This is a genomic window from Pseudophaeobacter sp. 1A09344 (genome assembly GCF_041008745.1).
Taxonomy (GTDB): Bacteria; Pseudomonadota; Alphaproteobacteria; order Rhodobacterales; family Rhodobacteraceae; genus Phycobacter; species Phycobacter gallaeciensis_A.
Window position 1 is genome coordinate 1 of record NZ_JAXGFS010000001.1, and the last position, 229,488, is coordinate 229,488.

Here is a 229,488-nt window from a genome sequence, read left to right on the forward strand (position 1 = left end):
CGGTCTTCTTGCCCATCTCATTCGCAGCCCGCATCACGCGGATCGCTATCTCGCCGCGGTTGGCGATCAGAATTTTCTTGAAGTCGGTCATATCTTCCCCCGAGGTCGTTCAGTCTGGCGATGTGTTAGGCGCATCTTGGCGTGCAGTATACCCGTAGTACTGGGTAGTGCGGGGCATGATTGCGCTCTCATTTTGTGCTTTTCCGCCGCGCGGAGCGAAAGCGGGCTCACGGGGCAGTGTGGTTGAGCGGTCTGGCCGCTGGCAAAGAGGCAAGATCCGGCGTGCCGAGCTGGCCCATGTTCGCCTCCAGATCCTTTTTCAGGATGTCGATCAGATGGTCGGGACCGGTCGGCCCCAGCGCGGCCAGCGCGAAGTGAAAGGCGCGGCCGAGCATGACGAAATCGGCGCCAAGCGCCAGCGCCCTGAGGATGTCGAGGCCGCCTTCGATGCCGCTGTCAAAGATCAGCGGCAGGTCCGTGGCGGCGCGCAGCTCGGGTAGCACTTCGATGGCGGCGGGGCTTCCGTCGAACTGGCGCCCGGCGTGGTTCGACACCCAGAGCCCATCGACGCCAATTTTCTCCAACGGCTGCGCGTCCTCGGCGCGCATCACGCCCTTGATCACAAAAGGACCATCCCAGTGATCGCGCAGCCAGCGCGCATAGTCCCAATCGGGCGAGGTGCGCAGCAGATACCCGATATGGGCGGTGGAGGAACGGCTCTCACCAGTGGCCTCGGCGGTGTATTTGTCGAGGGTACGCATATGCGGCATGCCGCCCTCGTGTCGGTGCTGACGGGCCATGCCCATGGCCCAGGCCGGGCGCATCGCTACCTGCGCCAGCAGGCGTGGCGTGAGGCGCGGCGGCTGGGTGAGGCCGGATCGCGTTTGCCGTTCCCGCCGTGAGGCGACAGGGACATCCACGGTCAGCACCAGCACCTTGAAGCCCGCGTCCCGGGCCCGGGCCAGCATGTCCTTGCGGATGCCTTCGTCCTTGGGGGGGTAAAGCTGGAACCAGGCCTGCTCGCCCAGATGCGGCGCCAGATCTTCGGGGCATTGGCTTGCAACGGTCGACAGGCTGTAGGGAATGCCGGTGCGGGCGCCGCAGCGGGCCAGGTGGCCTTCGGCATCTGGCCAGATCAGTCCCGACATGCCCACCGGCGCAATGCCAAAGGGCAGGGGCAGCGTCGCGCCAAACAGCTGCGTCGACAGGTCGATCTCAAGCGGGCCATGCAGGATGGAGGGCAGGAAGCCGACCCGGTCCAGCGCGGTGCGGTTGCGCCTTTGGGTGGCTTCGGTGCCGGTGGCGCTGTCCAGATACTCCCAGACAAAGCGGGGCAGGCGCTTGCGTGCTGCTGCGCGCAGGTCAGACAGGCCGGGGTAATGCAGGTGCAGATCCTGGTGCATGTTCATGCGGCGCATAATTGCTGCTTTGCAGCGAAAGTCTAGCGAAAATGTTACAGAATTCTAACAGGGGCCCAGGCGGGCGCAGACAGCGGCGCCACTGGGGAGCGGTTCGCGGTAAAAAAGAGGCGTGAACATAGTGTGAACGTCCCCTTTCCCGCGCAGATGAATCACGCTAGGATCACGCCCATGAGCAGTTTCGATGAAATGGACGCCTTTGAGGGCGCTTCCCTCTCCGCCCGCGCCATGGCTGCGCGCCCCAAACCCTATCTGGACGGGCTGAACCCGGCCCAGCGGGACGCCGTGGAATGCCTGGACGGGCCGGTTCTGATGCTGGCGGGCGCAGGCACCGGCAAGACAAAGGCGCTGACCACCCGGATCGTGCATCTGCTGACCCTTGGACAGGCGCGCCCGAATGAGATCCTCGCCGTGACCTTTACCAACAAGGCGGCGCGCGAGATGAAAGAGCGGGTCGGCCGGATGCTGGGCCAGCCTGCCGAGGGCATGCCCTGGCTTGGCACCTTTCACTCGATCTGCGTCAAGCTGCTGCGCCGCCATGCAGAACTGGCCGGGCTGAAGTCGAATTTCACCATTCTGGACACTGACGATCAGATCCGCCTCCTGAAGCAGCTGATCCAAGCCGCCGGGATCGATGACAAACGCTGGCCCGCGCGGATGCTGGCCGGGATCATCGACGACTGGAAGAACCGCGCCCTGACACCGGAGAGCGTGCCAGTGGCCGATGCCAGCGCCTATAACCATCGCGGCACCGAGTTCTACGCCCAGTATCAGGCCCGCCTGAAAGAATTGAATGCCGTCGATTTTGGCGATTTGCTGCTGCATATGGTGACGATTTTCCAGAATCATCCGGATGTGCTGTCTCAGTATCAACGCTGGTTCCGCTACATCATGGTCGACGAATATCAGGATACCAACGTCGCGCAGTATATGTGGCTGCGGCTGCTGGCGGCCGGGCACAAGAATATCTGCTGTGTCGGCGATGACGATCAGTCGATCTATGGCTGGCGCGGCGCCGAGGTGGGCAATATCTTGCGGTTCGAAAAGGACTTTCCCGGTGCCAAGGTGGTGCGGCTAGAGCAGAATTACCGCTCGACCGAGCATATCCTGGCGGCGGCCTCCGGCGTGATCCGGGGCAATGCAGGGCGTCTGGGCAAAGAGCTGTGGACCGAGGCAACTGGCGGCGAAAAGGTGCGCCTGATCGGCCATTGGGACGGTGAAGAAGAAGCGCGCTGGATCGGGGAAGAGATCGAGGCCATGCAGCGCGGCACCCGTGGGCAGGATCCGGTGGATCTGAACCAGATGGCGATTCTGGTGCGCGCCAGCCACCAGATGCGCGCCTTTGAGGACCGTTTCCTGACCATCGGCTTGCCCTACCGGGTGATTGGCGGGCCGCGATTCTACGAGCGGCTCGAGATTCGCGACGCTATGGCCTATTTCCGGCTGGTGGTCTCGCCGGAGGACGATCTGGCCTTTGAGCGCATTGTCAACACGCCCAAGCGGGGCCTTGGCGACAAGGCACAGCAGAAGATCCAGATCGCGGCGCGCGAGAATGGCGTTTCGCTGCTCGAAGGGGCACGGCTGGCCGTCGACAGCGGTGAGATCAAGGGCAAGGGCGGCGCTGCGCTGCGTCAGCTGACCGAGGATCTGCGCCGCTGGGGTCGGATGGCAGGCGATTCCGACATCAGTCATATGGAGCTGGCCGAGATCATCCTGGACGAAAGCGGCTATACCACCATGTGGCAGATGGACAAGAACCCGGATAGCCCGGGCCGTTTGGAGAACCTCAAGGAACTGGTGAAGGCGCTGGAGAATTTCGAGAACCTGCAAGGCTTCCTCGAACACGTCAGCCTGGTGATGGACAACGATAAACAGGACGCCGAGCAGAAGGTCAGCATAATGACCCTGCACGCGGCCAAGGGTTTGGAGTTTCCAGCCGTCTTCCTGCCGGGCTGGGAGGACGGGTTGTTCCCCTCGCAGCGGTCGATGGATGAAAGCGGTCTCAAAGGGCTCGAGGAAGAGCGGCGCCTTGCCTATGTGGGCATCACCCGGGCGGAGAAGATCTGCACGATTTCCTTTGCGGGTAACCGCCGGGTCTTTGGCCAGTGGCAGTCGCAGTTGCCCTCGCGGTTCATTGATGAACTGCCTGAAGAGCATGTGGAGGTGCTTACGCCGCCGGGTCTATACGGCGGCGGCTATGGCGCAGCGGCGGGCGGTACGCCAGTGCAGTCCCGAATCGACGAACGGATGGCGCAGGCGGATGGCTATAATTCGCCGGGCTGGAAGCGCATGCAGGCGCGGGCCGGGGAGCGCGGGCTGTCGCAGCCAAGGGAAAGCCGCAATCAGGTGATCGATTTGACGGCGACCTCCAGCTTTACGATTGGCGAGCGGGTGTTTCACCAGAAATTCGGCTATGGCGCGATCACCGGTATCGAAGGTGACAAGCTGGAAGTGGATTTCGAAAAGGCCGGGGTGAAAAAGGTGATCGCGAAATTCGTCACCGCCCATGACGATGTGCCGTTTTGAGCTGTGCCGGAGCCAGTCTGCTTTCTGGCTGCCCTGAGCATATTAATCTGAAAATGGAATGATGCGGTCGGATCGCGTTGCGATCCGATCCGGGCGCGGGGGCGCTGGCAGCGATGCTGCCAGCGCCCCCGCGCCATTGCCCCGTTGCAACGGCTGCGGAGCGAGAAGGGTGGGCGCGCAGCGGCTGGCGATGGTGTCGGGTGATTTCTGGGGGGCGTGAAATGCAAAAACGGCGGTGCCAGGGAGGAGGAAGGCACCGCCGTTCTTTTCAACATTCGGCCAAATGGGAGGAGAGACCGAATGTATCAGCGTCCGGGTCTGATCCCGGTATGAGGTGCGGCGACACCAGGGAGGAGGAGAGGTGCCGCCGCTCTGAACAACATCTGGCCAAATGGGAGGAGGGCCGGATGCATCAGGTCCCGGGTTTGATCCCGGTATAAGGTGCGGCAGCACCAGGGAGGAGGAGAGGTGCCGCCGCTCTGAACAACATCCGGTCAAATGGGAGGAGAGACCGGATGTATCAGCGTCCGGGTTTGAGCCCGGTATGAGGTGCGGCGACACCAGGGAGGAGGAGAGGTGTCGCCGCTCTGAACAACATCTGGTCAAAAGGGAGGAGAAGACCGGATGTATCAGATCCCGGGTTTGATCCCGGTATGGGGTGCGGTGACATCAGGGAGGAGGAAGATGTCACCGCGGAACACAGGCCCTTTAGGGAGGAGGAGAAAAGAGCCTGATCTCGGTTATGCGTTTTCGTATGCGGCCTGGTAGGCCAGACGTTTGATCATCGAGCGGTTCAGCCCCAGATCCGCCAGTTCGCGGTTCGACAGGGCGGAGAGCTCATTCAGGGTTTCGCGATACAGACGGTAACGCGCGATTTTCAGTTTCAGCTCGTCGATCAGGCCCAGGCCGTTTGCGGCCAGCGAGCCCTTGTGGGCGGTGATGTGATTTACTGCAGCCATTGGGCAGATCCTCAGTTCCGTAAATTTCCGTGTGCCGTTAAAGGCGTTTCTTGAACACCAATTTAGGGAAATGCTGCAACTGCACAATCCCAAGAGTCAGCATTTCTGCCATGCAGCATTTGCATGGGTCATCTGGGGGATGTGTGGAAAATTGGTGTGGTTTTGTGCGGGGTTGGAGAAATTGCCTATTCTTGGGGCGGTTTATGTCTGGGATGCGTAAAGCTGCCGTCACGGCAATCGCGCTTGGGCTGGCGCGGGCGCTCCTATATAGGGTGGGCGCCCAAAGAGGGGCAGGAAAGACAGGAGAGCGCCATGCCGGTGACCCACGATCAGATTCGCGCCGCGCTGGAGCGGCTGGCCTTGCCGGATGGGGGCACCCTGGTGTCCCGGGATATGTTGCGGGCGCTCAGTGTCGACGGTGACACCGTCCGCTTCGTGATCGAAGCGCCCAGCCCGGCGATTGCCCAGCAGATGGAACCCCTGCGCCGCGCCGCCGAAGCGGCGGTCCTCGCTCTTGATGGCGTGTCCAGCGTGACGGCGGCGCTGACCGCGCATGCTCCGGCGGCATCCGCACCCGGTGGCGGGCAGGGGGCGCCCTCGCTCAAGGTCGGCGGCCACCCGAAACCGCAACAAGGGCCGATCAAGCCCGCTGGGGTGGCGCGCATTCTTGCCATCGCTTCGGGCAAGGGAGGCGTCGGTAAATCCACTGTCAGCGCCAATCTCGCGGTGGCCCTTGCCCGGCAGGGGCGGCGGGTTGGTCTGCTGGATGCAGATATATACGGTCCCAGCCAGCCGCGCATGATGGGGGTAACGGGCAGGCCTGCCAGCCCGGACGGCAAGACCATCGAGCCGCTGCACGCGCATGGCGTCACGGTGATGTCGATCGGCTTCATGGTGGATGAGGCAAAAGCCGTGGTCTGGCGCGGTCCGATGCTGATGGGCGCGTTGCAGCAGATGCTGGGGCAGGTCAATTGGGGAGAGCTGGACGTGCTGATCGTAGATCTGCCGCCCGGCACCGGTGATGTGCAACTGACGCTGTGCACCAAGGCAGAGCTGACCGGCGCCATCGTTGTCAGCACCCCGCAGGATGTGGCGCTGATCGACGCGCGCAAGGCGCTGGACATGTTCAGCCAGCTGAAAACACCGGTTCTGGGACTGATCGAGAATATGTCCTTCTTCACCTGTCCCGACTGCGGCGGCGATCATCACATCTTTGGTCATGGCGGGGTGGCGGCCGAGGCTGAAAAGCTGGGCTTGCCGCTTCTGGGGGCGCTGCCCATCGATCTTGAGACCCGCCTGGCGGGGGATGGCGGCACGCCTGTTGCCGCGGGCGAGGGGGCCATGGCCGAGGCCTATGGCCGGATTGCCTCTGGTCTGGTGCATGGCGGTATGGCCTGATCCGGTTTTCCGGTCAGTCTACATCTATCTGAATACATAATAGGTGCCGGGCTGCGCGGGCGGTCCGGTGTCTTCATGTTGTCGTGCAGGCCTGCCTCTGCCGTGCTGTTTCGCCCCGGATGGGTCGCTGTTGCGGTCCCTGTTGCCTCTGCGAGGCGTCACCGCTCTGTGCTGGTGGGAGGCGATCCCTTTGTCTGGGCGCGGAGCGGGCGGGGTCTGCCGGGGTGCGGCTTGATCTGGTGCGATCAGGCTGCGGTTTTGTGCCTCTGTCCCATGTCATCCCATTAGGACCTCCCAATTTTTCGTCCCGACCCTCGTGTAGTCGCGGTCGATGGGAAACCATGGGCTGCACTGCAGAGGTCGGGTCGTGGGAAATCATGGGTTCGCTGCGGTGGTTGCGGGTCCCGCCGCGAATCACATCTGCCCAATTCCATGGGACCAAGGGGTGTTTCGCCTCTCCCTGCCCGGGTCGTTGCAGAAAGGGGTGGGGGTGTACCGTGAACATAGGTGTGCCCCGCGAGTCTCTTGAAACTTTTTCTGGGAAACTATGGGTCATTTTGGGGCGTTGTTGTGGCCACTATATGTAGTTACTTATCATTAATCTTGCCCAAATTAGGCGGAATTTAGCCGAAGTGTTAATGGAGAATTAACGGAAATTGAGACAACTGGCCCATGCTTGCCCACGTTGCCGTGAAGAAATTAGTTGCCGTACCCTGAATTCCCATAGTATCCCTTTCTACATCGACGGAGAGCAAGGATGGGGCGCCAAACGACCCCGTAAAAATCAAAAAAGCAGGTTTCATACAGGCCTTCGCTTTCATCGAACAAAGAGATCCGGCGCGCGGGCGAGCAGACATCCCCCCAGATGGCGTGCGCAGTCGGACACCCCCGCATAGCGGGACAGGCGGCGGGTTGATCAGTGGCAGCAGATCAGCCCGCCCCTTTTACTTTCGGGGGGCAGATATCTCGCGAGGGACGCGAAAAAGGGACGGTAAATTGGGCCGCAGGTTCAGAGGCGAAAGCCACCATAAGGTGGACAGCAAGGGGCGGGTGTCGATACCCGCCACCTTTCGCCGTGTTCTTGAGGCCAGCGATCCCAACTGGCAGCCCGGGGACAGCCCCGAACTGGTAATCGTCTACGGCGATGAGCGCCGCAAATTCCTGGAATGCTACACCATCGAGGCGATCGACGAGGTCGATGCCAAGATCGCAGCCCTGCCGCGCGGCTCGCGCGAGCGCAAGATTTTGGAACGCATGTTCAACGGCCAGTCCCTGCCGACAACGGTGGACGAGACCGGGCGTCTGGTGCTTCCGGCCAAGCTGCGCAACAAGATCGGGCTGGAGGGTGAGGCTTTCTTTATCGCGGCGGGCGATACCTTCCAGATCTGGAAGCCGCAGACCTATGAAGAGGTCGAAATGGCCGAAGCTGAAAAGCTGATGGAAGATCTGCCCGAAGATTTCGACCCACTGGAATTCCTTGATGGCGCCGGAGGGGTCTGAGGCATGACGACCGAGCACACATCCGCATCCGGCCCGCATATTCCCGTCTTGCTGCGCCCGCTGTTGAAGGCGGTGGCGCCGGTCACCGGGCGTTGGCTCGATGGCACATTTGGGGCAGGGGGCTATACCCGTGCCCTGCTGGAGGCAGGCGCTGATCAGGTGATCGCAGTGGATCGCGACCCGCTGGCCTTTGAAATGGCCAAACCCTGGGCAGGGGAGTATGGCGACCGGCTGGTGCAGCAGCAGGGCGTGTTTTCCCGTATGGATGAATACGCGCAGGATCTGGATGGCGTGGTGCTGGACCTTGGCGTCTCTTCGATGCAGCTCGATCTCGCCGAACGCGGCTTTTCCTTCATGAAGGACGGCCCACTGGATATGCGCATGTCGCAGGAAGGCCCCTCGGCCGCCGATCTGGTTGCCGAGCTGAGCGAAGCCGAGCTTGCCGACATCCTGTTCTACTATGGCGAAGAACGCGCCAGTCGCCGGATCGCCCGCGCCATCGTCAAGGCGCGCGAAGTTGAGCCGATCACCACAACGTTGCAACTGGCGAGCTTGGTGGAATCCTGCCTGCCGCGCGCCAAACCCGGACAATCCCACCCGGCGACGCGCAGCTTTCAGGCGCTGCGCATTGCGGTGAACGCTGAATATGACGAGCTGTTCGAAGGTCTTCTGGCCGCCGAACGGGCGCTGAAACCCGGAGGCCTTCTGGCAGTGGTCACCTTCCATTCGGTCGAGGACCGCATGGTCAAAAGGTTTTTCCAGCACCGTGCTGGCAAGACAGGGCGTGCGAACCGTTATGCCCCCGAAATCGAAGAGCTGCCCGCGCAGTTCGAAATTGTCACCCGCAAGGCGGTCGGCCCGGATGATCAGGAATTGGCGGAAAACCCGCGCTCCCGCTCGGCCCGCCTGCGTGTGGGGCGGCGAACCGATGCGGCACCTGCACCGATCTCGGCCCGCGATCTGGGCATGCCACAGCTAAAGGAGGCGCGGAAATGAAGACGCTTTTATACGCTGTCACCGCTCTGGCGGTCTTTGGTCTGGCCTTCTGGGCCTATCGCGAAAACTACGCCACGCAGCAGGTCCTGAAGGAAACCCGCAATCTGCAACGCGAGATCGGCGCCGCACAGGTGCGGCTGGGCGTTCTGCGCGCGGAATGGGCCTATCTCAACCGCCCCGACCGTCTGATCGGTCTTGCTGAGCTGAACTTTGACCGGCTGGGCCTTCTGCCGCTGCGCCCCGATCAGTTCGGTCGCGTGGACGAGGTGTCGTACCCGCTTGAGCAGGACTTTAGCATTGCAAACGGTGTCGATGTTTCCGGGTTGAACCGGGATCGCGGTACAGGAGAGCAGCCATGATCCGCACGCCGCTGCGCCCTCTGGCTCGTATTCTGAACGCCCGTGCTACCGGGCAGAACCCGGATGTGATCGAAGAAGAAAACATCCGCCTGCGGCATGAAGAAATGCAGGCGAAATCGCGCCAGCGTGCCGAGGGGCGGCTTCTGGTGCTTGGGGTGTTTTTCCTATGTGCCTATACTGCAGTGATCGGCCGGATGGGGGTCCTGGCCACCTCTGAGCCGAGCGAGCCGGTAGCCAGCGCCGCGGGCAGCGCCATCGCTGCGCAGCGCGCCGATATCGTCGACCGGCAGGGCCGTATTCTGGCGACCAATTTCGAGACGCACTCTCTTTACGCGCAGCCGCCGCAGATGATCGACCCGGAGGGCGCCGCTACGCGCCTGGCCGAAATTTTCCCGGATCTGGACCGCGAAGATCTGGTTGAAGATTTCACTGGCAAACGCAAGTTCCTGTGGATCAAGAAGAAAATCAGTCCCGAACAGAAGCAGGCGGTGCATGATATCGGCGATCCCGGCCTCTTGTTCGGCCCGCGCGAGATGCGGCTTTATCCCAATGGCAGCGTCGCAGCCCATGTTCTGGGCGGCGCCGGTTTCGGCAAGGAAGGCGTTTCGGCAGCCGAGGTGATCGGCGTTGCCGGTGTCGAAAAGCAGTTCGACGATTACCTGCGTGACCCCGGTAATGGCGATAAACCGCTGCAACTCTCGCTGGATCTGACGATCCAGGCTGCCGCCGAGCGGGTGCTGGATGGCGGCATGAAGCTGATGAACGCCAAGGGGGCCACCTCGATCCTGATGGATGTGCACACGGGTGAGGTGATTTCGGTGGTGTCGCTGCCGGATTTCGATCCCAACGAACGTCCGCGTCCACCCACCTCGGGGTTCGACCCGTCGGTTAGCCCGCTATTCAACCGCGCGGTGCAGGGCGTTTATGAGCTCGGCTCGACCTTCAAGATTTTCGCGGCAGCGCAGGCGATGGATCTGGGGTTGGTGACACCGGAGACCGTGATCGACACCCGTGGGCCGCTGCGCTGGGGCAAATTCGCGATCCGAGATTTCCACAACTACGGCAACGAGTTGTCGGTGACCGAGATCATCGAGAAATCCTCGAATATCGGCACCGCACGGCTGGCGCAGCAGATTGGCGCCGAGCGGCAGAGAAGCTTCCTCGGTGAGCTGGGCATGCTGGAGCCAACACCATTCGAGATCGTCGAGGCCAGCGGCGGCACGCCATTGACCCCGAAGAACTGGTCCGAGCTTTCTGCGATGACCATTTCCTATGGTCACGGAATTTCGACCACGCCGATGCATCTGGCGGCGGGTTATGCCGCCATTGCCAATGGCGGCTATCACGTCAGCCCGACGGTTCTGAAACAGCGGGGCGCTCAGCACGGTGAGCGTGTGCTTTCTGAAGAAGCAGCGAAGGCGGCCCGCACCATGCTACGCCGCGTGGTGACCGAAGGCACTGCCAGCTTTGCTCGGGTGCCCGGCTACCAGGTGGGCGGCAAGACTGGGACTGCGGACAAGCCACGCCCGCGCGGCGGCTATTACGAGGACAAGGTGATCGCCACCTTCGCCTCGATCTTTCCGGCGCAGGATCCAAAATACGTGCTGGTCGTGACGTTGGATGAACCTTCGGTCTTCGCCTATGACGAGGAGCGCCGCACGGCAGGCTGGACCGCTGTGCCGGTGGCCGCCGAGATGATCAAGCGGGTCGCGCCTCTGCTGGGGCTGAGACCGCAAGTTGAACCCACCGAGGTGGCTGATATAACCCTCACCTCTAACTGACTCAGGTGAGGGCGCCTCATGAGCCGCAATACCCCGCAAGACAGACCGGACCCACGTCCCCTCAGCCAACTGGGGCTGACCGCCCGCGGCGGCGCGGACCCGATGATTTCCGATCTGGTGGTCGACAGTCGCCGGGTGGGCGATGGCGCGCTTTTTGCGGCTCTGCCCGGCAGTCAGGTGCATGGCGCCAATTTCATTCCCGCTGCCCTGCAACAGGGCGCAGCGGCAATCCTGACCGATGCCGCCGGGGCCGAGATTGCAGCCCGCCCCCTGTCAGAAAGCCACGCGGCGCTGATCGTCGTCGAGGACCCCCGGCAGGTGCTGGCCTATACCGCCGCCCTGTGGTTTGGCGCCCAGCCGCAGACCATGGTTGCGGTGACTGGCACTAATGGTAAAACCTCAGTCGCGACCTTCGTGCGGCAGATCTGGATGGCGCTGGGCCATGAGGCCGTGAATCTTGGCACCACCGGGGTCGAAGGCGCCTGGAGCTACCCTCTGGCCCACACCACGCCCGAGCCTATCACTCTGCACTGCGCCCTTGCGGCAGCGGCAAAGGCCGGTGTCACACATGCCGCGATGGAGGCGTCTTCGCACGGGCTGGATCAGCGGCGCCTTGACGGGGTGCAGCTGGCGGCAGCGGGTTTTACCAATTTCACCCAGGATCATCTGGATTATCACCACACCTTCGAAGAGTATTTCGCAGCCAAAGCGGGTCTCTTTCGCCGGGTGCTGCCGGACGAGGGCGTCGCGGTGATCAATATGGACGATGCCCGGGGCGCCGAAATGCGCGCCATCGCGGCGGGACGCGGACAAGAGGTTATTACCGTGGGGCGCGGCCTTGGCGATCTTTCGCTGGTGGGGCAGCGCTATGACGGCACCGGGCAGGACATAAGGTTCTCGTGGCACGACAGACCTTTCATGGCCCGGTTGAACCTCATTGGCGGCTTTCAGGCGGAAAACGTGCTGATGGCCTGTGGGCTGGTGATCGCCAGCGGCGAAGAGCCCGAACGCGTTTTTGAAACCCTGCACGAGCTGACGACGGTGCGTGGGCGGATGCAGTTGGCGGCGACCCGTGAGAACGGCGCCTCTGTCTTTGTGGATTATGCCCATACGCCCGATGCAGTCGCTACCGCGATCAAGGCGCTGCGCCCGCATGTTTTGGGCCGTCTCGTTGCCATCGTCGGCGCCGGTGGTGACCGGGACGCAGGCAAGCGGCCGCTGATGGGGCAGGCGGCGCATGACAATGCTGATGTGGTTATCGTCACCGACGACAACCCGCGCAGCGAAGATCCCGCCGTGATCCGGGCCGCTGTCAAAGGCGGCGCACCCGACGCGATTGAAGTGGGCGACCGCGCCGAGGCGATCCTGCGCGGCGTTGCAATGCTCGAGCCGGGCGATGCGCTGCTCATCTGCGGCAAGGGGCACGAAACCGGACAGGTTGTCGGCAGTGATGTGCTGCCCTTTGATGATGTGGAACAGGCGAGCATGGCGGTGGCCGTACTTGATGGGAAAACCGTATGAGCGCCCCGCTGTGGACCGCAGCCGAGGCCGCCGCTGCAACCGGCGGTGAGGCACGCGGCGATTGGCAGATCAATGGCGTCTCAATCGATACCCGCACCCTGCAGCCGGGTGATCTCTTCGTGGCGCTGAAGGCCGCGCGAGATGGCCATGATTTTGTTGCTCAGGCCTTGAAGGCAGGCGCAGGCGCGGCGCTGGTCTCACGCATTCCAGAAGGCCTGCCCGAGGACGCGTCGCTGCTGCTGGTCGAGGATGTGCAAAAGGGGCTGGAGGCGCTGGGCCGTGCCAGACGTGCGCGCGCCAATGCGCGCGTGGTGGCAGTGACCGGCTCGGTCGGGAAAACCTCGACCAAGGAAATGCTGGCGCGGATCCTGTCGGATCAAGGTCGTACCCATGCAGCCGTCGCCAGCTATAACAACCACTGGGGCGTGCCGCTGACTCTGGCGCGGATGCCACAGGATACGGAATTTGCGGTCATCGAGATTGGCATGAACCATCCGGGCGAAATCGAACCCCTAGCCCGGCAGGCCCGCCCGCATGTGGCGATGATCACCACCGTGGCCGCCGTGCATCTGGAGGCCTTTGATGATGTCGCCGGGATTGCTCGTGAAAAGGCGGCCATTCTGGATGGGCTGGAGCCGGGCGGCATCGCCGTGCTCAACGCCGATATCGACGAGGCCCCGGTCCTGCGGCAACGGGCGGAACAGCTGGGCGTTTCGGCGCAATGGTTTGGTGCAAGCGCACCCGATGCGCGGCTGATCGCAACGCAGGTGACAGGCGAGGAAACCGTGGCCAGGGCCGAAATCCTAGGTGCTGAGGCCGAGTTGCATATCCAGTCACTGGGCGCGCATTTTGCCATGAATGCGCTAGGGGCGCTGCTTTGCGTCAATGCGCTGGCCGTTGATCTGGCAGAGGCCATTCGCAGTCTGGCACTGTGGTCGCCGGTGACCGGGCGCGGCGCGCGCGAAATGGTGGAGCTGTCACAGGGGCAGGTCCTGCTGCTGGATGACAGTTACAATGCCAATCCAACCTCGGTGAAGGCGGCGCTGGACGTGCTGGCGGCCACCCCGGTGGCAGAGGGCGGGCGTAGGATTGCCTATCTTGGCGATATGAAAGAGCTGGGACCGGAGGAGGTCGCACTGCATGCGGATCTTGCCCGCCATCCTGCCATCGCAGAAATCGATCAGATCCATTGCGTCGGGCCGCTGATGCAGCATCTGGCAGAGGCCTTGCCGGATGAAAAACGTGGCGGCTGGCATGCAGACAGTGCGGCAGCAAAGGCTGATCTTCCGGAGCAGATCGGGGCTGGCGACGTGGTTCTGGTCAAAGGCTCGCTCAGCATGAAGCTCGCCTCCATCGTTGACGGCATCCGCGATTTGGGTCATGGCAGCCGGAACTCTGATGCAAATTCTACCAAGTGAGGACTGGCTGATATGCTTTATTGGCTGACGGCGCTGTCGGATGGCGGTGATTTTTTCAACCTCTTCCGCTACATCACCTTCCGGGCCGGAGGGGCCTTCATGACGGCGCTGGTCTTTGGCTTCCTGTTCGGCAGGCCGCTGATCGACGTGCTGCGCAAGCGGCAGGGCAAGGGGCAGCCGATCCGCGACGACGGACCCGAAGGGCATTTCTCCAAGGCCGGGACGCCGACCATGGGCGGTTTGCTGATCGTCGGCGCCTTGTTGACCTCGACGTTGCTCTGGGCGCGGTGGGACAATCCCTTTGTCTGGCTGGTACTGTTCGTGACGCTGGCCTTCGCGCTGATTGGCTTTGCCGATGACTACGCCAAGGTGTCCAAGCAGAACACTGCCGGGGTGCCAGGCAAACTGCGGCTAGGGCTTGGCATTCTGATCGCAGTGGTCGCGGCGGTCTGGGCCTCGGCCTATCACGGGGCAGAGCTGCAGAACCAGCTGGCGATGCCAGTGTTCAAGGATACGCTGATCAATCTGGGCCTGTTCTACATTCCCTTTACCGTCTGCGTTATCGTCGGCTCGGCCAATGCGGTGAATCTGACCGATGGTCTGGATGGTCTGGCGATTGTGCCGGCGATGATCGCCGGTCTGACGCTGGGGGTGATCGCCTATGTCGTGGGGAGGGCCGACTTTTCCCAGTATCTGGACGTTCACTACGTAAAGGACACCGGCGAGATCTTTATCTTCACCATGGCACTGTTCGGCGCCGGGCTTGGCTTTCTTTGGTACAATGCGCCGCCCGCAGCGGTGTTTATGGGGGATACCGGCTCGTTGGCCTTGGGCGGCGCGCTAGGTGCAATCGCGGTGGCCACCAAGCACGAGCTGGTGCTGGCCATTGTTGGCGGGCTTTTTGTAGTCGAGGCGCTGAGCGTGATCATTCAGGTGCTCTATTTCAAACGCACCGGCCGCCGGGTGTTCCTGATGGCGCCGATTCACCATCACTATGAGAAAAAGGGCTGGGCGGAGCCGACCATCGTGATCCGGTTCTGGATCATCTCGCTGATCCTGGCGATGATCGGTCTGGCAACGCTGAAAGTGCGCTGAGCGGCAGCGATCCGAAGACAGGAAAAGGGGGCTGCGGCCTCCTTTTTTATGCGGGTGTCCTTGCGCTAGGCACGGGGACTCTCCCGCTCCCTTCGGCGGCCAGGCCCGCCTGCCAGCGGTTGGGCGTGGCCCGCGCTAAATGCGCGCGCGGGGGCGGTTTGCGGCGGCTTGCAAAGGCCGTGATGGCGGTGCACTCTGCGCCGAAATTTGATCAAAGGATGAGGGTGGGCATGATCCCGGTCAGAGGGTTTGAAGGGGCGCGGGTCGCCGTTCTGGGATTGGGGCGCTCCGGCCTTGCCACGGCGCGGGCCCTCAGGGCTGGCGGCGCCGAGGCGATCTGCTGGGATGACAACCCGGAGGCGCGGGAACGGGCCGAGGCAGAGGGGTTCTCCTGCGCCGATCTGAGCCGGGCTGGTGCCTTTGACGGGATCGCCAGCCTGATCGTGTCCCCGGGCATTCCGCATCTCTACCCAAAGCCCAACCCGGTTGTGCGCGCGGCCCTGATGGCCGGGGTGCCGGTGGACAATGACATCGGGCTGTTCTTCCGCTCGGTCGCGACGGGGGAGTGGGACAAGTTCGACCAGCCGCCCAAGGTGGTGGCCATCACCGGATCGAACGGCAAATCCACCACGGTCGCATTGCTGCAGCATATTCTTGAGCAGGCGGGGCGCGACAGCCAGATGGCGGGCAATATCGGCCGCGGGGTTCTGGATATCGACCCGCCGGGCAATGGCGGCGTGATCGTGCTGGAGCTGTCTAGCTATCAGACCGAACTGGCGCGGGCGCTAACCCCGGATGTGGCGGTCTTCACCAACCTCAGCCCGGATCATCTGGACCGGCATGGCGGCATGGGCGGCTATTTCGCGGCCAAGCGGCGCCTGTTCGCAGAAGGCGGCCCCGATCGTGCCATTGTCGGTATCGATGAGGATGAAGGGCTGTTTCTGGCCGGACAACTGTCCGAGGCCGCCAGTGATGACCGGGTGATCCGCATCTCGGCTGCGCAGAAGCTGACAGGGCCGGGTTGGCAGGTCTTTGCCCGCAAGGGGTTCCTCAGCGAATACCGCAAGGGGCGGCAGGTGGCTTCGATCGATTTGCGACCGATGCAGGGCTTGCCGGGGGCGCATAACCATCAGAACGCCTGCGCCGCCTATGCCGCCGCGCGGGCGCTAGGGCTGGCGCCGCGTATGATCGAAGGTGGGTTGGAGAGCTATCCCGGTCTGCCGCACCGCAGCCAGACCATCGCTGAGGCGGGCGGGGTGCGCTACGTCAACGACAGCAAGGCCACCAATGTGGACAGCGCAGTGAAGGCGCTGAGCGCCTTCGGCAATATCCGCTGGATCTGCGGCGGGCTGGAAAAGGATGGTGGGCTGGAGGCCCTGAAAGGTCACACAGGTTCGGTGCGTCGGGCCTATGTGATCGGCCGCGAGGCGGCGACCTTTGCCATGCAGTTGGATGTGGACGCTGTGGTCTGCACCACCATGGGTGAGGCTGTGGCGCAGGCGATGGCAGAGGCTGAGCCGGGCGACACGGTTTTGCTCGCGCCGTCAGCGGCCAGTTTCGATCAATATGACAACTTCGAGCAGCGCGGTGAGGATTTCATCGCTGAGGTCACGCGCAGATTGGAAAACGGTTAAGGGCTTCGGGCTCACCCAAGCGGAAATCCGTTTCGGTTCCACCCTCGTCCTGCTTCTGCCCTGCCAAACCCGCCTTTGCGGCGCAAGCAAAATAGCCGTCTCCCCGCCGCTGGCGGGGCCCCTCGGCAATTTGACTGGCGCCCCTGCGACGGATTTGACTGCCGGGCCGCAGGCGAGGGCGGCTCCGAAGCGGAAATCCGGGCGCTCGATCAGGGGCGGTGATCAGCGGGTGGCGGCGATGGCTGTACCTGCGGCATGGCCCGAGGCCCAGGCCCACTGGAAGTTGTAACCGCCAAGCCAGCCAGTCACATCCACCGCCTCGCCAATTGCGTAAAGACCGGGGCGGGATTTGGCCTGCATGGTTTTTGAGGAGAGCGCATCGGTGTCGATGCCGCCCAGGGTGACTTCGGCGGTGCGGTAGCCTTCGGTGCCGCCGGGTGTCAGCTGCCATTGGTTGAGTTGATCACAGAGGGCTTGCAAGGCGGCGTCGGATTGATCGGCGAGGCGGGCCGTCAGGTCGTAGGTCGGGGTGAGCGCCTCTTTCAGATAATCCACCAACCGGGCAGGCAGGTGGCGGGCCAGTTCGGTGGCAATCGCGCGCTTGCCCGCGATCTGCCGCTGGCTGCGCAGCGCCGCGAAAATATCGGTTTCGGGAGCGAGGTTGACTGTAATCTCCTCTCCTTCGTGCCAGTAGGAGGAGAGTTGCAGTACCGCGGGGCCGGAGAGGCCGCGGTGCGTGAAGAGCAGCGCCTCGTCGAAACTGGCGCGCGCGTTGGAAAGGCGCGCGGGCAGGGATACACCGGGCAGGGCGGAAAAGCGTCCTTCGGGGAAGGTGAAGGGGACAAGGCCGGGGCGGGTCGCGGTCAGTGGCAGGGCGAACTGGCGGGCGATGTCATAGGCGAGACCGGTGGCGCCCATCTTGGGGATGGATTTGCCGCCCGTCGCCAGAACCAGATTGCGGCAGGTGACGTGGTGATCCTTGCCGTCTTTGGTCAGTGTCAGGGCAAAGCCATCATCGCGCTGCTCAACAGGGCCAACGCTGGTTTGCAGCCACAATTCGGCCCCGGCCTTTGCCATCTCTGATGTCAGCATCGAGACGATCTGTTTCGCTGAGCCGTCGCAAAAAAGCTGCCCGAGGGTTTTCTCGTGCCAGGCGATACCGTGGCGGTCCACGAGTGAGATGAAATCCCATTGCGTATAGCGCGCCATCGCGGATTTGCAGAAATGAGGGTTGCCAGAGAGGTAGTTGCTGGGATCGGCATAAAGGTTGGTGAAGTTGCAGCGCCCGCCACCGGAAATGCGGATCTTTTCGCCCGGCGCCTTGGCGTGGTCGACCACCAGCGTGCTGCCGCCGGTATGGGCTGCGCACATCATGCCTGCTGCGCCGGCGCCAAGAATCACGGTGTTTACCTGCATAAGGGCATCGACCATGGAATGACCTCTCGCGCAAGGGAGCTGTCCCGGGCGCAAAATCCTGCCGCGCCGGGATCAAGACACTGGTCTGATCACGGGTTTCGCGTTACTGTTCCATTACAGACCCCGAAAAACGGGGCGTATCACGAGGCAAAGAGCGGCGGTGTTTCCATGACTGAGATGGTCTATGGTGCGGTTCCTGTACAATCAGGTGAACCTATTCTTCCCAAATGGTGGCGAACCTTGGACAAATGGACGATGTCCTGCGTCCTGATGTTGTTCGTGCTGGGGCTGCTTCTGGGGCTTGCAGCCTCAGTGCCGCTGGCCGAGCGCAACGGGTTCGGCAATTTCCACTATGTGCAGCGACAAGCGGTGTTTGGCGGGGCGGCTCTGGTCGCCATGGTGCTGACCTCGATGATGTCGCCGACGCTGGTGCGGCGGCTTGCGATCATCGGCTTTGCTCTTGCCTTTGTGGCGCTGGCGCTGCTGCCTATTTTTGGGACCGATTTCGGCAAAGGCGCGGTACGCTGGTATTCGCTGGGCTTTGCATCGCTGCAGCCGTCCGAGTTCCTGAAGCCCGGTTTTGTCGTGGTTGCGGCCTGGATGATTGCCTCGAGCCAGCAGATCAACGGCCCGCCGGGCACGCTGATTTCCTTTGGCCTGTGCATGAGCGTGGTGCTGATGCTGGTGATGCAGCCCGATTTTGGTCAGGCCTCGCTGACGTTGTTCGGATGGGGTGTGATGTATTTTGTGGCAGGGGCGCCGATGCTGCTTTTGGTTGGCATGGCGGCGGTTGTGGTCATGGGCGGTGTGATGGCCTATTCCAGTTCCGAACACTTTGCCCGCCGCATCGACGGCTTTCTGAACCCGGATATCGATCCCACTACCCAGCTTGGCTATGCCACCAATGCTATCCGCGAAGGCGGGCTGTTCGGCGTTGGAGTCGGGGAGGGGCAGGTGAAATGGTCGCTGCCCGATGCCCATACCGATTTCATCGTCGCGGTTGCTGCCGAGGAATACGGGCTGGTTCTGGTCACGGTGCTGATCGGGCTTTACGCCACGGTGGTGGTGCGCTCGCTGTTCCGTCTGATGCGCGAGCGCGATACATTCGTGCGGCTTGCGGGCACGGGGCTTGTCTGCATGTTCGGGGTGCAGGCCATGATCAACATGGGGGTTGCGGTGCGGCTCTTGCCGGCCAAGGGCATGACCCTGCCATTCGTCAGCTATGGCGGCTCTTCGCTGATCGCGACGGGCATTGCCATGGGAATGCTGCTGGCCTTTACCCGTTCGCGCCCGCAGGGTGAGATTGCAGATTATCTGCGTGGCCGCGGTCGCGGCTGACGCACTAGGTACGAAACGACGCGGGTTTATGACACAGAAACTGCTATTGATGGCGGCAGGCGGCACCGGGGGGCATATGTTCCCGGCGCAGGCCTTGGCCGAAGAGATGCTGCGCAAGGGCTGGCGGGTGAAACTGTCGACCGATGCGCGCGGCGCCCGCTATACCGGCGGCTTTCCTCATACGGTGGAAATCACCGAGGTGTCCTCGGCCACCTTTGCCCGCGGCGGGCTGCTGGCCAAGGCGCTGGTCGGGCCGAAGATCGCCGGAGGTATCGCCAGCATGGCCCTGCAGATGCGGCGTGACCGCCCCGATGCGGTGGTGGGTTTTGGCGGCTACCCGTCGATCCCAGCGCTGGGCGCGGCGACATTGCTGGGTCTGCCCCGGATGATCCACGAACAGAACGGCATTCTGGGCCGGGTCAATCAGCTTTTTGCCAAACGCGTGGCGCAGGTGGCCTGCGGCGTCTGGCCGACCGAATTGCCCGAGGGCGCCACGGGCGTGCATGTTGGGAACCCGGTGCGCCGCGCCGTGCTGGAGCGCGCGGGCGCGGCCTATATTCCACCGGGCGATTATCCGATGTCGGTGCTGGTGATGGGCGGCAGCCAAGGCGCGCGCATCCTGTCCGATGTGGTCCCCGGCGCGATTGCAGCCCTGCCCGAAGGGATCCGTCGCCATCTGCGCGTGGCCCATCAGGCGCGCGATGAGGATGGCGAACGCGTCAGCGCCTTCTACGCCGAACATGGCATTGCAGCCGATGTTCAGCCATTTTTTCACGATGTGCCCGCACGGATGAGCGAGGCGCAGCTGGTGATCTCGCGCTCCGGGGCCTCGTCGGTTGCCGATATCTCGGTCATTGGCCGCCCGTCGATCCTGATCCCATTCGCCGCCGCGGCGGGAGACCACCAGAGCGCTAATGCGCGTGGGCTGGTTGATGCGGGCGGGGCGGTGCTGATCCCCGAAAGCGCCCTTGACGTTCAGGCGCTGTCAGAGCAGATCTCTGCCGTTCTGAGCGCCCCCGACGCGGCCGCCCAGATGGCCCAAGCAGCATTAAGTGTCGGCGTTCCCGATGCCACCAATCGTCTGGTGGCTCTGGTCGAACAGCTGGCGGAGGAAGGATAGACCATGACGCCCGCAACCAAATTGCCCGGAGATGTTGGCCCGATCCATTTTGTCGGCATCGGCGGTATCGGCATGTCCGGCATCGCCGAGGTGCTGCTCAACCTTGGCTATGTGGTGCAGGGGTCTGACCTCAAGTCGTCAAAGATCACCCAGCGGCTCGAGAGCCTCGGTGCGCTGGTTTTTGAAGGTCAGCGGGCTGAGAACCTGGAAGACGCCGAAGTCGTCGTGATTTCCTCAGCGATCAAACCGGGCAACCCGGAACTGGACGAGGCGCGCCGCCGGGGGCTGCCCATCGTGCGCCGGGCCGAGATGCTGGCCGAGCTCATGCGGTTGAAATCCAACATCGCCATTGCCGGCACCCATGGCAAAACCACCACGACCACGATGATGGCCGAGCTGATGGTGGCCGGGAATTTTGACCCCACCGTGGTCAACGGCGGCATCATTCACGCCTATGGATCGAACGCCCGCATGGGGCAGGGCGAATGGATGGTGGTCGAGGCGGACGAAAGCGACGGCACCTTCAACCGCTTGCCTGCGACCATTGCCGTCGTCACCAATATCGACCCCGAGCATATGGAGCATTGGGGCGACTTTGATACTTTGCGCGACGGGTTTTACAACTTCGTCTCGAACATTCCTTTTTATGGTGTCGCGGTCTGCTGTACCGACCACCCCGAGGTGCAGGCGCTGGTGGGGCGCATCACCGACCGCCGCGTCGTCACCTATGGTTTCAACGCGCAGGCGGATGTTCGTGCCGTGAACCTGACCTACAAGGCGGGCGTTGCCCATTTCGACATCCTATTGCAGGCGGAAGGTCAGAAGATCGAAGGCTGCACTCTGCCGATGCCGGGGGATCACAATGTCTCCAACGCCCTGTCGGCAGTGGCCGTGGCGCGCCATCTGGGCATGAAAGGCGAGGAAATCCGCGCTGCGCTGGCTGCATTCGGCGGGGTCAACCGCCGTTTCACCAAGGTGGGCGAAGTGAACGGTGTTACCGTGATCGACGATTATGGCCACCACCCGGTGGAAATCGCCGCCGTGCTGAAGGCCGCGCGTCAGGCCGTTGGCGCTGATAGCAATGCTCGTGTCATCGCCGTGCACCAGCCGCACCGCTATTCACGCCTGTCTTCCCTGTTTGATGATTTCTGCGCCTGCTTCAACGATGCCGATGTGGTCGCCATCGCCGAGGTCTTTGCCGCCGGTGAGGACCCGATCGAAGGCGCCAGCCGCGACGATCTGGTGGCGGGGCTGATCCGTCATGGCCATCGCCACGCCCGCGCGCTGCTGAACGAGGACGATCTGGAGCGTTTGGTGCGTGAACAGGCGCGCCCCGGTGACATGGTCGTCTGCCTCGGCGCAGGTACCATCAGCGCCTGGGCCAACGGGCTGCCTGAGCGGCTAAGCAAAAGCCAATAGCCCCCGCGAAAGGACATTGCCATGGCTGAGCCGCTGAAACGCCGTATTGGCCTTGGTCTTCTGACCGCCTACGGCGTCGGCGTCATGGTCGGGGCGGGGATCTACGTTCTGGTTGGGGCGGTTGTCGCCGACGCCGGGATCTGGGCGCCGCTATCCTTTGTTTTGGCAGGGCTGATCGCCGCGCCCACTGCGCTCAGCTATGCGGAGTTTTCCTCACGCGTACCCGAAGCTGCCGGAGAGGCGGCCTTTGTCGGGCAGGGGTTTGGCTCGCAGTCCCTTGCCTTGCTGGTGGGGCTTGCCGTGGTTGTGGCTGGAACCGTCTCTGCCGGCGCGGTGCTACGCGGCGGGGCTGGGTATCTGACGGCGGCAACCGGCGTGGATGGAACCCTTGCGATCATCGCCATGGGGTTGGCGCTGGTGGCGGTGGCCGTGATTGGCGTTCTGGAAAGCCTGTCGTTGGCGGCGGTTTTTACCGCGATTGAGCTGACCGGGCTGGCGCTGGTGATTTGGGCCGGTGGCACCGGCGATGTGTCGCCGGATTGGGCCCTGCCGCAGGACCTGCCGGGCATTACCGTCTGGGCGGGCCTTGGCCTTGGTGCGGTTCTGGCCTTCTTTGCCTTCATCGGGTTTGAAGACATCGTCAACATGGCCGAGGAGGTCTCAGAACCGACCCGCACCATGCCGAAGGCGATCCTTTTGTCGCTGACCATTACATCGATCATCTATGCGCTGGTCTGCTGGGCTGCGGTTCGTACTGTCCCGGTGGCCGACCTTTCGCAATCCAGCAGCCCGCTGGCACTGGTCTGGCAGACAGCGCGCGGATCGAACCCCGATTTCCTGTCCTATATCGCGGTCTTTGCTGCGCTCAATGGGATCCTGGCGCAGATCGTCATGGCCTCGCGGGTGCTGTTCGGATTGGGCAAACGCAGTCCGGCGCTGGCCCTGTTCCATCACGCCCACCCCCGGTTCGGAACGCCGGTGCTGGCCACGCTGGTATTGGGTGCGGCGGTGATCCTGACGGCCCTGTTCTTCTCGGTGGATCGGCTGGCCGAGGTTACGTCCTCGGTGTTGCTGTCGGTCTTTGTGTTGGTGAACCTCGCGCTGATCTTGCAGAAACGCCACGCGCCCGGCGCGCCCTTTCAGGTGCCGATAGCGGTGCCGATTGTGGGGCTTGTTTTGTCCACCATCGCCCTGATTACAGCCGTGGGAGGTATGTTGTGAGCCTGTCCCTGATCCTTGCCGCGCTTTGGGCGCTGACGGCCAATGTCCTGGCCATGATACCCAGCCGAGACAATCACTGGCGCCGCGCCTATGCACTGATCGCCGTCGGCATCCCGATCCTTGGCTATGTCACCTATGAAAACGGTCCATGGTGGGGGCTGGCGGTGCTGGTCGCAGGGATGAGTGTGTTGCGCTATCCGGTGATCTATCTGGGCCGTTGGTTGCGCCGGGTGGTCCTGCGCGGCTGATGGCGGGTTCTACGCGGGGTATGCGGGAGCTCGGCGGTCCTTTCTTCCCATTCGGGTTTGCCTTAAACCCTGCAGGAAACCGAACGAGTGGCACATCATGACCGAAATCACTAAATCCCTTCCTGCCGTGCGTGGACGCCTGACCGAGGGGCGCAGCCTGTCGGAGCTGACCTGGCTGCGTGTGGGCGGGCCTGCGGATGTGTTGTTTCAGCCTGCGGATATCGATGATCTTCAGGAGTTCCTGTGCGCCCTGCCTGAGGATGTTGCGGTCTTTCCCATGGGCGTCGGCTCGAACCTGATCGTGCGGGATGGGGGTATCCGCGCAGTGGTGATCCGGCTGGGGCGTGGCTTCAACCAGATTGAAATCGACGGCGATACCGTCACCGCAGGCGCTGCGGCGCTGGATGCCCATGTGGCACGCAAGGCGGCTGACGCGGGGCTGGACCTGACCTTTCTGCGCACCATCCCCGGATCGATCGGCGGCGCGGTGCGGATGAATGCGGGCTGTTATGGATCATATACGGCGGATGTATTCCAGTCGGCGACGGTAGTGACCCGCGCGGGCGAGCTGCAACAGATTGGGGCCGGGGATCTGAACTTCGCCTATCGCCAGACCGCGTTTCCCGAGGGTGCGGTTCTTGTCTCTGCCACCTTCAAGGCACCAAAAGGCGCGCCCGAGGTGCTTCATGCCCGCATGGAAGAGCAGCTGAAGAAGCGCGATGAGACACAGCCGGTCAAGGATCGTTCGGCCGGCTCCACCTTTCGCAATCCGGCGGGGTTTTCCTCGACCGGGCAGGCGGGGGATGTGCACGATCTAAAAGCCTGGAAAGTGATCGAGGATGCCGGTCTGCGCGGTGCCCGCCTTGGTGGTGCGCAGATGAGCGAGAAACATCCGAATTTCCTGATCAATACCGGGGATGCCACCGCCGCCGATCTGGAGGCGTTGGGAGAAGAGGTACGTCGCAAGGTGCTGGAGAATTCCGGCATTACCCTGCAGTGGGAAATCATGCGGATCGGCGAGAACCTGCCGGACTAAAGTGGCGGCAGCCCTGTCAGTGTCACCCGTAATCCACGCCGCGCTGGGCGAGTGTGGGTAATTCGCAATCATTCGCTCCGGCATGATTGTTTTGGCTGGAACGGCGTGTGAAATTGGGGCAAGAAAGAGACATCCATTAAGGTTGGTAAAGAGGACGTTAAGGTCCCGGTAACTCTTTGGGCAGTATGATGACCTATGGGACGTGATTTGCCGCGCCCCACGGCATGATTGCCTTCTGATGCAAGCAAAAGGATCTCTGTCGCCGATGCGGTGGTGATCCCAGAATAATGAACGCGGTCGAATAACGGACGCGAGAAGCAGGGGCGTTAAGCCCGATGAATTGAGGCACTTGTGGTGAGTGAGTCGAGCAGGACACTCCCGACAGTGGCGGTATTGATGGGCGGCCCCTCGGCTGAGCGTGAGGTGTCCCTGTCCTCCGGGCGTGAATGCGCCGCCGCGCTAAGGGGCGAAGGCTATCAGGTGATCGAACTGGACGCGGGTCCAGATCTGTGTGCGCAGCTTGAGGCTGCGGCACCTGACGTCGTGTTCAATGCGCTGCACGGTCGCTGGGGCGAAGACGGCTGCGTGCAGGGCCTTCTGGAATGGATGCGTATTCCCTATACCCACTCTGGTGTGCTGGCCTCGGCGTTAGCGATGGACAAACAGCGCAGCAAATCCCTGTTCCGCAGCGTTGGCCTGCCGGTGGTCGCCAGCGAAATCTTTGCCCGCTCTGAGGTCGAGGCGTCCCACGTGATGGCGCCTCCCTATGTGGTTAAACCCAATAATGAAGGCTCCAGCGTTGGAATCTACCTGGTGCATGAGGCCGCCAATGCGCCGCCGAAACTCTCGGACGACATGCCCGATCAGGTGATGGTTGAAACCTATGCCCCGGGGCGCGAGCTGACCGCGACCGTGATGGGCGACAAGGCACTGACCGTGACCGACATTCTGACCGATGGCTGGTACGATTATGATGCGAAATATCAGCCGGGCGGATCGCGCCATGTGCTGCCTGCGGATCTGCCGCAGGAGATTTTCGATCTGTGCCTGGAATACGCCAAACGCGCCCATGATGCACTGGGCTGCCGCGGTGTCAGCCGCACCGATTTCCGCTGGGACGAAAGCCGCGGCGCCGAGGGGCTGATCATTCTGGAAACCAACACTCAGCCCGGCATGACGCCGACTTCGCTGGCGCCCGAGCAAGCCGAACATTTCGGCATCACCTTTGGGCAGCTTTGCGCATGGATGGTGGAGGACGCCTCATGCGGTCGCTGATCCGGCGCAAGAGCAAGGAACACAGCGGAGCGTCCGATCCGGCGCCTTCGCGCCTGAAATACCGGTTGCAGCGCTGGATGCTGACGCCAGGGATCCGGTTCGGTCTGCGGGTCGGGGTGCCGATCTGCCTGCTGGCTGCGGCGGGAACCGCGTTTCTGGCGGATGAAGGGCGGCGCGACGCCTTGCAGGGCACGATCAATTCGATCCGCGCCTCGATCGAGGAGCGTCCTGAATTCATGGTCAACGTCATGGCCATCGACGGGGCAGGGACCAGCGTCTCCGAAGACATCCGCGAAGTGGTGCCGCTCGATTTTCCGATCAGCTCCTTCGATCTGGATCTGGGCCAGATCCGCGATGTGATCGAAGGACTTGACCCGGTGCGCACCGCCAGCGTGCGGATCCGCCCGGGCGGTATTCTTCAGGTCAATGTGGAAGAACGTAAACCGGCGCTGATCTGGCGTAGCCGCGACGGGCTGGCGCTTCTGGATGAAACCGGCGCGCATGTGGCCGAGTTGGGACAGCGGAGGCTGCATCCTGATCTGCCGCTCATTGCCGGGCGTGGGGCCAATCGCGAGGCCGAGGAGGCGATGCGGCTTCTGGCAGCAGCCAGCCCGCTTGGCGACCGGCTGCGGGGGTTGGTACGGGTTGGCGAACGGCGTTGGGACGTGGTTCTGGATCGCGGTCAGCGGATCATGCTGCCCGAGGACAACCCGGTGCAGGCGCTGGAGCGGGTGATCGTGGTCAGCGAGGTCAAGGATCTGCTGGAGCGTGATGTCGCCGCCGTAGATATGCGGATCGCGGCGCGACCGACGGTCCGGATGACAGAAAATGCAGTGGAAAACTGGTGGCGGATCAGGGAAATGAACGGGGGTGGGCTGTAAGATGACGGATCTTTATCAATCGCAGCGTGCCATGCGGCAGATGCGGCGGCAGGCATTGCAGCGCGGTGTCGTGGCCATTCTGGATGTAGGCAGTTCCAAGATTGCCTGTCTTGTCCTGCGATTTGATGGCTCTGCCCAACCTAATGAAGACAGTGCTATCGGGTCGCTTGCCGGTCAATCCGGCTTCCGGGTTATCGGCGCCGCGACCACCCGCTCGCGCGGGGTGCAGTTCGGTGAAATCTCCGCCATGCAGGAAACCGAACGGGCCATCCGCACCGCCGTTCAGGCCGCGCAGAAGATGGCAGGTGTCCGTGTCGACCACGTGATCGCCTGCTTCGCCGGGGCCAATCCGCGTTCCTACGGTTTGGATGCAAAGGTCGAACTTCAGGCGCAGGAAGTGTCGGAGAACGAGATCGCCCGCGTGCTGGCCGCCTGCGAGGTGCCGGATTATGGCGCCGGGCGCGAAGTGGTCCACGCCCAGCCGGTGAATTTCGCGCTTGATAACCGTTCGGGCCTGTCGGATCCGCGCGGCCAGATGGGGCAGACCCTGTCGGTGGACATGCATATGCTGACGGTGGATTCCGCCACTGTGCAGAACCTGATGCGCTGCATTCAGCGCTGTGATCTGGAGCTGGCAGGCATTGCCTCTTCGGCCTATGCCTCGGGCTATGCGGCGCTGGTCGAGGACGAACAGGAGCTGGGCGCGGCCTGTATCGACATGGGCGGCGGGTCGACCTCGATCTCGGTTTTCATGAAGAAACATATGATCTATGCCGATGCTGTGCGCATGGGCGGTGATCATATCACCAGCGACATTTCCATGGGGCTGGGTGTTCCGATGGCCAATGCCGAGCGGATCAAGACCTTTTGCGGCGGCGTTCATGCCACCGGCGCCGACGACCGCGATATGATCGATATTGGCGGGGATACCGGCGACTGGGAGCACGATCGGCGCACCGTCAGCCGGGCCGAGCTGATCGGCATCATGCGTCCCCGGGTCGAGGAGATCCTGGAAGAGGTGCGGGTCCGCCTGGATGCGGCCGGGTTTGAATACCTGCCCAGCCAGCAGATCGTGCTGACCGGTGGCTCTAGCCAGATTATGGGGCTTGATGCCCTGGCCAGTCGTATCCTCGGCCAGCAGGTGCGCCTCGGACGTCCACTTCGCGTCCACGGTCTGCCGCAATCGGCGACCGGGCCGGGTTTTGCCTCGGCCGTGGGGCTCAGTCTCTTTGCGGCGCATCCGCAGGACGAATGGTGGGATTTCGAAATGCCGGTCGACCGCTATCCGGCCCGCTCTCTGCGCCGCGCGGTGAAGTGGTTCAAAGACAATTGGTAAGGCCTGCGCCCACCCCGGTTGAATTTTGGTGACCTGCACCGCACGCGAGGCGATATTGAGCCTGAAAAAAGTCGCCTTTGTGGGCCTTGCCCCCCGTGACAGCGCCGCCCGAAACCGTTAGTTTCGGGTTAACGGACGCATTAAGCGACGAGTCTGAAGGCCGGGCAGTGGCCAGACCGCGATAACTCAGAATATGAATTCGGTGCCTATGGGCGTCGGGGTTTTCTGGTGTTTGTGGGGGAGCTGCTATTTAACCGCTAGATCTGTCGTCTTAGGCGAAATACCGCAGATTTCCATGGATCAGGGGCCATATTTTGTAGCCGCCGACGCTTTTTGGGATGACGCGACTCCGAGGCTGCGGTACAATTTCCGCAGAAAAGTCAGGAAAAGGCCCTTGCGGGAGGGCTATCAACACAGGCGGAAAGAGCATGACATTGAACCTTTCGTTGCCCGGACAGGAAGAGCTGAAGCCAAAGATCACCGTATTCGGTGTCGGTGGCGCGGGTGGAAACGCGGTCAACAATATGATCGAGAAGGCGCTGGAAGGGGTCGATTTCGTCGTCGCCAATACGGATGCGCAGGCCTTGCAGCAAAGCGCCTCGAAAAGCCGGATCCAGCTGGGTATCAAAGTCACCGAAGGTCTGGGCGCAGGTGCCCGTCCGCAGGTCGGCTCGGCCGCCGCTGAAGAAAGCATCGAACAGATCGTCGATCATCTGGCCGGGGCGCATATGTGCTTCATCACTGCCGGGATGGGTGGTGGCACCGGTACCGGCGCCGCGCCGATCATTGCGCAGGCCGCCCGTGAGTTGGGTGTTCTGACCGTGGGTGTCGTGACCAAACCGTTCCAGTTCGAAGGCGCCAAGCGTATGCGCCAGGCCGAGGACGGCGTTGAGGCGCTGCAGAAGGTCGTCGACACGCTTATCATCATCCCGAACCAGAACCTGTTCCGCTTGGCCAATGAGAAAACCACTTTCACCGAGGCCTTCTCGATGGCGGACGATGTCCTCTATCAGGGCGTCAAAGGTGTCACAGACCTGATGGTCCGTCCCGGCCTTATCAACCTCGACTTTGCTGACGTTCGCGCCGTGATGGACGAAATGGGCAAGGCGATGATGGGCACGGGCGAGGGCGAAGGCGAAGATCGCGCCATTCAGGCCGCAGAAAAGGCCATCGCCAACCCGCTGCTGGACGAAATCAGCCTGCGCGGTGCGCGCGGCGTTCTGATCAACATCACCGGCGCTCACGACCTGACCCTGTTCGAACTGGACGAGGCTGCCAATAGGATCCGCGAAGAGGTGGACCCGGATGCGAATATCATCGTTGGTTCGACCCTGGACACCGAAATGGAAGGCAAGATGCGCGTGTCCGTCGTGGCCACCGGTATCGATGCTTCCGACGTGAACACCGACATGCCGGTTGCACGCCGTCCGATGTCGGCGCCGTTGAAGAAAACCGTCAGCGTTGAAGAAACCCGTGCCGCGCCGCTGGAGTTGGACGAGCCGGTTGAACAGCCTGCCGTCGCAGCCACGGAAGCCTCGCACGAGGAGCCGACCCTGTTCGAAGGTCTGGACGCCACCGCATCGCAGCCCGAAGCAGCCCCGGCTGAGACCGAAGCCTATGACGACGACGGCCTGCCGCCGCCTGCCTATCAGCCGCAGGTTCCGGAATTCCAGCCGCAGGCCGATGCCGCCGAAGGCGGGGCCGACAGTTTTGTCGCGCCCAAGGCTCCGGCGCCGGGCACGCCGTCGCCCGAGGCCATCGTGCGTCTGCAGGCCGCCGCGCAACGGGCTCAGCCGCAGCAAGCGGCACCACAGCCCGCGCCGCAACCGCAACAGCGCCCGGCCGCCGCAGCTCCGCAACAGCAGCAGGCGCCCGCACCGCAGCAGGAACAGCGTCGCTTTGGCCTGAATTCGCTTATCCACCGGATGACCGGCAGCGCTGCCGAAGGCGGTGAGGCGAAGCCTCAGCCGGTGCGTCAGCAGCCGCAGGCCCCGCAGCACGCGCCGCAGCAATCCGCCGCGCCGCAACCGCAGCAGCAGGCCGATCCGGATCAGGAACGGATCGAAATTCCGGCCTTCCTACGCCGTCAGGCCAACTGATTTTTCAGAATATCTCGTGAAGAGGGTCGCCATCTGGCGGCCCTTTTTCCTTTTGTTCCAGAAGGTTGCACGCATCTAGGCAGTGTTTTGCCTATTCGTTACAGGGATGTTTCAATCCGTTACAAAGATTGAGTTGAGCCCGCGTGCCCGTTTCCTTACCTATCATCGGCAACACGGCCCCAGATGGCCGGACCCAGAAGAAAGAGGCACAAGGTGCAGAATACCCTGAAAGCATCGGTGACATTTGAAGGCGCAGGCCTGCATTCCGGCCAGCCTGCGCGGATGGTTCTGAAACCGGCTGCGGCGGATCATGGCATCCGTTTCAAACGGACCGATATCGCTTTGGGCAATTCTGTCATCCCGGCCCGCTGGGACTATGTGGAGCGCACCGCGCTGTGCACCCGTCTGGTCAACGCCGCCGGTGTGTCGGTATCTACCGTTGAGCACGTGATGGCCGCACTGGCTGGTTGTGGTGTGCACAACGCCCTGATTGAAATCGATGGACCCGAAGTGCCGATCCTTGATGGCTCCTCGGCGCTGTTTGTGCGCGGGATCATGCAGAAAGGCGTGCGTCGCCTGTCTGCTCCGGTGCAGGTTCTGCAGGTTCTGAAGGAGGTCAGCGTCGAAAAAGATGGCGCAAAGGCGACCATTCTGCCCTGCGACCGGCTGATGATCGAATTCCACATTGATTTCGCTGAACAGGCGATTGGACGTCAGAGCAAGACGCTGGACCTGCGCAATGGAGCCTTTGCCCGCGAGCTGTGCGACAGCCGTACATTCTGCCGCCGCGCTGATGTCGAGGCGATGCAGGCCAATGGCCTGGCTCTTGGCGGTGTGCCGGGCGAGAACGCTGTTGTTTTCGATGGTGAAGAGGTTGAAAGCGGCGAAGGTCTGCGCCATTCGGATGAGCCGGTCCGTCACAAGATGCTGGACGCGCTGGGTGACCTGGCGCTGGCCGGTGCGCCGCTGATGGGGCGCTATATCGGCGAGCGTGCTGGTCATGCCTTGACCAACACCCTGCTGCGGGCGCTGTTCGCAACCCCCGGCGCGGTGCGTCTGGTAGAGTGTGATGCGGCTATGGTGGCCCGCCTGCCGGGGCAGGGGCTGGTTTGGGGGGAAATCCCCGCAGCCATCCGCAAGGTCGCCTGATCCCTGCAGGGATCAGCGCAATCATCAGGACACCGATGGAAGACGGACAGGGGCACTTAGGTGCCCTTTTTCATTTGTACCTGTGGTCCGGCACCCACCGCTGGGGCGCCGCAGGCTTGACCCGGGCCGACAATCTCTGCCAAGTGAGGGCGAAGTGGGTTAAAGGCGTTTTGCACGCCAATTGAATGTGCTAGACCGGGCATAACCGGGGTGGACACCCGCGAGTCAAATGCGGTGAGGTAAGGCAAAGATGATCGGCATCAGGGCAGGAGCCAAATGGATCGGTGCGGTTGTTCTGATGGCTGCATTGTCGGGCTGCGGCGGCGACGGTGGCGCGGCCGAAAAGGCAGGCGCGCTGGACGGCTATACCCCCAAACAGATCTTTGAACGCGGCGAGTTCGAACTGGAACGCCGCCGGTCCAAGGACGCGGCCTTTTACTTCTCCGAGATCGAGCGCCTCTATCCCTATTCTGAATGGGCGAAACAAGCGCTGATCATGCAGGCCTTTTCCTATCACCGTGCCAAGGATTACGAAAACAGCCGCGCCGCCGCTCAGCGGTTCATCGATTTCTACCCGACCGACGAAGACGCCGCCTATGCGCAATACCTGCTGGCGCTGAGCTTTTATGACCAGATCGACGAAGTCGGCCGCGATCAGGGGCTGACCTTCCAGGCGCTGCAGGCTTTGCGCACCGTAATCGAGGTTTACCCCGACAGCGAATATGCCAACTCGGCAATCCTGAAATTCGATCTGGCTTTCGACCATCTGGCGGGCAAGGAAATGGAAATCGGGCGCTACTACCTGCGCCACAAACACTACACGTCGGCGATCAACCGCTTCCGTGTGGTGGTGGAGGATTTCCAGACCACCAGTCACACCCCCGAGGCGCTGCACCGTCTGGTCGAGGCCTATCTGTCGCTGGGTCTGGTGGATGAGGCGCAGACCGCCGGCGCGATCCTGGGGCACAACTATCAATCGACAGAGTGGTACCAGGACAGCTATAAACTGCTGACGTCGCAGGGTCTGAAGATGCGTGACCGGGGGAACAACTGGCTGAGCCAGATCTATCGCCAGTCGATCAAGGGCCAGTGGCTGTAACAGCGTTTGCAACGGAGCAAAGTAATGCTGCGCGCGCTTGATATCCGCGATATTCTGATCATCGACCATCTGGAGCTGAACTTTCAGGCCGGCCTCAACGTGCTGACCGGCGAAACCGGCGCTGGTAAATCGATCCTGCTCGATTCCCTTGGCTTTGTACTGGGCTGGCGCGGACGCGCCGAACTGGTGCGGCAGGGCGCCTCGCAGGGCGAGGTGGTCGCGGAATTCGAACTGCCCGAGGGCCATCCGGCCCATGCGGTTCTGGAAGAGGCAGGCCTGCCAGCCGGGCATGAACTGATCCTGCGCCGCGTTAATACCGCTGAGGGCCGCAAGACGGCTTGGGTGAACGATCGGCGCTGCTCGGGTGAGGTGCTGCGCGCGTTGTCGGAAACCTTGGTGGAACTGCACGGCCAACACGATGATCGGGGTCTTTTGAACCCAAAGGGGCACCGCAGCCTGCTGGATGCCTTTGCCGGGGTGCCGGATCTGCTGTCACAGACCCGCGCGGCCTGGACGACGGCCGCCAAGGCCCGCAAGACGGTTGAGGCCACCCGCGCAGCACTGGATGCGGTGCGCGCCGAAGAGGAATTCCTGCGTCACGCGGTTGAGGAACTGGACAAGCTGAGCCCGGAGCCAGGCGAGGACGAGACGCTGGATGCGCGCCGCCGCCAGATGCAGGGGGCAGAGCGGGTCCGGGGCGATATCGCCCGTGCTCATGCGCTGCTGAGCGAGGGGGCCGATCCGTCGCTGGGCGAGGCGCAGCGCTGGCTGGAAGGTGTTGAGGGCGCCGAGGAGATCGGGCTGACAGAGCCGCTGGCGGCGCTCAGCCGGGCGATGATTGAACTGGGCGATGCGCAAGATGGCGTCGAACGAGTTCTGTCTGCTCTCGATTTCAATCCCGGCGATCTGGAAGATTGCGAAGAGCGACTGTTTGCGATCCGTGCCTTGGCGCGCAAGCATGACGTTCTGCCCGATGATCTGGCCGCCTATGCCGATACCCTGCGCGAAAAACTGGCGGCACTGGATGCAGGCGATAAGGATCTGGCCGATCAGGAGGCCGCCCTGCGCGACGCTGAGGCGGCTTATGTAGCGGCTGCAGAGACGCTGAGTGCCGCGCGCCGCGACAGCGCGCTGGCGCTGGACACAGCGGTGATGGCTGAACTGGCGCCCCTCAAGATGGAGCGCGCGGTTTTTGAAACCCGGATCACCGCAGGCGCCCCGGGCCCGGAGGGCCACGACGATGTTGCCTTTACCGTGGCGACCAATCCCGGTGCCCCGGCGGGTCCGCTCAATAAGATCGCTTCGGGCGGGGAACTGAGCCGCTTCCTGCTGGCCCTGAAGGTCTGCTTGCGCGGTGAGGATCGCGACAAGACGCTGATCTTTGACGAGATCGACCGCGGGGTCGGTGGTGCCACCGCTGATGCGGTGGGGCGGCGCCTGAAATCCCTTGCCTCGGGCGGGCAGGTGCTGGTCGTCACCCATTCGCCGCAGGTCGCCGCCCAGGGCGCGCATCACTGGCGGGTGCAGAAACGCGTCACCGATGGCATGACCCTGTCCGAGGTGGTGCCGCTGAGCGAGACGGAACGGGTGGATGAAATCGCCCGGATGGTGTCGGGCGATACCATCACCAAAGAAGCGCGCGCCGCCGCCGGAGCCTTGCTGACCGGCTGACGCACGGGTCACGGTCCTGTGTGCTCAGTGTTGGTGGTTTGGCAATTTTTCTCTGCTTTGAGGGGGGCAGGAAACTGAAGGCGAACAATGAAGCATAATTCCCGGACCGGGGCAAAGGTGCTGGCGATGCAGGGTCTTGCATGGCTGCGCGATGTCTGGCGTATTCTTTTGCATCGCGGGCCAAGCCAGTTTCAATTCTGGATGATCGCCTTGCTGATCGGTATCTCGGCCGGTTTTGCGGCCTTGCTGTTCCGAAAGGGGATTACCGCCCTTCAGGCTTGGATCTATGGCGCCGAGGATATTCATTTTCTGCACAGTTTCGCGCAGGATCTGCCGTGGTACATGCTGCTGGTGATCCCCACCGTGGGTGGGCTGGTCGTCGGAATCATCCTGCACAATTTCACCCCCGATGGGCGGGTGCGTTCGGTTGCCGATGTGATCGAAGGGGCGGCAATGCGCAATGGCCGCGTCGAAATCCGCGCCGGGCTTGGGTCGGCCATGGCGTCCTTCCTGACGCTGTCGACCGGCGGATCGGCGGGGCGCGAAGGGCCAGTGGTGCACCTTGCAGGCGTCATTTCCAGCTGGGTCAGCGACCGGATCAAGGCCGATGGCATCACCGGGCGCGATCTTTTGGGCTGTGCGGTGGCAGCGGCAGTTTCTGCGAGCTTCAACGCGCCTATCGCCGGTGCGCTGTTCGCGCTTGAGGTTGTGTTGCGGCATTTTGCTGTGCATGCCTTTGCGCCCATCGCCATCGCCTCGGTCGCGGGCACGGTGATCAACCGGTTGGAATATGGCGATGTTACGGAATTCACGCTGACCACGCCGGGCGCCTTGCAGTTCTATGTCGAGCTACCTGCCTTTTTGATGCTCGGGTTGATTTGTGGACTGGTCGCCGTGGTGCTCATGCGCTCGATTTTTTGGGCAGATCGAGTGGGAACCGATATCCAGACAGCTCTATCGATCCCGCGCTGGCTGCGCCCGGCGGTCTCTGGCTTTCTTCTGGGGGCGATTGCGATCTGGTTTCCGCATATCATCGGGGTTGGCTATGAGACGACGGTGCTGGCGCTTACTGGTGGGTTGGTGCTGTCGCAGGCCATCCTGTTCACCGTGGTGAAAACCGCTGCCGTGGCCATCACCATGGGCGGGCGCATGGGGGGCGGGGTGTTTTCACCGTCGCTGATGATCGGAGCGATGACCGGCCTGTCCTTTGGGCTGATCGCGACATCGGTCCTGCCGGAAGTGTCAGGGACGCATACGCTTTATGCCTTTGCGGGCATGGGGGCGGTCGCGGCTGCCGTTCTAGGGGCGCCGATCTCGACCACGCTGATCGTATTCGAGCTGACCGGAGACTGGCAAATCGGCCTTGCGGTCATGGTTTCGGTCTCCCTGTCGACGGCGCTGGCCTCGCGGCTGGTGGACCGGTCGTTCTTCCTGACCCAGCTGGAGCGGCGCAATCTGCATTGCGCGGCCGGGCCGCAGGCCTATCTGCTGGCGCTGTTGCAGGTGGGTGGGTTGATGCGGCCGCTGGGGGATCCGCGCTGCGCCACGCCAGAGGACTGCGCTCCGCTGATTGATCAAGGACTGATGCTGCGCCCCGATCAGTCGCTGGAGGCGGTGCTGCCGGTGTTCGACCGGGCGGATGTGCCGTTCTTGCCGGTGGTTGCTCCGGATGACGTGCCCGCGCCGAGCGATGCTGAGCAGCAGGGCCGCCTTCTTGGGGTGCTCTACCACGTGGATGCGCTGAAGGCCTATAACCGCGCCCTAGTGGCAACGGCTGCAGAGGAACACAGCTAAGACCCGGGGGCGGTTCTGGTGTGCCTCAGCTGGCGGGCTGTTTCAGGGTTTCGGTGAGAATCTCACGTAGCCATGCCAATCTGGATGATCCATCGAACCGGCGATGCCAGACCAGATCAAATTCTGCATCCGGAACGCTCAGCGGTAGCGGAGAACTGCTGAACCCCCGGAACGCAGAATTTATTAGCATGGCCGGCAGGGTGGCAACCGTGTCGGTGCCACGGATCACCTCGGCCAGCAGCCAGACATTCGGCACGCTGACGGCAATGTCGCGTGACAGGTTGAGAGCCTCCAGCGCGCTCTGCACGGTGCTTTTGTAGGGGCCGCCGAAATCCAGCGTGGCATGGCTGGCGCCAGAGTAGTCGTAGACGTCCTTTATCGGTCCGCGCACCTCAGGATCGTAAAAGACCCGGAAGCCCTCGGAGAAAAGATGCGCATGGCACAGGGTCGCGGGATAGACTTCGGGGCGGGGGGCAATGGCAAAATCGGCAATCCCACGCTCCAGCAGGTTTTCGGCATTCGCGCTGGGGCCAAGCTCGCGGAACACCATGCGTTTTCTGGGAACTTCCTGCCAGATGCGCGTACAGGTTCGGTTGACCTCGGGGACAAGAACGCCGCCGTTTGTGGCGATCACAAACGGATCGGGGTCATTGGCGGGGACGTATTCCCCATGGTCCACCAGCGCATCCATCTGGGCCAACAGGCGTCGAACCTTGGGCACCAGGCGTTCCGCGCGTGGGCTGGGAACGATGCCGCGCCCGGCCTGCACGAACAACTTGTCGCCTATGATGCAGCGCAGTTTTTCCAGGTTATGACTGACGGTGGATTGGCTGATGTTCAGCTGCTCAGCCGCCTTGCTGACGGACATTTCATCGTAAACTGTTAAAAAGACCCGAAGCAGGCGACCACTCAACTGAGATGTATCTACGTCACGCATTTATTAATTTTTTCTTTCGCTGGATTGGATGAACCGCTTTTTTAAGTAAAGTTAACGGCAACGGGCGTAAATGGGGTGCGGAAGGGAAAATATGCGTACTTATAAATTCGACCCGAAAGAGGTCGAAGTACAAAACAAAACGAGCGAGCAGGACAAAGAACAGGCGGCCCTCGAAGCGTTGGTCAACTACGCAATCGAATGCGCCAGAGACGCAAATGTCTTTGGGTCGGGGGAAGCTCTGGAACAGGCAAAACGGCATTTGGTCCGTTCTGTACTGTTGTAGGGCTGATCTGCTTTCAGGCGGATGGGCCACTTTGAAATCCTGATATCGGGGCGGTCCTGATGGGCCGCTTTGACCGGCCGCGGGCGCCGGAATAGGTGCCGACCGTGATCTAGCTTCGAGCCCCTCATTGGCAAGGGCACGGAAGTATAGGCGGTCCAAAATTTTGTATAATTGTTAATGATACGCGCAGGTCGCGCGGTACCGCTGTCGGTCAGTTTAAATTTAATGATTGCTATCGGTTCTTAGTGGCTTTGAAAACGGCACAGCGCCGGTAAAACGCTGTGCCGCCTAGAAGCTGTGCCGTAAAAGGCGGCCCTGCTGACCCGGCAGATTCAAATCTGTTCGATCTTCACCGAGTCACTGGGATAAAACGCCAAATAGCCTTTTATTTCGCCCACGTCACTGATTGGGTCCTCATAGCTCCAGACAGCGTCTTCGGTCACCGAGGATTTGTTTACGATGGAAAAATAGGAGGCATCGCCCTTGTGCGGGCAATGCGTCGTCTTGCTGCTCGGATCGAGAAAGGCCATGGCGATGTCTTCGCGTGGGAAATAGATGACCGGCGCATGACCCTCTTCGCTCAGCTCTAGTGCGCGGCTGGTTTCGCCCAGAACGGCCCCGCCCGAGCGCACCACCCAGGTGCCATCTGCCTTGCGAATTCGGATCTTGCTCATGTTATTTTCCCCATCTCGTCATTGGTATGCATGTCTTGCCCCGGCAATGTAACAGCCGGGTATCAGATCGCCGCAGTCGCCACGTCCAGCCAGGCCTGTGCGGCAGGGCTGATCATTGGGCGGATTTTCTGGGCGACCTGCGCATGATAAGCATTCAGCCAGTCGCGTTCTTCCCTTGATAGCATATCTGCGTCAATCAGCCGCCGGTCGATCGGGACAAAGGTCAGGGTGCGCCAGTCCAGCATGTCCCGCTCTGCGTCGCCGCCGGGCAGGGCAGGGGCCTTTTGCGCGACGATCAGGTTCTCGATCCGGATGCCAAAGGCACCTTCGCGGTAATACCCCGGTTCATTGGACAGGATCATACCTGGCTGCAGCGGTACCGCAGAGGCACGGCTGAGGCGCTGCGGGCCTTCGTGTACGCTGAGGTAGGCGCCGACGCCATGGCCCAGACCATGATTGAAATCCTGCCCGGCCAGCCACAGCGGCATCCGCCCGATGGCCTCGATGTCGCGCCCGGCCAGTCCCTGTGGCCAGCGCAGGCGCGAGATTGCGATCATGCCCTGCAGCACGCGGGTAAAGGCGGCGCGTTCCTCGGCTCCCGGGGCGCCAATAGCAATGGTGCGTGTGATGTCGGTGGTACCATCCAGATACTGCCCGCCGCTGTCCAGAACCAGCAGATCGCCGTCCTGCAGTACCGTGTCGGTCTCGACCGTGACGCGGTAGTGGATCACGGCGCCATTGGCCCCGGTGCCCGAAATGGTGTCAAAACTGATATCGCGGAGCTTGTCGTCGCGGCGGCGCAGCGTTTCCAGCTGCTTGACCACGTCGATTTCTGTGATGCTACCCGGCGGCTGGTCGTCGAGCCAGGCCAGCAGTTCCACCACGGCGGCGCCATCGCGCAGGTGGGCGGCGGCGCTGCCTTCGATCTCTGCCGCGTTCTTGCAGGCCTTGGGCAGGGCGCAGGGGTCGCCTGTCGGCTGAAGACGGGCGCCCAGAGTCTCGGCAACGATCTGCGGCAGGCTGTCCCGGTCCACCGCCACGGCGCCATTGAGCGCGCCCACGGCATTCAGGAAACCGGCAGGTGGATGCACGGTTACGCCTGCGCCCAGGTGATCCGCCAGCCCCTCCAGTTTCGACGGCTCCATGAACAGGTCCACACGCGCATCACTGTGCAGGATGGCAAAGCCATGGGCGACCGGATTGCGTGGAATGTCCGATCCGCGGATGTTCAGCAGCCACATGATGCTGTCGGGTAGGGTGATCAGGGCGGCCTCTTGTCCGGCCTCGCGCAGGTCCTTGGCCAGCCGTCCGCATTTGTCGGCGGCGCTTTCCCCGGCGTACGCCTCGGGGTGGGCGATGACGGGCTCTGCGGGCGGTGCAGGCTGGTCCTCCCAGATGCGGTCCACCAGGTTTTCACAATCGACAAGCATGATGCCGCTGCCGTCCAGCTGTCTGCGTAGGTCGGCGATCTGGCCGGTGGCGTGCAGCCATGGATCAAACCCGACGCGACCGCCATCCGGCAGCTGTTTCTTCAGCCAGTCGTGCAGCTGGACCTCGGGCCAGGGCACTGGGGTATAGACATCAGCGACCTGCTGTTTCACCTGCGTGCGGTAGCGTCCGTCGATGAAGACACCCGCGACATGGGCCATGGCCGCGCAAAACCCTGCAGAGCCGGTAAAGCCGGTCAGCCAGGCAAGCCGGTCGTCCCGCGGGGCGACGTATTCACCCTGATGCGCATCGGCGCGGGGGACAAGGAAGCCATCCAGCGCCTCCCGATCCAGCTCTGCGCGCAGTGCCTGCAGCCGGGGCGGCCCCTGATCCGGGCGGGCGGTGACGTCGAATGACTGAAACATGGGGAGCCTCCTGCGTTGGCGGGTGTCAACCGCGCCAGAGAACAGCGAAGCGGGGCCGGGTGCAACCCGGGAAATTCAGGCCGCGCCGACAGGTGGGTTCTGAAAGGTGGTGTCGGGGAAGGGCTGGCGCAGGCCGAATTCCAGCAGTTCCAGATGGTCCTGTCCGTAATAGGGATCCCCATCCAGCACATAGGTCGGTGAGCCGAACAGATGCATCCGCAGGGCCGCATCGGTATTTGCCTGTAGAACCGCCTGCACATCGGGCGCCATCGCACCTGCAAGCAGCGGTTCGGGGTCAAGCCCGGCGTTTCGTGCAGCCTGTGACAGCTGCTCGGGGTTCATCAGGTCGATGTCATCGCGCCAATGCGCCTCAAGCAACGCATGGGCAAGGGCATCAACGTCCTGCCCCAGACGTTCGGCCATGATCACCATGCCGCTGGAAAGGGTCAGGGCGTTGTCATGGTAGGTCGGACGGTAGGTAATGATCGGAACACCGCGATAGGCGGCCCAGCGTTCGATCTCGCGTCCGAAGAAGTAATCGACATGCGCCTGACTGCGCCCGGCAAAGGGACGCCCGCCTGCCTGCTCCACCACTGGCGACAACAAAAAGGGGCGGTGGATCAGTTGGCAGTCATGGGCCGCGCAGATTTCTGCCAGCCGCCTGGAGCCAAGATAGGCATAGGCGGAATGGGTGGAGTAGAAATATTCGATCTTGCGCTGCGCCATGCCGGGGCTCTCTTAACTGGCCTTCTTGATGCCCATGACACGGGCGCGGGCGCGCGGGTCGCTGTCAAACAGCGCCGCCAGCTGTTCGGTCATGGCTCCGGCGAGTTGTTCGACATCGGTAATGGTCACCGCGCGGTCGTAGTAGCGCGTGACGTCATGGCCGATGCCGATGGCCAGAAGCTCCACCTGCTTTTTCTTCTCCACCATGGCGATCACATCGCGCAGGTGTTTTTCCAGGAAGTTCGCCGGGTTCACCGACAGGGTAGAATCATCTACCGGCGCGCCGTCGGAAATCACCATCAGGATCTTGCGCGCCTCGGGACGGCCGACCATCCGGCGGTGCGCCCATTCCAGCGCCTCACCGTCGATGTTCTCTTTCAACAGGCCCTCTTTCATCATCAGGCCAAGGTTCGGATGCGCCCGGCGCCAGGGCACATCGGCGCCCTTGTAGATGATGTGGCGGAGATCGTTCAGGCGCCCGGGCTGTTGCGGGCGGCCTTCGTTCAGCCAGGCCTCGCGCGCCATGCCGCCCTTCCAGGCGCGGGTGGTAAAGCCGAGGATCTCGACCTTCACGTTGCAGCGTTCAAGGGTGCGGGCGAGAACGTCGGCGCAGATCGCCGCGATCGAGATCGGACGCCCCCGCATCGAGCCGGAGTTGTCGAGAAGCAGCGTCACCACGGTGTCGCGGAACTCGGTATCCTTTTCGCGCTTGAACGACAGCGGGGTGGTCGGGTTGGCGACAACGCGCGCGAGACGGCCTGCGTCCAGAATGCCCTCTTCCAGGTCGAACTCCCAGGAGCGGTTCTGCTGCGCCTGAAGACGGCGCTGCAGCTTGTTGGCAAGGCGGGAAACCGCGCCTTTCAACGGTTCCAGCTGCTGATCGAGATAGGCGCGCAGGCGCTCCAGCTCGGCTGGTTCGGCCAGATCTTCTGCGGCGATTTCCTCGTCGTGGGTGTCCAAGAACACCTTGTAGTCGGGATCCGCTTCTGAGGCAGGCGGCGGCGGGGGCGGGTCCAGCGGCGCCTCGCCATCGGGCATTTCGGTTTCTTCCGACAGCTCGTCCTCAGCCATCTCGTCCATCGAGACCTGGGCCTGGCTTTCGTCTTGCTGCTGCTCCTGCGCCTGTTCGGCATCCGCATCGGCCTGTTCGTCGTCGGAATCATCTTCGCCGGAACTGTCGGGATCCTGCTGCTCTTCGGCGTCCTCTTCGGCCTGGTCTTCCTGATCCTCATCCGGCTGATCGGGGTCATCGCCCAGCTGGTCGCCATAGCCGAGATCGGTGATAATCTGGCGGGCAAAGCGGGCGAATTCCGCCTGATCGGCAATTTTCTCTTCGAGGTCGCCGAGCGTTTCACCGGCTTCGGCCTCGATATAACCGCGCCACAGTTCGGCCACGTTGGCGGCACCTTCGGGCAGCGGGCGGCCCGTGGCCATCTGCCTTACCAGATAGCCCGCAGCAGCAGCCAGCGGCGCCTCGGTCGAGGATTTCATCTGATCATAGCCGCGCCGGATCGCCTCGTTGCGGATCTTGACGTCGATGTTGGAGGCGGTGCCCGGCATGTGGCGCGCGCCCATCGCCTCGCAGCGGGCGGTTTCCATCGCCTCGTACAGATCACGGGCCATCTCGCCTTGCGGTGCGTATTTCGCGTGGACGGCATCGTCGTGGAACTTGTGGCGCAAAGCGAGCGCATCCGCAGTGCCGCGGGCCAACAGCACTTCCTCGCGCGTCATCCGGCGGGAGACCTGCGGCAGGCGCATGGAATCGCCCGAAAGCCCGGCCGGGTCGACCGTGTAGCTGACCGACAGTTCGGAATCGTCGGCCATCACCTTGGTCGCTTCGGCCAGCGCCTTTTTGAACGGATCTGCCGGGTTGTCGGTCGGTTTGCTCATATTTTCGCTCTCACTTCATCGAGGTCGGCTTCATCGGCCGCCAGCCGCGCCAGCAGGTCCACATGCACATCCAGCGCATCTACCACCCTATAGCCCGGATCCTGCCCGTCAAACGCCAGGTTGAGATCGGTGCCCGCCAGCACGATGGCATCGGCGCCTAGACCATCGACCATCCGCTGTCCTGCATCTAGGAACAGCGCCCGCTTTTGCGGCGTGCATACCCCGGCGACGGCCATGTCCTGATAGCTTTGGCCCAGGTCCTCGATCTCATCCTCCAGCGCCACGGCGCGGGTTTTCTTCAATTGCCCATAAAGGCCCGTCTTCATCACCACGCGGGTGCCCAGCAGACCGACGGTGTTCAGCCCCTGTGCCGCAAAATAATCGTCCAGCGGCGTGACGGCCGAGACCAGCGGCAGGGACGACAGCGCCACTGTTTCGTCGAAACAGAAATGCCCGCCCAAAGAGGTGATGGCGACGCAATCGGCCCCGGCGCCGCGCAGACGGTCGATCAATCCTGCATAGATTTCGGCCTGCGCCGCGCGGTTGTCCGACAGATTGTTGCGGATCAGCTCCTGCACATCGGCATGGACGACGGTCAGCTCCAGCGGCAGGCCCCGTGCGGCCATCGCCGCCGTCAGCCGCTGGTAATAAACCACCGTGGCCGCAACGCCGATTCCACCGATCAGGCCGATATGCATGGGAGTGTCCTTACCGGGTTCAGGCGACGTTTGCCGCGCTTTCGGGCAGTTCCTCGTCAAAGCAACGCTGATAGAACTCGGCCACGGTTTGACGTTCCAGCTCGTCGCATTTGTTCAGGAACGACAGCCGGAAGGCATAGCCCACGTCGCGGAAAATCTCGGCGTTCTGCGACCAGTTGATCACGGTCCGCGGCGACATCACGGTGGACAGGTCGCCGTTCATGAAGGCGGTCCGGGTCAGATCCGCAACGGTGACCATCTGGCTGACGATCTTGCGGCCCTTCTCGGTGTTGTAATGCGGTGCCTTGGACAGGACGATGGCTGTTTCGGCATCGTGGCTGAGGTAGTTCAGCGTGGAGACCAGCGACCAGCGGTCCATCTGGGCCTGGTTGATCTGCTGCGTACCGTGGTAAAGGCCCGTGGTATCGCCCAGACCGACGGTGTTCGCGGTGGCGAACAGGCGGAAGAAGGGGTTCGGGGTGATGATCTCGTTCTGATCGAGCAGGGTCAGCTTGCCGTCATGCTCCAGGACCCGCTGGATCACGAACATCACGTCGGCACGGCCCGCATCGTATTCGTCGAATACGATGGCAACCGGATTGCGCAGCGCCCAAGGCAAGATGCCTTCGTGGAATTCGGTGACCTGCTTGCCGTCGCGCAGTTTGATCGCATCCTTACCGATCAGGTCGATCCGGGAGATGTGGCTGTCGAGGTTGACGCGCACCGAGGGCCAGTTGAGGCGGGAAGCGACCTGTTCGATGTGGGTCGATTTACCCGTGCCGTGATAGCCCTGGATCATCACGCGGCGGTTGTGGCTAAAGCCCGCAAGGATGGCCAGCGTGGTGTCGGGGTCGAACTTGTAGGTCGGATCCAGCGCCGGCACCCGGTCAGAGCCTTCGGCAAAGCCCTTGACGGTCATGTCGGTGTCAATCCCGAACACATCACGGACCGAAATGGTCTCGGTCGGTTTCGCATTCATATCCAGCATGCCGTCGCTCATAGCAGTCGATCCTTATCTCTGTGCCCCGGCGGTCTGGGGGCGTAATTCGGGGGATTGGTGCCCGATCTGACGGAGAAGGGCAAGCGAAAGGTATGTGAGCGGTACAATTGCGCGACGTCTCACCGCGGTGGATGCGTGTTTGGCGGGCTGTGGCAGAGGATATGAGCGTATACGGGGAGCGCTGAAACGGGCTTAGAGCGAAGAATGTACGACGGCCAGATCCTGAACGAAAAAGGGCCCCGGTGGGGCCCTGATCACAAAATGCGCAGATCGGTTATTTGAAGCTGCGGCTCTCTTTCAGCTGGTCCCAGGCCCAGACAACCTCTTGCAGCTGTTCTTCCTGACTGCGGTCGCCGCCGTTCATATCCGGGTGCAGAACCTTGATCAGTTTCTTGTAGGCCTTGCGGATCTCAGCCTTGGACCAGTCGTCGCGGGCCTCCAGGATTTCCAGTGCGCGGCGCTCGGTGGCGGGCAGGCGGCGGCCGGATTTCGCGTTCTTGCCGGGGTTGCGGGTGGCATTGGCCCCCAGCACCTGATGCGGGTCCTCGATGCCCAGGCGCGCCCAGGCGCGGGCCTCGGGGTCGCCCATCGGGCGGGTCTGACGTTCCCAGACCTTGTCTTTGGAGGCCTGTGCGTTCAATTCAGCCTCGGTCGTGCCCTGGAAGAAGTTCCATTTCTGATTGTATTCCCGGATATGTTCCTGACAGAACCAGACGTATTCATCCAGCACATCGGGGGCTTTGGGGGCGCGGAACTTGCCGGCTTCCTCGCAGCCGTCCTTGGCGCAGGTTCGCACCGATGTTTCTGAGGCTCCGGATACGGCACGTCGCCCGCGTGGGTTTTTCTTTTTCGCGGAGCGGACGGACATATCGAAACCAAAGGGATCTGATTTGCTCATGGGGCGCACCTTCTAGACGGATCTGCTCGACTCGGAGCAAGCAGTTTAGTCTAAGGGGCAGAAGATAGAAGGGGGGAGGGGAAATTTTTATGAGAGTGAGCGGAAAATGAGCGTGAAGAGCGAAATGGAAATGCGCCTGCAAGAGGCGTTCCAGCCCAGCCATCTGGAGGTCGTCGACGACAGCGACAGCCATATCGGACATGCCGGTCATGACGGCGCGGGTGAGAGTCACTTTAATGTGAAAATCCGCGCTGCGGCCTTCGCCGGGATGAACCGGGTTCAGCAGCACCGCGCGGTCCACAAGGCATTGGGTGATATCGTGCCGCGTATTCACGCGCTGGCGCTGGATATCGGCAGTTAAGCACGGCTTATTGCGCCCCAAGCGGGCGCGGTATCCTCAGCGGGTTCCGGAGTCGTCTTCGGGATCGCCTGTCGGTTTTTCAGGCAGATCGCGTGTCGCTGACAGGCTGGCCCGGGTTTTGAGCGCGGTCGTCACGCCCGAAACCGGGCTGAGTTCTTCGACACCGTCGTCGCCCTGCATCTGCGCTGCGCCGGGGCCGGGAACTGGGGTTGCGCCTGATGGGGCTTCGGGATCGCCAGCCGTGGCCGTCAGCGGCGGGGCGGCCGCGGCTGTGTCCTCTGCTGGGGCCTGCTGCACGGGGGCAGGGGCCAGCGCACGGCGGAAGATCAGCACATTGCGCCAGTTGGTTGTCGATCCGGTCAGCCCGGAACGTTCGTCCGAGGGCAGCAGTTCTGCGCGCTGGTATTCCCAGCCTTCAGCGGCCATCTGGTTAAGGGTGATCTCGACCGAGTGGGCAAAGCGATCCTCGGGGGTTTTCACGCCCTTAGCCTTGGTGCCCTTATGCGGGGCGGGAACCACTTTGTATTCATAAGGCTGCATGCCGGACTCCTGACGACTAGCCCGAAGGTTTAGCGGATGCAGGCGAGGGGTCAAGCTGCGCCGCCGGAACGCGGCGCAGGCCGTGACATTCTCTCTACATCTGCGGCGGCGACAGGGCGCCGCGCGGTGGGGGCGGTTACTTCTTCGCAGCCAGCTGCGCCAGGGTCAGGCAGACGTTCGTCGCCGCGGCCATGTCCTGCACCGAAACCCATTCCAGCGGTCCGTGCACGCATTGCATGCCGCAGAAGATATTCGGCGTCGGCACGCCAAGCTCGGTCAAGCGCGATCCATCGGTGCCGCCGCGGATCGGGATCGAGATCGGCTCGATCCCATTGGCCTTGCAGGCCTCCAGCGCCAGATCCACCGGGGTCATGTCATCCTCCAGCCAGTAACGCATGTTGCGATACTGCGGGTAGATCTCGCAGGTGATCTCCGCGCGCGGCTCGCTTGCCTGCACGGCGTCGCAGACCTTGCGCAGAAGATCCCCCTTGGCGGCCAGCCCGCCCCGCTCGAAATCGCGCAGGATCAGCTTGATCTCCATCTCGGAGGAACCACCGTTCATGTCGGTCACATGCAGGAAACCCTCGCGCTCATCGGTCGTTTCCGGCGTCATCGTGGCCTGGGGCAGGGTCTGGATGATCTTGGAGGCCAGATGCGCTGCGTTGACCATCTTCTCCTTGGCCCAGCCGGGGTGGATCGACACGCCCTTGATCGTCACCACGGCGCGGTCAGCCGAGAAGCTTTCATAAATGATCTCACCCACATCGCTGCCATCCAGCGTATAGGCGAAATCGACGCCAAGATCCTTGGGCAGTTGCGGATCGACGCCGCGGCCGATCTCTTCGTCCGGGGTAAAGGCGATGCGGATGGGGCCATGGGGGATGTCTGGATTGTCGATCAGGTGCTGCGCCAGCGTCATCACCACGGCAACGCCCGCCTTGTCATCGGCGCCGAGCAGGGTGGTGCCCGAGGCGGTGATCAGGTCATGCCCTTCCTTGCCCGCCAGATAGGGGTGGTCCTTGGGCGAGAGCACCAGATCGGGATTGTCGGGATATGTGATGTCGCCGCCATTATAACCCTTGATCACGCGTGGCTTGACCCCTGTGGCGTTGAACTGCGGCGCGGTGTCCACATGGGCGAGGAACCCCACGGTCGGCCCCTCTGCCGTGCCGGGCACGGTGGCGAGTACCGTGCCGTATTCGGTCAGCTCCACATCCTGCGCGCCGATCTCTTTCAACTCCTCGACCATCAGGTTCAGCATATCGAATTGGATCGCGGTGCTGGGGGAGGAAGGCGAGGTCTCATCGCTTTGACTGTCGATGGCGGCATAGCGCACCAATCGGTCCTGAAGGGCCTGATCGAATTGGGTTTTCATGGGGTGCTCCGTAGCGAGGTGTTCGTTGGGCGGCAGGCTGGGCCAGAGCGCGGCAAGGGTCAAGGGCAGGCTTGCAACCTAAAGGGAGTGCGGGTGGCGCGAGTTGGGAGCGGCGGGAGATCTAGGGCGCGCCAATATGAAAGCCTGCAGTCCGCCATTGCAGGGAAATTGCAGGACCGCATCCGAGTCCTGAACAACCGCGGGCCTAGGCCACTTGCTTGGCCAAAGGGGAAAGCAGTTGGAAAAAGCCTGTTGATGTCTGGCTATCAAACAAGAAGGGCAGCGCCCGACCGGGATGGGGGAGAAGCCCCCGCGTTTTGCCGGAGGCAAACCTTTGGTTTGACGGGGCGGGCGGGGGCTGCCCGGTCTGGCGACCGGGCGTTTGGCGCGGTTTGTTGGCTGTAACAAAAAAAAGGCGCCCCGGGTGGAGCGCCTTTCGTAATCGATGTGCTTTGGCTCAGCCCAGTTTCTTGGCGACCAACTCGTTCACCGCCTTGGGGTTGGCCTTGCCGCCGGTGGCCTTCATGACCTGACCGACGAACCAGCCCGCCAGTTTCGGGTTCACTTTGGCCTTTTCCACCTGCGCGGGGTTGGCGGCGATGATCTCGTCCAGTGCGGTCTCAATCGCACCGGTGTCGGTCACCTGCTTCATGCCGCGCTCTTCGACGATCTTCGCGGGGTCGCCACCTTCGGTGTAGACGATCTCGAACAGGTCCTTGGCGATTTTGCCGGAAATGGCGTCCGAGGAAATCAGGTCAATGATCCCGCCCAGTTGCGCCGGGGAGACCGGGCTGTCGGTAATGTCGTGGTCTTCTTTCTTCAGGCGGCCGAACAGCTCGTTGATCACCCAGTTGGCGGCCAGTTTGCCGTTGCGGCCCTTGGCGACCTCGTCGAAATAGGCGGCCGATTCCACGTCCGCGGTCAGCACCGAAGCATCATAGTCAGTGAGGCCGAAGTCCGCGATAAAGCGGGCCTTTTTCTCGTCCGGCAACTCGGGCAGGTTGGCGGCGATACCGTCTACCCAGTCCTGTTCGATCTCCAGCGGAAGCAGGTCAGGATCGGGGAAGTAGCGGTAATCATGCGCTTCTTCCTTGGAACGCATGGAGCGCGTCTCGCCCTTGTCCGGATCGTAAAGACGGGTTTCTTGCTCGACCTGTCCGCCAGCTTCGACGATGGCGATCTGGCGGCGGGCTTCCACCTCGATTGCTTGCTGGATGAAGCGCATGGAGTTCATGTTCTTGATCTCGCAGCGGGTGCCGAGATGCGAGAAATCCTGGGTTTCCTGGTATTTCTCATAGGCGCCCGGCAGGCAGATAGACACGTTGACGTCGGCGCGCAGGTTGCCGTTCTGCATGTTGCCATCGCAGGTGCCGAGGTAACGCATGATCTGGCGCAGCTTGGCGATATAGGCGGCGGCCTCTTCTGGGCCACGGATGTCGGGGCGCGAGACGATCTCCATCAGGCAGACGCCGGTGCGGTTCAGGTCGACAAAGGACATGTTGGGGTCCATGTCGTGGATCGATTTGCCCGCGTCCTGCTCCATGTGGATGCGCTCGATCCGCACCATGCGCGCGGTGCCGTCGCCCAGTTCGACCAGCACTTCGCCTTCGCCGACGATGGGGTGGTAGAGCTGCGAAATCTGATAGCCCTGCGGCAGGTCAGGGTAGAAGTAGTTCTTGCGGTCGAATGCGGACCAGAGGTTGATATCCGCCTTGAGGCCCAGCCCGGTGCGCACCGCCTGTTCGACGCAATATTCGTTGATCACCGGCAGCATGCCGGGCATCGCCGCATCAACGAAAGAGACGTTTGAGTTCGGCTCGGCGCCGAATTGGGTCGAGGCACCGGAGAATAGCTTGGCATTGGAGCTGACCTGGGCATGCACCTCCATGCCGATGACCAGTTCCCAGTCATGCTTGGCGCCCGAGATCACCTTGGGCTTGGGGAGTTCATATGTCAGGTCGAGCATGGGTGCCGGCTCCTAATATCTGGTTTGCCCAGCGTTCTAGGGCTGCCGGGCGCGAGGAGCAAGAGGCAATGGCGGCAGCGCCCCTGTGGCCTGCAGTTTAGTTTAAAGTGTCTCTTTTAAATGTCCGGCCCGGATGGACGCGGATCGTGCCCATCGCTTCGGGCCGTGGCTTTCCCGCCGGGATAACAAAATCAGGGCTATTCGACGCCGGGAAGGAGCCTCTGCCCAGATGACCACCTCGCCCTAAGCGAAAAATTGGAAACATCAAAGACTCGATAAGGTTGTTTTGATGGGTGCAAATGCACCCTGTGCGAGTTTTTGCTGACGCATGGCAAATACCATTTTCAACAGAGGACACCGGCGATATGGCGAATATTAAAACTGGAACAGACGCAGACGATATCCTTTTCGGAACCGCTTTCGATGATGTGATCGATGGCGGTCTTGGCAACGACACCCTCTACGCGGGAAGTGGCTCTGACAGGCTGACTGGCGGTGCTGGTGCTAACCATTTTGCCTTCCGCTCCGGCGATGGGATGGACACCATCACCGATTTTGTCGATGGACAGGATACGCTGGAAATTCGGGGCGCGGCCTGGTCCGATGTCACGATTTCCTCGGTCGAGGGCGGTACCCTTGTGACCTATGGCGAAGGTGACAGTTTCTTCCTGCAAAACGTCGATGCCGCCAATATCGACCAATCGGACTTTACCCTGGTGGATGCCGATAGCGCCGACGTGATCGAATACAACACGCTTTACGGGCCTCTGAACACCGTCGTGATCGGCGGCACCGGGATCGACACACTGAGGTTTGTCGGCCCCTACAATGCCTCCATCGGTGCGAATGCGCAGCTGATCGACATTGAGCAGATCCAGCTGGGCGATGCGGAGACACCGGGCCATTTGCGGCTTGAGTCTGGCGGCCTCTACAATTTCAGCGCGATTACGTTCCTGGACAGCACCGGCGATATCTTTGTCGATGGCACGCTGGCGACCAAAGTCACCGGCAGTGCCCAGGACGATAGTATCATCAGCAACTCTGGCGACGACACATTGGATGGCGGCCTTGGCGATGACTACATCTGGGGTGATGCTGGCGATGATCGCATCTTTGGACGGGATGGCGATGATCACCTGGTCGGCAGCTCTGGCGGCGACCTTCTCTCCGGCAGCAATGGTAGCGACACTCTGGATGGTGGTGAGGGCCGCGATTCCCTTTACGGGGGCGGCGGCGATGATCTCATCCTGCACGAGACGGCGGACGGGCGCCTGGATGGCGTCGTGAGCGGTGGCTCCGGGATCGACACGCTGAAATTCACCGGCAGTGACAACAACCGCATCAGCGCGGATGCAGAGCTGCGCGGTATCGAGCAGATCCAGCTGGGGGTTGCCGGGCAAGACGAAGGCCTGCGCCTGGAGGCCGGCGGCAGCTATGACTTCAGCGAGATGACATTCCTCTACAGCAACCGCTTCATCACCATCGACGGTATCGAGGCGAGCAACCTTATCGGCAGCGCCCAGGACGATATCATCTCCAGCAACTATGGCGCTGACACGCTGGATGGCGGACTTGGCAATGACTACATCTGGGCCGATGGCGGCAACGATGTTGTCTATGGCGGATCGGGGAGTGACGAGCTGCTGGGCAACTTTGGCGAGGATGCGCTGTTTGGTGGCGCGGGTCATGACAGCCTTGACGGGGGTGTTGGACACGACACGCTGGATGGCGGGGCAGGCGATGACAATCTGCTTGGCGGGGATGGTAACGACGTTCTCACTGGTGGTGATGGCTTTGACTACCTGATTGGCGGTGACGGCGACGATGTGATCAGCGGCGGTGCCGACTTTGACTATTTGGCTGGCGGTACCGGCAATGACATCCTGAGCGGCGGCGTCGGTTTCGATGTCTTCGCCTTTGAGCAAGGCGGCAATGCTGACGTCATCACCGATTTCGAAGTGGGTGTCGACTTGCTGGAAATGCAGGTTGTGACCCAGGGGGACATCACCATTACCTCGGTGGTCGATGGCACGCTGGTTGGCTATGGCGCGGGCGATACGGTGCTGCTTGAAAATGTCAGTGCCTCTGAGCTCAGCTGGGATGACTTCATCTACTTCTGAGCGCCCTGACGGCTGAAAAATGGCGGATGCGCGCAGGTGCATTCGTCACCCCCTTGGCGGCTCCTGTCGCCAAGGCTAAGAAGGGTCTCCCCGCGCCATGACCGCGCCAAGGAAGAGGACCCCGCCCGTGGATACATCGCCCGAGATCAGCGCCCGCATCGCCCAGACCATCGCAACCGAAATCGGCGCTGCCGCCAAACAGGTCAGCGCCGCCGTGCAGTTGTTGGATGAGGGTGCGACGGTGCCCTTTGTCGCCCGCTACCGCAAAGAGGTGACTGGTGGGCTGGACGATACCCAGCTGCGGACCCTGGACGAGCGCCTATCCTACCTGCGGGAGCTGGAATCGCGCCGGGGAACCATTCTCGAATCGATCCGCAGTCAGGACAAGTTGACCGACGATCTGGCAGCCAAGATTGCCAAGGCTGAGACCAAGGCGCAGCTTGAAGATATCTATCTGCCCTACAAACCCAAGCGTCGTACCAAGGCGATGATCGCGCGGGAAAACGGGCTGGAACCATTGGCCGAGGCGATCCTTGCCGACCGCAACCTTGAGCCCGAGGCGTTGGCCGAAGGCTATATCACCGAGGCGGTGGCGACGGTGAAGGATGCCCTGAACGGTGCGCGCGATATCCTGACCGAGCGCCTGACTGAGAACGCCGACCTTCTGGGGCGTCTGCGGGAGTTCCTGCAACGCGACGCCCTGCTGACCGCACGGGTGGTCGAAGGCAAGGAGCAGGAAGGCGCCAAATTCTCTGATTACTTCGATCATCGCGAACGCTGGGCCGATGTACCCTCGCACCGGGCGCTGGCGATGCTGCGCGGCTCGAACGAAGGCGTGCTGACGCTGGATATCGGCCCCGACCCGGAAGAGGGCGTGGCAAAGGCCGAGGCCATGGTGGCCGCGGTTCTGGGGGCTGGCGGCGATGGGCCCGGCGACAAATGGCTGCGCAAGGTCGCAGGCTGGACCTGGAGGGTGAAACTGTCGCTGTCGATGATGCTGGAACTGATGGGCGATCTGCGCGCCCGGGCGCAGGAGGATGCGATCCAGGTCTTTGCCCGCAACCTCAAGGATCTCCTCTTCGCAGCGCCAGCCGGTGCGCGGCCGACCCTCGGGCTGGACCCGGGCATTCGCACCGGCGTCAAGGCGGCAGTGGTTGATGCGACCGGGAAATTGGTGGCCACAGAGACGCTGTATCCGTTTCAGCCCAAGAACGATCTGCGCGGGGCGCAGGTATCGATCCTGAAGCTGATCGCGGAGCACGGAGTCGAGCTGATCGCCATCGGCAATGGTACCGCCTCTCGCGAGACCGAGCGGATGGTGGCCGAGGTGCTGAAGAACCTGCCGGCCAAGATCAAGGCGCCGACCAAGGTGGTGGTCTCCGAAGCGGGCGCCTCAGTCTACTCGGCTTCTGAACTGGCGGCGCGGGAATTTCCCGATCTCGATGTTTCCTTGCGCGGCGCGGTTTCCATTGCCCGCCGACTGCAGGACCCGTTGGCCGAATTGGTGAAGATCGAGCCCAAGAGCATCGGCGTTGGCCAGTACCAGCACGATGTGGATCAGCACAAACTGTCGAAATCACTGGAGGCGGTGATCGAGGATGTGGTGAACGCCGTCGGCGTCGACCTCAACATGGCTTCGGCGCCGCTTCTGGCGCATGTCTCGGGGCTTGGCCTCGGGCTGGCCGAGGCGATCGTGGCGCATCGGGATGCCGCCGGGGCGTTCCAGTCCCGAAAGGAGCTACTGAAGGTTGCGCGGCTTGGCCCCAAGGCTTTTGAACAATGCGCGGGCTTCCTGCGTATCCGGGACGGCAAGGAGCCGCTGGATGCATCCTCTGTGCACCCCGAGGCTTACGGCGTTGCGCGCAAGATTGTGACGGCCTGCGGGCGGGATATCCGTCAGATCATGGGGGACAATACCGCCCTGCGCGGCATCCGCGCCGAAGACTTCGTCGATGAGAGCTTTGGCCTGCCTACGGTGCGCGACATCCTGAGCGAGTTGGAAAAACCCGGCCGCGATCCGCGCCCCAGTTTTGTCACCGCTTCCTTTACCGACGGGGTTGAGGAGATCACCGATCTGAAACCCGGCATGGTGCTGGAAGGTACGGTGACCAATGTCGCGGCCTTTGGCGCCTTCGTGGACATTGGCGTGCATCAGGACGGCCTGGTGCATGTCAGCCAGTTGGCCGACCGGTTCGTGAAGGACCCGCACGAGGTGGTGAAAGCCGGGCAGGTGGTGAAGGTCACCGTGACCGAGGTGGACGTGCCGCGTAAACGGATCGCCCTGACGATGAAAAAGGACGGCGGCGCGTCGGCCCGGGAAAACCGCAAGGAACGCGGCGCTGGTCCGGGGCAGGGGCCGGGCAACCGTCGCGGTGGCAAACCGCCTGCGCGGGGGAAGATGACGGCAGGCCCCAAGGGGAAACCGGCGCAGGATAAAGGTGGCGCCACCGGCGCGCTGGGCGCAGCACTGATGGATGCCTTCAAGAAAACCTGAACGTCGGGTGAAGCCGCAACGCAAAAGGCCGGGCATGTCCCGGCCTTTTCTGTGTCTGTTGACAGTGCTGCGTTGCCCGAGGGCGCGCGCCTAGCCGGTGGTCACATGCAGCCCGTCCGGAGTGATGGCGATCTTCTGGCCATGGGCGATCTCATCCCGGAAAATCTGCGCGATAAAGCTCATAGCCTGTGCCTGCCCGCGGGCCGAGAAGCGGCGCAGCGAGGTAACTCGGGCGCTGTTGTCAAACCCGTTCGCCGCATGGGCCCAGATCAGGGGATGTACTTCGCGCAAGTGGTCGCGGATCAGCCAGCTGGCGGCGCTTGCGATTTCCTGCCGGGGCGTCTGCGGCGTCGTGCCATCCATCTGCGCGCCGCCCAGTGCCACCGCGCAATAGGCGCTGAGAAGGTTCGCCATATCCTGCGAGGGATGGGTGGCCAGGATGTCCTTCAGCCCGTCGATGAAAAACTGCGGATCGACCAGGGCCCCGGCTGCCGAGTCGGTGGCAAGGGCGTCGAAATAGACCCAAGTGTAGCCACCGGAGCCCCAGATATCCTGCGTGCGCGAAGCGGTGCGGCGGGCCTCCAGCTCCAGCGCCGGATAGGAACCGGAGCAGCGTGGCAGCATCTGAAGCCCAAGGGCGCGCATGGGGCGGTGGTTCTGCGGTGCCAGATCGATCAGCCGGGCATAGGCATCGGCCACATGCAGCGTTTCGGCGCGGCGGGCGGCAAAGAGCGCGCAGTCCGCCGCTGCAAGGAAGGCGCTGCCGGGCAGACCGGGCGCGATGCCCGATAGCAGCGTGGCAGCGCGTTCAAAATGGGCGGCGCAGCGCCGTAGGTGTACCTTGGAGACGGTTTCCTCAAGTCCCGGACCTCGCCAGACCCAGCCGATATCGATATGGGCCAGCGCGATCAGCGCGGTCAGATAGGGGTCTTTGCGGTGATCCTTGCGGATGGCCTCTAGTGCCATCACCCCGTCGATAAGCTGCCGTTGATCGCGGGGCTGCCCATCGTTCAGGGCATGTTCCACCGCGTTGACCACATCGGCGCGTGCGCCATAGGCCAGAAGCTCGGCTTCGGGCATGCCGCCGGGAGTGGTGAACCGTGCCTGATCGGCCTCTGCGATCCGGTCCGAGAGCTCCTGCCAGCGCTCTTGTCGGGCAAGGAACTGCCCCTCCTTCTGCAAGGCACAGCAGGCGGTATCCTCGTCGCTCTCAGTGCAGATCGAGATCGACAGGCTATCCTCCGGACGCGCATAGTGGGCCGCTGGCTCAGCGCGCACTGAGGCCGGTGCCGCAACGGCGGTCGTGGCGTCGCGTCGTTTCAGCCGGTCAGGCAGGGAAACGGGGAGGCGGGACAGGATATCCGAAAGTTGAAAGGGGGATCTTGGCATTCTCGTTTCCGGCGAATTGGTACTGCTTCGTCCCTCGCAAACTGATGGCGCATTGCGGCGCAAAAATGGCAGCTCTGGGGAACTGAAGGAGCCGATCTGGAAAAACGGGAGAGGTCCTTTCGAAAAGGTATAATGAACAGGGTAAACCTGTAAAATAATACTAAAAAAGTGAGAAATGATGCCGCTCATGGGCGATGCTGCGCTGATCCAGCGCGTGGGTCAGCTCGGCCACAGGCGGCACGACGGGCTGCGGCAGTCGCAGCTTTTCACCCGTGGTCAGGATCAGAGTTGCGCGGATCGAAAGATCCAGCCGGGTATCAAGCCGCAGCTGCGCGATGCGTGACAGCGGCAGGTCCGTCCGCTCGCCGCCGGTGAACCAGACGATCTGCTCCGCCGTCACATCAAGGCCGGAGCCCGGGTTCTTTACCAGATCGAACAGGCCGGGAATGACCGGCAGGAACAACAGCGCAATCAGCCATGGCGTTGCCTGCGCATAGAAATACAGCCCGGCCAGCGCCGCAAGCCAGGCTGTCAGCGCCAGAACCAGTGCGGGAGACCGCCCCTTCCGACGGAAGTGATAGTCTTCCACGGGGGCGGTTTTCGGCATGGGAGGAGAGTTCCCCTTAGGCATCCAGGATCCGGGTCACCATTTCGGTGGTGTCACGGCTCAGCCCCTCGGTGCCCGCGATCCGCTCCAGCTCCGTCCGGATCAGCGCCTGACGGTCTGCGTCGTAGCGTTTCCAGGTCTGGAAGGCGGCGCACATACGGGCGGTGGTCTGCGGGTTCAGCTTATCAAGGGCGATCAGGTTCTCGGCCAGCAACCGATAACCCGCGCCCGAGGCATGGTGGAACCCGGCGTGATGGCCTGCCAGTGCGCCCATCACCGCGCGGAACCGGTTGGGGTTCTTCAGGGTGAACAATTCATGCTGGGTGAGATCGCGCGCAACGGACGCAGCGGTTTCCGGCGCTGCAGAGGCGATCTGCAAGGCAAACCATTTGTCCATCACCAGCCGGTCGCCTTTCCATTGGTCAAAGAAGGCCTGCGATTGCGCATCACCTTTTTCAGCCTTCAGCAGGCAGGCGAGGGCTGCGTATTGCTGGGTCATGTTGTCGGCGTCTTCATACTGGCGCGCCGCTTGCTGACCGCCGTCAAGCCGGGTCAGAAGCGACAGGATGCGCCCGTTGAGATCCCGCTTGCCGCTGCTTATCGCATCCGGGGAATAGGCGTCTGAAACGCTGGTATCCGCATAAAGCCTGGGCAGGCTGTCGGCGAGTCGCTGTGCCAGGGTCTGGGCAAAGGTTTCCGCCGCATCAAAGATCTTTTGCGGATCCGGCACATGGCCGCGCTCAAACAGGGTCTGGGCGATGTCGGACTGGCTGGGTGGCGACAGTACCAGCGCGCGAAATGCCGGATCCTGGCTGTCGTCGCGCAGCAGTTTCTGTAGCGCATCCAAGTAATCGGCATCCGGCGCGGCGCCTTCGAGCACCATGGCAACCCGCGCTTCGCGGGCAAGCGCATTGCCGGCCTCCCAGCGGTTGAAGGGATCGGTGTCATGGGCCAGCAAAAAGGCGCGCTCGGCGTTGGATGTCTCGCGCTCCAGGATCACCGGCGCCGAGAATTCGCGCAGGATCGAAGGAACCGGCTTTGCGGCCAGTCCATCGAAGGTAAAGCTTTGCTTTGCCCCGGTCATTTCCAACACCCGGGTGGCGCAGACTTCATCGCCGTTCGGACCGAGCAGGCCGACCGCGATGGGGATCACGCGGGGATCCTTTTCCGGCTGACCTGGGGTGGGCGGCGTGCTTTGCTCAAAGGTCAGCGTGTAGGTGCCATCTGCATAGTTTTCCGACACTTTCAGATGCGGCGTGCCTGCCTGGCTGTACCAGCGTTTGAATTGAGACAGATCGCGTCCGGTGGCGTCCTCAAAAACTTTCAGCCAGTCTTCGATGGTGCAGGCCTGCCCGTCGTGGCGGTCAAAATACAGCGTTACCGCCTTGGCGTAATCTTCATCGCCCACCAGACGTTTCAGCATACCGATCACCTCGGCGCCTTTTTCATAGATGGTGGCGGTGTAGAAGTTGTTGATCTCCTGGAACTGCTCCGGGCGCACCGGGTGGGCGAGCGGACCGCCGTCCTCGGGGAACTGGCGGGCGCGCAGGTCGATCACGTCCGAAATCCGCTTGACCGGAGCGGAGCGCATATCGGCGGTGAACTGGGCGTCGCGGAAGACGGTCAGACCTTCTTTCAGGCAGAGCTGGAACCAGTCGCGGCAGGTGATGCGGTTGCCGGTCCAGTTGTGGAAATACTCATGCGCGATGATCGCCTCGATGCGTTCGAAATTGGCATCGGTCGAGGTCTCGGGCGAGGCCAGAACGCAGGAGGAGTTGAAGATATTGAGGCCCTTGTTCTCCATCGCACCCATGTTGAAGTCATCCACGGCCACGATGTTGAAGATATCTAGGTCATATTCGCGGCCATAGACATCCTCGTCCCATTTCATGGACTTCTTCAGCGCCTCCATGCCAAAGGCGCATTTCCCCTCATCCCCCGGGCGCACCCAGATGTTGAGTTCGACCTCCTTGCCGGACATGGTGGTGAAACTGTCGGGATGGTTGACCAGATCGCCCGCCACCAGAGCAAAGAGATAGGCAGGTTTGGGCCAGGGATCGTGCCATTCGGCCCAGCCCGCGCCGCTGTCGGTGGGGTTGCCGTTTGAGAGTTTTACCGGCTCATCTCCTTCGATGCGGACCTTGAAGGTGGACATCACATCGGGGCGGTCGGGGTAATAGGTGATCTTGCGAAAACCCTCGGCCTCGCATTGCGTGCAATACATGCCGTTCGACATATAAAGCCCTTCGAGTGCGGTGTTCCCCTGTGGGGCGATCTCGACCTCGGCCTCCCAGACAAAGGGCTGGTCTGGCACATCGCAGGTCAGACCGCCCTCGGTAAGTGTGGGGGTCACGGGGGCGCCATCCACTGCTGCGCTGATCAGGCTCAGCTGTTCGCCGTGCAGGAAGAATTCGGGGTTTGCCGCGCCGGGCTTCGGGGCAAAGTGGATCCGGCTCAGAACCCGTGTCGCCCCGGGCGCCAGCCTGAAGGTCAGCTCGACGCTTTGCACCTCGAACCCAAAGGGCGTGTAGTCCTTCAGGTAGAATGTCTCGGGCGCGGTTTCGGGTGCGGCATCTTTCATGGCGGGCTCCTGTGGATCTGTGGCGCGGCGCGTTTCCTGCCTGGATTGTTTTGAACCGGCAGGCAGGGGCGCCCGTATCTTGAGCATAGTGGTATGCAATGCAGCCCGGAGCAGCAAGCGCAGAGCGCGCAAATCGCGCCCGGCCCTTGGCGCGGGGCAGCAGACAAGGAGGCGCCGCCCGGCAATGACGACAATCCTGTGGTTCAAGCGCGACCTGCGCATTGAGGATCATCCGGCGCTGGCACATGTGGTCGCCTTGGGCGGGCCGGTCCTGTGCTTATATGTTGTCGAACCGGAATTGTGGCGGCTGCCGGATGCCTCTCTCCGACAGTATGATTTCCTGCGGCAAAGCCTGCCCGGCCTGCGTGAGGCGCTGCGCCGCTGTGGTGCGGATCTGGTTCTTCGTGTTGGAGATGCGGTTGAGGTGCTGGACGGGCTGGCGCGGCAGTACGCTGTCGACCATCTGGTCAGCCATGAGGAAACCGGCAACGGTTGGACCTATGCCCGCGACAGGCGCGTCGCGGGGTGGGCGCGGGCGCGTGGCATCCGCTGGATCGAGTTGCCACAATGCGGAGTGGTGCGCGGTCTGATGGCGCGGGACGGCTGGCAGCGGGCGCGGAACGGTTTCATGGGGCAGGCGCCGGTCAGTGCGCCCGATCACATCGAGGGGATACGCTGCGACAGCGATCCGATGCCTGCGGCCGCAGACCTTGGTCTGATGCCTGACGGGGCTGTCGATGCGCAGCCGGGCGGACGCCGGGCGGGGTTGCGCTGCCTTGACAGTTTTTTGGACCATCGCGGCCAGCACTATCGCCGCGCCATGTCATCGCCTCTGGAGGGGGCGACGGCCTGTTCCCGCCTGTCGCCGCATTTCGCCTTTGGCACGCTCTCCGTGCGCGAGGTGGTGCAGGCCACGAAAGCCCGGCAAGAGGTGGGGCGCAAGGCCGGTTGGTCCGGGTCGTTGAAATCCTTTCAGGCGCGTCTGGCCTGGCGCGATCACTTCATGCAGAAGCTGGAGGACCAGCCCGATATCGAACACCGCTGCCTGCATCCGGCGTTTGAAGGGCTCAGGCCCATGGAGCCGGATGCTGCTCGACTGGCGGCCTGGCAGAGGGGCGAAACGGGGCTGCCCTTTGTTGATGCCTGCATGCGCAGCCTGACCGCCACCGGATGGCTCAATTTCCGTATGCGGGCGATGGTGATGTCGGTAGCCTCTTATCATCTGTGGCTCGATTGGCGGGCAACCGGCCGACATCTGGCGCGCATGTTCACCGATTACGAGCCGGGCATCCACTGGAGCCAGGTGCAAATGCAGTCAGGCACTACGGGCATGAACACCCTTCGGATCTACAACCCGGTGAAACAGGGGCTGGATCAGGACCCCACAGGCGCCTTTACCCGGGCATGGTTGCCGGAACTGGCCGAGGTGCCGGACCGGTTCCTGCAGGAGCCGTGGAAGTGGCAGGGTGCTGGGCGGCTGTTGGGGCAGGCATATCCGGCCCCTATCGTCGATGTGCAGACGGCGGCGCGGGCGGCGCGCGATGCGGTCTGGGCTGTGCGGCAGCAGGACGGATTTCGCCCCGTCGCCCGCCGCATCGTCAAGAAACACGCCAGCCGCAAATCCCCGCGCGCCCGGGGCGGGCAGGTAAAACAGCCTGCGAAGGGCGCTGATCAGCTGAGTTTTGATTTCTGATGGCACGTATGAGGAAGAAAACAGAGCTACCTACGAAAACCTGCCCGGTTTGCGCGCGCCCCTTTGCCTGGCGGCGCAAATGGGCGCGGGACTGGGAGCAGGTCATCTACTGCTCGGCCCGTTGTCGCGGCATGGCAAAGGGCGCATCTGCAAAGAAGATTTGAAACAGCTGCGCTTAAATTGGTAAAAAAGGTTTACCACCCTTGTTGCCGATAGGAAACTTTTCCTGTATCGGGGAAACTGACCAACGTTTACCTGCGAGGAGAGAGCCGATGGCAGACATGAAAGACATTCACGGGATGCAGGTCGCATCCGAGCTGGCTGACTTTATCGAAGCCAAGGCTTTGCCGGGCACCGGTGTCAGCGCCGATGCTTTCTGGGCGGGGCTGTCCGGCCTTGTGAATGGCATGGGCGATGAAAACCGCGCCCTGCTGGCCAAACGCGAAGACATCCAGGGCCGCATCGACGCCTGGCACGTGGAGCGTCGCGGCCAACCGCATGACGCCGAGGCCTATACCGCCTTCCTGCGCGAGCTGGGCTACCTGGTGCCCGAAGGCGATGATTTCGAAATCGAGACCGAGAACGTCGACCCCGAGATCGCCCATACCCCGGGCCCGCAGCTGGTGGTGCCGATCACCAATGCGCGCTTTGCGCTTAATGCGGCGAACGCCCGCTGGGGATCGCTTTATGATACGCTTTACGGCACCGATGCCATGGGCGATCTGCCGACGGCGGGCGGTTATGATGCGGCGCGCGGCGACCGGGTGATTGCCTGGGGCCGGGCGTTCCTGGATGAAACCTTCCCTCTGGCCGCGGGCTCCTGGTCCGATATCGACGCCCTGTCGGTTGCGGATGGTGCGCTGGTTCCGGCGCTGAAGGATGCGGCGCAATTCGCGGGCCACGCCGGAGAAGCCTCGGCCCTGTCGCGAATTTTCTTGAAAAACAACGGGCTGCACGCGATCATCGAGATCGACGCTACCGGTAATATCGGCAAGGGCGACAGCGCAGGCATCAACGACATCACCTTGGAATCGGCGCTTTCCACCATCATGGACTGTGAAGATTCCGTCGCCTGCGTCGATGCTGCGGACAAGGTTCAGGCCTATTCCAACTGGCTGGGCCTGATGAAACGCGATCTGGCCGAAGAGGTCAGCAAGGGCGGCAAATCCTTCACCCGCGTACTCAACGATGACATCTCCTACACCACGCCCGCGGGCGAGGCGGCTGTGCTGAAAGGCCGTTCGCTGCTGCTGATCCGCAACGTGGGCCACCTGATGACCAACCCGGCGGTTCTGGACAGCGCAGGCCGCGAAGCGGGCGAGGGCTTCCTGGACGCCATGATCACCGTGCTGATCGCCATGCATGATCTGAAGTCCGAAGGCGGTAACTCGCTGCACGGCTCGGTCTACGTGGTGAAGCCGAAGATGCACGGCCCCGAAGAGGTCGCCTTTGCGGTGAAGATCTTCGACCATGTCGAGGACGCGCTGGGCCTGCCGCGGAACACCGTCAAGATCGGCATCATGGACGAGGAACGCCGTACCTCTGTGAACCTCAAGGAATGCATCCGCGCCGCCAAATCCCGTGTCGCCTTTATCAATACCGGCTTCCTTGACCGGACCGGTGACGAGATCCACACCTCGATGGAAGCAGGCGCCATGCTGCGCAAGGGCGAGATGAAATCGACCCCTTGGATCGCGTCCTATGAGGATCGCAACGTCGATATCGGTCTGGCCTGTGGTCTGAAGGGCCGCGCGCAGATCGGCAAAGGCATGTGGGCCATGCCTGACCGCATGGGTGAAATGCTGGAGGCGAAGATTGGCCATCCGCAATCAGGCGCCACCTGCGCCTGGGTCCCGTCTCCCACTGCTGCGACCCTGCACGCCACGCACTATCACAAGGTTGATGTGCTGGCGCGTCAGGACGAACTGAAAGCGGGCGGTGCTCGTGGCAGCCTTGAGGACCTGTTGACCATCCCAGTGATGGAAGGGCAGAACCTGTCGGATGATGAGATCGCCAAGGAAATCGAGAACAACGCTCAGGGCATCCTCGGCTATGTGGTGCGCTGGGTCGATCAGGGCGTCGGCTGCTCCAAGGTGCCGGACATCAACAACGTTGGCCTGATGGAAGACCGCGCGACCTGCCGGATTTCCTCGCAGGCGCTGGCCAACTGGCTGCACCACGGCATCGTGGACGAGGCGCAGGTGATGGCAGCGATGCAGAAGATGGCTGCCGTGGTGGATGGGCAGAACAAGGGTGATCCGGCCTATCGTCCGATGGCGCCTGGATTTGACGGCATCGCCTTTCAGGCGGCCTGCGATCTGGTCTTCAAGGGCCGCATCCAGCCCTCTGGCTATACCGAGCCGGTGCTGCACGCCCGTCGGCTTGAGCTGAAGGCGGCTGGCTGACCCATACGATTGATCGGACCGGGGCCTGTCCCCGGTCCTTTTCTTTGAAACACACTCATCAGAAGGAAACCGCAGATGACGATTTCACTCAGACGCGCCCGCACCATCATCCGCAAGGCGCTGGAAAAGGGCCGCGAGCTGGACCTCAAACCGCTGTCGGTGGTGGTGCTGGATGCGGGCGGGCACGTGCAGGCCTTTGAACGCGAAGACGGCGCCGCACCGGGTCGCTTTGCCATCGCCCACGGCAAGGCCTATGGCGCCGTCATGCTGGGCATGTCCGGTTCGGCCCAGATGGCCCGGGCCGAACAGCAGGCCTATTTCATGGCGGCCGTGAACGGTGTCTACGGCGGTCAGGTTGTACCTGTCCCCGGCGGCGTTCTCTTGCGCGACAAGAAAGGCACCGTGCTAGGCGCCGTGGGCGTCACCGGTGATACCTCGGATAACGATGCTGCAGCGGCACTGGCCGGGATCGAGGCCGTGGGGCTGGTCGGCGAAGCCTGATTTGCCGCCTTTGTGCAATGGCGAACAATGATCCGGCCTGTACCCGTTCCGGGGTGCGGGCCGTTTCGTTTTGACGCGGCGTTACCGCAGGATTGCGTTAAAAATCATCGCTTTGTCCCCTGTGCGCACCTGAACAAGCGCCTGCGCCACCCTGACGAGTTGAATGCCCGGCGCTGCGCCGCTAGGGTCACCAAAAGGCAATAACTCGCGAGTGGATCATGGCGCGGCCCAAAGTTGGCATTATCGGCAATTCCTATCTGATGAACGATCAGTACCCCACCCACGCCGGTGGTACTATGAACTCCGAAGCGGTGGCCGACGTGTCCGGCTGCATGCCGCTGCTGATCCCCTCGGATCCGCGTTTCCTGTCGGTGGAAGAACTGCTTGAGACCTTTGACGGTTTCCTGCTGACGGGTGGACGTCCGAACGTGCATCCCAACGAATACGGCGAGGAAGAGACCGAAGCCCACGGCGCCTTTGACCGCGCCCGCGATGCCATCGTCCTACCGCTGGTGCGCGCCTGCGTCGAGCGGGGCCAACCCTTCCTTGGCATCTGCCGCGGCTTTCAGGAGGTGAACGTCGCCATGGGTGGTACGCTATACCCCGAGATCCGCGATCTGCCGGGCCGGATGAACCACCGCATGCCCCCCGATGGCACCCTGGAAGAGAAATTCGCCCTGCGCCATTCGGTAAAGCTGACCAGCGGCGGCGTGTTCCACCGCCTGTTCGGCGCTGAAGAGGTAATGACCAACACGCTGCACGGGCAAGGCATCAAACAGCCGGGCACCCGCATCGTGATCGACGGCTACGCCCCCGATGGCACGCCCGAGGCGATCTATGTCGAGGATGCGCCCGGATTTACCCTCGCGGTGCAATGGCACCCGGAATGGGACGCGGCGAACGACCCCGTGTCGCGCCCTCTGTTCCAGGCCTTTGGCGAAGCGGCAAGCGACTGGGCGGATGGCGCGCGTCCTAAACCGTTGCAGAAGTCGGCCTGATCGGGAGCGCGTCTCAGTCGAACGTGGGGGAGAGGGTGAACGAAATATCCCCTCCCAATCGCGTTGGTCCGCTTTGAGCCCAAAGAAGAATTGCTTTCCGCGGTATCTCGACTCCGCCATCGATTGAACTTGTCAACTCATGGTAGATCATGACGCAATGAGAACGGCGGCGCCCCAAATCAATGCTACTGTCCCGAATACCATTGCCAACACACGATAAGCGACCATCGACACAAAGTGAAACCTTGGCGATTTGTTCGACAGATACCTGTATATAGGGTTGATTTTCAAAGACTTTTTATCACACTGAATCCAAGCAGTCTTTATTGACGTCAAGCATAATATTGACCCCACGAAAAACAAAATGGATCCAAAAGCTAATGTGAAGAACTGGTCCAAGCCGCTCAGATCCTGTTGGTGAAAATTTGCGCAAAACGTACGGAGATCACGTAGTCAGTGCAACCATGCTGGTCGGTTAGGTGCGGATTGTCGACCATCAAGGCTAGCACGCGAAAAAGCCCGCCGGGTCAGCGGAGGGCTCTTCTTATTTATATTCTTGCCACGCCGGATCAAACCAACAGATCGAACTCATGCATCAGCGGCAGGCTGCGGGCGCGTTTGCCGGTGAGGTCGAACAGCGCATTGGCCAGTGCCGGGGCTGCCGGGGGCGTGCCCGGCTCGCCTGCGCCGCCCATGTGGGTCTGGTTTTGCAGCACGGAGACCTCGACCGCTGGCATGGTGTGCATGCGCATGGCGTCGAAATCGGGGAAGTTCTGCTGCTCCACCGCGCCATCCGCAAAGGTGATCTCGCCAAAACAGGCGGCTGACAGACCGTAGGCGAGGCCGCTGAACATCTGCGCCTCGACATTGCGCGGGTCGATGGCGCGGCCGATGTCAGCGGCGATCCAGGCCTTGTTGATACGGATCTGGCCGTCTTCATCGACCACCTCGATCACCTCTGCCACGGGGGTGCCGAAACTATAGGCCAGCGCCACGCCGCGCCCGACGCCCTCGGGCGTTTCGCCGGTCCAGCCGGACATCTCGCGCACCTGTTCGAGGACCTTGGCCGCTGGTTCCCATTCTGCGCGGGCCAGCTCCAGACGGAACTCCAGCGGATCGCGGCCTGCGGCATGGGCCATCTCATCCAGAATGGTGTCCGAAAAGAAGCCGTTGAACGACGCCGCAACCGAGCGCCAGAACCCGACCGGGATCATTGGTTTCACCAGATAGCCTTCGACGCGGAAATTCGGGATCGCCAGCGGTTGGTTGAAGGCGGCATCGACGTGGCCCTTGTCCGGTCCACCCATCGGCAGGCCAAGCATGCGGCCTGCGCCCTCCACCGTGGTGGACTGGGCGGCGATCTTGCCGTGTACCATCACCGCCTTGCCGTCCTTCACCGCCGCGCGATAGCGCGCCACGGCGCCGGGGCGGTAGAAGTCGTGGGTCATGTCTTCTTCGCGGCTCCAGGTCAGTTGCACCGGGGTGCCGCGCATCTGCATCGCGATCTCTACCGCGCGGTTGGTGTAATCCACCTCGATTCGACGTCCGAAACCACCACCCAGATAGGTGGTGTGGACCTGCACGGCTTCCTTCGGGAGGCCAGCAAGGTCGGCTGCGGATTTCTGCACCACTGTCGGACCCTGATTGGGAGCCCAGATTTGCAAGGCGTCACCGGTATAAAGCGCGGTGGCATTCATCGGCTCCATGGTAGCATGGGCCAGATAGGGCAGGCGGTATTCGGCGTCGATGATCTGCGCCCCCTCGGGGAGGCTGTCGACATCGCCATCGTCGCGCAGGACGGAGTTTGAGCTGTCCTCGAATGCGCGGTCGATTTCGGCAAAGATCGCATCGGTGGTTTCAGGGTAGGGAGCGGGCTCCCATGTCACGTCGATCGCATCCACCGCCTGTTGCGCCAGCCAGGTGTTGGTTGCCACCACGGCAACTGCATCGCCCAGATCCAGCACCTTTTCCACGCCGGGCATGGTTTCTGCGGCGCTGGCATCAAAGGCACTCTTTCCGGCGCCAAAATGCGGGCTCTGCCGGATTGCGGCGAACTTCATGCCCTCAAGGCGCACATCGACGCCAAAGCCCGCGGTGCCGGTCACCTTGGGAACCATATCAAGGCGCGGCATGTCCTTGCCGACGTACTTCCACTGCGCCGCCGGGCGCAGCTCGGCATCCTGCGGGTCGATCCCGGCGGCTTCCACCGCCAGATCGGTATAGGGGATTCGGCTGCCGTCCGGGGCGATCACATGGCCGTCTTCGGTATCCAAAAGTGCGCGCGAGGTGCCAAGGCGCTGGGCCGCGGCCTCTTTCAGGGTTTCACGCGCGGTGGCCCCGGCCATCCGCATGCGATCGAACCCGTCTTTCATGGATGAGGAGCCGCCGGTGACCTGCAGGTCGAGGAATTTCGACATATGGCCGACGATCTGCCCCAGCGAGTGCTGGAAGTTGCTGGCGTCATAGCCGCGCCCGGGCAGGGCCTCGGCCATCATGGCGCTGTTGTAATAAGCCTTGGCGGCGGGGCCGTGGATGACCTGCACCGCTTCGGGGCGCACATCCAGTTCCTCGGCGATCAGCGCTACCCAGGAGGTGCGCACCCCCTGACCCATTTCGGCGCGGGGGGCGACCAGGGTCACGCCGGACTGATCCACCATCACAAACGGGTTGAGTGCGGCCTGACCTTCTTTCGGCGACAGGGGATTGGGCGCGGGCTGATGGTACTTGTAGGTGCCAAAGGCCACACCACCAAGGATGGCGGCAGAGCCGATCAGGAAACTGCGGCGGGCGATTTTCTTGAAGCTGGCCATGGATCACGCCTCCTGCATCATTTTGGCCGCGGTATGGATGGCGGCGCGGATGCGGGGGTAGGTGCCGCAGCGGCACAGGTTCCCCTGCATGGCGTCGTCGATATCGCTGTCGCTCGGCGCCGGGTTCTCGGCCAGCAGGCTTGCGGCTTGCATGATCTGCCCCGACTGGCAATAGCCACATTGTGCCACCTGATGATCGACCCAGGCTTGCTGGATTGCAGCCATGGCTTCGGGTGTGCCGACGCCTTCGATGGTGGTGACCTCACCCCAGACATCGCCAAGCGCCACCTGGCAGGAGCGCGTCGCCACCCCGTCGATATGCACGGTGCAGGCACCGCAGGCAGCGATGCCGCAGCCGAACTTGGTGCCCGTAAGGCCGATTTCATCACGCAGGACCCAGAGCAGGGGCACCTCCTGCGGCAGGTCCACCTCGTGGTCGCTTCCGTTGATCCTGAGCGTGGTTGGCATGGGGCTGACCTCTGTTTGTGGATGTTGTGACAAAATGCGTTAATTGTGTCAGCGTGTCAATTGACAAAATCAGGCAATAGTGTCAGTAGCCTTGGGTATGAACCGTCTTACCGCTGATCCCATGTTGTCCGACCCAAAGGCCCAGACCATACTCGAGTCTGCCTGGCAGGCTTTTTCGGCCTATGGGTTCCGCAAAACCTCTATGGACGACATAGCGCGTGGGGCAGGGATGTCCCGTCCGGCGGTCTATCTTCACTTTCGCAACAAGGAAGCGATCTTCACGGCTCTGGTCGAAGCCTATTACCGGCAGGCGCGCGAAGACATCCGCGCGGCGCTAGAGGGAGAGAGCACTCTGGCCGACCGCGTTGCGCATGCCTTTGCCGCCCATGGCGGGGCAACGATGGAGGCAATGATGTCCTCGGCGCATGGCTTGGAGCTGTTCGAGGCTGGTGTGAGCGTCGCGCCAGAGGCCATCGAGGCGGGCGAGGCGGCGCTGGCTGGGGCCTATGCCGACTGGCTGCAGAAAAGAGATCTGCCCGAAGCCGTAGGGACGGCCGAAGAGGTGGCGCAGGTGTTCTGCGCCGCTCTCAAAGGGATCAAGCATACGGCGCCCGACTACCCAACTTACCGCATGCGTGTTTCGCAGCTTGCCGCGCTGATGGCACGGGCGCTCGAAGGCCTTTAATAACAGATGAGCAATCGCGGGGTGTGCTGCAGAAGGAGCAGGAGGCTCCCGCGGCTGACGCAGACCCTGCCTCTGGCAGAGCCCGCTTACAGTCTTGAGCCCGGCGCCGCGCCTATGGCGCGGCGCCGGGCTCAACTGGGCGAGGGTTTCGCATGAAATCCGAGGCCGGGCGGGAGAACTCCCTGACCTGCGGTGGGGACTGGGCCTAGAGTTCGGTGCGCAGGTGCCAGAGTTCGGGGAAGAGCTCCACCTCCAGCATGCGTTTCAGGTAGCTGACGCCGCCGGTGCCGCCGGTGCCGCGTTTGAAGCCGATTACTCGTTCTACGGTGGTCACATGGTTGAACCGCCAGCGGCGGAAGTAATCCTCGAAATCGACTAGTTTTTCGGCCAGCTCATACAACTCCCAATGGGTCTCGGGGGCCTGATAGACAGTGGTCCAAGCCTGCATAACCGCGTCGCTGGCTTGGTAGGGCAAGGAGACATCCCGGCTCAGCACCTGGGCAGGCAGCGGCAGGCTGTTCGACAGAAGCCGCAGGGCCACATCGTAAAGCGAGGGCTGCGACAGTTCATTCTCCAAGAGGGCTGTCACATCCGCATCATGGGCATGGGGGCGCAGCATGGCTTTGTTTCGGTTGCCCAGCATGAACTCTATCAGCCGGTACTGATAGGATTGAAAGCCCGAACTCTGCCCCAGTGAATCCCGGAAATGAGTGTAGTCCGAGGGCGTCATCGTGCGCAGCACATCCCAGGCCGAATTCAGTTGCTCAAAGATCCGCGCCACTCGGGCCAGCATCTTGAACGCCTGCCGGGAATCACCGGCCAGCAGGCAATCGCGGGCGGCGTTCAACTCGTGCACCGCAAGGCGCATCCACAATTCGCTGGTCTGATGCTGGATGATGAACAGCATCTCGTCATGGGCGTCGCTCAGCGGCTTTTGCGCTGTGAGAATCGCGTCCAGCGACAGGTAGTCGCCATAGGACATGCGCCCGTCAAAGGACATTTCGGCGCCGTCCTCGGCCGGGTCAAAGGGAGAGTTAAGAGGGCATTTGCTCATTGGATCTTTCCTGTTCCTTGGTCTTTTATACATCAGGGAAAGGAAAGCGTCCTCCGGTTTAGCCGGCAGCACTGAGCCAGGCGGCGCCAGAGCGCCACCCAGCCCGCAGGCCTGCACAAAGGAAGGATATGCGTCGCCCCACTCACGATCAGGTCACGGCGGCGCGCTGTTTGTAGGCTTCATTGTCCCACAAATCGTTGGTCATCACGTCTTTCACTATCGCCACGGCGGCGCGCACGTCATCGGCGTCGATGTAAAGCGGGGTAAAGCCAAAGCGCATGATGTCCGGGGCACGGAAATCACCGATCACGCCGCGTTCGATCAGAGCCTGCATCGCGGCATAGCCTTCGCGGAAGCTGAAGGAGACCTGACTGCCGCGCTGGTTTCCATCGCGGGGCGAAGCAAGCTCCAACTCGGGGCAGGCGGCTTCGACCTCGGCGATGAACAGATCACAGAGTTCGATGGATTTTGCCCGCAGATCCTGCATGTCGACCTGGTCCCAGATGTCCATCGCTGCTTCCAGCGAGGTCAACTGGATCACCGGTGGCGTGCCGACCCGCATGCGTTCGATGCCGCGGCCTGGCCGATAATCAAGATCAAAGGCAAAGGGCGCCTCGTGTCCCAGCCAGCCAGAGAGCGCCGGACGGGCAACCTCGGCGTGGCGCGGCGCCACATAGATGAAGGCAGGGCCGCCGGGGCCGCTGTTGAGGTATTTGTAGGTGCAGCCGACCGCGAAATCAGCCTTGCAGCCTGCCAGATCCACCGGAAGGGCACCTGCGGAATGCGCCAGATCCCAGACGGTCAGGGCGCCTGCCTCATGGGCCTTGGCGGTGAGGGTCTTCATGTCGTGCTTGCGTCCGGTGCGGTAATCCACCTCGGTCAGCATCAGCACAGCGACATCATCGGTGATGTTCTCGGCAACCGCCTCAGGGTCGACGACGCGCAGTTCATACTCGGCGCCAAGCGATTTGAGCAGCCCCTGCACGATGTAGAGGTCAGACGGGAAGTTGCCGTTGTCCGACAGAACCACCTTGCGGCTCGGGTTCATTTCCAGCGCCGAGGCGACGGCCTGATAGACCTTGATCGACAGGGTATCCCCCATGATCACGTGATCTTCTTCGGCGCCGATCAGCCGGGCGATGCGGTTGCCGACAGCCGTGGATTTCTGCATCCATCCGGCCTTGTTCCAGCCGGTGATCAGCATCTTGCCCCATTCCTCGGTCATCATGTTGGCGACGCGGTCCTTGGCGGCGCTGGGCAGGGGACCGAGTGAGTTGCCATCGAGGTAGATCACCCCTTCGGGCAGGTCGAACATGGCCTTGGTGGCGGCAAAATCGGTCATCGGAACCTCGTCTGGCGGGCTGAAAAGAAGGGCCTGAACTGTTTCAAGCTTGAAGGTTTCGGATTTTGTATCCGATATTCAAAAACCTGTCCAGTGCGTGCGGTATTTCTGTAGGACACGCAAAAACGCCGCCGGAAATCCGGCGGCGCAATCTGGTGCGAGGCTATTGCTGCGATCAGGTCTGGCCGCCGGAGATTTCGATGGTCTGCCCGTTGATGGATTGTGATCCGGGACCGCAGAGCCACATGGCCGCAGCCGAGACTTCTTCCGGCTCGATCAGACGCTGGTGGCGGTTCGCGTGTGTCATGATCTTCAGCGCTTCATCTTCGCTGACACCGGCGCGGGCCGAGATCGAGGTGATGTTTCGCTCCACGATGGGGGTATCTACGTAGCCGGGGCAGATCGCGTTGAAGGTGAAGGCCGTGCCGAGGTAATCCTCGCTCAGCGCGCGGGTGAGGCCGATCATGCCGTGTTTGCTGGCGGAATAGCAGGCACCGCCCTTGAGCCCGCGCAGACCCGCGATTGAGGAAACGGTGATTACCCGGCCCCAATCGGTTTCGCGCATGGATTTCAGACACTCGCGGATGGTCAGGAAGGCACCGTCCAGATTGGTCGCCATCATGTTGCGCCAGAAATCGAGCGTGGTCTTGTGTAGCGCCTTGCCTTCGGCAACGCCGGCATTTGCGACGCAGATCTGGATCGGGCCCCGCGCATCGACGGCGGCCTGGATCTTGGTCACGATGTCGTCTTCGTCGCGCACATCCATCGCCATGGGGTGCAGCCCCTTGGTGGCGACCTCCTCCAGCACCTCCTGGCGGCGCCCGGTGATGGTGACTTCGGCGCCTTGCGCGGCCAGGGCGCGGGCGATGGCCAGGCCGATCCCGGTGCCGCCGCCCGTGACCAGCGCATGTTTTCCTGCCAGCGATGTCGTGTCTTGTGATGTCATGTTGTTCGGTCCTCCCGTGTTTGCGTCCAGCCTAACGGCATGCCGGGGCAGGGCAAGAAAGCCGTCCCGTCACAATTCCGTGTCGGTACTCTTGGGCAAAGGTTTTCCACCGGGACCATTTACAATCATATTCATAAGTGTGAATTATTGCGCAGCTGTTTTGGGAGGACACCATGAAACCGATTTTTTCCGCTGCATTGATTGCGACATTTAGCGCAGGCGCCGCATGGGCCAGCGAGGACATTGCCGATCAGTACCCACAATCCGAGCTGTACTCCAAGCCGGTCGAGGTGATCCCGCATGTGTTTTCCGCCATCGGAGCCACCGCGCCGCCGACCTACGAGAACTCAGGACACAACAACAATTTGTCATTTATCGTGACCGACGAGGGCGTCGTGGTCATCAACGGCGGCGCTTCGGTGCGTCTGGCGGCGGCGCTTCACGATGAGATCAAGGCGGTCACCGATCAGCCGGTGGTTCTGGTGATCAATGAAAACGGCCAGGGCCATGCGATGCTCGGCAATTCCTACTGGGTCGATCAGGGCGTCGATATTTTGGCGCATGTGGATGCGATCGAAGCCTTCACCGAAGAGGCCGATTTCATCCTGCAGGGCATGGAGCGCTACAACCGCGACAAGGCCGAAGGCACCCGGATCGTGACGCCAAACCTAAGTTTTGAGGACAATTACGACCTGACTCTTGGCGGAGTAGAGATCAGGGTCATGCACATGGGACCGGCGCATGACCCGGGGGATACGCAGGTCTGGCTGCCGCAATGGAACATGCTGATCGCCGGTGACATGGCCTTTCATGAACGCATGCTGCCGATCTTTGAAGGGACCTGTACCTCCTGCTGGCTGGAGACCTGGGAGACCAAGATGGAGCCGCTGAACCCGACCTATGTGATCCCGGGGCACGGCCATCCGACCAACCTCGCGCAGGTGCGCCGCTACACCTACGACTACCTCACGGATCTGCGAGCGAAGATCGGCGCCCATATCGACGAGGGTGGTGATCTGGCTGGCGCTTACTATGTGGACCAGGAACGCTGGAAGGGGCTCGATACCTTCGAGGAACTCGCCACCAAGAACGCCGGGCGGGTCTTCGAGGAAATGGAGTGGGAATGACCCCGCACCCGGTCAGCATGCAAAAGTATACGTAGGAAAGCCCGTAGAATTGTGCAGGATCATGCCGCATCCCGGAACAGATTCGCCGTTTTGGGGCCATTTTGGACATTTTGTCCTTTTCTTTGCGCACAACGGCGCCGCGGGCTGGACCTGTCGGCCGGATAAGAGGACTTTGCGCTCGATGAACTTGTACTCTGCCCCGGATATCGCGATGGTGTGCGCCTGATGCGCTGGATTGATATGCCTCCCGTCTGGTTGTTTGCCTGCCTTATCCTGGCGTGGCTGCAGGCCAGTTATCTGCCCTATGGGCTGACCTTTGGCGGGGCGTGGGCGGATTTCCTTGGTGGGATATTGGTCGGGGGGGGCATCCTTCTGATGCTGCTTGCGGTGGTCGAGATGCGGCGCCAGCACACCACCATCATTCCCCACCAGACACCAAGCCGCTTGGTGCAATCGGGGATCTTCAGCCGCAGCCGCAATCCCATTTATCTGGGCGACATCCTGGTTCTGGCCGGGCTTATCCTTCGGTTTGACGCGGTGCTGTCCTTGCCGCTGGTGCCGATATTCGTCTGGATTCTGGAACGGCGCTTCATCGAACCCGAAGAAAACAGAATGCGGCGGACATTCCGTCAGGACTGGGCGCGCTACGAAGGAAAGGTACGCCGCTGGGTCTAAAGTTCATGCGGCGTCGCGGCAAAATGATGCGGCGACGCGGCGAAACGCTTGCGCAAAAATGTTGCGCAGGATAATCAAAATATTTGCGATCCGTACCCGGTGCTTTGCTGGCACGGGCAAGACGAGGGGGACCGACAAGGTGAGAATAGGTACACCAAAGGAAGTAATGAAAGGCGAGGCGCGCGTCGCGATGACGCCGGACTCTGCCAAGCAGCTGCAAAAGCTGGGCTATGACTGCGCCATCGAAACCGGTGCCGGTCAGCTGGCCGGTTTCAGCGATGCCGCCTATGAAGAGGCTGGCGTCGAAATCGTGAAAACCGCAGCCGCGCTGTGGAAGACATCGGATATCGTCGCCAAGGTGCGCATTCCGACTGACACTGAATTGAAGCGGATGACAGCGGGTAAGACGCTGATCTCCTTCTTCAACCCCGGTGGCAACGAGGAAGGCCTGGAACTGGCGCGCTCCAAGGGCGCCAATGTCATCGCCATGGAAATGGTGCCGCGCATCAGCCGCGCGCAGAAGATGGACGCGCTGTCCTCGATGGCGAACATCGCCGGCTATCGCGCTGTGATCGAGGCAGGCAACAACTTTGGCCGCTTCTTCACCGGTCAGATCACCGCTGCGGGCAAGGTGCCCCCGGCGAAGGTTCTGGTCGTTGGCGCAGGTGTGGCCGGTCTGGCAGCCATCGGCGCTTCCACCAGCCTTGGTGCGGTGACCTATGCGTTTGACGTGCGCCCCGAAGTGGCGGAGCAGGTCGAATCGATGGGCGCTGAATTCGTCTACCTCGATTTCGAAGAGGAACAGCAGGACGGTGCGGCAACCGGCGGCTATGCGGCCGTCTCCAGCCCCGAGTTCCGCGAAGCACAGCTCGCGAAGTTCCGCGAACTGGCCCCGGAAGTGGACATTGTGATCACCACCGCGCTGATCCCCAACCGCGAAGCGCCCAAGCTGTGGCTTGAGGACATGGTTGCGGCGATGAAGCCGGGTTCGGTCATCGTCGACCTTGCAGCCGAAAAGGGCGGTAACGTCGAAGGCACCGTGATGGATGAGAAAGTTGTCACAGACAACGGCGTCACCATCATCGGCTACACCGACTTCCCGAGCCGTATGGCCGCGCAGTCCTCGACGCTTTATGCGACCAACATCCGCCACATGATGACCGACCTGACCCCTGAAAAGGACGGTCAGATCGTGCATGACATGGAAGACGACGTGATCCGCGGCGCAACGGTAACTTTCGACAAGGAAATCACCTTCCCGCCGCCACCGCCAAAGGTTCAGGCCATCGCGGCGCAGAAGAAGCCCGAGGCGCCGAAAGAACTGACCGCGGAAGAAAAGCGCGCGCAGGAAATCGCCGCCTTCAAGCAGCAGACCAAGCAACAGGTCACCCTCTTGGTGATCGGCGCAGCGCTGCTCTTGGGCGTGGGGCTCGTGGCTCCAGCCAGCTTCATGCAGCACTTTATCGTCTTCGTTCTGGCGGTCTTTGTCGGCTTCCAGGTGATCTGGGGCGTGGCGCACAGCCTGCACACACCTCTGATGGCGGTGACCAACGCGATCTCCTCGATCATCATCCTGGGCGCGCTGATGCAGATCGGCTCCGGCTCCTTCCTGGTGATCCTGCTGGCAGCGCTCTCGGTCTTCATGGCCGGTATCAATATTTTCGGCGGCTTCCTTGTGACACGGCGCATGCTCGCCATGTTCCAGAAGTCTTAAGAGCGAGGGAAAACAGATGGAATACGGATTTACCACGGCGGCCTATGTGGTCGCGGCTGTTCTCTTCATCCTCTCGCTGGGTGGTCTGTCGGGACAGGAAAGCGCAAAACGTGCGGTCTGGTACGGGATCGCGGGCATGGCGCTGGCGGTTTTCGCTACGCTGATCGGCCCCGGTTCGGGCCTGTGGCTGCTGTCGCTGGTGCTGATCGCAGGTGGCGGCATCATCGGCTATTTCCTGGCCAACCGGGTGCAGATGACCCAAATGCCGGAACTGGTTGCGGCGATGCACTCGCTGGTCGGTCTGGCGGCGGTTTTCGTGGGCTTTATCGCCCATGTAGAACTGGGGCGCGTTATGGCCATGGACGACAGCGCCAAGTCTTCGCTTGAGGGCTTTGCCAAGCTGCTGGCCAAGAAGGACGGCGTCGAGATTGCTATCCTGCGGGTCGAGCTGTTCCTCGGTATCTTCATTGGTGCTGTGACCTTTACCGGCTCTGTCATTGCCTATGGCAAACTGGCGGGCAAGGTTGGCTCGGCAGCGACGAAACTGCCCGGCGGTCACATGCTGAATGCAGGCGCGGCGGCGATCTCTTTGCTGGCTCTGATCTGGTACTTCAACACCGGTGCGCTGTTGCCGCTGTTCCTGATGACCCTGATGGCGCTGTTCATCGGCTACCACCTGATCATGGGCATCGGCGGCGCCGACATGCCGGTGGTTGTTTCGATGCTGAACAGCTACTCGGGCTGGGCTGCGGCTGCGATCGGTTTCTCCCTTGGCAACGACCTGCTGATCGTTGTGGGTGCGCTGGTTGGCTCCTCGGGTGCGATCCTCTCTTACATCATGTGTAAGGCGATGAACCGCTCCTTCATCTCGGTGATCCTGGGCGGCTTTGGCGGCACTTCGGGTCCTGCGATGGAAGTCGAGGGCGAACAGGTTGCGATCGACGCCGACGGTGTTGCGCAGGCTCTGGAAGAGGCCGACAACATCATCATCATCCCGGGCTACGGCATGGCCGTTGCACAGGCACAGCAGTCGGTTTCCGAGCTGACCAAGCGTCTGCGCGCCAAGGGCAAGAACGTGCGCTTTGCGATTCACCCGGTTGCGGGTCGTCTGCCGGGCCACATGAACGTTCTCTTGGCCGAAGCGAAGGTGCCTTATGACATCGTTCTGGAAATGGACGAGATCAACGAGGACTTCCCGGAAACTGATGTGGCCATCGTTATCGGTTCCAATGACATCGTGAACCCTGCTGCGCAGGAAGACCCCAACAGCCCCATCGCCGGTATGCCGGTTCTAGAATGCTGGAAGGCGAAGCAGGTCTTCGTGTCCAAGCGCGGCCAGGGCACCGGCTACTCCGGCATCGAGAACCCGCTGTTCTACAAAGAGAACACCCGGATGTTCTACGGCGATGCGAAAAAATCGCTGGACGATCTGCTGACCAAGATCAGCTGATCAACTCCACAGGCCTGCGGGCTGTAACACTCGGGAAAGGCGTCTCTTGTGGGGCGCCTTTTCTGCATTCTGCGGCTAGCCTGTGCCGCATGCGGCCGCGTTGTATACTGTTGTATCCTGCTAAGGTATTGAATTACATGTATTCTTTACAGGTCTTGTGGTTTTGGCTATGGTCGCCCTGTACCAGTGGAGACCGTGATGCCCCCGATCCAGGATCACCCGTTGCGCTATCAGCTTGCCAATGAGCTGCACGCGCGTCCTTTTCCGACCATGAAAAGCCCAAGCACCGTGATCTATCTGGCGGTGAAACAGCCCGAGGAAGCCGTGCACCGGGACCGCGGCTTGGATCTTGCGCATCTGATCGATCTGCTGGACCGCCACGGCGCGCCGCACCCGAAACCGGGCGCCACCCATCATGCGGCCCAGCTGGGGCGCCACACCCTGAAGTGGGAACAGCACACCGAATTCGTCAGCTACACGCTCTACAGTGACGGTGTCAGCGAACGGCCCTTTGACCCGGTTGATTTCGAGGTGCTGCCTGGCGATTGGCTGGAACAGGCGCCGGGGCAGCGGATCACCTCACTGATGCTCCGTGTCCTGCCACGTCCTGACACGGCGGAGATCAAATCAAAGCTGCAGGACTGGCTGGTGCCCGAAAGCATGGCGGTGTCGCAGGTGCTGGATGACAATGCGGTGGTGGCCGGGGATTTCCGGATCGATCCGGCGGGGCACATGCGGTTTGCTGCCTTCGTGAACCGCGAAACCGGCAGCCGCAGGATTGGCCGCATCGTGCAGCGCCTGTGCGAGATCGAGACCTATCGCGCCATGTCGATGCTGGGCTTTTCCCGTGCCCGGGGACTGTCGCCCACCATCGGCGGGCTTGACACCCATCTGAGTGAAATTATGGCGGAAATGACCGGCAGCAGCGTTCCGGCAGAACAGACCCTGTCGCACCTTCTGACGGTCTCGGCCGAGCTGGAGGCGATGGCCGCCCGGGCGGCCTTCCGCTTTGGCGCCACCGGCGCTTATGAGGCGCTGGTGAACCTGCGGATCAGGCTGTTGCGGGAGGAACGTCTGGAAGGCTTCCAGACCTTCGCGGAATTCATGCTGCGCCGCTATGAGCCGGCCATGCGTACGGTGAAGTCCACCGAAAAGCGGCTGGTGACGCTGGCTGATCGGGCACGCAGGGCGGGGGAGCTTTTGCGCACCCGGGTGGATGTGGAGCGCAGCGCGCAGAATCAGGCCTTGCTGGAAAGCATGGACCGCCGCGCCGATATGGCGCTGCGGCTTCAGCATACGGTCGAGGGGCTGTCTGTGGTGGCAATCAGCTACTATGCGGTGTCGCTGGCGTCCTATGCGCTTTATCCCCTTGCCGGGCCGCTGGGGCTCAGCAAGGGGATGATGACCGCGCTGATCACTCTGCCGGTTGTGGGGCTGGTGTGGCTTGCCGTCCGGCGGATCCGGAAGGGTCTGCACTGAGCAGCACCTGGGTGAGGCTGCCGCCCAGCAGGATCGACAGGATCGCCAGCAGGGCAGCCACGCCAAGGGTGGGAACCCCGGCCAGACCGGCGCCAACGGTGCAGCCACCGGCCAGCACGCCGCCGATGCCCATTAGCACGGCACCTGCCAGATAGCGTCCTGTCTGGGCGGGGCTTTCAAAGCTCTGCCACTTGAACTGTCCGGTCAGCAGGGCCGCAACAAGTGCGCCGACCAGAACGCCACCCACCAGACCGGTGCCAAAGCTGCCGGAGACGGCGCTGGAGGCGACGACGTAGAACAGGGTGTCAGCAGACGGCGCGGTGAAGGACAGGCTTTCCATCGCGATGGGATCGAATTCGTCAAACAGCACAAAGCCAGTGCCGACCCAGGCCAGCGGGACCAGCAGGCCAATCACAGCCGCGCCAGCCAGCACGGGGATACGGTTGCCGGAGCGCAGGGCAATGGCAAGTGCGGCGAGCGCAATCAGCAGTCCCCAGACGAGCGCGCCGCCGGGCAGGGCCGCCAGCGTCGCGTAATCGCCAAGCGGAACAGTGACGGCGCCAAGGCTGGTGCGCAGTGGCGCCAGAACACCCTTCAGCGTGGCATGGGCGGTGATCGCAAAGACCGAGATCACCAGCAGGGCGCGCAGGTTGCCACTGCCGCTGAGAACCATCAGCCGGGACACGCAGCCCCGGGTCAGGATCATGCCGGCACCGAACATCAGACCACCGGCGATGACGGCCAGCACCGACAGATCTGCGGCGAGTAGGCGGTGATCGTCAAAGCTGATCCAGCCCTGCAGGACAGCGGCCTGGGTGCCGAGCACAGCAATGGCCAGCGCCATGGCCCAGACGCCAGCGGCTTCGCGGCGGTCACTGCCGTCAATGGTGCGCCGCAGGCAGAACCGGGTCAATTGCGCCAGCGCGCCAAAGACAAGGCCCAGCCCCAACGCGAACAGGACAGAAGCCTGGCGTGCGGTGGTCTCTTCAAAACCGAACGTTTCGAACATGATACTCTCCATACCGGAAATCGGAACTTATTCCCGAAATGGCGCGAAATATCCAAGCGAGCAAGGCCAGTATCGCAGTTGTCGACGGGTATCTGCAGGACAAAGTTCCCGGTAGCGGAGGGCTGGCAGAAAATGAATCCAGATGGGGCGGGGTGCCCCAAAACAAACCGGCCGCCCTGTTGGGGCGGCCGGTGGTTATGTTCTTATTTGAATATGTGCGGGTGTGTCCCGTCTGACTTGCGGCTCAGCGGCCCCGGATACGCGGATCCAGCGCATCACGCAGGCCGTCACCCAGATAGTTGACGCTGAGAACGGTCAGCGAGATCGCCATACCGGGCCAGAACACGCGCTCAGGGTACTGCTGCAGATAGTCGGTGGCATCAAACAGCAGACGGCCCCAGGTTGGGAAGTCCGGCGGGAAGCCAAGACCAAGGAACGACAGCGAGCTTTCGGTGATGATCGCGGTGGCGATCCCCAGCGTCGCGGAGACCATGATCGGCGACAGCACGTTCGGCAGGATGTGTCGGGTGATAAGCTTGCCATCCGAGGTACCGATGGAGCGGGCCGCCAGAACGAATTCACGCTCCTTGATGGCCAGCACATCGCCACGCACGATCCGCGCCGTGGGCATCCAGCTGGTCACGCCGATCGAGGTCACGATCAGGATGAAGATCCCCTGTTCGGGGCCAAAGGCCGCGTTCAGCGGTTCGCGGAACAACAGCATCATCACCAGCAGAAGCGGCAGCAGGGGCAGCGCAAGGAACAGGTCGGTGAGACGCATCAGCGGCCCGTCCAGCTTCTTGAAAAAGCCCGCGACAACACCCACGAAGGAGCCCAGGAACAGCGCCAGCAGCATGGCCGTCAGACCCACCGAAACGGAGGTCGATCCACCGGCCATCATCCGGGCCAGCATATCGCGGCCCAATTGGTCGGTGCCGAAGGGATGCGCCCAGCTTGGACCCTGGTTCCGCGCGCGGATATCGATCCGGGTGGCTTCGATATCCCAGAACATGGGGCCAAGATACACGGCCAGAATGATGAACAGGAACAGCGCCCCACCCATCAGGGCGCCACGGTGAGATTTGAACTGATCCCACACGTCCAGCCATTGGCTGCGCGGCGGGTTGCTCGGGACAGGATTGCTCAGCTCAGTCATAGCGGATCCTTGGGTCAAGAATGCCGTACAGTACGTCGGCGATCAGATTGAACATCACGATCAGCACCGCGAAGATGAAGGTCAGGGTCTGCACCATCGGCAGGTCATTGGCCTGAATGGCGCCGATCAGAAGCTGACCGATTCCGTTCACCTTGAACACCTGCTCGGTGATGATGGCGCCGCCGAAGATCGCTGGGATCCCCAGTGCGATCACAGTGACAACCGGGATCATCGAGTTGCGCAGCACGTGCACCATGACCACGGTATATTCGCTCAGACCCTTGGCACGGGCGGTGCGCACGTAGTCCTGATTGAGGTTGTCCAGCATCGAGGCCCGCATGAAGCGGCTCAGCTGGGCGGTGATCTGCAGTGCCAGCACCATGACTGGCATGATCATCTGTTGCAGCTGTTTGACGAAGGCGTTCCAGCTGTCAACGACCAGGGTGGTGTCATAGATCGACGGGAACCATCCAAGCTGCACCGAGAAGATCACGATGACCAGCACGCCGGAGAAGAACGGCGGCACGGAGAAGCCGACCATGGACACGAAGGTGCCCATTTGGTCGAACCAGCTGTATTGGCGGTAGGCCGAGTAGATCCCGATGGGCAGGGCGATCAGGATTGCAACCACATAGGCGGTACCGACAACCCACAGGGTCTGCGGCATACGCTGGATCACGATGTCCATGACGGGCGAACGGGTCTGCCAGGAAATCACGCGCAGATCGCCTTCGGAAAAATTGGAGCCGAAGTAGTGGTCAATCATGACCTGCGGCTCGATCCAGAAGAACTGCACAAGCCACTTCCAGAACCGGATATGGGCGGGTTGGCCAAGGCCAAGGGCCTCGCGCATCTTTTCTTTTACTTCGGGGGGGACGGTCAGCGGGACCTGCGCCATGGGATCGCCAGGGGCGAGCTCCAGCAGCAGGAAAATCACGAGGCTGATGAACAGCAGCGTCGGAACCGATAGGATCAGTCGCCTGATTGTAAAGGTCAGCATCAGGTGGGCGCCTTTGATGTTCGATTTCAGAATTAGGAAGCAGGGCCGGAGGCCTCGGGTCCATTATGCCCGCGCGCTAAAGCGGATCTGGGCGTAAATGGCAAGAGGCCCCGGTGGAACACCGGGGCCTCAGGAGAGGCTAGCCTGCCTTACTTGATGCGGTACCAGTCAGCCGCATCCCAGAGTTCGCTGTCCCAGACGTTCAGGACGTGGCCACCCAGGGTGTTGGATTGACCGGACAGACGACCACGGTGAACCAGCGGGATCATGCCACCTTTTTCGAAGATCATCGTGTTCAGCTGCTGGCCGATTTCGGCGCGCTTGCCTGCATCGGCAGTCTTGGTCAGCTCAGCGTGCAGAGCGTCGAACTCTTCGTCACAGAAGCGGGAGATGTTCTCACCCTGCCACTGGGATGCCGGAGTCGGTGCCTTGTCGCACAGGCCGTTGCCGAAGTAGGACTGCGGGTCGGTGCCGTTGAAGGTGTTGGCGTACATTTCCACGTCCGCGTAGAACTTCTGGAAGGTGTCCGGGGAACCCGGGTCGCCACCGAAGAAGACGGATGCGTTGACGTTACGCAGTTCGGTTTCGATACCGATCTCGCTCCACCACTGTTTGATCAGGGCCTGGAAGTCCTGACGCACGGCGTTGGTCGAAGTCTGGTACAGAACCTTCATCGGCTTGCCATCCGGAGTTTCGCGAACGCCGTCACCGTTGGTGTCTTTGTAGCCTGCTTCGTCCAGCATCTTGTTGGCGCCAGCGATGTCCTGAACGTCACAGCCAGCAATATCTGCTGCGTAGACGGCAGGTGCGGGAACCCAGTTACAGGTCACTTTACCGGCTTTGCCGTAACCGATTTCAACCAGCAGCGGGCGGTCGATCGCCATGGACATGGCTTTGTAAACCGCAGGATCGCTCAGGAAGGGGTGCGGGCGTACAACCGAACGCTCGTCCGGGCCAAGCGCCGGATCAGGGTTGGTGTTGTTCAGCATGATGCGCTCAACCAGCGGGCCAAAGCCTGCCACAGCAACACCTTTGCCGCCTGCTTCCATCTGGGCAATCACATCGGGTGCCAGCTGCAGGTTCCAGGCGTAATCGAATTCGCCGGTTTCCATCACGGCACGACCGGCCGCAGTTGCGTCGCCGCCACCTTTGAACAGTACCTTGGCGAAGGCCGGTTTGGCCGGGTCACGGTAGTTCGGGTTGGCCGACAGGGTGATCACGTCGTTCGGTTTGAACTCGTCGACCACGAAGGGACCGGTGCCGATCGGGCTGAAGTTGGCCTCGGTGCACTCGGGGGCTTTGGCGCCCAGGCATTCGGCGAACTGAGCGGCCTGGATGATCGGGCTTTCACCGCCAACGAAGGGGCCGTAAGGGAAGGGGGTCGGGCCTTCGAAAGTGACCTTGACGGTCAGATCGTCGGGTGTTTCGACCGAGGTCACGCCTTCGAATTTGGTGACCTGCGCGCAGCCGCCTTCGGGATGGGTGCAGTAGTCGTAGGTGAACTTCACGTCTTTGGAGGTGAAGGGGGTGCCATCAGACCAGGTGAGACCCGCCTTGATCTTCCAAGTGATGGAAGTCAGGTCTTCGCTCACACCGCCATTGGCGACGGTCGGGATCTCTTCGGCCAGGAAGGGAACCATTGCACCGTTGGGGTCGTAGCGCGCCAGAGGTTCGATGACCAGCGAGGAGGCTTCAACGTCTTTGGTGCCGCCCGACAGGAACGGGTTCATGATCGAGGGCGCCTGCCAGTAGATGATGTTCACCTGACCGTCGGCGCCACGCTCGGCAAACGCTGCCGGAGCAAGCGCTGCAGAAGCAATAGCCCCCATCAAAAGGGTCTTGAGTTTCATTTTCACACTCTCCTTGTCGAACACAGAAACGGTGTTCTTGTGTCTTTTTGCGGCCGGGCGATGCGTGGCCCAGCCTGTTGCCGCAAGATTGCGGATGGTTCGTCGTTCCGCCCCACGCGTTAAACGATTGAAATCTAATGCGCCAGCTTCGGCCATGGCCGGTCCTGCGCGCCAGATTGCTCGGGCAGACACTGGGAGGTATCGAAACAGAGTTTGCGGAAATTGCAAGCCTTCGGATCCAAAATTTCGCTTAACGCCGCCCATTGGTTTGACGAAGCTTCAATGATCAGCTTACATCTCGGCCTTGAAAGACTGCCAACGATGCAGCGGATAACGATTTACCGATAAGGGGACGACTGGGGTGCTGGACCAACCAATTGCACAAATTAAGGGCTTGCGGGTCGAATTTCAGACCAAGGACGGCCCGGTCGTCGGGGTTGAGGATGTCTCGTTTGACGTCAATCCGGGCGAAACCGTTTGTATCGTGGGCGAATCCGGTTCGGGGAAATCGGTTTCTTCCCTCTCCCTGATGCGTCTCGTCGAGTTCGGCGGCGGCGAAATCGCGGGTGGGGAACTGCTGTTCAATGGCCGTGGCGGTGAAACCACCGACCTGGCCAAGGCCGAACAGGAGATGATGAAGCAGATTCGCGGCAACGAGATCGGGATGATCTTCCAGGAGCCGATGACTGCGCTCAATCCGGTGTTCACTGTGGGGCGCCAACTGACCGAAGGTCTGCGCATCCACAAGAACATGACTAAAAAACAGGCAGAAGAGCGGGCGCTGGAACTTTTGCGTCAGGTGCGCATCCCCGAACCCGAACGGCGCCTGAAGCAATACCCGCATGAGCTGTCCGGGGGTATGCGTCAGCGTGTGGTGATCGCGATGGCGATGGCCTGTGAGCCGCGCCTTCTTATTGCGGATGAGCCGACCACCGCGCTTGATGTGACCATTCAGGCCGAAATTCTGGCCCTGATGGACCGGCTGAAGCGGGAAACCGGCACTGCGGTGATGTTCATCACCCACGATATGGCGGTTGTGGCGCAAATGGCGGACCGCGTGGTGGTTATGTTCCGCGGCAACAAGGTCGAAGAAGGCACCGTCACCGAGATCTTTGAAAACCCGCAGCACGACTATACCCGCGCCCTGCTGGCCGCCGTGCCAAAACTGGGCGAAATGATCGGTAAGGACTACCCCGAACCGATGAAACTGATGGGCGTCGAGGACCAGAAGATCGAACCGATCAAGGGCACCGATGAGGTGCTTCTTGAGGTTAAGAACCTGACCACCCGTTTCCCGGTCAAAGGCGGGGTGCTGCGCCGTACCGTTGCCAATGTGCACGCGGTCGAGGACGTCTCGTTCAAGGTGTTCAAGGGCCAGACCCTGTCGCTGGTCGGCGAATCCGGTTGTGGTAAATCCAGCGCCGGACGCTCGATTCTCCGTCTGGTCGAACCCATGTCGGGGCAGGTAAACTTCGAGGGGCGCGATATTCTGGGGCTCAGCAACTCGCAGATGCACAAGGCGCGTCTCGACATGCAGATGATTTTCCAGGATCCCTTTGCCTCGCTCAATCCGCAGATGCAGCTCTTGGATCAGGTGGCTGAACCGATGCGCAACTACGGGCTCGCCTCGGGCTCGGAACTGCAGGATCGCGTTGCCTCGCTGTTCGACCGTGTGCACCTGCCGCGCAGCTTCATGCGCCGCTATCCGCATGAAATGTCTGGTGGTCAGCGGCAGCGAATCGCCATTGCCCGGGCGCTGGCGCTCAATCCCAAACTGATCGTCGCGGACGAGGCTGTCTCGGCGCTGGACGTGTCGGTGCAGGCGCAGGTTCTGAACCTGATGATGGAACTGCAGGCCGAATTGGGGCTGTCCTTCTTGTTCATCAGCCACGACATGGCCGTCGTCGAACGCGTCAGCCATCAGGTGGGCGTGATGTATCTGGGCCGGATCGTTGAAATCGGCCCGCGCGACCGCGTCTTTGCCAACCCGCTGCACGCCTATACCCAGGCGCTGATGAAGGCCGTGCCTATCGCCGATCCACGCAAGCGCAAGAGCGAGAAGGATCTGAACTTCAAACCGATTCCCTCGCCCATTCACGGCACGGACTACAAGCCGGAGCCGTCAGAGTACCTTGAGCTAGAGCCGGGCCATTTCGTTCTGACCACCGACAGTGGGTATTGATCCTGTGGCTGATATTCTGACGCCGCTGGAGCTGATGGAGAAACTGGTTTCCTTTCCCACCGTCAGCCGGGACACGAATCTGCCGCTGGTCGAATGGGTCGAAGAGTACCTGAGCAGCCATGGCATCACGCCGCACCGCTGGGTCGATCCCGATCAGCCGCACAAGGCTGCGGTCTTTGCCCATGCCGGACCGATGGTCGAAGGGGCGGTGGTCCTGTCCGGCCATACCGATGTGGTGCCGGTCGACGGCCAGCCCTGGGACAGCGATCCTTTCACCGTGGTGGAGCGTGACGGCAAATACTACGGGCGCGGCTGCTGCGACATGAAAGGCTTCGACGCGCTGGCGATCTGGGCTCTGGTCGAGGCGCACCGGCGCGGCGTCAACCGTCCGCTGCAGTTGGCGCTGTCCTTTGACGAGGAAATTGGCTGCACCGGCGCCCCGCCGATGATCGAGGCCATGCAGCCCGTGCTGCCCAAGGGCGGCGCGGTCATCGTCGGCGAGCCGTCGACGATGAAGGCGGTGACCGGCCACAAGGGCGGTATCGGCTATGACACGCATCTGATCGGTTTTGAGGTGCACAGCTCGCTGATGCACACCGGGGTCAGCGCGGTGATGCAGGGGGCGCGGTTGATCGACTGGGCTAACCACCGTAATGCGGAAAATGCGGCTGCCGAGCCGGAAGAGATCCCGGCGATGTTCACGCCGCCCTATACCACCTGCCACGTCGGCATGATCGAAGGTGGCACGGCGCATAACATCACCGCCAAGGATTGCCGGTTCGTGATGGATTTCCGCGTGGTGCCTGGCGAAAACGCTGCCGATTGGGAAGAGGCTTATCTGGCCGAGGTGCGCCGCATCGAAGCCGAGATGCAGGCGGTGCATCCGGAGGCGCGAATCGAGATCGAAAAGAAGTTCAACGTTCCGGGCCTCGTCCCCGAACAGGAGGGCGCAGCGGAAACGCTGGTGCGGATGATCACTGGGGACAATGGCACCCACGTGGTCAGCTATGGCACCGAAGCGGGGCAATTCCAGGAAGCGGGCTATTCCGCTGTCATCTGTGGCCCCGGCGATATTGCCCAGGCGCATCAGCCGAATGAATTCATCACCGTCGCTCAGTTCAACGCCGGTCACGATTTCATGCGGCAGTTGGTGGACCGGCTGGCGGCCTGATCCAAGGGCACGGTGCTTGGGCGCCTGATGCATATTCTGAACACGGACGGGCTGTATCGCAGGGCGATGCAGCCCGTTTTCATTAGCCCACTCCCTGGGCCGCTATTTCGTGCAAATACAAATATTTTTGCGGGGGCGAACCAATGCAGTAGTGCAAATCTGCAAATTGGTTCGGGTTAAATCATTGATTTAATGGGTGTGAAATTTCGGAGGCCAAAATTGGTTCGCTTTGCCGCGTTTTGCATGGCAACTCGTCTGCTTGTGATACTTGCTAACGCAACTTAATTGACTGACAGTGCCCCGGAACCGCAGCCGTGCGGGCACAACGCAAGAGGAACAGGATGCCAGTCAAAAACCGTTTTGCCGATCTGCAGGATGAAATCACCAAATGGCGCCGCCACCTGCATGAGAATCCGGAACTGATGTACGAGGTTCACAAGACCGCCGGATTTGTGGAGGAACGGCTGAAGGAATTTGGTCTCACCGATATCACCACCGGCATCGGCCGCACCGGCGTCGTCGCGGTGATCGAAGGCAAGACCAACACCTCGGGCCGGGTCATCGGATTGCGCGCCGACATGGACGCGCTGCCCATCACCGAAGCCTCGGGTGTCGACTATGCCTCGAAAACGCCGGGCGTGATGCACGCCTGTGGCCACGATGGTCACACCTCGATCCTGCTGGGGGCGGCGAAATACCTGTCCGAGACGCGCAACTTTGATGGCAAGGTCGTGCTGATCTTCCAGCCTGCCGAAGAAGGTGGCGCTGGCGGCAAGGCGATGTGCGATGACGGGCTGATGGAGCGTTGGGGTATTCAGGAGGTCTATGGTCTCCACAATATGCCAGGCCTGCCCGTCGGGCAGTTTGCTATCCGCCCCGGGGCCCTGCTGGCGTCCTCGGATGAATTCGAAATCACCGTGACCGGCAAGGGCGGCCATGCGGCGGCGCCGCATGATGCCATCGACACGACTTTGGTGGCGTCGCAGATCGTGGTGTCGCTGCATTCCATCGTGTCGCGCAATGTGAACCCGGTGAAACGCGTGGTCCTGACCGTCGGCACCTTTGAAACCGACAGCACCGCCTCCAACGTGATTGCGCATTCCGCCCGTCTGCAGGGCACCGTGCGCACTCTCGATACCGAGTACCGTCAGCAGGCCGAAGGCTGGGTTCGCCAGATCGCGGAAAACGTCGCTGCCGCCTATGGCGCCGAGGCAAAGGTCGAATGGTCGCCGGGCTATCCCGTCACCATCAACACCGAGGAAGAGACAGGTTACGCCGTCGAAGCTGCCCGTGCAGTCTCTGCCGATGTGGTCGACAACACCGACCCGATCATGCCGTCCGAGGACTTCGCCTATATGCTGGAGGAGCGCCCCGGCGCCTATATGTTCCTCGGCAATGGCGACACCGCCATGTGCCACCACCCGGCCTATGTGTTTGACGACAATGCCATCCCGCTGGGGTGCAGTTGGTTCGCCGAACTGGTCGAACGACGTATGCCCGCCGCCTGAGGAGATCGAGAATGCCAGTCAAGAACCGCGCCGCAGAGTTTCAGAAAGAGGTCGCAGCCTGGCGCCGCGACATCCACGAAAACCCCGAGATCCTTTACGACACCCACCGCACCTCTGCCCTGGTGGCGGAAAAGCTGAAAGAATTTGGCTGTGATGAGGTCGTGACCGGGATCGGCCGCACCGGCGTCGTTGCGGTGATCCGCGGCAAGAGCGACAGCAAGGGGCGTGCCATCGGTCTGCGCGCCGATATGGACGCGCTGCCAATGCAGGAACAGACCGGCCTGCCGCATGCCTCCAAGATCCCCAACGCGATGCACGCCTGCGGCCATGACGGTCACACCGCAATGCTGCTGGGAGCAGCCAAATACCTTGCGGAGACCCGCAATTTTGACGGTACCGCTGTGATGATTTTCCAGCCTGCCGAAGAAGGCGGCAATGGCGGCGAGGCCATGGTCAAAGACGGGATGATGGAGCGTTTCGGCATCGACGAAGTCTATGCCATCCACAACAGCCCCGGCATCGAAGCAGGCACATTTGCCATCCGTCCCGGGCCGATCCTGGCTTCGGTCGACGAATTCACCCTGCATCTGAGCGGGCGCGGCGGCCATGGCGCCAAGCCGAACATGACCGTCGATACCACGGTGATGATGTGCCATATGATCACCGCGTTGCAGACCATCGTTTCGCGCAACATGGATCCGGTGGAGAAGGCGGTGATGTCGCTGACCAGCGCCGAAACCTCTTCCAAGGCGTTCAACGTGATCCCCGACAAGGCAGAGGTCCGCGGCACCATCCGCACCCACTCCGAAGACGTGCGCGCGATGATCCCAAAGCGGATCAAGGAAATCGCCGAAGGCGTGGCAGCGACCTTTGGCGGCTCGGTCGAGCTGGAAATGCGCATCGGCGTGCCGGTCACCATCAACGATGATGCGGCCACGGAATACGCCCGCGCCGCGGCGCAGGCGGTTGGTATCTGCGAGGATGTGCCGATCCTGATGGGCGGTGAGGACTTTTCCTTTATGCTGCAGGAGCGCCCCGGGGCGATGATCCGTCTGGGCAACGGCCCCAGCGCGGGCCTGCATCACCCGGAATACGATTTCAACGACGAGATCATCCCGGCCGGCATCAGCTGGTTTGCGGAAATCGTCGAAGGCAGAATGCCCGCGGCCTGATCCGGCCGCGGACCCTCGCGGGTGCCTATGGCGCCTGCGACAGCAAACCCGGCGGCGCATGTGGCGCCGCACATGATAAAAACAAGGAGTGACACTATGCCGGTCAAGAACCGTTTTGCCGAGCTTCAGGAGGAAATCACCGCCTGGCGCCGTGATCTTCACGAGAACCCCGAAATCCTGTTCGAAACCCACCGCACTTCGGCGCTGGTGGCAGACAAGCTGAAGGAATTCGGCTGCGACGAGATCGTCACCGGCATCGGCCGCACCGGCGTTGTCGGCGTGATCAAGGGCAAGTCCGACACCTCGGGCAAGGTCATCGGGTTGCGCGCCGATATGGACGCGCTGCCGATCCACGAGCAGACCGGGCTTGAGTATGCCTCCAAAACCGCCAATGCCATGCACGCCTGCGGCCATGACGGCCACACCGCAATGCTGCTGGGCGCTGCCAAATACCTGTCCGAGACCCGCAACTTTGATGGCACCGTTGTGGTGATCTTCCAGCCCGCCGAAGAAGGCGGCGGCGGCGGCAAGGAGATGTGCGACGACGGCATGATGGAGCGCTGGAACATCCAGGAAGTCTACGGCATGCACAACTGGCCGGGTAAACCGATCGGCAGCTTCTCGATCCGCCCCGGTGCCTTTTTTGCCGCGACCGACACCTTTGACATCACCTTTGAGGGACGCGGCGGCCATGCGGCGAAACCGCATGAGACCATCGACACCACCGTGATGACCGCTCAGGCGGTTCTGGCGCTGCAGACCATCGCATCGCGCAATGCCGATCCGGTGGATCGCGTGGTTGTCTCGGTGACCTCATTCGAGACCTCTTCCAAGGCATTCAACGTGATCCCGCAGCGGGTTCAGATCAAAGGCACCGTGCGCACCATGTCGAAAGAGATGCGCGATCTGGCCGAAAAGCGGATCAAGGAAATCTGCGCAGGCGTTGCAGCGACCTTTGGCGGCACGGCCGACGTCACCTACAACCGCGGTTATCCGGTCATGGTAAACCACGAAGAGCAGACCGAATTCGCAGCCAAGGTTGCGTCCGATATCTCCGGCAACTGCGATGAAGCGCCGCTGGTCATGGGCGGCGAAGACTTCGCCTATATGCTGGAAGAGCGTCCCGGCGCCTATATCCTGGTTGGCAACGGCGACAGCGCCGATGTGCACCACCCGGAATACAACTTCAACGACGAGGCCATTCCGGCTGGTTGCAGCTGGTGGGCCGGCATCGTCGAGCAGCGCATGCCCGCCGCCTGATAGAGGCTGAGTTTTTTGAAAGAAGAAGGCCCGGCAGATCGTCGGGCCTTTTTCATGTTCAGCCTTCGGACCAGAGCGCCTGATAGACCGCTTCGATCCCATCTGCTTCAGTCCGGGCGCTGAAACTGTGCAGGGCGATGTCGCGGGCATCCCGTGCCATCTGCACATGGCGCGCCGGATCGCTTAGGATCGCGCGGGCAGCTTCGGCTCCGGCTTGCGCGGCCTCAAGCGGTACGATCACGCCGCTTTTGCCCTGGGCCGAAAAGGCGCGGTAGTATCCAGCCTCGGCCCCCACAAAGGGCACGCCGCTGGCCATACCTTCCAGCGGAGCCATGCCATAGCCTTCGTAGCGGGGCAGTTGCATTACCAGTGACAACGCCCGCATCAGCGGCGGCAGATCTGCGGCGGGGATTTCGCCGGGAAACAGGATACGATCACCTAGACCCGCAGCAGCGATGCGGGATTTCAGATCCTTCAGAAATCCCTGATGTTCACGCGCCGCGCGGCCAATCACCAGCGCCACGGCGCCGGGCAGGGTGGGCAGGAGGTCGATCATCGCATCGACAAAGACATCGGTGCCCTTTTCCGGGCGGATACGGCCAACCGTAGCGATGCCGCGGGTTCCGCCATATCCCAGCGCCGCCCAGGCGGTGTCGCGGTTGTCTGCTGGCTGGAACAGATCGGTGTCTACCCCATGCGGCACCACCGCGCGCACGTGCGGTACGAATTCAGTAGCCTTGTCCGTGGTCGCCACCACCGCATCCATCCGGCTGATCAGCCAGCGCGGCAGGGCCGAATGCCGCCGCTGCGCCGCCGAGGTAAAGACGATGCGGATCGGAAGGCGCAGCACATCCCGCGCCCAGATCGCCGCGCGCATTTCCGTATTGCGCCGCACGTGCCAGATGGCGAAGGGTTTGCCGTCCGGGGCGTTCCTGCATAGGCGCCGCGCCTCGGCCGTGGTAATCGGGGCCGGGCAGCCGGGCAGGGGGCGGCCCACCAGCCGCAGATCATGGGTGTTTGCCTGCTGGCGGATCACATTGGCGGCGGTGGCCGAAACCCCGGTGAAATTACGGTTGAAATTGGTGACGAAGAGCTCAGGCATCGGGATGTGTCCCTTTGGCCCCAAGCCCCAGCCGGTCGATCAGAAGATCCGCCACGCCATCCAGCTCCTGCGCTTGTGATCTGGCAAAGCCGGAGGCAGCCGTGCAGGCGGTCTGAAGGGCTTTGGGGTCATCCAGCCAGTGCTGTACGGCCCCCGCCAGTTGGGGTGCGTCCTGCACTTCGACCGCACCGCCAGCGGCGATCAGCGGCGGGAAGGTCTCGGTGAAATTACTGGTGCCGGGACCGGTGATCACGGCGGCGCCTGCCTGTGCCACTTCAAACGGATTATGCCCGCCAATAGGCCGCAGAGAGCCTCCCAGAAACACCAACGGAGACAGCGCGTAGAATGTGCCCAGCTCGCCCAGCGTGTCGGCCAGATAGACCTGCGTCCGCGGGGTGATCGCTTCTCCCTTGCTGCGCCGCGCGAAGGTCAACTCGGCGTCGCGGATGAGTTCGGCAACCTTGTCACTGCGTTCCGGGTGGCGCGGGATCAGCACCAGGCACAAATCGGGAAAACGGTCCAGCAGGGTGCGATGAGCAGCAAGAATAGTCTCTTCCTCGCCGTCGTGGGTCGATGAGGCAATCCACACCGGCCGCGCACCGACGTCGGATCGCAGTGCCTCCACCGCCGCCGCGTCAACCGGCAGGGCGGCAGCCCCGGCCTTGAGGTTGCCACCGGGCTGCACCCGCGCGGTATCGGCGCCAAGCGAAATAAGGTTCTGTGCCATGTGATCGTTCTGGCTTAGCAGCAGATCGAAACGCGACAGGATGAAACGGGCGGTAGCGGCGCGCTTCTGCCAGCTGCGGACCGAGCGGTCGGACAGACGGGCATTGACCAGCGCCAGCCGGGTGCCGCGCTTATGAGCGGCGCTGAGGGTGACAGGCCAGAGTTCGCTTTCGACGAAGATCCCGGCATCGGGGCGCCAGTGATCGAGGAACCTGCGCACCGGTCCGGCCGCATCCAGTGGGGCAAACTGATGTATCGCGCCCTTTGGCAACCGCTTTTCAGCGACCGCAGCCGAGGTGGCGGTGCCCGAGGTCAGAAGGAAGCGCGCGTCGCTGCGTTTTTCCGCGAGCCGGTTGATCAGGGTGATCGCGGCCAGGCTCTCCCCGACCGAGGCGCCGTGAAACCAGATCAGCGGCGCACCGGAGGGCAGGGTGGGGCGTGGCTGGCTGGCATGGCCCAGACGCTCGCGCTGGCGCTGCGGGGACACACCCTGCGCCGCCAGTTTTGCGGCAACCTTGCGGTAGGCAAAGGGCGCAATCAGCGCGGTGACGGCCTGGTAGGCGTGAAACAGAGCCGTCGCCTTGCCGCCAGAACCTTGGCTGGTCATCTCAGCCGCCGGTGTGGCTCATGTGGCGGGACATCTGGCCGCCGGGCGTCTGCCGGGAGTAATCGAAATCATGGCCCTTGGGTTTGAGGTTGATCGCGGCGCGGATCGCTTCTTCGAGCGGGGCCTCGCTGTCCGGGTGGTCGCGCAGGGGCGCGCGCAGATCGGCCATGTCTTCCTGACCCAGGCACATGTAAAGCTCGCCGGTGCAGGTCAGGCGCACCCGGTTACAGCTTTCGCAGAAATTATGGCTAAGCGGGGTGATGAAACCGATCTTCTGACCGGTCTCTTCCAGCCGCACATAGCGGGCCGGGCCGCCGCTGCGTTCCGCCAGATCGGTCACGGTATAGTGATTTTCGTATTCGCGCCGCACGTCCTTGAGCGACCAGTATTGGTCCAGGCGGTCCTCATTGCCGATATCGCCCATGGGCATGACCTCGATCCACGTGAGATCAATATCGCGCGAGGCGCACCAGCGGGTGATCTCGGGCAGCTCCGGTTCGTTAAAACCTTTCAGCGCCACGGCGTTGATCTTGACCCTGAGGCCCGCTTTTTGCGCCGCATCGATGCCACGCATGACCTGCGGCAGGCGGCCCCAGCGGGTGACTGCCGCGAATTTCTGCTCGTCCAGCGTATCGAGCGAGATATTGACCCGGCGTACCCCAGCATCAAACAGATCCTGGGCGTATTTCTCCAGCTGCGAGCCGTTGGTGGTCAGCGTCAGTTCCTTGAGGGCGCCGCTGTCCAGATGCCGGGTCATGCCGCGGAAGAAGGTCATGATATCGCGCCGCACCAGAGGCTCACCGCCGGTGATGCGCAGCTTTTCCACGCCCATGCCGACAAAGGTCGAACACAGCCGGTCCAGTTCCTCCAGCGTCAGCAGTTCTTTCTTGGGCAGAAAGGTCATGTTTTCCGACATGCAATAGACGCAGCGGAAGTCACAACGGTCAGTAACCGAGACGCGCAGGTAGGTGATGGCGCGGGCGAAGGGATCGATCAGCGGAGCAGTCATGACAGCATAGGTAAAGCGGCGCCTTGCCTGCGACAAGAGGGGAGTGCATTTTCCTGCTGGTAAAGATCTGTGTGCGCCAATAGATTTACGGCCATGCGTATCACAGTCTCATGCTCCGCCGCCCTGCCATTGTCCCTGTCCCTGCTGCTGCTTGCCGGTTGCGGGAATTTGGACTTTCCCGACCTGCGTGGACAGGCCGCAAGCAGCACCCCGGCGCCGACCGCAGCGCCCGTGACTGGCGCGCCGCTGGATGCAACCGGTGGCGCCCTGACGGTGCCGGATGCTGTGGAGGAGGATATGGTGTCCGAGGCTGAGGCGCCTGCGGCGTCCTCAATCTTCACCGGCACCGAGCAGGTGGTCGCCTCGCTGGGGGATCCGGCGGTTCCGGGACTGTGGATGGAGACCTCTTTGGTCGGCACCGAGCAACAGGCGGTATTGCGCAGCGCCAGCGGTGCAGAGGTGCAGGTGACGCTGAAACCGGCGGCAAACGGGGGCAGCGCCCGGGTGTCCATCGCTGCAATGCGGGCGCTTGGTCTGCCTTTGACCGAGCTGGTTGAGCTACAGGTGCGCCCGGCCAACTGACGGGCCAACTGACCGGTGAACCAAACCCGTGGATTAGCCTGCCTTTGGCGCCTCGTTGCGAAGGTATTTCCCGGCTTCCTTGCGGGCAAAGGGTTTCATCGCATCGCCATGGGTCGCCAGAAAGATACGGGTGGCCTCTGCATCGTGTTTGCTAAGATCGCGCAGCCACCAAGCGATGGCTTTCTGAATGAACCAGTCGCGGTCTGGCACATAGCCTGCCGCCCATGTGATGATCCGCGCCCGCCGGGCCTGATCGGCGGGTTTGAGATTGTTCATCTTGGCCCAGGGCAGGGTGGCGACCAATGCGGCCCGGCGGGTCCACATATGTTCGGACTGCGTCCAGGTCTCAACATCGTCCAGCCGGGCGGGATGCGCCACCAGCCGTTTCTGCGCCGCCATGCAGGCATGGTCGGCGATGGCCCAGCTATCGAACTGTGGCACCCAGGAACAGATCAACGCCCAGGCGGCGTCGTCGCCCTTGATCCGGGCCTGGGTTAGCAGTTTGGCGGCAGCGAGGCGCCCCTCGAAGATGTCCGTATTCCACAGGGCATCGGCAAGGGCGACGCGCTCTTCCACCGTGAGGCTCTGCCGCCAACCCTTGGTCAGTTCGTTGAGCGCCGGGTTCGGGATACCCAGAACCTCCCGGTTCTGCTTGTGATAGGCCGCCATCTGCTCGGCGCGGCCCGGTTCGATCAGGGCGCGCAGCTGCGCCAGCGCCTCGTCCAGCGTCATCGGATCATTCCACTGTCACGGATTTGGCGAGGTTGCGCGGCTGGTCCACATCGGTGCCCTTGGCCACGGCGGTGTGATAGGCCAGCATCTGCGCGGGCAGGGCGTAAAGGATCGGCGACAGGCTGTCGTGGACCTGCGGCATGCGGATTGCCTGCCAGACCTCGTCACCCGCCTCGGCCAGACCTTCGGCATCCGAGACCAGCATCACCTTGCCCTTGCGCGCCATGACTTCCTGCATGTTGGAGACCGATTTGTCGAAAAGATCGTCCCGCGGGGCGAGAACCACGACCGGCATGTTGTTGTCGATGAGCGCGATGGGGCCGTGTTTCAATTCCCCCGAGGCATAGGCTTCGGCGTGGATGTAGCTGATTTCCTTCAGTTTCAGCGCGCCTTCGAGCGCCAGCGGGAACATCAGCCCCCGGCCCAGGAACAGCACATCCCGCGCTTCGCTGAGCTTCAGGGAGGCCTGACGGATCGCCTCGTTCTGCTCCAGTGCAGCAGACATGACGTTCGGAAGCCCGCGCAGAGCGGAGACATGCGCCTGCAGCTCCTCTTCGCCGATTTCGCCCCGGTCGGTTGCGGCCTTGAGGGCCAGCATCAACAGCACGCTCAGCTGGCAGGTAAAGGCCTTGGTCGAGGCGACCCCGATTTCGACGCCAGCATGGATCGGCAGGGCCAGATCGCTCTCGCGGGCGATGGAGCTTTCGGGGACATTGACCACCGACAGGATCTGATCTGCCTTGTCCTTGCAATAACGCAGGGCGGCGAGGGTATCTGCGGTCTCGCCCGATTGGGAAACAAACAGTGCGGCAGTGCGACCGGGGATCGGTGGTTCGCGATAGCGGAACTCGGAGGCGATATCGACCTCGACCGGAATGCGGGCCAGTTTTTCGAACCAGTATTTCGCAGTGAGGCAGGCATAAAAGGCGGTGCCACAGGCGACCAGTGTCAGCCGGTCGATTTTTGTGAAATCGATCCCGTCGCCTGGCAGGTGCACCGCGTCTTCGCCGACTGGCAGGTAGTGGCGGATGGCTTCGGCAATGACCGTGGGCTGTTCGGCGATTTCCTTGGCCATGAAATGCTTATGCCCGGCCTTGTCGACCTGTGCTGCGTCTATCTGAATGGTGCGCATTTCGCGGTTCGCCAGATCCCCGTTTGCGTCGCGGATCTCCAGGCTGCTGCGGGTCAGGACGGCGCAGTCGCCTTCCTCAAGATAGGTGATCTTGTCCGTAAGCGGCGCCAGGGCGATGGCATCGCTGCCGACGAACATTTCGCGGGTGCCATGTCCGATAGCCAAGGGCGAGCCCTTGCGGGCGGCCACCATCAGATCCTCTTCGCCGTCGAACAGGAAGGCGAGGGCGAAGGCGCCCTCCAGCCGTGACAGGGTTTTCTGTGCGGCCTCGGCGGCGGACAGCCCACCGCGCATGTAGCGCTCTGTCATCAGCGCGACGGTTTCGGTATCGGTTTCGGTCTGAAACTCGATCCCTTCCTTGGCCAGTTCCGCGCGCAGGTCGCGGTAGTTTTCGATGATGCCATTGTGCACGACCGACACTGCGCCGGCACGATGCGGGTGCGCGTTGTTGACCGAAGGTTCGCCGTGGGTGGCCCAGCGGGTGTGGCCGATGCCGGATTTTCCCGCCAGCGGCTCATGCACCAGCAGGTCGCTGAGGTTGACCAGCTTGCCGACAGCGCGGCGGCGTTCCAGCTTGCCGTCGTTGACGGTGGCAATACCCGCACTGTCATAGCCGCGGTATTCCAGCCGCTTCAGCGCCTCCACCAGCAGGGGCGCGGCTTCATGATTGCCAAGAACTCCGACGATTCCGCACATTACGCGCCTCCTTTTGCCTTGCGGGCCTTCTTGGCGCGCAGCATGTCCATCAGTTTTCGCGCGCGGCCGGGTTTGTTTTCCTGGGCGCTGCGCGAGATTGCCAGATCACCATCGTCAACGTTCTTTGTCACCACGGTGCCGCTGGCGGTCATTGCCTCATCGCCGATGCGCACCGGCGCCACCAGAAGGGTGTTGGAGCCGATGAAGCTGCGGGCGCCGATTTCGGTCCGGTGCTTCATTACGCCATCATAGTTGCAGGTGATGGTGCCGGCCCCGATATTGGTGGCTTCGCCGACCGAGGCATCGCCCACGTAAGAGAGATGATTGACCTTGGCACCAGCAGCGATTTCGGCGTTCTTGATCTCGACGAAGTTGCCGATATGGGTGTCTTCTGCCAGTTCGGCGCCGGGGCGCAGGCGGGCATAGGGGCCGACCTTGGCGCCGCGGCTGACGTGGCAGCCTTCGAGATGCGAAAAGGCGCGGATCAACGCGCCGCTTTCCACCGTGACGCCAGGGCCGAACACCACGTTGGGTTCGATGACCGCATCGCGGCCGACCACGGTGTCAAAGGCGAAATAGACGGTTTCCGGCGCCATCAGGGTGACGCCATTTTCCAGCGCCTCGGCGCGGGCGCGGCTCTGGAACAGCGCATCGGCCTGGGCCAGTTCCGCGCGGCTGTTGATACCCAGCGTTTCAGCCTCGTCGCAGGCTACGGCGGTGACGCGCAGGCCCTTGGCGCGGGCCAGTTCCACCAAATCGGTGAGGTAGTATTCGCCCGCCGCGTTGTCGTTGCCGATCTCGGCGATCAGGTCGAACATCAGCTGCGATGCGCAGGCCATCAGGCCGGAATTGCAGAAGGTGATTGCGCGTTCGGTCTCGCTCGCGTCCTTGAACTCGACGATCCGCTCCAGGCTGTCGCCGTCCATCACAAGCCGCCCATAGCGGCCAGGGTCAGCAGCCTCGAAACCCAGAACCACCAGATCGGCCTGTGCGCGCGCTTCGATCATGCGGGTGATGGTCTCGGCGCTGACAAAAGGCGTGTCGCCATAAAGAACCACCGCATCGCCATCAAACCCGGCCAGCGCCTCCCTTGCCTGATCCACTGCGTGACCCGTGCCCAGCTGTTCCTCTTGCAGCACAACCTCGGCGCTCTCGTCGATGTCGGCCACGGCGGCGCGCACGGCTTCGGCGCCATGACCGGCAACCACGACGATCCGCTCCGGCTCCAAAGCGCGCCCGGCGGACATGGCGTGTTCCAGCATAGGGGCCTGGGCGATGGGATGCAGGACCTTAGGCAGATCCGAATTCATCCGCGTGCCTTTGCCTGCGGCCAGGATGACGAGGGCTGTGCTCATGTTATGTTTCTCTTTGTCTTTTCAGCGCCCCCGTTTTATCCGCTAACAGTGGGTGCGCAAGCCATTGCGCCATCAAACTAGGTTGCGGCTTGCAACATCATGCGGCGGAAATGCGCCGAAAGGGGACGATATGCGGACAGTGATCTTTGATCTGGATGGTACTCTGGCGGACACGTCGGGGGATTTGCTGGCAGCGGCCAATGCCTGTTTCCGCCAGATGGGCCATGGTGATCTGCTGACCCGTCCGGGCGACGCGGCGATTGCCCTGCGCGGCGGCAAGCGGATGCTGACCGAGGGGCTGAAGCGGGTCAATGAATACGACGACGCTACCGTCGAAGCCTTTTATCCCGTGCTGCTGGAGGCGTACAAAGGCGCAATCGATCACCACACCGTTCTGTATCCCGGCGCGATGGATGCCGTCGAGGCGTTGAAACTGGCGGGATATGGTGTGGGCATCTGCACCAACAAGCCCGAGGCGCTGGCCGAGCAACTGATGCAATCCCTTGGCGTGCGCGGTGCCTTTGCCTCGCTTGTCGGTGCCGATACGCTGCCGGTGCGCAAACCCGATCCCGCGCCGTTGTTCGAAGCGGCCCGCCGCGCGGGCGGTGACCCCGCGCGCACCGTTCTGATTGGCGACAGTGATACCGACCGCAATACATCCGCCGCTGCGGGCGTGCCCTCGGTTCTCGTCACCTTCGGTCCTGCAGGCGATGACATGGCGGCGCTGAAACCCGAGGCGCTGCTGCACCGGTATGAAGATCTGCCCGGGGTGGTGGCGGAATTGCTGCCCTGATGATCTGATGGCCTTCCGCGCGCGTCTGAAACCGGGCGCGACAGCGGCTTCCCCCTTGACCCCGCAGCTGGCCGCGCTCACAAACAGGCCATGAGCGAGATTTTCACTGGCAGTTTCACCCAGCAGGAACCCATCCCAGAAGAGGCGATTTCCGCCGCGATGGAGGTACTGCGCCATGGCCGTCTGCACCGCTACAATGTTGCGGGCGACGAGGCCGGAGAGACCGCGCTGCTGGAGCGCGAATTCGCCGATCAGATGGGGGCGAAATACTGTCTGGCGGTTGCTTCGGGCGGCTACGCACTGGCCACCGCGCTAAGAGCGGTTGGCGTGAAACATGGCGACCGGGTGCTGACCAATGCCTTTACCCTCGCGCCGGTGCCGGGCTCCATCGCAGCTGTCGGCGCCACGCCGGTCTATGTGGATGTGACCGAGGATCTGACCATCGATCTGGAGGATCTGGCCGCCAAGGCGGATCAGGCGGATGTGCTGATGCTGAGCCATATGCGCGGGCATCTGTGTGACATGGACCGGCTGATGGAGATCTGCAACGACGCCGGGATCACCGTGATCGAGGATTGCGCCCACACCATGGGGGCGGCCTGGAATGGCACGCTTTCGGGTCGGCATGGCGCGGTGGGCTGCTATTCCTGCCAGACCTACAAGCACGTGAACTCGGGCGAGGGCGGGCTGCTGATCACCGATGATGAGGAGATCGCCGCGCGGGCTATCATCCTGTCTGGTTCCTACATGCTTTATGGCCGTCATCTGGCTGCGCCGGAGCCCGAGGTGTTCGAACGGGTGAAATATGAAACCCCGAATATTTCCGGACGGATGGATAATCTGAGGGCCGCGATCCTGCGGCCCCAGCTGCGCGATCTGGAGGTGCAGGTCGCCCGCTGGAATGAACGCTATAGGGAGGTCGAAGCCGGGGTGCGCGGCACGCCGGGTCTGACCGTGGTGGAGCGCCCGGCTGCGGAAACCTATGTCGGCTCCTCTATCCAGTTTCTGTTGCTGGATTGGGCTGCGGACCGGGTGCAGGAAGTCCTGCGCCGCTGCGCCGCCCGAGGGGTTGAGCTGAAGTGGTTTGGTGAACCGCAACCCGTGGCCTTTACCTCCCGCTATGACAGCTGGCGCTACGCCGAGACGCCGTCGCTGCCCAAAAGTGATCGCATTCTGGCGGGGATCGTCGATATGCGGGTTCCGCTGACTTTCAGCCTTGAGGACTGCGCCCAGATCGCTCGCATCATCCGCGCCGAGGTTGGCGCAGTGTTTCAGGGCGCCTGATCCACAGCTGAGGCTGTTTCCTGCAGCAATCAACTCCGACTGGCCGGGCCCCGACAGGGTCCGGCCTTTTCGTGTCCCAACGTGACCTCTTGACCTGTGGTGGCTTGCCGGCAATAAATGAACACATGTTCAAATAATTCGCGATGACTCGGGAGGAGACGCGAGATGTTCAACGCAAGCATGACTTTTGATCTGGGCGAAGATGTAAACGCCCTGCGCGACATGGTGCACCGCTGGGCGCAAGAGCGCGTCAAGCCGATGGCGCAGGAGATCGATCAGAAGAACGAATTCCCCGCCGAGCTGTGGCAGGAGATGGGTGAGCTCGGTCTTCTGGGTATCACCGTCCCCGAGGAATTCGGCGGAGCCGGGATGTCCTATCTGGCCCATACCATCGCGGTCGAGGAAATTGCCCGCGCCAGCGCCTCGGTGTCCTTGTCCTATGGCGCGCATTCCAACCTCTGCGTCAACCAGATCAAGCTGAACGGCAATGCCGAGCAGAAGAAGAAATACCTGCCCCGGCTGATTTCGGGTGAACACGTCGGCGCGCTGGCCATGTCCGAAGCGGGCGCTGGCTCTGACGTTGTATCGATGTCCCTGCGGGCCGAAAAACGCAACGATCACTATCGCCTCAACGGTAACAAATACTGGATCACCAACGGCCCCGATGCCGACACGCTGGTGGTCTACGCCAAGACCGATCCCGAAGCAGGCTCCAAGGGCATCACCGCCTTCCTGATCGAGAAAGAGTTCAAAGGTTTCTCGACCTCGGTGCATTTCGACAAGCTGGGCATGCGCGGCTCCAACACCGGCGAGCTGATCTTTGAGGACTGCGAAGTGCCGTTTGAGAACGTGCTGGGGGAAGAGGGGAAGGGCGTTCAGGTTCTGATGTCCGGCCTTGATTACGAACGCGTGGTTCTGGCGGGCATCGGCAGCGGTATCATCGCCGCCTGCATGGACGAGATGATGCCCTACATGAAAGAACGCAAACAGTTCGGCAAGCCGATCGGAAGCTTCCAGCTGATGCAGGGCAAGATCGCCGATATGTACACGGCGATGAATTCCTCGCGCGCCTACATCTACGAAGTGGCCAAGGCCTGCGACAATGGCACGGTGACGCGCCAGGACGCGGCGGCTTGCTGCCTTTATGCCTCTGAGCAGGCAATGGTGCAGGCGCACCAGGCGGTGCAGGCCTTTGGCGGTGCCGGTTATCTGTCTGACAATCCGGTGGGCCGGATCTTCCGCGATGCCAAGCTGATGGAAATCGGCGCGGGCACTTCGGAAATCCGCCGCATGCTGATCGGCCGCGAGCTGATGGCAACCATGTAAAAGCAGTAAGCCCGCGTGACCGAGGGAAGGCACGCGGGCTTGTCTGTGGTCCGGGCAGGCGGCAGCGCCCGCCCGGGAAACCGGATCAGAGGGTCAGAAGCGGTGGACGTAGGCAACACCCACAACAACCGGATCAATCTCGGCGGTACCGATCGCGGCACCGTTCAGGAAGGCGTCGGTCTCGATATCCATGTAGCGCACGTTCAGGCGCAGCGCACCGTTGTCCGACACTTGCCAGTCCGCACCAGCGTTGAGCGCAAGGCCCCAGCTGTCATCAAGGTTCAGCACGCCAAGCGGCGAGCTTTCTTCAAAGAAGGTGGTGTAGTTCACACCAATGCCGACGAAGGGCGTGATCTTGCTGTTGGTCGGGAAGTGGTAGTTCAGCGACAGGGTCGGCGGCAACTGCTTGGTCGAACCGGCATAGCCGACACCGGCGATGGTGACGTCATGCTCGAACGGGGTCGCGACCAGGAGTTCGATGCCAAGGTTGTCGCGGATGAAATATTCAACTGTCAGCGACAGTTGCGTTTCATCGCTGACCGTTGCGGCACCCCCGGCCAACGTGCCGTTGTTCGATTTGGGGTTCACGTTGGCGATCCCTGCACCGAAGGTCCAGTCGCCTTGCGACTGGGCAAGGGCCGGGGCCGCAAAGGCGGCGCATGCAGCAGAGAGGGCGAGGGCGGAAACGATGCGTTTCATGGGGAAGATCCCTTTTCTTTCGAGTACGCCGGGATCATGCGCCATGGAGGCGAAAACGTCTCTGATCTGGATCAAGCAGGTTTGTGCCGAGCCTTTGAAATGCACCACAAAACGCGCATGCCTGCCATGCATTTTAGGAAGATCTGACTATGCAGGACTACAGTAGCATACCGGGGCTGACGCCCGATGGTCGCTGGGATCTGCCAGAGCGGCTCAATATGGCGGCACAGGCCATGGATCACCCGGCAGAGGCGCTGGCGCTGATCGATCTGACCGGCGCCGCGCGGCGCGACATTTCCCATGGGGAACTGGCGGCGATGGTCGATGGTCTGGCGCGCTATCTTCTGTCGCGGATCCAGCCGGGCGACCGGGTGGGTGTGCTGCTCAGCCAGTCGCCCTGGTGCGCTGCGGCGCATCTGGCGATCTGGAAGGTCGGCGCCATTTCGGTGCCCTTGTTCAAGCTGTTCCAGCACGATGCACTGGCCTCGCGCGCCGGGGATGCGGGGGTGCGTTTCGTGCTGACCGATCCCGAGGGTGCGCTGCTGCTGGGTGATCTGGCCGAGGCGGTGATGGTGCGGGACGCAGGCATTGACGGGGCCCCGGTGCCCTTTGCCGCGACCGGCCCGGAAACCCCGGCTGTCCTTATATATACCTCCGGCACCACCGGCAGCCCCAAGGGCGCGCTGCACGCCCACCGGGTGTTGACCGGCCATCTGCCGGGCGTCGCCATCAGCCATGATCACCTGGGCCAGCCGAGCGACTGTATCTGGACCCCTGCCGATTGGGCCTGGATCGGCGGGCTGTTCGATGTGCTGATGCCCGGTCTGGCGCTGGGCGTACCGGTTGTCGCCGCGCGGCTGGATAAATTTACACCCGAGGCCTGTGTAGATCTGATCACGCGGGGCGGCGTGCGCAATATCTTCTTCCCGCCCACCGCGCTCAGGATGCTGAAGGCCGCCGGCAAGGCTGTGCCCGGTCTGCGCTCGGTCGCTTCGGGTGGTGAGCCCTTGGGGGCCGAGATGCTGGCCTGGGGGCAGGAGGCTTTTGGTCTTACGATCAACGAATTCTACGGGCAGACCGAATGCAACATGGTCGCCTCCTCTTGCGGCGTGGATTACCCGCCCCGTCCGGGCTGCATCGGGAAGGCGGTGCCGGGGCATGAGGTCGCCGTGATCGACGCCGATGGCAATCCCACCGATCAGGAGGGCGATGTTGCAGTGCGGCGTGGCTCTGCCTCGATGATGCTGGAATACTGGAACCGACCCAAGGAGACGGCCGAGAAATTCCACGGTGAATGGCTGATCACAGGTGATCGCGGCATCTGGGAGGGCGATTACCTGCGGTTCGTGGGCCGCGAGGATGATGTGATCACCTCCTCCGGCTATCGGATCGGCCCGGCCGAGATAGAGGACTGCCTGCTGACCCATCCCAGCGTCGCCACCGTCGGCGTCGTCGGCAAGCCCGACCCGATGCGCACCGAGATCGTCAAGGCCTATGTGGTGCTGAAGGAGGGCGCTGCGGCCACCGAGAAAGAGTTGCAGGACTACGTCAAGGACCGTCTGGCCCATTATTCCTACCCCCGTGAAATCGCATTTCTGGACGCCTTGCCGATGACCGTGACCGGCAAGGTGATCCGCAAGGAACTGAAGGCGCGGGCAGCGGCGGAGGGGAAAGCATGAAGCTGTTATTTGCAGTTTGTGCGGCACTTGCCGTAATGCCGCGCCAGGCGCAGGCGGAGGCTGATAAAACGCCTCCGTTCGACACTCCGGGTTTCCTGGCAGAATGCACGAACCGCATTCCCAATGTGGCAATGCAGATCCCCATGAACCAGCTCTGTGTCTCCGCTGCCAGGCAACTCTGCGATCTCAGCACCGGCGGGCAGGGCGCAAGCCAGTGTCTGTCTACGGTGACAGAATGGTTGGAAACGGACATCACACGTATTCGATCGAGTTTTCCTGACGCGGCAGAAATGGTGGAGAAGCCTAGCGGCATGTCTCCTTTGCCCATGGGGGCCGCGCAGGCCATAGATTGTTCTCAGCTCAAAGTGCCGAATGTGTCTTCTGAGGGGGGCTGTTCCTATCAGGAAGCGGTGTCTCGATGGTTGAAATTCAGGGTGGTTGAGCTGAGCAGCCAACCCCGCGAAGATTGAAAAGGATGTAGGTATGAAACTTCAATCCAAGGCAATGCCTTCCTCCGAAGGCTTCAAACAGAACCGCGAGGCGCATCTTGAGGCGCTGGCACAGATCAACGAGGCGGCGGAGGCCGCACGTCTGGGCGGCGGGGAGAAATCCCGCGCCCGTCACGAAAGCCGGGGCAAGATGCTGCCGCGCCGCAGGGTGGCGAACCTCTTGGATCCGGGCTCTCCCTTCCTTGAGGTCGGCGCGACGGCGGCCCACAATATGTATGACGGCGCAGCCCCGGCTGCGGGCGTCATCGCGGGCATTGGCCGGGTGCATGGGCAAGAGGTCATGGTGGTCTGCAACGACGCCACTGTGAAGGGCGGCACCTATTATCCGATGACGGTGAAGAAACACCTGCGCGCGCAGGAGATCGCCGAGGAAAACCGCCTGCCGTGCATCTATCTGGTGGACAGCGGCGGGGCCAACCTGCCCAACCAGGACGAGGTCTTCCCGGATCGCGACCACTTTGGCCGCATCTTCTACAATCAGGCGCGTATGTCCGCAAAAGGCATCCCGCAGATCGCCGTGGTCATGGGATCATGCACCGCAGGCGGCGCCTATGTGCCCGCGATGTCGGATGTGACAATCATCGTCAAGGAACAGGGCACCATCTTCCTTGCTGGCCCGCCGCTGGTGAAGGCCGCCACCGGAGAGGTGGTCAGCGCCGAGGATCTCGGCGGCGGTGATGTGCACACGCGTCTTTCCGGTGTGGCCGATTATCTGGCCGAGGATGATACCCACGCGCTGGCACTGGCGCGTCGCGCGGTGCAGTCGCTCAACATCACCAAACCGCTGGGCGTTAACTGGGCCAGCCCGGAAGAGCCCGCCTATGACCCTGAAGAGATCCTCGGCGTGGTGCCTGGCGATCTGCGCACGCCTTATGACATCCGCGAGGTGATTGCGCGCCTGGTGGATGGGTCTCGCTTTGACGAGTTCAAGCCGCGCTTTGGTGAGACGCTGGTCACCGGCTTTGCCCATGTGAAGGGCTGCCCGGTGGGCATCATCGCCAACAACGGGGTTCTCTTCTCCGAGGCCGCACAGAAAGGCGCGCACTTCGTTGAACTGTGCAGCCAGCGCAAGATCCCGTTGGTCTTTTTGCAGAACATCACCGGCTTCATGGTGGGCCGCAAGTACGAGAACGAAGGCATCGCCCGCCATGGCGCCAAGATGGTGACGGCGGTGGCGACGACAAATGTGCCCAAGGTGACGATGCTGGTGGGCGGCTCATTCGGGGCCGGCAATTACGGCATGTCGGGGCGCGCGTATCAGCCGCGCTTCCTGTGGACATGGCCGAATTCGCGCATTTCCGTGATGGGCGGCGAACAGGCGGCGGGGGTTCTTGCCACCGTGAAGCGCGACGCCATCGAACGCCAGGGCGGGGCTTGGTCGGCCGAGGAAGAGGCCGAGTTCAAGCGCCCCACCATCGAGATGTTCGAGGAGCAGAGCCATCCGCTCTATGCCTCGGCGCGGCTTTGGGACGATGGCATCATCGACCCGCGCAAATCCCGAGAGGTGCTGGCCCTGTCGCTGAGCGCCGCTTTGAATGCACCGATTGAAGACACGCGCTTTGGCGTGTTCCGGATGTGAGGTAAGGCAACGATGATCCCCCTCGAAGAGGCCCTCGCAGCATTTCCCGTTGCGCAAAGCTATCGCCCCGGCGATTCATCTGCCTTGAATGCCGAAATCATCGGCCTGATCCGCTCGGGCGCAAAGACCGTCAGCTGCGAGGCTTGGTCGGTCTTCGACGATGGCCTGGAAAGCTTTCCCGAGGCGGGGCGCGTGGATATCGTGTTGAACTGGGACGGAACGGCCGCCTGCGCCACCGAAACCGTGAAGGTGGACAAGGTCCGCTTTTGCGACGTAACGGCAGAGATGGTTCCGCCTCAGGGAGAATTCAAAGACTTGGAGCACTGGCGGGCGGGGTACGAAAGCTACCTGACCCGTACGGGTCGCTTTCACCAAAACGCACCGATGATGGTTGAGACCTTTCGTCTGGTCCGTGATTTCGGAGACCACAAAGATGTTTGACAAAATTCTGATCGCAAACCGGGGCGAAATTGCCTGCCGCGTTATGGAAACCGCCCGCGCCATGGGTGTGAAAACCGTTGCCATCTATTCGGATGCCGACCGGGCCGCGAAACATGTGGCCATGGCGGATGAGGCCTGCCACATCGGCACCGGATCTGCGCCCGCCGACAGCTACCTTCTGGGGGATGAGATCATCGCCATCGCCAAGGCGGCCGGCGCTCAGGCGATCCATCCGGGCTATGGTTTCCTGTCGGAAAACCCCGAGTTCGTCGACGCGGTAGAGGCGGCTGGCCTTGTGTTCATCGGTCCTTCGGCGGATGCGATCCGCAAGATGGGCCTGAAAGACGCGGCCAAGGCCCTGATGGAAGAGGCTGGCGTGCCCGTCGTGCCCGGCTATCACGGCAAGAACCAGGACCCAGAGCACCTGTCGGGCGCTGCCGATACCATCGGCTATCCCGTCCTGATCAAGGCGGTCGCCGGTGGCGGCGGCAAGGGTATGCGTCTGGTCGAGGATCCAAAGGATTTCGATGAGGCGCTGAAAAGCGCGCAGGGCGAAGCCACCACGGCCTTTGGCAACCCGGATGTCTTGATCGAGAAATACATCCAGCAGCCCCGCCATATCGAGGTGCAGGTCTTTGGCGATGGCACCACGGCGGTGCATCTCTTTGAACGGGACTGTTCGCTCCAGCGGCGTCACCAGAAGGTCATCGAAGAGGCACCCGCGCCCGGCATGACCGAGGAAATGCGCGAGGCCATGGGCCGCGCAGGTGTGCGCGCGGCCGAGGCGATTGGCTATAAAGGCGCCGGTACGGTGGAATTCATCGTCGATGGCTCCAACGGGCTGCGCCCTGACGGGTTCTGGTTCATGGAAATGAACACCCGCCTGCAGGTGGAACATCCGGTCACCGAACTGATCACCGGCGTCGATCTGGTGGAATGGCAGCTGCGCGTGGCTTCGGGTGAAAGCCTGCCGCAACAGCAGGACGAGCTGACCATCACTGGTCACGCCTTTGAAGCGCGGCTTTATGCCGAGGATGTGCCAAAGGGCTTCCTGCCGGCAACCGGCACGCTGACGCATCTGCAATTCCCCGAAAGCTGCCGCGCCGACAGTGGCGTGCGGGCAGGGGACACCATCAGCCCTTGGTATGATCCGATGATTTCCAAGGTGATCGTGCATGGTCCCACCCGCGCTGTCGCCCTGTCGCGCCTGTCGCAGGCTTTGGCGGAAACTGAGGTCGGCGGTACGGTGACCAACCTTGCCTTCCTTGGGGCCTTGGCCGCGCATGAGGGCTTCTCTGCGGGGGATGTCGATACCGGCCTCATCGCGCGGGATCTGGATCAGCTTGTCGAGGCGCCCGCCGTGACGCCCGCACACAAGGCTGCCGCCGGGATGCAGGCGCTGGGTCTGACCGACACCGATTGGGACACCGGCTTTACCCTGTGGTCCGACATGCACCGCTCGGTTCATCTCAGCCTTCAGGGCGAAGAATTCGAGGCCATGGTCGAGGTGGACGGGCCGGATCGGCAGATCTGGACCATAGGTGAGGATCAGGTCACGGCAAACCGCATCGGTGGTGCATGGGTTCTGGGCGGCGACCGGCTGCCGCCGATGGCGCAGGCTGGGAACACGATCACCGTTTTCGACGGCTACGGGATCCAGTTTGAGGTGATCGATCCGCTCGACCGGGCGTCGGCTGCCGGGGGGGACATGAACCTGATCGAGGCGCCGATGCCGGGGCTGGTCAAGGCGGTATTCGCCGAAGCAGGCCAGAAGGTGAAGGAAGGTGATCGCCTTGCCGTTCTCGAAGCCATGAAAATGGAGCATTCGCTGCTGGCGGCGCGCGATGGCACCGTGGCTGAGGCTCTGGCCGCAGCAGGCGATCAGGTCGAGGCTGGCGCTGCGCTGGTGCGGCTGGAGGATGCCGACGACTGATCGGCTCTCGTGAAGAAACTGCGTTGGCGGCAGAGTGCTGCCAACGCGACTGAATATCGAAGGCAGGATTGCCGGGGAGGGCGCGCCATGACGCAATGCGTTGAAATCTTCGAAATGGGTCCGCGCGACGGGCTGCAGAATGAAAAACGGGCCATTCCCGTGGCGGAAAAGATCGCGCTGGTGGATTGCCTGTCCCGCGCAGGCTTCCGGCGGATCGAGGTGGCGAGCTTTGTCTCCCCCAAATGGGTGCCGCAGATGGCGGGCAGCGGCGAGGTTCTGGCGGGCATCAAACGCGCGCCCGGTGTGTCCTATGCGGCGCTGACGCCCAACATGCGGGGATACGAGGACGCGGTAGCCGCCAAGGCGGATGAGATCGCTGTCTTTGCCTCCGCCTCCGAAGGGTTTTCCAAGGCCAATATCAACGCCAGCATTGCCGAGAGCATCGAGCGCTTCGTGCCCATCCTTGAGGCGGCGAAGAAGATCGACCTGCCGGTGCGGGGCTATGTCTCCTGCGTGACCGATTGCCCCTATGATGGCGCGACGCCGCCGGAGCAGGTGGCTGAGGTGGCCGAACGGCTGTTCGCGCTGGGCTGTTATGAGGTCTCGCTGGGGGACACGATCGGGCAGGGCACGCCGGAGACGATCACGAAGATGCTGGAAGCGGTGAAATCGCGTGTGCCTGTCGAGAAACTGGCTGGCCATTATCATGACACCGCCGGGCGGGCGATTGCCAATATCGACGCCTCGCTTGCGCAGGGCGTGCGGGTGTTTGATGCCGCCGTCGGCGGGCTGGGCGGTTGTCCCTATGCGCCGGGCGCTGCGGGCAACGTGGCGACGGAAACGGTGCACGCGCATCTGACGGCACTGGGATATGACACCGGGCTCGATGCCCGGGTGCTGGATGAGGCTGCCGAGGTGGCCCGTGCCATGCGCGGCGCGGTCTGATTGGGCGAATTTAGGAAAGAGAGCGATACGATGTTCAATACGATTACCCTTGAGACCGATGCGCGCGGCGTGGCGACCCTGACCCTGAACCGGCCCGAGAAGCATAACGCCATGTCTGGTGAGATGCTGCTGGAGCTGAAACAGGCCGCACAGGACCTTGCCGCTGATGACAAGGTGCGGGTCGTGGTGCTGACCGGCGCAGGCAAAAGCTTTTGCGCGGGCGGCGATCTTGGCTGGATGCAGGCGCAGATGACGGCCGATGCGGAAACCCGCGCGAAAGAGGCGCGGGTGCTGGCGGAAATGCTGATGCTGCTCAACACCCTGCCTAAACCGTTGATCGGGGCCATTCAGGGCAATGCCTTTGGTGGCGGTGTTGGCATGGCCTCAGTCTGTGACGTGGCGATTGGTGTCGATCATCTGAAGATGGGGCTGACGGAAACCAAACTGGGCCTGATCCCGGCCACCATCGGCCCCTATGTGATTGCCCGCATGGGCGAAGCGCGCGCGCGCCGTGTCTTCATGTCGGCCCGTCTGTTTGGCGCGGCCGAGGCGGTCGATCTGGGGCTGCTCGCCAGAATCGTTCCGGCCGATCAACTGGCCGAAACGGTCGAGGCAGAGGTCGCCCCCTACATGGCCTGCGCCCCGGGCGCGGTCGCCGCAGCGAAAAAACTGACCCGCGATCTGGGTCCGCGTCTGGACGACGCCACCATCGACCACACCATCAAGGCGCTGGTTGACCGCTGGGAAGGCGGCGAAGCCTCCGAGGGCATCGCGGCGTTTTTCGACAAACGCAAACCCAGCTGGCAGGTCTGAAACGGGTCTGCGAGGGGCCTCAGACACGGGTTTAAAGGCGGTTTCGCGGCCTTGCCAAAGACCGAGTATTTCCCTCAGGCGCGCCCAAATTTTGGGCGCGCTGTTCTTTTCTTATACATAGAAAAATATGCATATTTATATGCGTTTGCGGGCCATGTGATGTGCCCACGCCGCGCTGTTAAAGGAAGCTTTAGCCAAACCAAATGCCTGTGTTGACGGTCGGGGGGCAGGGGAGTAGACACGGCCCCAAGTCAACACGCCAATTGACGGCGCGCGAGAATCCGCGCGCGCGGAAAGGAGCCACTCGTGGAAGAGATGTTGCGGGAATACCTCCCGATCCTGGTGTTTCTGGCCGTCGCTATCGGCCTTGGAATTGTTCTTATTCTGGCAGCAGTTGTGCTCGCCGTACGCAATCCCGACCCGGAAAAAGTAAGTGCTTACGAATGTGGTTTCAACGCCTTCGATGACGCCCGTATGAAATTCGATGTGCGCTTTTACCTGGTGTCGATTCTGTTCATCATTTTCGATCTGGAAATCGCCTTCCTGTTTCCCTGGGCCGTCGGCTTCAAGGACATGAGCGACGCAGGCTTCTGGTCGATGATGGTGTTCCTGGGCGTGCTGACAGCCGGCTTTGCCTATGAATGGAAGAAGGGGGCCCTGGAATGGGAGTGATGACCGGAGCCAATACGGCGGGCGTCGACAAGGAAGTCGTCACCCAGGCCCTGAACGCCGAACTGCAGGACAAAGGCTTCCTGCTGACCTCGGCTGAGGACATCATCAACTGGGCCCGCACCGGGTCGCTGCACTGGATGACCTTTGGTCTGGCCTGCTGCGCCGTTGAAATGATGCACACCTCGATGCCGCGCTACGACGCCGAACGCTTCGGAATCGCGCCGCGCGCCTCTCCGCGTCAGTCGGATGTGATGATCGTCGCGGGCACGCTGACCAACAAGATGGCCCCGGCACTGCGCAAGGTCTACGATCAGATGCCCGAACCGCGTTACGTGATCTCGATGGGATCCTGTGCCAACGGTGGTGGTTACTATCACTACAGCTACTCGGTTGTGCGCGGTTGCGACCGCATCGTTCCGGTTGACGTCTATGTGCCCGGCTGCCCGCCGACCGCAGAGGCTCTGCTCTATGGTCTGATGCAGCTGCAGCGCAAAATCCGCCGCACCGGCACCCTGGTCCGCTGATCGGCTTTGGTTGGAGAATTGATGATGACTGAAGCACTGAACGAGCTCGGGACCCAAATCGCGGCCAAGCGCCCCGAATGCGTGCTGTCCTGGGATGTGTGCCATGGTGAGCTGAACGTGGACGTGGCACCTGCGAATATCGCGGCGCTGGTCGACTTTCTGAAAGCGGATGCGACCTGCAAGTTTTCCACCCTGGTCGATATTACGGCAGTCGATTACCCCGAGCGGACCAAGCGGTTCGACGTGGTCTATCACTTCCTGTCGATGTACCAGAACCAGCGTATCCGCCTACGGGTTTCCGTACGCGAAGATGAAATGGTTCCCTCGATTGTCGATCTGCACCCCTCGGCCAACTGGTTCGAGCGCGAGGTCTTCGACATGTTCGGGATCCTGTTCACCGGTCACCCCGACCTGCGCCGGATCCTGACGGACTATGGCTTCCGCGGCCATCCGCTGCGCAAGGATTTCCCGACCACCGGCTATACCGAGGTCCGCTATGACGAGGCGCAGAAGCGCGTGGTCTACGAACCCGTAAGCCTGGTTCAGGAATACCGCCAGTTTGACTTCATGTCCCCGTGGGAGGGTGCCGAATACATCCTGCCCGGCGATGAAAAAGAGGGGGCGAAATGATGGACGGCTCCAAAGGTTTCGAAGACGCCCTGACGGGCGAACAGAAGATCCGCAACTTCAACATCAACTTCGGTCCGCAGCACCCGGCGGCGCACGGCGTGCTGCGTCTGGTGCTGGAGCTGGACGGCGAGATCGTTGAACGCTGCGACCCGCACATCGGCCTGTTGCACCGTGGCACCGAAAAGCTGATGGAAAGCCGCACCTACCTGCAGAACCTGCCGTATTTCGACCGCCTCGACTATGTGGCGCCGATGAACCAGGAACACGCATGGTGTCTGGCCATAGAAAAGCTCTGCGGTGTCGAAGTTCCCCGCCGCGCCTCTCTGATCCGGGTGCTCTACTCGGAAATCGGCCGCATCCTGAACCACCTCTTGAACGTCACCACACAGGCGATGGACGTTGGTGCGCTTACCCCGCCGCTTTGGGGCTTTGAAGAGCGCGAGAAGCTGATGATCTTCTACGAGCGCGCCTGCGGTGCCCGCCTTCACGCGGCGTATTTCCGTCCCGGCGGTGTGCATCAGGATCTGCCGGATGAACTGATCGACGATATCGAGGAATGGGCGATCGAATTCCCCAAAGTTCTGGCTGATATCGACGGGCTTCTGACCGAAAACCGCATTTTCAAGCAGCGTAACTGCGACATTGGTGTGGTGAACGAGCAGGAGATCCAGGACTATGGTTTCTCCGGCGTCATGGTACGCGGTTCCGGCCTTGCATGGGACCTGCGCCGTGCGCAGCCCTATGAATGCTATGACGAGTTCGAGTTCCAGATCCCTGTCGGTAAGAATGGCGACTGTTATGATCGCTACCTCGTCCGTATGGAGGAGATGCGCCAGTCGCTGTCGATCATTCGTCAGGCCATCCACAAGCTGCGCGAAGCCACCGGCGATGTGCTGGCCCGTGGCAAGCTGACCCCGCCGAAGCGCGGCGACATGAAAACCTCGATGGAAAGCCTGATCCACCACTTCAAGCTTTACACCGAAGGGTTCCACGTGCCCGAGGGCGAAGTCTACGCCGCTGTCGAGGCGCCCAAGGGCGAATTCGGCGTCTATCTTGTGGCGGACGGGAGCAACAAACCCTACCGCGCCAAGCTGCGCGCGCCGGGCTTCCTGCACCTGCAAGCCATGGACCATGTGGCCAAGGGTCACCAACTTGCCGACGTGGCTGCCATCATCGGCACCATGGACGTCGTATTTGGAGAGATTGACCGCTAATGCTTCGTCGTCTGCATTCCGAACAACCCGAAAGCTTTGCCTTCACGCCCGACAACCAGAAGTGGGCCGAAGCGCAACTCACCAAATACCCCGAGGGGCGTCAGGCCTCTGCGGTTATTCCGCTGCTGTGGCGTGCCCAGGAGCAGGAAGGCTGGGTCACCAAGCCCGCGATTGAATATATCGCGGATATGCTGGGCATGGCCTATATCCGCGTTCTTGAAGTTGCCTCCTTTTACTTCATGTTCCAGCTGGTCCCGACCGGATCCGTTGCCCACGTGCAGGTCTGTGGCACCACTTCCTGCATGATCTGCGGCGCCGAGGATCTGATCGCAGTCTGCAAGGAAAAGATCGCGCCGAAGCCGCACACCGTGTCTGCCGATGGCAAGTTCTCCTGGGAAGAGGTGGAATGCCTCGGGTCCTGCACGAACGCGCCGATGGCGCAGATCGGCAAGGATTACTTCGAGGATCTTACCACCGAAAGCTTCACCAAGATCCTCGATGATCTGGCAGCAGGCAATCCGGTTGTTCCTGGGCCGCAGAACGGGCGTTACGCGGCCGAGCCGAAATCGGGCCTGACGTCGCTCACCGAATACGACAGTGGCAAGACGCAGTATAACGCCTCTGTGCAGCTGGCCGTGGATCTGGGCGACAGCGTCAAGCGCATTCAGGGCGATGAAGTTCCGATCTTGACCCCTTGGGTTGGCAAGGACGGCGTCGTCGCTGGCCGCGCTGCCGAAGGTCAGCCTCCGAAGGCGCCCGAAGCGGCTAAACCGGCTGCCAAACAGGCTGCCGAGGCTAAGCCCGCACCGAAGAAAGCTCCGGCCAAGAAAGCCGCTGAGCCTGCATCGCCCGAAGGGGCAGCCGCCAAATCGGTTGAAGAAAGCGCGCCTGAGACGCTGAGCGAAGCCCGCGGTGGCAAGGCCGACGATCTGAAGATGCTGAAAGGCGTTGGTCCCAAGCTGGAAGAGACGCTGAATGAACTCGGCTTCTTCCACTTTGACCAGATCGCGAAATGGACCGAGGCCGAAATCGCATGGGTCGACAGCCGCCTCAAGTTCAAGGGCCGCATCGAACGCGATGGTTGGATCGAGCAATCCAAACAGCTGGCTGCCGGTGAAGAGACCGAGTTCGCAAAGAAGGCCAAGGACGACGGCCGTTACGAAGATTAACCCGTCTTCCGCCTCTGATACCGGGGGCGGGGGAGCAGACATTGGGACCCAATGAGCGCTGAACAGGACAAAGCCATCGCAGCCAAGGGGCGCCATATCGCCCTGGTGATTGCCGGAACCATGCTGGCATGGCTCGCTTTGTCCCTGATCATTGGTCCGGCGATGGGATTGCCGGGCCGTTACGCGCTTCTGTTCGATTTTCTCGCGCTGGCGGGGATGATCTATGCAGGGGTCAACATCGTTCAACTCTGGCGCATGCGTCAGGACAACCAAAGGTAGGCAGACATGCTGAAGGACCAGGACCGGATCTTTACCAACCTGTACGGTATGCATGAGCGGACGCTCAAAGGCGCTCAGGCGCGCGGCCACTGGGATGGCACCGCCGGTCTGATCGAAAAGGGGCGGGACTGGATCATCCAGACCATGAAGGACTCCGGTCTGCGTGGCCGTGGCGGTGCGGGCTTCCCCACTGGCCTCAAGTGGTCCTTCATGCCCAAGGAAAGCGATGGTCGCCCGGCCTATCTGGTGATCAATGCGGATGAATCCGAGCCTGGCACCTGTAAAGACCGCGAAATCATGCGCCACGATCCGCATACGCTGATCGAAGGTGCGCTGATTGCCTCTTTCGCGATGAACGCCCACACCTGCTACATCTACCTACGCGGCGAATACATCCGCGAGCGCGAGGCCCTGCAGGCGGCCATCGACGAATGCTACGACAAGGGCCTTCTGGGCAAGAACGCGGCCGGATCCGGCTGGGACTTTGACGTCTTCCTGCACCACGGGGCGGGGGCCTATATCTGCGGCGAGGAAACCGCCCTGATCGAAAGCCTTGAAGGCAAGAAAGGCATGCCCCGCATGAAGCCGCCGTTCCCGGCGGGCGCGGGTCTTTATGGCTGCCCGACCACGGTGAACAACGTCGAATCCATCGCGGTTGTTCCGACCATCCTGCGCCGTGGCGCCGAGTGGTTCGCAGGCTTTGGCCGCCCCAACAACGCGGGCACCAAGCTGTTCGCGATCTCGGGCCACGTCAACAACCCCTGCGTTGTCGAAGAGGCGATGTCGATCTCCTTTGAGGAACTGATCGAAAAGCATTGCGGCGGCATTCGCGGCGGCTGGGACAATTTGCTGGCGGTGATCCCGGGTGGTTCCTCGGTGCCTTGTGTGCGCGGTGAAAACATGCGCGATGCGATCATGGATTTTGATTACCTGCGCGGTGAGCTGGGTTCCGGCCTTGGCACTGCGGCGGTCATCGTGATGGACAAGCAGACCGACATCATCAAGGCGATCTGGCGTCTGTCCAAATTCTACAAGCACGAAAGCTGCGGCCAGTGTACACCCTGCCGTGAAGGCACCGGCTGGATGATGCGCGTGATGGATCGTCTGGTCAAAGGCCAGGCGGAACCGGAAGAAATCGACATGCTGTGGGATGTGACCAAGCAAGTTGAAGGCCACACCATCTGCGCCCTTGGCGACGCGGCTGCATGGCCGATCCAGGGCCTGATCCGCAACTTCCGCGAAGAGATCGAAGACCGCATCAAGGCGCAAAAGTCGGGCCGCATGGGCGCGATGGCGGCTGAATAATAATAAAAGACAGGCAGATAGCAGATCCCATGATGAGCAATTTTACCCTCACAATGACATCCGGCCAGGCAGACGCTTCTGCCCGGGCGGCTGTGCTTTGTCTGGGGGCATTGGGTCTGTGCAGTTGCGACGGGGAGGGGGCACGATGAACCGGAAACTGAAATCCGCAGGTGTCCTGTTGCTGTCGGCGGCAGTTCTTGCTGGCTGTGGCAGTTCCTTCAGCGACCGCACGCTTTATGATGGCGTAGCGTTCAAGGCGAAGGCCAAACCGGTGGACAAGAAGGTCACGCGGGCCGATTTCCGTGTCGAGGTCTCCAAGGCGTCGCAATCCTTCAAGGGCGCGCGTATGGCTGCGCATCACGCTGGCGTCACCTATTGCCTGAGTGAAGCCGGTTACGGCACTTCCGACATCATCTGGGACGTGGATCCCTACGACCCCGAGGCCGAGTTGCGCCTTGATGGCGATACCGCGATTTTCCACGGGACCTGCGACACGTGATCGGTATGGCCTCATATCCTGGCCCGGCGTTATTGCATAACGACGCAAGCTCCCCGTTCCATTGGCGCTCCGCAAAGAAGGAGAGTCATGTGAAACGGGTTGTTCTGTCATTTGTGTCCGCTGTCGCGCTGGCGCTGGTGCCATCGTCGCTGCTGGCGAAGCCGCCGCTGCGCTCGGTCGCGGAAATCGAAGAACCGCTGTTTGCCGTCGCTGTCGCCAAAGAGATCGCCGATCACTGCGACAGCCTGAGTGCGCGATTCTGGAAGGGCGTCGGAGAGTTGCGACGCCTGCGCGCGCGGGCCAATGACCTTGGCTATTCGGACACTGAAATCCGCGCCTACATCGGCTCGGACACGGAAAAGGCCCGGATGCGGGCAAAGGGAGAGACGCTGTTTGCAAGCCGTGGCGTCTCATACGGAAAACCGGAATCCTTCTGTGCGTTCGGACGTATGGAAATCAAGAACAACAGCGCGATCGGCGTTTTACTGAGGGCGAAATAGACCATGTCTGACCTCCGCAAGATCAACATTGACGGAACCGAGATTGAGGTGGACGGGGCCATGACCCTGATCCAGGCGTGCGAGGAGGCCGGGGTAGAGATCCCGCGTTTCTGCTATCACGAACGCCTGTCCATCGCCGGCAACTGCCGTATGTGCCTGGTCGAAGTCGTTGGCGGCCCGCCCAAGCCCGCAGCCTCCTGCGCCATGCAGGTCCGCGATCTGCGCCCCGGCCCCGAGGGTCAGGCACCGGTGGTAAAAACCAATTCACCGATGGTGAAGAAGGCGCGCGAAGGTGTGATGGAGTTCCTCCTGATCAACCACCCGCTTGATTGCCCGATCTGTGACCAGGGCGGCGAATGCGACCTGCAGGATCAGGCGATGGCCTATGGCGTCGACTTCTCCCGCTTCCGCGAAGCGAAGCGTGCAGTCGATGATCTGGATCTGGGTCCGCTGGTCGGCACCGCCATGACCCGCTGCATTTCCTGCACACGCTGCGTGCGTTTCACCACCGAGGTCGCGGGCATCAGCCAGATGGGCCAGACCGGGCGCGGCGAGGATTCGGAGATCACCTCCTATCTGAACGAGACGCTGGATTCGAACCTGCAGGGCAACATCATCGACCTTTGCCCGGTTGGCGCGCTGACCTCGAAACCCTATGCGTTCACCGCGCGCCCGTGGGAGTTGACCAAGACCGAAACCATCGACGTGATGGACGCGCTTGGCTCCAACATCCGCGTGGACACCAAGGGTCGCGAAGTGATGCGGATCCTGCCGCGCAACCACGACGGCGTGAACGAAGAGTGGATTTCGGACAAGACCCGGTTCGTCTGGGACGGTCTGCGTCGCCAGCGTCTGGACAAGCCCTATGTGCGTGTTGATGGCAAACTGCGCCCCGCCACATGGCCCGAGGCGCTGGACGCCGTGGCAACTGCAATGAAGGGCAAGAAAGTTGCCGGTCTGATCGGCGATCTGGTGCCGGTCGAGGCGGCCTTTGCTCTGAAACAACTCATCGAAGGTCTGGGCGGTTCGGTGGAATGCCGCACCGACAATGCGCGCCTCGCCATCGGAAACCGTTCGGCCTATGTGGGCACTGCGGCGATTGAGGATATCGACGCGGCGCAGGCGATCCTGCTGGTCGGCACCAACCCGCGCGACGAAGCGCCGGTTCTGAACGCCCGTATCCGCAAGGCCTGGCTGAAGGGTGCCAATGTGGGGCTGATCGGCGCCGCTGCGGATCTGACCTATGATTACGAACACATCGGCACCGACCGCGCTGCGTTGGACGCTGCTGTGGCAAACGCCCATGACATTGCGGATAAGGCGCCGGTCATCATCGTGGGGCAGGGCGCCCTGCGTGAGGCGGACGGTCTGGCCGTGATGGCCAAGGTTCAGGAGCTCGCCGCCAAATCCGGCGCCAAGGTTCTGGTACTGCACACCGCCGCAGCCCGTGTTGGCGCGATGGACATCGGCGCCGTGACCGAAGGCGGCATGGCCGCAGCCATCGATGGCGCCGAGGTGATCTACAACCTGGGGGCGGATGAAGTCGAAATCGATCCGGGTGCCTTCGTTGTCTATCAGGGCAGCCACGGTGACCGCGGCGCACACCGCGCCGACGTGATCCTGCCGGGCGCAGCCTATACCGAAGAAAACGGTCTTTTCGTCAATACCGAAGGTCGGCCGCAGCTGACCTTCCGCGCTGGGTTCGCACCGGGCGAGGCGAAGGAAAACTGGGCCATCCTGCGCGCGCTGAGCGCTGAGCTGGACGCGAAACTGCCCTACGACTCGCTGGCGCAGCTGCGTCAGGCGATGGTCGGCGAAGTTCCGCATCTGGCGAAAGTGGGTGAGGTTATCGAAAACGAGGTTGCCGCGCTCGAAGGCGAACCGCTGGGCAAGGCCGACTTCCTGCCTGCGGTGAAGGACTTCTACCTGACCAACCCGATTGCACGTGCATCGCAGCTGATGGCCGAACTCTCGGCCGCAGCAAAAGCCCGCAAGACAGACAAGATCGCGGCCGAGTGATCCGCGCGGCGCTCATATCGTCCTTGCTGCTGGGGGCCTGCGCGCAGGTGCCCGGTACCGGCGTGGCAGACGGGTCCACCCCTGAATACAAAGGGGTCGAGACCAGCCTGCTGAACGGCGATCTGGTGCGTTTCAACGTTGCTATGTCCGGTGCCCGCTCCGAGGCGGACCTGGATGACTATGCCGAATGTGCGGCCGCGCAATATGCGCTGATCCGGGGCTACGGCTTCGCGCGTCACGTGCGCACAAAAATGAAACAAGAGGGTGGCGTTCAGACTGCAGATGCTGTCTACACCATCTCGCCCTCCCTCCCGCGCGGTCTGCGCACCATCGACGCTGAAGTCGTGGTCGCCGACTGTGAGGCAAACGGAATACCCACGGTGTGAGGACCTATGGCTGAATTCTTTAACACCCCAGGCGGCATCGCCATTCTGATACTGGCGCAAGTGCTTGCAGTTGTTGCCTTTGTCATGATTTCGCTTTTGTTCCTCGTCTACGGGGATCGCAAGATCTGGGCGGCGGTGCAGATGCGCCGGGGCCCCAACGTGGTGGGCGTCTACGGCCTGCTGCAATCGGTGGCCGACGCGTTGAAGTACGTCGTCAAAGAGGTAGTCATTCCGGCGGGGGCGGACCGCAGCGTCTTCATTCTGGCGCCGCTGACATCCTTCGTGCTGGCGATGATCGCCTGGGCGGTGATCCCGTTCAACGATGGCTGGGTCCTTTCGGATATCAACGTGGCGATCCTGTATGTCTTCGCGGTGTCCAGCCTTGAGGTTTACGGCGTCATCATGGGCGGCTGGGCCTCGAACTCGAAATATCCGTTCCTTGGCTCCCTGCGCTCTGCCGCGCAGATGATCTCCTACGAGGTGTCGATTGGCCTGATCATCGTTGGTGTGATCATCTCGACCGGTTCGATGAACTTCAGCGAAATCGTGCGTGCACAGGATGGCAACGCAGGCCTGTTCAACTGGTACTGGCTGCCGCACTTCCCGATGGTCTTCCTGTTCTTCATCTCGGCCCTGGCTGAAACCAACCGCCCGCCGTTCGACCTTCCCGAAGCGGAATCCGAACTGGTTGCGGGTTATCAGGTTGAATATTCGGCCACGCCGTTCCTCTTGTTCATGGCCGGTGAATATATCGCCATCTTCCTGATGTGCGCGCTGACCACGCTGCTGTTCTTTGGCGGCTGGCTTTCCCCGATCCCGGGTCTGCCTGATGGCGTCCTTTGGATGGTTGGCAAGATGGCCTTCTTCTTCTTCCTCTTTGCGATGGTAAAGGCGATCACCCCGCGCTACCGCTATGACCAGCTGATGCGCCTTGGCTGGAAGGTTTTCCTTCCCTTCTCGCTGGTCTGGGTGGTCTTTGTCTCCTTCGCTGCAAAATTCGACTGGTTCTGGGGTGCCTTCGCACGCTGGACAACAGGGGGCTGATCATGACGCAGATCGATTACACCCGCGCCGCCAAATACTTCCTGCTGCAGGATTTCTGGCAAGGCATGAAACTGGGCCTGAAGTACTTCTTCGCGCCCAAGGCCACCCTCAACTACCCGCACGAAAAGGGGCCGCTGTCGCCCCGTTTCCGCGGTGAGCACGCCCTTCGCCGTTACCCCAACGGCGAAGAACGTTGCATTGCCTGCAAACTCTGCGAGGCGGTTTGCCCCGCGCAGGCGATCACCATCGATGCCGAACCGCGTGAAGACGGCAGCCGCCGCACCACGCGTTACGACATCGACATGACCAAATGCATCTACTGCGGTTTCTGTCAGGAAGCCTGCCCGGTGGATGCCATCGTGGAAGGGCCGAATTTCGAATTCGCCACCGAAACCCGCGAAGAGCTTTTCTACGACAAGGAAAAGCTGCTTTCGAACGGGGAGCGCTGGGAAGCCGAGATCGCCCGGAACCTGGAAATCGACGCCCCGTACCGGTGAATGAGAGATGAGCGAAACCAAGAACCCCTTTGAGGCCATGATGGCCCAGGCCCACGAGATGGCCCGGGCTCTCAATCCCGGCCTTGAGCATTTCTCGCCCAAGGGGTTCGAGGCGCTTTGGCCGACCATGCCCAAAGAGGCGATGGAACTGATGTTCGGCAGGACCGTCAACAAGGACGGTCTGGACGCCAAGACCCGGCTGCTTCTGACGCTGGCCGGGCTGACCATGCAGGGCGCGCAGGCGGATACCGCCGTGCGCCAGACCGTGCGCCACGCTTTGGAGGCGGGCGCGAAGAAACAAGAGATCGTTGAAACGATCGGACAGATGTCGGTCTTTGCCGGCATTCCGGCCATGACCCGCGCGCTCGAGCTGGCGCAGGAGGTCCTGGACGACAAAAGGGACGATGAGACATGAGCGTTTTTGCCTTCTACCTCTTCGCCATCAGCGCCATCACCGGCGGGCTGTTCACTGTGATCAGTCGCCAGCCGGTACACTCGGTGCTGTGGCTGATCCTGGCCTTTATTTCCTCGGCCGGGTTGTTCGTGCTGCTGGGGGCGGAGTTCGTCGCCATGCTGCTGGTCATCGTCTACGTGGGGGCGGTCGCTGTTCTGTTCCTCTTCGTGGTGATGATGCTGGATGTGGATTTCGCCGAGCTGAAAGCGGAAATGGCAAGGTACATGCCGGTCGCGCTGCTGATCGGTCTTGTCATCCTGATGCAGTTCGTCATGGCCTATGGCGCCTGGGAAAGCGCGCCGCTGGCGTCCGAGCTGCTGGCGCAGCCGACACCGACGGATACCCACAACACCGAGGCGCTTGGCCTCATCATTTATGACCAATATTTCCTTCTGTTCCAGCTGGCGGGCCTGATCCTGCTGGTGGCCATGATCGGCGCCATCGTGCTGACTCTGCGCCATCGCAAGGACGTGAAGCGTCAGGACATCGTCGCACAGATGATGCGTGACCCGGCCAAGGCGATGGAACTCAAGGACATCAAACCGGGGCAGGGGCTGTAAGGCAATGATCGGACTTGAACATTATCTCACCGTCGCGGCGACACTGTTCGTCATCGGCATCTTCGGACTGTTCCTGAACCGCAAGAACGTGATCATCCTGCTGATGAGCATCGAATTGATGCTGTTGGCAGTGAACATCAACCTTGTGGCCTTCTCCAGCTTCCTTGGGGATCTGGTGGGGCAGGTCTTTACCCTGTTCGTGCTGACCGTGGCCGCCGCTGAGGCCGCCATTGGCTTGGCGATCCTGGTTTGCTTCTTCCGCAACCGCGGCACCATCGCCGTGGAAGACATCAACGTGATGAAGGGCTAAAGCGTCATGGAAACCATCCTTCTCTTTGCCCCGCTGGTCGGGGCGGTGATCTGCGGCTTTGGCTGGAAGTTCATCGGCGAAAAGGCCGCCACCATCACGGCGACGGGCCTGCTGTTCTTCTCGGCGATCCTGTCCTGGATCACCTTCCTGTCCTTTGACGGGACCACGCAGCACATCGAAATCATGCGCTGGATCGAAAGCGGCTCGCTTTCGACCTCCTGGGGCATCCGGCTGGACCGGCTGACTGCGATCATGCTGATCGTGGTGACCACGGTCTCCAGCCTCGTGCACCTCTACTCCTTCGGCTACATGGCCCATGACCCGCAGTGGAAAGACGGCGAAAGCTACAAGCCGCGCTTCTTTGCCTACCTGTCCTTCTTCACCTTCGCGATGCTGATGCTGGTGACCTCGGACAACCTGGTTCAGATGTTCTTTGGCTGGGAAGGCGTCGGCGTTGCCTCTTACCTTCTGATCGGTTTCTACTACCGCAAGCCTTCGGCCAATGCCGCTGCGATGAAAGCCTTCATCGTCAACCGTGTCGGTGACTTCGGCTTTGCGTTGGGTATCTTTGGTCTGTTCTTCCTGACCGATAGCATCAGCTTTAACGACATCTTCGCGGCCACGCCCGAGATTGCCGAAACACAGCTCAGCTTTCTCTGGGGCGAGTGGAACGCGGCAAACCTGATCGCGATCCTGCTGTTCATCGGTGCCATGGGTAAATCGGCGCAGCTGATCCTGCACACCTGGCTGCCAGACGCGATGGAAGGCCCGACCCCGGTGTCGGCCCTGATCCACGCCGCGACCATGGTAACCGCTGGTGTATTCCTCGTCTGCCGCATGTCGCCGCTGATGGAAGTGGCGCCGCAGGCGACCATGTTCATCACCGTACTGGGCGCCACGACGGCCTTCTTTGCCGCCACCGTGGGTCTGGTTCAGACCGATATCAAACGCGTCATCGCCTATTCTACCTGTTCGCAGCTTGGCTACATGTTCGTGGCCGCGGGTGTGGGCATGTATTCGGCAGCGATGTTCCACCTGTTCACCCACGCCTTCTTCAAGGCCATGCTGTTCCTTGGCGCGGGCTCCGTGATCCACGCAATGCACCATGAACAAGACATGACGAACTACGGTGGTCTGCGCAAAAAGATCCCCTATACCTTTGCTGCGATGATGATCGGTACGCTGGCCATCACCGGTGTTGGTATTCCGCTGACCCACTTCGGTTTCGCTGGCTTCCTGTCCAAGGATGCGATCATCGAAAGCGCCTATGCAGGTGGATCCATGTATGGCTTCTGGCTGCTGGTAATCGCTGCTGCGATGACCTCCTTCTACAGCTGGCGCCTGATCTTCCTGACTTTCTATGGCAAGCCGCGTGGCGACAAGCACACCCATGATCACGCGCATGAAAGCCCGATGGTCATGCTGATCCCGCTGGGCGTCTTGGCCCTGGGTGCGGTGTTCTCCGGTATGATCTGGTACAACAGCTTCTTTGGTCACGCCGATCAGGTGGGCAAGTTCTACGGAATCCCGGTGGCCGAAGCTGGCGCGGACGGCCAAATTAAGCTGGGTCCGGATCAGCATGGCGGTATGCTTCATGACGCCGAAGGCGGTGACGAGGAGGCTGCTCACGGCGAAGCCGCTGATGGACACGGCGCCGCAGATGAAGGTCATGGTGAAGCCGCTGGTGGACATCACTACGTCTTTGCTGGTGAGCCGGGTGAGGGTGCTCTGTACATCGCGCCGGATAACCATGTCCTGGACGATGCCCACGCGGCACCGTGGCAGGTCAAGACCGCGCCCTTCTTTGCGATGCTGGGCGGGCTGATCCTGGCGCTGTGGTTCTACATCTGGAACCCCTCGCTCCCCGCACGTCTGGCCGAACAGCAGCGTCCGCTGTACCTGTTCCTCCTGAACAAGTGGTACTTTGACGAGCTGTACGATGCGATCTTTGTCAAACCCGCCCTGGCGATCGGCCGCTTCTTCTGGAAGAAGGGCGACGGCAAGACGGTTGACGGTTTCCTGAACGGTGTGGCCTTGGGCATCGTGCCCTTCTTCACCCGTCTCGCTGGCCGGGCCCAGTCCGGCTTCATCTTTACCTATGCCTTTTGGATGGTGCTGGGCATTGCCGCCCTTGTCACCTGGATGTCGATCGGCGGAGGAGCGCACTGATGGACAACATCCTTTCTATTATCACCTTTATCCCGGCATTTGCAGCGGGCCTGATGGCCCTGTTGCTCCGGGGAGAGGATGAAGCGGGTCAGCGCAACGCCAAATGGATCGCGCTTCTGGCGACAACGATCACCTTCCTGGCGTCGCTCTATATCTATGTGAACTTTGATGCCACCAACACGGGCTTCCAGTTCGTGGAAGAGGCCGACTGGATCTTTGGTCTGAAGTACAAGATGGGTGTCGACGGTATCTCGGTGCTCTTCGTGCTGCTGACCACATTCGTGATGCCGCTGACCATTCTGGCCAGCTGGAATGTCACGGTCCGCGTCAAGGAATATATGGTGGCCTTCCTGCTGCTTGAAACCCTGATGCTGGGCGTCTTCATGGCGCTGGATCTGGTACTCTTCTACCTGTTCTTCGAAGCGGGCCTGATCCCGATGTTCCTGATCATCGGTATCTGGGGCGGCAAGGAGCGTATCTACGCCTCCTTCAAGTTCTTCCTCTACACCTTCTTCGGTTCGGTCCTGATGCTGGTGGCCATGGTGGCGATGTACGCTGACGCGGGCACCACCGACATCGAGACCCTGCTGACCCACAGCTTCTCGGCCGCGAGCTTTGACGTGCTGGGTATCCATGTGGTGGGCGGCATGCAGACGCTGATGTTCCTGGCCTTCTTCGCCTCCTTCGCGGTGAAGATGCCGATGTGGCCGGTACACACCTGGCTCCCCGATGCGCACGTTCAGGCGCCGACGGCCGGTTCTGTGGTTCTGGCGGCGATCATGCTGAAGATGGGCGGCTACGGCTTCCTGCGCTTCTCCCTGCCGATGTTCCCGGTCGGATCGGACGTGATGACTGATCTGGTGCTCTGGATGTCCGCCATCGCGGTTGTCTATACCTCGCTGGTGGCGATGGTGCAGGAGGACATGAAGAAGCTGATCGCCTATTCCTCGGTTGCGCACATGGGTTTTGTGACCATGGGTATCTTTGCGGCCAACCAGCAGGGCGTAGACGGTGCGATCTTCCAGATGCTGAGCCACGGTTTCATCTCGGCTGCGCTGTTCCTTTGCGTTGGCGTGATCTACGACCGTATGCACACCCGTGACATTGACGCCTACGGCGGCCTTGTCATCCGGATGCCTGCCTATGCGCTGGTCTTCATGTTCTTCACCATGGGCAACGTCGGCCTGCCGGGCACTTCGGGCTTCATCGGTGAATTCCTGACCCTGATGGGCACTTTCCAGAAAAACACCTGGGTGGCTGCTGTTGCTGCCACCGGCGTGATTTTCTCGGCTGGCTATGCACTGTGGCTCTATCGCCGGGTGGTCTTTGGCGATCTGATCAAGGAGAGCCTCAAGACCATCAAGGACATGGATGCCCGCGAGCGGTTCATCTTTGCGCCGCTGGTGGTGATGACGATCCTGCTGGGCGTCTACCCGTCGCTTGTCACCGATATCATCGGCCCGTCGACTGAGGCTCTGATCTCGAATTTCAACCATTCTCTGGCTGCCGCTGACACCTCGTCGGCGACCCAGATTGCTTCGCACTAAGGGAGCCAAGGCAGATGATCCAAGCTGATCTCTCCGTCGTCCTGCCAGAGATTATTCTGGCTGTTTACGCAATGCTGGCGCTGCTGGCGGCGGTTTACACGGGCAAGGACAAGCTGGCCGCGACGCTGGTCTGGTCCACCGCAGCCCTGATGGTCGCCCTGGCGGTCTGGATCGCAACCGGCGGCAATGGCACGCACGAGGCCTTCGGCGGTATGTTCGTCGATGATGGCTTTGCCCGCTTTGCCAAGGTTCTGGTTCTGATCGGTGCCGCAGCGGTGCTGGTGATGGGACAAGAGTACATGTCGCGCCGCGGCATGCTGCCCTTTGAGTATCCGATCCTGGTTGCGCTCAGCACCGTGGGGATGATGGTCATGGTGTCGGCAGGCGACCTGATGGCGCTTTACATGGGGCTAGAGCTGCAATCGCTGGCGCTTTATGTGGTTGCTGCCCTGCGCCGCGACAGCGTGAAATCGACCGAAGCGGGCCTCAAGTACTTCGTGCTGGGCGCACTGTCTTCCGGTCTGCTGCTCTATGGCGCCTCGCTGGTCTACGGTTTTGCCGGTACCACGAAATTCGCCGGTATCATTCAGGTGGCAGAGCATAACCACATGTCGCTGGGCATGCTGTTCGGCCTCGTCTTCCTGATCTCGGGCATGGCGTTCAAGGTCTCGGCCGTTCCGTTCCACATGTGGACCCCGGACGTTTACGAAGGTTCGCCGACGCCGGTTACCGCCTTCTTTGCCACGGCGCCCAAGGTTGCTGCGATGGGTCTGTTCGCACGGGTGCTGCATGATGCATTCGGCGGTGCGGTCACCGACTGGCAACAGGTCATCGTGGTTCTGTCGGTTCTGTCGATGTTCCTCGGCGCCATTGCCGCCATTGGACAGACCAACATCAAACGCCTGATGGCCTTCTCCTCGGTTGCACACATGGGGTATGCGATGATCGGTCTGGCAGCAGGTACCGAACAGGGCGTGACCGCGATGCTGGTTTACCTGGCCATCTACGTCACTATGAACATCGGCACCTTCTCCTTCATCCTGATGTTGGAAAAAGACGGCACGCCGGTCACCGATATCAACGCCCTGAACCAGTTCGCATCGCGCGAGCCGGGCAAGGCGCTGGCGGTGCTGATCCTGATGTTCTCGCTGGCCGGTGTTCCGCCGATGCTGGGCTTCTTTGCCAAGCTGGGCGTGTGGCAGGCGGGTGTTGATGCGGGCCTGATGGGGCTGGTTGTGGCCTCGGCTGTCGCCTCGGTTATTGGTGCCTTCTACTACCTGCGTATCGTGTTCTACATGTACTTCGGCTCCGGCGAAGGTGAGGTCGAGATCAAAGGCTCTCCGGTGCTGACACTGGCGCTGATGGGATCGGCTGCGCTGATGCTGATCGGGGTGGTCTACCAGTTCGGTATCGACGGGGCAGCAGCGGCTGCCGCCGCAACGCTTGTAAATTGATCTGTCGTTCAGACAGTCTCGGAAGGCCCGGTCGCATGACCGGGCCTTTTGTGCGTAAAGGTGGAGGCGTTTGATGACCTGGCCGACGGGATATGGGAAACGGGTTCTGCCCGAGGTGGACAGCACCCTGGACGAGGCAGCGCGGATCGTTGGTGAGCTTCAGGGCCCCGAGTGGATCCTGGCGCTGCGCCAGACCAAGGGTCGCGCCCGCCGTGGCCGCGACTGGAAAGATCCCAAGGGCAATTTCGCAGCCACGCTGGTGATCCGTCCCGAAGGTCCGGCGTCGCAGGTGGCGTTGCGCAGCTTCGTAGCCTCTCTGGCGGTCTATGACGCATGCGAGTCCCTGACGGGACGCAGCGAAGGACTGGCGCTGAAATGGCCCAATGATGTGCTCCTGAACGGCGGCAAGCTGGCCGGTATCCTGTTGGAAAGCGTCGGACAGGGCACAGGCGTCAGCCACCTGTCCATCGGGATCGGGGTAAACCTGATGGAAACCCCGATGAAGGAATGGCTGGAACCCGGCGCCGTGTGGCCGGTTTCGCTGCTGTCGGAGACCGGTATTCAGGTCGCGCCTGAGGATTTCCTTGAGGCGCTGGCTGCGGCCTTTGCCCGATACGAGGAGCAATTCGTAACCTACGGGTTTGAACCCATCCGCACCGCCTGGCTGGCCCGCGCCGCCAAGCTGGGTGAGGTCATCACGGCACGCACCGCAACGTCGGAAACCGAAGGCACGTTCGAAACGGTGGACGCCAGTGGCAACCTTGTCCTAAACACCGCCAAAGGCCGCATTTCGATCCCGGCCGCGGATGTCTACTTCTAGGAAGGACAAGCCCATGCTTCTGGCCGTCGATTGTGGCAATACCAATACCGTCTTCTCGATCTATAACGGAGAGCAGTTCATCGGCATGTGGCGCACCGCCACCGATTGGAAACGCACCGCGGATCAGTATTACGTCTGGCTCAACACGCTGATGCGATTGCAGGGGATCGAGGCGGATATCACTGACATGATCATCTCCTCTACTGTGCCGCGGGTGGTGTTCAACCTGCGTGTTCTGGCGGATCGTTATTTCAACACCCGCCCCCTGGTGGTTGGCAAGCCCGATTGCCTGCTGCCAGTCGAAGTACGCGTGGATGAAGGTACCGCCGTGGGGCCGGACCGTCTGGTCAATACGGTGGCCGGCTTCGATCACTACGGTGGCAATCTGGTGATGGTGGATTTCGGCACCGCGACCACCTTTGACGTGGTGGCCGAGGATGGTGCCTATGTCGGCGGCGTGATCGCCCCCGGCGTGAACCTTAGTCTTGAGGCTCTGCATCAGGCGGCCGCTGCGCTGCCCCATGTGGACATCTCTAAACCGCAAAAAGTCATTGGCACCAATACCGTGGCCTGCATGCAATCTGGCGTGTTCTGGGGCTACGTGGGGCTGGTGCGAGAGATATGCACCCGCATCAAGGAAGAGCGCGGTGTGCCTATGAAAATCATATCAACAGGCGGGCTGGCGCCTTTGTTCCAGCAAACGGCGGATCTGTTTGACGCATTCGAGGACGACCTCACGATGCACGGCCTACAGGTCATCCACAAATACAATAAGGATAACGGTACTCCGAATGAGCACTGAACGATTGATCTATCTGCCCCTTGGCGGGGCAGGTGAAATTGGTATGAACGCCTATGTCTATGGCTATGGTAAACCGGGCAAGGAACGGCTGATCCTGGTGGATCTGGGCGTTGCGTTTCCGGATATGGAGACCAGCCCGGGCGTAGACCTGATCATGCCCGACATCACCTGGCTGAAGGAACGCGTTGACCAGCTTGAGGCGATCTTCATCACCCATGGTCACGAGGACCACATCGGGGCGGTCTCGCATCTCTATGGGGATCTGCGGGTGCCGGTTTATGCGCGCGCCTTTACTGCCAATCTTGCCCGCCGCAAGATGGAAGAGCGCGGCCATGATCCCAAGGTGGTGCAGACCGTATCGGCATGGCCCGAAGTGACCAAGCTCGGCCCCTTTACCGTTGGTGTCGCGCCGATGTCCCACTCCATTCCCGAAAGCGGCGCATTGGTGATCGACAGCCCGGCTGGACGGATCGTGCACACCGGCGATTTCAAGCTGGACCCGAACCCGTTGGTCGGTGAGGCTTTCGATCCGGAGGTGTGGACGGAAATTGCCGCGCCGGGCGTGCAGGCGATGGTCTGCGATTCCACCAACGTCTTCTCGGCTCATCCGGGGCGCTCTGAATCCGAACTGGCGCCGGAGATCACCAAACTGATCGAGAGCGCAACCGGCATGGTTGCTGCCACCACCTTTGCCTCCAACGTTGCGCGAGTGAAGACCCTTGCTGAGGCGGGCGAGCGGGCAGGGCGGTCCATCGTGCTCTTGGGCCGTGCCATGCTGCGCATGGTTGAGGCCGCTGTGGAAACCGGTGTGCTGAAGGATTTCCCCAAGGTGATCCAGCCTGAGGACGCGCAGGAACTGCCGCGTGACAACGTGATGCTGATCACTACCGGTAGCCAAGGCGAACGCCGGGCGGCAACCGCGCAGATGGCACGCGGTAAGTATCGCGGGCTTGAGCTGAAGGCCGGTGATCTGTTCCTGTTCTCCTCGAAAACCATTCCGGGCAACGAGAAGGGCGTGATCCGCATCATGAACCAGTTCTCGGAGCGCGGCGTCGACGTCGTAGATGACAGCTCTGGCCTGTACCACGTGTCGGGCCATGCCAACCGTCCCGACCTTGAACAGCTGCACGCGCTGGTCAAACCGAAGATCCTGGTGCCGATGCACGGCGAACACCGCCACCTGCGCCAGCACGCTCGCATTGCTGAGGAAAAAGGCTATGCCAGCGTTGTGGCGGTGAACGGCACCATGCTGGATCTTTCCGGTGATCAGGGGCCGAAGATCGTCGACTATGTGGACACCGGTCGGACCTATCTGGATGGATCGGTCAAGATCGGCGCGCTGGATGGCATCGTGCGTGACCGGATCCGCATGGCGCTGAACGGCCACGTGGTGATCACGGTGATCCTTGATGAAGAAGACGAACCGCTGGGCGAACCCTGGTGCGACATCAAAGGCCTAGCGGAGACCGGAACATCCGATGGGGCGCTGGCTGAGGTGATCGAAGAGGACCTGAACCAGTTCCTGATGCGCGCCGGTGCCAAGACCCTGCGCGACGATGACAAGCTGGAAGGCGAGTTGCGCCGTGTGGCGCGTCAAACCGCGAACAACGAGATCGGCAAGAAGCCTGAAGTAACGGTGGTGATCAGCCGTATGCGCTGATCCCTCCTTGTCAAAGTCTGAAAACGAAAACGCCCTGACTGGATCAGTCAGGGCGTTTTTGTGAGTGGTGGTATTCGAAAGTGCGATCAGGCGTGGCGCGGGCGGTGCACCAGTGCGGTGATCTTGTGGACGGCGCCGCCGATGCGTGCCACCACGGCGCGCAGCATGTTGCCCATTGCCGCGCTGCGCATTGCATGGGCGCGCTGCTCGATGGCCTGGATGTCCTGTGCGGTGAGCGGGATGTTGTCGAACTGGGTCATTTAACTTTTCAACCTATGAGATGTGTCTTCCTTGCTTGCGGGTGACATAGTCCCCTGCGGCGGGTTTGACATCCGGTCAAATGATCATTGCCGCCATGCTGCAGGTGCAAAGCAAGTCACCAAACCGCGAATGATTGGAAGGCAGGCGCCGTAGGGGAGAACGAAAAACGGCTGCATCCCATTCAGGATGCAGCCGTCAAAACTGTCAAAGTGCTGATGCGTCAGCTAGCGCGGCGTTCGTCAAAGGACAGCGCAATAAAGCTGGGCATGTGATCGCCCATGCCGACAACCTTGCGGTCGTCGCGGCGGTCCTGCTTGCCTCCACGGCCACCACGCGATTGTTTCGCTGGCTTTTCAGCATTGGCCGATTTGTCGCCAGAGCGGGACTGGGATTTTGGCGCGGTTGCTGTGTCCGTATCCGCGTCTGCTGCCTGATCTGCCTTTACATCCTTGGGCGCGTCCTGACCCTTGTCCGCCGATTTACCGCGACGGCTGCGGGTCGGCTTGGGCTTGCTTGCGGCGGTATCATCCTTGCCTGCGTCCACGGCATCTTCGGTGGACTTGCGGCTGGGTGCCTTTTTAACAGGGTTTTCCAAGCGGGCGATGGTCTTTTGAACCAGGCTTTCGACTGCATCCAGCGCCTTTTCATCGCGCGGGGTACAGATGGTAATCGCCTTGCCCTCACGGCCGGCGCGGCCGGTGCGGCCAATCCGGTGCACGTAGTCCTCGGCGTGGCCAGGAACGTCGTAGTTGAACACATGGCTGACGCTGGGCACGTCCAGACCACGCGCAGCCACGTCCGAAGCCACCAGAATGCGCAACTGGCCTTCGCGGAACCCATCAAGGGTCTTGGTCCGCTGGCTTTGGTCCAGATCGCCGTGGATGGGCGCTGCGTCATAGCCATATTTCTTCAGCGACTTTGCCACCACATCCACGTCCATCTTGCGGTTGCAGAAGATGATCGCATTGGTCAGCTTTTCGCCTTCCTGATCGATCAGCGCGCGCAGCACTTTGCGCTTTTCGCTGCCTTCGCGATCCTTGCGGGAGGCTTTGAATTCCACAACGGCCTGTTCGATGGTTTCCGAAGTCGTCGCCTGACGGGCAATCTCGATCCGCTCGGGGTTCGACAGGAAGGTGTTGGTAATCCGCTCGATTTCTGGCGCCATGGTGGCCGAGAAGAACAGGGTCTGGCGGGTAAAGGGCGTTAGGCCAAAGATGCGTTCGATATCGGGGATAAAGCCCATATCGAGCATCCGGTCGGCTTCGTCCACCACCATGACCTTCACATCAGAGAGGATCAGCTTGCCGCGTTCGAAATGGTCAAGCAGACGACCGGGCGTTGCGATCAAAACGTCGACGCCCTTGTCGATCAGCTGGTCCTGCTCCTTGAAGCTGACGCCGCCAATCAGCAGGGCCTTGGTCAGTTTCAGGTGCTTGGTATAGGTGTCAAAGTTTTCGGCAACCTGCGCCGCCAGTTCGCGGGTGGGGCAGAGCACCAGGCTGCGCGGCATCCGCGCACGCGCGCGACCGCGGGCGAGCATCGTGATCATAGGCAGGGTGAAAGAAGCGGTCTTCCCGGTGCCGGTCTGGGCGATCCCCAGAACGTCGCGTCCCTCCAGCGCGGGCGGAATCGCTCCGGCTTGGATCGGGGTGGGGGATTCATACCCGGCTTCCTCAATTGCCTTGAGGACCTTGGGGTTCAAGTTCAGATCGGTGAATTTTGTCATATGCGTCCGTTTTTGCGGACACTGACCAGGCCCGCGCGTGTGTGAGTCAGCCGGTTTCGCAAGGTCATGCGGTTTGGCAGCTTCCGGCTTCGGGGCGGACTTAGCAAAATACGGGTGCACCGTCAATTGAAGCCTGATTTTGCAGGAGAAAACGCGGTTTTTCGCGCTCTTTCGGTGCATATTTGCAGAGTTTATCGCCCTTTAGGCGAATTTTGGAAAATGTGTGGCGCGTTTCTCCGCGAGGCGCAGTTCACGGATTCGCAGGCAGCCTTCCTGCTCAAGCCGCGCTCGCAGTTCCGCGCTGTCGGCGCAGGTCTCCTCAAAAAAACCGCGCAGACCGTCGGTACCCTTTTCCGCCTCGATGGCCGAGAGGAGTTCGTGCAGATTGATACCGCCCTTGTCGCGGGGCCGGGCCGGTTTCAGCTCGGATCGGTAGGAGCCCTGCTTCAGCCGGTAGCTGTAATGCGACAGCCAGCTGTCCCAATCGCGGGCGTGAAGATGGCACAGGTCGACATCCGGCAGGACCACTTGGCTGGGATTTTCCTCCCCGTCCACGAAGAAATTGTGGATGCGCAGCTTGCCCTCTTTCATACCCGGACGGACGAAAAGCTTGCCTTGGGTATGGCTGAGAAAGCCGCTGAGCAGATGCTCGCCATAGGTGGGATAAAGCTGCCCGGCCCGGGCACCTCTGTCGCTACCACGGGGGATTTGCGTCTTGAAGGCAGAGCCGTCGCCTCCGGCCAGGCTTTCAATCGGGTACGCGCGCGCGCAGAGAGCCGTTTCGGGCTGGCGCGCCAGCACCTGTGACAAGGGCTCTTTGGACCAGAGGAATTCATCCACATCCATATGGATCAGCCAATCCAGCCCCTTGCTCTGACGTCTGTAGGCGCGGGTGGCATTCAGGGTTTGCCGGACCTGGTGCTTGTCAGGTTTGCCGCCCTTGCGCCGCTGCGCCCAGGAGGCGTCATCGCAGTCGAAAACCCGGATCTTTGGGTGCTGCGCCAAGAGATCGCGTGCCTCGGGGCAGGGGGCATCAAGATAGAGGAAAAGCCGATGCGCGCCTGCGTCCAGATGATAGGCGGCAAAGTTCAGTACCTCCTTGGCCTCGGCCTTGATGGTGCTGACGATACCCCATGTCTGTGTCGGCGAATGTGTCAGGGCGGCCTCTCAGAACGGCGGTTCAGCAGGACGGCGCAGTCGACGATCGTCTCCAGATCACCGCCGGTCAGGAAACGCGCCCGGGCCATGTTGAACCGCCCGGGCATTGATGGTGTTAGACCATCATTTCCTTGGTCGCGGTCAGTTTCAAGTCCGGATAATCCCGCTCCACCCGGTCGATGTCCCATTGCAGCCGCGTCAGGTAGACGGTGTCGCCGTCATGGTCTGTCGCGATGTGCTGCTTGTTGGCGTTGATGAATTTCTCCACCGCCGGTTTTTCCCCGGAAACCCAGCGGGCCGAGGTAAACTGAGAGGGCTCAAAACGCACCGGCAGGCCGTATTCCATCTCGATCCGGCTTGCGAGCACTTCGAACTGCAAAGCACCCACAACGCCGACGATGAAGCCGGAGCCGAAGGAGGGTTTGAAGACCTTGGCGGCGCCTTCCTCTGCGAATTGCATCAGCGCCTTTTCCAGATGCTTCGCTTTCATCGGATCGCCCGCCCGCACGGTCTGCAAAAGTTCCGGAGCAAAGGAGGGGATACCGGTCGCCCGCAGGGCCTCGCCTTCGGTCAGCGTATCGCCAATGCGCAGCTGGCCGTGGTTCGGAATACCGATGATGTCACCCGCCCATGCCTCTTCCGCCAGTTCCCGGTCCGAAGCCAGGAACAGCACCGGGTTCGAGATCGCCATGGGTTTCTTGGTGCGCACGTGGGTCAGCTTCATGCCGCGTTTGAAATGGCCAGAGGCCATGCGCACGAAGGCGACGCGGTCGCGGTGCTTGGGGTCCATGTTGGCCTGCACCTTGAAGACGAAACCGGCGACCTTCTTTTCCTCGGGGCAGATCTGCCGCGGGCTGGCCTGCTGGGGTTGCGGCTCGGGGCCGTACTTGCCGATGCCATCCATCAGTTCCCGCACGCCAAAGGAGTTGATCGCAGAGCCGAACCAGATCGGCGTCATATGCCCCTCCAGCACCGATTGCGGATCCAGGGTCGGCAGCAGCTCCTTGGCCATTTCGACCTCTTCAAGGAACTTCTCCAGAAGATGCGCAGGCACGTGTTCCGCCAGTTTCGGATCGTCCAGCCCCTCGATCGAGATGCTCTCGGCAACCTTGTTGCGGTCGGCTCGGTCCATCAGCTCCAGCCGGTCGCGCAACAGGTCATAGCAGCCGATGAAATCGCGCCCGACTCCGATGGGCCAGCTGGCGGGGGTCACGTCAATCGCCAGCATTTCCTGGATTTCGTCAATGATCTCAAACGTGTCGCGGCTTTCCCGATCCATCTTGTTACAGAAGGTCAGGATCGGCAGATCGCGCAGGCGGCAGACTTCGAACAGTTTCTGCGTCTGGCTCTCGACACCTTTGGCGCCGTCAATCACCATCACCGCCGCATCCACCGCCGTCAGCGTTCGGTAGGTGTCCTCGGAAAAGTCCGAGTGGCCGGGCGTGTCCACCAGGTTGAAGCGGAAACCGTCGAAATCGAACGACATGGCCGAGGCCGAAACCGAGATGCCCCGGTCCTTTTCCATCTGCATGAAGTCTGAGCGCGTGCGCCGCGCTTCGCCCTTGGCGCGCACCTGACCGGCCATCTGGATCGCGCCGCCATACAGCAGGAATTTCTCGGTCAGAGTGGTCTTGCCCGCATCCGGGTGCGAGATGATCGCAAAGGTGCGGCGCCGCGCGATTTCGGGCGGCAGTTCGGGGCGGTTTGTGACGGAATCCAGCATGAGCGCGCGTATATCAGGATTGCGGGTCGAGGCAAGAAAAACAGGTCGGCCCCTACGCGCACGGGGCATACACCAGGTCGATTGCATGCCCCGGCAACCCTTTGTCAAAATGTCTAACTTGCGTGCGCTGCGTCTCGGGGAGGTTTCAGCCCGACGTCACCCTCTTTCAGCGCACGACCTTCAACCCCACAAGTGCTTGCGAGACAGCGCTGCGCAGCGCCAATGAACAATGTGAACGCACAAGTTGCTTCTCGCTGGTCGAAAAATTGGCCCAATCTTTGGTTTGCAAGTTACCTGGAATGACAGATCGTCCGCTTACCTGTTTGCCTTCAACAATTTGACTGCCAGTAGCGGGATCGACCAGAGATGCGGTGAGGCCAACTGTGCAGGCATTCTCCCCGATGAGCGCTTTATTTACTGCAGGGTTGCGAACCCACAGGACAAAACGCGGTTGGTATTTTTCACCTTTGGCTTTTTCAGCACTTGCGATGGCGCCGATTGCAAACAGCCCGCCGCCGAGGGCAAAGAAGTCGCGTCCGGGATTGTAGTTCTGGCCCAGAATATCCAGAGGCGTTTGCTGAAGTACGATGACGGCGTCGGTCTTCTGCGCCGCTGCGCCAGTGTGCGAGGGAACGTTTGCAACGACTGCGCCTGTCGGGGTGAGTTGTTCCCTTACAAAACCGCCCGTCGCCGATGCGGCGTTCCATCCCAATTTGCCGTCAATCGGCTGTGGCTCGGCGAATGCAGCGTCCCAGTAAGTCGACACAACATTATCACTGATTTGAGTGACCAGGCCGATTTTTGAATACTGCGCTTGCGCATCACTCGGAATACCGACCTGGGTCGTATCCAAGCACCCGGTTAAACTCAGGGCTGCGACCACGCTGAATAGTCGGATTAGGCTTTTTGCTTCCATGACCTTTCCCCTTTCGGTTCCGCGCGCAAAGCATTCTGAACCGACCTACAGATACACGCCTTGATCCGTATCATGGCAAAAGTACGGAAATGGCATCGCACCCACCCTTTGGAGAGGGGCGCGTCCGCGGCATCAACGCGGTGCTGCGCATCGCGCTGAATGCGCAACGCAGGCAGAGGGAGGAGCGCGAAGAGAGGGAGAGGCTCAGAGAGTGAGGGGCGGCAGGCAGCCCAATCACGCCATTCGCATGGGGTACGGCATCCACTATGTTACGGCTCCGGTTTCGTGTTCTGATTTTCGCGAGACCGGACGTTCAGATATGCAGCATCGACTGCGCCAATTCCACATTTGGTGCTGATGTCAGCGCCGCGAAAAAAATGGTGTGCCTTGATCTGATGCACGGGGCGAAGAGAAATGTTCTTTTCGTTCATTTCCCATACGCCCAAGGCCTTCGCCGAGCACATGTTCGCCGCAACCGACACCCTGGCTGCGCCATCTGAAAGCTCCGCGGGGATGTCGATTGCTCCACCTGCGCCAATCGGCAGGGCTCCGGTTCCGGCTGATTGAATGTCCAGGGCTGGTCAGCACGTGTCAGCTATGGCCGTAGTAGGCTTCGGGGTCCACAAGACCTCCATCTTCCGTCGCGATATAGAACACGCCATCTTTCACTTCGCCGAGCTTGCCGTATTTTGAATGCGTGACCTCGAAGTCATTCAATGTGACGCGACCGTCCTCATCAAAGCTTGTCGAGGTTTCTACTGTGATACCAAAGTCGCGGGTCAATTCCGACGCCCTCACGTTATACCACATGCCGGTGACTTTCACGTCGTGAGCCTGTTTTTTTTCAGCTCGGGCCAATTGCTCAGGAGAAAGCTCAGCCCAAGCCGTTTCGGCGTCCTTAAGCTTGGCGTGTGACCAAATAAAGCCGGTATCAGTTTCAGCCCCAATGACACTATCATCAACTGGATAAGTAACTGTGTTTCTTGCCCAGTTCGCATCTTTGACAGCGGTGATCATATCACCCAGCCGCGTCGCAGCGGCAGCAATTGCGTCTTCGCGAGTCTTGTAAGCGCCCATGCCCGGTTGCTGAGCCTTCGCCATGTGATTGGCCGTGTAGAGCCCCAACGACAGACGGTTCTTGTATCCGTTCTCCGCCTGGAACGCATCGGACTCTGCCTGTCTTGCATAGGCATCGGCGAACATTTTGGCGCGCTGTGCAGGATCTGTATACTGCATCCCGTAGGTGCCGCCTTCCTTCGGAATTCCGGTTTTTGCGTCTGCCGATGCGCCGGACTCGCCCGCAATTGCAGCACGTGCAATCCTGCTGAGGGCAATTTTCGCGGCCTGATCGGAGACTGATGGCGCGGCCAGTGAGTTTTTTAATGCCTCAATACTCTCCTGGTGTGTCCCAGCGGTATTAAAGAGGGAGAGCGTATTCGCGTTCAGGGATTGATTGATAAGCATGGTGACCTCTGAATGTCTCAAAGCATTGAGCCATTCTGGCATCGGGAGGTTAAATAAATCATCCAGATTTAAACTTGCATAGGTATATTGCCTTTGCAATTTTAGGGAGTGCACCGCCGTATGGAACGGCGGTGCAATGGTTCTAAACAAAATCAAAATCTGCGTTGGACAGGTCAGTCAGGTTAACATTCAACAATGTGATGACTGTGGAATCTACAGTTAGCACCACATCGCTACCGACTTGGGTTGCTCCGACGTCGGCATAATCACTGGCGGATGTACTCGCAAAGCGAATGAAGTCTTCTCCATCCGTGAAGTCCGTCACGACGTTGGTTCCATGACCCTCCGCGAACACGAAGAAGTCGTTACCATCTCCGCCGGTCAGGGTGTCATCCCCAAGGTCCCCTTGCAGAACGTCGTTTCCACCCCTGCCATCGATATTGTCGTTGCCGTAGCTTCCCCTGATTGTTTCTCCGCCAGTTTTGCTCCCCTGAATTTTATCAATGTTCGTAAGGGTGATGCCCCGGAAGTCCTGATCACTACGCACACCGATGACGGCATCTTTGTAGTGGGTGTTGACGATTTCTTCGACACCCGCGATGCCGTCGATATTCAGCAGGGAGTAGTTGGCATATTCACTGACGTTTTCGATAGTGATCTTATCGTAACCACTGCCGCCATTGAAGGTGTCCCAGCCGTCGACTCCGTTGATGATGAACTCGTCGTTGCCAGATCCACCGAACATCGTATCGTTCTGTAGACCGCCATAAATTCTGTCGTTGCCGCCGTTCCCAATGATCAAGTCGTTGCCCAGCCCGCTATTCGGGCCGCCGTGCAGATACTCGTCTGTATCATCACCTTCAATAAAGTCATCTCCGGTTGTTGGGTAATTTGCCATAATTTTCCTCAATATTAATTTATGGTGAGGTATGTCTGGGCGCCAATTGTTAACAAATAGTTAACTTTTGCAAGGGGGTGACTTAAACAAATCGTTATTGCTTATCTTGGCCGTTTGGTGATTTTTTTTTGGAAATAATTTGCAACCCTGGAGGGTAAAGCATAAGCGTCCCCTGCTGAGAGTATGTCACCGAACTTTGATCGTTCCGGTGTGTGGGCTTCGGACACATCGTTTCGAGGGGATACACCTATGTGTAACGTCAGCGCCCGCCATCTGAGCACCGCCTATACAGCTGTTTCAACAGATGCCTTCTGCGACGCACCGCGGTGCAACACCAGAGGGGGGCGATCAATGACAGGTTTGGGCCGGGTCGTCGAAGTTTGCAACTGTCGCTACCTGAGCACGGCTGACCATGCGGGACGGCTACCGCAGCGACGCCCGCTTCAGCAGCTCCACCAGATCCGGGCGGTCCAAGAGCGGGCTTGGCACGTCCAGCCCGTGGCTGTCGCGGCGCTGGGGCGGGATGGACCCGTCTGCGATCCGCTGCAGCAGGCCCGGGGGCAGGGCGGGTTCGGTCACCGGGTCCAGGAACAGGCTTTCGGCGGCGATGCCCTCAGCATAGACAATGTGATGGCGGTCGAACAGCAGCTGGAAATAATCCACGAACCCGCCGTCCTGCACTACCACGCTGTCTCCGTTCACCAGATGGCGGGCGGCGACCAGCAATTCCGGCGTTCCCGCCCCCAGCGCATCGTGGCGTTGGTAGACCATCAGCCGGTGATCGGGGCTGACCAGCAGGTCGCGGGCGTTGTTGAGCGTGCCCTTGCGGATCAGGATCGGGGCCATGGCGCCGGTGGCGCGGCTGGTGGTCTGACCGATCCAGCGCAACTCCTGCACACCATCATCGCGGGTCAGGATGCGGTCCCCGGGGCGCAGATCCTCGATCGGTTTCTGGGCGCCGGTGGCCAGGGTGATATGAGTACCCCGGGTAAAGGCGATCGAGGCCATCTGCGCCAGCCGCGCCCGGGCCGGGGCGCGCTCGGCCTTCAGCAGGGTATATCCGGTCTGCGGCATCAGCGGCGCCATCGGCACCAGATAGATCGCGGCGATCAGCCCTTCGGCATCGACCTCCACCATCACCAGCGCATCCACATTGGGTCCGGCCTCGGCCATCAGGGTTAGCGCGCAGTCAAGATGCAGCGCGGCGCCGGGCTGGCCCAACTCGCTGTCCTCGGCGAGGGTGAAACTGCCATCGCTGCCGCTGGCCACCGACAGGCGTCGCGGGGCTGCGGCGCCGGGGGCGAGCATATAGACATCATCGAGCACCAGATCCTCCAGCACCCCTAGCGGATCCCCCATATTGGCGCCGGTCTCCACCAAAAAGGCGGCGGCGGCATGGGCCGGGATGGATCGGATCGCGGTGCGGTCGGCTGTCACGGTATGGCTCGTCTGTGCAAAGAAGGGGCGGCGCGGGCGCCAGCGGTTGGTGTAACCTATCCGGGAAATATGGCACGAAACGGACGACAACGGACAGAATTTCTGACCCGTGATCACGACATAGATGATCCGGGTGGGGGCGGGAAGGCTGGTCAACGGCGGGCGCAGAGTGCACAGTCTGCGCCGGAAACGAAGAATCCAGATGGAGGACGAACATGGAACTGGGAATTGCAGGCAAGCGCGCATTGGTCTGTGCCAGCAGCAAGGGTCTGGGGCTTGGCTGTGCCGAGGCGCTGGCCGAAGCCGGGGTCAATCTGGTGATGAACGCGCGCGGAGAAGAGGCGCTGCTGGCGGCGGCGCAGACCATCCGTGACACCTATGGCGTCGAGGTTGAGACCGTGGTTGCGGATGTCACCACCGCCGAAGGCCAGCAAAAGGTGCTGGACGCCGCAGGCGCGGCCGACATTCTGGTCACCAACGCGGGCGGCCCGCCCCCCGGCATGTGGTCGGACTGGGAGCGTGACGATTTCATCAAGGCGCTGGATGCCAATATGCTGGCGCCGATTGCGCTTATGAAGGCGCTGCTGCCGGGCATGATGGAGCGCGGCTGGGGCCGGGTGGTCAATATCACCTCGCAATCGGTGAAGGCGCCGATTGCGGTGCTGGGCCTGTCGAATTCGGCGCGCGCTGGTCTCACCGGCTATGTTGCGGGCACTTCGCGGCAGGTCGCAGGCAGCGGTGTCACCATCAACAATCTGCTGCCGGGCATTCACGCAACCGACCGTGCTGTGTCGCTGGACACCGGTGTGGCCGGGCAAAAGGGCATTTCCATCGAAGAGGCCCGCACTCAGCGCGAAGCAACCATCCCGGCGGGCCGCTATGGCACCCGGCAGGAATTCGGCGCGGCCTGTGCCTTCCTCTGCTCGCAGCATGCGGGCTTCATCGTGGGGCAGAACATCCTGCTGGATGGCGGCGCCACCAATATGACGCTGTAACGCGATGGCCAGTGGTTTTTCCTTGAAGGACCAGCTGTTTAATCCGGAAAAGACCCGCTATCTGGCGGGTCTTTTTGCGGCCTGTGACCCCGGGTTCGACGCGCCGGGGTTCGAGGCGCAGGTGAACGCCCGCCTGCCGGAACTGGAGTTGAAACAGCGGATCGACTGGATCGCCGAAGTTCTGGGGCAGCATTACGCCGCGCCCTTGCCCGAGGTGGCGCCACTGCTACGCGCGGCCCTGCCGCCGCCGCTGGACCCCGGCAATCGCGACGATGATTTCGGCGATTTCATCTTTGCCCCCTTGGGCGAATTCGTCGTGTCCAAGGGGCTGGAAGCGCACCCGGATCTATCATTGGATCTGCTGGAGGCGCTGACGCAGCGGTTCTCCATGGAATTCGCCATTCGACCCTTCCTGAACCGCTGGCCGGATTTGACGCTGGAACGGATGCAGGACTGGGCCGGGCACGACCATTACCACGTGCGGCGGCTGGTCAGCGAGGGCACGCGCCCGCGTCTGCCCTGGGGGCTTGGGATCGGGCTTGATCTGCGGGCGCCGCTGCCGCTGCTGGACCAGCTGCACCGGGATGGCACGCGCTTTGTCACCCGCTCGGTCGCCAATCACCTGAACGACATCGCCAAGAAAGAGCCGGATCTGGTGGTCAAGACTTTGCGCCGCTGGGGCGAGGCCGGACAACAGACGGGCAAGGAAATGGATTGGATCACCCGCCACGCCTGCCGTGGACTGGTGAAGGCGGGGCACCCGGGCGCGCTGGGCCTGCTGGGATATGATACGGAGGCGCCGGTGGTGGCCAGGATCACGCTGCAAAGCGCAGCGGTGCCCATCGGCGATGCGCTGTCCTTCTCTGTCGATCTGGCGGGGCCAGCCGAGCAGCCGGTGCTGGTTGATTACCGGCTGCATTTTCAGCGCACCGGCGGCAAAGCTTCGGCCAAGGTGTTCAAGCTGAAACAGGCAAAGCTAGTGCGTGGTGCTCTGAAGCTCAGCAAGGCACATAAGCTGAAAGGGGATGCCACCACGTTCAAACTGGTGCCCGGGCCGCATCGGCTGGAGCTGCTGGTCAATGGCAATGTGCGGGCGGAGGCTGCGTTCGACCTGCTGCCAGCGGGGGAGTAATCGGCAACAACCCGGGACGATTGAATATCCGGCGCAACGGCCGCCGAGGGTGCCTGTTTTGCACGCAGGTCACCCAGTTTGTCCCTGACACCGCTTCACATTCCTGTGGGCAATATGGTGCGGTAAGGGCCTGCCTGCTACGCCGAGCCCATCAAAACGGGGATAACGATCATGCAGGCCATCGCCATAACCACCATCTTTGCCGCTATCATATTGCTCAGCCTCTACTATGCGCCGCGCAAGGCCACGGTGGGCGGGTTCTTCGGCGGTCAGTCCGACCGAGGAGAGGCGCCGACCCTGTGGACGCTGGTGCTGTCGCAGGTGACCACGTGGATCTTCGCGCGCTCGCTGATGAACGCGGCGATCCTGGGCTTTTACTACGGCATCGCGGGAACGCTGGCCTATGCGGCCTATTACGGCTCCTTTCTGACCGGCGGCTATATCGTTGGCCGGATGCGCGCACAGGGTGCGACATCGGTGCAATCCTGGCTGGCGGAGCGTTTCGGCGCCACGGGCACCACCGCCTATAATCTGGTGATCGCACTGCGCCTGTTGTCCGAAGTTTTTGCCAACCTGCTGGTGGTCGGGCTGATCTTTGCCGCCGCCCTGCCGGATGTGGCAGGGGCCGAGACAACCGCCATCCTGGTGGTCGGTGTGCTGGCGCTGGCCTATTCCGCATGGGGCGGGCTGTCGGCGGCGCTGCGCACCGATGTGATCCAGATGTCGCTGTTCCTCGTGGTCTTTGGCGCCGCCTTTGTGGCGCTGATCCTGCGCCCGGGCTTTGATATCTCTGCGGTGATGACCGCGCCGGGGGCGGCGGGCGCCCATAACGGCTGGGTGCTGCTGGTGGTGGCCGCGCTGCAGGTTTTCTCTTACCCGGTGCATGATCCGGTGATGATGGACCGCGGCTTTCTTGCCGATCCCGCCACTACCCGCAAAAGCTTTTTGCACGCCTTCTGGATTTCGGTGCTCTGCATCATCGCCTTTGGCTTTTTCGGCATTCAGGCCTCTCTGGAGGGCGCGGAATACGAAGGCCAGCTGTTGGGGACATGGGCGACGATGCTGCCGGGCTGGGTTTTTGTCATGCTGATCGTGTCGCTGCTGGTTTCGGCGCTCTCGACGCTGGATTCCGCGCTCAGCTCGGCCGCGCGTCTGGTGGTCGAAGAACTGCGCCTTGCGCCGCGCAGCCTGATGGGCGGCCGCATCGCCATGGTGGTCTTTGCCGCTGCAGGTGGCGCGCTGACGCTTTGGGGCAACAAGACGCTGTTTGATGCCGTGGCTGTATCCGGTACCGCCTCGATGTTCCTGACCCCGGTGCTGGTGGCGGGTCTTCTCGGTAAACGTCAGGTGGCGACCTGGGCCTATCTGGTCAGCTTTGGTGCGGCCATTGTCGGCGCTGCGGCCTATATGTTCCGCGATGCACCTGGCGTCTCGGCGCTGCTTTATGATGGGCACAAGTACGAGCAGCTTTTGCAGATCTGCGTGATCGTGCTGGTGGTCGGCTTTGCCGCAGTGGCACGCGGCAGCCGCAGGGTTGAAGCCTGACAGGGGGGCTGCTACATCTGCGCCAAACCCGATGGAAAGCGTCGGAAACAGCCCCGAGGCCGCATGAACACTGCCCCTGCCGAACTGCTCAGCACCATGGCCCCGCCACGGCTGGAAATCCGTAATATCAAGCGGTTCTTCGACGGGCGCCCGGTGGTCGACGATGTGTCCCTGCAAATTCAGGCGGGGCAGGTGACCTGTCTGCTGGGTCCCTCGGGCTGCGGTAAATCCACCACTCTGCGCATGATCGCCGGGGTGGAGATGCAGGACGAGGGCGAAATCTATGTGGATGGCAAGCTGATCTGCGACACGGTGTTCCGTGTGCCGCCCGAGCGGCGCGAGATCGGTCTGATGTTTCAGGACTTTGCCCTGTTCCCGCACCTGAGCGTCGCGGATAACGTCGCCTTTGGTCTGAAAGGGCCGAAGGATCAGAAACGCGCCCGGGTCGAGGAGTTGCTCGCCAAGGTGTCGCTGTCGAAATACATCGACGATTACCCGCACCAGCTGTCGGGCGGCGAACAACAGCGCGTGGCGCTGGCCCGCGCCCTGGCGCCGCGTCCGCGTATCATGCTGATGGATGAGCCGTTTTCGGGCCTTGATAACCGTCTGCGTGATGGTATCCGCGACGAGACGCTGACGCTCTTGCGCGAAGAGGACACGGCAGTCCTTCTGGTGACGCACGAGCCGGAAGAAGCCATGCGCATGGCCGATGAGATCGCCCTGATGCGGGGCGGGCGGATCGTACAGCAGGGCGCGCCCTATAACGTCTATACCCGCCCGGTCGACAAGGCGGCGGTGGCCTTTTTCAGCGACGTCAATGTGCTCAACGCGCAGGTGAACGGCGCGCTGGCGCAGACGCCATTCGGCCAGTTCCTGGCCCCGGGCGTGCCTGATGGTACGGATGTGGAGATCGTCTTTCGCCCGCAGCACGTGCGCATCGATTTCGATCGCGCGGGCAAGGGCCCCTTGCCAACCCCCAGCGACGGCGTCCCGGCGCGCGGTGTGGTCGAACGGGCGCGCTTTCTTGGCCATGAAAGCCTGGTCGAGTTCCGCATGGATTTTGACGGATCGCTCCTGAAGGTGACGGTACCCAATGTGTTCCTGCCCGAAGTGGGCCGCGTCCTCTGGCTCACCGTGCCGCGCAACCGGTGTTTCGTCTTCCCAAAGGGGTAGGGAACCACTCCGTCCTTGGCGTTATGTCGGTGCACCGTCGTATTGCGGGGCATCGTCGCAAATCTCGTACCAATCGGCCTTGTCAGCGACGAACTCGTGAAACTGGTTGCTGACGCCGATATCGCCATTCAGCGCGCTTGCCGCGATTGCGATACGCTCGTCCTCGGCCAGGATTTCCCCCAGCGAGGTGCCGCAGATCTTGCAGAAACAGCGGATGAATTTGAAGGGCGGCTCAGGCGTGTAGGTGGTGACCTGATCCTTGCCCTTGATCCATTGCACGTCTCCGGGCCGCACAAGCACGATGGCGCTGGTGCCGACCTTGCGGCAGCGGGAGCAATGGCAGGTACCCATAATCGGCGGCTGCACGGTCAGTTGAAATTGTACCGCGCCGCAACAGCAGCTTCCCTGGACCATGTGGTGTGCCTTCCCGCGTGATGAACTGGGCAAACGCTAGGGGAACAGCTGCAAGGCTGCAATATATGGGCGGGCGGGGCAGAGGTGACTTTCCCGTGAAGCGCGTGCACCGGCGGGCCGAGCCACCCCACGGGGTGACGTCTTGAACCGATGTTTCTGCCGTTGTTTTATACTCGATCACGGGAGGCACAGAACATGCCGGAAGAGCCAGAGACCGAACCAGAGATCCCGCCTTGGGTCGCCAGAAATTTGCGTGGGGTGCGCCTGATTGCCCATCTCACTTGGCTGGGAGGCCTTGGGGCGATCTATGCAACAGGGGGGCTGGTCTGGATCACGCTGCAGAACGCCGGGGTGTCCATGGTGTCCTGGTCGCGGGGCGTGTCCCTGTTCATACCCGTCGCGTTGTTTCACGCCGTGCCGTTGATCGTGCTCGCCCTTGTGGAGATTTCGGCCTGCAAGGCGGCAATCCGCGGGCGCAAAAGCAAGTGGCGAGAGTATGCCCTCGCGGTGCTGGTGCCCGCTGTTTCGGTTGCCGAGCCAAAGGATGCGGGCAGGCTATGGGCTGCGCTTTCGGGCGCTGGCCTGCTGTCGGTAGTCTGGGTCTGCTATTCGCTGTTCACCCTTGCCTCCTATCAGGGGCCGGGCGGCTTTGCCGAGGCGGTGATCATGACGCTTGCCCTGTTTCCGCTGACCCTTGGCGCGCTGATGTTGCATGTTGCGCTGGCTGCGGCCATCGGCGGGGCGCTGGGCAGCGGCATCTATGTGCTTGTCCGCCGCCGCGGCAGAAAGCAGGACAAAGGTGAGTGATCAGCTCTCCTCCTTGTCGCGGTAGGGATCGTAATCCGACAGCCGCTTGCCCGGCTCATCGACGAACAACTCGGGCAGAGCGGTGGCCTCTTCGATCAGATCGACGCGGAAGACACGGAAATCCTCGCGCGCTTCGCACCAGGCGGTGAGGGTCCAGACACGGCCCCAGTATTCCATGTGCAGCGGGCGGATTTTGCGCCGGGTCATTTCGCCATCGATGCGGCGATAGGTGATCTGCAACTTCTGGCGCGCCTTGATCGCTGCCCGCAGGGTGGGCATCTGGGCAAAGCCCCGCGCCGCATCGGCAAAGGGGTAGACGGCGAATTTCCAGGCATCCGCCTCGGCGATGGTCTCGGCAGGCAGCACCGCGTCCACCTTGGCCGCCAGTGACTGCGCGGCGGATTTAAGGTCCGGATCGGCGGCCTCGGCGACGATGGCCATGCCGAGGTTCAGCGCCTCCAGCTCTTCCGGGGTTAGTGTGAGGGGCGGCAGGGTGATCGCTTCGCGCACCATATAGCCGACGCCGCGCTCCCCTTCGACCGGCACGCCTGAGGCGACTAACGTGTCCATGTCGCGGTATATGGTGCGGGTGGAAACCTCCAGCCGCGCCGCGATGTCCTGCGCGCGGTGCAACTTCCCGTCGCGCAGGATCTGGATGATTTCAAAAAGGCGGTCGGTGCGGCGCATGATCCTAGCCTTGGCCCGCGCCGCACCGTTAGGTCAAGCCGCCATCTGCCACAGGATGTCTTCATGGCGCATGTCGATGCTGCCGGGCTCAATCGCCTGCATCAGCGCCGCGGCAAAGGGCTGCTTGGGAAAGGCCTCTGCCGCCGCCATGGCCGCCGCGTGATCGCGCCAGACCACGTGATCGCTCCAGCGGCCATCGGCGCCGCAGCTGAGGCGGCGGAACATGAACCCTGGCTGCGCCCGCACAAAGGCTTCGCTTTGCTGGCTGATCTCGACAAAGGCCGCCGGGGTGATTCCGTTCGCCAGGGTGAAGGTAACGATTTCGGCAACCGGAGTGGTCTGGGTGTCTGTCATATCGGTGTCTCCTTATTGATGTGACAGGCTGGACCTAGCAGGGAGCAACTGACATAAACCTGTCAGTTGTGTTTGGGCGGATGCGGATTTCAGTGATTTTTGCCCTGCCTGAGCCCCCCGACAGCCTGCCAGATCTATCCGGCAGCGCGGCGCGTCCGTAAAAATGGGGATGACAGACAAAACCGGCGCGGATGGGCACCGGACAAGAAGGAGACACTCACATGCTTAACAATATCGGCCTTCCGGGCATTCTGCTGATCGCCGTCGTGGTTCTGGTCCTGTTTGGCCGCGGCAAGATTTCCTCGCTGATGGGCGAAGTGGGTAAAGGCATCACCGCCTTCAAGAAAGGCGTGAAAGACAGCACCGAGGAACTGGAGCAGGACGCCGCTGCCGACGCCAAGGACATCACCCCCGAGACCGAAAAAGACAAGGCGTAATCCGCCATGTTCGATCTTGGGTGGACCGAACTCATGGTGGTCGGGATCGTTGCGCTGATCGTGGTCGGTCCCAAGGATCTGCCCGTGCTGTTCCGCAACGTCGGCCGCTTCGTGGGCAAGGCCAAGGGTATGGCCCGTGAATTCAGCCGCGCGATGAATGACGCCGCCGATGAGGCGGGCGTCAAGGATATGGCGCAGGGGCTGAAGGCAGCGACCAATCCAGTTGGCACGGCCATGGACGGTGTCAAAGAGGCGGCGCAGGATATGGCCAAATCGATTGACCCGACCAAATTCGATCCGGACAGCGAAACCGGAAAGCTGGCCGCCGAACGCGCCGCTGATGCCAAGAAGATCCAGGAGGCCACCGCCCGCGCCGCATCTGACCGCCAGGCTCGTGAGGCCGAAGAGGCCGCAGCGGCAGCGGAGGCGGCCAAGGCAGGTGCCGGGGAGCCGGATCAAGACAAAGAGACCAAATCATGAGTCAAACGGATGATATCGAGGACTCCACGGCGCCGCTGATCGAGCATCTGGCAGAGCTGCGCACCCGCCTGATCCGGGCGGTGGGGGCCTTTATCGTCGGGATCGTGCTGGCCTTTACCGTGGCAGAGCCGATCCTGCAGTTCCTGCTGGGGCCGATCGAGGCCACCCTGCGCGAGCTGGGCGACCCGTCGCCGACGTTGCAATATACCAGCCCGCAGGAATACCTGTTCACGCTGTTCCGGATCTCGATGGTCTTCGGCTTTGCCTTGTCCTTTCCGGTGATCGGCTTCCAATTGTGGCGGTTCGTGGCACCCGGCCTTTACAAGACCGAGAAGAACGCTTTTTTGCCGTTCCTGATCGCGGCGCCGGTGATGTTCCTTCTGGGCGCATCATTTGCGCACTTCGTCGTCACCCCGCTGGCGATGGCCTTTTTCCTTGGCTTTGCGGATGTGTCGTCGATCTTTGCCAACCTGCTGTCGGGTGCGGTTGACGAACTGCCCACAGATGCGGCGGTGGTGCCGGAAACGGCTGACGGCGTGCGCATCACCTTCTTTGGTAAGGTGAACGAGTCGCTGGACATCACGCTGAAGTTCATCATGGCCTTTGGTCTGTGTTTCCAGCTGCCGGTTCTGCTGACCCTGATGGGCAAGGCCGGTCTGGTCAGCGCCGAAGGTCTGGGATCGGTGCGCAAATACGCGGTTGTGGCCATTCTGGTATTGGCCGCGCTGGTGACGCCGCCGGATGTGATCACCCAGCTGATCCTGTTCACGGTTGTCTATGGGCTTTACGAGATTTCGATCTTCCTGGTCAGCCGGGTCGAGAAGAAACGCGAAGAGCAGCTGCGCGAAGAAGGCTATTACGATGACGAGGATGAAGAGGATCCTCTAATGGCCGAGTTCGACGAAGACGACGACAAGTGATCAACTGACAGAACATGAAGGCGCGCCCTCCGGGGCGCGTCTTTTTCTATGCGCGGGTGAAATTTTGCGGATATGCTGACGCAGTGCTGCATGGGGAAGGGAGGCCCTTTTGCTCGACTACAGTCATAACAGCCTGTTTGTTCTGGCATCTTTGGCCATTGCTCTGATCGCGGGGTTTTCCGGTCTGTCGCTGACGCAGGGCGCCTCGCAGATGTCGGCGCCGGTGCGCAAGATCGTGGTCTCGGCGGCGTCGGTGATCCTGGGCAGCGGCATCTGGTCGATGCATTTCGTGGCGATGCTGGGGCTGGAGCTTCCGGTGGCCTATTACTTCGATCCGCTGGTGACACTGATTTCGGCCCTGACAGCGATCCTGTTCATGGGGCTGGCGCTGCTGATCGTGCATTTCGGCACCCGGACACGAGGCAAGATCATGCTGGCCGGGGTCATCATGGGCAGCGGCATCGCGGCGATGCATTACATCGGCATGTCGGGGATGGAACTGTGCGTGCCAAGCTATACTCCGGCACAGATCGCCATGGCTTTTGCCGCCTCCATCGCGCTCAGCATGGCGTCGTTTCAGGTCTCCTATGGCCACCGCAGCGCCCGCAATATCGTGCTGGGCACTTTTGGTTTTGGCATCGCCGTTTTTGCCGTGCATTTCATCGCCATGGCGGGCACGGGTTTCACCCAATCTGCCGAATACACCACCTTTGTGCCGCCGATGAGCCGGGGCGTGCTGGCCTTTGGGGTTACCCTGTCGGCCTTTGTGTTGTCGGGCAGTTTCCTGCTCAGTGGCGCCACCTTTGCCACCCGGCTGAGCGGGGAGGGAACGGCACAGACCGGGCAAGCTGACGTGCAGCCGCCTGTGGCTGAGGAAATCGATCCAGCGGCGACCCGGCCAGAAGCGGAGGCCGCCGAGATCCCGCAGGAGGCGCGTATACCTTACGAATCCGATGCGCGCACCCATTTCATCAGCCCGGACAGCGTGTCGGCCATCCGCGCCGAAGGTCACTACACCGTGCTCTACAGCGGCGAGGCGAAGCTATTCTGTCCCTGGTCAATCTCAGAGGCCGAAACCCGCACCGCCAACGGCAGTTTCATCCGCACCCACCGCAGCTACTTGGTGAACCTGGCGCATGTCACAAGTTTCGAGCGCAAGAAGGACAACGGCGTGTGTTACTTCGATGAAACCCCTGCGCTGCCCAAGGTGCCTGTCAGCCGCTCCCGCCTGAGCGAGGTGCGGGCAAAGCTGGGCATGTAGCGGAGGGCAGGGCAGGGCGCCTGCGGTTCTGCCAGCATCCTCCAATCCACTTCCAACCCTCGGACGGGTCTGACGGCTTCCCATTGGCCGACTTTTGGACCCGGAACCATTGGGCGTCACAGCGCAGCCCAACACCTCCCTATCTGACACTCCCGAATGGGCCGTGACGGGGCTCTGCTCATTGTGCCGGACATTTGCGATTTGCCGCCGCGACTCGTGGTGCAGGTTCCGGTTGTGCCTGGCGGAGAAACTCCCTGTCTGACGGGGCTTTCGCGCTTCGTGCAGCCCATTCGCATTTCGTGAACGCAACCTCGGCGGTGGTTCCCGCAGCCTCGCCCCGGGGCGGCGGCGGCGCCTTTACTATCCGCAATCCGGAATTCAGGGAGGAAACGGATGATACCCTCAGAGTTTGAATACCACCGGCCCGGCAGTATCGACGCGGCCCTGGCGGTATTGCAGGAACACGGTGACGATGCCCGTGTCATGGCAGGCGGGCACAGCCTGATCCCGATGATGAAACTGCGCATGGCGGATGTGCCGCATCTGATCGACCTGCAATCCATCGCCGAGCTGAAGGGCATCGCCATGGACGGGGGAACCGTCACCATCGGCGCAATGACCACCCAGCACGAGCTTATCACCAATGGAGATCTGGCAGACGCAGCGCCGATCCTGCGCGAGGCGGCGCTGATGATCGCCGATCCGCAGGTGCGTTACGTCGGCACCATCGGCGGCAATGTAGCCAATGGCGATCCCGGTAACGACATGCCGGGGTTGATGCAGTGCCTTGATGCGACCTTCACCCTGCACGGGCCGAATGGCACCCGCGAGGTTCAGGCGCGCGACTTTTACGAGGCGGCCTATATGACCGACCGCGAGGATGACGAGATCCTGACCGAGATTTCCTTTGCCGCGCCGAAGGGCGGGCAAGCCTATGAAAAGCAAAAGCGCAAGATAGGCGACTACGCCACGGCGGCGGCGGCTGTGATCCTAGAGAAGGTGGACGGCAAGGTGGCCTCTGCCTCGATCGCAATGACCAACCTCAGCGATACGCCGGTGTTCTCCGAGGATGCGGGCGCGGCGCTGGTGGGCACGGACTGCGGCGCCGATGCTATCGCCGATGCGGTCAGCGCCATGCTGGGCGACATCGACCCGACCGAGGACAACCGCGGACCGGTTGAGTTCAAGAAACATGTGGCTGGCGTCATCCTGCGCCGCGCCATTGAACGCGCCTGGTCGCGGGCCTGAGGGAGGACACCATGGGAAAACAAATCATCACCCTGACGGTGAACGGCGAAAAACACGAAGTCGCCGCCGAACCGCGCGAGCTCTTGGTGCACACCCTGCGCGAGAGGCTGAACCTCACTGGCCCGCATGTGGGCTGCGAGACCTCGCATTGCGGCGCCTGCACCGTCGATATCGACGGTAAGTCGGTGAAATCCTGCACCATGTTCGCAGCACAAGCCGATGGCGCCGAGATCACCACCATCGAAGGCATCGCAAGCCCCGATGGCATGCACATCCTGCAGGAAATGTTCCGTGAACATCACGGGCTTCAGTGCGGTTTCTGCACCCCCGGCATGATCACGCGGGCCTATCGCCTGCTTCAGGAGAACCCCAACCCGACCGAGGAAGAGGTCCGTTTCGGCATCGCCGGCAACCTTTGCCGCTGCACCGGCTATCAGAACATCGTCAAGTCGATCCTGGCGGCCGCTGCCGAACTCAACGCATCCAAGGAGGCCGCACAATGAAGGATCTGGAGGACCGTCAGGAACGGATCGACAATCTCAAGGGTATGGGCTGCTCGCGCAAGCGGGTCGAGGATGCCCGGTTCACCCAGGGTAAGGGCAACTACGTCGATGACGTCAATCTGCCGGGCATGCTGCACGGGGATTTCGTGCGCTCGCCCTATGCCCATGCGCGGGTGAAATCGATCAATATCGATGCCGCCATGGCGCTGGATGGTGTTGTCGCGGTGCTGACCGCCAAGGATCTTGAACCGCTTGCCCTGCACTGGATGCCGACCCTTGCGGGCGACAAGCAGATGGTGCTGGCCGATGGCAAGGTGCTGTTCCAGGGCCAGGAAGTCGCCTTTGTGGTGGCCAAGGACCGCTATATCGCCGCCGACGCGGTGGAACTGGTCGAGGTCGAATACGAAGAACTGCCGGTTCTGGTCGATCCCTTCGAGGCGCTGCAATCCGATGTCGTCCTGCGCGAAGACATCAAGGACGAAAAAGAGGGCGCCCATGGCCCCCGCCGCCATCACAACCACATTTTCCTCTGGGAAGAGGGTAACAAGGACGCCACCGAACAGGTCATCGATGAAGCCGAAGTGGTGGCCGAAGAAATGGTCTATTACCACCGCACCCATCCGTGCCCGCTGGAACCCTGCGGATCTGTTGCCAGCATGGACAAGATCAACGGCAAGCTGACGCTTTGGGGTACCTTTCAGGCGCCGCATGTGGTGCGCACCGTGGCCAGCCTTCTGTCGGGCATCGAGGAACACAACATCCGCGTGATCTCGCCCGATATCGGTGGCGGTTTTGGCAACAAGGTGGGCGTCTATCCCGGCTATGTCTGCTCCATCGTGGCCTCCATCGTCACCGGCCAGCCGGTGAAGTGGATCGAGGACCGGATGGAAAACCTGATGGCCACCGCCTTTGCCCGCGACTACTGGATGAAGGGCAGGATCAGCGCCACCAAGGAGGGCAAGATCACCGGGCTGCACTGCCATGTGACCGCCGACCACGGTGCCTTCGATGCCTGCGCCGACCCGACCAAGTTCCCGGCCGGCTTCTTCCACATCTGCACCGGATCCTATGACATCCCGGTCGCCTATGTGGGCGTCGATGGCGTCTACACAAACAAGGCGCCGGGCGGCGTGGCCTATCGCTGCTCCTTCCGGGTGACGGAGGCCGCTTATTTCATCGAACGCATGATCGAAGTCCTGGCGATGGAATTGAACATGGATGCAGCCGAGCTGCGCCGGATCAACTTCATCAAGGCCGATCAGTTCCCCTACCAGTCGGCACTGGGCTGGGAGTATGACTCGGGCGATTACCACACCGCCTGGGACAAGGCGCTGACAGCAGTCAAATACGATGGTCTGCGCGCCGAGCAGGCGCAGCGGGTGGAGGATTTCAAGGCAGGAAAGACGCGCAAGCTTCTGGGTATTGGTCTGACGCATTTCACCGAGATCGTCGGCGCGGGCCCGGTGAAGAACTGCGATATCCTTGGCATGGGAATGTTTGATAGCTGCGAGATCCGCATTCACCCAACGGGCTCGGCCATTGCACGCCTCGGCACCATCAGCCAGGGGCAGGGGCATGCGACCACTTTCGCGCAGATCCTGGCCTCGGAAATCGGTCTTTCGGCTGACAGCATCACCATCGAGGAAGGCGACACCGATACCGCGCCCTATGGTCTGGGCACCTACGGGTCGCGCTCAACTCCGGTTGCCGGGGCGGCGACCGCCATGGCGGGGCGCAAGATCCGCGCCAAGGCGCAGATGATCGCGGCTTACCTTCTGGAGGTGCATGACAACGATCTGGAATGGGACGTGGACCGGTTCGTGGTCAAGGGCGCGCCCGAGCGCTTCAAGACCATGAAGGACATCGCCTATGCTGCCTACAATCAGGCCATTCCGGGCGTTGAGCCGGGTCTGGAGGCGGTGAGCTATTATGATCCGCCCAACATGACCTATCCCTTTGGCGCCTATATCTGCGTCATGGAGATCGACGTCGACACCGGTGAGCATGAAATCCGCCAGTTCTACGCGCTGGACGATTGTGGCACCCGGATCAACCCGATGGTCATCGAAGGGCAGGTCCACGGCGGCCTGACCGAGGCGCTCGCCATCGCCATGGGGCAAGAGATCGCCTATGACGATATGGGCAACTGCAAGACCGGCACGCTGATGGATTTCTTCATCCCGACTGCTGTTGAGACGCCGCATTACACCACCGATCACACCGAAACCCCCAGCCCGCATCACCCGATCGGCGCCAAGGGGGTGGGCGAAAGCCCTAACGTGGGCGGTGTTCCGGCCTTCTCCAATGCGGTGCACGATGCCTTCCGTGCCTTTGGCCTGCGCCAAAGCCATATGCCCCACGATCACTGGCGGATCTGGAAGATCGCCAATGATCTGGGCTTGCACGGCTAAACGGAGAATGGGGGGCCGTTCCGGCGGCCCTCCTATCACATCATGACATATCTCGACCTTCAGAAAGACCTGGAAGAACAAGGCTATGTCGCCTCGGATGATCTGGCGATGGCGCTGCATCTTGCGGTGACACTGGGCCGTCCCCTGCTTCTTGAAGGGGCTGCTGGTGTCGGCAAGACCGAGGTCGCCCGCGCCCTGGCTGCGGCGCGCGACACGCGCCTGATCCGGCTGCAATGCTATGAAGGGCTGGACGCGGCTCAGGCGATCTATGAGTGGAATTACCAGCGCCAGCTGCTGGCGATCCAGGCCTCCGGCAAGACAGGCAAGGAGGCCGAGGCGCAGATCTTCTCCGAAGACTACCTGCTCGAACGCCCGCTGTTGCAGGCGATCCGCCAGGACATTCCCCCGGTGCTGCTGATTGACGAAATCGACCGCGCCGATGAAGAATTCGAGGCCTACCTTCTGGAGGTTCTCGCCGATTTCCAGATCACCGTGCCGGAGCTTGGCACCCTCACGGCCAAAAGCCGCCCGCTGGTGATCCTGACGGCAAACGGCACCCGCGATCTGTCGGACGCGCTGCGTCGGCGTTGCCTTTACGCCCATGTGGACTACCCCGACCGCAAGACGGAACTCGCCATTCTGGACGCGCGCTGTCCGGGGCTGAGTGCTCAGCTCGCCGGGCAGATCGTTGGCTTCGTGCAGGATCTGCGCAAGGAGGATCTGGTGAAGAAACCCGGCGTGGCCGAGATGCTGGATTTCGCCGCCGCCCTTGCTGGGCTTGGGGTTGGCGACCTCACCGAAGACCCCGCCGCCCTGATGGCGGCCCTGGCAACCTTGCTGAAGACCGAGGCCGACCGCGGCGCGGTTCCGGCAGAGGTCGCCCAGCGGCTGGCGGGGCGCGCCGCATGAGCCGGGTGACCAAATTTGCGGGCCGTGATCCCGGTCCCGGCGCGCGCGTTGCGGGCTTCATGGCGCATCTGCGTGCCCATGGCTTTGCGCTGGGCGTGGCCGAAACCGGCACCGCGCTGGCCGCCCTTGGCGCGGTAAAGGCGAGCGATCCGTCAGAGGCGCGCGCCGCCCTGCGCGCGGTTTGTGCAGGCCGCGCCGAGGATTTGGACCGCTTCGATGCGCTCTTTGACAGTTTCTGGATGGATGCGGGCCGCGTGCGGCAGAAGACTGTGCCCAGCGACAGGACACACAAGAATGATGACATGCGCTCCTCCCGCAAGGACGCAGGCGAGACAGAGGCAGAGGGTGCAGGCAAGATCCACGCCCCCGGCGGCAGTGGCGGCGGCGAGGTGGAAAGCGACGGCTCCGGGCGGCTTGTCGCTTCGGATGTGAAGAACCTGATGAAGAAGGATCTGCGCGATCTGGTCGACCCTGAGGACATCCGCAGGGCCGAAGCGGTTGCCCTGCGGCTGGGGCAGGCCCTGCGCGACAAACGCTCCCGCAGGCGCAAGGCAGCACGGCGGGGCAGGGCGGTGGATTTCCGCCGCACCATCCGCAAGGCGGTGGCCACCGGTGGCGTGCCCCTGCGGCTGGCCCGGCGCACCCGTCCCGACCGCCCCGTGAAGATCGTTGCCCTGTGTGATGTGTCGGGATCGATGCTGGTCTATGCGCGGCCCTTCCTCGCCTTTCTGGCCGGGCTGATGCGGGCCGATGCAAATTCAGACGCCTATCTCTTTCACACCCGCCTTGTGCGCATTGCCGAGGCTTTGCGCGAAGAGGACCCGATGCGCGCGCTCAACCGCGTGACGCTGATGGCCGAGGGTATCGGCGGCGGCAGCTGCATCGGCGGCGCGCTCCAGCATTTCGCGGCAACCTATGCGCGCCGGTTCGTCGATGGACGATCAGTGGTGATCATCCTGTCAGATGGCTACGACAGCGATCCGCCGGAACACCTCGCGGCGGCGCTGGAGGCGCTGAAGCGGCGCGGTTGCCGGATCGTCTGGCTCAATCCGCTGAAGGGCTGGAAGGGCTACGAGCCGCTTGCGCGCGGCATGGCGGCGGCGCTGCCGTATTTGGATCTGTTCGAGGCGGCCAACACGCTGGAGGCACTGGCCAGCCTCGATCAAAAACTGGGGGCGATATGAGTTTCATCATGGCAGGACATTCATCACTGGGACCACGCCTGGAACAGGATCTGGCCCGCGAAACCGAGGCCCGGCGCAGCGCCGGCGAACCCTTTGCCATGGCGACCGTGGTGCGCACCGTGGCGGCGACCTCGGCCAAGCCGGGCGCCAAGGCGCTGATTGATGCGCAGGGCGAGATCGTCGTCGGTTTCTTAGGTGGGGGCTGCGTACGCGGCGCCGTGGGCCGCGCCGCGCGCGAGGCGATCGAGAGCGGCGCGCCGCAGCTGTTGTCGATTGGGCCGGAGGAACTCTTGGCCGAGGCAGGCGTCAGCGCGGGCGAGGAACGCGACGGCATCAAATACGCCCGCAACGGCTGCCCCAGCAAGGGCGTCTTGGACATCTTCGTGGAACCCGTGCTGCCGCTGCCTGCGCTGGTGGTCTGCGGCTCCGGCCCGGTGGCGCAGGCGCTGGTGGAACTGTCGGCGCGGTTTGAGTTCGACCGCACCCTGTGCTTGCCCGGCCCACAGGAAAGCGACCTGCCCTTGCCTGACCGGGTGGTGGAGCATTTCGGCGAACACCCGATCTGGGACAGCACGCCTTTCGTGGTGGTCGCGACCCAGGGACGCGGGGACGAGGCGGCGCTCCGCCGGGCGCTCATGCAAAAGGCGCGCTATATCGGCTTTGTTGGTAGCCGCCGCAAGTTCGCCACCCTGTCGCATCGTCTTCAGGACAAGGGTGTGTCGCCTGAGGCTCTTGCCAGCGTAAAGGCGCCCGCAGGCGTTGATATCCACGCCATCACCCCGGATGAGATCGCGCTGTCGATATTGGCCGAACTGGTGCAGCGCCGCCGGGCGCTTCAGCGCGGGGAGCGAGCAGATGGCTGACCTCTTTCTGCGCCTGTGGCGGCGCCTCTTCCCGGAATTGAGTGACGCGCAGGCCAAGGTTCTGGCCTCCGTCAAATTCCCCTGTTGCTAGAAGGAAAACGAGCATGGAACTGAGCGACGAAATCTTCATCAACGCCCCGCGAGACGAGGTCTACGCGGCCCTCAATGACCCTGAGGTGCTGCAAAAGGCGATCCCCGGCTGCGAGGAGCTGATCAAACATTCCGATACCGAGCTGGAGGCCAAGGTGGTGCTGAAAATCGGACCGGTGAAGGCGAAGTTCTCAGGGCAAGTGACCCTCTCTCCCGATGCCCCGCCCGAGCGGTTCTCGCTGTCAGGTCAGGGCAATGGCGGCGCGGCGGGCTTTGCCAAAGGCGGTGCCGAGGTGGTGCTGACCGAACAGGATGGCGGCACCCTGCTGACCTATACCGCCAAGGCCGATATCGGCGGCAAGCTGGCACAGCTCGGCAGTCGCCTGATTCAGAGCACGGCCAAGAAGCTGGCTGCCAAGTTCTTCAAGAGCTTTTCCGAGGAAATGGAAAAAGCCGAGGCGGCCTGAAACAACGGCCGCACCGCAAGAGGCAGGGCGAGCAGGAGGCAGCATGGCAGCAGGTAAGAAGCCCGAAATGGGCACCAGAACCGAGAGAAGAGAGGGGGCGGCGCGCATGTGTCGCCCCCTTTGCCGTGCCGCCACCCGGCAAAGCATCTTGTTGCTAGGGTCGGAACATGGTTTGTCATGCGCAACAATCGATACGGAGGACCCGATGAACGAGGATGCATTGACGCGCATTGCCGAGGCTTTGGAGCGGATGTCGCCCGCACCGCTGGCGGCCCCTGATTTCGATGCAGCTCCGGCCTTTGTCTGGCACGTGGCCCCGGACCGTCTGGCGCCGGTCGAAACGGTGAACCGCGTCGATCTGGATCTTCTGGTGGGGATCAACCGTTCGCGCGATACGCTGCTGGAAAACACTCGCCGTTTCGCCGAAGGATCCGCCGCCAACAACGCCCTCTTGTGGGGCGCGCGGGGGATGGGAAAATCAAGCCTTGTCAAAGCGATACACGGAAGTCTTGTCGCGGAACACCCGGATCTGAAACTGGTGGAATTGCAGCGCGAGGATCTGCCCTCGGTGGCGCGGCTGTTGAACCATCTGCGCGGCTCTTCGAAACGCTTTGTGCTGTTCTGCGATGATCTGTCGTTCAGTCATGATGATCAGCACTACAAAAGCCTGAAGGCTGTGCTGGATGGCGGTATCGAAGGGCGCCCGGAGAATGTGGTGTTCTACGCGACATCGAACCGGCGTCACCTGATGCCGCGCGACATGATCGAAAACGAACGCTCCAGCGCCATCAACCCCTCCGAAGCGGTGGAGGAAAAGGTCTCGCTCAGCGATCGGTTCGGGTTGTGGCTGGGCTTCCACCCGTGTGATCAGGATGAATACCTGGAGATGATCGAAGGCTATTGCACCGCCTATGGGGTTACCGCCGATCCTGAGGTGATCCGCGCCGAAGCCATCGAATGGCAGGCGACGCGCGGGGCGCGCTCGGGCCGGGTGGCCTGGCAGTATTTCACCGATCTGGCCGGGCGTCATGGCGTCACGCTGAGCTGAGCCATGGCCGGGGCGCAGGCAGAGTTTTCCGCCGGATGCCTGTGCGGCGCAGTGCGTATCACCGCGCGGGGCAGGCCGCGCCGGGTGGGGATCTGCCATTGCCTTGAGTGCCGCAAACACCACGGCGCGCTGTTCTATGCAGCCGCCGTATTTCCTGAAGAAGCGGTGTCTGTCACCGGAGAGACCCACGCCTATGAGGGGCGCCATTTCTGCCCGCGCTGCGGCTCATCCGTCTTTGCCCGTACAGATGATGAGATTGAGCTGCATCTCGGCGCGCTGGACGCGCCGGATCAACTGGTGCCGGAGTATGAGCTCTGGACCCGGCGCCGGGAAAGCTGGCTGCCTGAGTTTGTGCGGATGCAGCACTTCGCAGGTAACCGGGAGGGCGGTCAGTCCGACGAAGACTGACCGTGCAGGCCCTGACGCCGCGGGACAAGAGTCAGTTCAGATAGGGCAGCGGATCCAGGCTTTCATAGCCATTGCGGACCTCGAAATGCAGGAAGGCATCGTCGCCATCGCGCAGTTTGGCGATGGGCTGGCCACGGGTGACCTTGTCGCCCTTCTTCACCGAGATATCCGTGACATTCACATAGAGCGTCAGCAGCTTGTTGGAGTGACGCACCACGATGATCGGGATGTTCTTTGAATCCTTGGTGATCGCGGCGACGGTACCGGCATCTGCAGCCATGACCGCAGCGCCCGGCGCCCCGGCGATATCGATGCCTTCGTTGCGCCCCTTGGAGTAGGTCGAGATGATCTTGCCCTGCAGGGGATAGGCCATGGCGGCGTCATTCTTGCGCGTCGGCTCCGGCACCTCGACCTTGGGCAGCGGGGCGACCTCTTCCGCAGCCGGGGCGATATCCTCATCCGGTAGCGGTTTGGTGGCGCTCGGCGGTGTTGGCGTGGCGCTGCCTGCGCCGGGCAGGGTGGTTTCTGCGGCAGGCTGTGTCGGCGCGCTCTGATCCTTCAGCGGGATCAGCAGATACTGACCTTCGCGGATGGAGAAATCACTGCCCAGACCGTTCCATTCGGCCAGCGCCTTGACCGGCACCTGATAGAGGCGCGAGATCGTATAGGCGGTTTCACCGCGCACCACCTTGTGACGCACCGGCTCGGGGCCGTCCTGCACCTCGGTCGGGGCCGGGCGGGGCGTCGGTTTCAGCTCGGTCGTGGTGACCGATCCGGGGTTGGGCGATGTTTCGGGGGCCTGGTCGATGGCCTGTCCTGCCAGCGAGGCGATGTCGACGCCGCCGGGCTGGGCGGTTCCTGCCGATACCGGCGCATCGGGCGCGCGGCGCGGCAAGGCCAGAACCTCGCCCTTGCGCAGGGTATCGCCGGGCTGCATGCCGTTGAACCGTGCCACTTCACCGCTGGGCAGGCCGATCCGGGTTGCCACATCGGCCACCGTATCGCCGCGCTGGGCGACGGCCACTTGATAGGAGGGATAGGTGATCAACCCGCGCGCATCCGGAGCCGGGCGGTCGCTGGTGGCGCTTTTGGCTGCTGAAGTGGTGTTGAAGGCGCCGATCTGCCCCCTCAGGTCATAATCCAGCGGCCCGTCACAGGCGGCAAGTAGGGCAGCGACTGGCAATATCGCCAAGGTCTTTGCCACGCGTCGGGACAGGATGGGGGCGTTCTGTGTCATCTCGCTCTCCTCGGAACACGTCATTTGGAGCTGGCGCCCGTGCCGGTTCGGATCAGGAAGCTCCGGGCAGGGCCGCAACGTCGGCGTCTTTTGTTGTTCACTGCGACAGAGCAGGATCCGGGAAAGGAGGCATTGCCCTGATGCGGTGGCTTTTCCCCTATCTACGTGTCTTTTCCCAGGCCCTCAAGAAGGGGCACGAAGCGAACCGGGCGCAATTCGTCATATTCAAGGCCGGTTTCGGACTTGCGCACCCGGATCAGCGTTTGCACCGTGTCCGACTGGCCCACCGGAACGATCATGATGCCACCGGGTTTCAGTTGCGCCAGCAGCGGGCCGGGCGGATCCTCGGCGGCGGCGGTGACGATGATGCGGTCAAACGGCGCCTGATCCGGCAGACCATGGCTGCCGTCGCCCACCAGCGAGGTGATATTGGGCAGGTGCAGCGCATCAAACAGGGCCCGGGCCTCACGCACCAGCCGGGCGTGGCGGTCGATGGTATAGACCCGGCGCGCCAATTTCGACAGGATCGCCGCCTGATAGCCAGAGCCGGTGCCGACCTCCAGAACCGTGTCGCGTGGTGAAATCTGTGCCGCCTGCGTCATCAGCCCAACAACAGAAGGCTGCGAAATCGTCTGGCCACAGGCGATCGGCAACGGCATGTCTTCATAGGCGCGTTCGGCAAAGATCCCGCGCACGAACGGGCCGCGGTCGATTTGCTCCATGGCCTCAAGGACCTGACTATCGGTGACCCCGCGGGACCGGAGCGCAAAAAGGAACTGCATCTTGGTTTCAGGATCGGGTGCGGTCATTCCAGAACCTTGAGCGCGTGGAGGGCGTCATGGGCGGTCAGATCCGCGCGCATCGGGGTGACCGAGATATAGCCATCAAGGTTGACCGAGGCATCGGTGTCTGGCGCGGTGTGCACGTGCTGATCGCCGCCCTTGATCCAGACGTAGCGCCGCCCGTTCGGCGATTGCTGCTCCTGGGCCGAGAACCGGGTGCCATGGCGCATGCCCTGGGCCACGGCGCGGGCGCCCTTGACGGCGGCGGCGGGCACCGGTGGGAAGTTGATGTTGTAAAACAGCCGGTAGCCTTCGGTGGGCTCCTGCGGGCTGGCCTTCAGAATGTCGCGGATCAGCGCGGCGCCATGTTCGGCAGAGGCTTCGAAAGGGTTGTCGAGCTGCGCGTTGTGCGGCCCGAAATACTGCGATAGCGCCATCGCCGGAATGCCCTGCAAGGCTGCTTCCATCGCGCCGCCAAGGGTGCCGGAATAAAGCGCGTTCTCGGCGGAATTGTTGCCCCGGTTGATGCCCGACAGGACCAGATCCGGCATCACATCTTCCATCGCCACGTGCACGCCAGCCAATACGCAGTCGGCGGGAGAGCCTTCGGTGGCAAAGCGGCGCTCGCCCAGCTGGCTCAGCATCGAGGGGCGGGTGTAGCTGATACAGTGACCGACGCCGGATTGCTCGAACGCGGGGGCAACGGTCCAGACCTCACCATCTGGTCCGGCAACCTCATGCGCAATGGCTTCCAGAACCGTCAGCCCCGGAGCATTAATGCCGTCGTCGTTGGTCACCAGAATGCGCATCACGTTCCCCTGTCTTGGTTTTGATCTGAATAGGACGTGGGGAATGAGGGAGCAAGTCTTTCACGGAAGGCCTGCGCGCTAACCGATGAGCGGGGCAAAGGCGCCACAGCTTGCTACAGGCTAGGTCAGGTTTCACCCGCACCCGGGGTCGCTCCTGCCTGCTTTGGGAGCATTCTGCGAATTCCCCCCGCACAGTTGGGCCCGGCAGGCTGACGCCTGCGGGGCAGGAGGAGCGGACGGGATAAGGCGCAACCGCGCCGCGGCGCTGGCGCGGCGCCCGGCCCAACGCCGATCCGTATATCTGTGATATGAGAGAGCGGGGGCGGGAGCCGCGATTTGGCTGGTTCCCGCTGATGCTGTCGCTTAGTCGTCGTTCAGGATCAGGGGCAGCAGGCGTGCGGCCTCATCCTGTACTGGTGTCAGCGCCTCGCGATCTTCACCGGGGAAGAAACGTGCGCGCAGGGCGGTGGGCATCGGCTGCGGCTGCAAGATCTCGACCCGCGGACCAGTCTTGACGCTTTCGGCCTGCCAGCTGCGTGCCAGCGCCATCTGCGCGGTCTTGGTTGCGCCATAGGCGCCAAAGAATTTCTCGCCACCGCGCGGATCGTCAAAGAATACCGCCCGCCCGGTCGGGCCCAGCAGCGGCGCCACATAGGGGATCAGCACCGAGGTTGCGGTAGCGTTCACCGCAACGGATTTTTCCCAGTCCTTGGGCGCTACAAATGGCGCCGGGCTGAGCGGGGCTGCGTGGATGGCGGTATGCAGCCAAAGGTTCAGCTGGCCCCAACGGTCGTGGATGCCGCGGCATAGGGTTGCCATGGCCTCGGGGACGGTGATGTCCATCGGCGCCAGCGTGGTGCTGCCGCCCTTGGCCTTGATCCGGTCGTCTAGCTCTTCCAGAGCGCCGGTGGTGCGGGCCACGGCAACGATGTGATGCGTCGGGGCAAGCGCCTCGGCCAGAGCGGCGCCAAGGCCGCGCGATGCGCCGGTGATAAGAGCAAGTTTCTGTGTCATGTCCGCCTTTTGGGCCTGTTGAGGCATCGGGTCAAGGGGCTGATGCGCGGCAGATTAGCTGCCGGGCATGGTCATCTGCACCGTGGTATTGCCGGAGCGGATTAGCAGGCCGCGCTTGTCGATGGCGATGATCTCGGACCGACCGAGGCGCTGCCCGGTGGTCACCTTGCGGGTGCGCCCTCCGGGAAACTGCACCAGCGCCGACAGATTGTCTTCGGAGCCGAAAATACCAAGGAGGGCGATGCGGCCCTCGGGGGCCTCTACGTGCTGCGTTGCGGTTGCGGCCACCTGGGCCGGCGTCGATGTACGTGTCTTTGTCATTCGGAGTGTTTGCTTTGCAAGCTTGGTGGAAGTCGTCCGCCCGGATGGCCCGGGCAGCGGGCCAGTCACGGCGGATGGTCGCGTCGTGGCGCCGGGCCGCCCCACGGCGGTATCAGGGATCAGGAGTCATAGACGAGAGAGGGCAGGTCGTGGCCATAGGCGTAGAGTAGCTCCAACAGTTCTTCGAGCTGCACGCCAGTCTGCTGCAGCCGGGCCAGAGCATTGTTGGACTCCGAGACTTGCAGTTCGGGGTATTCGCCTTCGGGGCGCATATGCAGCATGCAGGCCACCGGGGCGCCGCTGTCAGGCGGAATGGCATTGGCAAGCCAGGCCGGGCGGCTGCCCATGCTTTCGGTTTCGCGCATGTCGAACAGGTCGAGATAGGCGTCAAAGTCATCCTCGTTGAGGCTGGCCCATGTGCCCAACAGGAATTCGGCGCCACGGCTATCGGCCAGCGGCAGGGCCAGAACGGCGCGCACAAAGCGCAGTTTGCCATAGCGGCAAAAATCCTCGGTCAGCACATCGCCGCGTTCTTCCAGCACCGCGGAGTTGTCCTGTACCACCAGATCATCGGGGCACACGTCAGGCCGGTCGCAACTGAGGCTCAGCAATTGCGCAAAGGTGGCACCGCAACAACGGCACTGGCGCGCAGAGGTCAGCATTCGGGCAAGATGGGCGTCCAAGGAATGGCCTTTCGTGGTCTTCGGGTCGTGGTCTTTGGCTTGTGCCGTCCGGACGGTTGTCCGGAACCATAGGAAAGGGCGCCGATCACACGGATCAGCGCCCTCCCTATATCTGTTCGCGGCTCTCTTACTCTGCTGCGGGCTTCATTTCAAACCCCCGGTCGATCATATCCGACGGGGTGACCGGGTATTCACCCGAGAAGCAGGCGTCGCAGTATTGCGGGCAGGCTTTGTCGCGGCCCTGGAACTGACCGACGGCGCGGTACAGACCATCCAGCGAAATGAACTTGAGACTGTCCACCGCCAGGTGTTCTGCCATCTGTTCCTCGCTCATCGAGGCAGCGAGCAGCTTGTCCCGGTCCGGGGTGTCGACCCCGTAGAAACAGGGCCATGCGGTGGGCGGAGAGGCGATGCGGAAATGCACCTCCTTGGCGCCGGCATCCAGGATCATCTCCTTGATCTTACGCGATGTTGTGCCGCGCACCACGGAATCGTCCACCAGGATGACCCGCTTGCCCTCGATCAGGGCGCGATTGACGTTCAGCTTGAGACGCACGCCCATATTGCGGATCTGTTCGGTCGGCTCGATGAAGGTCCGGCCCATGTACTGGTTGCGGATGATCCCCATCGCATAGGGGATCCCCGATTCCAGCGAATAGCCGATTGCCGCCGGTGTGCCGCTGTCAGGCACCGGGCAGACGAGGTCGGCGTCGACCGGGTTTTCCTTGGCAAGTTCTCGCCCAATCGCCTCGCGGGTTTCATAGACCGAGCGGCCACCGAGAATCGAATCGGGGCGCGAGAAGTAGACATGTTCGAAGATGCAGAACTTCGACGGCTGGGGACGGAAGGGGAAGTGGCTTTGCACACCCTCGTCGTTGATCACCACCATTTCACCCGGCTTGATCTCGCGGATGAACTCGGCACCGATGATATCCAGCGCGCAGGTTTCCGAGCTGAGCGCGTAGCCATCACCAATCTTGCCGAGGACCAGCGGGCGCACGCCCAGCGGGTCGCGCACACCAATCAGCTTGGTGCGGGTCATGGCGACGACGGAAAAGGCGCCTTCGACCTTGCGCAGGGCTTCTTCCATGCGGTCGGGGATCGACCGCCCCATGGAGCGCGCCATCAGATGGATGATGCATTCGCTGTCCGAGGAACTCTGGAAGATCGAGCCCCGCTCGATCAGCTCGCGGCGCAGGGCGTTGGCGTTGGTGATATTGCCGTTGTGGGCAATGGCGGCGCCGCCCATGGCGAATTCGCCAAAGAAGGGCTGCACGTCGCGGATCGCGGTCTGGCCTTTGGAGCCGGCGGTGGAGTAGCGCACGTGGCCGATGGCCAGCGGGCCGGGTACCGTGGCCATCACATCCTGCGAGGTGAAGTTGTCGCGCACATAGCCAAAGCGGCGCACGCTGTTAAAGCCCTCGACAGGATCATGGGAGACGATCCCGCCTGCCTCCTGGCCGCGGTGCTGCAGGGCGTGCAGGCCGAGGGCGACAAAATTGGCGGCGTCCTGAACGCCTACGACGCCAAACACACCGCATTCTTCGCGGAGTTTGTCGTCATCAAAGGGGTGTGCGGGTGGCATCTGCGGCATCGGCAAGGCGTGTGGCTCCGAATCCGGGATTGAGTGATGGCCCTCACATAGTGCCTTAGGCAGCGGATGTCATCAAAGGATCACAATTGAATTCGGCAAAGCTTTATTTGTCGCGCCCGGTTACTGCCCGGATAAAAGGCGAAGTCTGGGGCGACATCCGTGGCAAACCGCAGCATCCTGTGGTCGAAAGCCGGGGTAACACTGGCGCTTTAGGCCGCCAGAGCTGGGGAAAAAATATCGTCGAAGGGCGCGGGAAAGCGTGCGTCTTCGCTGCCCATGCCGGTCAGGGCCAGGGCGCGGCCGTCTTCGCTGGCCAGAACCTGACGCACTTCGCTGAGCGACAGCTCGCAGAAGGCGCCGTCAAGGCCACCGTCACCAGCCAGAACCAGCATGCCGCTTTCGGCCCAGAGCAGTTCTTCTTCGTCGCAGGTGATGTGAATGCGGCCGATGCTTTCCGGCGCGGCTGCCTTGATGCCTTTGTGGCCCGACAGGGAGATCAGCTTGGCCGTGATGAGCGGCACACCGAACAGGCGCTCGGCAGCGTCCAGTTCCAGTGCAACGGTCAGATCGGCGGGCAGCAGCAGGTCGGTGTCATTGCCAAGGGCGCCAGCGGGCACATGCATCAGGGTGGTGAGGCGCGGCACCGCATGGCTCACGTCTTTCACTTCCTGCGCGCCGCCATCATAGGTGTAGATCATGTCGCCGGGCTTCACGTCGCGGGCCTGTACAAAGCCACGGTCGGTTTCAACCAGTGTCGAGGGCAGGAAACCGCCGCTGCGGCTCTGCGCCGGGGGGTACTGCAGGGGCGCGCTCTGGAACATCGGAAAATCCAACAGCATGTCCACCGGCTGGTAGTCAGCGAAAGAGTTGAAATGATCCAGAAACATGTCGTGTCCCTTCTGAGTGATAGTGGCTTTCTGCCTGTCGTTGATCCTATGTGGCCCCCGAATTGGGCCGAAAATGGGGCAAGGGTGCGGCCAATTTAGAATTTGAACGATTTTCTGGGGACAAAACGGCGATTTTGGCTGGGATTGTTAACGATTTACCCGTGTAGAGACAGGTTTTGTTAACTTTTAACCCTTGTCAGTGGGTGAAATTCAAAAACGTGACTGGGGCGTGATTCCAGGCGCCCTGTTCAGACGCGAATCGACGCGCAAACCGTGCAACGGCGCGGAGTGAGGGCAAAAATTGCGCGGGGTTGGGGGCTTATGAATTTGATATGAAAGCAAAAAGGACGCCCATAGGGCGCCCTTTCGAAACTGTTCACAGTGCTGCGATGGTCGCGTGTCAGCCTTCGCAAGCGCCGATCAGGGCCTCATACTGCTGAGTGACCCAGCCAAGCGCCTGCTCGGGATTGCGTGCTTCGATCTTTCCGATCATGCGTTCGAACACCACGGCAGAGCGGCTTTCGTCAACAATGGTAAAGCTTTGACCGGTCATCACCACATTGTAGAGGAAGAAGGCGATGGCCACCAAAAGGATGCCGCGCAGCACCCCGAAGAAGAAGCCCGCACCCTGATCCAGCCCACCCAGGGCCGAGCGTTGTACCAGCGAGGCAAAGAGCGGAGTAAAGAAGGCGGCGACAATCAACGCCAGGGCAAAGACCGCGGCAAAGGCTGCGATGATCGAGAGTTCGCAACTGTCGGCGATGAATTCACCCAGCACCGGGATTTCCGCCATCAGGGGTTCGACCTGCGGCGCAAACATGAAGGCCAGCACGCCCGCGGCAACCCAGCCGGCGATTGCCATCGCTTCGCGTACCAAGCCGCGTGAATAGGCAAGCAATGCCGATACAATGATGACCAGGGCCACGACCCCGTCGATAATGGTGAAACCTTCCATGTCCCTCGCCCGTTAGCCCGCAGTAAAATTCTTTCGGCGACTTTAGCCGGCCCCGAAGAATTCGCCAACAAAACCGGTTAGATCACTGACCTTGCGCTGGGAAAGGCCTTTCACGGATACGGATTTGCCGCCGCCGGGGGCAATGGCTGAGGTGAAACCAAGTTTTTGCGCCTCTTTCAACCGGTTTTCGGTCTGAGGCGCCGGTCTGAGGGCACCAGATAGTGAGATTTCTCCGAATATTGCGGTATCGGCGGGAAGTGGCGTATCCTCGCGGGCACTCAGCAAGGCTGCTGCCACCGCCAGATCGGCAGCAGGCTCTGAGATTTTCATGCCGCCTGCGACGTTCAGATAGACATCAAGCCCGGCAAAGGGAATGCCGCAGCGCGCCTCCAGAACCGCAAGGATCATCGCAAGGCGCGATGAGTCCCAGCCCACCACGGCGCGGCGCGGCTGCGAATGCGGCGATGGGGCGACAAGGGCCTGCAGTTCCACCAGAACCGGCCTGGTGCCTTCGATACCGGCAAAGACGACTGAGCCCGGCGAGGGCTGACCGCGTTCGGAGAGGAACAGCGCCGAGGGGTTGATCACCTCCGAAAGACCGGCGCCGGTCATCTCAAAGACGCCGATCTCATCCGCGGGGCCAAAGCGGTTCTTCACCGCGCGCAGGATGCGGAACTGGTGGCCGCGCTCACCTTCGAAATAGAGGACCGTGTCGACCATATGTTCGACAACGCGGGGACCGGCGATTTGGCCTTCCTTGGTGACGTGGCCGACCATGATGATCGAGATGCCGTTGGATTTGGCAAAGGTCGTCAGCTCATGCGCGGCGGCGCGGACCTGGCTGACCGAACCCGGCGCGCTGTCGACGTGGTCGGCCCACATGGTCTGGATGGAATCGATGATGGCGAGCTGCGGACGTTCAGCCTCCAGCGTGGTCAGGATATCGCGCAGGTTGGTTTCGGCGGCGAGCTTTACCGGTGCCTGTGCAAGGCCAAGCCGCTGCGCGCGCATGCGTACTTGGGCGCTGGCTTCCTCGCCGCTGACATAGACGGTTTTGACGCCTGCCTCGGCAAAACGCGCAGCGGCCTGAAGCAGCAGGGTCGACTTGCCGATGCCGGGATCGCCGCCGACCAGAATGGCCGAGGCCGCGACCAGCCCGCCGCCCAGCACCCGGTCGAGTTCGCCAACGCCGGAATGGCTGCGTGGTGGCGGGGTTTCCTCGGTCGCGAGATCGGTGAGCGGGATGGTCCTGCCGCGCCGCATCCCGAGGGATTTCTTGGCCGGGCCGCCGGAAGAGAGGCCCTTGTCCTCGGTGATGGTGTTCCATTCGCCGCAGCCTTCGCAGCGGCCGGACCATTTGGAGAAGCTGGCGCCACAGGCCGAGCAGGAGAAGGAAGATGATTTTGCCATGCGGCTGTTCTGCCTCATGTTCAGGGTTTGTTCAAGCCTGGAAGGCGGTGCTCCCGCCCGTTGCGCGATCCCCTTTGGGGATCCGCTCCGGTTGGGCCCGGCACCGCGGTAGCGGTGCCATCGGATCGGGAATGCACCGCGGCAGCGGTGCCATTTGTAAAGGGGGCGCCGCTGTCGCGGCGCGGAAGATTTGCTGGGGAAGCGCTTCAGGGGCAGGTCTGCCCTGAAGGCGCGATTTCGAGTGTGTGAGTGATCAGATCCGCGTCAATGATCTGCGACCTTGCTGCGCAAGGCGGCGCGGGGCGCCGTCATTGACCCTGATCTGATCGGAGGTGGCGTTCGGTGAGGAGGCCGAGGGCGATGGAGGCGAGGATGCAGGCGGAGAACATGTAGAGGCCCCAGCCGGTCTCTATCGTGACATAGCCGATGCCTTTGGCAATGGTGATATAGAGCGCGATGAGGAAGATATCGGCCATCGCGAGCTTCCCCAGGACATGCAGCACCGGCTGGGCGCGGGGATCGAGCAGGTCCCATTGCACCAGCGCAAGGCCGATGGTCTTGAGATAGGGCGCGAAGATGGCAAAGAAGGTGACCAGCAGCGCCAGCACCACGTCGCTGCCCCACAAGGATTGCAGGCCGGTGATGACGCTGATCTCGGATAGGCCAAACATCGGCAAGAGGCCCGCGCGCATCAGGGGCGCAAACCAGGCGATGGGGTAGAGGATCAGGAGCGAGAGGGTGGTAAGGCGCAGGATCATGTGGGTCCGGTTCGGTGGCTTTGCCTAGATGTGTGCCCTTTGCCGCCGATTTGGAAGGGGGAAAGGTGTTGAGCGTTCCCCGGTCGGGGCACCTGTGGCCCGGCCAGCGCCCGACCCTCCCCACGGGAGGGCGCTTATTGCGCCCACCCAGGGTCAGGCGCTGGCCTTGATTGGAGAGAATACCTTTCGGCGGGGATGTTCAGCGCACGGCCTCGATCGGACCCTCGGCGCGGCCGTGGATGAACTGGTCGAGGTAGGGATCGCCGCTGTCATCCATCTGGCCAACGGGGCCGGTCCACTTGATTACCCCGTCGTGCAGCATGGCGATATTGTCGGCAATCGCACGCACCGAGGTCATGTCGTGGGTGATGGTCATGGCGGTGGCGCCCATTTCGACCACGATTTCACGGATCAGATCGTTGATAACGCCTGCCATGATCGGATCAAGGCCGGTAGTCGGCTCGTCAAAGAAGATGATCTCGGGCTCGGCGGCGATGGCGCGGGCGAGGCCGACGCGTTTCTGCATGCCGCCCGAGAGTTCGGCCGGCAGGCGGTCGGCGACATCGGGTTTCAGGCCGACGCGGCGCAGTTTCTCGATGGCGATTTCGCGGGCTTCCTCTGCGGGGCGTTTCAGTGCGCCGCGCATCAGGCGGAAGGCGACGTTCTGCCAGACGGGCAGGGAGTCAAACAGCGCACCGCCCTGAAACAGCATGCCAAAGCGGGCAAGGAAAGCATCGCGGTCGCCTGCACCCGCCGGTTTGCCATCCACCAGGATGTTGCCGCTGTCGGGTTTGATCAGGCCGAGAACGCATTTCAGCGCCACCGATTTGCCGGTGCCGGAGCCGCCGATGATCACCATTGAGGTGCCTTTGGGAACCTCCAGCGTCATACCGCGCAGAACCTGGTTGGAGCCGAAGGCCTTGTGGACGTTGTCGAGCTTGATCATACCGAGAAGAAGACCCCCGTCAGCAGGAAGTTGGCGGCCAGGATTAGGATGGCAGCAGCCTCGACCGATCCTTTGGTGGCGCTGCCGACACCCTGGGCGCCGCGGCCCGATTGCATGCCGTAGTAGCAGCCCATCAGCGCCGCGATGGTGCCGAAGGCCGCGCCTTTGACCAGCGAAGAGACGATGTCGAGCGTTTCAAGGAAATCCACGGTGTTCTTGAGGTAAGCCGCCGCGTTGAAATCGAGATTGTGCACCGCCACCGCGTAACCACCAGCGATACCGATGATGTCGCCGATACCCACCAGCAATGGCACGGTCAGGAAGGCCGCCAGCACGCGGGGGGCAACGAGGTATTGCATCGGATTGGTTGAGAGCGTCACCAGTGCGTCGATCTGCTCGGTCACCTTCATGGTGGCGATCTCCGCCGCGATAGAGGAGGTGACGCGGGCAGCGATCATCAGGCCGACCAACACCGGGCCAAGTTCGCGTACCATGCCGATGGCGACGATCTGGGGCACCACGGCCTCGGCATTGAAGCGCGCGCCACCTGCGTAGATCTGCAGCGCCAGCGCGCCGCCGGTAAAGATCGCGGTGAGCCCCACCACCGGCAACGACAGCCAGCCGATGTGCAGAAGCGCCTGCAGCGTTTCCTTGCCGTAGAACGGCGGGCGGATCATGTGGCTGAGCGTCGAGAGCCCAAAAAGCGCGACCCGGCCGACAACTGCGAGCATGTGCAGAACCAGGCGACCGATACGGGCAAGAAGGGCGAGCGGGCTCATCCTTGGTAGGTCCGTGCGTAGCGCGCGCCAAGAGAGGTCAGGATCTCATACCCGATGGTACCGGCTGCATCGGCCAGCGTGTCGACGGTCTGCTGCTCGTTCAGAAGGGTCAGAACGGCGGGATCCTCGGACAGATCGGTGACGTCGATGGTGATCAGATCCATGGAAATGCGGCCCACAACGGGGCAGGGCGTGGCTCCGGCATAGGCCTTGATGTCGCCATCGGTCATCCGGCGCAGCAGTCCATCGGCATAGCCCGCCGCGACGGTTGCGATGCGGCATTGGCGCGGCGCGGTCCAGGTGTTGCCATAGCCGACGGTCTCACCGGGCATCAGGTCGCGGATCTGGATGACCGGCAGGTCCAGTTGTACCACGGGCAGGGCATCGCCAAATGGGCGGCCACCGTAAAGACCGATACCGGGGCGGCAGAGATCGAAATGGTAATCACGGCCCAGCAGCATGCCGCCGGTGGCCGAGAGGGACCGGGGCACTTCGATACCGTCGGTCATCTCCTGGAAGGCTTTCAATTGCTGCGGGTTCATCGGGTGGTCCGGCTCATCCGCGCAGGCAAGGTGCGACATCAGCAGCACCGGGTTCTGCCCCAGCGCGATATCACGCACGGCGCCCCATTCGCCGGGCTCCATGCCCAGCCGGTTCATGCCGCTGTCCAGTTGCACGCCAAAGGGGTGGCCGGGCAGCGCCTCGAAATGGCGCAGCATCTGGTCGAGCGAATTCAGCATCGGCGTCAGCTGGAAGTCGCGCAGGATCTTCGCATCGCCCTCCATATGGCCGGAAAAGACCGAAATGCCGGGGCCGGGGCCCAAGGCGCGACGCAGGGCGACGCCTTCCTCGGCGATGGCCACAAAGAAATTGCGCGCCCCGGCCTTGGCCAGAGCGGTGGCGACGCGGCCTGAATCGAGGCCGTATCCGTTTGCCTTGACCACTGCGGCGGTCTCGCAGTTGGTCTTGGTGTTCAGGTTCCGCCAGTTTGTCACCAGCGCATCCAGATTGATTGTCAGTCTTGCCGTGCTCATGCCCCGTTCATGACATGCGCGCCGCAGGGGTCAAGTGGAATTCGCCCTGCTTTGGCCTAGGCGCGGCCTCCTTGGCGTGCTCCCGCCTGTGGCAGGGCATTCAGGCGGTCAGTCGCGGTCTTTTGCCGCTGTCGGCATGGAGGCGTTGGAGTGCCAGAAAATCCGCACACAGGTGGCAAGCCCTTGCTCGTTCAGATTGGCAACCAGGGTGCCGTCCAGCTCCATCCGGGGCAGGGGATCGCCGGGCTGGCGGTCGGGCAGGCCGGTGCCAGTGGATTTTGCCCAGATCTGGAACAATTCCTCGCTGGCGACCTGATAGGTGACGTTCCAGTGGCCGATGCCCCCGGTGGGCGTTTCGGCCAGAACCGAGGGTGTCAGGCATATATCCTGTTGCAGCTTGATCCGATCCCAGTAACGGGCCAACTCGTTGGGGCCGGTCTGCACCTGAAAGGGCGTGTTCCAATATTGCCCGTCGGGGGTGAATAACGCAGCAAAGCCATCGGAATCCTGCGCCTCCCAGACCTGTTTGTAGGCCTGCATGAAATCATGGATGCGCATTGGGTGTCCTCTGGCTGTGCTGTTTTGGGAAAGCCTGCTTTATTCGTAGCCGTCCGGCTGCTGCTGCCAGGATTTGGCGAGGTTGCCAAAGCGGGTGAACTGCGCCTCAAACGACAATTCGACCGTGCCGATAGGACCGTGACGCTGTTTGCCGACGATCACTTCGGCCTTGGCATGCAGGCGCTCCATCGCCTGTTTCCACTCTTCCATCTTGTCCAGTTCGTGATCGCCGGGTTTTTCCCGTTCCTTGTAGTATTCCTCGCGGAACACGAACATCACCACGTCGGCATCCTGTTCGATCGAGCCGGATTCCCGAAGGTCCGACAGTTGGGGGCGTTTATCGTCCCGGCTTTCGACCTGACGAGAGAGCTGCGACAGGGCCACCACCGGAATGTTCAGCTCTTTCGCGATGGCCTTCATCCCCATCGAGATTTCGGCGATTTCGTTCACCCGATTGTCCGACATGCCGCGGCAAAGCTGCAGATAGTCGATCACCAGAAGGTCCAGCCCGTGGGTCCGCTTCAGGCGGCGGGCGCGGGCGGCTAGCTGCGAAATCGGTAGGGCGGGCGTGTCGTCGATAAAGAGCGGGCAGCTTTCCAGATCCTTGGCGGCCTGCACGAAGCGGCGGAATTCGCCTTCGGTCATGTCACCCTGACGGATCTTGTGGCTGGAAATCTCGGATGCTTCGGCAAGGATACGCCCCGCCAGCTGTTCGGCGCTCATCTCGAGTGAGAAGAAGCCGACCACGCCGCCATCCACGGCGCCTTCGGTGCCATCGGGTTTCACCCCGCGTTTATAGGCCTTGGCGACGTTGAAGGCGATGTTGGTCGCGAGCGAGGTTTTACCCATCGAGGGACGACCCGCAAGGATCAGAAGGTCCGACGGGTGCAACCCGCCCAGCTGTTTGTCGAGATCATCAAGACCGGTGGAAATCCCGGCCATGCCGCCGCCACGCTGATAGGCCTCGTTGGTGACGTTGACCGCCTCGGTTACCGCTTTCAGGAAGGACTTGAAACCGCTTTCGGTCTGGCCCTGCTCGGCGAGCTGATAGAGCGATTGTTCCGCTTCGACGATCTGTTCTTTCGGCTCCGAGGACACATCCACCCGGCGCGCCTTGTCAGAGATCGACTGCCCCAGCGCGATCAGCTCGCGCCGGATTGCCAGATCATAGATCATCTGAGCATAGTCGCGGACAGCGTAGGCCGAGATCGAGGCCCCGGCCAGTTTTGCCAGATAGGCCGGACCGCCCAGCTCCTTCAGCCCTTCATCATCTTCCATGAAGGCCTTCAGCGTCACCGGAGAGGCCAGCGCGTTCTTGGAGATCCGCGCCGCGGCGATTTCATAGATGCGGGTGTGGACCGGGTCGTAGAAATGGGTGGAATTGATGATCGACGCCACGCGGTCGTAGACGTCGTTGTTGGTCAGGATCGCCCCCAGAAGCTGCTGTTCGGCTTCGACCGAATGGGGCAGCTCGTTTGCCTCCATGCCGCTGGCCTGCTGCGGTGCATCAGGTTCGGGCAAGGGCGCGGGGGGCTGGTCGCCATCAAATGGGGTCAATTCGTTCATCACGGCTCTCTTCGTTCGGTCCGGATAGATAGGTCAATTCGCTGGCTCAAAGCCATCTGGAAATCCCTGTGGGCAACCTGTGGATAGCTGCCCGGTGTCTGGGGATCTTTGCGGCCCCCGCAGGGCGGGGCGCTATATCGGGTAGCATGGCACGGATGTACGCCCAAATAAAGTATCCAGCACACTGGGGCTGTTTTGCCGAACTGGCGTGCTGGATCAGGGCTTAAACGGCAGGCCGGGCCTGCCTGCGCGTTTTAGGCGGATTTATGCGCATCCTGCCAGGCACGCGGGTCCTTGAGGAACTTCTCCACCTCATCCAGCGTTTCGGTGCTGAAGGCTTCTTGCGCGCGGGCCTCGGCCAGAACGTCCCACCAGGTGCAGAGGTAGTGCAGCTCGACCCCGTGATCGCCCAGCGTCTTGGTCGTCTCAGGAAAGATGTCGTAGTAGAAGATCACCGCAGTGTGGCCACAGGTGGCGCCGGTTTCGCGGATCGCATCGACAAAGGACAGTTTCGAACCGCCATCGGTGGTCAGATCCTCGACCAGCAGCACCCGCTCGCCTTCGCTCATCGCGCCTTCGATGCGTGCGTTGCGGCCGTACCCTTTGGGCTTTTTGCGCACATAGGTCATCGGCAGCGCCATGCGCTCGGCCACCAGCGCGGCAAAGGGAATACCGGCTGTCTCACCACCCGCGATATTGTCGAAGGCTTCAAAGCCTGCGTTGCGCATTACGGTGACGGTCATGAAATCCATCAGCGTGGAGCGGATTCGCGGGAAGGAGATCAGCTTGCGGCAATCGATATAGCTGGGCGAGGGCAGGCCGGAAGCCAGCGTGTAGGGCGTTTCGGTGTTGAAGTTCACCGCACCGATTTCCAGCAGCATCCGGGCAGAGAGGCGGGCGATTTCTTCGGCAGAGGGGTAGGAGGAGGGGATCATGTGGCAGCTCCGCAAATTGAATGTCTTTCCCCATGCGCAGCCGCAATGCCACGCAGGTTTTCGCGCCCGCCATTGGGGACGGGTCGGGCGCGAACCGGACCGCATGCGGTCCGGGGAGTTTTGGCAAGGATCCGCCTCGGGCTCACGCCTGAACCGTCCAATGCACCGGGAAGCCGGGATCGAAGACCGTCACCGGGCCTTCGCCGCTTTCGATCTTTTCCGGGAAGGCGGTGGGGGCGTCCTGTTTGACCAGGGTGATGGTGCTGTCGTTTTCCGGCAGGCGGTAGAAAGCCGGGCCGTTTTTCGAGGCAAAGCCTTCCAGCTTGTCCAGCGCGCCGTCCTCTTCGAACACATGGGCGAGCAGCGCCATGGTGTTGGTGGCGGTGAAACAGCCGGCACAGCCGCAGGCGCTTTCCTTGTTGGGGTCGGTATGGGGGGCCGAATCCGTGCCGAGGAAGAACCGCGCATCGCCCGAGGTCGCCGCCGCACGCAGGGCCAGGCGGTGTTCTTCGCGCTTGGCCACCGGCAGGCAGTAATAATGCGGTTTGATGCCGCCAACCAGGATGTGGTTGCGGTTGATGATCAAGTGATGGGTGGTGATGGTGGCGCCAAGGTCCGCCGCGTTGGCCTTCACATAGTCCACGCCGTTGGCGGTGGTGATATGCTCCATCACAACGCGCAGGCCCGGTGTGGCGCGGCGCACCGGGTCCAGCACCCGGTCGATGAACACGGCTTCGCGGTCGAAGATGTCGATGTCGCTGTCGGTCACCTCGCCATGCACACAAAGGGGCAAGCCGATTTCGGCCATTTTCTCCAGCACCGGACGCACCTTGTCGAAATCACGCACGCCCGAAGCCGAATTGGTGGTGGCCCCGGCGGGGTAGAGTTTCACCGCCTTGATCAACCCACTGGCATGGGCCGCGGCCATATCGCCGGGATCTGTGTCCTCGGTCAGATAGAGCGTCATCAGCGGCTCAAAGGACATGTCGCCCGGCAGCGCGGCCAGGATGCGATCGCGATAAGCGGCAGCCTGTGCCCCGGTTACCACTGGCGGCACCAGATTGGGCATGATGATGGCGCGGCCGAAATGGCGCGCGGTTTCCGGCAGCACGGCCTGCAGCATGGCGCCGTCGCGCAGGTGCAGATGCCAGTCATCGGGGCGGGTGAGGGTCAGCGTCTGGGGCGTGGTCTGTGTCATGGCGCCGCGTTAGCACAGGCACGCAGAAAGGGGAAGAAAGAAGCCCGCCACAGGACGATCTGTCACCGGTGCCCGGTGCTGGGCAAATCCATGCTATCAGACGGCGAGGGGCGCGTTGGGATCAGCGTTCCGGCGGCAGGGTGAAATCACCCTCGGCGGCGCGTTTGCGTAGGTTCTGCAAGCGTTGCCGGAACCGCGGCGCGCGCAGGCGCGCGGTCACGTTACGGCACAGCAGGGTCATCAGGTAGGGCCGGTCGCGTTTGTCGAGGTGTCCCATGACGTTGCGCAGATAGGCGGTATTGTTGCGCCGCGCGCGCAGGACGCGTGACAAAGCTAGATCTGTCAGCTTGCCCGAACCAGCCATCGACAGGATCTGATAGAGCACATCCATCTCGATCAGCCGTGTCTGCACCGCCTCGCCAAAGTCCGGCAGACGGCGGCGGGTGACATTGCTTCGGGCAAACAGGGCGGCGTGCATGGCATCCAGATGTTCGCGCGGGTCATACAGGACAAAGGCATGATCGGCGGCGTCCAGCATATCGGGCGCATAGCCATAGCGGTCGGTGAAAGAGGTGCGGCGCATCTCGATGAAGCGTTCATCCCATTCGGTCATGCGCGGATCCAGCGTCGCCTGCGGCTGGATCGCCACCACGGTTGCGCCGGGGGCCGCCACCGAAAAGGCGCTGGCCGCATAGCCGCAGGGGCCGGCGCCATAGAAGACGACATTGTCGAATTCCTCGAAGAACCCGTCGTCGATCAGCTGGTCGATGAAGCCAAAGACCTGTTCGTCGCGGAACCAGGTGTCGCCATCCGAAATCATGCACAGATGCGACCAGCCAAGGTTGCGGACCAGATCAAAGCCCAAGGGTTGCGCCAGTTCGGACAGGCTCTGGATGCCCTGGATGGTTTCAAAGCTCACGAGCAGCGTGTTGCCCTGATCGATGAAGGCGGCGCAGTGGCGCGCGCCCAGAGGCTGGAACATACCCAGTTCCTCGCTGAGCGCGGCAAGCCGCTCTTTCCACTGGGCTGGTTTCAGCCCGGAAAGATCTGTCTCAAGCGCGTCTGAACCGTCCTGCATGCCCATGATCCTCTGCCTCCGGACCTTTGACGGACCGGTAGTTGGGTCTGAAGCTAGGGGCGGAATGCGGCAAAATTGAGAAAAACTCATGCCAGTTTTCCGGCTCTGCGCGAGTCAGTCCGTGCCGCTCTCTTTGGGCGTCTCGGTCTCTGCGTTGGCGCGGTCTGCCGATTGCTCCGGGGGCGCTTGTGGCGCGGGGTCGCTGAGTGCCTGTTCGGCCCGGCGTCCCAATGTTGCGAACCCGGCCAGGGTGCGCGCCGTGACCGCGTTGATCGGGCGCGAGGGCGGGGTCATCAATAGCCGGGCAAAGAGGGCGCGAAACGGTTCCTGCAACATCAGCTCGCGGAACCGGGCGTGACGCCAGGCCACGGCTTTTTCGTGCAGGCGGGCGAGTTTGCCATCTTCCAGCAGCAGCGCCTGAATGGCAGCGCGCGCCTCACTGTAGCGGGAAATGGAGGTATCTTCATCGGTGTTGAAGTTGCGTTCGACCCAGTAATCCACATCGAGCATATGATCCGAATGCACCGCGCGGCCTCGGTCTGCCTTCAGGACAAAACTTTCCATCGCGCCAAGCGCATAGTGGTTCAGCTGCGCCAGCCGGTGGTTGGGCTGGCCGTAGTCGGAAAACAGGCGGCGGGTCTTGAACTGCGGCCCCAGTTCTCGCCCTTCGCAATCGAACCAGCGGAACTGCTCAAGCGCATTGTCGTCCTCTACCCCACGCGGGCGGTGCACCCCGGTTTTGCGATAGGTGCCGTCGTTGCGATAAAGCGTCTTGAACATCGCCGCGCGCCAGGGCCAGTGGATCACCTCGGGGGCGCAGCGGGTGAACTGCTCCGTCACCGGCGTGTCCTCATAGCGCAGGGTGTCGCCATTACCGAACAGCCGCCATGTCAGGGTGATGGCGTCGGCCTCGGGCAGCGCTTCCAAGAGGTCGCCCAACTGACCACGGCCCGCGTGGATATTGACGAATTCGTCGATATCCAGCGCCATGATCCAGTCGGCTTTTTTCACCAGCCGGTGCCGGTCCGCCAGCTTCAGGGCGCTGAACTGGATGCCACCCTTGCCATAGGGGCCGTCGTTGCGCACATGGGTCAGGTGGCCAAGGTCATCGAGCCGGTCCAGCATCCTGTCGGTGCCGTCCTGGCAGTCGTTTGAAAAGACAAGGAAATCAGTAAACCCCACGGCGCGGTGGTGGGCCAGCCATTCGAGCAGAAAGGCGCCTTCGTTGCGCAGGGTCAGGATGGCCAGAAACCGCATGGGCTTACCAGTCGGACCGGAACACGGCGACCTTGCCATGCGACCAGCGCGGGAAGAACACCAGACCGGCGGCATCAAGGCATTGAAAGACCTTGCGGATGCCTGTCTTGCCGATCCATTGCGGATGGGTTTCGATCAGCACCGCACGCAGCGAGGACAGGTCCATCTTGGGCAACAGCTCTGCCTCGGCGCCCTCGATATCGCAGATCAGCACGCTGGGTTTCAGCTCTGCCATCACCCGGTTCATGTCGCGCATCGGCACTTCGACCTGCTGAACGTCAGGGCCATCCTCGGCCATTGGGGTCAGGGAAGAGGCAAGGAAGTTGGGCCGCACGTAAAAGGGCGCGGTGCCGTCGCTGTCGCTGAGCACTGCATGGGTCACCTTTGCGTTCTCGACGCCATTAAGAGCATGCACCCGGTGGATATAGGGCAAGAGCTGCGGGTTTGCCTCGAACGAATGCACGGATTGCGCCGGGGTCTGGGTGGCGACCAGCGTCGACATGAAACCGATACCGCCGCCGAGTTCCATCACCACATCCCCGGCGCGGATCAGCTTTCTGGCGGCCACGGCCTCCTTCGCCTCATAGGCGCCGATGCGCAGCAGTTTGCGCACGCGCGGTGGCAGCACCGCCTTGTCCAGCGGGAATTTCATATCCAGGCAGGTCAAAACCGGGTCGGTGGCTGCGTCGGTCATGTCTTCAGCTCTCCATATCCAGCGCAAGCGCATAGGCAACGCGTTCGGTCGCAGTCAGTTTCACGTCCAGAGCCTGCCGGTAAAGGGTTTCGAATTCTTCCATCCCATGCAGTTCCTCGGCCTTGGCGCGATGCCAGGCGAGGCCTTTTTCGTGCCACTGGCGAAGGGTCGTATCCTCCATCAGTCTATCATATTCGGTGCGCAGGCGCGGAAGGTTGCGCTGGATGGTGACGTCCTTGTGGTCGTTCCAGTCCATGCGGATCCAGTAGTTGAGGCCGATGGAGCGATCCACATGCAGGGCACGTCCGCGCTGACGTTTGACCAGAAAACTTTCGGCCGAGCGCAGCGCGTAGTGGTTGAGCTGCAGCAGATCGTAACCGATGGAGCGGCGCGAGTTGCGCCATCCGTTGTCGAGCACATCCTGCGTCATGTCGCGGCCCGATCCGTTGACCCAGCGGACCTGATCGCGGAACCCGTCCTGCAGCTTGTTGGGGCGGTGGCAGCTGATCTTCTGATAGGCGCCAGTGTTTTTGAACATCGTCTTGAAACCCCAGACCGTGTGCGGCTTGGGGCAGTATTTCGGCGCGCAGGCATCAAACTGGCCGACGACGAAATCACCCGACAGCCGTGTCACATCGTTATGGCCGAACAGGCGCCAGGTCATGGCGACGTTGGTGGCATCCGGCACCCGTTCAAAGAAATCCTGCAGAGTACCGTTGCCACAGCGCACGTTGATGAATTCGTCGACGTCGATATGGACGATCCAATCGGCCTGGGTGATCACCGGTTCTTTCAGCGACTGGTTCAGTGCGTGTTGCTGCGGAGACTTGCCGCGCCAGTCGTCGTTGTTGCGGTGCTGCAGGATGCCCTTCTCCTGCAACCGGTCGAGGATCTCGGCGGTGCCGTCTTCGCAGCCATTGGTGTAGATCAGGAAGTTGTCCACACCGATGGCGCGATGATAGGCGACCCATTCCAGGATATAGGGCGCCTCGTTCTTCATGCAGCCGACGATCACATTGCCGCTGCTGCCTTGAGGCAGGGCGCGGCGTGGCACCTCCGCATAGGGGGCGGCACGCGCGGTTTCATCCAGCGTGCCGATATTGTCATGCGGCCGGAAGGGGGAGGTTTGCAGCATTTCGAAGTTTTTCAACGCCAGCGGGGTCATCACCTTGCGGGCCTGCGCCGTGGGTTCCGTGGTGGCTGGGTCCGGCTTGGCCTCTTCCGCTGGTCGGGAGGCGCGGGTTGCGGCCTCAATCTGCGGCATGAAGCGCAGCAGGTATTGCGAGGCGCGAAAGCCCATTTCCGGGTCCGCCTCTTGCCACTCTGCGCCGGAATGGTCTTCGGCACCGGGTTGGGTGGCGAAGCTGGCTGCAGACAATCCGGGGTGCTGCTCTGCAAGCGCCTGATTTGCGGCGGCAAACCGGTGTGAGATACAGGCCAGCTGCGCAGGGTCCATCGGCGCGCCGTCAATCTGCAGCTCATTCAGGAAACCGCGCCACATTTTCGGCGGTACGATCCTGCCCTGATGCAGGGTGATGTGTTGCAGCAGACTATTGAGCCTCCGTGCCCGCGTCTGCCAGGGCGCAGCGGGCATTGCGGGTGGCGTGGCGGCCCCGCAACGACCAATTTGATCGCTGATGCCAAAGGCGGCGCGAATCTCTTTGGTGGCCTCCGGCCCGTAAAGCAGGGCCTCGTCGTAAGAGCGGAAGCTCATGGACCCGGCGCCGAAAACATTCTCCCAATGCTGTTGCAGGGCCTGATAGTCGAGCCAGAAGGGGGCGCCTTCGGTTTCTTCGAACTGGTTTTCCTGCGGTCTGATCTGCGGCTGGTGCGCGAGGCAGGCTTGCCACCAGTCCGGTTGATCGGCCAGCGCCAGTTCCCGCTCCAGCGGGGTAGCCCGTCCGTTCAGTACCTGCGCGCCATAGCTGCGCGCCAGCAGGCGGGCGGGATCGTCCAGATGCGCCAGGATGCTGATGTCGCCGGATAGCGGGGTCAGTATATCCTTCAGCCGCATCAGCTCGCTGCGCCGGTGCAGCCTGCTGCCCAGTTGCGAGGCCGAGAGGATCAGAATGTCCGGCTGCGCTTCATTGACCTCACGGGCCAGATCGGCGCTCAGTTTTCCGCGCAACAGCGCCTGCCGCGCGTGATCGGCAAGGCCGCGGGCATGGCGCAGCGGGTCCACATGATCGGGGTCGGTCACCGCCATGAACAGGCGCGTGTGATTGCTGCCGCCGGGAGAGGTGGGAAACAACACGCCCTTGCCGCGCAGCTGGTCCCGCTTGTGGGCCAGAACCTTTTGCAGCCGCTCGGCGCCGGTATGCTCGAGCCCGATATGAAGAACGATGCGCATGATCAGGAGCGTGCCTTCCGGTTGACGTTGGCCTGGCCCCACCAGGGCAGATCGCGCCCAAGGAACGCGCCCACCCGCGCTTGCGCACCGGCATCGGCGACGTTGATCTCAAGGTAATCGGGGTCCTCGCGGAACCAGTGTTTCAGCGCCTCGTAATGACCGTCGATCCAGATCATCTGCTGTTCGGGGGTCTTGCCGTATCCGATCGGCAGGCCAGGCACCGTGCTGGCGGGCAGCCGGGCGGTGCCGAGGTTGTTCCAGGCCATGATCGATTTGGAATGACTGGCCGCATCGCGCCGGGTGGCGATGAATTTGAGCCCCGGGTTGAGATCCTTCAGCACTTTCAGCAGGGCAAAATCGAACTGCGGCCAGACCGAGAATTTGCCATGGATAAAGCTCACCTCCGACAGCGCATCAAAACCATCGAGATAGGCCATGGGATCGCCGCGCTCATATAGTCCTTTGTAAAGGAGGCTGCCGACGAAAATCCGTCGCTTGCCGGGTTTGTCTTCCTCGCGGTCGCGCAGGCGGTGATCGGCCACGGAATAGCCCGCCTGCGACAGCGCCTTGCCCAGCGTGGTGGTGCCCGATTTCGGCAGGCCGAGGTTGATGACCTTGAGGTTCATTGCGCCGCCTCTTTGGTCCAGAGGTCAAGATCGCGCAGCAGCGCCTCTTCCTGTGGCGGCAGGGGTGGGGCGGCGCGCAGTTGATCGCGCATCGCCTGATAGCTCGGCTGGGCCAGCAGCTCATCGCGTTTCGCACGGTGCAGGCGAACTGCCGCCTCGTGCAGGGCGGCGATCTCGGGGTCGGATTTCAGATCGGCAAGCGCCGCCTCCATCGCCGGGAGATGGCGTTGGATCGACAGATCCTCATAGGCGGGGTCATTGCGTTCGCGCCAATAGGTATCGTCAAAGGCGCGATTTTCCCGGTTCACATCGCCGCGGTCATTCTTCACCAGATAGCTGTCGAGCGAGCGCAGTGCGTAGTGGTTCAGCGTCGCAAGGCTGCGGGCGCCTTTGGCCGGGAGTTTGCGGATATGATCGCGGTTTGCAGCCATCAGGAACCGGAAGGGCACCCGGCGGCCGCCACCATCGGTCCAGACGGGCCGCTTGTCCTTGGCCAAAGCCTTGCGGAAGAACGGGCGATGCGCGCCATAGTATTGCAGCGGAAAATCGCGGCGTACCAGCGTCTTGACCTCGATTGAACCATCGGCGCAGCAGATATCCGGGTTGTGCGAGCGGGTGAACTGGGCGATCACCGGCGCGTCCTCAAAGGCCTCGATCCCGTCGTTGGCAAAGAACTGGAAGCTGAGCGAAATTGCCTGGGGATTGCCACAGGCCGCGATCAGATCGGGGATTGTGTGATCGCCCGTATGGATGTTGAGGAACTCATCCACATCAGCCACCCAGACCCAGTCGGCATCCGCCGCGATGGGCTGCTGGCGCGCGTGTTTCAGCGCCTCCATCTGGTAATTGCGCCCCTCGGCCGGGTTGGGCAGATGCTGCACCAGCCCCCGCGCCGCCAATGCATCCAGCAGGTCATCGGTGCCATCGCTGCAATCGTTGGAATAAAACAGAAAATCCGTGACCCCGATCAGCCGGTTATAGGCGATCCATTCGAGCAGGAAGGGGCCTTCGTTCTTGACGCAGGTGACGGCGGTGATGCGCATCATGCATCCCCTTTGGCGTCCCGGCGCGAAGTGCCGGGCTGTGTTGATCCGTGGCGCATCATTCGATCTGTTGCCTTGCCGCCTGCATCTTGCCTCTCGTTACCGCACATCGTCGTCACACATGGATCGGGTGCAGCCGGGGCTATCGTCATTGCCAAAATCCATGGCAGGGCGGGCGCCCTGCGTCAATCATTGCAGGGTGTATAGCCGTTAACCCTTGTCGAAGTGTTGCCCAACAAACGAAATCAACAATCCGAAAACGGGGGCAGACCAGCCTTGACCGCGCGCTGGGCGCATGGCCTCTTGGTGCGACCAAGCGGGGAGGCAAGGCATGACAGAGGCGCAATCCATCGATCAGGTGCAACAGATGTTGGGCGAGCAGGGCTATGTCTGCGGCCGGGCGCTGGCTACCGTGGTCTTCCTGTCGCTGCGTCTGGGCCGCCCCTTGTTCCTGGAAGGCGAGGCCGGCGTCGGCAAGACCGAGATCGCCAAGGCGCTGTCGGCGGCGCTGGGTCGGCGCCTGATCCGGCTGCAATGTTACGAAGGCCTGGATGCCTCCAGCGCGGTTTATGAATGGAATTTTGCCGCGCAGATGGTGGCGATCCGCACCGCCGAGGCTGCCGGAGGCACTGACCGCGCGGCGCTGCAGAGCGAGCTGTTCTCTGATGAGTTTCTGATCGAACGGCCACTCTTGGAAGCCATGCGCCCCGATGAAAATGGCGCGCCCGTTCTGCTGATCGACGAACTGGACCGCACCGATGAGCCCTTCGAGGCGTTCCTGCTGGAGGCGCTCAGCGATTTTCAGGTGACCATTCCCGAACTTGGCACCATCAAGGCGCCCGAGCCGCCCATCGTGATCCTGACCTCCAACCGCACGCGTGAGGTGCATGACGCGCTAAAACGGCGCTGCCTGTATCACTGGGTCGATTACCCCGATTTCACCCGCGAGGTCGAAATCCTGCGGGCCCGCGCGCCGGAAGCCTCAGAAAAACTCAGCCGCGAAGTGGTCGCCTTTGTGCAGGCGTTGCGGACTGAGGATCTGTTCAAGAAACCCGGCGTGGCCGAAACCATCGACTGGGCCAATTGCCTGCTTGCGCTCGACGTGATCGACCTCAGCCCCGAGGTGATCGCCGATACATTGGGCGCGATCCTGAAATACCAGGACGATATCGCGCAATTGCAGGGTTCCGAGGCGAAACGCATCCTCGACAAGGCCAAGCAGACTCTGGAGGAGACGCCGTGACCTTGGCGCTGATCTGATGGTTGAACTGCCCGAGCTTTCCTTGCCGGACGATCCCAAACTCGTCCAGAACATCACCCATTTCGCCCGCGCTCTGCGCAAGGCGGGGCTGCCCATCGGGCCGGGCCGGGTGGTGGACGCGGTCGAGGCGGTAGCGGCAGCAGGTTTCACCAGTCGGCAGGATTTCTACTGGGCACTGCACGCCTGTTTCGTGACCCGCCCAGAACACCGGGCGGTCTTTGCGCAGATCTTTCGTCTATACTGGCGTGATCCGCGGTTTCTGGAGCATATGATGGCGGCGATGCTGCCTGCGGTGCGCGGCGTGCAGGAAGAGCGCGCCGCCAAACCCGGTGAAAAACGCGCTGCCGAGGCGCTGCTGGATGGCGCCAACGATCAGATCGACCTGCCAGAGGGGCAGGAGGACGAGGGCACCGAGTTCGAGATCGACGCGACCCTGACCATGTCCTCCGAGGAGCGCCTGCGGTCCTTGGATTTCGAGCAGATGAGCACCGAGGAAGTCGCCCGCGCCAAACGCATCCTGTCGCAGATGCGCCTGCCGGTGCAGCCGATCCAGTCGCGCCGCCTGATGGCCGCGCCGCATGGGCAGCGGGCGGACTGGCGGCGCACCCTGCGCGATGCAGCGCGTCGGGGCGGTGACTTGCAAGACATTGCCCGCGCCAAACGGCGCATCCGCTGGCCCAATCTGGTGGTGATCTGCGATATTTCCGGCTCCATGAGCCAGTACAGCCGCATCGTGCTGCATTTTCTGCATTCGGTCGCCAACCAAAAGGGCGCGGGCTGGGCCAAGGTGCATGGCTTCACCTTTGGCACGCGGCTCACCAATATCACCCGCCATTTGGCCACGCGCGATGTGGACGCGGCCTTGGCCGCAGCGGGCGCCGAGGCGCAGGACTGGGAAGGCGGCACCCGCATCGGCCAGTGCCTGCATGAGTTCAACCGCGACTGGTCGCGCCGGGTCATGGGGCAGGGGGCTGTGGTGCTGCTGATCACTGACGGGCTGGACCGGGACGACCCGGACCAACTGGCCAAGGAGATGCAGCGCCTGCACCTGTCATCGCGGCGGCTGATCTGGCTGAACCCGCTCTTGCGCTGGGAAGGCTTCGCCCCCAAGGCACAAGGTATCCGTGCCATGCTGCCCCATGTGGACAGTTTTCGGGCCGGCCACTCCATTGCCTCGCTCGAAGATCTGGCGCAGGTGATTTCCCGCCCCGAGGACCAGGGCGAAAAGGCGCGGTTGATGGCGCTTCTCTGACGAATTCTGAAAGTCGAATGTAATTGATCTGGGTCAAGCCTGATCCGCGCCCACCCTGCTACATTCCGTAAATGGAATGTAATTTGGGAGGCTGATGATGGCCATGAACTGGAAAACCGGAGGGTTCCTGCTGGGGTTCGTCTTCTTTCTGGCAGTGCTGCTGGTCAAACCGATTGGCGTGTCCACGCAATTCGTGATCCTGGACGGGATCATCGGCGACGCGGTGAACAGCGAATTGGTGACCAAGACCGAGGAGGGATATACATCGACCAATGCCTATCTGGCGAAATCGAATGGCAAATACGCCAAATCGGTGATGAACCCGCTGAACTACAGCTTTGTCTTTGTTCTTGCGATGGCGGTGGGCGGCTTTCTGTCGGTCATGGCGCGCGGCGGCCTGCCCGCGCGGGAGCGTAGCATCCCCGATCTGTGGCGCGCCAATCTGGGGAACGGGGTTGCCCTGCGCTACGGCGCGGCCTTTGTTGGCGGTTTCATCGTGCTTTACGGTGCGCGCCTTGCGGGCGGCTGCACCTCGGGGCACATGATGTCAGGCATGATGCAGACCGCGCTGTCGGGCTATCTCTTTGCCGCCGGGGCCTTTGTCGCTGCGATTCCCGTATCCCTGATCCTGTTCAAGAAGGAGGCCTGAGCCATGATGTCTATCGTTCTCGCAATTGTTATCGGCCTGGCCTTCGGCGCGGTGTTGGACCGTATTGGCGCCAGCAACCCGAACATGATCGGCAAGATGCTGAACCTCACCAACCTCAACCTGGCCAAGACCATTCTGCTGGCCATTGGCACCGGTTCGGTGCTGATGTTCGCGGGCCAGATGCTGGGCTTTGTCGACGTGGGCCATATGTCCGTGAAGGCCGCCTATATCGGCGTCTTCATCGGCGGGCTGATGCTGGGCGCGGGTTGGGCGCTGGCGGGCTATTGCCCCGGCACCGGCGTTGTCGCGGCGGCCTCGGGGCGCAAGGATGCGCTGTTCTTCATCGTCGGCGGCCTTCTGGGTGCTGCGGCCTATATGGTCACCTACCCGATGTGGAAATCGAGCGGCCTTCTGGACAGCATCGCGGGCGGTAAGGTTACCGTTGGCACCGTGCCGGGATCCAAGTTCGACGGGATGACGGCGCTGCCGGGCGATGTCCTCGGCATCGTTCTGGGCCTTGGTTTCATCGCGCTGGCCTTTGCCCTGCCCGAGCGGCTGACGCCCTCCAAATCGAACCTGCAGCCGGCTGAATAGGCACCCTCCCGCGCCTGAAATATGCCCGAACGCCCGCCGGTCCCGGCGGGCGCTTTGCGTTTTGCGCTGCGTTTTCGGCTTGAAACCTCTGGCCTTCGCGTCAACCTTGGGGGCAACAAAGGCGGAAGACACGCCGGGAGGATTGCATGTCAGAGGAAACCCAGCGTTTCGAGAACGCGCCGGAGGTGGCGCTGGAATGGCACAGGGATGGCACCGGGGCTGCATTGGCCACGGTGGTGCAGACTTGGGGCTCGGCGCCGCGCCGGGCCGGATCGCAGCTGGTGGTGGGCGGCGATGGCCGCATCGAAGGCTCGGTCTCGGGCGGCTGCGTCGAAAGCGCGGTGGTCTTTGAGGCGCTGGAAGCCATCGAGGATGGCAAGCACCGCCTGCTCGAGTTCGGGGTCAGCGACGATGATGCCTTTGCCGTGGGTCTGGCCTGCGGCGGCACCATCAAGGTTCTGGTTGAACCCGTGGGCGGTGCCCTGCCGGTGGATCTGCTGGAACAGTTGGTCGCAGCCCGAAAAGAACGTATCGCGCTCGCCTATGAGGTGGATCTGGACAGCGGCGCGCGGCGTCTGGTGCGGGATGGCTATGCTGAGCGCCTGCGCATGGATCGCTCTGGTGTTGAGGAAGACGGCAAAACCTTCGTTGCCGTGCACAACCCGCCGCTGCGGCTGATCGTGGTGGGTGCGGTGCATATCGCCCAGGCGCTGGTGCCCATGGCGCGGATTGCGGGTTATGATCCGGTGATTATCGACCCGCGCGAGGCCTTTGCCGCCGCCGCGCGGTTCCCGGGCGAGACATTGATGGACGATTGGCCGGATGAGGCGGTGGAAAAGCTTGGCCTTGATACCCGCACCGCGCTGGTGCTGCTGACCCATGATCCCAAACTCGACGATCCGGCGCTGGAGGCTGCGCTGGGCGCCGATTGTTTTTACATTGGCGCGCTTGGCTCCACCCGCACCCATGCCAAACGGGTGGACCGGATGGTGGCGGCTGGCTTCACCAAGGAGCAGATCGGGCGCATCCACGGTCCCATCGGTCTGGATATCGGCGCGGCGGGGCCGTCTGAAATCGCGGTGTCGATCCTGGCCGAGATGACAGCGGTTCTGCGTGGCAAATCCTCATGAAGTTCGGCCCGGTTCCGCTGGATCAGGCCGAGGGGGCGATCCTGGCCCATTCCCTGCATCTGGAGACCCGCAAGATTGCCAAGGGCACGGCGCTGGCCGCTGAAGATCTTCGCGATCTGGCCGCCTCGGGGTTCTCCGAAGTCACCGCCGCGCGGCTGGAAAGCGGCGATATGCACGAGGATGCGGCGGCGCAGGCGCTGGCCCACGCCATTGTTCCAGACCCAAGCGCCCAAGGGCTGCGCATTTCCGGCGCCGGGGCGGGGCGGGTGAACCTTTACGCCGAAACCTGCGGTGTGGTGGAGCTGGACCGGGCGCAGCTGGAGGCGGTGAATGCGGTCGATCCGATGATTACCATCGCTACCGTACCCGCCTATCACCGGGTCGATGCCGGGGGCATGATCGCCACCATCAAAATCATCGCCTATGGGGTGCCAGAGGCGCATCTGACCCAGGCGGCGCAGGGCGCGGGCAGGGCTTTGCGGGTGCGCCCCCCAGTCTACAGGACCGCAACTCTGATCGAAACGCGGGTTACGGGCGATACTCCATCCGAAAAGGGCCGCGCGGCCATGGCCGGACGGCTCGACCGGATGGGCATGGCGCTGACAGATCGCTTGGTTGTGCCCCACCGCGAGGCGGAGCTGTCAGCGGCAATTGCCGATGCGCCGGGAGAGGTCATCCTGATCCTGACCGGATCGGCGACCTCGGACCCACTGGATGTGGCGCCTCAGGCGCTGCGGCTGGCGGGGGGCACGGTGACGCGCTTTGGCATGCCGGTGGATCCGGGCAACCTTCTGTTTCTCGGCGCGCTGGGCGAAAAGCCGGTGATCGGCCTGCCGGGCTGCGCCCGCTCGCCTGCGCTTAATGGCGCGGACTGGGTGTTGGAACGGGTGATCTGTGGCGTCGCGTTGCGCGGGGCGGATATCGCCGCCATGGGGGTTGGCGGGCTGCTGAAAGAGATTCCCACCCGGCCCATGCCGCGCCGCGCTGGACAGGATGACGCCGGGCGTGGCTGAACGCTGCGCCAGAGAGCACAAAATGTCCGCATCTCCAACGTGTTACGCGCGGCTTCTTGCCGTTTGGCAAAAATGTTACGGCCAGAGGCCTTTCTGGGGGTTCGCGCCAGCCGCATCCCGTGCTTAACTCCTATTCAGCCAAACAAAAGTAGCGAATGGGAGGAATTCATGGCGAAGGTCTCGATGACCGTGAACGGCAAGCCCGCCAGCGGTGATGTGGAGGGGCGCACGCTCCTGGCGTCATTTCTGCGCGATGAGCTGGGGCTCACGGGGACACATGTAGGCTGCGATACCAGCCAGTGCGGCGCCTGCGTGGTGCATGTGAACGGCAAGGCGGTCAAATCCTGCACCATGCTGGCGGCCGAAGCAGACGGCGCAGAGGTTGCCACCATCGAAGGGCAGGCGGCTCCGGATGGTACGCTGAATAAGATCCAGCAGGCGTTTCAGAATCACCACGGGCTTCAGTGCGGTTTCTGCACGCCGGGCATGGTGATGTCGGCGGCGGCGCTGCTGAAGGAAAACCCTAAGCCGACCGAAGCCGAGGTGCGCGCCTATCTCGAAGGCAATATCTGCCGCTGCACCGGCTATCATAACATCGTCAAGGCGATCCTCGCCGCGTCCGGTCAGGACGTGACGGCCATTGCTGCCGAATAAGGCCATAAGCCCGCCGCGGGCAGCGCAGGGAGGCGCGGCCCGGGACAAAAGACAATTTTGCATGACCAAGAGGTGCGCCCCGGCGCGCACCATCCAGGGAGGAGATTTGGACAATGCCAAAGGATAGTGGCATCGGCGCCAGCCCGAAGCGGCGCGAAGACGTAAGGTTCCTGACCGGAACCGGCAATTACACTGACGACATCAACCTCAACAATCAGGCCTATGTGCATTTCCTGCGCTCGGATGTGGCCCACGGCAAGATCAACGGCATCGACACCACCGCGGCAGCTGCGATGCCCGGCGTCATCCGCATCTTTACCGGCGCCGATTTCGAAGGTGTGGGGTCGATTCCCTGCGGCTGGCAGGTGACCGACCGCCATGGAGAACCGATGCAGGAACCTGCGCACCCGGTTCTGGCTCAGGGCAAGGTCCGCTATGTTGGCGATGCCATCGCCGCCGTGGTCGCCGAAAGCCGCGAGGAAGCTCGCGACGCCGCCGAGGCGATTGAGCTCGATATCGAAGAACTGCCCGCCGTCATCGACATGAAGGAGGCCGTCAAGGAGGGCGCCCCCAAGGTGCATGACGATCTCACCTCGAACCTCTGCTATGACTGGGGCTTCGTGGAAGAAAACAAACCGGCAGTGGAAGAGGCCTTTGCCAATGCGGCCCATGTGACCACACTGGAGCTGGTCAATAACCGTCTGGTCGCGAACCCGATGGAGCCACGCGTGGCAGTGGGCGATTTCAACCGGGCCACCGGGGAATCGACGCTTTATACCACCTCGCAGAACCCCCATGTGATCCGCCTTCTGATGGGCGCTTTCGTGCTGGGCATCCCCGAGCATAAGCTGCGCGTCATCGCGCCCGATGTGGGCGGCGGTTTTGGCACCAAGATCTTCCACTATGCCGAGGAAGCCTTCTGTACCTTCGCGGCCAAGGCGCTCAATCGGGCGGTGAAATGGACCTCCACCCGGTCCGAGGCCTTCATGTCGGATGCCCATGGCCGCGATCACGTGACCAAGATCGAACTGGCGCTGGACGCGGAGAACAACTTTACCGCGCTGCGCACCGACACCTACGCCAATATGGGGGCGTACCTGTCCACCTTTGCGCCTTCGGTTCCGACCTGGCTGCATGGCACGCTGATGGCGGGCAACTACAAGACGCCCTTGATCTACGTGAATGTGAAGGCCGTCTTCACCAACACGGTGCCGGTCGATGCCTATCGCGGCGCGGGCCGCCCCGAGGCGACCTTCCAGTTGGAGCGCGTCATCGACAAGGCCGCGCGCGAGCTGGGTGTCGATCCCATCGCGCTGCGTCGTCAGAACTTCATCACCGAATTCCCCTATGCCACCCCGGTGGCGGTGGAATATGACACCGGTGATTACCACGCGACCATGGACAAGCTGGAAGAGGTTGCCGATTTCGCAGGCTTCAAGGCGCGTCGCGCCAAGTCGGAAGAGAACGGCAAGCTGCGCGGCCTTGGGATCAACTGCTATATCGAGGCCTGCGGCATCGCGCCCAGTAACCTTGTGGGGCAGCTCGGTGCGCGCGCGGGTCTTTATGAAAGCGCCACGGTGCGGGTCAATGCGACCGGCGGTCTGGTGGTGATGACCGGCAGCCACAGCCACGGGCAGGGGCATGAAACTTCCTTCCCGCAGGTGATCGCGGATATGATCGGCATCGACGAAAGCATGGTCGAGATCGTGCATGGCGACACCGCCAACACGCCGATGGGCATGGGCACCTATGGCTCGCGCTCCCTCGCGGTGGGTGGCTCTGCCATGGTGCGGGCGACGGAAAAGATCATCGCCAAGGCCAAGAAGATCGCTGCCCATATCCTTGAGGCGTCTGATGCGGATATCGAGCTGAAGGATGGCCAGTTCTCTGTTGCGGGCACGGACAAATCCCTTGCCTGGGGCGATGTCACGCTGGCGGCCTATGTGCCCCACAACTACCCGCTTGAGGACATGGAGCCGGGGCTGGAAGAGACCGCCTTTTACGATCCGGCGAACTTCACCTATCCTTCGGGCGCCTATGCCTGCGAGGTGGAGGTCGATCCCGAGACCGGCAAGGTCACCATCGAACGTTTCGCGGCGGCGGATGACTTTGGCAATATCGTCAACCCGATGATCGTCGATGGTCAGGTGCATGGCGGGATTGGTCAGGGCATCGGTCAGGCGTTGCTTGAGGGCTGCGTCTATGACGAGAACGGTCAGCTTCTGTCCGCCTCCTACATGGATTACGCCATGCCGCGCGCCGATGATCTGCCCTTCTATCAGGTGGACCATTCCTGCCAGACGCCCTGTACCCATAACCCCCTTGGGGTGAAGGGCTGCGGTGAGGCTGGTGCCATCGGATCGCCGCCGGCGGTTGTGAATGCGGTGGTGGACGCGCTGCAGGCTGCGGGTAAAGATGTGACACATATCGATATGCCACTCAGCCCCAGCCGCGTCTGGGCTGCGATGAACAGTTAACACCGGGGCAGGGGCCGGGCAGATGTGCCGGGTCCCTGCACCCATGGGAGATTTGAACAAAAGAACAAGGGGGGAGATCCCCCGGCATTCTTTGGGAAGGAAAGCGGAATGTATAATTTCGAGTTTGAAAAACCTGCCTCCATTGCCGACGCGGTTGCCGCGCTGGCAGAGGAAGACGCGCAGGCGCTGGGCGGTGGCCAGACCCTGCTGCCGACCATGAAACAGCGGCTGGCGATGCCGTCGAAACTGGTCTCGCTTGCTGGGATTGGTGAAATGCAGGGCGTCTGCCGCGAAGATGATGGCAGCTTGGCAATCGGCGGCGCCACCACCCATGCCACAGTCGCCTCCGAGGCCGCAGCGCATTATCCCGCGCTGGCCGAGCTGGCCAGCCATATTGGCGATCCCGCCGTGCGCAACCGGGGCACCATCGGCGGCTCGCTTGCCAATAACGATCCGGCGGCCTGCTATCCGGCGGCGGTTCTGGGCAGCGGCGCAACCGTGATCACCAATGCCCGCGAAATCGCGGCGGATGATTATTTCGACGGTCTTTTCACCACCGCGTTGGAAGAGGGTGAGATCATCACCGGCGTGCGGTTCCCGGTGCCGGAGGCCGCGAACTATCAGAAGTTCGTGCAGCCTGCCTCGCGCTTTGCCCTGGTGGGGGTTTTCGTGGCCAAATACGCGGACGGGGTGCGGGTTGCCGTCACCGGCGCCTCGGAAGAGGGTGTGTTCCGCTGGAGCGAAGCTGAGCAGGCACTGGGCAAGGAATTCCGCCCCGACGCTCTGACGGATCTGCGCATCAACCCGGCCAACATGATGGGCGATATCCACGGCACCAAGGAATACCGTGCCCATCTTGTCGGTGTCCTGACCAAACGCGCCGTGGCCGCCGCCGCAGGCTGAACCACTGGGACAGAACAGCAATGGGGCCTCGCAGCACTGCGGGGCCCTTTTTCATGCGGGTACCTGTGGTCAGGCGGGTTTGCGCGCCACGAAATCGATGAGGGCGGACATGCCGCTGTGGCCGCGTCCCTCCTGCACCTCCCGCTCATAGGCGCGGTTCTCCAGGATGTCCCAGCCTACGAAATCAGCGGCCAGCTGATCCTCGGTGTACATGTTCTCGGCAAAGGGCGGCCCGCCGGTGCCGAATTCCAGCTGTTTCGGCGTATAGCCATGCAACAGCAGCACACCGCCGGGTTTCAGGCTGCGTTTCATGCCTTCGAATTGCACCTTGCGATCCTTGGGGCCGACGAACTGGATGAAAATGCCGACCACCAGATCATAGGCATCCTCAGGCCAGTCATGGGTGAGGATATCAACGTTTTGGAAATCCACCTTAACGCCACGCTCTGCCGCCAGATCTCGGGCGCGGGCAATGGCGGTGGGGGCGAACTCATAGGCGGTCGTCTCAAGCCCCCGCTGCGCCATGTAGACGGAATTGCGCCCCTCGCCATCGGCCACCGACAGGGCCGTCTGGCCCGGCGTCAGATAGGCGGCATGTTCGGTCAGGAACTGGGCTGGTTCGGTCCCGAACACATAGTCATCGGAGTTTGCAAATCTTTCTTCCCACATGTCGGCTCGTCCTGATCGCATGGCTGTTTATCAGGGGCGACAATGACAACGCCCCCGGCGCAGTCAAGCACCGGGGGCGGAATGGAAAGGCGGAATTCAGCCCAGATCGGGCCGGTCCGTTAGGGCCGCAGGCTATTTCTGCGGCAGCGGGCCGATCATCATGATCATCTGACGGCCTTCCATCTTCGGCATGTTTTCGATCTTGCCGATATCTTTGACGTCTTCGGCCACACGCTCCAGCAGCTCACGGCCGAGGTTCTGGTGCGCCATCTCGCGGCCGCGGAAACGCAGGGTGATCTTCACCTTGTCACCGTTTTCAAGGAATTTGAAAACGTTGCGCATTTTCACGCTGTAGTCATTGGTGTCCGTGTTCGGGCGGAACTTGACCTCTTTGACCTCGATGATCTTCTGCTTTTTACGGGCTTCGCTTTCGCGTTTCTGTTGCTCGTATTTGAACTTGCCGAAGTCCATGATCTTGCAGACCGGCGGATTGGCGTTCGGCGAGATCTCCACAAGGTCCAGACCCGCTTCCGCTGCCATCTCCATCGCCTTGGCCGGATGGACAACGCCAACGTTCTCCCCTTCGGCGCCAATCAGGCGGATTTCGGGGGCGCGGATTTTTTCGTTCGTGCGCGGGCCGGTATCACGAGGCGGCGGCGCGTTATGAGGTCTGCGGGCTATGGGTTCAATCCTTTGATGGTTGCCGATTTTCGAGCATGAAATCTAAACCGGGGCGCGGCGTCTTTCAAGCGGGAACCGATGCGGGCGCCCGTGAAAAAAGGCGATTGTCATCACAGAACCGGTGCAAGCCTCCCGCAGTCGGGCCTGCGGGCAGGTAGGCACCGGCGCCCGGCGGGCAGGGCGGCAGCCAGCCCGGCCTGGTCTGCATCGATTCGGAGGGGCAGCCGTCAGGGGGAAAGCGTATCCGGCCTGGGTGCCGGCAAAGCCCCGCCAATCCGCCGGGATCCTGTCGGCGGCGGCTGGCCGATGACGCGTCCGGCGATTTTTGCCCCTTGTGGCGGGGGCTGCGGGACGTCAGCTAGCCGGTATCGAATGTCGCAAGAACACGCGCCGGAGCCTCTGCTGCGATGCAGGCCCCGGCCACAACAAAGGAGAGACATCATGAAACCGGTTATTGTTGCCGTAGCAGCCGGGGTGGTGGCGATAGGCGCTTACTATGCCTTTTCCGTCCAGACCGAAGACAGCGCGATCAGCAACGCGCCGACCAACACGGACGCCCCCGTAGCCGTGACAGAGCCTGCACCTGAGGCAGAACCTGCACCGGTGGTCGAGGAGACCAGCGAGGGCGAAGCGCCGAAAACCACGGCAGAGCAGATGGAAGAGGCCGCCGAAGCGGTCGAGCGCGCGGTCGAGGATACCGTCGAAGGGGCCGCCGCCGAGGCAGAGGCAGCCTTGGAAAGCGCCAAAGAGACGGCAGAGACAGCAGCCGGAGCCGCAGCGGATGCGGCAGAGGGCGTTGCTCAGCAGGCGGATGAGGCTGTCCGTGAGGCTGTAGAAAGCGCAACGCAAGCTGTGACAGACACGGCGGGGAGTGCCGCTGATCCCGCAGCGGAACAGGCTGCCGATCAGGCTATGTCAGAGGCGCTGACGCTGGAAGGCTTTGACTACGAAACGGTCACCACGATGATCGCCGACTCGGATCTGTCGCAGACCCAGAAAACCGTTCTGACCTCGGCGCTGGATGCGGCAAAGGACAGCCCGGCGATGCTGAAGGCGGCGCTGGATCAGGTGAAGGCCGCGCTGAACCTGTAATTCCTACGCTGGATTGCAGCGGCGGGATAACCCACTGGTACAAAAGAAAAGCCGCGCCGCCCGTATCAGGGTGGCGCGGCCTTTTTGTATCTGGCCATTGGCGGCTTGCGTCAGGCGTTCTGGCTTAGTCGAGGAAAGCCTTTTCCACGACATATTGCGCGGGCTTGGAATTGGCGCCTTCTTCAAGGCCGGCCGCTTCCAGCATGTCCTTCAGTTCCAGGTTGAAGGCCAGGTTGCCGCAGATCATCGCCCGGTCGCTCTCGGGGTTGAGCGGCTCAACGCCCAGATCCTTGTAGGCCTCGCCCGAGTTGATCAGGTCGGTGATCCGGCCCATCTTGGCGCTCTCTTCCCGGGTGGTGGTGGGGTAGTATTTGATCTTCTTCCAGAAGCCCTCACCGATCACCTCATTCAGGAGCTCGTCGTCCTTCAGGCTTTCGATCAGTTCCCGGCCATAGGTCAGCTCGCCTGCGGTGCGGCAGGTGTGGGTGATGATCACCTCGTCGTAATCCTCGTAGGTCTGCGGCTCGCGCAGCAGCGAGGCAAAGGGCGCAAAGCCGGTGCCGGTGGCGAAGAACCAGATGCGTTTGCCGGGCAGCAGGGCGTCATGCACCAGAGTGCCGACGGGCTTGGGCCGCAGGATGATCTGATCGCCTTCTTTGATGTGCTGTAGTTTCGAGGTCAGCGGACCGTCCTGCACCTTGATCGAGTAGAACTCCAGCTCTTCGTCCCATGAGGGCGAGGCGATGGAATAGGCACGCAGCAGTGGCTTTTGCTTGCCGGTCTTGGGATCGGGGTCGCCCATCAGGCCGATCATCACGAACTCGCCCGAGCGGAAGCGCAGCGACGCAGGCCGCGATACCCGGAAGGAAAACAGGCGGTCTGTCCAGTGCTTGACCGCGGTCACGGTCTGGGCGTCCGGCAGGGTCGGGGTCGCCTTGGCGGGCTTGGCTTCGGAGGCAGTGTCGGTCACGGCGGTCATCTCGTTCATCGGTTTCACTGCCGGTCTGGTAGACCGGCACCTCTGATTAATCGTTGATTCAGGTCAGGAAAAGCTTTGTTTTTCCCGAATTGCGGTTTGTGGGGGTGTCTGACGCGGGATCAGGCCCGTCTCAGCGGGCGGCCCGGCCGCGTCCCAGACGTGCCTGATAGTCGTGCGCCTGCCAGTTTGCCCGGGCCAGCCACTGATCCTCGGGCTGACGGGCGGCCAGATCATCATCGATCTCGACCTCGTCAAAGCCGCTGCGCCGCGCCATGGCGTATTGATCCGCCAGCACGTGACCATAGGCCCGGAGCCGCCCGGTATAACCCATCTGCCGCAATTGCCGCGCCAGGGTGAAGCCGCGGCCGTCGGCAAAGCTGGGGAAATGAATACGGATCATCTCGCAGCCGGGGATGCGGTTCGACAAGGGGGCCAGATCCGCATCGGGCTGCAGGTCCAGCGCGTTTTCACCCTCGTAGCCGGCCTGCCAGCTGTCGGGGCCAAATCCGGTGTCGGTCACAATTACAGTCATTTGGGGTCAGCTCCTTTGCGGGTGAGTTTGCCATCCACGATGTGGATGCCGCATTCTTCCTTGTTCTGATCGCGCCAGCGTCCGGCGCGGGGGTCTTCGCCTTCTGCCACCTTCGAGGTGCAGGGGGCGCAACCGATCGACGGGTAGCCCTGCGCCACCAGCGGATGGCGCGGCAGGCGGTTTTCTTCCATGTAGGCGCGCACGTCCTCGGGCGCCCAATGGGCCAGCGGGTTCACCTTGATGCGTCCGGTGCCGTCCTCGACCTCGAAAAAGTCGAGCGCGGCGCGGCTGCCGGACTGGAACCGTTTGCGTCCGGTGATCCAGCCGTCATAGCCCGACAGTGCGTTTTGCAGCGGCACGGTCTTGCGCAGGTGGCAGCAGGCGTCGGTGTCCGAGAACCGCAAGGCGCCATAGGGGTCTTTTTCGGCGATATCCTCGGCGCGGATAACCTGCACGTTGCGCAGGCCAAGGCGCTCGCTCACCTCCTGCTGATAGACCAGCGTTTCGGTGAACAGCAGCTCGGTATCCACGAACAGTACCGGCACGGCGGGATCGATCACCGCCGCCATATGCAGCAGCACAACCGATTCCGCGCCAAAGCTGGAAACCAGGGCGATCTGCCCGGCATCCTGCAGGGCGCCCTGCATCACGGCGGTGGCTGAATGATGCCGGTAGCGGGCATTCAGCATCTCCACCTTTTCCGCCAGGGCGGTGTCCGGTGCAGCCCCATTGGGGCTGCTCTCTGCGAGCTTCAGCATCGCTCTAGGCCACCTTTTTGCGGGCTTCGGGATAAAGCACGGCTTTGAACGGTTCCATCCCGACGCGGCGGTAGGTCTCGATGAAGGTCTCACCTTCATCGGTCCGCAGTTCCAGATAGGCGCCGATCAGACGCTCCACCGCCGGAACGATCTCGTCATAGGCGAAACCGGGGCCGGTGCGGGTGCCGATGGCCGCCGTTTCGGTGGCATCACCGCCAAGGGTGATCTGGTAGTTCTCTACCCCGGCGCGATCCAGACCCAGAATGCCGATATGGCCGACGTGGTGGTGGCCGCAGGCATTGATGCAGCCCGAGATCTTGATCTGCAGGTGGCCCACGTCGTGCTCCAGCTTCAGCTCTTCGAACCGGGTTGCGATATCCTGCGCAACCGGGATCGAGCGGGCGGTGGCGAGGGCGCAGTAATCCATGCCGGGGCAGGCGATGATATCCGAGATCAGGCCAATGTTGGCGGTCGCAAGGCCGACCTCTTTCAGGCGGGCATGGATCGCGGGCAGGTCCGATTTCAGAACATGCGGCAGGATCACGTTCTGCTGGTGGCTGATGCGCAGCTCGTCATAGCCGAATTCCTGCGCCAGATCCGCCATCACCCGCATGTGTTCGGCAGTGGCATCGCCGGGGGTGGCGCCATGCGCCTTGACCGAGATGGTGACGATGGCGTGGTCTTCGTTGCGATGCGCCGACAGGTTGGTGTCGGCCCAGGCGCGGAACACCGGATCGTTGTCATAGGCCGCATCATAGGCCGCAGTGTCGCCGCTGCGCAGGGCGGGGGGCGTGAAATGTGCCTTGATCTCTTCCAGCAACTCCTGATCGGCGCCGTTGAACTGGGCGCGGCGCTCGATAAAGCGCTCTTCGACCAGGGCACGGATCTTGTCGATGCCGTTCTCCTGCACGGTGATCTTGATCCGGGCCTTGTACTTGTTGTCGCGCCGCCCCAGCAGGTTGTAGACGCTCAGCACCGCCTCAAGATAGGGCAGCAGGTCCGCCTTGGGCAGGAACTCCCGCAGCACCTTGCCGATCATTGGCGTGCGGCCAAGGCCACCACCCACGATCACCTCGAACCCGGTCTCACCCTCACGGGAGACCATGCGCAGCCCGATGTCATGAGCGCGGGTCACGGCGCGGTCCTCTTCGGCGCCAGTCACCGCGATCTTGAACTTGCGGCCCAGGAACTGGAATTCCGGGTGGTCGGTGGACCATTGCCGGATCAATTCGGCATAGGGGCGCGGATCTTCCAGCTCACTCTTGGCGGCGGCGGCAAAGTGATCCGAGGTCACGTTGCGTACGGTGTTGCCCGAGGTCTGGATCGCGTGCAGGCCCACTTCGGCCAGCGCGTCCAGCATGTCCGGCACGTCCTTCAGGGTCGGCCAGTTGTACTGGATGTTCTGACGGGTGGTGAAATGACCATAGCCCTTGTCCCACTTTTCGGCCAATAGCGCGAGCTGGCGCATCTGGGCGCTGCTCAGCGTGCCATAGGGGATCGCCACGCGCAGCATATAGGCGTGCAGCTGCAGATAAAGGCCGTTCATCAGGCGCAGGGGTTTGAACTCGTCCTCGGTCAGGCTGCCGTCGATGCGGCGCTCTACCTGGGCACGGAACTGGGCGTTGCGTTCAGCCAGAAAAGCGGCGTCAAAGTCGTTATACTTATACATTGGAGAGAGCCTCCTGTTTGCCATGGGCGTAGTTCGAGGGACCGGTGCGGCGGAATTCTTCGCGGAAGTGGACGGGTTCAGGGCCATCCGCGCCGGGTTTGGCATCGGTCAGGTAGATGCCGACAACGTTGAGGGCATCGCGTTCGGCGGCCAGCAGGCGCAGCTGCGCCTCGGCCTCGTCGGTGATCAGCTCGGCCTCGCTCAGCGAGCGGCTCCAGCTGTCCTTGGCGGTGTAATAGATCACGTCGCCCTCAAGGAGGTCATTCGCGGTGATCACTTTGGGCGTAAAGGGACGGGGCATCAGGCGAGCTCCATATTCAGATCGGAGGTAAGGTCAGAGGCGAGGTCGGGCAGGGCGGCGAGGCTTTGACGCGGCGCCAGTCCGAGGAAGGTAAGGGCCGGACCGGAGAGTCCTGCCGCAGCCAGATCGGCGGGCAGCCGGTCCAGCGTTGTTTCCAGAACGCGCTGGTTGGCGCGGGAGGCATGTTCGACGATGGTCACCGGCGTGGCCCGGTCGGCGCCGTGCATGATCAGACGGCCCTGCACGAAACGCGCGGACTTCTTGCCCATGTAGATCGCGGCCACCTCACCGGGGCGCGCCAGGGCTGTCCAGTCGTGATCGGCAAAACCGCGCATGTCGTGCCCGGTGAGGAACCGGACCGAGGAATTGCGCCCGCGCTGCGTCAGGCTCTGACCGATGGCGGCGACCGCAGCAGAGGCGGCGGTGATGCCGGGCAGGATCTGATAGCCGATCCCGGCGGCGTCGCAGGCGGAAAGCTCTTCGTCGAGGCGGCCAAAGACGGTGGGATCGCCGGATTTGAGCCGCAGCACCTTGCGGCCCGCACGGGCATGGGCCACCAGACGGTCACAGATCTCCTCTTGCGACATGGAGGGGCCAAAGCCCTCCTTGCCGACATCCTCCAGCGCGATGCCGGGGGCGGCAAGGGCCATGATCTCGGGGCTGACCAGACGGTCGAACAGGATCACATCCGCGGCCTGCATCGCTTTCAGCACCTTCAGAGTCAGCAGATCGGGATCGCCCGGACCAGAGCCGGCAAAGGCAACCTGACCCGGCGCGGGGCAGCACATGCCATCTGCGCGCTCAGGGCTGGCAGAGGGAATGATCGGGGCAAAACTGGACATGTGGCGCCTCATTTCTGGTGTTTGACTTGACCCTCAATATAGGAAATATTCCCATTTAAGCGCCATACGTCCGCCCAAATAAGGACATATGTTCCACGTGGTTCGGGGCTTGGTGACCAAGGTTTCGATGCAGAGGGAAAATTAGAATGACAGTGCGGATTGATGCCACGGATCGGAAAATCCTGGCGGAGCTGCAACGCGACGCCAGCCAGTCGCTGGACGAAATCGCCAAGCAGGTGGGCAGCTCAAAGACCCCGGTCTGGAATCGCATCCGCAAGCTGCGCGAGGCCGGGGTTATCGGTCGCCAGACCGTGATCCTGGACGCCGAGGCGCTGGGGTTCGAGGCTTGTTTCTTTGTGCTGATCCGCACTTCTGAGCACGAGGCGGAGTGGCAGGCGTCCTTCTTGCAGGCGCTACGCGACCGCCCCGAGGTGCAGGAGGCGCACCGGCTGGCCGGCGATATCGATTATATTCTGAAGGTGCGGGTGAAGAACGCGCGGGCCTATGACAAATTCTATCAGGCGCTGATTTCTGAGGTACGGGTGCACAATGTGACCGCGCTCCTGTCGATGGAGGAAATCAAATCGACCACGCTGCTGCCGCTGGAGCCAGCGGAGTAGGGGAAGTGGAGGGCGGCGCCGGGTGGCGCCGACCATTAGCGGCTCACCATCAGCCGGGTGAGGCCATGAAAATGGTAGCTGTCTGAATACTCGGGTTTTTCTGTCAGGTGCAGATCGGGGCAGCGCTGGAACAGGATGGGCAGCGCGATGCGCATTTCCAGCCGTGCCAGCGGCGCGCCGACGCAGAAATGCAGTCCGCCCCCAAAGGACGTGTTGGTCTTGGCCGGGCGGCTGGGGTTAAAGACCTCTGGATCATCAAGCACTGCCGGGTCGCGGTTGGCCGCACCCAGAAGCAGCGCCACCTGATCGCCGCGCTGGAAGGTATGGCCGAAGACCTCGGCCTCTTCATAGGCATAGCGGGTGAACATATGCAGCGGCGGATCATAGCGCAGGATTTCCTCGACCAGTTGGTCGATCCCGTCCTCGGTCAGCCAGGCCGGATCCCAGCCCTGTTCCAGCATCGTCTTCACCCCGTTGCCAAGGGCGTGCACTGTTGCTTCGTGCCCCGCGTTCAGCAGCAGGATGCAGGTGCCGATCAGCTCATCCGTGGTCAGGCTGTCCCCGGCTTCCTCGGCGGCAATCAGGCGGGTGATCAGATCATCCTGCGGATCGCTGCGGCGTTGATCGATATAGCTGCGCAGATAATCGGAAAAGGCGGCAGATGCCTCGGCTGCGGAATGCTCGGTCTCTTCCGTGCGCCCGGCCTGATACATGGCCACCATCCGGTGCGACCAATCCAGAAGCTGCGGCGCCATCTCCTCGGGTACGCCGAGCAGGCGGCAGATGGTCACGATCGGAACCTGCGTGCAATAGGCCTGCAACAGATCAAAGGGCTGGTCCGGAAAGGCATCGATCAGATCATGGCACAGCTGGGCGATATCCGCCTCAAGCGCGGTAATCGCGCGCGAGGTAAAGGCCCGCATCACCAGCTTGCGCAGGCGGGTGTGGCGTGGCGGTTCGGCGTCCAGCAGCGAATGAGCCTCGACAGCCAGAAACGGTGCCAGATGGGCCGGGCCGGGCGTGGCCATTTCGGCGGGGATTTCCCTTCCGAAGCGGCGGTCCCGCAGCAGCATGTGAACGGCCGATTTGCGAAAGGCTGCCACCATGTCGTAGTCCTGCCAATAGTGCAGGGCGCCCGCGTCGCGGGCTTTGGCGTAGAACGGATAGGGATCTTGCACAAAGGCCGGATCGGTCGGAGGCTGATGCAGTGTTTTCATGCGGCGACTTTTGCCATGGCGGCTGGTCAATGCAAGGTGAGTTTCATAGTCTGGCCTGCATGAGGCAGTATCGATGATCAAACAAACCATGTGGCAGCGCTGGGGCCTATTGCTGGGATTTGCATGTGCAGTCGCAGGGCTGGCGGCTGCGGTCTGGATCTATGGGTACCGGCAGGCGCTGGACTCGCTGGCAGAGCGCAGCGCGGCGGATCTGGCATTGGCGTCGGACCGGGTCAGCACGCAGTTGCAGATCTACCAGGAACTGGCGGTTCTGACGGCGGATCACCCGGTGCTGGACGGGCTGGATACGGCCGCTGGGCAGCAGGAGGCAGCCCGGCGCCTGCGCGAGGTGGCGGACAAGACGGCGGCGCTCGACGTGTTCTATGCAGACCGTTCGGGGCGGGTGCTGGCCTTTGCCGAAGGGGTCGCCGGAGGTTCGGTGGCCGATCAACCCTACTTCAAACGTGCCATGCAGGGCGCGCTTGGCACCGGTCACGCGGTGCTGCTGCCCGAGGGGCGGCGGGCCTATTTCTATGCCGCACCCAGTTTCGCACCCGGCGGCGGTGTGTTGGGGGCGCTTGTGGTCGTGGCCGATGTGCAGGATGTGGAGCAGACCTGGCGCGGCTCCTTGCCTGCGGTCTTCTTCACCAACCGCAACGAAGAGGTGTTTATCTCCAACCGGCCGGAATTGCTGTTCTGGCGCCGGACCGAACGGCTGCCGGGCAGCGCGGCCGAGGGAGGCGATCCGGTTTCCTTCGCGGTCGAAAACCACGGCGGGCATGAGGTTTGGGAGCTGTCCGGCAGTTCCTACCTGCCGCAGCAGGCGTTGCATTTGACAGTGGACCTGCCGGTCATCGGACTGCGTGGAGAGATCCTGGTGGATGTCGCCCCGGCGCGGCGTATCGCTGCCTTGCAGGCGGCGGCTCTGACGGCGGTGTGTCTTGCATTCGGCACGCTCCTGTTCCTAGCGACCGAGCGGCGCCGGACACTGGCTCGGGCCAATGTCATTCTGGAAACCCGGGTCGAGGCCCGCACCCAGGCCCTGCAGGTGATCAATACTCAGCTGCGCCGCGAGGTGCACGAACGCGAAGAGGCCGAAGCGGCGCTGAAACAGGCGCAGGAAGATCTGGTTCAGGCCGGGAAACTCTCGGCGCTGGGGCAGATGTCTGCGGGCATCAGTCACGAGCTGAACCAGCCGCTGATGGCCATTCAGCAATATGCCGAAAACGGCGCCGCCTTTCTTGAGCGGGAAAAGCCCGAGCGGGCGGCGGAAAATCTGACCCGGATTTCCAGCATGGCCGAGCGCATGGCGCGGATCATCAAGAACCTGCGGGCCTTTGCCCGCAACGAAAGCGAACCGATGGCGCGGGTTGATCTGGTGCAGGTGATCAATGCGGCGGTGGAACTGACCACGGCGCGGCTGGAAACGGACCATGTGGCGCTCCATTGGGCAGCGCCATCCGGTCCGGTCTACGCCTGGGGCGGCGAGGTGCGGCTGACGCAGGTTTTTGTAAACCTGATCAATAACGCCGCCGACGCCATGATGGAGCAGGACCAGCGGGCGATCCGCATCGCGCTGGAATGGCCGTCACAGCAAACTGGCGCCCGGCTGCGCGTTCATGTCCGTGACATCGGCCCGGGCATCAAGGAGCCGGAAAAGATGTTCGAACCCTTCTATTCTACCAAGGCGGTGGGCAGCGCCGAGGGGCTTGGCCTTGGGCTGTCGATCTCTTACGGGTTGGTGCAAAGTTTCGGTGGCCACATCCGCGGCTGCAACAGCAGCGATGGTGCGGTCTTTACCGTCGAACTTGACCCCTGGAGCGAGGAAGAAGCTGCATGACCCGGCGGGTACTGCTCGTGGATGATGATGCGGCGGTGCGCGAGGCGCTGTCGCAGACGCTTGAGCTGAACGACCTGGAGGCGGTGACAGCTGGCTCTTTCGTGGCGGCCAAGGATCTGATCACTCCCGAATTCGATGGCGTGATCCTGTCGGACATTCGCATGCCGGGGCGGGACGGGTTTCATCTTTTGACTTATGCGCATGAGATCGACGCCGAACTGCCGGTTATCCTGCTGACCGGCGAAGGCGACATTCCGATGGCGGTGCGGGCGATGTCCGAGGGCGCCTTTGATTTTCTGGAAAAACCCTGCGCCCCGGGGGATCTTCTTTCGGTGCTGGAGCGGGCGCGCAAGACCCGGGCACTGGTGCTGGAAAACAGACGCCTGAAGCGCCAGCTGGAGGCGGGCGATCCGGCGGCGCGGATGCTTTTCGGCACCTCCCCGCAGGCAGAGCAGCTCAGGACGCGAGTGCGCGCAGTGGCGCCCACCGGAGCCGAGGTTCTGGTGACAGGTCCGGCGGGCAGTGGCGTTTCCAAGGTCGCCGAAGTCATCCACCTGATGTCGCCGCGGGCGCAGGGCGCCTTTGTGAAGCGACCCGCCGCCGGGATGACCATCGAAGCTTTTGATGCGCTGTGCCAGGATGCAGCGGGCGGGTCGTTGTTTCTGGATGAAATCCCGGCCATGGCCGACGCGGTGCAATACGCGGTTCTGGAACGGCTGGAGCAGGGCGTCGCCGCCCGGGTGATCGCAGGGACCACCAGCGATCTGGCGCAGCTGGCCACCAGCGGCGCCTTCAATGCTGACCTGTTTTATCGCTTGGATGGCATGCGGGTGCGCATTCCATCGCTGGCTGAACGGCCCGAGGACATCCCGGTTCTGTTCCGTCATTACGTGGCGCAAGCGGCCGAGCAGGCGGGCATCGCGGCGCCCGAGATCAGCCAGGAGCATCTGGCGATGCTGATGGCGCAGGACTGGCCTGGCAATGCCCGCTCGCTGATGTCGGCGGCCATGCGGTTCGTGCTTGGCATGCCCGAGGAGGTCTCGGTCGGCTCTGGTCTGGGGCTGGCGGAACAGATGGCGCAAGTTGAGCGGTCCTTGCTGATCGCGGCGCTGGGGCGCCAGAACGGGCGCGCTTCGGCGGCGGCGGCGGCGCTGAAGCTGCCGCGCAAGACCTTTTACGACAAACTGGCCCGATATGGCATCCGCCCCGAGGACTATCGTCGCGCCTCTGATGCGTGATTCCGGGGCGTGATTGGGGGCGTTAAAGTTTGTGCGGAAATCCGCACACCTGCCGCAAACTGCTGTGCGGGTTTTCGCACAGCTCAGAAATCAGGCATCTGCGCCCAAGTTGCGGGCGCATCGCATCTGTCTGAAATGTTGGTGAAAAATCCAAAATCACCCGAATCGCGACTCAATTCTTGAGCAAGAGAGTGCGATTCGCGATCCTTCCCGCGGGGCCTGTGCATTGCGCATGGGCTATGGAGAGAAATCTGGGAGGACTACCATGAAGTTCCTGACTGCTACCGCCGCCGCTCTGGCGATGACCGTATCCGCTGGCGCCGTTCAGGCGGCCTGTGAAGAAGGCGAGATCGTCGTCAAGTTCAGCCACGTCACCAACACCGACAAGCACCCCAAGGGGATTGCCGCGACGCTGCTGGAAAAGCGTGTCAACGAAGAGATGAACGGCACCATGTGCCTTGAGGTCTATCCGAACTCGACCCTCTACAATGACAACAAGGTGCTCGAAGCGATGCTGCAGGGTGACGTGCAGCTGGCCGCACCGTCGCTGTCCAAGTTCGAAAAATTCACCAAACAGTTCCGCCTGTTCGACCTGCCGTTCATGTTCAAGAACATCGATGCGGTTGACGCCTTCCAGGCGTCCGACAACGGTCAGGCGATGCTGGATTCGATGCAGCGCCGCGGCCTGCAGGGCCTGGCTTACTGGCACAATGGCATGAAGCAGATGTCGGCCAACAAACCGCTGGTCGAACCGACCGACGCCAATGGCCTGAAGTTCCGCGTGCAGTCCTCGGACGTGCTGGTGGCGCAGATGGAAGCGATCGGTGGCAGCCCGCAGAAAATGGCCTTCTCCGAAGTCTACGGCGCTCTGCAGCAGGGTGTTGTCGATGGTCAGGAAAACACCTGGTCCAACATCTACGGCAAGAAGTTCTTCGAAGTGCAGGACGGGATCACCGAAACCAACCACGGCATCATCGACTATCTGGTGGTGACCTCGGTGGACTGGCTGGACAGCCTGGAGCCGGAAGTACGCGACCAGTTCCTGACCATCCTGTCGGAAGTGACCGAAGCGCGGAACTCTGAATCCGCCAAGGTCAACGCAGCAGCCAAGCAGGCGATCATTGATGCCGGTGGCACCGTGCGTCAGCTCTCGGCCGAGCAGCGCCAGTCCTGGGTCGACACCATGAAACCCGTCTGGGCGCAGTTCGCCGGTGACGTGGGTCAGGACAAGATCGACGCCGCACAGGCGATCAACGCAGGCTTCTGATAGCCGCACCCCGGGGCGCGCCATCCAAGGATGAGTGCTGCGCCCCGTTTTGCAGGCGGCGTGGGGATCCGCCGCCTGCACCATTTTATCAACATAGCAGGGGAGACTGGCATGTCGGGGGCAAGAACCGGCCCGGCCGGGGTCATCAATACGCTGGAAGAAACGCTGATCGCGCTGCTGTTGGGGCTGATGACAGTGATCACCTTTGCCAATGTGGTGGCGCGTTTCGTGTTCAACTCCAATATCCTCTGGGCGCTGGAGCTGACGGTGTTCCTTTTTGCCTGGCTGGTGCTGCTGGGGGCGTCTTACGCGGTCAAGACGCATGCGCACCTGGGGGTGGATGCCATCGTCAACACGCTTGCGCCGCCTGCACGTCGCGTTGTGGGGCTGATCGCGGTTGGCGCCTGCCTGCTGTTTTCGCTGCTGTTGCTGAAAGGCGCCTATGATTACTGGGCGGTGTTTGCGGATCTGCCGCCGACCTCGGGGCGCTGGTTCCCGACGGGGCTGGACATGAAGGCCCGCAGCCAAAGCTTTTACGAGGTGCAGGACGTGCCGATGGTGGGGATCTTCCGGTTTCTGGAGGATCTGATCAACTACGGCGATTCCTACGAAAAACTGCCCAAAGTGGTGCCGTATCTGATCCTGCCGCTGTCGATGCTGTTGCTTGTGATCCGCTTTGTGCAGGCTGCCCTGCGTATCTGGCGCGGTGAGGCAGACCGGCTGGTGGCCAGCCACGAGGTTGAGGACGAGTTGGACGAGGCCCGCGCCCGCGCCACCGGAGAAAAGACGGGGGGAGAAAACTGATGGACGTCGTTCTGCTTTTTGCCATGGTGGTTGGCCTGATGCTGATCGGCGTGCCGATCTCCGTCTCGCTGGGCCTCAGCTCCACCCTGTTTCTGCTGGTTTATTCGGACAGTTCGCTGGCCTCGGTCGCCGGCACATTGTTCGAAGCCTTTGAAGGCCATTTCACCCTCTTGGCCATCCCGTTCTTCATTCTCGCCTCGACCTTCATGTCGACCGGCGGTGTAGCGCAGCGGATCATCCGGTTCTCGATTGCCTGCGTCGGCCATTTTCAGGGCGGCCTCGCCATCGCTGGCGTCTTTGCCTGCATGATGTTCGCGGCGCTGTCCGGTTCTTCTCCGGCGACCGTGGTGGCCATCGGCTCCATCGTGATCGCAGCAATGCGCCAAGCGGGCTATTCCAAGGAGTTCGCCGCCGGTGTGATCTGCAACGCGGGCACGCTTGGCATCCTGATCCCGCCCTCCATCGTGATGGTGGTCTATGCGGCATCGGTCGATGTCTCGGTTGGCCGGATGTTCCTTGCCGGTATCATTCCGGGCCTTTTGGCCGGGGTGATGCTGATGGTGACGATCTATGTGATCGCCCGGATCAAGGATATGCCCAAGGGCGACTGGGCGGGCTGGGCCGAGGTCGGTGCCTCTTTCCGCGAGGCGTTCTGGGGCCTGTTCCTGATCGTGATCATCATGGTCGGTATCTATGGCTACCCGTGGTATTCGCCTGAACTGGGGCTTTACAAGGAAGGGGCGATCTTCACGCCGACCGAAGCCGCCGCCGTGGCATCCGTCTATGCTTTCCTGGTGGCAACCTTTGTCTACCGCGACATGGGACCGCTGGCGGGAACCGAGGTGCGCCCGCGCCGCACCGTCCTGCAGGCGCCGCTTGCGCTGCTGTCGGTCTGGTTCCACAAGGACACCAAACGGGCGCTGTTCGATGCGGGCAAGCTGACCGTGACGCTGATGTTCGTGATCGCCAACGCGCTGATCCTGAAACATGTACTAACCGACGAGCAGGTGCCGCAGCATATCGCCAATGCCATGCTGTCGGCGGGCTTTGGCCCGGTGATGTTCCTGATTGTTGTGAACGTGATCCTGCTGATCGGCGGTCAGTTCATGGAGCCGTCGGGCCTGTTGGTGATCGTTGCGCCGCTGGTGTTCCCGATCGCAATCGAACTGGGCATCGACCCGATCCATCTGGGCATCATCATGGTGGTCAACATGGAGATCGGCATGATCACTCCGCCGGTTGGCCTGAACCTCTTTGTCACTTCCGGCGTTGCGGGCATGCCGATGATGGCGGTGGTCCGGGCGGCCCTGCCGTTCCTGGCGGTGCTCTTCGTCTTCTTGATCATGGTGACCTATATCCCATGGCTCAGCACGATGATCCCGAACGCGCTGATGGGGCCGGAGATTATAACGAACTAGAGATTCACGAGTACCGAGTTGTGTAAGAGTTGGTACGAGTGAGGGCGCCCCGGGAGATCGGGGCGCCATTTTCGTCTGCGAGTCTAGAAGCAAAGGCCGTAAAAAAGCCCAGCTCTGCGTCAGAGCCGGGCTTGTCACTGATGTGTGAGGCCGCGCCTCTTGGTCAGGCGTTCTCCAGAGCCGAGATGATCGGAGAGAAATCCGCGGCGGTCAGGCTGGCGCCGCCGACAAGGGCGCCGTCCACGTTCGACACTGCAAAGATCTCGGCCGCATTGCCGGGTTTCACCGAGCCACCGTAAAGCAGGCGAATGCCTTCGGCGGTCTCGGCGCCAAAGCGGCTCGTCAGCTCGGCGCGCAGGAAATCGTGCACTTCGCCGATCTGCTCCAGAGTTGGGACCTTGCCGGTGCCGATGGCCCAGACCGGTTCATAAGCGACGACCAGTGTGGCGCCGCTGGCGCCCTCCGGCACCGAACCGGCAAGCTGCGTGCCGACGACCGACAGGGTTTCTCCGGCTTCGCGCTCTTCAAGCGTCTCGCCAAGGCAGACCACGGCCAGCAGACCGGCGGCCATGGCGGCTTCGGCCTTGGCAAGGACGATGGCGTCGGTTTCACCGTGATCGGCGCGCCGTTCAGAGTGGCCCAGGATCACCGCGCTCGCGCCTGCATCCAGCAGCATCGCAGCGCTCAGATCGCCGGTATGCGCGCCCGAGGCCGCGGCGTGACAGTCCTGACCACCGATTTGTACCGGTCCGCCGCGGGTGGTGTCCGCCGCGCGCGACAGCAGCGTTGCGGGGGGGCAGATCAGGATGTCGGTGCCATCCGGCGCCGGATGGCCTTCAGCCAGCGCAGCAAGCTCGACCAGCTCTGCCCCGGTGCCGTTCATTTTCCAGTTTCCCGCCGCCAGTTTCCGCCGCATGTGTCGCTTCCCTTGTTGTTCTGTGGCGTGGTGGTAGCACCCCGCGTCAGAGGGAGCAATTGTGCAAGACGCCGCTGGCGTGGCCATTGGAAACACAAAAGGGCGACCGAAGCCGCCCCATGCAATGAATGCCGTAATCTATGGTGATCAGTCGTCTGAGTTCAGGCGCCGGGTATATCCTTGAAGCTGATCGACTCGCCGCAACCGCAGGCCTCGGCGACGTTGGGGTTGTTGAACTTGAACCCGCTTTCCAGCAGCGTGGTTTCATAGTCGATCTCGGTGCCAAACAGGAACATCTGTGCCATCGGTGCGATCATCACCCGGGCGCCGTCCTGTTCCACGACCTCGTCGTTGGGATCGGCGTCATCGACGTATTCCATGGTGTATTCCATGCCGGCGCAGCCGCCTTTTTTCACGCCGATGCGCAGGCCCGCGTGGCCCGCATTCTGCATCAGCTTTGAAATCTGCGCCGCAGCCTTCGGGGTGATGGTTACAGCCTGTTTGCCGGGGATACCGAACATGAAAGTCTCCAGTTTCGCGCGTTACCCTCAATCTAGGGTCCTGCGGCGGCAGGCTCAAGGGGGCGGCGGCAGATGCGATGCACAGGTGCCTGTGCGGTGGCGGTTTTTTTGTCTACAGGTCCATGCAGTTGGCGTAATAGGTCACCGTTGCGGGCCAGTCGGAAAAGACACCGGAGACGCCCACATCCTGTGCCAGAACATCCAGCACCTGATAATAGGCCGAAGCATCCGAGATCGCCGGTTTCACTGACCGGTAATACCAACCGCCGCCATTTGTCAGCGGCCCAGAGCGCTCCATCGACCAGGCGATGATCTTGAGCCCCGCCTCGCGCGCCTTGATGGCATAGGGGGAGGGCACGATCTTCCCGTCCTCCAGCGCCAGCAGCATCCAGATCGGCGGTGCGATATAGTTAACCCCCATATCTGCCAGCTCCTGCATGCTCGGCTTGAAACTCGCGGGGTTGGACGGATCCACCTTGCCTTCATCGGCATCGGATTTGGAATAGCGGTCATCGAGGTACACCGCCTGCGCGCCGAACTCCGGCTCGTTCTCGATCCAATATAGGACATCGCTGAGATCGAAACTTTGCAGCCAGACATCCGATGCTGGCACGCTCGCGGATTTGTACTCTTCCACCAGCTTCTGCGCGTAGTCTTCCTGCGTGAATCCGTTGAAGGGCATCTTCACCGCCGGTGCCTTCAACTCGGGCGTGAACTTGGCGCCAATGCTGCGGAACAGGGCGATGGACTCAGCGTGGGTCATGCTGCGCGCGCCATCCACATAGAGCGTGCTGCGCCATGGGGCGACGCCGCCCTGATAGGCTTCTGCGGTCTTCGCCGTCTTGTCGCGGCTGTCCATCTTGGGAGTCAGGCTGCGGAACTCTTCCAGCGTGATCTCCGAGGTGCGGCACTCGGCCTTGGCGTCCGCGCCGCCGCCTGCGGGGGTGAAGGGGGTGATGCAGGTGTCGGCCAGATCGCTGGTCAGGATATCGGTGGTGGTGTGAAGATCGTTCTGGGCATGGCGGCAGACCAGTTCCAGATCCTTGGTAAAGGTCACGTCGCACTCAAGGATCCCGGCGCCCATCTGCGCGGCAGCCATATTGCTTTCGACGGTGTGTTCGGGAAAGAGCAGCGGTGCGCCGCGATGGCCGATGGAGAATTCCGTGCGCTGCGGCACCTGCGCGGCGCAGGACTGCAGCCGGTCCTTCAGCGCGCCCGCGGGCAGTTTGTCGACCAGATAGGCCGGGCGAGGGCCATAGGTCAGGGCGGTTTCGGCGACAGCAGAAGTGGCGGCAAGCGACAGGAGTAGGCCGGGCAGGGTAAGGGCCGAAAGGGAAAAGGAAAGGCGCAAAGGGGTTCTCCGGAAAAATCAGGTTTGAAACAAAAATCGCGGCGCCGGGTAACACCCGCGCCGCGATCCCATGAAACTATTGTGATGATGCACGGGGCAGGCGTTACATGAACCCAAGTTCCAGGCGCGCCTCGTCCGACATCATCTCCATGCCCCAGGGCGGCTCCCAGGTCAGTTCGACATCGACGGATTTAACGCCGGGTACGGGCGAGATCGCATCGACGATCCAGCCCGGCATCTCACCAGCGACGGGGCAGCCCGGCGCGGTCAGGGTCATGATGATCTTGACGTCGTTTTCTTCGTTGATGTCGATGGTGTAGATCAGGCCCAGCTCGTAGATATTGACCGGGATTTCAGGGTCATAGACGCTACGGCATGCGTCTGCCACCGCATCGTAAAGCGGGTGGGAAACAGAAGACGGCGCGATCAGCGGCGCCCCTTCAAGAGGTTCGGAAGCGTTGGTCATATCGGTCCCTGACTGGTTATCCGACCGTTTATATAGGGAACAGGGCAAGCGGCGTCCAGTCTTGGACCGCAGGGAAGTTGCGCGCTGGTGCAGATGGCAGAGGCGATTTTTGACTAGTCGTTGATATCCGTGTCAAAGGTCTTCACCTGCCCTCGGGGCAGGGCAAAGGCGCGGCGCAGGACAAGCCAGGCGATGAGCGATATCGCCGCAAAGAGGAAGACCAGCACAGGCAGGCCAAAGGTGCCGCTGCCCATCGCAAGAAGCAGTACCCCGACGCCAAGGGCGCCGATGGCAAAACCGAGGAAGACAAAGCCCGGCGCCAGCACCTCCAGAATGCCAAGTACCAGCGCCGCAGCGCACCAGACCCACCAGAGTGCCCAGAAGGGAGCGGCCATTACTTGTTTCCTTTCAGCATCTTGAAGGCGTCTCCAAAGGCCTCAAGCGCCTGCGCCGGGACCACGATGGTCTGGCTGCCGGTGCCTGCGCCAAGAGTATTGAGCGCCTCCACCTGTTTCAGCGCCACCTGATACTGCGCCGCCTCCAGACCGTTTTCGGCAATCGCCTTGGCCACCACTCCGGTCGCATAGGCTTCGGCATCAGCCTGAATGCGGCGGGCCTTGGCGGTTTGTTCGGCGGAATACAGTTCCGCATCGGCGGCGAGTTCCACCGCGCGTTTCTTGCCTTCCGCCTCGGTCACCTGCGCCCGGCGCGCGCGTTCGGCATTGAGCTGCTGCAGCATCGCATCGCGGGTGGCCTGATCGAGGTTCACGTCAAGGATCTCGGCGCGCGTCACTTCAATCCCCCAGTCATCCACGGCGCTTTCGACGCTGCGCTTGATCTCGCCAATCAGCTGCGAGCGGTTGGATTGCACCTCATCCAGATCCATCTTGCCGATTTCAGCGCGAACAATCCCGGCGACGGTGGTGGCGATGGCACCATCTACATCCCGGATGCGGTAGACTGTCTTTTCCGGCTCCAGGATGCGGTAGAATACCGACGTATCGATCTCTACCAGCACGTTGTCGCGAGTGATCGCATCCTGGCTGGCGTTCGGCAGTTGCCGTTCAAGGATCGACACCTTGTGACGGACCGCATCCAGAAAGGGCACGATGAAATTGATGCCCGGGCCAAGCACCGACTTCAGGCGGCCAAAACGTTCGACGACAAATTTTTCCGACTGCGGAACGATCCGGACGCCTTTGAGAATGACGACGATCAGGAAGATCGCCCCGAGAATGTAAAGCAGGCTGCCGGACAAGAGGGCGGTAATCTGATCTTCGTTCATAACTGGAAATCCTGTCTGAAAGGTATGGAACCAAGATCGGGTGGCGGCGGCGCGCGGTCAAGCCCTGCCGCCGCCAGTGGGATCACTTGCGCGCCGTCGCCTGTTTGCGCACCCGCAGGGGGGCGGGGCGCACGTGGTCTTCGATCTCGTCATAGATCAGCCCGGCAATGTTTTTCTTCGAGGTCCGCTCGATACCTTCCAGCCCGGGCGAGGAATTGACCTCCAGCACCTTTGGCCCGTTTTCCGAGCGCAGAAGGTCGACACCCGCGACATTGAGGCCAAAGGCCTTGGCGGCCTTGACGGCTGTGGCGCGTTCTTCCTTGCTGATCCGGACCGAGACTGCGCTGCCGCCAAGATGTAGATTGGAGCGGAAGTCGCCCTCGGCGCCGGATCGTTTCATTGCCGCGACCACCTTGGAGCCGACCACTAGACAGCGGATATCCTCGCCATTGGCCTCTTTCACGAATTGCTGCACCAGGAAGTTCGCCTTGAGGCCGCGAAAGGCGGTGATCACGGATTCGGCGGCCTTCTTGGTTTCGGCCAGCACCACGCCTTTACCCTGCGTGCTTTCCAGCAGTTTCACGATCAGGGGGGCACCTCCGACGATGTCGATCAGGTTTTTTGTATCCTTGGGCGAGGCGGCAAAGGCGGTTTCGGGCATGCCGATCTTCTGACGTGCCAGTACCTGATGGGCGTGCAGCTTGTCGCGACTTGCGGTGATGCCAGCGCTGCCATTGACGCAAAAGGTGCCAAGGGTCTCGAACTGGCGCAGCACGGCGGTACCATATTGGGTGATCGAGGCGCCGATGCGCGGGATCACCGCGTCATAGCGCGGCAGACGCTTGCCGTCGTAGTGCACTTCGGGCGCCAGCGCGTTGATGTCCATGTAGCAGCGTGTGGTGTCGATGACCTCGACGGTGTGGCCTCGTTTTTCGCCTTCTTCCACCAGTCGGCGGGTGGAGAAATTATCCTCGCGGCTGAGCACAGCAATGCGCAGCACCCGGTTCGGCGCGGCCTTGCGGATGTTTTTCGAGGCATAGACCGAATAGTCTAGTTCCGGTTGGCAGAACCGTTCCGAAGGTGCCACCGCGACGTTCTCTCCCAGCGCCTGGCGACCCAGAAGCATATGCAGTGTCATACCGCTGCGATCGGTGAGGGTGACTTCGATGGGCCAGCTGTGGCCATCCACCACAAGATCGGTTGAGATGACATAGCGCATTTCGCTTTCGCCATTGGAGGAGGTCACCTCACGCCGGTCGATAATATCGGCAGAGCAGGGGATCCGCAGCCCTTCCTGCCCCGGCACGGGGTGGACGGTAAAGCGTACCTTGGGGGCGGCAGCCGGTCCGAATGTTTCGATTTCAGTCGCATGCAAGGCAGAGGTGCGGGCGCCGGTGTCGACCTTGGCCTTCATTGCAGGCAGGCCAAGCCCCGGCAGGCTTACCCATTCCTCCCAACCGAGGGTCAGTTTTGCGGCGTGCTCGTCTGTGGACATGCGCTTGGCTCCTTGGCATTAGGGGAATCTTATGGTCGTCAGATGACAGAACTAACGCAGGAAGTCGAAATGTCAGAGCTTTTCAAGTTTGAAATGAAAGCGCAGGACGGAAAAGCACGCACCGGTGTGATCCAGACGCCGCGCGGTGACATTCGCACGCCTGCCTTCATGCCCGTTGGCACCGCTGCGACGGTCAAGGCGATGATGCCGGAAAGCGTGCGCGCCACCGGCGCTGACATCCTGCTGGGCAATACCTACCACCTGATGCTGCGTCCAACGGCTGAGCGGATCGACCGGTTGGGCGGATTGCACAAGTTCATGAACTGGCAGCGTCCGATCCTGACCGACTCGGGCGGGTTTCAGGTGATGTCGCTGGCGGGCCTTCGCAAGCTGACCGAGAAGGGCGTGACCTTCAAAAGCCATATCGACGGCTCCCGGCACGAGCTGACGCCAGAACGCTCGATGGAGATCCAGCGGCTCTTGGGCAGCGATATCGTGATGTGTTTCGACGAATGCCCGGCGTTGCCTGCGGACCGCGACCGCATTGCCGAGTCGATGCGCCTGTCGATGCGCTGGGCCGAGCGGTCCAAGGACGCGTTTGGCGACCGGCCCGGTCATGCCCTGTTCGGGATCATGCAGGGCGGGCTGGAACAGGACCTTCGCGAGGAAAGCGCCAAGGCGCTGACCGACATCGGCTTTGATGGCTACGCGGTGGGTGGCCTTGCGGTGGGCGAGGGGCAGGAGGCGATGTTCGGCTGCCTTGACTACGCGCCGGACATGCTGCCGCAGGACAAGCCGCGCTACCTGATGGGCGTTGGCAAGCCCGACGATATCGTCGGCGCCGTGGCGCGCGGCATCGATATGATGGATTGCGTGTTGCCGTCGCGATCCGGCCGGACCGGGCAGGTCTTTACCCGCCGCGGGGTGGTCAACATCAAGAACGCGCGGCACGCGGATGATCCGCGTCCGCTGGATGAAGAGTGCAGCTGCCCGGCCTGCTCGAACTACTGCCGCGCTTACCTGCACCATGTGTTCCGCGCCAACGAGATGATTTCGGGCATGCTGCTGACCTGGCACAACCTGCATTACTTTCAGGAGATCATGCAGGGCATGCGCGATGCGATTGCGGCGGGGACGTTCGAGGCCTGGCAGAAGGACTTCCACGACACCCGCGCTGAAGGTGATATCGAGCCGGTGTAATCGGGGGGGTATTAGACCGCTGACCACCCTTTTCCGGGTAAGAGGCGGGGGCTGATTGCCCTGTACCTGCGTGGTGACCGGTTATGCCTTGTTCACCAGTTGTGAAGACCTTTTTGCTAGTTTCCCGCCAAAAGGGGAGAATGGTGATGAGGTGGTATCTGGCGCTGGCTTTTGCGGCCTTGATGGGCGGCTCGATGGCAGCTCAGGCGCAGGCGACACAGGATAACACCACGCCAGGATCGCTGGCAGAGGCATCAAGTTTCTTCAAGGCGCCGCGCCTTAACGGTTGCAGCATTCCGCTAGAGGATCTGGTCAAAGGTGGCTCTGCCGGGCTGCGCGGCCAGTGGATCGTTCAAAAAGGCCCGGGAGAGATGTCGACGGCTGTCGGCGGGCGCATCGAGATGGTGCCGCTGCCGCAACGCAGCGGCGATACCCTGTCGCTGCGGTTTCGCAATGGCAGGCTGGTTGCGGATTCGCCGGTGCTGGGGCTTATTGGGATCTCTGTACAGGACCGGGGCCCACTAAAGCCCGGCACTGGGCTGCGCGCCGAAAGCGTCGGCCGCGGCGATCTGCCGGATGATGCCGAGGTGTTCCTGGATGAGGTGTCTCTGGGGCCGCTGCCCTGCGGCGCCGATCAGTTGATCAGGCTGACCCTGCTGGCCGAGCGTCCAACCGGTACCGGAGAGGTCTTGCGGCAGGAGGTGCGCCTGTTCCTGATCGATGAAACACGGATGAGCGGAACCTATATTGAAACCGGGCCGGGCGGGCGGATGGAGCGGGGATTCATCACCCTGATGCGACGCTGAATTGACCCGCATGGCCCAAACCGGGGGCAGCTCGCAGCCCCCTTCACCATTTGCTCACCCTTCCTGCATTTGCGCCCTTGTGGTCGCCGCCCTGCAGGGGCAATGTGAGCGCAAAGATTGAGGCGCTGCGGTTGAAATACATGCTGAACCGCACCAGATAACAGATCAAAGAGGAGACGCCTGCGGCTGCCGCTACCTGGGGCCTGGACGTCTTGCCAAAGAAAAGGACCGAGTATGCAAGAGCCACTCAATTCTTCCTATCCCGTGCTGCCGCTGCGTGACATCGTGGTGTTCCCGCACATGATCGTGCCGCTGTTTGTCGGCCGGGAGAAATCGGTACGCGCCCTGGAAGAGGTGATGGCCGATGACAAACAGATCCTGCTGTCCAGCCAGATCGACCCCTCAGAGGACGATCCGGAAAGCGATGGCATCTACCGCGTCGGCGTGCTGGCCAATGTGCTGCAGCTGCTGAAGCTGCCCGATGGCACCGTCAAGGTGCTGGTCGAGGGCCAGACCCGCGTCAAGATCACCGATTTCCTCGAAAACGACAGCTATTTCGAAGCCCGCGCCGAACTGCTGAACCAGATGCCCGGCGACGTCACCACCACCGAGGCGCTGGTGCGCACCGTTGGTGATGAGTTCGAACGCTACGCAAAAGTGCGCAAGAATATCCCCGAAGAGGCGCTGAGCGCCGTGGGCGAGACCACCGAGCCTGCGAAGCTGGCGGACCTTGTTGCCGGTCACCTCGGCATCGAGGTGGACCGCAAGCAGGAGTTGCTCGAGACCCTCTCGGTCAGCGAACGTTTGGAAAAGGTCTATGGCCTGATGCAGGGCGAAATGTCTGTCCTGCAGGTCGAGAAGAAGATCAAGACCCGCGTCAAATCCCAGATGGAGAAGACACAGCGCGAGTACTATCTGAATGAGCAGATGAAGGCCATTCAGAAGGAGCTGGGCGATGGCGAGGAAGGTTCGGGCGAAGTGGCCGAGCTGGAAGAGAAAATCGCCGAGACCAAGCTGTCCAAGGAAGCCCGCGAAAAGGCCGATGCCGAGCTGAAGAAGCTCAAGAACATGTCGCCCATGTCGGCCGAAGCCACCGTTGTGCGCAACTATCTGGACTGGATGCTGTCGATCCCGTGGGGCACCAAATCCCGCGTGAAGAAAGACCTGAACCGCGCGCAGGATATCCTCGACAAGGACCACTACGGCCTTGAGAAGGTCAAGGAACGCATCGTCGAATATCTGGCGGTGCAGCAACGCTCGGCCAAGCTGAAGGGGCCGATCCTGTGCCTTGTTGGCCCTCCGGGTGTGGGTAAGACCTCGCTTGGCAAATCGGTTGCCAAGGCGACGGGACGCGAGTTCATCCGCATCAGCCTTGGCGGCGTGCGCGACGAGTCCGAGATCCGCGGTCACCGCCGGACCTATATCGGCTCGATGCCCGGTAAGATCATCCAGGCGCTGAAGAAGGCGAAAACCACTAATCCTCTGATCCTGCTCGACGAGATCGACAAGATGGGCCAGGATTTCCGGGGCGACCCGGCCTCGGCGATGCTGGAAGTGCTTGATCCGGAACAGAATTCCACCTTTGTGGACCACTACTTGGAGGTGGAATACGACCTCTCGAACGTGATGTTCCTGACCACGTCCAACAGCTACAACATGCCGGGTCCGCTTCTGGACCGGATGGAGATCATTCCGCTGTCGGGCTACACCGAGGACGAAAAGCGCGAAATCGCCAAGCAGCACCTCGTGTCCAAGCAGGTGAAGAACCACGGCCTCAAGGCCAAGGAATTCGAACTGACGGATGAGGCGCTGACCGACATCATCCGCACCTACACCCGCGAGGCGGGCGTGCGGAACCTGGAGCGTGAAATCGCAAAGGTGGCGCGGAAATCGCTGACCAAGATCGTCAAGAAGGAAGCCGAGAGCGTCAAGGTCACCCATGACAACCTCGACGAGTTCCTGGGCGTGCCGAAATACCGCTTTGGTCTTGCTGAAAAGGAAGATCAGGTCGGTGTCGTGACCGGTCTGGCCTATACCTCGGTGGGTGGTGAGCTTCTCTCCATCGAGGCGCTGCGCCTGCCGGGCAAGGGTCGCATGAAGACCACCGGTAAGCTGGGCGACGTGATGAAGGAGTCGATCGAGGCTGCTTCCAGCTATGTACGCTCGGTTGCGCCGCACCTGGGGATCAAGCCGCCCAAGTTCGACAAGTGGGACATCCACGTGCACGTGCCCGAAGGTGCCACGCCCAAGGACGGCCCGTCGGCGGGTCTGGCCATGGTGACCTCCATCGTGTCGGTGCTGACCGGGATCCCGGTGCGCAAGGACATCGCCATGACCGGCGAAGTCACTCTGCGTGGCAATGCGCTGGCCATCGGCGGGCTCAAGGAAAAACTGCTGGCAGCCCTGCGCGGTGGCATCAAGACGGTGCTGATCCCCGAGGAAAACGCCAAGGATCTGCCGGATATTCCCGACAACGTGAAGGAAGGTCTGGAGATCATCACGGTGAGCCACGTGTCCGAAGTGCTGAAACACGCACTGGTGGGCAGCCCTGAGCCGATCGAATGGGACGAGGAGGCCGAAGAGGCCGCCGCTGCCCAGGCCGCGCTGGAGGCGAAATCCGCATCGGCAGCCCCGACCGCGCACTAAGTGCCGGTAGCAGTAAGGCAGGAAAGGCGGCCCGCTTGGGCCGCCTTTTTCTTTTTTTGCTCGATACCTACCAATACTCCGGCTTTCGGAAGGGCGCGGCGCAGGAGGCAGGGCCGACCAGCGGTGCGAAGGCTCCGCCAGTCAGCGATTGGCCCAGCCAGCCATGCGGGTAGGAAAGGGGCATGGGCGCAGCGGCCTCCTGTTCGGTGATCTGCCTGAACCCGACCTTGGCGTAGAAATTGACATCGCCATAGGTCAGGATGATATCAACACCATCCCTTTTCAGCTGGCTGAGGCCATGGCGCAGAAGCGCCTGACCAGTGCCCTTGCCCTGCTGATCCGGCGCAACCGCTACCGGCGACAACAGAAAGACCACCCGGTCGTCCTGATCATAGCGCATCCGCGTGAACAGGATGCTGGCAACCACCGCGCCGCCCTCTAGCACGGAGAAGACAAACAAATCCTCCTCTTCCACCGTGGTGAGGAGGGCGCGCACCAGCGCAGCGATGGTTTGCCCTTCGTCGGCGCCTTCCGACGCGGTGAAGGAGGCGGCGAACAGGTCGGTGATCTCTGCTGTTCGCCCCTTGTGGCCTGACACAAATTCCATGGTCTGCTCCTGTGATGTCATGATGTTATCGTTGGTTCAGCTGCGCGCGTACGGCTTTGATCCCCAGTCGCGAGGCGCGATAGGGTTTGCCGTCGCGCGATTGGATGAAACGGCGTTTGTGCAGGCGCTGAAAGACGCCAAGGGTGCAGTCCGACAGAACGTTGCCCTCGCGCGTATAGCAGATGATGCTGCGGATCTTGCCGTTTTCACTGCGTTCATGATGGATGCTGCCGCCAAGGGCGAGCTCGTGCAACACGCGTTGCTCGTGTTTTGAGATATTCAACGGAAGTCTCGATTTTATGAGAGTGCAAGAAAAGAGGTCACTCAGCCGAAGTCGCGAGTGTCCTTGTTGTGTCCTGCGTTCCCGATGTTCTGTGCCGGGAACGGGCTTATGCCCGGGTCTCTTCCATAAAATCTCCAAATGCATGAGGCGTCAGCCCCATGTCTTCTGCCCTAAATAGGGAGGCAAACCCGCGCTGACAAGCGGCAGCGCCAAATGGCAGCTGCCGCTGTTGCATCTCTGTAATCGTTGGGGTGGGCTTAAGCCGCTGCGGCCTGCGCCATCTTCGCCCGCACGGTGGCAATGGCCACGGCATCCGGGCTGATGTCCTGCTGACGCGCCTGGTTGAGCACCTCGGCCATGGTCGCATCCAGCGCAGCAAGTTTCTTGGCCACATAGGCCTCGCGATCCGCGATTTTCAGGATCTCGGTCGCTACGTTGATGATGCCGCCGCCATTGGCGATGAAATCGGGCGCATAAAGGATGCCGCGTTCATGCAGGGCCTGACCGTCCTCGGGGGTGGCCAGCTGGTTGTTGGCACCGCCTGCGACGATCCCGACCTGCAACAGGGGGATGGTCTCGGCATTGAGGATGCCGCCAATGGCACAGGGGGCAAAGATATCCGCCTGCACGGTGCAGATCTTGTTGATGGCAACCGGGCGGGCGCCGAATTCCGCGACCGCGCGTTCGATGCGCTGTGGGTCCACATCTGTGACGATCAGACCGGCGCCCGCGTCATTCAGGAACTGGCACAGATACCAGCCCACATGGCCCAGCCCCTGCACTGCCACCGTGACGCCCTGCAGATCGGCGCTGCCGACCTTGTGCGCCCGGGCGGTGCGGATGGCGTTGAAGATGCCGCGCGCGGTGATGGGGGAGGGATCGCCGCTGGCAAACTCCCCGTCTGCCAGACCGGCGACATAGGGCGTTTCATCGGCGAGCAGCGCCATGTCGGCAGGGCTCATGCCCATATCCTCGGCGGTGATGTAGCGGCCGTTCAGGCTGTCGATCGCCCGGCCAAAGGCGCGCAGCATCTCTGGCGTTTTGCTTGTTGTCGGGTCGCTGATGATCACCGCCTTGCCGCCGCCCAGCGGCAGGCCCGCCGCGGCGTTCTTGTAGGTCATGCCCTCGCTCAGCCGCCGAACATCATCCAGCGCCTCATCCGCAGTGGCATAGGCGCGCATCCGCAGCCCGCCAGCGGCCGGTCCGGCCTCGGTTGAATGGATGGCGATGAAGCCGGTCAGACCGACGGCGGGATCGTCGACACGGTAGATTTCTTCGTGACCGGGAGAGGCGATTTTGGTGAGGGTCATACTGACAGGCTCCTGAACTAACAGCCCCAGAATACCGGGTATGGGCTTCGGAAATTTTCCAAAGACGCCCTCAGGAGTGGTTGGTTTTGGAGCAATTTGCTAACATGGCGCCAAGTAATGGAGGAAATCGCTATGGACGCTATCGATCGCAGGATTGTCACCGCGCTGCAGCGGGACGGGCGCATGAAGCTGGCGCAGCTCTCAGAAGAGGTCGGCCTGTCGCCCACCCCCTGCGCCCGGCGGGTGTCGATGCTGGAAGAAGCCGGGATCATCACCGGCTATTCCGCGCGGGTTGATCAGGCCAAGGTCGGGCTGGCCGTCACAATCTTTGTCGCTGTTGAGCTGGAGCGCCAGTCCAAGGACGCGCTGCAGGCCTTTGAAAATGCCGTGCGCCAGTTCGATCAAGTGATGGAGTGCTACCTGATGACTGGCAGTCGCGATATCCTGCTGCGGGTGGTGGCGCAGGATCTGACGGATTTCGACCGCTTTCTGGAAGAGCAGTTGATGCGGGTGCAGGGGATCCGCAATACGCGCTCCAGCTTCACCCTGCGCACCATGATCCGCCGCGATGTGCTACCTGGCGGACCTGGCTGAGGCGGCCAGTGCAGGAGGGATGTGAAAAAAAAGGAAGCCGAAAAAGAAGCAGACTGGTGAAAATCTTCATATCCCCCTCTTGCAGAGCGGTGATCCTGACGGTAATACCCGATCCCACGGGTGATTAGCTCAGTGGTAGAGCGCTTCGTTCACATCGAAGATGTCAGGAGTTCAAATCTCTTATCACCCACCATTCCCTCTTTTATAATTTACTCGTTTGAGTGTTGGCGCGCGCAGGGAACTGCCGATTTTAGTCTCGGTTATAGGCTTAATATCGAACGTAATCGCTCTATGGAGACCTCGTTTGCGGGTTTGTCCAGAACCACCGTTCCGGCGTCGAGGCCGAGATACCAATCGGAAATACCGGTCAGAAAGCTGAGGTTTTGTTCGCACAACAGAATACCGGCCCCGGCTTTCGCTCGGTCCATCAGGCACTCCGCCATATGGGCGATGTTTTCCGGCTGAACGCCCTCGGAGGGTTCATCAAGGACAATCACCTTTGTGTCCTCGATCATGGCGCGGACAAAGGCCAGGATTTTCCGCTCACCGCCGGACATGGTGCCTGCGGGCTGGTCCAGCCGTTCTGCCAGCCTTGGGAAGCGGTCGAAATATCTCTCCGGTCCCTCCCGGTTGCTGCCGAGGGTCAGGTTCTCCCTGACCGTCAGATCGTCGAACACCATCGATGTCTGGGGCATGTAACCGATGCCGCGTTTCCTGCGAGCATGGGCGGGCAGAGTGGTGATGGTCTGACCCACTAGGCGGATTTCGCTCTCAGCAGCCATCAGGCTGCCCTGCACAAGCCGCGCAAGGGTGGTCTTGCCAACACCGTTCCGGCCAAAGACCCCTAGAATGCTGCCTGCTTCGATCCGGGCCGAGACGTTGAACAGAACATGGGTGTCCCGGTAGCCGCCGGTCAGATTGTCGATTTCCAGAAGCGAGGTCATTTGGTGCCTCCCGCATAGACGGCCTGAACCTCGGGATTGCTGCGCACCTTGTCGAAGCTGTCAAAGGCGAGCACCTGCCCCAGGTGCAGGACCAGAACCTTGTCCGAGATCGCCTGAACGATGCTCATGTCGTGTTCGATGACGATGACCAGACCGCCGGTTTGTGCCTGATATGTCCGCACAAGTTCGGTCATCAGCGCCGTTTCATCCGGGGAAAGCCCTGCACAGGGTTCGTCCAGCAGCAATACCCGAGGCTCAGATGCGATGGTCATGGCGTATTCCAGAAACTGACGGTGGCCTTGTGGCAGATGTGCGACCGGCGCGGCCAGATCTTCCTGCAGAAGAGGCACCGCGGGGCGTTTTAAAAGTTCCGTCAGCGATTCCGATCGCCAGTGCAGGGTCGCGGGGCGCAGCAGATCCACCAGCCGTGCCCGGTTGGCCATCATGGCAAGTGCCAGGTTTTCTGAAACGTTCATGGAAAAGAACACGGAGGGCACCTGCAACTTGCGGCCAATGCCGCTGCGCAGCGCCTTGTAAGGAGGGCGCGCGTGAATGTTGCGCGACCCCAATGCAATGCTGCCGCGGGTGATCTGCAGGTTGCCGGTGATCGCGTTGAGCGTGCTGGTCTTACCCGCGCCATTTGGCCCGATGACGCTGATGATGCCGGTCGAGGGCGTCTCAAAGGTCACGCCGTTCAGGATTCGGACGACACCGATCTGTAGATGCACATCGTCAAATCGCAGCGCGCCGGAGGCGTCGGTCGGTTTGCTTGGCGGAGCCGCGATGGAGGGCGCGCACCTGCCGGGCGTTGCGGGCCGGATGCGCCGGTATGCGGCTTCCAGCAGCTCCGCGATGCCGCCGGGGGCCTTCAGCACCACTAGAATGAAAGCCAAGGCCATCAATAGTTCCCAATAGGGGAAACTGTCGCGCAGCTCGGCTGAGGCCCAGCCGACGATGACGGCTCCGATCAGCGGGCCAAGCACGTGAAACCGGCCGCCCACAGCGGTCAGGATGACCATTTCAGCGGAGAGGCCGAACCCCATCGAGGTGGGCGTCACGATCCCCTGATGCGAAGCAAAAAGCCCCCCGGCCAGGGCCGCAATGGCGGCAGAGAAAGCAAAGGCTGCGCCTTTGATGACATGGGTCGGAAATCCTAGCAGCTGCAGGCGCGGTTCGTTGTCGGCCACGGCCTTGGCGATCAGGTTGACCGGAAGTCGGTTCAGGATGAACAGCAACAGGCTGACCAACACTGTGGCTGCGACGATGACGTAGTAAAAACTTCCGAAGGGATCGAGATTGCCGAGGCTGGGAAACCCACTCATCCCGTTGAAGCCGCCGGTGAGCGGCGTGGCGGTTCCGGCGATCTGTTCGGCGATCATCACCAAGGCCAGTGTGATCAGTGAAAAGTATGGACCGCTTTCCTTCCGACCGCGAAAGATCAGCGTGGCCAGAAGGAACGCAAACACGGCGATGGCAGCCAATACGGTGACGGCCAGGAGGAGGTCGATGCCGAGTCCGTTTCCTGCGCGCAGGGTGCTGGCCGTGACATAGGCGGCAAATCCGAAGAACAGTGCCTGCCCCAGCGGCAGCACCCCGGTCTTGCCCCAGAGGTAGCCGATGCCTTGCGCTGCGATGCCATAGATCAGGTACAGCCCGATCTGGTAGGCCGTGAAGTCGCCGAACACCTCGGGGATCAGGAGAAGCACTGCCAGAAGCAGGCTAACGGGAAGAAGAACGGATACCATCAGGTTTCAGCCAGAGAAAGAGAATGGAAAGAGTGAGAACAGCCAGATAGCCATAGGTCTGATTGGCAACGGCCCCGAGGACGGATTGCGTTCCCGCGATAATGCCCGCGCCGATGCCCAGCCCTTCGAGGGAGCCAAGACCGCCGACCACAAGGGCAAAGAACGAGCGGATCAGGTAATCGAGCCCCATCATCGGCTCGATCCGGATGGTGGGCGCCAGGATCAACCCGGCCAGCCCGGCGGTGCAGCAGCCGAAGATAAAAGCGCCAGCCGACAGCCGGGCGGTATTGATGCCCACAGCCTCGGCCAGGTCCGGATTGCCGACCATCGCCTTGATCCGGGTGGCAACCTTGGACCGGGCATTCCACCAGAACAATGCCGCGAAGCCTGCGAGGATGCCAAGGATGACGGCAATGCGATAGGCAGGGTAATCGGCGCCAAGAACACTGATCGTGCCGCTGATGGGCGGGGTGACGGATTGATAGCCCCGGCCAAAGATCAGCTCCACCGCTTCGCGGAGCAGGATGGCGATGCCCCAGGTGGCCAGCAGGCTGTCGAACATCCGGCCATAGAGGTGACGGATGATCGTGCGCTCAAGCACGAAGGCCACCAGGGCAACGGTCAGCAGGCAAACCGGAACCTGCAGCCATGCAGGCAGACCCAGCGAGGAAGTGATGACCGGGGCATAGGCCCCGATCATTACGAATTCCCCATGCGCCATATTCATGATCTGAAGCTTGCCAAACACGATGGCCAGCCCCAGGGCGACCAGCGCCAGGGTGCTGATCTGCCAGGCAAGGTTGAGGACAAGAACGGAGGACATGGGCGCAGGCTCAGTCCGCGCAGGCTTCGGAGGAGGCCACCTTGTCGAAGAAGGCAACGATGTCGAAGGTGCCGCCGCTGCCATCGGCAAGATAGATCGTCTGCGCCATATGGCGTCCGGTCAGTGTGTTTTCACCGCGGGGCGTGCTCCATGTGGTACCTTCGGCGGCGGCATCCATCGCGGCAACGTCAAGGCTGCCCGCCTTGTTCGCGAGCGCGGCCAGCAGCATCAGCCCTTCATAAGCGGACTGACCAAGGCCATTCAGAGCCGGTGCATCCGCCCCGAAGGCTGCCGTGTAATCCGCCGCAAAGGAAACCGCAGCGTCTGAGTCGATGGAGGCAAAGTATCCCGAAGAGGAGAAAAGCCGGTCCGCGTTCTCTGCGCCGATGCCCGCAAGGGTGTTTTCCTCGATCAATGTACCAAGGCGGAGGGCCTGCTCATCCAGACCAAACCCCGCAAAGCTGACGTTGAAGCCGACGGACCCGCCCCCGACCAACGTGATCAGAATGGCGTCGGCGCCGCTTTCCTTGATGCGTTGCAGCGAGGAGTCGAATTCAGAAACCGTGAAAGGCACGTATTCTTCGCCCACCACTTCACCGCCTGCCTCGGCGATATAGTTCTTCGCGAGCGCATTTGTGTCGCGCGGCCAGTTGTAATCATGGCCGATCAGATACCATTTCGACGCGCCTTCGTTTTCTGCCAGATAGGGGACCACCGGTGCCAGCTGCTGGCTGGGGGTTTCGCCGGTGACATATAGGCCGGGCGCGCATGAGTTGCCTTCGTATACAGGGGTGTAGACATAGGGAACTTGCCCGTTGAAACGCCCGATCAGCGCTTCGCGCACTGCGGAATCATGCATGCCGACAAAAGCTTGCGCGCCTTCGCCCTTCCACAGGCGCAAGGCGGCCTGTGCAGCCTCGGCCGGGGGCACGCCGACATCGGCGAAGACCAGTTCGATTGCCTCACCGTTGATGCCACCGGCCGCGTTGATCTGCTCGGCCGCCAATGTGGCCGAGTTGCGAGTGGAGGGGCCAAACAGGCCTGCCGGGCCAGAATCCGGAACCAGCACGCCCACCTTGATATCGGCGGCGGCAGAGACCGTCCCAAGGGCTAGCGCCACCGCAGCGCTGGCAAAGAGTTTGGTTGTTGCTTTCAGCATTTTTATTCTCCCTGTGTGGATGTCGGCGTCTATCGCGCCATTGATTTTTCCGCAGCCCGCGCCAAAGCGAGCAGCGCACGGTCCTTGCCGGGCAGGCCGTCAAACTCGATGCCGACCGGAAGGCCCGAGGAAACGGGGCACGGAAGCGAGATGCCTGGGGCGCCGATATTCGATCCAAGGTCGGTATTGCGGATGTAGGTGGGGAAGGTGGGGCATTGGTCACCGTTCAATGTAACGGTTTCGTCCTCACCGATGGGCCGTGCGGGCAGGGGCGTAGTCGGGAAGACAATCGCGTCCAATCCGTTGTCTTCGAAGACCTTGCCGTAGATCTGCCGCATCGCTGGGCGGTGCACATCCATCGCAGCCCGGTAGGCGGCTTCCGGCATCGCCTCGTCCCCCAGCTGACTGCCGATGGCGCCTGCCACATCAGGGGATCCGATGCCCTTGATGAGTGTTTCAAAGGAAACCTCTGGCGCGTGTTCGGCCAGATAGGCAGGAAGGTCACGCATGACCTCGTAGAAAACGACCGGGAAGCTGAAGGCTTCGTTGTGCGGCCAGATGCCATCGAAATCGACGTCGACAAGCTTAGCTCCCGCCGCCGACAGCACCGAAAGCTGCGCCTCGACCGCTGCGGCAACCACCGGATCGAGGTTGTCATAGAACATGTTCCGGGGCACGCCCAGCGTGACATCGGTCATAGCAAGCTCCGCGAGCGCGGCATCATCGCCGGATAGGACTCCATCGAAGAGGGCGATGTCGCGGGTGCTGCGGGCCAGGGTGCCGACGGTGTCGCGGGTGTGGGAGATCGGCACGACCCCGTCGCTGTTATAGCGCCCGGTGGTCGGGCGGAAACCAATCACTCCGCACAGTGCTGCAGGAATGCGGCAGGAGCCGCCCGTATCCGTGCCGAGACCCGCCGGGAATATCCCGGCTGCAACAGCGGCAGCGGTGCCGCCGGAGGAGCCGCCGGCGATCAGGCCGGGATCTGCCGGATTGTGCACCGCGCCGGTGACCGCATTGTTCGAAGTGATCCCGAAGGCGAGCTCGTGCATCCCCGCCTTGGCGCCGATGAAACCGCCCGCCTTGGTGATGCGCTGCACAACACCGGCATCGGTGGCCGGAGTATGCCTTAATAGCGCCTTGGTACCGCCGGAGGTCGGATAGGCCGTTGTGTTGATATTGTCCTTGGCCACGATGGGCAGCCCGGCCAGCGCCGCCTCCGGGTGGGCTTCAAAGGCTGCGGCCGCCGCCTGGACAACCTGCCCGGCATCGAAACTTTGCAGCGCATTCAGATCGGCGTGTTTCGCGGCCCGCTCTGCCAGGGCTTCGGCATAGGCCGCCGGTGAAACCGATCCTTCCTTGAGCGCAGCGACCGTTGCAACGGCGTCCAAACGTTCCAAATCCAGCGTCATTCCTGTCTCCCTGATGGTTGGGAAACAGGATAGGTTTCGGCAGGATTACATTCCTATCATCACAAATGATGATTTTTCTCGGCCAAGAAAGGTGCCAGCTGGGTACGCCGGTTCAGCCCGGATTTTCGGAAGATGGAGGCGATATGCGAGCGCAGAGTCGGCTTGGAAAAGCCCAGCTTTGCGCAGAGTTCATCATCGCTGAGGCCGGTGATCAAGAGATCGGCAACTTCGGCCTCGCGCACCGTCAGACCCAGATCATCGGCGATATGTGCAAACCGCAAGGAGGGCGATTGCTGCGTGGAACTGCGCGCGCGGACCAGCGCGTTAACAAGGCTGGGCCCGACGGCATCCACGATCCGGGCATCCCGTGGCGTGAAATCCTCGCGGTTTGCGCCGCGCCAGATCCGCAGGTCGCCGATGTT

At 62.1% G+C, this 229,488-nt stretch carries 208 protein-coding genes, 1 tRNA gene and 2 pseudogenes (1 of these 211 only partly in view); 117 read left to right on the forward strand and 94 right to left on the reverse strand.

The annotated features are described in order from the left end of the window. Positions 1-91 (reverse strand): biotin carboxylase N-terminal domain-containing protein (locus tag SM765_RS00005; protein ID WP_368981411.1); only part of this gene is annotated, 91 nt, incomplete at its 3' end. A gap of 136 nt (positions 92-227) precedes the next feature. After that, positions 228-1,418, reverse strand: a complete 1,191-nt coding sequence (locus SM765_RS00010; protein ID WP_274833457.1) for an alpha-hydroxy acid oxidase — start codon at positions 1,416-1,418, stop codon at positions 228-230. A 171-nt stretch (positions 1,419-1,589) separates the two neighbouring features. Between SM765_RS00010 and SM765_RS00015 the strand changes: the two genes are divergently transcribed. Then, entirely contained in the window at positions 1,590-3,944 is a 2,355-nt protein-coding gene (locus SM765_RS00015) for an ATP-dependent helicase (RefSeq protein WP_274836690.1), read from the forward strand. A gap of 740 nt (positions 3,945-4,684) precedes the next feature. Here SM765_RS00015 and SM765_RS00020 read toward each other — a convergent pair. After that, on the reverse strand, positions 4,685-4,903 hold the full coding sequence (locus SM765_RS00020; protein ID WP_274828928.1) for a DUF1127 domain-containing protein: 219 nt from the start codon (positions 4,901-4,903) through the stop codon (positions 4,685-4,687). A gap of 312 nt (positions 4,904-5,215) precedes the next feature. Here SM765_RS00020 and SM765_RS00025 point away from each other — a divergent pair, with 312 nt between their 5' ends. The 9 genes from SM765_RS00025 to murD all read left to right on the forward strand — a co-directional run bounded on the left by SM765_RS00025 (position 5,216) and on the right by murD (position 16,605). Continuing rightward, on the forward strand, positions 5,216-6,301 hold the full coding sequence (locus SM765_RS00025; protein ID WP_274836691.1) for an Mrp/NBP35 family ATP-binding protein: 1,086 nt from the start codon (positions 5,216-5,218) through the stop codon (positions 6,299-6,301). A gap of 996 nt (positions 6,302-7,297) precedes the next feature. Next, positions 7,298-7,801 (forward strand): division/cell wall cluster transcriptional repressor MraZ, encoded by a 504-nt coding sequence (gene mraZ, locus SM765_RS00030; protein WP_082996115.1) that lies wholly within the window; start codon positions 7,298-7,300, stop codon positions 7,799-7,801. Between the two features lie 3 nt (positions 7,802-7,804). Beyond that, the gene (gene rsmH / locus SM765_RS00035) at positions 7,805-8,797 is read left to right on the forward strand and encodes a 16S rRNA (cytosine(1402)-N(4))-methyltransferase RsmH (RefSeq protein WP_274836692.1); all 993 of its coding nucleotides are present in this window, start codon (positions 7,805-7,807) and stop codon (positions 8,795-8,797) included. Next, a complete protein-coding gene (ftsL, locus tag SM765_RS00040) occupies positions 8,794-9,156 on the forward strand; it encodes a cell division protein FtsL (protein WP_065273041.1) in 363 nt (120 codons plus the stop codon). The genes rsmH and ftsL overlap by 4 nt, the downstream gene beginning before the upstream one ends. Next, positions 9,153-10,937 carry a peptidoglycan D,D-transpeptidase FtsI family protein gene (locus SM765_RS00045; protein ID WP_065273042.1) on the forward strand — a complete coding sequence of 595 codons (1,785 nt, stop codon included), beginning with the start codon at positions 9,153-9,155 and terminating at the stop codon, positions 10,935-10,937. The genes ftsL and SM765_RS00045 overlap by 4 nt, the downstream gene beginning before the upstream one ends. An 18-nt stretch (positions 10,938-10,955) precedes the next feature. After that, positions 10,956-12,458, forward strand: coding sequence for a UDP-N-acetylmuramoyl-L-alanyl-D-glutamate--2,6-diaminopimelate ligase (locus tag SM765_RS00050; RefSeq protein WP_274831769.1), 1,503 nt, complete (start codon positions 10,956-10,958; stop codon positions 12,456-12,458). Next, entirely contained in the window at positions 12,455-13,876 is a 1,422-nt protein-coding gene (locus SM765_RS00055) for a UDP-N-acetylmuramoyl-tripeptide--D-alanyl-D-alanine ligase (RefSeq protein ID WP_274836693.1), read from the forward strand. The genes SM765_RS00050 and SM765_RS00055 overlap by 4 nt, the downstream gene beginning before the upstream one ends. 12 nt (positions 13,877-13,888) lie before the next feature. Then, entirely contained in the window at positions 13,889-14,971 is a 1,083-nt protein-coding gene (gene mraY / locus SM765_RS00060) for a phospho-N-acetylmuramoyl-pentapeptide-transferase (RefSeq protein WP_065273045.1), read from the forward strand. Positions 14,972-15,201: 230 nt separating this feature from the next. After that, on the forward strand, positions 15,202-16,605 hold the full coding sequence (gene murD / locus SM765_RS00065) for a UDP-N-acetylmuramoyl-L-alanine--D-glutamate ligase (RefSeq protein ID WP_274833466.1): 1,404 nt from the start codon (positions 15,202-15,204) through the stop codon (positions 16,603-16,605). Positions 16,606-16,827: 222 nt separating this feature from the next. On the opposite strand, the gene SM765_RS00070 is transcribed toward murD, so the two are convergent. Beyond that, positions 16,828-18,021, reverse strand: coding sequence for a BaiN/RdsA family NAD(P)/FAD-dependent oxidoreductase (locus SM765_RS00070; RefSeq protein WP_274834451.1), 1,194 nt, complete (start codon positions 18,019-18,021; stop codon positions 16,828-16,830). A 168-nt stretch (positions 18,022-18,189) separates the two neighbouring features. Between SM765_RS00070 and ftsW the strand changes: the two genes are divergently transcribed. From ftsW to SM765_RS00140, 14 genes are all read left to right on the forward strand, one after another. Further along, the gene (ftsW, locus tag SM765_RS00075; protein WP_274831772.1) at positions 18,190-19,359 is read left to right on the forward strand and encodes a putative lipid II flippase FtsW; all 1,170 of its coding nucleotides are present in this window, start codon (positions 18,190-18,192) and stop codon (positions 19,357-19,359) included. Between the two features lie 28 nt (positions 19,360-19,387). Then, positions 19,388-20,479, forward strand: coding sequence for a UDP-N-acetylglucosamine--N-acetylmuramyl-(pentapeptide) pyrophosphoryl-undecaprenol N-acetylglucosamine transferase (locus SM765_RS00080; protein WP_274833469.1), 1,092 nt, complete (start codon positions 19,388-19,390; stop codon positions 20,477-20,479). 3 nt (positions 20,480-20,482) lie between these two features. Further along, complete coding sequence (gene murC, locus SM765_RS00085) at positions 20,483-21,898, forward strand: UDP-N-acetylmuramate--L-alanine ligase (RefSeq protein WP_065273049.1); 1,416 nt, start codon at positions 20,483-20,485, stop codon at positions 21,896-21,898. Between the two features lie 21 nt (positions 21,899-21,919). After that, on the forward strand, positions 21,920-23,119 hold the full coding sequence (locus tag SM765_RS00090; RefSeq protein ID WP_274836694.1) for an APC family permease: 1,200 nt from the start codon (positions 21,920-21,922) through the stop codon (positions 23,117-23,119). Beyond that, positions 23,116-23,367, forward strand: coding sequence for a DUF2484 family protein (locus SM765_RS00095; RefSeq protein ID WP_274833475.1), 252 nt, complete (start codon positions 23,116-23,118; stop codon positions 23,365-23,367). The genes SM765_RS00090 and SM765_RS00095 overlap by 4 nt, the downstream gene beginning before the upstream one ends. Positions 23,368-23,464: 97 nt before the next feature. Further along, positions 23,465-24,403, forward strand: coding sequence for a UDP-N-acetylmuramate dehydrogenase (gene murB / locus SM765_RS00100; RefSeq protein ID WP_274836695.1), 939 nt, complete (start codon positions 23,465-23,467; stop codon positions 24,401-24,403). A gap of 354 nt (positions 24,404-24,757) precedes the next feature. Beyond that, the gene (locus SM765_RS00105; RefSeq protein WP_065273053.1) at positions 24,758-25,678 is read left to right on the forward strand and encodes a D-alanine--D-alanine ligase; all 921 of its coding nucleotides are present in this window, start codon (positions 24,758-24,760) and stop codon (positions 25,676-25,678) included. Further along, positions 25,666-26,559 (forward strand): cell division protein FtsQ/DivIB, encoded by an 894-nt coding sequence (locus SM765_RS00110; protein ID WP_274836696.1) that lies wholly within the window; start codon positions 25,666-25,668, stop codon positions 26,557-26,559. The genes SM765_RS00105 and SM765_RS00110 overlap by 13 nt, the downstream gene beginning before the upstream one ends. Position 26,560: 1 nt before the next feature. Next, positions 26,561-27,895 carry a cell division protein FtsA gene (ftsA, locus tag SM765_RS00115; RefSeq protein ID WP_065273055.1) on the forward strand — a complete coding sequence of 445 codons (1,335 nt, stop codon included), beginning with the start codon at positions 26,561-26,563 and terminating at the stop codon, positions 27,893-27,895. Between the two features lie 428 nt (positions 27,896-28,323). Continuing rightward, entirely contained in the window at positions 28,324-29,994 is a 1,671-nt protein-coding gene (gene ftsZ / locus SM765_RS00120; RefSeq protein WP_274836697.1) for a cell division protein FtsZ, read from the forward strand. A gap of 183 nt (positions 29,995-30,177) precedes the next feature. Next, positions 30,178-31,143, forward strand: coding sequence for a UDP-3-O-acyl-N-acetylglucosamine deacetylase (lpxC, locus tag SM765_RS00125; RefSeq protein ID WP_274831779.1), 966 nt, complete (start codon positions 30,178-30,180; stop codon positions 31,141-31,143). A 250-nt stretch (positions 31,144-31,393) separates the two neighbouring features. Continuing rightward, positions 31,394-32,242 (forward strand): outer membrane protein assembly factor BamD, encoded by an 849-nt coding sequence (locus SM765_RS00130; protein WP_065273058.1) that lies wholly within the window; start codon positions 31,394-31,396, stop codon positions 32,240-32,242. Positions 32,243-32,266: 24 nt separating this feature from the next. Beyond that, positions 32,267-33,913, forward strand: coding sequence for a DNA repair protein RecN (gene recN, locus SM765_RS00135; RefSeq protein WP_274836698.1), 1,647 nt, complete (start codon positions 32,267-32,269; stop codon positions 33,911-33,913). A gap of 87 nt (positions 33,914-34,000) precedes the next feature. After that, positions 34,001-35,707 carry a chloride channel protein gene (locus SM765_RS00140; RefSeq protein ID WP_274833481.1) on the forward strand — a complete coding sequence of 569 codons (1,707 nt, stop codon included), beginning with the start codon at positions 34,001-34,003 and terminating at the stop codon, positions 35,705-35,707. Positions 35,708-35,732: 25 nt separating this feature from the next. Here the strand turns inward: SM765_RS00140 and SM765_RS00145 are convergent, their stop codons facing one another. Further along, on the reverse strand, positions 35,733-36,644 hold the full coding sequence (locus SM765_RS00145) for a LysR family transcriptional regulator (RefSeq protein WP_274836699.1): 912 nt from the start codon (positions 36,642-36,644) through the stop codon (positions 35,733-35,735). A 91-nt stretch (positions 36,645-36,735) separates the two neighbouring features. On the opposite strand from SM765_RS00145, the gene SM765_RS00150 reads away from it, so the two are divergent. Beyond that, entirely contained in the window at positions 36,736-36,927 is a 192-nt protein-coding gene (locus SM765_RS00150) for a hypothetical protein (protein WP_065273789.1), read from the forward strand. A 332-nt stretch (positions 36,928-37,259) separates the two neighbouring features. Here the strand turns inward: SM765_RS00150 and SM765_RS00155 are convergent, their stop codons facing one another. The 7 genes from SM765_RS00155 to SM765_RS00185 all read right to left on the reverse strand — a co-directional run bounded on the left by SM765_RS00155 (position 37,260) and on the right by SM765_RS00185 (position 44,666). Further along, on the reverse strand, positions 37,260-37,601 hold the full coding sequence (locus SM765_RS00155) for a DUF427 domain-containing protein (protein WP_274836700.1): 342 nt from the start codon (positions 37,599-37,601) through the stop codon (positions 37,260-37,262). 62 nt (positions 37,602-37,663) lie between these two features. Then, complete coding sequence (locus tag SM765_RS00160; protein WP_274836701.1) at positions 37,664-39,454, reverse strand: aminopeptidase P family protein; 1,791 nt, start codon at positions 39,452-39,454, stop codon at positions 37,664-37,666. Positions 39,455-39,529: 75 nt separating this feature from the next. Next, a complete protein-coding gene (locus SM765_RS00165; protein WP_274833486.1) occupies positions 39,530-40,180 on the reverse strand; it encodes a 2-hydroxychromene-2-carboxylate isomerase in 651 nt (216 codons plus the stop codon). A 12-nt stretch (positions 40,181-40,192) separates the two neighbouring features. Further along, entirely contained in the window at positions 40,193-42,070 is a 1,878-nt protein-coding gene (gene cobT, locus SM765_RS00170; RefSeq protein ID WP_065273065.1) for a cobaltochelatase subunit CobT, read from the reverse strand. After that, positions 42,067-42,768, reverse strand: coding sequence for an aspartate/glutamate racemase family protein (locus SM765_RS00175; protein ID WP_274836702.1), 702 nt, complete (start codon positions 42,766-42,768; stop codon positions 42,067-42,069). The genes cobT and SM765_RS00175 overlap by 4 nt, the downstream gene beginning before the upstream one ends. A 19-nt stretch (positions 42,769-42,787) precedes the next feature. After that, complete coding sequence (cobS, locus tag SM765_RS00180) at positions 42,788-43,768, reverse strand: cobaltochelatase subunit CobS (RefSeq protein ID WP_065273067.1); 981 nt, start codon at positions 43,766-43,768, stop codon at positions 42,788-42,790. 274 nt (positions 43,769-44,042) lie between these two features. Further along, positions 44,043-44,666, reverse strand: a complete 624-nt coding sequence (locus tag SM765_RS00185; protein WP_065273068.1) for a J domain-containing protein — start codon at positions 44,664-44,666, stop codon at positions 44,043-44,045. 106 nt (positions 44,667-44,772) lie between these two features. Here SM765_RS00185 and SM765_RS00190 point away from each other — a divergent pair, with 106 nt between their 5' ends. Further along, a complete protein-coding gene (locus SM765_RS00190) occupies positions 44,773-45,027 on the forward strand; it encodes a BolA family protein (protein WP_274828888.1) in 255 nt (84 codons plus the stop codon). A 36-nt stretch (positions 45,028-45,063) separates the two neighbouring features. Here the strand turns inward: SM765_RS00190 and SM765_RS00195 are convergent, their stop codons facing one another. The 3 genes from SM765_RS00195 to gatB form a co-directional block, all read right to left on the reverse strand. Further along, positions 45,064-45,567, reverse strand: coding sequence for a DUF4177 domain-containing protein (locus SM765_RS00195; RefSeq protein WP_274836703.1), 504 nt, complete (start codon positions 45,565-45,567; stop codon positions 45,064-45,066). Positions 45,568-45,703: 136 nt separating this feature from the next. Further along, positions 45,704-46,942 (reverse strand): peptidase T, encoded by a 1,239-nt coding sequence (gene pepT / locus SM765_RS00200; RefSeq protein WP_274836704.1) that lies wholly within the window; start codon positions 46,940-46,942, stop codon positions 45,704-45,706. A gap of 457 nt (positions 46,943-47,399) precedes the next feature. Further along, positions 47,400-48,908: an Asp-tRNA(Asn)/Glu-tRNA(Gln) amidotransferase subunit GatB gene (gene gatB / locus SM765_RS00205; protein ID WP_274836705.1), complete on the reverse strand. Its 1,509-nt coding sequence runs from the start codon at positions 48,906-48,908 to the stop codon at positions 47,400-47,402. Between the two features lie 365 nt (positions 48,909-49,273). Here gatB and SM765_RS00210 point away from each other — a divergent pair, with 365 nt between their 5' ends. Both SM765_RS00210 and SM765_RS00215 read left to right on the forward strand, forming a co-directional pair. Then, the gene (locus SM765_RS00210) at positions 49,274-51,028 is read left to right on the forward strand and encodes a calcium-binding protein (protein WP_274836706.1); all 1,755 of its coding nucleotides are present in this window, start codon (positions 49,274-49,276) and stop codon (positions 51,026-51,028) included. 127 nt (positions 51,029-51,155) lie between these two features. Next, positions 51,156-53,522 (forward strand): Tex family protein, encoded by a 2,367-nt coding sequence (locus SM765_RS00215; protein ID WP_274833495.1) that lies wholly within the window; start codon positions 51,156-51,158, stop codon positions 53,520-53,522. Between the two features lie 90 nt (positions 53,523-53,612). Here SM765_RS00215 and SM765_RS00220 read toward each other — a convergent pair whose 3' ends face one another. From SM765_RS00220 to pepN, 3 genes are all read right to left on the reverse strand, one after another. Then, a complete protein-coding gene (locus tag SM765_RS00220; protein ID WP_274833497.1) occupies positions 53,613-54,911 on the reverse strand; it encodes a hypothetical protein in 1,299 nt (432 codons plus the stop codon). Positions 54,912-55,071: 160 nt separating this feature from the next. Continuing rightward, positions 55,072-55,518, reverse strand: coding sequence for a hypothetical protein (locus tag SM765_RS00225; RefSeq protein ID WP_274836707.1), 447 nt, complete (start codon positions 55,516-55,518; stop codon positions 55,072-55,074). A gap of 16 nt (positions 55,519-55,534) precedes the next feature. Next, entirely contained in the window at positions 55,535-58,099 is a 2,565-nt protein-coding gene (gene pepN, locus SM765_RS00230) for an aminopeptidase N (RefSeq protein WP_368981394.1), read from the reverse strand. A gap of 184 nt (positions 58,100-58,283) precedes the next feature. Between pepN and SM765_RS23055 the strand changes: the two are divergent. The 6 genes and pseudogenes from SM765_RS23055 to SM765_RS00255 all read left to right on the forward strand — a co-directional run. Continuing rightward, positions 58,284-58,655: pseudogene (locus SM765_RS23055) on the forward strand (deoxyribodipyrimidine photo-lyase); the annotation flags it as partial. Positions 58,656-59,081: 426 nt separating this feature from the next. Continuing rightward, positions 59,082-59,792, forward strand: a pseudogene (locus SM765_RS23060) (FAD-binding domain-containing protein); the annotation flags it as partial. Between the two features lie 8 nt (positions 59,793-59,800). Next, the gene (locus SM765_RS00240) at positions 59,801-59,956 is read left to right on the forward strand and encodes a DUF2256 domain-containing protein (protein ID WP_342456086.1); all 156 of its coding nucleotides are present in this window, start codon (positions 59,801-59,803) and stop codon (positions 59,954-59,956) included. Between the two features lie 117 nt (positions 59,957-60,073). After that, positions 60,074-62,197: a malate synthase G gene (locus SM765_RS00245; RefSeq protein WP_425537294.1), complete on the forward strand. Its 2,124-nt coding sequence runs from the start codon at positions 60,074-60,076 to the stop codon at positions 62,195-62,197. A gap of 75 nt (positions 62,198-62,272) precedes the next feature. Then, on the forward strand, positions 62,273-62,698 hold the full coding sequence (locus SM765_RS00250) for a GlcG/HbpS family heme-binding protein (protein ID WP_274836712.1): 426 nt from the start codon (positions 62,273-62,275) through the stop codon (positions 62,696-62,698). A 218-nt stretch (positions 62,699-62,916) separates the two neighbouring features. Further along, complete coding sequence (locus SM765_RS00255; RefSeq protein ID WP_274836713.1) at positions 62,917-63,696, forward strand: gamma-glutamyl-gamma-aminobutyrate hydrolase family protein; 780 nt, start codon at positions 62,917-62,919, stop codon at positions 63,694-63,696. A 569-nt stretch (positions 63,697-64,265) separates the two neighbouring features. On the opposite strand, the gene SM765_RS00260 is transcribed toward SM765_RS00255, so the two are convergent. Together SM765_RS00260 and SM765_RS00265 are read right to left on the reverse strand one after the other, a co-directional pair. Next, the gene (locus SM765_RS00260; RefSeq protein WP_274836714.1) at positions 64,266-66,506 is read right to left on the reverse strand and encodes a xanthine dehydrogenase family protein molybdopterin-binding subunit; all 2,241 of its coding nucleotides are present in this window, start codon (positions 66,504-66,506) and stop codon (positions 64,266-64,268) included. A 3-nt stretch (positions 66,507-66,509) separates the two neighbouring features. Continuing rightward, positions 66,510-66,974, reverse strand: coding sequence for a (2Fe-2S)-binding protein (locus tag SM765_RS00265; protein WP_274836715.1), 465 nt, complete (start codon positions 66,972-66,974; stop codon positions 66,510-66,512). 121 nt (positions 66,975-67,095) lie between these two features. On the opposite strand from SM765_RS00265, the gene SM765_RS00270 reads away from it, so the two are divergent. Next, positions 67,096-67,659, forward strand: a complete 564-nt coding sequence (locus SM765_RS00270; protein ID WP_274838993.1) for a TetR/AcrR family transcriptional regulator — start codon at positions 67,096-67,098, stop codon at positions 67,657-67,659. 205 nt (positions 67,660-67,864) lie between these two features. Here the strand turns inward: SM765_RS00270 and kynA are convergent, their stop codons facing one another. The 3 genes from kynA to SM765_RS00285 all read right to left on the reverse strand — a co-directional run bounded on the left by kynA (position 67,865) and on the right by SM765_RS00285 (position 71,001). Then, positions 67,865-68,713 (reverse strand): tryptophan 2,3-dioxygenase, encoded by an 849-nt coding sequence (gene kynA, locus SM765_RS00275; RefSeq protein ID WP_274831800.1) that lies wholly within the window; start codon positions 68,711-68,713, stop codon positions 67,865-67,867. A gap of 148 nt (positions 68,714-68,861) precedes the next feature. Further along, a complete protein-coding gene (kynU, locus tag SM765_RS00280; protein ID WP_274836717.1) occupies positions 68,862-70,055 on the reverse strand; it encodes a kynureninase in 1,194 nt (397 codons plus the stop codon). A 175-nt stretch (positions 70,056-70,230) separates the two neighbouring features. Further along, a complete protein-coding gene (locus SM765_RS00285; RefSeq protein WP_274831802.1) occupies positions 70,231-71,001 on the reverse strand; it encodes an SDR family NAD(P)-dependent oxidoreductase in 771 nt (256 codons plus the stop codon). Positions 71,002-71,174: 173 nt separating this feature from the next. On the opposite strand from SM765_RS00285, the gene SM765_RS00290 reads away from it, so the two are divergent. From SM765_RS00290 to SM765_RS00310, 5 genes are all read left to right on the forward strand, one after another. Beyond that, entirely contained in the window at positions 71,175-72,128 is a 954-nt protein-coding gene (locus tag SM765_RS00290) for an MBL fold metallo-hydrolase (RefSeq protein ID WP_274828848.1), read from the forward strand. A 225-nt stretch (positions 72,129-72,353) separates the two neighbouring features. Further along, a complete protein-coding gene (locus SM765_RS00295; protein ID WP_274833516.1) occupies positions 72,354-72,803 on the forward strand; it encodes a methyltransferase family protein in 450 nt (149 codons plus the stop codon). A 139-nt stretch (positions 72,804-72,942) separates the two neighbouring features. Then, positions 72,943-74,517, forward strand: coding sequence for a Re/Si-specific NAD(P)(+) transhydrogenase subunit alpha (locus SM765_RS00300; protein ID WP_065273088.1), 1,575 nt, complete (start codon positions 72,943-72,945; stop codon positions 74,515-74,517). Positions 74,518-74,533: 16 nt separating this feature from the next. After that, a complete protein-coding gene (locus tag SM765_RS00305; RefSeq protein ID WP_274833517.1) occupies positions 74,534-75,967 on the forward strand; it encodes an NAD(P)(+) transhydrogenase (Re/Si-specific) subunit beta in 1,434 nt (477 codons plus the stop codon). Positions 75,968-76,165: 198 nt separating this feature from the next. After that, positions 76,166-77,446 carry a DUF3422 family protein gene (locus tag SM765_RS00310; protein ID WP_368981395.1) on the forward strand — a complete coding sequence of 427 codons (1,281 nt, stop codon included), beginning with the start codon at positions 76,166-76,168 and terminating at the stop codon, positions 77,444-77,446. On the opposite strand, the gene SM765_RS00315 is transcribed toward SM765_RS00310, so the two are convergent. The 4 genes from SM765_RS00315 to SM765_RS00330 all read right to left on the reverse strand — a co-directional run bounded on the left by SM765_RS00315 (position 77,382) and on the right by SM765_RS00330 (position 82,461). Continuing rightward, on the reverse strand, positions 77,382-78,455 hold the full coding sequence (locus SM765_RS00315) for a YeeE/YedE family protein (protein ID WP_274836718.1): 1,074 nt from the start codon (positions 78,453-78,455) through the stop codon (positions 77,382-77,384). The two genes, SM765_RS00310 and SM765_RS00315, sit on opposite strands and share 65 nt — an antisense overlap. Before the next feature lie 244 nt (positions 78,456-78,699). Further along, positions 78,700-79,611, reverse strand: coding sequence for an ABC transporter permease (locus SM765_RS00320; protein WP_274828842.1), 912 nt, complete (start codon positions 79,609-79,611; stop codon positions 78,700-78,702). Beyond that, complete coding sequence (locus tag SM765_RS00325; RefSeq protein WP_274836719.1) at positions 79,604-80,611, reverse strand: ABC transporter permease; 1,008 nt, start codon at positions 80,609-80,611, stop codon at positions 79,604-79,606. The genes SM765_RS00320 and SM765_RS00325 overlap by 8 nt, the downstream gene beginning before the upstream one ends. Positions 80,612-80,760: 149 nt before the next feature. Continuing rightward, positions 80,761-82,461, reverse strand: coding sequence for a peptide ABC transporter substrate-binding protein (locus tag SM765_RS00330; RefSeq protein WP_065273094.1), 1,701 nt, complete (start codon positions 82,459-82,461; stop codon positions 80,761-80,763). A 361-nt stretch (positions 82,462-82,822) separates the two neighbouring features. On the opposite strand from SM765_RS00330, the gene SM765_RS00335 reads away from it, so the two are divergent. The 5 genes from SM765_RS00335 (at position 82,823) to SM765_RS00355 (ending at position 89,754) form a co-directional block, all read left to right on the forward strand. Further along, on the forward strand, positions 82,823-84,643 hold the full coding sequence (locus SM765_RS00335; RefSeq protein ID WP_065273095.1) for an ABC transporter ATP-binding protein: 1,821 nt from the start codon (positions 82,823-82,825) through the stop codon (positions 84,641-84,643). Positions 84,644-84,647: 4 nt separating this feature from the next. Continuing rightward, on the forward strand, positions 84,648-85,814 hold the full coding sequence (gene argE, locus SM765_RS00340; protein WP_274836720.1) for an acetylornithine deacetylase: 1,167 nt from the start codon (positions 84,648-84,650) through the stop codon (positions 85,812-85,814). A gap of 341 nt (positions 85,815-86,155) precedes the next feature. Beyond that, positions 86,156-87,322, forward strand: coding sequence for a M20 aminoacylase family protein (locus tag SM765_RS00345; RefSeq protein WP_274836721.1), 1,167 nt, complete (start codon positions 86,156-86,158; stop codon positions 87,320-87,322). 11 nt (positions 87,323-87,333) lie between these two features. After that, positions 87,334-88,494, forward strand: a complete 1,161-nt coding sequence (locus SM765_RS00350; protein WP_274833522.1) for a M20 aminoacylase family protein — start codon at positions 87,334-87,336, stop codon at positions 88,492-88,494. A gap of 96 nt (positions 88,495-88,590) precedes the next feature. Next, positions 88,591-89,754, forward strand: a complete 1,164-nt coding sequence (locus SM765_RS00355; RefSeq protein ID WP_065273099.1) for a M20 aminoacylase family protein — start codon at positions 88,591-88,593, stop codon at positions 89,752-89,754. Positions 89,755-89,812: 58 nt separating this feature from the next. Here SM765_RS00355 and SM765_RS00360 read toward each other — a convergent pair whose 3' ends face one another. From SM765_RS00360 to moaA, 3 genes are read right to left on the reverse strand one after another with little or no spacing between them, the layout of a single operon-like run. Continuing rightward, entirely contained in the window at positions 89,813-90,856 is a 1,044-nt protein-coding gene (locus SM765_RS00360; RefSeq protein ID WP_274831810.1) for a glycosyltransferase family 4 protein, read from the reverse strand. Continuing rightward, positions 90,849-92,189 (reverse strand): 3-deoxy-D-manno-octulosonic acid transferase, encoded by a 1,341-nt coding sequence (locus tag SM765_RS00365; RefSeq protein ID WP_274836722.1) that lies wholly within the window; start codon positions 92,187-92,189, stop codon positions 90,849-90,851. Before SM765_RS00365 ends, SM765_RS00360 begins: the two co-directional genes overlap by 8 nt. A 1-nt stretch (position 92,190) precedes the next feature. Next, positions 92,191-93,198 carry a GTP 3',8-cyclase MoaA gene (moaA, locus tag SM765_RS00370; protein ID WP_065273102.1) on the reverse strand — a complete coding sequence of 336 codons (1,008 nt, stop codon included), beginning with the start codon at positions 93,196-93,198 and terminating at the stop codon, positions 92,191-92,193. Positions 93,199-93,291: 93 nt separating this feature from the next. On the opposite strand from moaA, the gene SM765_RS00375 reads away from it, so the two are divergent. Beyond that, the gene (locus tag SM765_RS00375; RefSeq protein ID WP_274836723.1) at positions 93,292-93,780 is read left to right on the forward strand and encodes a hypothetical protein; all 489 of its coding nucleotides are present in this window, start codon (positions 93,292-93,294) and stop codon (positions 93,778-93,780) included. Between the two features lie 33 nt (positions 93,781-93,813). Here the strand turns inward: SM765_RS00375 and SM765_RS00380 are convergent, their stop codons facing one another. Genes SM765_RS00380 through glmU form a run of 3 tightly spaced genes read right to left on the reverse strand, consistent with a single transcriptional unit; the run spans position 93,814 to position 97,695 of the window. Beyond that, a complete protein-coding gene (locus tag SM765_RS00380; RefSeq protein WP_274836724.1) occupies positions 93,814-94,512 on the reverse strand; it encodes a DNA alkylation repair protein in 699 nt (232 codons plus the stop codon). A gap of 4 nt (positions 94,513-94,516) precedes the next feature. Beyond that, positions 94,517-96,340, reverse strand: coding sequence for a glutamine--fructose-6-phosphate transaminase (isomerizing) (gene glmS / locus SM765_RS00385; protein WP_274836725.1), 1,824 nt, complete (start codon positions 96,338-96,340; stop codon positions 94,517-94,519). Next, positions 96,340-97,695 (reverse strand): bifunctional UDP-N-acetylglucosamine diphosphorylase/glucosamine-1-phosphate N-acetyltransferase GlmU, encoded by a 1,356-nt coding sequence (glmU, locus tag SM765_RS00390; protein WP_274836726.1) that lies wholly within the window; start codon positions 97,693-97,695, stop codon positions 96,340-96,342. The genes glmS and glmU overlap by 1 nt, the downstream gene beginning before the upstream one ends. Before the next feature lie 130 nt (positions 97,696-97,825). Between glmU and SM765_RS00395 the strand changes: the two genes are divergently transcribed. From SM765_RS00395 to SM765_RS00405, 3 genes are all read left to right on the forward strand, one after another. Then, a complete protein-coding gene (locus SM765_RS00395) occupies positions 97,826-98,488 on the forward strand; it encodes an HAD-IA family hydrolase (protein WP_274831815.1) in 663 nt (220 codons plus the stop codon). Positions 98,489-98,578: 90 nt separating this feature from the next. Then, the gene (locus SM765_RS00400; RefSeq protein WP_274836727.1) at positions 98,579-99,772 is read left to right on the forward strand and encodes a DegT/DnrJ/EryC1/StrS family aminotransferase; all 1,194 of its coding nucleotides are present in this window, start codon (positions 98,579-98,581) and stop codon (positions 99,770-99,772) included. 165 nt (positions 99,773-99,937) lie between these two features. After that, on the forward strand, positions 99,938-101,098 hold the full coding sequence (locus SM765_RS00405) for an isovaleryl-CoA dehydrogenase (RefSeq protein ID WP_274828819.1): 1,161 nt from the start codon (positions 99,938-99,940) through the stop codon (positions 101,096-101,098). 93 nt (positions 101,099-101,191) lie between these two features. Here the strand turns inward: SM765_RS00405 and SM765_RS00410 are convergent, their stop codons facing one another. Next, the gene (locus SM765_RS00410) at positions 101,192-101,797 is read right to left on the reverse strand and encodes an OmpW/AlkL family protein (protein WP_274836728.1); all 606 of its coding nucleotides are present in this window, start codon (positions 101,795-101,797) and stop codon (positions 101,192-101,194) included. Between the two features lie 149 nt (positions 101,798-101,946). Here SM765_RS00410 and SM765_RS00415 point away from each other — a divergent pair, with 149 nt between their 5' ends. The 29 genes from SM765_RS00415 (at position 101,947) to SM765_RS00555 (ending at position 130,210) form a co-directional block, all read left to right on the forward strand. Then, positions 101,947-103,476, forward strand: coding sequence for an AMP-binding protein (locus SM765_RS00415; RefSeq protein ID WP_274836729.1), 1,530 nt, complete (start codon positions 101,947-101,949; stop codon positions 103,474-103,476). Next, positions 103,473-103,946: a hypothetical protein gene (locus SM765_RS00420; RefSeq protein WP_274836730.1), complete on the forward strand. Its 474-nt coding sequence runs from the start codon at positions 103,473-103,475 to the stop codon at positions 103,944-103,946. The genes SM765_RS00415 and SM765_RS00420 overlap by 4 nt, the downstream gene beginning before the upstream one ends. A 13-nt stretch (positions 103,947-103,959) precedes the next feature. Beyond that, complete coding sequence (locus tag SM765_RS00425) at positions 103,960-105,564, forward strand: carboxyl transferase domain-containing protein (protein ID WP_274836731.1); 1,605 nt, start codon at positions 103,960-103,962, stop codon at positions 105,562-105,564. Positions 105,565-105,576: 12 nt separating this feature from the next. Then, on the forward strand, positions 105,577-106,005 hold the full coding sequence (locus SM765_RS00430; protein ID WP_274831819.1) for an ASCH domain-containing protein: 429 nt from the start codon (positions 105,577-105,579) through the stop codon (positions 106,003-106,005). Beyond that, on the forward strand, positions 105,998-107,938 hold the full coding sequence (locus SM765_RS00435) for an acetyl/propionyl/methylcrotonyl-CoA carboxylase subunit alpha (protein ID WP_274836732.1): 1,941 nt from the start codon (positions 105,998-106,000) through the stop codon (positions 107,936-107,938). Before SM765_RS00430 ends, SM765_RS00435 begins: the two co-directional genes overlap by 8 nt. A gap of 87 nt (positions 107,939-108,025) precedes the next feature. Continuing rightward, positions 108,026-108,883: a hydroxymethylglutaryl-CoA lyase gene (locus tag SM765_RS00440; RefSeq protein ID WP_274833549.1), complete on the forward strand. Its 858-nt coding sequence runs from the start codon at positions 108,026-108,028 to the stop codon at positions 108,881-108,883. A 30-nt stretch (positions 108,884-108,913) separates the two neighbouring features. Next, a complete protein-coding gene (locus SM765_RS00445) occupies positions 108,914-109,696 on the forward strand; it encodes a crotonase/enoyl-CoA hydratase family protein (RefSeq protein ID WP_274833551.1) in 783 nt (260 codons plus the stop codon). A gap of 306 nt (positions 109,697-110,002) precedes the next feature. Beyond that, the gene (locus SM765_RS00450) at positions 110,003-110,368 is read left to right on the forward strand and encodes an NADH-quinone oxidoreductase subunit A (protein WP_065273116.1); all 366 of its coding nucleotides are present in this window, start codon (positions 110,003-110,005) and stop codon (positions 110,366-110,368) included. Continuing rightward, on the forward strand, positions 110,359-110,892 hold the full coding sequence (locus tag SM765_RS00455; RefSeq protein ID WP_082996117.1) for a NuoB/complex I 20 kDa subunit family protein: 534 nt from the start codon (positions 110,359-110,361) through the stop codon (positions 110,890-110,892). Before SM765_RS00450 ends, SM765_RS00455 begins: the two co-directional genes overlap by 10 nt. 24 nt (positions 110,893-110,916) lie before the next feature. Next, on the forward strand, positions 110,917-111,522 hold the full coding sequence (locus tag SM765_RS00460; RefSeq protein ID WP_274836733.1) for an NADH-quinone oxidoreductase subunit C: 606 nt from the start codon (positions 110,917-110,919) through the stop codon (positions 111,520-111,522). Continuing rightward, positions 111,522-112,736: an NADH-quinone oxidoreductase subunit D gene (locus SM765_RS00465; RefSeq protein ID WP_274834452.1), complete on the forward strand. Its 1,215-nt coding sequence runs from the start codon at positions 111,522-111,524 to the stop codon at positions 112,734-112,736. The genes SM765_RS00460 and SM765_RS00465 overlap by 1 nt, the downstream gene beginning before the upstream one ends. Continuing rightward, positions 112,736-113,905, forward strand: coding sequence for an NADH-quinone oxidoreductase subunit E (locus SM765_RS00470; RefSeq protein ID WP_274836734.1), 1,170 nt, complete (start codon positions 112,736-112,738; stop codon positions 113,903-113,905). The genes SM765_RS00465 and SM765_RS00470 overlap by 1 nt, the downstream gene beginning before the upstream one ends. 51 nt (positions 113,906-113,956) lie before the next feature. Further along, a complete protein-coding gene (locus tag SM765_RS00475) occupies positions 113,957-114,184 on the forward strand; it encodes a DUF5337 domain-containing protein (RefSeq protein WP_065273121.1) in 228 nt (75 codons plus the stop codon). 6 nt (positions 114,185-114,190) lie between these two features. After that, the gene (gene nuoF / locus SM765_RS00480) at positions 114,191-115,489 is read left to right on the forward strand and encodes an NADH-quinone oxidoreductase subunit NuoF (protein ID WP_065273122.1); all 1,299 of its coding nucleotides are present in this window, start codon (positions 114,191-114,193) and stop codon (positions 115,487-115,489) included. 145 nt (positions 115,490-115,634) lie between these two features. Continuing rightward, a complete protein-coding gene (locus SM765_RS00485) occupies positions 115,635-115,988 on the forward strand; it encodes a hypothetical protein (protein ID WP_065273123.1) in 354 nt (117 codons plus the stop codon). 89 nt (positions 115,989-116,077) lie between these two features. After that, positions 116,078-116,488 (forward strand): DUF5333 domain-containing protein, encoded by a 411-nt coding sequence (locus SM765_RS00490; RefSeq protein ID WP_274831823.1) that lies wholly within the window; start codon positions 116,078-116,080, stop codon positions 116,486-116,488. Positions 116,489-116,491: 3 nt separating this feature from the next. Then, on the forward strand, positions 116,492-118,507 hold the full coding sequence (nuoG, locus tag SM765_RS00495) for an NADH-quinone oxidoreductase subunit NuoG (protein WP_274836735.1): 2,016 nt from the start codon (positions 116,492-116,494) through the stop codon (positions 118,505-118,507). Then, entirely contained in the window at positions 118,504-118,893 is a 390-nt protein-coding gene (locus SM765_RS00500; RefSeq protein ID WP_274831825.1) for a YNQ4 family lipoprotein, read from the forward strand. The genes nuoG and SM765_RS00500 overlap by 4 nt, the downstream gene beginning before the upstream one ends. A gap of 6 nt (positions 118,894-118,899) precedes the next feature. Next, on the forward strand, positions 118,900-119,937 hold the full coding sequence (gene nuoH, locus SM765_RS00505) for an NADH-quinone oxidoreductase subunit NuoH (RefSeq protein WP_065273127.1): 1,038 nt from the start codon (positions 118,900-118,902) through the stop codon (positions 119,935-119,937). Positions 119,938-119,939: 2 nt separating this feature from the next. Further along, a complete protein-coding gene (nuoI, locus tag SM765_RS00510) occupies positions 119,940-120,434 on the forward strand; it encodes an NADH-quinone oxidoreductase subunit NuoI (protein WP_065273128.1) in 495 nt (164 codons plus the stop codon). 7 nt (positions 120,435-120,441) lie between these two features. Then, complete coding sequence (locus tag SM765_RS00515; RefSeq protein ID WP_065273129.1) at positions 120,442-120,849, forward strand: carboxymuconolactone decarboxylase family protein; 408 nt, start codon at positions 120,442-120,444, stop codon at positions 120,847-120,849. After that, a complete protein-coding gene (locus SM765_RS00520; protein WP_065273130.1) occupies positions 120,846-121,448 on the forward strand; it encodes an NADH-quinone oxidoreductase subunit J in 603 nt (200 codons plus the stop codon). The genes SM765_RS00515 and SM765_RS00520 overlap by 4 nt, the downstream gene beginning before the upstream one ends. A gap of 4 nt (positions 121,449-121,452) precedes the next feature. Next, complete coding sequence (nuoK, locus tag SM765_RS00525) at positions 121,453-121,758, forward strand: NADH-quinone oxidoreductase subunit NuoK (RefSeq protein WP_005624625.1); 306 nt, start codon at positions 121,453-121,455, stop codon at positions 121,756-121,758. 6 nt (positions 121,759-121,764) lie between these two features. Further along, positions 121,765-123,927, forward strand: a complete 2,163-nt coding sequence (gene nuoL, locus SM765_RS00530) for an NADH-quinone oxidoreductase subunit L (RefSeq protein WP_274836736.1) — start codon at positions 121,765-121,767, stop codon at positions 123,925-123,927. Continuing rightward, entirely contained in the window at positions 123,927-125,474 is a 1,548-nt protein-coding gene (locus tag SM765_RS00535; RefSeq protein ID WP_274828799.1) for an NADH-quinone oxidoreductase subunit M, read from the forward strand. Before nuoL ends, SM765_RS00535 begins: the two co-directional genes overlap by 1 nt. Positions 125,475-125,488: 14 nt before the next feature. Continuing rightward, the gene (gene nuoN, locus SM765_RS00540; RefSeq protein WP_065273133.1) at positions 125,489-126,928 is read left to right on the forward strand and encodes an NADH-quinone oxidoreductase subunit NuoN; all 1,440 of its coding nucleotides are present in this window, start codon (positions 125,489-125,491) and stop codon (positions 126,926-126,928) included. A 70-nt stretch (positions 126,929-126,998) separates the two neighbouring features. Next, positions 126,999-127,748 carry a biotin--[acetyl-CoA-carboxylase] ligase gene (locus SM765_RS00545; RefSeq protein ID WP_274836737.1) on the forward strand — a complete coding sequence of 250 codons (750 nt, stop codon included), beginning with the start codon at positions 126,999-127,001 and terminating at the stop codon, positions 127,746-127,748. Between the two features lie 13 nt (positions 127,749-127,761). Continuing rightward, entirely contained in the window at positions 127,762-128,550 is a 789-nt protein-coding gene (locus SM765_RS00550; protein ID WP_274836738.1) for a type III pantothenate kinase, read from the forward strand. Continuing rightward, positions 128,540-130,210 (forward strand): ribonuclease J, encoded by a 1,671-nt coding sequence (locus SM765_RS00555; protein WP_368981396.1) that lies wholly within the window; start codon positions 128,540-128,542, stop codon positions 130,208-130,210. Before SM765_RS00550 ends, SM765_RS00555 begins: the two co-directional genes overlap by 11 nt. An 86-nt stretch (positions 130,211-130,296) precedes the next feature. Here SM765_RS00555 and SM765_RS00560 read toward each other — a convergent pair whose 3' ends face one another. The 8 genes from SM765_RS00560 to SM765_RS00595 form a co-directional block, all read right to left on the reverse strand. Continuing rightward, on the reverse strand, positions 130,297-130,470 hold the full coding sequence (locus tag SM765_RS00560) for an RSP_7527 family protein (protein WP_274833564.1): 174 nt from the start codon (positions 130,468-130,470) through the stop codon (positions 130,297-130,299). Between the two features lie 221 nt (positions 130,471-130,691). Continuing rightward, positions 130,692-132,197, reverse strand: a complete 1,506-nt coding sequence (locus SM765_RS00565) for a DEAD/DEAH box helicase (protein WP_274833566.1) — start codon at positions 132,195-132,197, stop codon at positions 130,692-130,694. Positions 132,198-132,398: 201 nt separating this feature from the next. After that, a complete protein-coding gene (locus tag SM765_RS00570; RefSeq protein ID WP_490363101.1) occupies positions 132,399-133,202 on the reverse strand; it encodes a glycosyltransferase family protein in 804 nt (267 codons plus the stop codon). Positions 133,203-133,470: 268 nt separating this feature from the next. Then, positions 133,471-135,078, reverse strand: coding sequence for a peptide chain release factor 3 (locus tag SM765_RS00575; RefSeq protein WP_274831834.1), 1,608 nt, complete (start codon positions 135,076-135,078; stop codon positions 133,471-133,473). A gap of 166 nt (positions 135,079-135,244) precedes the next feature. Beyond that, positions 135,245-135,994: a hypothetical protein gene (locus SM765_RS00580; protein ID WP_274836740.1), complete on the reverse strand. Its 750-nt coding sequence runs from the start codon at positions 135,992-135,994 to the stop codon at positions 135,245-135,247. Positions 135,995-136,585: 591 nt separating this feature from the next. Then, positions 136,586-137,608, reverse strand: coding sequence for a hypothetical protein (locus SM765_RS00585; protein WP_274836741.1), 1,023 nt, complete (start codon positions 137,606-137,608; stop codon positions 136,586-136,588). Next, entirely contained in the window at positions 137,601-138,356 is a 756-nt protein-coding gene (locus SM765_RS00590; RefSeq protein ID WP_274836742.1) for a calcium-binding protein, read from the reverse strand. The genes SM765_RS00585 and SM765_RS00590 overlap by 8 nt, the downstream gene beginning before the upstream one ends. A gap of 423 nt (positions 138,357-138,779) precedes the next feature. Continuing rightward, on the reverse strand, positions 138,780-139,793 hold the full coding sequence (locus tag SM765_RS00595) for a Hint domain-containing protein (RefSeq protein WP_274837237.1): 1,014 nt from the start codon (positions 139,791-139,793) through the stop codon (positions 138,780-138,782). A 215-nt stretch (positions 139,794-140,008) separates the two neighbouring features. On the opposite strand from SM765_RS00595, the gene SM765_RS00600 reads away from it, so the two are divergent. The 4 genes from SM765_RS00600 (at position 140,009) to SM765_RS00615 (ending at position 144,638) form a co-directional block, all read left to right on the forward strand. Continuing rightward, positions 140,009-140,788, forward strand: a complete 780-nt coding sequence (locus tag SM765_RS00600; protein ID WP_065273141.1) for an SDR family oxidoreductase — start codon at positions 140,009-140,011, stop codon at positions 140,786-140,788. A 4-nt stretch (positions 140,789-140,792) separates the two neighbouring features. Further along, positions 140,793-141,920 (forward strand): DNA alkylation repair protein, encoded by a 1,128-nt coding sequence (locus SM765_RS00605; RefSeq protein WP_274836743.1) that lies wholly within the window; start codon positions 140,793-140,795, stop codon positions 141,918-141,920. Positions 141,921-142,091: 171 nt separating this feature from the next. After that, positions 142,092-143,465: an SLC5/6 family protein gene (locus tag SM765_RS00610; RefSeq protein WP_274836744.1), complete on the forward strand. Its 1,374-nt coding sequence runs from the start codon at positions 142,092-142,094 to the stop codon at positions 143,463-143,465. A gap of 63 nt (positions 143,466-143,528) precedes the next feature. Then, a complete protein-coding gene (locus SM765_RS00615) occupies positions 143,529-144,638 on the forward strand; it encodes an ABC transporter ATP-binding protein (protein ID WP_065273144.1) in 1,110 nt (369 codons plus the stop codon). Between the two features lie 21 nt (positions 144,639-144,659). Here the strand turns inward: SM765_RS00615 and SM765_RS00620 are convergent, their stop codons facing one another. Beyond that, positions 144,660-145,052, reverse strand: a complete 393-nt coding sequence (locus SM765_RS00620) for a GFA family protein (protein ID WP_274838983.1) — start codon at positions 145,050-145,052, stop codon at positions 144,660-144,662. A gap of 195 nt (positions 145,053-145,247) precedes the next feature. Here SM765_RS00620 and SM765_RS00625 point away from each other — a divergent pair, with 195 nt between their 5' ends. After that, positions 145,248-145,859: a hypothetical protein gene (locus tag SM765_RS00625; protein WP_274836746.1), complete on the forward strand. Its 612-nt coding sequence runs from the start codon at positions 145,248-145,250 to the stop codon at positions 145,857-145,859. On the opposite strand, the gene SM765_RS00630 is transcribed toward SM765_RS00625, so the two are convergent. After that, positions 145,860-146,546: a helix-turn-helix transcriptional regulator gene (locus SM765_RS00630; protein ID WP_065273147.1), complete on the reverse strand. Its 687-nt coding sequence runs from the start codon at positions 146,544-146,546 to the stop codon at positions 145,860-145,862. It lies immediately after the preceding gene. Between the two features lie 33 nt (positions 146,547-146,579). After that, the gene (locus tag SM765_RS00635) at positions 146,580-146,900 is read right to left on the reverse strand and encodes a hypothetical protein (RefSeq protein ID WP_274831847.1); all 321 of its coding nucleotides are present in this window, start codon (positions 146,898-146,900) and stop codon (positions 146,580-146,582) included. 221 nt (positions 146,901-147,121) lie between these two features. Here SM765_RS00635 and SM765_RS00640 point away from each other — a divergent pair, with 221 nt between their 5' ends. From SM765_RS00640 to SM765_RS00700, 13 genes are all read left to right on the forward strand, one after another. Beyond that, a complete protein-coding gene (locus SM765_RS00640) occupies positions 147,122-147,337 on the forward strand; it encodes a twin-arginine translocase TatA/TatE family subunit (RefSeq protein ID WP_274828764.1) in 216 nt (71 codons plus the stop codon). A gap of 6 nt (positions 147,338-147,343) precedes the next feature. Next, complete coding sequence (gene tatB, locus SM765_RS00645) at positions 147,344-147,817, forward strand: Sec-independent protein translocase protein TatB (RefSeq protein ID WP_274831848.1); 474 nt, start codon at positions 147,344-147,346, stop codon at positions 147,815-147,817. Beyond that, positions 147,814-148,737 (forward strand): twin-arginine translocase subunit TatC, encoded by a 924-nt coding sequence (gene tatC, locus SM765_RS00650; RefSeq protein WP_065273151.1) that lies wholly within the window; start codon positions 147,814-147,816, stop codon positions 148,735-148,737. Before tatB ends, tatC begins: the two co-directional genes overlap by 4 nt. Positions 148,738-148,846: 109 nt before the next feature. Continuing rightward, positions 148,847-149,998: an MHYT domain-containing protein gene (locus tag SM765_RS00655; RefSeq protein ID WP_274836747.1), complete on the forward strand. Its 1,152-nt coding sequence runs from the start codon at positions 148,847-148,849 to the stop codon at positions 149,996-149,998. A gap of 393 nt (positions 149,999-150,391) precedes the next feature. After that, positions 150,392-151,246 (forward strand): FAD binding domain-containing protein, encoded by an 855-nt coding sequence (locus SM765_RS00660; protein WP_274836748.1) that lies wholly within the window; start codon positions 150,392-150,394, stop codon positions 151,244-151,246. An 11-nt stretch (positions 151,247-151,257) separates the two neighbouring features. Continuing rightward, a complete protein-coding gene (locus tag SM765_RS00665; protein ID WP_274836749.1) occupies positions 151,258-151,749 on the forward strand; it encodes a (2Fe-2S)-binding protein in 492 nt (163 codons plus the stop codon). Continuing rightward, the gene (locus SM765_RS00670) at positions 151,746-154,160 is read left to right on the forward strand and encodes an aerobic carbon-monoxide dehydrogenase large subunit (protein ID WP_274836750.1); all 2,415 of its coding nucleotides are present in this window, start codon (positions 151,746-151,748) and stop codon (positions 154,158-154,160) included. Before SM765_RS00665 ends, SM765_RS00670 begins: the two co-directional genes overlap by 4 nt. A gap of 42 nt (positions 154,161-154,202) precedes the next feature. Continuing rightward, a complete protein-coding gene (locus SM765_RS00675) occupies positions 154,203-155,069 on the forward strand; it encodes an AAA family ATPase (RefSeq protein WP_274833590.1) in 867 nt (288 codons plus the stop codon). Further along, the gene (locus SM765_RS00680) at positions 155,066-156,253 is read left to right on the forward strand and encodes a vWA domain-containing protein (RefSeq protein ID WP_274833592.1); all 1,188 of its coding nucleotides are present in this window, start codon (positions 155,066-155,068) and stop codon (positions 156,251-156,253) included. The genes SM765_RS00675 and SM765_RS00680 overlap by 4 nt, the downstream gene beginning before the upstream one ends. Positions 156,254-156,261: 8 nt before the next feature. Continuing rightward, a complete protein-coding gene (locus SM765_RS00685) occupies positions 156,262-157,116 on the forward strand; it encodes an XdhC family protein (protein ID WP_274833594.1) in 855 nt (284 codons plus the stop codon). 104 nt (positions 157,117-157,220) lie between these two features. Further along, positions 157,221-157,673 carry an SRPBCC family protein gene (locus SM765_RS00690; RefSeq protein WP_274833595.1) on the forward strand — a complete coding sequence of 151 codons (453 nt, stop codon included), beginning with the start codon at positions 157,221-157,223 and terminating at the stop codon, positions 157,671-157,673. A gap of 205 nt (positions 157,674-157,878) precedes the next feature. Beyond that, the gene (locus tag SM765_RS00695) at positions 157,879-158,721 is read left to right on the forward strand and encodes an ATP-binding protein (RefSeq protein WP_274831858.1); all 843 of its coding nucleotides are present in this window, start codon (positions 157,879-157,881) and stop codon (positions 158,719-158,721) included. A gap of 3 nt (positions 158,722-158,724) precedes the next feature. Beyond that, positions 158,725-159,129, forward strand: coding sequence for a GFA family protein (locus SM765_RS00700; protein WP_274836751.1), 405 nt, complete (start codon positions 158,725-158,727; stop codon positions 159,127-159,129). Between the two features lie 31 nt (positions 159,130-159,160). Here SM765_RS00700 and SM765_RS00705 read toward each other — a convergent pair whose 3' ends face one another. From SM765_RS00705 to SM765_RS00820, 24 genes are all read right to left on the reverse strand, one after another. Beyond that, complete coding sequence (locus SM765_RS00705) at positions 159,161-160,366, reverse strand: peptidoglycan DD-metalloendopeptidase family protein (RefSeq protein WP_274836752.1); 1,206 nt, start codon at positions 160,364-160,366, stop codon at positions 159,161-159,163. Between the two features lie 161 nt (positions 160,367-160,527). After that, a complete protein-coding gene (locus SM765_RS00710) occupies positions 160,528-161,175 on the reverse strand; it encodes a protein-L-isoaspartate(D-aspartate) O-methyltransferase (protein ID WP_065273163.1) in 648 nt (215 codons plus the stop codon). Then, a complete protein-coding gene (gene surE, locus SM765_RS00715; protein WP_065273164.1) occupies positions 161,172-161,957 on the reverse strand; it encodes a 5'/3'-nucleotidase SurE in 786 nt (261 codons plus the stop codon). Before surE ends, SM765_RS00710 begins: the two co-directional genes overlap by 4 nt. A 363-nt stretch (positions 161,958-162,320) precedes the next feature. Beyond that, complete coding sequence (locus tag SM765_RS00720) at positions 162,321-162,971, reverse strand: SDR family NAD(P)-dependent oxidoreductase (protein ID WP_274836753.1); 651 nt, start codon at positions 162,969-162,971, stop codon at positions 162,321-162,323. A gap of 54 nt (positions 162,972-163,025) precedes the next feature. Beyond that, entirely contained in the window at positions 163,026-163,292 is a 267-nt protein-coding gene (locus SM765_RS00725) for a hypothetical protein (RefSeq protein WP_065273165.1), read from the reverse strand. A 119-nt stretch (positions 163,293-163,411) separates the two neighbouring features. Continuing rightward, positions 163,412-163,954 (reverse strand): DUF2199 domain-containing protein, encoded by a 543-nt coding sequence (locus SM765_RS00730; RefSeq protein ID WP_274836754.1) that lies wholly within the window; start codon positions 163,952-163,954, stop codon positions 163,412-163,414. A gap of 148 nt (positions 163,955-164,102) precedes the next feature. Further along, the gene (purF, locus tag SM765_RS00735) at positions 164,103-165,560 is read right to left on the reverse strand and encodes an amidophosphoribosyltransferase (protein ID WP_370570395.1); all 1,458 of its coding nucleotides are present in this window, start codon (positions 165,558-165,560) and stop codon (positions 164,103-164,105) included. A 218-nt stretch (positions 165,561-165,778) separates the two neighbouring features. Further along, positions 165,779-166,456, reverse strand: a complete 678-nt coding sequence (locus SM765_RS00740) for a Hint domain-containing protein (RefSeq protein ID WP_274836755.1) — start codon at positions 166,454-166,456, stop codon at positions 165,779-165,781. A gap of 400 nt (positions 166,457-166,856) precedes the next feature. Further along, on the reverse strand, positions 166,857-167,411 hold the full coding sequence (locus tag SM765_RS00745) for a CvpA family protein (protein ID WP_065273168.1): 555 nt from the start codon (positions 167,409-167,411) through the stop codon (positions 166,857-166,859). A gap of 42 nt (positions 167,412-167,453) precedes the next feature. Then, positions 167,454-168,821 (reverse strand): DNA repair protein RadA, encoded by a 1,368-nt coding sequence (gene radA, locus SM765_RS00750; RefSeq protein ID WP_065273169.1) that lies wholly within the window; start codon positions 168,819-168,821, stop codon positions 167,454-167,456. Positions 168,822-169,129: 308 nt separating this feature from the next. Next, the gene (locus tag SM765_RS00755) at positions 169,130-169,579 is read right to left on the reverse strand and encodes a paraquat-inducible protein A (RefSeq protein ID WP_274831863.1); all 450 of its coding nucleotides are present in this window, start codon (positions 169,577-169,579) and stop codon (positions 169,130-169,132) included. A gap of 199 nt (positions 169,580-169,778) precedes the next feature. After that, positions 169,779-170,525, reverse strand: coding sequence for an ABC transporter ATP-binding protein (locus SM765_RS00760; protein WP_274833598.1), 747 nt, complete (start codon positions 170,523-170,525; stop codon positions 169,779-169,781). Beyond that, positions 170,522-171,304 carry an MlaE family ABC transporter permease gene (locus SM765_RS00765; RefSeq protein WP_065273172.1) on the reverse strand — a complete coding sequence of 261 codons (783 nt, stop codon included), beginning with the start codon at positions 171,302-171,304 and terminating at the stop codon, positions 170,522-170,524. The genes SM765_RS00760 and SM765_RS00765 overlap by 4 nt, the downstream gene beginning before the upstream one ends. Then, a complete protein-coding gene (alr, locus tag SM765_RS00770; protein WP_274836756.1) occupies positions 171,301-172,338 on the reverse strand; it encodes an alanine racemase in 1,038 nt (345 codons plus the stop codon). Before alr ends, SM765_RS00765 begins: the two co-directional genes overlap by 4 nt. Before the next feature lie 108 nt (positions 172,339-172,446). Further along, positions 172,447-172,896: a YybH family protein gene (locus SM765_RS00775; RefSeq protein ID WP_274833601.1), complete on the reverse strand. Its 450-nt coding sequence runs from the start codon at positions 172,894-172,896 to the stop codon at positions 172,447-172,449. A 39-nt stretch (positions 172,897-172,935) separates the two neighbouring features. Beyond that, entirely contained in the window at positions 172,936-174,462 is a 1,527-nt protein-coding gene (locus SM765_RS00780; RefSeq protein WP_274836757.1) for a replicative DNA helicase, read from the reverse strand. Between the two features lie 254 nt (positions 174,463-174,716). Further along, positions 174,717-175,397, reverse strand: coding sequence for an orotate phosphoribosyltransferase (locus SM765_RS00785; RefSeq protein ID WP_274836758.1), 681 nt, complete (start codon positions 175,395-175,397; stop codon positions 174,717-174,719). Between the two features lie 142 nt (positions 175,398-175,539). After that, positions 175,540-176,595, reverse strand: a complete 1,056-nt coding sequence (gene pyrC, locus SM765_RS00790; protein WP_274828733.1) for a dihydroorotase — start codon at positions 176,593-176,595, stop codon at positions 175,540-175,542. A 121-nt stretch (positions 176,596-176,716) separates the two neighbouring features. Then, complete coding sequence (locus SM765_RS00795) at positions 176,717-177,673, reverse strand: phosphoadenosine phosphosulfate reductase (RefSeq protein WP_274836759.1); 957 nt, start codon at positions 177,671-177,673, stop codon at positions 176,717-176,719. Between the two features lie 114 nt (positions 177,674-177,787). Continuing rightward, positions 177,788-178,930, reverse strand: coding sequence for a glycosyltransferase family 2 protein (locus SM765_RS00800; protein WP_274836760.1), 1,143 nt, complete (start codon positions 178,928-178,930; stop codon positions 177,788-177,790). A 4-nt stretch (positions 178,931-178,934) separates the two neighbouring features. Further along, positions 178,935-179,624, reverse strand: a complete 690-nt coding sequence (locus SM765_RS00805; RefSeq protein ID WP_274836761.1) for an FkbM family methyltransferase — start codon at positions 179,622-179,624, stop codon at positions 178,935-178,937. Positions 179,625-179,628: 4 nt separating this feature from the next. After that, on the reverse strand, positions 179,629-181,974 hold the full coding sequence (locus SM765_RS00810) for a glycosyltransferase family 2 protein (RefSeq protein ID WP_274836762.1): 2,346 nt from the start codon (positions 181,972-181,974) through the stop codon (positions 179,629-179,631). A gap of 2 nt (positions 181,975-181,976) precedes the next feature. Beyond that, on the reverse strand, positions 181,977-182,600 hold the full coding sequence (locus SM765_RS00815) for a sulfotransferase (protein WP_274836763.1): 624 nt from the start codon (positions 182,598-182,600) through the stop codon (positions 181,977-181,979). Further along, positions 182,597-183,643, reverse strand: a complete 1,047-nt coding sequence (locus SM765_RS00820; protein WP_274836764.1) for a glycosyltransferase family 2 protein — start codon at positions 183,641-183,643, stop codon at positions 182,597-182,599. Before SM765_RS00820 ends, SM765_RS00815 begins: the two co-directional genes overlap by 4 nt. Before the next feature lie 331 nt (positions 183,644-183,974). Here SM765_RS00820 and SM765_RS00825 point away from each other — a divergent pair, with 331 nt between their 5' ends. The 9 genes from SM765_RS00825 (at position 183,975) to SM765_RS00865 (ending at position 193,576) form a co-directional block, all read left to right on the forward strand. Beyond that, a complete protein-coding gene (locus SM765_RS00825) occupies positions 183,975-184,886 on the forward strand; it encodes an AAA family ATPase (protein ID WP_274836765.1) in 912 nt (303 codons plus the stop codon). Positions 184,887-184,902: 16 nt separating this feature from the next. Further along, positions 184,903-186,156 (forward strand): vWA domain-containing protein, encoded by a 1,254-nt coding sequence (locus tag SM765_RS00830; protein WP_065273182.1) that lies wholly within the window; start codon positions 184,903-184,905, stop codon positions 186,154-186,156. 103 nt (positions 186,157-186,259) lie between these two features. Then, a complete protein-coding gene (locus SM765_RS00835) occupies positions 186,260-186,805 on the forward strand; it encodes a YeeE/YedE thiosulfate transporter family protein (RefSeq protein ID WP_274833615.1) in 546 nt (181 codons plus the stop codon). Between the two features lie 3 nt (positions 186,806-186,808). Then, positions 186,809-187,399 carry a DUF6691 family protein gene (locus SM765_RS00840; RefSeq protein WP_274833617.1) on the forward strand — a complete coding sequence of 197 codons (591 nt, stop codon included), beginning with the start codon at positions 186,809-186,811 and terminating at the stop codon, positions 187,397-187,399. Between the two features lie 146 nt (positions 187,400-187,545). Continuing rightward, on the forward strand, positions 187,546-188,529 hold the full coding sequence (locus SM765_RS00845) for an XdhC family protein (RefSeq protein ID WP_274836767.1): 984 nt from the start codon (positions 187,546-187,548) through the stop codon (positions 188,527-188,529). Next, positions 188,526-189,542, forward strand: a complete 1,017-nt coding sequence (locus tag SM765_RS00850; protein WP_274836768.1) for a molybdopterin-binding protein — start codon at positions 188,526-188,528, stop codon at positions 189,540-189,542. The genes SM765_RS00845 and SM765_RS00850 overlap by 4 nt, the downstream gene beginning before the upstream one ends. Positions 189,543-189,710: 168 nt before the next feature. Continuing rightward, a complete protein-coding gene (locus SM765_RS00855) occupies positions 189,711-190,196 on the forward strand; it encodes a (2Fe-2S)-binding protein (RefSeq protein WP_274836769.1) in 486 nt (161 codons plus the stop codon). 113 nt (positions 190,197-190,309) lie between these two features. Further along, positions 190,310-192,673 (forward strand): xanthine dehydrogenase family protein molybdopterin-binding subunit, encoded by a 2,364-nt coding sequence (locus SM765_RS00860; RefSeq protein WP_274836770.1) that lies wholly within the window; start codon positions 190,310-190,312, stop codon positions 192,671-192,673. A 108-nt stretch (positions 192,674-192,781) separates the two neighbouring features. Next, complete coding sequence (locus SM765_RS00865) at positions 192,782-193,576, forward strand: FAD binding domain-containing protein (RefSeq protein WP_065273188.1); 795 nt, start codon at positions 192,782-192,784, stop codon at positions 193,574-193,576. A 69-nt stretch (positions 193,577-193,645) separates the two neighbouring features. On the opposite strand, the gene SM765_RS00870 is transcribed toward SM765_RS00865, so the two are convergent. Further along, complete coding sequence (locus SM765_RS00870) at positions 193,646-194,245, reverse strand: SAM-dependent methyltransferase (protein WP_274836771.1); 600 nt, start codon at positions 194,243-194,245, stop codon at positions 193,646-193,648. Positions 194,246-194,377: 132 nt separating this feature from the next. Then, positions 194,378-194,968 carry a translation initiation factor IF-3 gene (infC, locus tag SM765_RS00875; RefSeq protein ID WP_335645310.1) on the reverse strand — a complete coding sequence of 197 codons (591 nt, stop codon included), beginning with the start codon at positions 194,966-194,968 and terminating at the stop codon, positions 194,378-194,380. A gap of 399 nt (positions 194,969-195,367) precedes the next feature. Here infC and SM765_RS00880 point away from each other — a divergent pair, with 399 nt between their 5' ends. Continuing rightward, positions 195,368-196,018, forward strand: coding sequence for a hypothetical protein (locus tag SM765_RS00880; RefSeq protein ID WP_274836772.1), 651 nt, complete (start codon positions 195,368-195,370; stop codon positions 196,016-196,018). Positions 196,019-196,142: 124 nt separating this feature from the next. Here the strand turns inward: SM765_RS00880 and SM765_RS00885 are convergent, their stop codons facing one another. From SM765_RS00885 to cobA, 6 genes are all read right to left on the reverse strand, one after another. Next, on the reverse strand, positions 196,143-197,006 hold the full coding sequence (locus SM765_RS00885) for a ferredoxin--NADP reductase (RefSeq protein ID WP_065273192.1): 864 nt from the start codon (positions 197,004-197,006) through the stop codon (positions 196,143-196,145). A 121-nt stretch (positions 197,007-197,127) separates the two neighbouring features. Further along, on the reverse strand, positions 197,128-197,529 hold the full coding sequence (locus tag SM765_RS00890) for a DUF934 domain-containing protein (protein WP_065273193.1): 402 nt from the start codon (positions 197,527-197,529) through the stop codon (positions 197,128-197,130). Further along, a complete protein-coding gene (locus SM765_RS00895) occupies positions 197,526-198,287 on the reverse strand; it encodes a phosphoadenylyl-sulfate reductase (RefSeq protein WP_274828706.1) in 762 nt (253 codons plus the stop codon). Before SM765_RS00895 ends, SM765_RS00890 begins: the two co-directional genes overlap by 4 nt. A 4-nt stretch (positions 198,288-198,291) precedes the next feature. Beyond that, the gene (locus SM765_RS00900; protein ID WP_274836773.1) at positions 198,292-199,956 is read right to left on the reverse strand and encodes a nitrite/sulfite reductase; all 1,665 of its coding nucleotides are present in this window, start codon (positions 199,954-199,956) and stop codon (positions 198,292-198,294) included. After that, positions 199,949-200,257 (reverse strand): DUF2849 domain-containing protein, encoded by a 309-nt coding sequence (locus SM765_RS00905; protein ID WP_274831886.1) that lies wholly within the window; start codon positions 200,255-200,257, stop codon positions 199,949-199,951. The genes SM765_RS00900 and SM765_RS00905 overlap by 8 nt, the downstream gene beginning before the upstream one ends. Next, positions 200,257-201,099, reverse strand: a complete 843-nt coding sequence (gene cobA / locus SM765_RS00910; RefSeq protein WP_425537292.1) for a uroporphyrinogen-III C-methyltransferase — start codon at positions 201,097-201,099, stop codon at positions 200,257-200,259. The genes SM765_RS00905 and cobA overlap by 1 nt, the downstream gene beginning before the upstream one ends. 146 nt (positions 201,100-201,245) lie before the next feature. On the opposite strand from cobA, the gene SM765_RS00915 reads away from it, so the two are divergent. Next, the gene (locus SM765_RS00915; protein WP_065273197.1) at positions 201,246-201,719 is read left to right on the forward strand and encodes an Lrp/AsnC family transcriptional regulator; all 474 of its coding nucleotides are present in this window, start codon (positions 201,246-201,248) and stop codon (positions 201,717-201,719) included. Between the two features lie 35 nt (positions 201,720-201,754). On the opposite strand, the gene SM765_RS00920 is transcribed toward SM765_RS00915, so the two are convergent. Continuing rightward, positions 201,755-202,936, reverse strand: coding sequence for a cytochrome P450 (locus SM765_RS00920; protein WP_274836774.1), 1,182 nt, complete (start codon positions 202,934-202,936; stop codon positions 201,755-201,757). Positions 202,937-203,009: 73 nt separating this feature from the next. Between SM765_RS00920 and SM765_RS00925 the strand changes: the two genes are divergently transcribed. The 5 genes from SM765_RS00925 to SM765_RS00945 all read left to right on the forward strand — a co-directional run bounded on the left by SM765_RS00925 (position 203,010) and on the right by SM765_RS00945 (position 209,503). After that, positions 203,010-204,776: an ATP-binding protein gene (locus tag SM765_RS00925; RefSeq protein WP_274831888.1), complete on the forward strand. Its 1,767-nt coding sequence runs from the start codon at positions 203,010-203,012 to the stop codon at positions 204,774-204,776. Beyond that, positions 204,773-206,014 (forward strand): sigma-54-dependent transcriptional regulator, encoded by a 1,242-nt coding sequence (locus SM765_RS00930; protein WP_065273200.1) that lies wholly within the window; start codon positions 204,773-204,775, stop codon positions 206,012-206,014. Before SM765_RS00925 ends, SM765_RS00930 begins: the two co-directional genes overlap by 4 nt. A 265-nt stretch (positions 206,015-206,279) precedes the next feature. Beyond that, positions 206,280-207,281, forward strand: coding sequence for a DctP family TRAP transporter solute-binding subunit (locus tag SM765_RS00935; protein WP_274836775.1), 1,002 nt, complete (start codon positions 206,280-206,282; stop codon positions 207,279-207,281). A 111-nt stretch (positions 207,282-207,392) separates the two neighbouring features. Beyond that, positions 207,393-208,085, forward strand: a complete 693-nt coding sequence (locus tag SM765_RS00940) for a TRAP transporter small permease (protein ID WP_065273801.1) — start codon at positions 207,393-207,395, stop codon at positions 208,083-208,085. After that, a complete protein-coding gene (locus tag SM765_RS00945; RefSeq protein ID WP_274828695.1) occupies positions 208,085-209,503 on the forward strand; it encodes a TRAP transporter large permease in 1,419 nt (472 codons plus the stop codon). The genes SM765_RS00940 and SM765_RS00945 overlap by 1 nt, the downstream gene beginning before the upstream one ends. Before the next feature lie 163 nt (positions 209,504-209,666). Here SM765_RS00945 and tpiA read toward each other — a convergent pair whose 3' ends face one another. The 7 genes from tpiA to rimK all read right to left on the reverse strand — a co-directional run bounded on the left by tpiA (position 209,667) and on the right by rimK (position 215,537). After that, on the reverse strand, positions 209,667-210,419 hold the full coding sequence (gene tpiA / locus SM765_RS00950; RefSeq protein WP_274836776.1) for a triose-phosphate isomerase: 753 nt from the start codon (positions 210,417-210,419) through the stop codon (positions 209,667-209,669). A 161-nt stretch (positions 210,420-210,580) separates the two neighbouring features. Further along, complete coding sequence (locus SM765_RS00955) at positions 210,581-210,940, reverse strand: HesB/IscA family protein (RefSeq protein ID WP_274836777.1); 360 nt, start codon at positions 210,938-210,940, stop codon at positions 210,581-210,583. Positions 210,941-211,052: 112 nt separating this feature from the next. Continuing rightward, positions 211,053-212,291: a glycerophosphodiester phosphodiesterase family protein gene (locus tag SM765_RS00960; protein ID WP_274836778.1), complete on the reverse strand. Its 1,239-nt coding sequence runs from the start codon at positions 212,289-212,291 to the stop codon at positions 211,053-211,055. A gap of 103 nt (positions 212,292-212,394) precedes the next feature. Continuing rightward, the gene (locus SM765_RS00965) at positions 212,395-212,757 is read right to left on the reverse strand and encodes an SUF system Fe-S cluster assembly protein (protein ID WP_065273205.1); all 363 of its coding nucleotides are present in this window, start codon (positions 212,755-212,757) and stop codon (positions 212,395-212,397) included. A gap of 113 nt (positions 212,758-212,870) precedes the next feature. Next, a complete protein-coding gene (locus SM765_RS00970) occupies positions 212,871-213,152 on the reverse strand; it encodes an NfeD family protein (protein WP_065273206.1) in 282 nt (93 codons plus the stop codon). Continuing rightward, on the reverse strand, positions 213,152-214,042 hold the full coding sequence (locus tag SM765_RS00975; RefSeq protein ID WP_274833639.1) for an SPFH domain-containing protein: 891 nt from the start codon (positions 214,040-214,042) through the stop codon (positions 213,152-213,154). The genes SM765_RS00970 and SM765_RS00975 overlap by 1 nt, the downstream gene beginning before the upstream one ends. Before the next feature lie 82 nt (positions 214,043-214,124). Beyond that, entirely contained in the window at positions 214,125-215,537 is a 1,413-nt protein-coding gene (rimK, locus tag SM765_RS00980) for a 30S ribosomal protein S6--L-glutamate ligase (protein WP_274831893.1), read from the reverse strand. A gap of 69 nt (positions 215,538-215,606) precedes the next feature. On the opposite strand from rimK, the gene tgt reads away from it, so the two are divergent. From tgt to lon, 3 genes are all read left to right on the forward strand, one after another. Further along, positions 215,607-216,737, forward strand: a complete 1,131-nt coding sequence (gene tgt, locus SM765_RS00985) for a tRNA guanosine(34) transglycosylase Tgt (RefSeq protein WP_274836779.1) — start codon at positions 215,607-215,609, stop codon at positions 216,735-216,737. 146 nt (positions 216,738-216,883) lie between these two features. Further along, positions 216,884-217,543, forward strand: coding sequence for a hypothetical protein (locus SM765_RS00990; protein ID WP_274836780.1), 660 nt, complete (start codon positions 216,884-216,886; stop codon positions 217,541-217,543). A 234-nt stretch (positions 217,544-217,777) separates the two neighbouring features. Next, a complete protein-coding gene (lon, locus tag SM765_RS00995) occupies positions 217,778-220,189 on the forward strand; it encodes an endopeptidase La (RefSeq protein ID WP_065273210.1) in 2,412 nt (803 codons plus the stop codon). Positions 220,190-220,256: 67 nt separating this feature from the next. Here lon and SM765_RS01000 read toward each other — a convergent pair whose 3' ends face one another. The 3 genes from SM765_RS01000 to SM765_RS01010 form a co-directional block, all read right to left on the reverse strand. Continuing rightward, positions 220,257-220,796, reverse strand: a complete 540-nt coding sequence (locus tag SM765_RS01000) for a GNAT family N-acetyltransferase (RefSeq protein WP_065273211.1) — start codon at positions 220,794-220,796, stop codon at positions 220,257-220,259. Between the two features lie 25 nt (positions 220,797-220,821). After that, complete coding sequence (locus tag SM765_RS01005; protein WP_065273212.1) at positions 220,822-221,079, reverse strand: YjhX family toxin; 258 nt, start codon at positions 221,077-221,079, stop codon at positions 220,822-220,824. A gap of 257 nt (positions 221,080-221,336) precedes the next feature. Continuing rightward, entirely contained in the window at positions 221,337-222,389 is a 1,053-nt protein-coding gene (locus SM765_RS01010; protein WP_274836781.1) for a Glu/Leu/Phe/Val family dehydrogenase, read from the reverse strand. A 132-nt stretch (positions 222,390-222,521) separates the two neighbouring features. Between SM765_RS01010 and SM765_RS01015 the strand changes: the two genes are divergently transcribed. Both SM765_RS01015 and SM765_RS01020 read left to right on the forward strand, forming a co-directional pair. Further along, positions 222,522-222,983, forward strand: a complete 462-nt coding sequence (locus SM765_RS01015) for an Lrp/AsnC family transcriptional regulator (protein ID WP_274836782.1) — start codon at positions 222,522-222,524, stop codon at positions 222,981-222,983. 118 nt (positions 222,984-223,101) lie between these two features. After that, positions 223,102-223,176, forward strand: a tRNA-Val gene (locus tag SM765_RS01020). A 67-nt stretch (positions 223,177-223,243) separates the two neighbouring features. Here the strand turns inward: SM765_RS01020 and SM765_RS01025 are convergent. The 6 genes in view from SM765_RS01025 to SM765_RS01050 are tightly spaced (at most 59 nt apart) and all read right to left on the reverse strand, a layout consistent with a single transcriptional unit that may run on beyond the window. After that, positions 223,244-223,927, reverse strand: coding sequence for an ATP-binding cassette domain-containing protein (locus SM765_RS01025; RefSeq protein ID WP_274836783.1), 684 nt, complete (start codon positions 223,925-223,927; stop codon positions 223,244-223,246). Then, entirely contained in the window at positions 223,924-225,672 is a 1,749-nt protein-coding gene (locus SM765_RS01030) for a branched-chain amino acid ABC transporter ATP-binding protein/permease (RefSeq protein ID WP_274836784.1), read from the reverse strand. The genes SM765_RS01025 and SM765_RS01030 overlap by 4 nt, the downstream gene beginning before the upstream one ends. Further along, the gene (locus SM765_RS01035) at positions 225,647-226,495 is read right to left on the reverse strand and encodes a branched-chain amino acid ABC transporter permease (RefSeq protein ID WP_065273216.1); all 849 of its coding nucleotides are present in this window, start codon (positions 226,493-226,495) and stop codon (positions 225,647-225,649) included. The genes SM765_RS01030 and SM765_RS01035 overlap by 26 nt, the downstream gene beginning before the upstream one ends. A 10-nt stretch (positions 226,496-226,505) precedes the next feature. After that, entirely contained in the window at positions 226,506-227,654 is a 1,149-nt protein-coding gene (locus tag SM765_RS01040; RefSeq protein WP_274836785.1) for a substrate-binding domain-containing protein, read from the reverse strand. 29 nt (positions 227,655-227,683) lie between these two features. After that, entirely contained in the window at positions 227,684-229,066 is a 1,383-nt protein-coding gene (gene iaaH / locus SM765_RS01045; protein ID WP_274836786.1) for an indoleacetamide hydrolase, read from the reverse strand. Between the two features lie 59 nt (positions 229,067-229,125). After that, positions 229,126-229,488, reverse strand: the 3' portion of a protein-coding gene (locus SM765_RS01050; protein WP_274836787.1) for a helix-turn-helix transcriptional regulator. The gene runs 354 nt beyond the window's last position; only the last 363 of its 717 coding nucleotides appear in the window; the start codon falls outside the window, past its right edge; its stop codon occupies positions 229,126-229,128.

Coding starts and splice junctions, on each gene's coding strand:
- SM765_RS00620 (WP_274838983.1), bottom strand. CDS start 145,052: ATGGTCCAGGGAAGCTGCTGTTGCGGCGCGGTACAATTTCAACTGACC.
- SM765_RS00535 (WP_274828799.1), top strand. CDS start 123,927: ATGGACAACATCCTTTCTATTATCACCTTTATCCCGGCATTTGCAGCG.
- SM765_RS00350 (WP_274833522.1), top strand. CDS start 87,334: ATGCCAGTCAAGAACCGCGCCGCAGAGTTTCAGAAAGAGGTCGCAGCC.
- ftsZ (WP_274836697.1), top strand. CDS start 28,324: ATGACATTGAACCTTTCGTTGCCCGGACAGGAAGAGCTGAAGCCAAAG.
- SM765_RS00310 (WP_368981395.1), top strand. CDS start 76,166: ATGCCCCCGATCCAGGATCACCCGTTGCGCTATCAGCTTGCCAATGAG.
- SM765_RS00245 (WP_425537294.1), top strand. CDS start 60,074: ATGAAAGACATTCACGGGATGCAGGTCGCATCCGAGCTGGCTGACTTT.
- SM765_RS00025 (WP_274836691.1), top strand. CDS start 5,216: ATGCCGGTGACCCACGATCAGATTCGCGCCGCGCTGGAGCGGCTGGCC.
- SM765_RS00010 (WP_274833457.1), bottom strand. CDS start 1,418: ATGCGCCGCATGAACATGCACCAGGATCTGCACCTGCATTACCCCGGC.
- SM765_RS00160 (WP_274836701.1), bottom strand. CDS start 39,454: ATGTTTCAGTCATTCGACGTCACCGCCCGCCCGGATCAGGGGCCGCCC.
- SM765_RS00355 (WP_065273099.1), top strand. CDS start 88,591: ATGCCGGTCAAGAACCGTTTTGCCGAGCTTCAGGAGGAAATCACCGCC.
- SM765_RS00870 (WP_274836771.1), bottom strand. CDS start 194,245: ATGTGGGAAGAAAGATTTGCAAACTCCGATGACTATGTGTTCGGGACC.
- SM765_RS00150 (WP_065273789.1), top strand. CDS start 36,736: ATGCGTACTTATAAATTCGACCCGAAAGAGGTCGAAGTACAAAACAAA.
- SM765_RS00745 (WP_065273168.1), bottom strand. CDS start 167,411: ATGGAAGGTTTCACCATTATCGACGGGGTCGTGGCCCTGGTCATCATT.
- SM765_RS00895 (WP_274828706.1), bottom strand. CDS start 198,287: ATGCTGAAGCTCGCAGAGAGCAGCCCCAATGGGGCTGCACCGGACACC.
- SM765_RS00110 (WP_274836696.1), top strand. CDS start 25,666: ATGCGGTCGCTGATCCGGCGCAAGAGCAAGGAACACAGCGGAGCGTCC.
- SM765_RS00225 (WP_274836707.1), bottom strand. CDS start 55,518: ATGCCGAAAACCGCCCCCGTGGAAGACTATCACTTCCGTCGGAAGGGG.
- SM765_RS00020 (WP_274828928.1), bottom strand. CDS start 4,903: ATGGCTGCAGTAAATCACATCACCGCCCACAAGGGCTCGCTGGCCGCA.
- SM765_RS00090 (WP_274836694.1), top strand. CDS start 21,920: ATGGCTGAGCCGCTGAAACGCCGTATTGGCCTTGGTCTTCTGACCGCC.
- pepN (WP_368981394.1), bottom strand. CDS start 58,099: ATGAAAGATGCCGCACCCGAAACCGCGCCCGAGACATTCTACCTGAAG.
- SM765_RS01000 (WP_065273211.1), bottom strand. CDS start 220,796: ATGGAATTTGTGTCAGGCCACAAGGGGCGAACAGCAGAGATCACCGAC.
- SM765_RS00320 (WP_274828842.1), bottom strand. CDS start 79,611: ATGACTGAGCTGAGCAATCCTGTCCCGAGCAACCCGCCGCGCAGCCAA.
- SM765_RS00780 (WP_274836757.1), bottom strand. CDS start 174,462: ATGAACGAATTGACCCCATTTGATGGCGACCAGCCCCCCGCGCCCTTG.
- tpiA (WP_274836776.1), bottom strand. CDS start 210,419: ATGCGGCGGAAACTGGCGGCGGGAAACTGGAAAATGAACGGCACCGGG.
- SM765_RS00725 (WP_065273165.1), bottom strand. CDS start 163,292: ATGACAAAGACACGTACATCGACGCCGGCCCAGGTGGCCGCAACCGCA.
- SM765_RS00625 (WP_274836746.1), top strand. CDS start 145,248: ATGCCGGAAGAGCCAGAGACCGAACCAGAGATCCCGCCTTGGGTCGCC.
- murB (WP_274836695.1), top strand. CDS start 23,465: ATGACCGAAATCACTAAATCCCTTCCTGCCGTGCGTGGACGCCTGACC.
- SM765_RS00445 (WP_274833551.1), top strand. CDS start 108,914: ATGTTCAATACGATTACCCTTGAGACCGATGCGCGCGGCGTGGCGACC.
- SM765_RS00855 (WP_274836769.1), top strand. CDS start 189,711: ATGGCGAAGGTCTCGATGACCGTGAACGGCAAGCCCGCCAGCGGTGAT.
- SM765_RS00485 (WP_065273123.1), top strand. CDS start 115,635: ATGAACCGGAAACTGAAATCCGCAGGTGTCCTGTTGCTGTCGGCGGCA.
- SM765_RS00820 (WP_274836764.1), bottom strand. CDS start 183,643: ATGCGCATCACCGCCGTCACCTGCGTCAAGAACGAAGGCCCCTTCCTG.
- SM765_RS00955 (WP_274836777.1), bottom strand. CDS start 210,940: ATGTTCGGTATCCCCGGCAAACAGGCTGTAACCATCACCCCGAAGGCT.
- SM765_RS00420 (WP_274836730.1), top strand. CDS start 103,473: ATGAAGCTGTTATTTGCAGTTTGTGCGGCACTTGCCGTAATGCCGCGC.
- SM765_RS00600 (WP_065273141.1), top strand. CDS start 140,009: ATGGAACTGGGAATTGCAGGCAAGCGCGCATTGGTCTGTGCCAGCAGC.
- SM765_RS00550 (WP_274836738.1), top strand. CDS start 127,762: ATGCTTCTGGCCGTCGATTGTGGCAATACCAATACCGTCTTCTCGATC.
- SM765_RS00045 (WP_065273042.1), top strand. CDS start 9,153: ATGATCCGCACGCCGCTGCGCCCTCTGGCTCGTATTCTGAACGCCCGT.
- SM765_RS00635 (WP_274831847.1), bottom strand. CDS start 146,900: ATGACAGACACCCAGACCACTCCGGTTGCCGAAATCGTTACCTTCACC.
- SM765_RS00460 (WP_274836733.1), top strand. CDS start 110,917: ATGACTGAAGCACTGAACGAGCTCGGGACCCAAATCGCGGCCAAGCGC.
- SM765_RS00240 (WP_342456086.1), top strand. CDS start 59,801: ATGAGGAAGAAAACAGAGCTACCTACGAAAACCTGCCCGGTTTGCGCG.
- nuoN (WP_065273133.1), top strand. CDS start 125,489: ATGATCCAAGCTGATCTCTCCGTCGTCCTGCCAGAGATTATTCTGGCT.
- SM765_RS00425 (WP_274836731.1), top strand. CDS start 103,960: ATGAAACTTCAATCCAAGGCAATGCCTTCCTCCGAAGGCTTCAAACAG.
- SM765_RS00705 (WP_274836752.1), bottom strand. CDS start 160,366: ATGACACAGAACGCCCCCATCCTGTCCCGACGCGTGGCAAAGACCTTG.
- SM765_RS01035 (WP_065273216.1), bottom strand. CDS start 226,495: ATGTCCTCCGTTCTTGTCCTCAACCTTGCCTGGCAGATCAGCACCCTG.
- SM765_RS00520 (WP_065273130.1), top strand. CDS start 120,846: ATGAGCGTTTTTGCCTTCTACCTCTTCGCCATCAGCGCCATCACCGGC.
- SM765_RS00315 (WP_274836718.1), bottom strand. CDS start 78,455: ATGTTCGAAACGTTCGGTTTTGAAGAGACCACCGCACGCCAGGCTTCT.
- SM765_RS00690 (WP_274833595.1), top strand. CDS start 157,221: ATGGAACTGAGCGACGAAATCTTCATCAACGCCCCGCGAGACGAGGTC.
- nuoI (WP_065273128.1), top strand. CDS start 119,940: ATGACGCAGATCGATTACACCCGCGCCGCCAAATACTTCCTGCTGCAG.
- cobT (WP_065273065.1), bottom strand. CDS start 42,070: ATGAGCAAACCGACCGACAACCCGGCAGATCCGTTCAAAAAGGCGCTG.
- tatB (WP_274831848.1), top strand. CDS start 147,344: ATGTTCGATCTTGGGTGGACCGAACTCATGGTGGTCGGGATCGTTGCG.
- SM765_RS00890 (WP_065273193.1), bottom strand. CDS start 197,529: ATGACTGTAATTGTGACCGACACCGGATTTGGCCCCGACAGCTGGCAG.
- SM765_RS00155 (WP_274836700.1), bottom strand. CDS start 37,601: ATGAGCAAGATCCGAATTCGCAAGGCAGATGGCACCTGGGTGGTGCGC.
- SM765_RS00685 (WP_274833594.1), top strand. CDS start 156,262: ATGGCAGGACATTCATCACTGGGACCACGCCTGGAACAGGATCTGGCC.
- SM765_RS00615 (WP_065273144.1), top strand. CDS start 143,529: ATGAACACTGCCCCTGCCGAACTGCTCAGCACCATGGCCCCGCCACGG.
- SM765_RS00515 (WP_065273129.1), top strand. CDS start 120,442: ATGAGCGAAACCAAGAACCCCTTTGAGGCCATGATGGCCCAGGCCCAC.
- alr (WP_274836756.1), bottom strand. CDS start 172,338: ATGAGCACGGCAAGACTGACAATCAATCTGGATGCGCTGGTGACAAAC.
- SM765_RS00590 (WP_274836742.1), bottom strand. CDS start 138,356: ATGGCAAATTACCCAACAACCGGAGATGACTTTATTGAAGGTGATGAT.
- SM765_RS00885 (WP_065273192.1), bottom strand. CDS start 197,006: ATGAACGAGATGACCGCCGTGACCGACACTGCCTCCGAAGCCAAGCCC.
- rsmH (WP_274836692.1), top strand. CDS start 7,805: ATGACGACCGAGCACACATCCGCATCCGGCCCGCATATTCCCGTCTTG.
- SM765_RS00720 (WP_274836753.1), bottom strand. CDS start 162,971: ATGACACAGAAACTTGCTCTTATCACCGGCGCATCGCGCGGCCTTGGC.
- moaA (WP_065273102.1), bottom strand. CDS start 93,198: ATGACTGCTCCGCTGATCGATCCCTTCGCCCGCGCCATCACCTACCTG.
- lon (WP_065273210.1), top strand. CDS start 217,778: ATGCAAGAGCCACTCAATTCTTCCTATCCCGTGCTGCCGCTGCGTGAC.
- SM765_RS00740 (WP_274836755.1), bottom strand. CDS start 166,456: ATGTTTCTGGATCATTTCAACTCTTTCGCTGACTACCAGCCGGTGGAC.
- SM765_RS00395 (WP_274831815.1), top strand. CDS start 97,826: ATGCGGACAGTGATCTTTGATCTGGATGGTACTCTGGCGGACACGTCG.
- SM765_RS00465 (WP_274834452.1), top strand. CDS start 111,522: ATGGACGGCTCCAAAGGTTTCGAAGACGCCCTGACGGGCGAACAGAAG.
- SM765_RS00755 (WP_274831863.1), bottom strand. CDS start 169,579: ATGATCCTGCGCCTTACCACCCTCTCGCTCCTGATCCTCTACCCCATC.
- SM765_RS00305 (WP_274833517.1), top strand. CDS start 74,534: ATGGAATACGGATTTACCACGGCGGCCTATGTGGTCGCGGCTGTTCTC.
- SM765_RS01015 (WP_274836782.1), top strand. CDS start 222,522: ATGGACGCTATCGATCGCAGGATTGTCACCGCGCTGCAGCGGGACGGG.
- SM765_RS01025 (WP_274836783.1), bottom strand. CDS start 223,927: ATGACCTCGCTTCTGGAAATCGACAATCTGACCGGCGGCTACCGGGAC.
- SM765_RS00765 (WP_065273172.1), bottom strand. CDS start 171,304: ATGAGCCCGCTCGCCCTTCTTGCCCGTATCGGTCGCCTGGTTCTGCAC.
- SM765_RS00730 (WP_274836754.1), bottom strand. CDS start 163,954: ATGCTGACCTCTGCGCGCCAGTGCCGTTGTTGCGGTGCCACCTTTGCG.
- SM765_RS00920 (WP_274836774.1), bottom strand. CDS start 202,936: ATGAAAACACTGCATCAGCCTCCGACCGATCCGGCCTTTGTGCAAGAT.
- SM765_RS00660 (WP_274836748.1), top strand. CDS start 150,392: ATGATACCCTCAGAGTTTGAATACCACCGGCCCGGCAGTATCGACGCG.
- nuoH (WP_065273127.1), top strand. CDS start 118,900: ATGGCTGAATTCTTTAACACCCCAGGCGGCATCGCCATTCTGATACTG.
- SM765_RS00470 (WP_274836734.1), top strand. CDS start 112,736: ATGCTTCGTCGTCTGCATTCCGAACAACCCGAAAGCTTTGCCTTCACG.
- mraY (WP_065273045.1), top strand. CDS start 13,889: ATGCTTTATTGGCTGACGGCGCTGTCGGATGGCGGTGATTTTTTCAAC.
- SM765_RS00605 (WP_274836743.1), top strand. CDS start 140,793: ATGGCCAGTGGTTTTTCCTTGAAGGACCAGCTGTTTAATCCGGAAAAG.
- nuoL (WP_274836736.1), top strand. CDS start 121,765: ATGGAAACCATCCTTCTCTTTGCCCCGCTGGTCGGGGCGGTGATCTGC.
- SM765_RS00840 (WP_274833617.1), top strand. CDS start 186,809: ATGATGTCTATCGTTCTCGCAATTGTTATCGGCCTGGCCTTCGGCGCG.
- SM765_RS00130 (WP_065273058.1), top strand. CDS start 31,394: ATGATCGGCATCAGGGCAGGAGCCAAATGGATCGGTGCGGTTGTTCTG.
- radA (WP_065273169.1), bottom strand. CDS start 168,821: ATGGCAAAATCATCTTCCTTCTCCTGCTCGGCCTGTGGCGCCAGCTTC.
- pyrC (WP_274828733.1), bottom strand. CDS start 176,595: ATGACACAGACCACGCCCCAGACGCTGACCCTCACCCGCCCCGATGAC.
- SM765_RS00935 (WP_274836775.1), top strand. CDS start 206,280: ATGAAGTTCCTGACTGCTACCGCCGCCGCTCTGGCGATGACCGTATCC.
- ftsL (WP_065273041.1), top strand. CDS start 8,794: ATGAAGACGCTTTTATACGCTGTCACCGCTCTGGCGGTCTTTGGTCTG.
- recN (WP_274836698.1), top strand. CDS start 32,267: ATGCTGCGCGCGCTTGATATCCGCGATATTCTGATCATCGACCATCTG.
- SM765_RS00860 (WP_274836770.1), top strand. CDS start 190,310: ATGCCAAAGGATAGTGGCATCGGCGCCAGCCCGAAGCGGCGCGAAGAC.
- SM765_RS00345 (WP_274836721.1), top strand. CDS start 86,156: ATGCCAGTCAAAAACCGTTTTGCCGATCTGCAGGATGAAATCACCAAA.
- SM765_RS00265 (WP_274836715.1), bottom strand. CDS start 66,974: ATGCCAACCACGCTCAGGATCAACGGAAGCGACCACGAGGTGGACCTG.
- kynU (WP_274836717.1), bottom strand. CDS start 70,055: ATGACCGATTTTGCCGCCACCAAGGCCATGTTCGACCTGCCCGAAGGG.
- tatC (WP_065273151.1), top strand. CDS start 147,814: ATGAGTCAAACGGATGATATCGAGGACTCCACGGCGCCGCTGATCGAG.
- SM765_RS00050 (WP_274831769.1), top strand. CDS start 10,956: ATGAGCCGCAATACCCCGCAAGACAGACCGGACCCACGTCCCCTCAGC.
- SM765_RS00850 (WP_274836768.1), top strand. CDS start 188,526: ATGAAGTTCGGCCCGGTTCCGCTGGATCAGGCCGAGGGGGCGATCCTG.
- SM765_RS00195 (WP_274836703.1), bottom strand. CDS start 45,567: ATGCAGCCTTATGAATACAAAGTGGTTCCCGCCCCGCATAAGGGCACC.
- SM765_RS00270 (WP_274838993.1), top strand. CDS start 67,096: ATGTTGTCCGACCCAAAGGCCCAGACCATACTCGAGTCTGCCTGGCAG.
- gatB (WP_274836705.1), bottom strand. CDS start 48,908: ATGCTCGACCTGACATATGAACTCCCCAAGCCCAAGGTGATCTCGGGC.
- nuoF (WP_065273122.1), top strand. CDS start 114,191: ATGCTGAAGGACCAGGACCGGATCTTTACCAACCTGTACGGTATGCAT.
- SM765_RS00845 (WP_274836767.1), top strand. CDS start 187,546: ATGTCAGAGGAAACCCAGCGTTTCGAGAACGCGCCGGAGGTGGCGCTG.
- SM765_RS00175 (WP_274836702.1), bottom strand. CDS start 42,768: ATGCATATCGGCCTGATCGGTGGAATCGGCGTTGCGGCCACGGTGGTT.
- SM765_RS00760 (WP_274833598.1), bottom strand. CDS start 170,525: ATGATCAAGCTCGACAACGTCCACAAGGCCTTCGGCTCCAACCAGGTT.
- SM765_RS00710 (WP_065273163.1), bottom strand. CDS start 161,175: ATGACCGCACCCGATCCTGAAACCAAGATGCAGTTCCTTTTTGCGCTC.
- purF (WP_370570395.1), bottom strand. CDS start 165,560: ATGCCACCCGCACACCCCTTTGATGACGACAAACTCCGCGAAGAATGC.
- SM765_RS00070 (WP_274834451.1), bottom strand. CDS start 18,021: ATGCAGGTAAACACCGTGATTCTTGGCGCCGGCGCAGCAGGCATGATG.
- SM765_RS00795 (WP_274836759.1), bottom strand. CDS start 177,673: ATGCAGGACGGTTCAGACGCGCTTGAGACAGATCTTTCCGGGCTGAAA.
- SM765_RS00775 (WP_274833601.1), bottom strand. CDS start 172,896: ATGCGCATCCATGATTTCATGCAGGCCTACAAACAGGTCTGGGAGGCG.
- nuoK (WP_005624625.1), top strand. CDS start 121,453: ATGATCGGACTTGAACATTATCTCACCGTCGCGGCGACACTGTTCGTC.
- SM765_RS00975 (WP_274833639.1), bottom strand. CDS start 214,042: ATGAACGAAGATCAGATTACCGCCCTCTTGTCCGGCAGCCTGCTTTAC.
- rimK (WP_274831893.1), bottom strand. CDS start 215,537: ATGTCCACAGACGAGCACGCCGCAAAACTGACCCTCGGTTGGGAGGAA.
- SM765_RS00185 (WP_065273068.1), bottom strand. CDS start 44,666: ATGAGCAAATCAGATCCCTTTGGTTTCGATATGTCCGTCCGCTCCGCG.
- glmS (WP_274836725.1), bottom strand. CDS start 96,340: ATGTGCGGAATCGTCGGAGTTCTTGGCAATCATGAAGCCGCGCCCCTG.
- SM765_RS00190 (WP_274828888.1), top strand. CDS start 44,773: ATGAGCGTGAAGAGCGAAATGGAAATGCGCCTGCAAGAGGCGTTCCAG.
- SM765_RS00700 (WP_274836751.1), top strand. CDS start 158,725: ATGGCCGGGGCGCAGGCAGAGTTTTCCGCCGGATGCCTGTGCGGCGCA.
- SM765_RS00905 (WP_274831886.1), bottom strand. CDS start 200,257: ATGCCCCGTCCCTTTACGCCCAAAGTGATCACCGCGAATGACCTCCTT.
- SM765_RS00800 (WP_274836760.1), bottom strand. CDS start 178,930: ATGCGGTTTCTGGCCATCCTGACCCTGCGCAACGAAGGCGCCTTTCTG.
- kynA (WP_274831800.1), bottom strand. CDS start 68,713: ATGAGCAAATGCCCTCTTAACTCTCCCTTTGACCCGGCCGAGGACGGC.
- SM765_RS00640 (WP_274828764.1), top strand. CDS start 147,122: ATGCTTAACAATATCGGCCTTCCGGGCATTCTGCTGATCGCCGTCGTG.
- SM765_RS00260 (WP_274836714.1), bottom strand. CDS start 66,506: ATGGCCAGCTTCAAGAAAATCGCCCGCCGCAGTTTCCTGATCGGCTCT.
- SM765_RS00410 (WP_274836728.1), bottom strand. CDS start 101,797: ATGAAACGCATCGTTTCCGCCCTCGCCCTCTCTGCTGCATGCGCCGCC.
- murC (WP_065273049.1), top strand. CDS start 20,483: ATGACGCCCGCAACCAAATTGCCCGGAGATGTTGGCCCGATCCATTTT.
- SM765_RS00900 (WP_274836773.1), bottom strand. CDS start 199,956: ATGTATAAGTATAACGACTTTGACGCCGCTTTTCTGGCTGAACGCAAC.
- SM765_RS00220 (WP_274833497.1), bottom strand. CDS start 54,911: ATGCCAAGATCCCCCTTTCAACTTTCGGATATCCTGTCCCGCCTCCCC.
- SM765_RS00665 (WP_274836749.1), top strand. CDS start 151,258: ATGGGAAAACAAATCATCACCCTGACGGTGAACGGCGAAAAACACGAA.
- SM765_RS00430 (WP_274831819.1), top strand. CDS start 105,577: ATGATCCCCCTCGAAGAGGCCCTCGCAGCATTTCCCGTTGCGCAAAGC.
- SM765_RS00810 (WP_274836762.1), bottom strand. CDS start 181,974: ATGCGCATCGTTCTTCATATCGGGCTCGAGCATACCGGCGCCGAGCGG.
- ftsW (WP_274831772.1), top strand. CDS start 18,190: ATGACTGAGATGGTCTATGGTGCGGTTCCTGTACAATCAGGTGAACCT.
- SM765_RS00365 (WP_274836722.1), bottom strand. CDS start 92,189: ATGACCAGCCAAGGTTCTGGCGGCAAGGCGACGGCTCTGTTTCACGCC.
- SM765_RS00055 (WP_274836693.1), top strand. CDS start 12,455: ATGAGCGCCCCGCTGTGGACCGCAGCCGAGGCCGCCGCTGCAACCGGC.
- surE (WP_065273164.1), bottom strand. CDS start 161,957: ATGCGCATTCTGGTGACCAACGACGACGGCATTAATGCTCCGGGGCTG.
- SM765_RS00250 (WP_274836712.1), top strand. CDS start 62,273: ATGACGATTTCACTCAGACGCGCCCGCACCATCATCCGCAAGGCGCTG.
- SM765_RS00140 (WP_274833481.1), top strand. CDS start 34,001: ATGAAGCATAATTCCCGGACCGGGGCAAAGGTGCTGGCGATGCAGGGT.
- SM765_RS00560 (WP_274833564.1), bottom strand. CDS start 130,470: ATGACCCAGTTCGACAACATCCCGCTCACCGCACAGGACATCCAGGCC.
- iaaH (WP_274836786.1), bottom strand. CDS start 229,066: ATGACGCTGGATTTGGAACGTTTGGACGCCGTTGCAACGGTCGCTGCG.
- SM765_RS00575 (WP_274831834.1), bottom strand. CDS start 135,078: ATGCTGGATTCCGTCACAAACCGCCCCGAACTGCCGCCCGAAATCGCG.
- SM765_RS00080 (WP_274833469.1), top strand. CDS start 19,388: ATGACACAGAAACTGCTATTGATGGCGGCAGGCGGCACCGGGGGGCAT.
- SM765_RS00255 (WP_274836713.1), top strand. CDS start 62,917: ATGGCGCGGCCCAAAGTTGGCATTATCGGCAATTCCTATCTGATGAAC.
- ftsA (WP_065273055.1), top strand. CDS start 26,561: ATGACGGATCTTTATCAATCGCAGCGTGCCATGCGGCAGATGCGGCGG.
- SM765_RS00285 (WP_274831802.1), bottom strand. CDS start 71,001: ATGACATCACAAGACACGACATCGCTGGCAGGAAAACATGCGCTGGTC.
- SM765_RS00880 (WP_274836772.1), top strand. CDS start 195,368: ATGAAACCGGTTATTGTTGCCGTAGCAGCCGGGGTGGTGGCGATAGGC.
- SM765_RS00865 (WP_065273188.1), top strand. CDS start 192,782: ATGTATAATTTCGAGTTTGAAAAACCTGCCTCCATTGCCGACGCGGTT.
- SM765_RS00375 (WP_274836723.1), top strand. CDS start 93,292: ATGCGTATCACAGTCTCATGCTCCGCCGCCCTGCCATTGTCCCTGTCC.
- SM765_RS00360 (WP_274831810.1), bottom strand. CDS start 90,856: ATGCCTGAGCTCTTCGTCACCAATTTCAACCGTAATTTCACCGGGGTT.
- SM765_RS00825 (WP_274836765.1), top strand. CDS start 183,975: ATGACAGAGGCGCAATCCATCGATCAGGTGCAACAGATGTTGGGCGAG.
- SM765_RS00405 (WP_274828819.1), top strand. CDS start 99,938: ATGTTCAACGCAAGCATGACTTTTGATCTGGGCGAAGATGTAAACGCC.
- SM765_RS00400 (WP_274836727.1), top strand. CDS start 98,579: ATGAGCGAGATTTTCACTGGCAGTTTCACCCAGCAGGAACCCATCCCA.
- SM765_RS00815 (WP_274836763.1), bottom strand. CDS start 182,600: ATGAACCTCAAGGTCATCAACCTCGGCCTGCCGAAATCGGGCACCACC.
- SM765_RS00325 (WP_274836719.1), bottom strand. CDS start 80,611: ATGCTGACCTTTACAATCAGGCGACTGATCCTATCGGTTCCGACGCTG.
- SM765_RS00610 (WP_274836744.1), top strand. CDS start 142,092: ATGCAGGCCATCGCCATAACCACCATCTTTGCCGCTATCATATTGCTC.
- SM765_RS00630 (WP_065273147.1), bottom strand. CDS start 146,546: ATGCGCCGCACCGACCGCCTTTTTGAAATCATCCAGATCCTGCGCGAC.
- SM765_RS00145 (WP_274836699.1), bottom strand. CDS start 36,644: ATGCGTGACGTAGATACATCTCAGTTGAGTGGTCGCCTGCTTCGGGTC.
- nuoG (WP_274836735.1), top strand. CDS start 116,492: ATGTCTGACCTCCGCAAGATCAACATTGACGGAACCGAGATTGAGGTG.
- SM765_RS00210 (WP_274836706.1), top strand. CDS start 49,274: ATGGCGAATATTAAAACTGGAACAGACGCAGACGATATCCTTTTCGGA.
- SM765_RS00555 (WP_368981396.1), top strand. CDS start 128,540: ATGAGCACTGAACGATTGATCTATCTGCCCCTTGGCGGGGCAGGTGAA.
- SM765_RS01030 (WP_274836784.1), bottom strand. CDS start 225,672: ATGGTATCCGTTCTTCTTCCCGTTAGCCTGCTTCTGGCAGTGCTTCTC.
- SM765_RS00930 (WP_065273200.1), top strand. CDS start 204,773: ATGACCCGGCGGGTACTGCTCGTGGATGATGATGCGGCGGTGCGCGAG.
- murD (WP_274833466.1), top strand. CDS start 15,202: ATGATCCCGGTCAGAGGGTTTGAAGGGGCGCGGGTCGCCGTTCTGGGA.
- SM765_RS00990 (WP_274836780.1), top strand. CDS start 216,884: ATGAGGTGGTATCTGGCGCTGGCTTTTGCGGCCTTGATGGGCGGCTCG.
- SM765_RS00680 (WP_274833592.1), top strand. CDS start 155,066: ATGAGCCGGGTGACCAAATTTGCGGGCCGTGATCCCGGTCCCGGCGCG.
- tgt (WP_274836779.1), top strand. CDS start 215,607: ATGTCAGAGCTTTTCAAGTTTGAAATGAAAGCGCAGGACGGAAAAGCA.
- SM765_RS00915 (WP_065273197.1), top strand. CDS start 201,246: ATGACAGTGCGGATTGATGCCACGGATCGGAAAATCCTGGCGGAGCTG.
- SM765_RS00925 (WP_274831888.1), top strand. CDS start 203,010: ATGATCAAACAAACCATGTGGCAGCGCTGGGGCCTATTGCTGGGATTT.
- cobS (WP_065273067.1), bottom strand. CDS start 43,768: ATGAGCGACGGCATGCTGGATATGAATGCGAAACCGACCGAGACCATT.
- SM765_RS00435 (WP_274836732.1), top strand. CDS start 105,998: ATGTTTGACAAAATTCTGATCGCAAACCGGGGCGAAATTGCCTGCCGC.
- cobA (WP_425537292.1), bottom strand. CDS start 201,099: ATGTCCAGTTTTGCCCCGATCATTCCCTCTGCCAGCCCTGAGCGCGCA.
- SM765_RS00675 (WP_274833590.1), top strand. CDS start 154,203: ATGACATATCTCGACCTTCAGAAAGACCTGGAAGAACAAGGCTATGTC.
- SM765_RS00670 (WP_274836750.1), top strand. CDS start 151,746: ATGAAGGATCTGGAGGACCGTCAGGAACGGATCGACAATCTCAAGGGT.
- SM765_RS00380 (WP_274836724.1), bottom strand. CDS start 94,512: ATGACGCTGGACGAGGCGCTGGCGCAGCTGCGCGCCCTGATCGAACCG.
- SM765_RS00945 (WP_274828695.1), top strand. CDS start 208,085: ATGGACGTCGTTCTGCTTTTTGCCATGGTGGTTGGCCTGATGCTGATC.
- SM765_RS00165 (WP_274833486.1), bottom strand. CDS start 40,180: ATGGCGCAGCGCAAGATCGAATATTTCTACTCCACCCATTCCGCCTAT.
- SM765_RS00830 (WP_065273182.1), top strand. CDS start 184,903: ATGGTTGAACTGCCCGAGCTTTCCTTGCCGGACGATCCCAAACTCGTC.
- SM765_RS00965 (WP_065273205.1), bottom strand. CDS start 212,757: ATGACCAACGCTTCCGAACCTCTTGAAGGGGCGCCGCTGATCGCGCCG.
- SM765_RS00970 (WP_065273206.1), bottom strand. CDS start 213,152: ATGGCCGCTCCCTTCTGGGCACTCTGGTGGGTCTGGTGCGCTGCGGCG.
- SM765_RS00785 (WP_274836758.1), bottom strand. CDS start 175,397: ATGATCCCCTCCTCCTACCCCTCTGCCGAAGAAATCGCCCGCCTCTCT.
- pepT (WP_274836704.1), bottom strand. CDS start 46,942: ATGAAAACCCAATTCGATCAGGCCCTTCAGGACCGATTGGTGCGCTAT.
- lpxC (WP_274831779.1), top strand. CDS start 30,178: ATGGCCGGACCCAGAAGAAAGAGGCACAAGGTGCAGAATACCCTGAAA.
- SM765_RS00015 (WP_274836690.1), top strand. CDS start 1,590: ATGAGCAGTTTCGATGAAATGGACGCCTTTGAGGGCGCTTCCCTCTCC.
- glmU (WP_274836726.1), bottom strand. CDS start 97,695: ATGAGCACAGCCCTCGTCATCCTGGCCGCAGGCAAAGGCACGCGGATG.
- SM765_RS00330 (WP_065273094.1), bottom strand. CDS start 82,461: ATGAAACTCAAGACCCTTTTGATGGGGGCTATTGCTTCTGCAGCGCTT.
- SM765_RS00565 (WP_274833566.1), bottom strand. CDS start 132,197: ATGACAAAATTCACCGATCTGAACTTGAACCCCAAGGTCCTCAAGGCA.
- SM765_RS00440 (WP_274833549.1), top strand. CDS start 108,026: ATGACGCAATGCGTTGAAATCTTCGAAATGGGTCCGCGCGACGGGCTG.
- SM765_RS00805 (WP_274836761.1), bottom strand. CDS start 179,624: ATGACCGACGCAGCCACCGACCCGGTTTTGACCTGCCTGGATATGAAA.
- SM765_RS00835 (WP_274833615.1), top strand. CDS start 186,260: ATGAACTGGAAAACCGGAGGGTTCCTGCTGGGGTTCGTCTTCTTTCTG.
- SM765_RS00295 (WP_274833516.1), top strand. CDS start 72,354: ATGCGCTGGATTGATATGCCTCCCGTCTGGTTGTTTGCCTGCCTTATC.
- SM765_RS01010 (WP_274836781.1), bottom strand. CDS start 222,389: ATGACCCTCACCAAAATCGCCTCTCCCGGTCACGAAGAAATCTACCGT.
- SM765_RS00455 (WP_082996117.1), top strand. CDS start 110,359: ATGGGAGTGATGACCGGAGCCAATACGGCGGGCGTCGACAAGGAAGTC.
- SM765_RS00580 (WP_274836740.1), bottom strand. CDS start 135,994: ATGGAAGCAAAAAGCCTAATCCGACTATTCAGCGTGGTCGCAGCCCTG.
- SM765_RS00695 (WP_274831858.1), top strand. CDS start 157,879: ATGAACGAGGATGCATTGACGCGCATTGCCGAGGCTTTGGAGCGGATG.
- SM765_RS00290 (WP_274828848.1), top strand. CDS start 71,175: ATGAAACCGATTTTTTCCGCTGCATTGATTGCGACATTTAGCGCAGGC.
- SM765_RS00415 (WP_274836729.1), top strand. CDS start 101,947: ATGCAGGACTACAGTAGCATACCGGGGCTGACGCCCGATGGTCGCTGG.
- SM765_RS00940 (WP_065273801.1), top strand. CDS start 207,393: ATGTCGGGGGCAAGAACCGGCCCGGCCGGGGTCATCAATACGCTGGAA.
- SM765_RS00475 (WP_065273121.1), top strand. CDS start 113,957: ATGAGCGCTGAACAGGACAAAGCCATCGCAGCCAAGGGGCGCCATATC.
- SM765_RS01040 (WP_274836785.1), bottom strand. CDS start 227,654: ATGCTGAAAGCAACAACCAAACTCTTTGCCAGCGCTGCGGTGGCGCTA.